Source organism: Duganella dendranthematis, from assembly GCF_012849375.1.
In the GTDB taxonomy this organism is placed as follows: domain Bacteria; phylum Pseudomonadota; class Gammaproteobacteria; order Burkholderiales; family Burkholderiaceae_D; genus Rugamonas; species Rugamonas dendranthematis.
Genome location: NZ_CP051684.1, coordinates 2,444,830 through 2,675,515, shown reverse-complemented (window position 1 = coordinate 2,675,515; position 230,686 = coordinate 2,444,830). Strand labels below are relative to the sequence as shown.

The 230,686-nt window shown below is 62.9% G+C and carries 197 protein-coding genes and 2 tRNA genes (2 of these 199 running past the window's edge); 83 read left to right on the top strand and 116 right to left on the bottom strand.

Going from position 1 to position 230,686, the window contains the following annotated elements; all coding sequences use genetic code 11:
* From HH213_RS12255 to HH213_RS12220, 8 genes are all read right to left on the bottom strand, one after another.
* Nucleotides 1-5 carry the 5' end (the start) of a TadA family conjugal transfer-associated ATPase gene (locus tag HH213_RS12255; protein ID WP_174864409.1) on the bottom strand. 1,342 nt of this gene lie to the left of the window's left edge, so 5 of the gene's 1,347 nt are visible here — the first part of the coding sequence; its start codon is at nt 3-5; its stop codon lies off the left edge, out of view.
* A gap of 1 nt (nt 6) precedes the next feature.
* Nucleotides 7-1,179, bottom strand: a complete 1,173-nt coding sequence (locus tag HH213_RS12250) for a CpaE/TadZ family protein (RefSeq protein WP_169112426.1) — start codon at nt 1,177-1,179, stop codon at nt 7-9.
* Nucleotides 1,176-1,427, bottom strand: a complete 252-nt coding sequence (locus HH213_RS12245; RefSeq protein ID WP_169112425.1) for a hypothetical protein — start codon at nt 1,425-1,427, stop codon at nt 1,176-1,178. The genes HH213_RS12250 and HH213_RS12245 overlap by 4 nt, the downstream gene beginning before the upstream one ends.
* A 13-nt stretch (nt 1,428-1,440) precedes the next feature.
* A complete protein-coding gene (locus tag HH213_RS12240; protein WP_169112424.1) occupies nt 1,441-2,955 on the bottom strand; it encodes a type II and III secretion system protein family protein in 1,515 nt (504 codons plus the stop codon).
* A gap of 7 nt (nt 2,956-2,962) precedes the next feature.
* Nucleotides 2,963-3,793: a Flp pilus assembly protein CpaB gene (gene cpaB / locus HH213_RS12235; protein ID WP_169112423.1), complete on the bottom strand. Its 831-nt coding sequence runs from the start codon at nt 3,791-3,793 to the stop codon at nt 2,963-2,965.
* Entirely contained in the window at nt 3,790-5,160 is a 1,371-nt protein-coding gene (locus HH213_RS12230; RefSeq protein ID WP_229263407.1) for a DUF8689 domain-containing protein, read from the bottom strand. Before HH213_RS12230 ends, cpaB begins: the two co-directional genes overlap by 4 nt.
* Nucleotides 5,161-5,247: 87 nt before the next feature.
* A complete protein-coding gene (locus HH213_RS12225; RefSeq protein ID WP_169112422.1) occupies nt 5,248-5,778 on the bottom strand; it encodes an A24 family peptidase in 531 nt (176 codons plus the stop codon).
* A 57-nt stretch (nt 5,779-5,835) separates the two neighbouring features.
* Nucleotides 5,836-6,015 carry a Flp family type IVb pilin gene (locus tag HH213_RS12220; RefSeq protein WP_110846220.1) on the bottom strand — a complete coding sequence of 60 codons (180 nt, stop codon included), beginning with the start codon at nt 6,013-6,015 and terminating at the stop codon, nt 5,836-5,838.
* 253 nt (nt 6,016-6,268) lie between these two features.
* Here HH213_RS12220 and HH213_RS12215 point away from each other — a divergent pair, with 253 nt between their 5' ends.
* On the top strand, nt 6,269-7,312 hold the full coding sequence (locus tag HH213_RS12215; protein ID WP_110846219.1) for a GGDEF domain-containing protein: 1,044 nt from the start codon (nt 6,269-6,271) through the stop codon (nt 7,310-7,312).
* 64 nt (nt 7,313-7,376) lie between these two features.
* On the opposite strand, the gene HH213_RS12210 is transcribed toward HH213_RS12215, so the two are convergent.
* On the bottom strand, nt 7,377-8,597 hold the full coding sequence (locus HH213_RS12210) for an HD-GYP domain-containing protein (protein WP_110846673.1): 1,221 nt from the start codon (nt 8,595-8,597) through the stop codon (nt 7,377-7,379).
* Nucleotides 8,598-8,730: 133 nt separating this feature from the next.
* Between HH213_RS12210 and HH213_RS12205 the strand changes: the two genes are divergently transcribed.
* The 3 genes from HH213_RS12205 (at nt 8,731) to icmF (ending at nt 16,684) form a co-directional block, all read left to right on the top strand.
* Entirely contained in the window at nt 8,731-9,660 is a 930-nt protein-coding gene (locus HH213_RS12205) for a LysR substrate-binding domain-containing protein (protein WP_169112421.1), read from the top strand.
* A gap of 165 nt (nt 9,661-9,825) precedes the next feature.
* A complete protein-coding gene (locus tag HH213_RS12200) occupies nt 9,826-13,344 on the top strand; it encodes an indolepyruvate ferredoxin oxidoreductase family protein (RefSeq protein WP_169112420.1) in 3,519 nt (1,172 codons plus the stop codon).
* A 49-nt stretch (nt 13,345-13,393) separates the two neighbouring features.
* Nucleotides 13,394-16,684: a fused isobutyryl-CoA mutase/GTPase IcmF gene (gene icmF / locus HH213_RS12195; protein WP_169112419.1), complete on the top strand. Its 3,291-nt coding sequence runs from the start codon at nt 13,394-13,396 to the stop codon at nt 16,682-16,684.
* Between the two features lie 43 nt (nt 16,685-16,727).
* Here icmF and HH213_RS12190 read toward each other — a convergent pair whose 3' ends face one another.
* Nucleotides 16,728-18,173, bottom strand: a complete 1,446-nt coding sequence (locus tag HH213_RS12190; RefSeq protein ID WP_169112418.1) for a pectate lyase family protein — start codon at nt 18,171-18,173, stop codon at nt 16,728-16,730.
* Nucleotides 18,174-18,417: 244 nt separating this feature from the next.
* A complete protein-coding gene (soxR, locus tag HH213_RS12185; protein WP_169112417.1) occupies nt 18,418-18,849 on the bottom strand; it encodes a redox-sensitive transcriptional activator SoxR in 432 nt (143 codons plus the stop codon).
* Nucleotides 18,850-18,918: 69 nt separating this feature from the next.
* Here soxR and HH213_RS12180 point away from each other — a divergent pair, with 69 nt between their 5' ends.
* Nucleotides 18,919-19,323 (top strand): RidA family protein, encoded by a 405-nt coding sequence (locus HH213_RS12180; RefSeq protein ID WP_169112416.1) that lies wholly within the window; start codon nt 18,919-18,921, stop codon nt 19,321-19,323.
* Here the strand turns inward: HH213_RS12180 and HH213_RS12175 are convergent.
* The 6 genes from HH213_RS12175 to HH213_RS12150 all read right to left on the bottom strand — a co-directional run bounded on the left by HH213_RS12175 (nt 19,317) and on the right by HH213_RS12150 (nt 26,132).
* Complete coding sequence (locus HH213_RS12175) at nt 19,317-19,718, bottom strand: hypothetical protein (protein ID WP_169112415.1); 402 nt, start codon at nt 19,716-19,718, stop codon at nt 19,317-19,319. The two genes, HH213_RS12180 and HH213_RS12175, sit on opposite strands and share 7 nt — an antisense overlap.
* Nucleotides 19,719-19,763: 45 nt before the next feature.
* Complete coding sequence (locus HH213_RS12170; protein WP_169112414.1) at nt 19,764-20,780, bottom strand: substrate-binding domain-containing protein; 1,017 nt, start codon at nt 20,778-20,780, stop codon at nt 19,764-19,766.
* Between the two features lie 10 nt (nt 20,781-20,790).
* The gene (locus tag HH213_RS12165) at nt 20,791-22,059 is read right to left on the bottom strand and encodes an MFS transporter (protein ID WP_169112413.1); all 1,269 of its coding nucleotides are present in this window, start codon (nt 22,057-22,059) and stop codon (nt 20,791-20,793) included.
* A gap of 25 nt (nt 22,060-22,084) precedes the next feature.
* Nucleotides 22,085-22,732: a beta-phosphoglucomutase gene (pgmB, locus tag HH213_RS12160; protein ID WP_169112412.1), complete on the bottom strand. Its 648-nt coding sequence runs from the start codon at nt 22,730-22,732 to the stop codon at nt 22,085-22,087.
* On the bottom strand, nt 22,729-25,050 hold the full coding sequence (locus HH213_RS12155; RefSeq protein ID WP_229263406.1) for a glycoside hydrolase family 65 protein: 2,322 nt from the start codon (nt 25,048-25,050) through the stop codon (nt 22,729-22,731). Before HH213_RS12155 ends, pgmB begins: the two co-directional genes overlap by 4 nt.
* Nucleotides 25,051-25,136: 86 nt before the next feature.
* On the bottom strand, nt 25,137-26,132 hold the full coding sequence (locus HH213_RS12150; protein WP_110846207.1) for a LacI family DNA-binding transcriptional regulator: 996 nt from the start codon (nt 26,130-26,132) through the stop codon (nt 25,137-25,139).
* A gap of 186 nt (nt 26,133-26,318) precedes the next feature.
* Here HH213_RS12150 and HH213_RS12145 point away from each other — a divergent pair, with 186 nt between their 5' ends.
* Nucleotides 26,319-28,781 carry a TonB-dependent receptor gene (locus HH213_RS12145; protein WP_169112410.1) on the top strand — a complete coding sequence of 821 codons (2,463 nt, stop codon included), beginning with the start codon at nt 26,319-26,321 and terminating at the stop codon, nt 28,779-28,781.
* A gap of 107 nt (nt 28,782-28,888) precedes the next feature.
* A complete protein-coding gene (locus HH213_RS12140; RefSeq protein WP_110846205.1) occupies nt 28,889-29,227 on the top strand; it encodes a hypothetical protein in 339 nt (112 codons plus the stop codon).
* Here the strand turns inward: HH213_RS12140 and HH213_RS12135 are convergent, their stop codons facing one another.
* Nucleotides 29,228-30,292: an MBL fold metallo-hydrolase gene (locus HH213_RS12135; protein WP_169112409.1), complete on the bottom strand. Its 1,065-nt coding sequence runs from the start codon at nt 30,290-30,292 to the stop codon at nt 29,228-29,230.
* A gap of 86 nt (nt 30,293-30,378) precedes the next feature.
* On the opposite strand from HH213_RS12135, the gene HH213_RS12130 reads away from it, so the two are divergent.
* Nucleotides 30,379-30,984, top strand: coding sequence for a TetR/AcrR family transcriptional regulator (locus HH213_RS12130; protein WP_169112408.1), 606 nt, complete (start codon nt 30,379-30,381; stop codon nt 30,982-30,984).
* Between the two features lie 3 nt (nt 30,985-30,987).
* Here HH213_RS12130 and HH213_RS12125 read toward each other — a convergent pair whose 3' ends face one another.
* Together HH213_RS12125 and HH213_RS12120 are read right to left on the bottom strand one after the other, a co-directional pair.
* The gene (locus tag HH213_RS12125) at nt 30,988-32,079 is read right to left on the bottom strand and encodes a WD40/YVTN/BNR-like repeat-containing protein (RefSeq protein WP_169112407.1); all 1,092 of its coding nucleotides are present in this window, start codon (nt 32,077-32,079) and stop codon (nt 30,988-30,990) included.
* 2 nt (nt 32,080-32,081) lie between these two features.
* Complete coding sequence (locus HH213_RS12120; protein WP_169112406.1) at nt 32,082-32,351, bottom strand: MoaD/ThiS family protein; 270 nt, start codon at nt 32,349-32,351, stop codon at nt 32,082-32,084.
* Between the two features lie 61 nt (nt 32,352-32,412).
* Between HH213_RS12120 and HH213_RS12115 the strand changes: the two genes are divergently transcribed.
* Nucleotides 32,413-32,727 carry a hypothetical protein gene (locus HH213_RS12115; RefSeq protein ID WP_169115131.1) on the top strand — a complete coding sequence of 105 codons (315 nt, stop codon included), beginning with the start codon at nt 32,413-32,415 and terminating at the stop codon, nt 32,725-32,727.
* Here HH213_RS12115 and HH213_RS12110 read toward each other — a convergent pair.
* Nucleotides 32,724-33,260 (bottom strand): carboxymuconolactone decarboxylase family protein, encoded by a 537-nt coding sequence (locus HH213_RS12110; protein WP_110846200.1) that lies wholly within the window; start codon nt 33,258-33,260, stop codon nt 32,724-32,726. The two genes, HH213_RS12115 and HH213_RS12110, sit on opposite strands and share 4 nt — an antisense overlap.
* Nucleotides 33,261-33,372: 112 nt before the next feature.
* Between HH213_RS12110 and HH213_RS12105 the strand changes: the two genes are divergently transcribed.
* A complete protein-coding gene (locus HH213_RS12105) occupies nt 33,373-34,266 on the top strand; it encodes an AraC family transcriptional regulator (protein WP_169112405.1) in 894 nt (297 codons plus the stop codon).
* On the opposite strand, the gene HH213_RS12100 is transcribed toward HH213_RS12105, so the two are convergent.
* The 5 genes from HH213_RS12100 to HH213_RS12080 all read right to left on the bottom strand — a co-directional run bounded on the left by HH213_RS12100 (nt 34,211) and on the right by HH213_RS12080 (nt 39,907).
* The gene (locus HH213_RS12100) at nt 34,211-34,513 is read right to left on the bottom strand and encodes a 2Fe-2S iron-sulfur cluster-binding protein (RefSeq protein WP_169112404.1); all 303 of its coding nucleotides are present in this window, start codon (nt 34,511-34,513) and stop codon (nt 34,211-34,213) included. The two genes, HH213_RS12105 and HH213_RS12100, sit on opposite strands and share 56 nt — an antisense overlap.
* 38 nt (nt 34,514-34,551) lie before the next feature.
* The gene (locus tag HH213_RS12095) at nt 34,552-36,216 is read right to left on the bottom strand and encodes a methyl-accepting chemotaxis protein (protein WP_169112403.1); all 1,665 of its coding nucleotides are present in this window, start codon (nt 36,214-36,216) and stop codon (nt 34,552-34,554) included.
* Between the two features lie 163 nt (nt 36,217-36,379).
* The gene (locus tag HH213_RS12090; RefSeq protein WP_169112402.1) at nt 36,380-37,306 is read right to left on the bottom strand and encodes an ABC transporter permease; all 927 of its coding nucleotides are present in this window, start codon (nt 37,304-37,306) and stop codon (nt 36,380-36,382) included.
* Nucleotides 37,303-38,379: an ABC transporter permease gene (locus HH213_RS12085; protein ID WP_169112401.1), complete on the bottom strand. Its 1,077-nt coding sequence runs from the start codon at nt 38,377-38,379 to the stop codon at nt 37,303-37,305. The genes HH213_RS12090 and HH213_RS12085 overlap by 4 nt, the downstream gene beginning before the upstream one ends.
* On the bottom strand, nt 38,366-39,907 hold the full coding sequence (locus HH213_RS12080) for an ABC transporter ATP-binding protein (protein ID WP_169112400.1): 1,542 nt from the start codon (nt 39,905-39,907) through the stop codon (nt 38,366-38,368). The genes HH213_RS12085 and HH213_RS12080 overlap by 14 nt, the downstream gene beginning before the upstream one ends.
* 219 nt (nt 39,908-40,126) lie before the next feature.
* Between HH213_RS12080 and HH213_RS12075 the strand changes: the two genes are divergently transcribed.
* The 6 genes from HH213_RS12075 (at nt 40,127) to HH213_RS12050 (ending at nt 44,861) form a co-directional block, all read left to right on the top strand.
* Complete coding sequence (locus HH213_RS12075; protein WP_110846193.1) at nt 40,127-40,813, top strand: GntR family transcriptional regulator; 687 nt, start codon at nt 40,127-40,129, stop codon at nt 40,811-40,813.
* A 119-nt stretch (nt 40,814-40,932) separates the two neighbouring features.
* Nucleotides 40,933-41,781, top strand: coding sequence for an outer envelope protein (locus tag HH213_RS12070; protein WP_169112399.1), 849 nt, complete (start codon nt 40,933-40,935; stop codon nt 41,779-41,781).
* Between the two features lie 24 nt (nt 41,782-41,805).
* On the top strand, nt 41,806-42,882 hold the full coding sequence (locus HH213_RS12065) for a BMP family ABC transporter substrate-binding protein (RefSeq protein ID WP_169112398.1): 1,077 nt from the start codon (nt 41,806-41,808) through the stop codon (nt 42,880-42,882).
* A 2-nt stretch (nt 42,883-42,884) separates the two neighbouring features.
* On the top strand, nt 42,885-43,868 hold the full coding sequence (locus HH213_RS12060) for an aromatic ring-hydroxylating dioxygenase subunit alpha (protein WP_174864408.1): 984 nt from the start codon (nt 42,885-42,887) through the stop codon (nt 43,866-43,868).
* Nucleotides 43,865-44,341 (top strand): nucleoside deaminase, encoded by a 477-nt coding sequence (locus HH213_RS12055; RefSeq protein WP_169112397.1) that lies wholly within the window; start codon nt 43,865-43,867, stop codon nt 44,339-44,341. Before HH213_RS12060 ends, HH213_RS12055 begins: the two co-directional genes overlap by 4 nt.
* Before the next feature lie 133 nt (nt 44,342-44,474).
* Entirely contained in the window at nt 44,475-44,861 is a 387-nt protein-coding gene (locus tag HH213_RS12050) for an EF-hand domain-containing protein (protein ID WP_110846188.1), read from the top strand.
* 99 nt (nt 44,862-44,960) lie between these two features.
* On the opposite strand, the gene HH213_RS12045 is transcribed toward HH213_RS12050, so the two are convergent.
* The 5 genes from HH213_RS12045 to HH213_RS12025 all read right to left on the bottom strand — a co-directional run bounded on the left by HH213_RS12045 (nt 44,961) and on the right by HH213_RS12025 (nt 51,963).
* Nucleotides 44,961-46,139 carry a hybrid sensor histidine kinase/response regulator gene (locus HH213_RS12045; RefSeq protein ID WP_169112396.1) on the bottom strand — a complete coding sequence of 393 codons (1,179 nt, stop codon included), beginning with the start codon at nt 46,137-46,139 and terminating at the stop codon, nt 44,961-44,963.
* Nucleotides 46,139-46,741 (bottom strand): chemotaxis protein CheB, encoded by a 603-nt coding sequence (locus HH213_RS12040; RefSeq protein ID WP_169112395.1) that lies wholly within the window; start codon nt 46,739-46,741, stop codon nt 46,139-46,141. Before HH213_RS12040 ends, HH213_RS12045 begins: the two co-directional genes overlap by 1 nt.
* A gap of 2 nt (nt 46,742-46,743) precedes the next feature.
* Nucleotides 46,744-47,562 carry a CheR family methyltransferase gene (locus HH213_RS12035; protein ID WP_169112394.1) on the bottom strand — a complete coding sequence of 273 codons (819 nt, stop codon included), beginning with the start codon at nt 47,560-47,562 and terminating at the stop codon, nt 46,744-46,746.
* A 4-nt stretch (nt 47,563-47,566) separates the two neighbouring features.
* Nucleotides 47,567-51,067 (bottom strand): response regulator, encoded by a 3,501-nt coding sequence (locus HH213_RS12030; RefSeq protein ID WP_169112393.1) that lies wholly within the window; start codon nt 51,065-51,067, stop codon nt 47,567-47,569.
* Between the two features lie 113 nt (nt 51,068-51,180).
* Complete coding sequence (locus HH213_RS12025; RefSeq protein WP_169112392.1) at nt 51,181-51,963, bottom strand: TauD/TfdA dioxygenase family protein; 783 nt, start codon at nt 51,961-51,963, stop codon at nt 51,181-51,183.
* A 102-nt stretch (nt 51,964-52,065) separates the two neighbouring features.
* Here HH213_RS12025 and HH213_RS12020 point away from each other — a divergent pair, with 102 nt between their 5' ends.
* Complete coding sequence (locus tag HH213_RS12020; protein ID WP_169112391.1) at nt 52,066-52,962, top strand: LysR family transcriptional regulator; 897 nt, start codon at nt 52,066-52,068, stop codon at nt 52,960-52,962.
* Here the strand turns inward: HH213_RS12020 and HH213_RS12015 are convergent.
* The gene (locus tag HH213_RS12015; protein WP_169112390.1) at nt 52,931-53,983 is read right to left on the bottom strand and encodes an SDR family oxidoreductase; all 1,053 of its coding nucleotides are present in this window, start codon (nt 53,981-53,983) and stop codon (nt 52,931-52,933) included. The genes HH213_RS12020 and HH213_RS12015 overlap by 32 nt on opposite strands.
* 57 nt (nt 53,984-54,040) lie before the next feature.
* Here HH213_RS12015 and HH213_RS12010 point away from each other — a divergent pair, with 57 nt between their 5' ends.
* Nucleotides 54,041-55,015: an AraC family transcriptional regulator gene (locus HH213_RS12010; RefSeq protein ID WP_169112389.1), complete on the top strand. Its 975-nt coding sequence runs from the start codon at nt 54,041-54,043 to the stop codon at nt 55,013-55,015.
* An 8-nt stretch (nt 55,016-55,023) separates the two neighbouring features.
* Here the strand turns inward: HH213_RS12010 and HH213_RS12005 are convergent, their stop codons facing one another.
* The 9 genes from HH213_RS12005 to HH213_RS11965 all read right to left on the bottom strand — a co-directional run bounded on the left by HH213_RS12005 (nt 55,024) and on the right by HH213_RS11965 (nt 68,051).
* Entirely contained in the window at nt 55,024-56,370 is a 1,347-nt protein-coding gene (locus tag HH213_RS12005; protein WP_169112388.1) for a cytochrome c, read from the bottom strand.
* A gap of 9 nt (nt 56,371-56,379) precedes the next feature.
* The gene (locus HH213_RS12000) at nt 56,380-58,155 is read right to left on the bottom strand and encodes a GMC family oxidoreductase (protein ID WP_110846178.1); all 1,776 of its coding nucleotides are present in this window, start codon (nt 58,153-58,155) and stop codon (nt 56,380-56,382) included.
* A 3-nt stretch (nt 58,156-58,158) separates the two neighbouring features.
* Nucleotides 58,159-58,887 (bottom strand): gluconate 2-dehydrogenase subunit 3 family protein, encoded by a 729-nt coding sequence (locus HH213_RS11995; protein ID WP_161055038.1) that lies wholly within the window; start codon nt 58,885-58,887, stop codon nt 58,159-58,161.
* Nucleotides 58,888-58,910: 23 nt separating this feature from the next.
* A complete protein-coding gene (locus tag HH213_RS11990) occupies nt 58,911-59,591 on the bottom strand; it encodes a response regulator (RefSeq protein WP_110846176.1) in 681 nt (226 codons plus the stop codon).
* Nucleotides 59,588-61,009 carry an ATP-binding protein gene (locus HH213_RS11985; RefSeq protein WP_110846175.1) on the bottom strand — a complete coding sequence of 474 codons (1,422 nt, stop codon included), beginning with the start codon at nt 61,007-61,009 and terminating at the stop codon, nt 59,588-59,590. Before HH213_RS11985 ends, HH213_RS11990 begins: the two co-directional genes overlap by 4 nt.
* Nucleotides 61,010-61,109: 100 nt before the next feature.
* Nucleotides 61,110-63,269: an ATP-binding protein gene (locus tag HH213_RS11980; RefSeq protein WP_169112387.1), complete on the bottom strand. Its 2,160-nt coding sequence runs from the start codon at nt 63,267-63,269 to the stop codon at nt 61,110-61,112.
* 98 nt (nt 63,270-63,367) lie between these two features.
* Entirely contained in the window at nt 63,368-66,079 is a 2,712-nt protein-coding gene (locus tag HH213_RS11975; RefSeq protein ID WP_169112386.1) for a TonB-dependent receptor, read from the bottom strand.
* 22 nt (nt 66,080-66,101) lie between these two features.
* Nucleotides 66,102-67,562, bottom strand: a complete 1,461-nt coding sequence (locus HH213_RS11970) for a glycoside hydrolase family 30 protein (protein ID WP_169112385.1) — start codon at nt 67,560-67,562, stop codon at nt 66,102-66,104.
* A gap of 413 nt (nt 67,563-67,975) precedes the next feature.
* Nucleotides 67,976-68,051, bottom strand: a tRNA-Arg gene (locus HH213_RS11965).
* Nucleotides 68,052-68,252: 201 nt separating this feature from the next.
* On the opposite strand from HH213_RS11965, the gene HH213_RS11960 reads away from it, so the two are divergent.
* Complete coding sequence (locus HH213_RS11960) at nt 68,253-68,840, top strand: c-type cytochrome (protein ID WP_110846171.1); 588 nt, start codon at nt 68,253-68,255, stop codon at nt 68,838-68,840.
* A gap of 49 nt (nt 68,841-68,889) precedes the next feature.
* Here HH213_RS11960 and HH213_RS11955 read toward each other — a convergent pair whose 3' ends face one another.
* On the bottom strand, nt 68,890-69,450 hold the full coding sequence (locus tag HH213_RS11955) for a hypothetical protein (protein ID WP_110846170.1): 561 nt from the start codon (nt 69,448-69,450) through the stop codon (nt 68,890-68,892).
* 79 nt (nt 69,451-69,529) lie between these two features.
* Here HH213_RS11955 and HH213_RS11950 point away from each other — a divergent pair, with 79 nt between their 5' ends.
* The gene (locus HH213_RS11950; RefSeq protein WP_169112384.1) at nt 69,530-69,733 is read left to right on the top strand and encodes a hypothetical protein; all 204 of its coding nucleotides are present in this window, start codon (nt 69,530-69,532) and stop codon (nt 69,731-69,733) included.
* Nucleotides 69,734-70,005: 272 nt separating this feature from the next.
* On the opposite strand, the gene HH213_RS11945 is transcribed toward HH213_RS11950, so the two are convergent.
* The 5 genes from HH213_RS11945 to HH213_RS11925 all read right to left on the bottom strand — a co-directional run bounded on the left by HH213_RS11945 (nt 70,006) and on the right by HH213_RS11925 (nt 79,295).
* Nucleotides 70,006-72,042, bottom strand: a complete 2,037-nt coding sequence (locus HH213_RS11945; protein WP_174864454.1) for a M13 family metallopeptidase — start codon at nt 72,040-72,042, stop codon at nt 70,006-70,008.
* Between the two features lie 112 nt (nt 72,043-72,154).
* Complete coding sequence (locus HH213_RS11940; protein ID WP_110846167.1) at nt 72,155-74,182, bottom strand: M13 family metallopeptidase; 2,028 nt, start codon at nt 74,180-74,182, stop codon at nt 72,155-72,157.
* A gap of 75 nt (nt 74,183-74,257) precedes the next feature.
* On the bottom strand, nt 74,258-76,255 hold the full coding sequence (locus HH213_RS11935; protein WP_169115127.1) for a M13 family metallopeptidase: 1,998 nt from the start codon (nt 76,253-76,255) through the stop codon (nt 74,258-74,260).
* A 57-nt stretch (nt 76,256-76,312) separates the two neighbouring features.
* Nucleotides 76,313-78,562: a TonB-dependent receptor plug domain-containing protein gene (locus tag HH213_RS11930; RefSeq protein WP_169112382.1), complete on the bottom strand. Its 2,250-nt coding sequence runs from the start codon at nt 78,560-78,562 to the stop codon at nt 76,313-76,315.
* Between the two features lie 133 nt (nt 78,563-78,695).
* Nucleotides 78,696-79,295 (bottom strand): hypothetical protein, encoded by a 600-nt coding sequence (locus tag HH213_RS11925; protein ID WP_110846165.1) that lies wholly within the window; start codon nt 79,293-79,295, stop codon nt 78,696-78,698.
* Nucleotides 79,296-79,637: 342 nt separating this feature from the next.
* On the opposite strand from HH213_RS11925, the gene HH213_RS11920 reads away from it, so the two are divergent.
* Nucleotides 79,638-81,071: a S41 family peptidase gene (locus HH213_RS11920; RefSeq protein WP_161055049.1), complete on the top strand. Its 1,434-nt coding sequence runs from the start codon at nt 79,638-79,640 to the stop codon at nt 81,069-81,071.
* A gap of 126 nt (nt 81,072-81,197) precedes the next feature.
* Complete coding sequence (locus HH213_RS11915) at nt 81,198-82,319, top strand: beta-ketoacyl-ACP synthase III (protein ID WP_110846163.1); 1,122 nt, start codon at nt 81,198-81,200, stop codon at nt 82,317-82,319.
* Here HH213_RS11915 and HH213_RS11910 read toward each other — a convergent pair.
* Nucleotides 82,316-82,846, bottom strand: a complete 531-nt coding sequence (locus HH213_RS11910; RefSeq protein ID WP_169112381.1) for an FMN-dependent NADH-azoreductase — start codon at nt 82,844-82,846, stop codon at nt 82,316-82,318. The genes HH213_RS11915 and HH213_RS11910 overlap by 4 nt on opposite strands.
* On the bottom strand, nt 82,843-83,262 hold the full coding sequence (locus tag HH213_RS11905; protein WP_110846161.1) for a GNAT family N-acetyltransferase: 420 nt from the start codon (nt 83,260-83,262) through the stop codon (nt 82,843-82,845). Before HH213_RS11905 ends, HH213_RS11910 begins: the two co-directional genes overlap by 4 nt.
* An 80-nt stretch (nt 83,263-83,342) precedes the next feature.
* Between HH213_RS11905 and pdxR the strand changes: the two genes are divergently transcribed.
* The 4 genes from pdxR (at nt 83,343) to HH213_RS11885 (ending at nt 87,864) form a co-directional block, all read left to right on the top strand.
* Nucleotides 83,343-84,752, top strand: a complete 1,410-nt coding sequence (pdxR, locus tag HH213_RS11900) for a MocR-like pyridoxine biosynthesis transcription factor PdxR (protein ID WP_169112380.1) — start codon at nt 83,343-83,345, stop codon at nt 84,750-84,752.
* An 87-nt stretch (nt 84,753-84,839) separates the two neighbouring features.
* The gene (locus HH213_RS11895; RefSeq protein ID WP_110846159.1) at nt 84,840-85,286 is read left to right on the top strand and encodes a carboxymuconolactone decarboxylase family protein; all 447 of its coding nucleotides are present in this window, start codon (nt 84,840-84,842) and stop codon (nt 85,284-85,286) included.
* Nucleotides 85,287-85,366: 80 nt separating this feature from the next.
* A complete protein-coding gene (locus HH213_RS11890) occupies nt 85,367-87,082 on the top strand; it encodes a cation:proton antiporter domain-containing protein (RefSeq protein WP_169112379.1) in 1,716 nt (571 codons plus the stop codon).
* Nucleotides 87,082-87,864 (top strand): substrate-binding periplasmic protein, encoded by a 783-nt coding sequence (locus tag HH213_RS11885; protein ID WP_169112378.1) that lies wholly within the window; start codon nt 87,082-87,084, stop codon nt 87,862-87,864. Before HH213_RS11890 ends, HH213_RS11885 begins: the two co-directional genes overlap by 1 nt.
* A gap of 10 nt (nt 87,865-87,874) precedes the next feature.
* Here HH213_RS11885 and HH213_RS11880 read toward each other — a convergent pair whose 3' ends face one another.
* The gene (locus HH213_RS11880) at nt 87,875-89,920 is read right to left on the bottom strand and encodes an NADPH-dependent 2,4-dienoyl-CoA reductase (RefSeq protein ID WP_169112377.1); all 2,046 of its coding nucleotides are present in this window, start codon (nt 89,918-89,920) and stop codon (nt 87,875-87,877) included.
* A 98-nt stretch (nt 89,921-90,018) separates the two neighbouring features.
* Between HH213_RS11880 and HH213_RS11875 the strand changes: the two genes are divergently transcribed.
* Nucleotides 90,019-90,615, top strand: coding sequence for an SRPBCC family protein (locus HH213_RS11875; protein ID WP_229263405.1), 597 nt, complete (start codon nt 90,019-90,021; stop codon nt 90,613-90,615).
* An 11-nt stretch (nt 90,616-90,626) separates the two neighbouring features.
* On the opposite strand, the gene HH213_RS11870 is transcribed toward HH213_RS11875, so the two are convergent.
* The 6 genes from HH213_RS11870 to HH213_RS11845 form a co-directional block, all read right to left on the bottom strand.
* Nucleotides 90,627-91,079, bottom strand: coding sequence for a hypothetical protein (locus HH213_RS11870; RefSeq protein ID WP_110846155.1), 453 nt, complete (start codon nt 91,077-91,079; stop codon nt 90,627-90,629).
* 20 nt (nt 91,080-91,099) lie between these two features.
* Complete coding sequence (locus HH213_RS11865) at nt 91,100-91,540, bottom strand: DUF2721 domain-containing protein (protein ID WP_110846669.1); 441 nt, start codon at nt 91,538-91,540, stop codon at nt 91,100-91,102.
* 69 nt (nt 91,541-91,609) lie between these two features.
* Complete coding sequence (pip, locus tag HH213_RS11860) at nt 91,610-92,512, bottom strand: prolyl aminopeptidase (protein ID WP_169112376.1); 903 nt, start codon at nt 92,510-92,512, stop codon at nt 91,610-91,612.
* A 159-nt stretch (nt 92,513-92,671) separates the two neighbouring features.
* Nucleotides 92,672-93,412, bottom strand: a complete 741-nt coding sequence (gene phbB, locus HH213_RS11855; protein ID WP_110846153.1) for an acetoacetyl-CoA reductase — start codon at nt 93,410-93,412, stop codon at nt 92,672-92,674.
* Nucleotides 93,413-93,482: 70 nt separating this feature from the next.
* Nucleotides 93,483-94,661, bottom strand: coding sequence for an acetyl-CoA C-acetyltransferase (locus tag HH213_RS11850; RefSeq protein WP_110846152.1), 1,179 nt, complete (start codon nt 94,659-94,661; stop codon nt 93,483-93,485).
* Nucleotides 94,662-94,885: 224 nt separating this feature from the next.
* Nucleotides 94,886-95,794, bottom strand: a complete 909-nt coding sequence (locus HH213_RS11845) for a LysR family transcriptional regulator (RefSeq protein ID WP_110846151.1) — start codon at nt 95,792-95,794, stop codon at nt 94,886-94,888.
* A gap of 106 nt (nt 95,795-95,900) precedes the next feature.
* Here HH213_RS11845 and metE point away from each other — a divergent pair, with 106 nt between their 5' ends.
* From metE to minE, 4 genes are all read left to right on the top strand, one after another.
* Complete coding sequence (metE, locus tag HH213_RS11840; protein WP_169112375.1) at nt 95,901-98,261, top strand: 5-methyltetrahydropteroyltriglutamate--homocysteine S-methyltransferase; 2,361 nt, start codon at nt 95,901-95,903, stop codon at nt 98,259-98,261.
* Between the two features lie 159 nt (nt 98,262-98,420).
* Nucleotides 98,421-99,206, top strand: a complete 786-nt coding sequence (gene minC, locus HH213_RS11835) for a septum site-determining protein MinC (RefSeq protein WP_169112374.1) — start codon at nt 98,421-98,423, stop codon at nt 99,204-99,206.
* 27 nt (nt 99,207-99,233) lie between these two features.
* On the top strand, nt 99,234-100,049 hold the full coding sequence (gene minD / locus HH213_RS11830; RefSeq protein ID WP_110846148.1) for a septum site-determining protein MinD: 816 nt from the start codon (nt 99,234-99,236) through the stop codon (nt 100,047-100,049).
* A gap of 2 nt (nt 100,050-100,051) precedes the next feature.
* Nucleotides 100,052-100,303 (top strand): cell division topological specificity factor MinE, encoded by a 252-nt coding sequence (minE, locus tag HH213_RS11825; protein ID WP_072782712.1) that lies wholly within the window; start codon nt 100,052-100,054, stop codon nt 100,301-100,303.
* A 9-nt stretch (nt 100,304-100,312) separates the two neighbouring features.
* Here minE and HH213_RS11820 read toward each other — a convergent pair whose 3' ends face one another.
* A complete protein-coding gene (locus HH213_RS11820) occupies nt 100,313-100,825 on the bottom strand; it encodes a hypothetical protein (RefSeq protein ID WP_169112373.1) in 513 nt (170 codons plus the stop codon).
* A gap of 236 nt (nt 100,826-101,061) precedes the next feature.
* Between HH213_RS11820 and HH213_RS11815 the strand changes: the two genes are divergently transcribed.
* From HH213_RS11815 to prmC, 5 genes are all read left to right on the top strand, one after another.
* Nucleotides 101,062-101,751: a response regulator transcription factor gene (locus HH213_RS11815; RefSeq protein WP_110846146.1), complete on the top strand. Its 690-nt coding sequence runs from the start codon at nt 101,062-101,064 to the stop codon at nt 101,749-101,751.
* A gap of 100 nt (nt 101,752-101,851) precedes the next feature.
* Entirely contained in the window at nt 101,852-103,126 is a 1,275-nt protein-coding gene (gene hemA / locus HH213_RS11810) for a glutamyl-tRNA reductase (protein ID WP_169112372.1), read from the top strand.
* Nucleotides 103,127-103,205: 79 nt separating this feature from the next.
* A complete protein-coding gene (gene prfA, locus HH213_RS11805) occupies nt 103,206-104,285 on the top strand; it encodes a peptide chain release factor 1 (protein ID WP_110846144.1) in 1,080 nt (359 codons plus the stop codon).
* A 140-nt stretch (nt 104,286-104,425) separates the two neighbouring features.
* The gene (locus tag HH213_RS11800) at nt 104,426-104,896 is read left to right on the top strand and encodes a disulfide bond formation protein B (RefSeq protein ID WP_110846143.1); all 471 of its coding nucleotides are present in this window, start codon (nt 104,426-104,428) and stop codon (nt 104,894-104,896) included.
* Nucleotides 104,893-105,717 (top strand): peptide chain release factor N(5)-glutamine methyltransferase, encoded by an 825-nt coding sequence (gene prmC / locus HH213_RS11795; RefSeq protein ID WP_169112371.1) that lies wholly within the window; start codon nt 104,893-104,895, stop codon nt 105,715-105,717. Before HH213_RS11800 ends, prmC begins: the two co-directional genes overlap by 4 nt.
* Here the strand turns inward: prmC and HH213_RS11790 are convergent, their stop codons facing one another.
* From HH213_RS11790 to HH213_RS11780, 3 genes are all read right to left on the bottom strand, one after another.
* Nucleotides 105,718-106,638, bottom strand: a complete 921-nt coding sequence (locus tag HH213_RS11790) for a histidine kinase (protein WP_169112370.1) — start codon at nt 106,636-106,638, stop codon at nt 105,718-105,720. It abuts the gene before it with no gap.
* Nucleotides 106,635-107,468 (bottom strand): response regulator transcription factor, encoded by an 834-nt coding sequence (locus HH213_RS11785; RefSeq protein WP_308494536.1) that lies wholly within the window; start codon nt 107,466-107,468, stop codon nt 106,635-106,637. Before HH213_RS11785 ends, HH213_RS11790 begins: the two co-directional genes overlap by 4 nt.
* Nucleotides 107,469-107,585: 117 nt before the next feature.
* A complete protein-coding gene (locus tag HH213_RS11780; protein WP_169112369.1) occupies nt 107,586-120,620 on the bottom strand; it encodes an Ig-like domain-containing protein in 13,035 nt (4,344 codons plus the stop codon).
* Between the two features lie 240 nt (nt 120,621-120,860).
* Here HH213_RS11780 and gshA point away from each other — a divergent pair, with 240 nt between their 5' ends.
* On the top strand, nt 120,861-122,474 hold the full coding sequence (gshA, locus tag HH213_RS11775; RefSeq protein ID WP_169112368.1) for a glutamate--cysteine ligase: 1,614 nt from the start codon (nt 120,861-120,863) through the stop codon (nt 122,472-122,474).
* Nucleotides 122,475-122,481: 7 nt separating this feature from the next.
* Nucleotides 122,482-123,525, top strand: coding sequence for a histone deacetylase family protein (locus HH213_RS11770; RefSeq protein ID WP_110846137.1), 1,044 nt, complete (start codon nt 122,482-122,484; stop codon nt 123,523-123,525).
* Between the two features lie 75 nt (nt 123,526-123,600).
* On the opposite strand, the gene HH213_RS11765 is transcribed toward HH213_RS11770, so the two are convergent.
* Nucleotides 123,601-126,000, bottom strand: a complete 2,400-nt coding sequence (locus tag HH213_RS11765; RefSeq protein WP_169112367.1) for a PepSY domain-containing protein — start codon at nt 125,998-126,000, stop codon at nt 123,601-123,603.
* A gap of 130 nt (nt 126,001-126,130) precedes the next feature.
* Nucleotides 126,131-127,810 (bottom strand): methyl-accepting chemotaxis protein, encoded by a 1,680-nt coding sequence (locus HH213_RS11760; protein ID WP_169115123.1) that lies wholly within the window; start codon nt 127,808-127,810, stop codon nt 126,131-126,133.
* A 143-nt stretch (nt 127,811-127,953) separates the two neighbouring features.
* Here HH213_RS11760 and HH213_RS11755 point away from each other — a divergent pair, with 143 nt between their 5' ends.
* Nucleotides 127,954-129,282 carry an amidohydrolase gene (locus tag HH213_RS11755; RefSeq protein ID WP_169112366.1) on the top strand — a complete coding sequence of 443 codons (1,329 nt, stop codon included), beginning with the start codon at nt 127,954-127,956 and terminating at the stop codon, nt 129,280-129,282.
* A gap of 4 nt (nt 129,283-129,286) precedes the next feature.
* Here the strand turns inward: HH213_RS11755 and HH213_RS11750 are convergent, their stop codons facing one another.
* Nucleotides 129,287-130,153 (bottom strand): SDR family oxidoreductase, encoded by an 867-nt coding sequence (locus HH213_RS11750; protein WP_169112365.1) that lies wholly within the window; start codon nt 130,151-130,153, stop codon nt 129,287-129,289.
* A 105-nt stretch (nt 130,154-130,258) separates the two neighbouring features.
* On the opposite strand from HH213_RS11750, the gene HH213_RS11745 reads away from it, so the two are divergent.
* The 3 genes from HH213_RS11745 to HH213_RS11735 all read left to right on the top strand — a co-directional run bounded on the left by HH213_RS11745 (nt 130,259) and on the right by HH213_RS11735 (nt 132,316).
* The gene (locus tag HH213_RS11745) at nt 130,259-131,155 is read left to right on the top strand and encodes a LysR family transcriptional regulator (RefSeq protein ID WP_169112364.1); all 897 of its coding nucleotides are present in this window, start codon (nt 130,259-130,261) and stop codon (nt 131,153-131,155) included.
* A gap of 187 nt (nt 131,156-131,342) precedes the next feature.
* On the top strand, nt 131,343-131,768 hold the full coding sequence (locus HH213_RS11740) for an organic hydroperoxide resistance protein (RefSeq protein WP_110846126.1): 426 nt from the start codon (nt 131,343-131,345) through the stop codon (nt 131,766-131,768).
* Nucleotides 131,769-131,863: 95 nt separating this feature from the next.
* The gene (locus HH213_RS11735) at nt 131,864-132,316 is read left to right on the top strand and encodes a GNAT family N-acetyltransferase (RefSeq protein ID WP_110846125.1); all 453 of its coding nucleotides are present in this window, start codon (nt 131,864-131,866) and stop codon (nt 132,314-132,316) included.
* Nucleotides 132,317-132,326: 10 nt separating this feature from the next.
* Here HH213_RS11735 and HH213_RS11730 read toward each other — a convergent pair whose 3' ends face one another.
* Together HH213_RS11730 and HH213_RS11725 are read right to left on the bottom strand one after the other, a co-directional pair.
* Complete coding sequence (locus tag HH213_RS11730; protein ID WP_169112363.1) at nt 132,327-133,592, bottom strand: sensor histidine kinase; 1,266 nt, start codon at nt 133,590-133,592, stop codon at nt 132,327-132,329.
* Entirely contained in the window at nt 133,582-134,982 is a 1,401-nt protein-coding gene (locus HH213_RS11725) for a sigma-54-dependent transcriptional regulator (protein ID WP_169112362.1), read from the bottom strand. Before HH213_RS11725 ends, HH213_RS11730 begins: the two co-directional genes overlap by 11 nt.
* Nucleotides 134,983-135,139: 157 nt before the next feature.
* On the opposite strand from HH213_RS11725, the gene HH213_RS11720 reads away from it, so the two are divergent.
* From HH213_RS11720 to HH213_RS11700, 5 genes are read left to right on the top strand one after another with little or no spacing between them, the layout of a single operon-like run.
* The gene (locus HH213_RS11720; protein WP_229263404.1) at nt 135,140-136,444 is read left to right on the top strand and encodes an efflux RND transporter periplasmic adaptor subunit; all 1,305 of its coding nucleotides are present in this window, start codon (nt 135,140-135,142) and stop codon (nt 136,442-136,444) included.
* A 31-nt stretch (nt 136,445-136,475) separates the two neighbouring features.
* Nucleotides 136,476-137,156, top strand: a complete 681-nt coding sequence (locus HH213_RS11715; RefSeq protein WP_110846122.1) for an ABC transporter ATP-binding protein — start codon at nt 136,476-136,478, stop codon at nt 137,154-137,156.
* Entirely contained in the window at nt 137,153-139,546 is a 2,394-nt protein-coding gene (locus HH213_RS11710; protein WP_169112361.1) for an ABC transporter permease, read from the top strand. Before HH213_RS11715 ends, HH213_RS11710 begins: the two co-directional genes overlap by 4 nt.
* 4 nt (nt 139,547-139,550) lie before the next feature.
* Nucleotides 139,551-141,929, top strand: a complete 2,379-nt coding sequence (locus tag HH213_RS11705) for an ABC transporter permease (protein WP_169112360.1) — start codon at nt 139,551-139,553, stop codon at nt 141,927-141,929.
* Nucleotides 141,930-141,932: 3 nt separating this feature from the next.
* The gene (locus HH213_RS11700; RefSeq protein ID WP_169112359.1) at nt 141,933-144,332 is read left to right on the top strand and encodes an ABC transporter permease; all 2,400 of its coding nucleotides are present in this window, start codon (nt 141,933-141,935) and stop codon (nt 144,330-144,332) included.
* A 45-nt stretch (nt 144,333-144,377) separates the two neighbouring features.
* On the opposite strand, the gene HH213_RS11695 is transcribed toward HH213_RS11700, so the two are convergent.
* Nucleotides 144,378-145,238, bottom strand: a complete 861-nt coding sequence (locus tag HH213_RS11695) for an FKBP-type peptidyl-prolyl cis-trans isomerase (protein WP_229263403.1) — start codon at nt 145,236-145,238, stop codon at nt 144,378-144,380.
* Between the two features lie 115 nt (nt 145,239-145,353).
* The gene (locus HH213_RS11690; protein WP_110846117.1) at nt 145,354-147,234 is read right to left on the bottom strand and encodes a potassium transporter Kup; all 1,881 of its coding nucleotides are present in this window, start codon (nt 147,232-147,234) and stop codon (nt 145,354-145,356) included.
* Between the two features lie 208 nt (nt 147,235-147,442).
* Here HH213_RS11690 and rarD point away from each other — a divergent pair, with 208 nt between their 5' ends.
* From rarD to HH213_RS11670, 4 genes are all read left to right on the top strand, one after another.
* Nucleotides 147,443-148,327 (top strand): EamA family transporter RarD, encoded by an 885-nt coding sequence (rarD, locus tag HH213_RS11685; RefSeq protein ID WP_169112358.1) that lies wholly within the window; start codon nt 147,443-147,445, stop codon nt 148,325-148,327.
* A gap of 66 nt (nt 148,328-148,393) precedes the next feature.
* Nucleotides 148,394-150,304, top strand: a complete 1,911-nt coding sequence (locus HH213_RS11680) for a CocE/NonD family hydrolase (RefSeq protein WP_169112357.1) — start codon at nt 148,394-148,396, stop codon at nt 150,302-150,304.
* Between the two features lie 107 nt (nt 150,305-150,411).
* Entirely contained in the window at nt 150,412-152,079 is a 1,668-nt protein-coding gene (ettA, locus tag HH213_RS11675) for an energy-dependent translational throttle protein EttA (RefSeq protein WP_110846114.1), read from the top strand.
* A gap of 58 nt (nt 152,080-152,137) precedes the next feature.
* Entirely contained in the window at nt 152,138-152,662 is a 525-nt protein-coding gene (locus HH213_RS11670) for a DUF2939 domain-containing protein (protein WP_169112356.1), read from the top strand.
* A gap of 51 nt (nt 152,663-152,713) precedes the next feature.
* On the opposite strand, the gene HH213_RS11665 is transcribed toward HH213_RS11670, so the two are convergent.
* From HH213_RS11665 to HH213_RS11655, 3 genes are all read right to left on the bottom strand, one after another.
* Nucleotides 152,714-153,322 carry an outer membrane beta-barrel protein gene (locus tag HH213_RS11665; protein WP_110846112.1) on the bottom strand — a complete coding sequence of 203 codons (609 nt, stop codon included), beginning with the start codon at nt 153,320-153,322 and terminating at the stop codon, nt 152,714-152,716.
* A 186-nt stretch (nt 153,323-153,508) separates the two neighbouring features.
* On the bottom strand, nt 153,509-155,209 hold the full coding sequence (locus tag HH213_RS11660; protein ID WP_169112355.1) for a methyl-accepting chemotaxis protein: 1,701 nt from the start codon (nt 155,207-155,209) through the stop codon (nt 153,509-153,511).
* A gap of 79 nt (nt 155,210-155,288) precedes the next feature.
* The gene (locus HH213_RS11655; RefSeq protein ID WP_110846110.1) at nt 155,289-155,885 is read right to left on the bottom strand and encodes an alpha-ketoglutarate-dependent dioxygenase AlkB family protein; all 597 of its coding nucleotides are present in this window, start codon (nt 155,883-155,885) and stop codon (nt 155,289-155,291) included.
* Nucleotides 155,886-155,927: 42 nt separating this feature from the next.
* Between HH213_RS11655 and HH213_RS11650 the strand changes: the two genes are divergently transcribed.
* Nucleotides 155,928-156,509 carry a putative pterin-binding protein gene (locus HH213_RS11650; RefSeq protein WP_169112354.1) on the top strand — a complete coding sequence of 194 codons (582 nt, stop codon included), beginning with the start codon at nt 155,928-155,930 and terminating at the stop codon, nt 156,507-156,509.
* Here HH213_RS11650 and HH213_RS11645 read toward each other — a convergent pair whose 3' ends face one another.
* The 6 genes from HH213_RS11645 to HH213_RS11620 form a co-directional block, all read right to left on the bottom strand.
* Complete coding sequence (locus HH213_RS11645; protein ID WP_169112353.1) at nt 156,510-156,872, bottom strand: hypothetical protein; 363 nt, start codon at nt 156,870-156,872, stop codon at nt 156,510-156,512.
* Nucleotides 156,873-157,103: 231 nt separating this feature from the next.
* Nucleotides 157,104-157,931, bottom strand: coding sequence for a Rossmann-like and DUF2520 domain-containing protein (locus HH213_RS11640; protein ID WP_169112352.1), 828 nt, complete (start codon nt 157,929-157,931; stop codon nt 157,104-157,106).
* Entirely contained in the window at nt 157,931-158,506 is a 576-nt protein-coding gene (locus HH213_RS11635; RefSeq protein WP_169112351.1) for a DUF924 family protein, read from the bottom strand. Before HH213_RS11635 ends, HH213_RS11640 begins: the two co-directional genes overlap by 1 nt.
* Nucleotide 158,507: 1 nt before the next feature.
* A complete protein-coding gene (locus HH213_RS11630) occupies nt 158,508-159,254 on the bottom strand; it encodes an MgtC/SapB family protein (RefSeq protein WP_110846105.1) in 747 nt (248 codons plus the stop codon).
* 24 nt (nt 159,255-159,278) lie between these two features.
* A complete protein-coding gene (locus HH213_RS11625; protein ID WP_110846104.1) occupies nt 159,279-159,530 on the bottom strand; it encodes a hypothetical protein in 252 nt (83 codons plus the stop codon).
* Nucleotides 159,527-161,341 carry an aminopeptidase P family protein gene (locus HH213_RS11620; RefSeq protein WP_169112350.1) on the bottom strand — a complete coding sequence of 605 codons (1,815 nt, stop codon included), beginning with the start codon at nt 161,339-161,341 and terminating at the stop codon, nt 159,527-159,529. The genes HH213_RS11625 and HH213_RS11620 overlap by 4 nt, the downstream gene beginning before the upstream one ends.
* Before the next feature lie 400 nt (nt 161,342-161,741).
* Here HH213_RS11620 and HH213_RS11610 point away from each other — a divergent pair, with 400 nt between their 5' ends.
* Nucleotides 161,742-162,002, top strand: coding sequence for a HigA family addiction module antitoxin (locus HH213_RS11610; RefSeq protein WP_169112349.1), 261 nt, complete (start codon nt 161,742-161,744; stop codon nt 162,000-162,002).
* Between the two features lie 70 nt (nt 162,003-162,072).
* On the opposite strand, the gene HH213_RS11605 is transcribed toward HH213_RS11610, so the two are convergent.
* On the bottom strand, nt 162,073-162,762 hold the full coding sequence (locus HH213_RS11605; RefSeq protein WP_169112348.1) for a Crp/Fnr family transcriptional regulator: 690 nt from the start codon (nt 162,760-162,762) through the stop codon (nt 162,073-162,075).
* A gap of 110 nt (nt 162,763-162,872) precedes the next feature.
* On the opposite strand from HH213_RS11605, the gene HH213_RS11600 reads away from it, so the two are divergent.
* From HH213_RS11600 to HH213_RS11565, 8 genes are all read left to right on the top strand, one after another.
* Entirely contained in the window at nt 162,873-164,819 is a 1,947-nt protein-coding gene (locus HH213_RS11600; RefSeq protein WP_371875713.1) for an AMP-dependent synthetase/ligase, read from the top strand.
* An 11-nt stretch (nt 164,820-164,830) separates the two neighbouring features.
* Nucleotides 164,831-165,664: an ABC transporter ATP-binding protein gene (locus HH213_RS11595; protein WP_371875699.1), complete on the top strand. Its 834-nt coding sequence runs from the start codon at nt 164,831-164,833 to the stop codon at nt 165,662-165,664.
* Nucleotides 165,661-166,557 (top strand): branched-chain amino acid ABC transporter permease, encoded by an 897-nt coding sequence (locus tag HH213_RS11590; protein WP_169112345.1) that lies wholly within the window; start codon nt 165,661-165,663, stop codon nt 166,555-166,557. Before HH213_RS11595 ends, HH213_RS11590 begins: the two co-directional genes overlap by 4 nt.
* Nucleotides 166,558-166,560: 3 nt before the next feature.
* Nucleotides 166,561-167,619 (top strand): branched-chain amino acid ABC transporter permease, encoded by a 1,059-nt coding sequence (locus HH213_RS11585; RefSeq protein WP_169112344.1) that lies wholly within the window; start codon nt 166,561-166,563, stop codon nt 167,617-167,619.
* Nucleotides 167,620-167,640: 21 nt separating this feature from the next.
* On the top strand, nt 167,641-168,945 hold the full coding sequence (locus HH213_RS11580; protein WP_110846095.1) for an ABC transporter substrate-binding protein: 1,305 nt from the start codon (nt 167,641-167,643) through the stop codon (nt 168,943-168,945).
* An 87-nt stretch (nt 168,946-169,032) separates the two neighbouring features.
* Nucleotides 169,033-169,836, top strand: coding sequence for an ABC transporter ATP-binding protein (locus HH213_RS11575; protein WP_110846094.1), 804 nt, complete (start codon nt 169,033-169,035; stop codon nt 169,834-169,836).
* 8 nt (nt 169,837-169,844) lie between these two features.
* Nucleotides 169,845-171,098: a phenylacetate--CoA ligase family protein gene (locus tag HH213_RS11570; protein ID WP_174864406.1), complete on the top strand. Its 1,254-nt coding sequence runs from the start codon at nt 169,845-169,847 to the stop codon at nt 171,096-171,098.
* 37 nt (nt 171,099-171,135) lie between these two features.
* On the top strand, nt 171,136-171,705 hold the full coding sequence (locus HH213_RS11565) for a hypoxanthine-guanine phosphoribosyltransferase (RefSeq protein ID WP_169112343.1): 570 nt from the start codon (nt 171,136-171,138) through the stop codon (nt 171,703-171,705).
* On the opposite strand, the gene HH213_RS11560 is transcribed toward HH213_RS11565, so the two are convergent.
* Nucleotides 171,702-172,196 (bottom strand): hypothetical protein, encoded by a 495-nt coding sequence (locus HH213_RS11560; RefSeq protein WP_169112342.1) that lies wholly within the window; start codon nt 172,194-172,196, stop codon nt 171,702-171,704. The two genes, HH213_RS11565 and HH213_RS11560, sit on opposite strands and share 4 nt — an antisense overlap.
* The gene (locus HH213_RS11555; RefSeq protein WP_169112341.1) at nt 172,197-172,889 is read right to left on the bottom strand and encodes a tetratricopeptide repeat protein; all 693 of its coding nucleotides are present in this window, start codon (nt 172,887-172,889) and stop codon (nt 172,197-172,199) included.
* Nucleotides 172,890-172,957: 68 nt separating this feature from the next.
* Here HH213_RS11555 and HH213_RS11550 point away from each other — a divergent pair, with 68 nt between their 5' ends.
* Both HH213_RS11550 and HH213_RS11545 read left to right on the top strand, forming a co-directional pair.
* The gene (locus HH213_RS11550) at nt 172,958-174,073 is read left to right on the top strand and encodes a helix-turn-helix domain-containing protein (RefSeq protein ID WP_169112340.1); all 1,116 of its coding nucleotides are present in this window, start codon (nt 172,958-172,960) and stop codon (nt 174,071-174,073) included.
* 77 nt (nt 174,074-174,150) lie between these two features.
* A complete protein-coding gene (locus HH213_RS11545) occupies nt 174,151-175,614 on the top strand; it encodes an amidohydrolase family protein (RefSeq protein ID WP_169112339.1) in 1,464 nt (487 codons plus the stop codon).
* Here HH213_RS11545 and HH213_RS11540 read toward each other — a convergent pair whose 3' ends face one another.
* From HH213_RS11540 to HH213_RS11530, 3 genes are all read right to left on the bottom strand, one after another.
* Nucleotides 175,615-176,568: an NAD(P)H-dependent flavin oxidoreductase gene (locus HH213_RS11540; RefSeq protein WP_161043242.1), complete on the bottom strand. Its 954-nt coding sequence runs from the start codon at nt 176,566-176,568 to the stop codon at nt 175,615-175,617. It abuts the gene before it with no gap.
* A 90-nt stretch (nt 176,569-176,658) separates the two neighbouring features.
* Complete coding sequence (locus tag HH213_RS11535; protein WP_169112338.1) at nt 176,659-177,567, bottom strand: MBL fold metallo-hydrolase; 909 nt, start codon at nt 177,565-177,567, stop codon at nt 176,659-176,661.
* Nucleotides 177,564-177,710: a DUF1289 domain-containing protein gene (locus HH213_RS11530; RefSeq protein WP_229263402.1), complete on the bottom strand. Its 147-nt coding sequence runs from the start codon at nt 177,708-177,710 to the stop codon at nt 177,564-177,566. Before HH213_RS11530 ends, HH213_RS11535 begins: the two co-directional genes overlap by 4 nt.
* 157 nt (nt 177,711-177,867) lie before the next feature.
* Here HH213_RS11530 and HH213_RS11525 point away from each other — a divergent pair, with 157 nt between their 5' ends.
* The 3 genes from HH213_RS11525 to HH213_RS30760 are packed head-to-tail and all read left to right on the top strand — an operon-like array spanning nt 177,868 to nt 179,806.
* Nucleotides 177,868-178,281 (top strand): ribbon-helix-helix domain-containing protein, encoded by a 414-nt coding sequence (locus tag HH213_RS11525; protein ID WP_161043239.1) that lies wholly within the window; start codon nt 177,868-177,870, stop codon nt 178,279-178,281.
* Nucleotides 178,282-178,289: 8 nt separating this feature from the next.
* Complete coding sequence (locus HH213_RS11520; RefSeq protein WP_308494535.1) at nt 178,290-179,591, top strand: extracellular catalytic domain type 1 short-chain-length polyhydroxyalkanoate depolymerase; 1,302 nt, start codon at nt 178,290-178,292, stop codon at nt 179,589-179,591.
* On the top strand, nt 179,591-179,806 hold the full coding sequence (locus HH213_RS30760; protein WP_308494534.1) for a hypothetical protein: 216 nt from the start codon (nt 179,591-179,593) through the stop codon (nt 179,804-179,806). The genes HH213_RS11520 and HH213_RS30760 overlap by 1 nt, the downstream gene beginning before the upstream one ends.
* Before the next feature lie 121 nt (nt 179,807-179,927).
* Here HH213_RS30760 and HH213_RS11510 read toward each other — a convergent pair whose 3' ends face one another.
* Nucleotides 179,928-180,146, bottom strand: coding sequence for a cysteine-rich CWC family protein (locus tag HH213_RS11510; RefSeq protein ID WP_169112337.1), 219 nt, complete (start codon nt 180,144-180,146; stop codon nt 179,928-179,930).
* Between the two features lie 114 nt (nt 180,147-180,260).
* Between HH213_RS11510 and argB the strand changes: the two genes are divergently transcribed.
* Complete coding sequence (argB, locus tag HH213_RS11505) at nt 180,261-181,187, top strand: acetylglutamate kinase (protein ID WP_110846081.1); 927 nt, start codon at nt 180,261-180,263, stop codon at nt 181,185-181,187.
* A gap of 47 nt (nt 181,188-181,234) precedes the next feature.
* Nucleotides 181,235-181,309, top strand: a tRNA-Thr gene (locus tag HH213_RS11500).
* 38 nt (nt 181,310-181,347) lie between these two features.
* Here the strand turns inward: HH213_RS11500 and HH213_RS11495 are convergent.
* Nucleotides 181,348-182,220: a TraB/GumN family protein gene (locus tag HH213_RS11495; protein WP_229263401.1), complete on the bottom strand. Its 873-nt coding sequence runs from the start codon at nt 182,218-182,220 to the stop codon at nt 181,348-181,350.
* Between the two features lie 66 nt (nt 182,221-182,286).
* On the opposite strand from HH213_RS11495, the gene HH213_RS11490 reads away from it, so the two are divergent.
* The 3 genes from HH213_RS11490 to pabB are packed head-to-tail and all read left to right on the top strand — an operon-like array spanning nt 182,287 to nt 185,495.
* A complete protein-coding gene (locus tag HH213_RS11490) occupies nt 182,287-183,012 on the top strand; it encodes an HAD-IA family hydrolase (RefSeq protein ID WP_169112335.1) in 726 nt (241 codons plus the stop codon).
* A gap of 30 nt (nt 183,013-183,042) precedes the next feature.
* A complete protein-coding gene (gene slmA, locus HH213_RS11485; RefSeq protein ID WP_110846078.1) occupies nt 183,043-183,624 on the top strand; it encodes a nucleoid occlusion factor SlmA in 582 nt (193 codons plus the stop codon).
* Nucleotides 183,621-185,495, top strand: coding sequence for an aminodeoxychorismate synthase component I (pabB, locus tag HH213_RS11480; RefSeq protein WP_169112334.1), 1,875 nt, complete (start codon nt 183,621-183,623; stop codon nt 185,493-185,495). Before slmA ends, pabB begins: the two co-directional genes overlap by 4 nt.
* Nucleotides 185,496-185,577: 82 nt before the next feature.
* Here pabB and HH213_RS11475 read toward each other — a convergent pair whose 3' ends face one another.
* Both HH213_RS11475 and ftrA read right to left on the bottom strand, forming a co-directional pair.
* A complete protein-coding gene (locus HH213_RS11475; protein WP_169112333.1) occupies nt 185,578-185,937 on the bottom strand; it encodes a DUF1428 domain-containing protein in 360 nt (119 codons plus the stop codon).
* 25 nt (nt 185,938-185,962) lie between these two features.
* Nucleotides 185,963-186,916, bottom strand: a complete 954-nt coding sequence (gene ftrA / locus HH213_RS11470) for a transcriptional regulator FtrA (RefSeq protein ID WP_169112332.1) — start codon at nt 186,914-186,916, stop codon at nt 185,963-185,965.
* A 91-nt stretch (nt 186,917-187,007) separates the two neighbouring features.
* On the opposite strand from ftrA, the gene HH213_RS11465 reads away from it, so the two are divergent.
* The gene (locus tag HH213_RS11465) at nt 187,008-187,400 is read left to right on the top strand and encodes a rhodanese-like domain-containing protein (protein ID WP_169112331.1); all 393 of its coding nucleotides are present in this window, start codon (nt 187,008-187,010) and stop codon (nt 187,398-187,400) included.
* A gap of 14 nt (nt 187,401-187,414) precedes the next feature.
* Here the strand turns inward: HH213_RS11465 and HH213_RS11460 are convergent, their stop codons facing one another.
* Complete coding sequence (locus HH213_RS11460; RefSeq protein ID WP_161055580.1) at nt 187,415-188,017, bottom strand: glutathione peroxidase; 603 nt, start codon at nt 188,015-188,017, stop codon at nt 187,415-187,417.
* A gap of 121 nt (nt 188,018-188,138) precedes the next feature.
* Here HH213_RS11460 and HH213_RS11455 point away from each other — a divergent pair, with 121 nt between their 5' ends.
* Nucleotides 188,139-189,176, top strand: a complete 1,038-nt coding sequence (locus HH213_RS11455; RefSeq protein ID WP_229263400.1) for an extracellular catalytic domain type 2 short-chain-length polyhydroxyalkanoate depolymerase — start codon at nt 188,139-188,141, stop codon at nt 189,174-189,176.
* Here HH213_RS11455 and HH213_RS11450 read toward each other — a convergent pair.
* From HH213_RS11450 to HH213_RS11435, 4 genes are read right to left on the bottom strand one after another with little or no spacing between them, the layout of a single operon-like run.
* Entirely contained in the window at nt 189,148-190,602 is a 1,455-nt protein-coding gene (locus HH213_RS11450; protein WP_169112330.1) for an NAD-dependent succinate-semialdehyde dehydrogenase, read from the bottom strand. The two genes, HH213_RS11455 and HH213_RS11450, sit on opposite strands and share 29 nt — an antisense overlap.
* Before the next feature lie 11 nt (nt 190,603-190,613).
* On the bottom strand, nt 190,614-191,456 hold the full coding sequence (locus tag HH213_RS11445) for a PPK2 family polyphosphate kinase (protein ID WP_169112329.1): 843 nt from the start codon (nt 191,454-191,456) through the stop codon (nt 190,614-190,616).
* Nucleotides 191,457-191,468: 12 nt separating this feature from the next.
* Complete coding sequence (locus tag HH213_RS11440; protein ID WP_110846071.1) at nt 191,469-193,091, bottom strand: NAD(P)-binding protein; 1,623 nt, start codon at nt 193,089-193,091, stop codon at nt 191,469-191,471.
* Nucleotides 193,091-194,602 carry a polyamine aminopropyltransferase gene (locus HH213_RS11435; RefSeq protein ID WP_169112328.1) on the bottom strand — a complete coding sequence of 504 codons (1,512 nt, stop codon included), beginning with the start codon at nt 194,600-194,602 and terminating at the stop codon, nt 193,091-193,093. The genes HH213_RS11440 and HH213_RS11435 overlap by 1 nt, the downstream gene beginning before the upstream one ends.
* Before the next feature lie 50 nt (nt 194,603-194,652).
* Here HH213_RS11435 and HH213_RS11430 point away from each other — a divergent pair, with 50 nt between their 5' ends.
* Genes HH213_RS11430 through speD form a run of 5 tightly spaced genes read left to right on the top strand, consistent with a single transcriptional unit; the run spans nt 194,653 to nt 198,116 of the window.
* Nucleotides 194,653-195,039, top strand: a complete 387-nt coding sequence (locus HH213_RS11430; RefSeq protein WP_169112327.1) for a DUF350 domain-containing protein — start codon at nt 194,653-194,655, stop codon at nt 195,037-195,039.
* Between the two features lie 19 nt (nt 195,040-195,058).
* Nucleotides 195,059-196,087, top strand: a complete 1,029-nt coding sequence (locus tag HH213_RS11425) for an SPFH domain-containing protein (protein WP_169112326.1) — start codon at nt 195,059-195,061, stop codon at nt 196,085-196,087.
* A 6-nt stretch (nt 196,088-196,093) separates the two neighbouring features.
* Nucleotides 196,094-197,563 (top strand): DUF4178 domain-containing protein, encoded by a 1,470-nt coding sequence (locus tag HH213_RS11420; protein ID WP_169112325.1) that lies wholly within the window; start codon nt 196,094-196,096, stop codon nt 197,561-197,563.
* Nucleotides 197,560-197,736 carry a hypothetical protein gene (locus HH213_RS11415; RefSeq protein ID WP_169112324.1) on the top strand — a complete coding sequence of 59 codons (177 nt, stop codon included), beginning with the start codon at nt 197,560-197,562 and terminating at the stop codon, nt 197,734-197,736. The genes HH213_RS11420 and HH213_RS11415 overlap by 4 nt, the downstream gene beginning before the upstream one ends.
* A complete protein-coding gene (gene speD, locus HH213_RS11410) occupies nt 197,733-198,116 on the top strand; it encodes an adenosylmethionine decarboxylase (RefSeq protein ID WP_110846066.1) in 384 nt (127 codons plus the stop codon). The genes HH213_RS11415 and speD overlap by 4 nt, the downstream gene beginning before the upstream one ends.
* On the opposite strand, the gene HH213_RS11405 is transcribed toward speD, so the two are convergent.
* The gene (locus HH213_RS11405; protein WP_169112323.1) at nt 198,094-198,801 is read right to left on the bottom strand and encodes a CPBP family intramembrane glutamic endopeptidase; all 708 of its coding nucleotides are present in this window, start codon (nt 198,799-198,801) and stop codon (nt 198,094-198,096) included. The genes speD and HH213_RS11405 overlap by 23 nt on opposite strands.
* On the bottom strand, nt 198,798-199,427 hold the full coding sequence (locus HH213_RS11400) for a glutathione S-transferase family protein (RefSeq protein WP_169112322.1): 630 nt from the start codon (nt 199,425-199,427) through the stop codon (nt 198,798-198,800). The genes HH213_RS11405 and HH213_RS11400 overlap by 4 nt, the downstream gene beginning before the upstream one ends.
* A 77-nt stretch (nt 199,428-199,504) precedes the next feature.
* On the opposite strand from HH213_RS11400, the gene HH213_RS11395 reads away from it, so the two are divergent.
* Nucleotides 199,505-200,320, top strand: a complete 816-nt coding sequence (locus tag HH213_RS11395) for an AraC family transcriptional regulator (protein ID WP_169112321.1) — start codon at nt 199,505-199,507, stop codon at nt 200,318-200,320.
* A gap of 149 nt (nt 200,321-200,469) precedes the next feature.
* On the top strand, nt 200,470-200,691 hold the full coding sequence (locus HH213_RS11390) for a DUF433 domain-containing protein (RefSeq protein WP_169112320.1): 222 nt from the start codon (nt 200,470-200,472) through the stop codon (nt 200,689-200,691).
* A 168-nt stretch (nt 200,692-200,859) separates the two neighbouring features.
* On the opposite strand, the gene HH213_RS11385 is transcribed toward HH213_RS11390, so the two are convergent.
* From HH213_RS11385 to HH213_RS11320, 14 genes are all read right to left on the bottom strand, one after another.
* Nucleotides 200,860-201,282 carry a F0F1 ATP synthase subunit epsilon gene (locus HH213_RS11385; protein WP_110846061.1) on the bottom strand — a complete coding sequence of 141 codons (423 nt, stop codon included), beginning with the start codon at nt 201,280-201,282 and terminating at the stop codon, nt 200,860-200,862.
* 58 nt (nt 201,283-201,340) lie between these two features.
* Nucleotides 201,341-202,741: a F0F1 ATP synthase subunit beta gene (atpD, locus tag HH213_RS11380; RefSeq protein WP_110846060.1), complete on the bottom strand. Its 1,401-nt coding sequence runs from the start codon at nt 202,739-202,741 to the stop codon at nt 201,341-201,343.
* A 30-nt stretch (nt 202,742-202,771) separates the two neighbouring features.
* Complete coding sequence (gene atpG / locus HH213_RS11375; RefSeq protein WP_110846059.1) at nt 202,772-203,647, bottom strand: F0F1 ATP synthase subunit gamma; 876 nt, start codon at nt 203,645-203,647, stop codon at nt 202,772-202,774.
* 58 nt (nt 203,648-203,705) lie between these two features.
* Nucleotides 203,706-205,247, bottom strand: a complete 1,542-nt coding sequence (gene atpA / locus HH213_RS11370; protein WP_110846058.1) for a F0F1 ATP synthase subunit alpha — start codon at nt 205,245-205,247, stop codon at nt 203,706-203,708.
* 67 nt (nt 205,248-205,314) lie between these two features.
* Nucleotides 205,315-205,860 (bottom strand): F0F1 ATP synthase subunit delta, encoded by a 546-nt coding sequence (locus HH213_RS11365; RefSeq protein ID WP_110846057.1) that lies wholly within the window; start codon nt 205,858-205,860, stop codon nt 205,315-205,317.
* 2 nt (nt 205,861-205,862) lie between these two features.
* Nucleotides 205,863-206,333 (bottom strand): F0F1 ATP synthase subunit B, encoded by a 471-nt coding sequence (locus HH213_RS11360; protein WP_110846056.1) that lies wholly within the window; start codon nt 206,331-206,333, stop codon nt 205,863-205,865.
* 42 nt (nt 206,334-206,375) lie between these two features.
* Nucleotides 206,376-206,654: a F0F1 ATP synthase subunit C gene (gene atpE, locus HH213_RS11355; protein ID WP_072782978.1), complete on the bottom strand. Its 279-nt coding sequence runs from the start codon at nt 206,652-206,654 to the stop codon at nt 206,376-206,378.
* 59 nt (nt 206,655-206,713) lie between these two features.
* Nucleotides 206,714-207,508, bottom strand: a complete 795-nt coding sequence (gene atpB, locus HH213_RS11350; protein WP_110846055.1) for a F0F1 ATP synthase subunit A — start codon at nt 207,506-207,508, stop codon at nt 206,714-206,716.
* A gap of 21 nt (nt 207,509-207,529) precedes the next feature.
* A complete protein-coding gene (locus tag HH213_RS11345; RefSeq protein WP_229263399.1) occupies nt 207,530-207,895 on the bottom strand; it encodes an ATP synthase subunit I in 366 nt (121 codons plus the stop codon).
* A 192-nt stretch (nt 207,896-208,087) separates the two neighbouring features.
* On the bottom strand, nt 208,088-208,957 hold the full coding sequence (locus tag HH213_RS11340) for a ParB/RepB/Spo0J family partition protein (RefSeq protein ID WP_110846053.1): 870 nt from the start codon (nt 208,955-208,957) through the stop codon (nt 208,088-208,090).
* Nucleotides 208,958-208,976: 19 nt separating this feature from the next.
* Nucleotides 208,977-209,747: a ParA family protein gene (locus HH213_RS11335; RefSeq protein ID WP_110846052.1), complete on the bottom strand. Its 771-nt coding sequence runs from the start codon at nt 209,745-209,747 to the stop codon at nt 208,977-208,979.
* A 102-nt stretch (nt 209,748-209,849) separates the two neighbouring features.
* Nucleotides 209,850-210,512, bottom strand: a complete 663-nt coding sequence (gene rsmG, locus HH213_RS11330; RefSeq protein WP_169112319.1) for a 16S rRNA (guanine(527)-N(7))-methyltransferase RsmG — start codon at nt 210,510-210,512, stop codon at nt 209,850-209,852.
* Complete coding sequence (gene mnmG, locus HH213_RS11325; protein ID WP_169112318.1) at nt 210,509-212,434, bottom strand: tRNA uridine-5-carboxymethylaminomethyl(34) synthesis enzyme MnmG; 1,926 nt, start codon at nt 212,432-212,434, stop codon at nt 210,509-210,511. Before mnmG ends, rsmG begins: the two co-directional genes overlap by 4 nt.
* 180 nt (nt 212,435-212,614) lie before the next feature.
* Nucleotides 212,615-213,379, bottom strand: coding sequence for a sulfite exporter TauE/SafE family protein (locus tag HH213_RS11320; protein WP_169112317.1), 765 nt, complete (start codon nt 213,377-213,379; stop codon nt 212,615-212,617).
* Between the two features lie 122 nt (nt 213,380-213,501).
* Here HH213_RS11320 and HH213_RS11315 point away from each other — a divergent pair, with 122 nt between their 5' ends.
* Nucleotides 213,502-214,668 carry an iron-containing alcohol dehydrogenase gene (locus HH213_RS11315; RefSeq protein WP_169112316.1) on the top strand — a complete coding sequence of 389 codons (1,167 nt, stop codon included), beginning with the start codon at nt 213,502-213,504 and terminating at the stop codon, nt 214,666-214,668.
* A gap of 79 nt (nt 214,669-214,747) precedes the next feature.
* On the opposite strand, the gene HH213_RS11310 is transcribed toward HH213_RS11315, so the two are convergent.
* The 8 genes from HH213_RS11310 to HH213_RS11275 all read right to left on the bottom strand — a co-directional run bounded on the left by HH213_RS11310 (nt 214,748) and on the right by HH213_RS11275 (nt 224,262).
* Complete coding sequence (locus tag HH213_RS11310; RefSeq protein ID WP_169112315.1) at nt 214,748-216,811, bottom strand: 3-hydroxybutyrate oligomer hydrolase family protein; 2,064 nt, start codon at nt 216,809-216,811, stop codon at nt 214,748-214,750.
* A gap of 7 nt (nt 216,812-216,818) precedes the next feature.
* A complete protein-coding gene (locus tag HH213_RS11305; protein WP_169115116.1) occupies nt 216,819-217,793 on the bottom strand; it encodes a branched-chain amino acid ABC transporter permease in 975 nt (324 codons plus the stop codon).
* Nucleotides 217,793-218,677, bottom strand: a complete 885-nt coding sequence (locus HH213_RS11300; RefSeq protein WP_169112314.1) for a branched-chain amino acid ABC transporter permease — start codon at nt 218,675-218,677, stop codon at nt 217,793-217,795. Before HH213_RS11300 ends, HH213_RS11305 begins: the two co-directional genes overlap by 1 nt.
* Before the next feature lie 99 nt (nt 218,678-218,776).
* Nucleotides 218,777-219,985 carry an ABC transporter substrate-binding protein gene (locus tag HH213_RS11295; RefSeq protein ID WP_169112313.1) on the bottom strand — a complete coding sequence of 403 codons (1,209 nt, stop codon included), beginning with the start codon at nt 219,983-219,985 and terminating at the stop codon, nt 218,777-218,779.
* 28 nt (nt 219,986-220,013) lie between these two features.
* Entirely contained in the window at nt 220,014-220,721 is a 708-nt protein-coding gene (locus HH213_RS11290; protein ID WP_110846043.1) for an ABC transporter ATP-binding protein, read from the bottom strand.
* Complete coding sequence (locus tag HH213_RS11285; RefSeq protein WP_110846042.1) at nt 220,721-221,491, bottom strand: ABC transporter ATP-binding protein; 771 nt, start codon at nt 221,489-221,491, stop codon at nt 220,721-220,723. Before HH213_RS11285 ends, HH213_RS11290 begins: the two co-directional genes overlap by 1 nt.
* Before the next feature lie 106 nt (nt 221,492-221,597).
* A complete protein-coding gene (locus HH213_RS11280; protein WP_169112312.1) occupies nt 221,598-223,208 on the bottom strand; it encodes a GMC family oxidoreductase in 1,611 nt (536 codons plus the stop codon).
* Nucleotides 223,209-223,224: 16 nt separating this feature from the next.
* Nucleotides 223,225-224,262, bottom strand: a complete 1,038-nt coding sequence (locus HH213_RS11275; protein WP_169112311.1) for an NAD(P)H-dependent flavin oxidoreductase — start codon at nt 224,260-224,262, stop codon at nt 223,225-223,227.
* Between the two features lie 300 nt (nt 224,263-224,562).
* Between HH213_RS11275 and HH213_RS11270 the strand changes: the two genes are divergently transcribed.
* A complete protein-coding gene (locus HH213_RS11270; RefSeq protein ID WP_229263398.1) occupies nt 224,563-226,515 on the top strand; it encodes a bifunctional diguanylate cyclase/phosphodiesterase in 1,953 nt (650 codons plus the stop codon).
* 376 nt (nt 226,516-226,891) lie between these two features.
* Nucleotides 226,892-227,578, top strand: a complete 687-nt coding sequence (locus HH213_RS11265; RefSeq protein WP_169112310.1) for a 5'-methylthioadenosine/adenosylhomocysteine nucleosidase — start codon at nt 226,892-226,894, stop codon at nt 227,576-227,578.
* A gap of 43 nt (nt 227,579-227,621) precedes the next feature.
* On the opposite strand, the gene putA is transcribed toward HH213_RS11265, so the two are convergent.
* Nucleotides 227,622-230,686, bottom strand: partial view of a trifunctional transcriptional regulator/proline dehydrogenase/L-glutamate gamma-semialdehyde dehydrogenase gene (gene putA / locus HH213_RS11260; protein ID WP_169112309.1) — the 3' portion only. It continues 586 nt past the right edge of the window; only the last 3,065 of its 3,651 coding nucleotides appear in the window; the start codon falls outside the window, past its right edge — the gene reads right to left on this strand; the stop codon is at nt 227,622-227,624.

Here is a 230,686-nt window from a genome sequence, read left to right as displayed (position 1 = left end):
CTCATCTCATCCTCCATCGTTACGGCCAAAGATGCGGTCGAACAGGCCTTTGCTCTCCGCCACGCGGCGCGACGCCACCAGTTCCACCAACTCCGCCAGGCTGCGCGCCACATTGCTGCTACGCGAAAGCTGCAGCACCGGTATGCCCTGGTTGACCGAGTCGGTCGCCGACAGGTAATCGTTGGGTACCGTGTGCACCACGTCCGCGCCGAGCGCCTGCTCCAGGTCCGTCAACCGCAGCTTGCCACCCTTCTCGTAGCGGTTGACGATCAGACGCGTGCGCTCGTTCGGGTAGCCCAGCGAGCGGAAAATGTCCAGCAGGCGGCGGCCGTCGCGGATATCCGGCAGCGCCAGTTGCAGCACCGGGTAGATGGTGTCCGCCTGGTCCAGCGCGCGCAGTGAGATGGCGTCGATCTGGCGGCCGACATCGAGCACCACAAAGTCATAATGCTGGCGGGCGATGCGCAGGATGGTGTCCATGTGCTCCGGCTTCATATCGACCGTACGATTCGGGTCGTCCGCCGCCGCCAGCACGCCAAAGTTGGAGGCCACGTGCACCAGGCAGGAATCGAGGAAGGCGCCGTCCATGCGGCTTATCTGCGCGCAGATATCGGACAGCGTCATCGCCGGCTTCTGGTCGGAGACATACAGCGTAGCGTCGCCAAACTGGCCATGCAGGTCGATCAGCAGCACCTTCTTGTCCGCCAGCGCGGCCAGCGCGTAGCCGAAATTGGTGGACAAAAAAGTCGCACCGCTGCCGCCCTTGCAGGAGATGAAGGCCAGTACCTTGCCTTCGCGGACGGGACTCAGGCCAGCCGCCACTTCGATACGGTCCAAGGCTTCATGGAAGGCGCGGTGCACCAGCGGCAGCGGCAGCACCTCGCGCATGCCGGCGCGCATGGCGCGTATCAGCAGGTCTTGCTGTGGATCGCGCGTCAGCAGCATGAAGCTGGCGGATGGATAGTGCTTGCTCAGGCGTTCAACCAGTTCGCCCTCGTCGTCCGCGATGTCGCTGGCGTCCAGCACCACCAGTTCCGGCACTTCCGGCAGTTGGCGTTCCACCGCATCGCGCAGTCCTTTGCGCGACGCCACCAGCTGCACCGGCGGCATGCGCGCCGAACCTTGCGCGGCGATCTCCGCGTGCAGCAGGCTGTCCTTGCTGATCATCAGCGCCTTCATTTCAGACCGCCGTTCATCACGGACGGCTGCTGTTCGCCGCTGGCTTTCTGATAGCGTTCGTAGGCGGCGCGCGCGCTGCGTCCGTCCATGCCGGCCACCGGATCGGTGTTGCGGCCGGCGGCCGGATTCGCGACCTGTTGCGCCAGCGTCATGCGCGTGTCAAGGCCAAATCGGCTGTCCCACTGTGGGGTGGTCTGGACGCATGAAGAAAGTGTGCCTGCCGCCAGCAGGATCAAAAGATAGCGCATAGTCATTCCCTGGTTATTTGCGTTCCGTGCCCTGCGCCGGCGGCGCACCTTCAAGCTGGCCGCCGAGGAACAACCTGGCGCGGCTTGGCGGGGTGACGCTGTCGGTCGGCAGTGTGTAGTTGGCCGGTAGCGGTTGCACCAAGTGGGGTGTGACGACAAACAGCAGCTCGGTGCGATCCTGCTGGAAGTCGGTACTGCGGAACAGCGCGCCGAGCACCGGCAGCTCGCCCAGGATGGGCAGGCCGTGGATGCTGTTGGTCTGGCTGTTTTTAATCAGGCCGCCGATGGCGAAACTCTGGCCGTCGAACAGTTCGACGGTGGTGGCGGCGCGGCGCGTGGTGAACAGCGGCAGGATGGCGGCGCCGGAAAAGCCGGCGGCGGTAATGCCGATGCCTTCACGCGAAATCTCGGATACCTCCGGCGCCACCCGCAGGTTGATGCGGCCTCCCGCCAGCACTGTCGGCGTAAAACGCAGGCCGACGCCGAATTCCTTTTCCTCCAGCGTGACCTTGTTGTTGTCCTGCGCGACTGGCACGAAGATGCGGCCACCGGCGAGGAAGCTGCCTTCCTGCCCGCTGATCGCCATCACCGTGGGTTCGGCCAGCATGCGCACCAGCGCGTCTTGCTTGTCGGCGGCGATGCCGCCATGGTTGCCACTGGCGCGGCCGATGTTCAGCAAGCTTTTCAGCGTGCCGCTGACAAAACTGGTGTTGAGCGCCCCGGCCCAGCTGCCGCCGCCGAAGTTGAGCGCGACGTTGGCTTCCAGCTTCTCCAGCAAGGACTTGGAGACCTCGGCGATTTTCACTTCCAGCATCACCTGCTGCGGCGCGCCGACGTTGAGGAAGTTGACGATGCGCGTGCTGGCTTGCGCGGCGGAGGCGCTGGCGGTTTGCATGGTGGCGTTGGAATCAACACCTTCACGCCGGGCACCTTCTAATGCCTGCGCTGGACGGCGCACGAAGGCGGCGGCCAGTTCCAGCACGCGCGCGACGGTCGGCGCATCATCGACGGTGCCGCTCAGGACCAGCGTGTCGCCGGCGGCGCTGACCTGGATGTTCTTCTGCTCCGGCAGCAGCGCGGCCAGGGCCTGCTGCAGGGCGGTGGGATCGATGCCGACCACCACTTCGACCACGTTACACATGCCGCTGCGGCCTTGCACAATCATATTGCTGCTGCCGACGTCTACGCCCACCACGTATAGCGTGTCTGGCGCCACCAGCATCGCCTGCAAGACGGCAGGGTTGCCGACACTACGCGCCTGCACCGCTTCCGGCATGCGCATCAAAGTGGACTTCCCCAGTTGCAGCGACAAGCTGCCCGGTTGCGCCGCCTGGCCGGTGCAACGCAGACCAGGGCCGTCGGCCGACGACGCTGAAGCTTTCGAAGCCGATGGAGGCACCACAGCCGTCGACGCCTTCAACGCGGCTGTTGCGGTGGGCGGCGGTGCGGCCGGTACGGCTGCCCACGCCGATCCGTCCAATGTCAGCGCGGCGGCAAACAGCGCCCATGCGTGGTGGTGAAGGTCCATGGCGCGCTCACAGGCATTCCTGCGTGCGATGCACGCCCGCGATCACGCCCACACAAGCGCGCGGCGCAACAGTGACGACCTGCACGCGCGGCCTGGCCGCTACCGTCACCGGGGCCGGAGACTGGGTAGCCGGCCCCGCAGCGGCAGGCTTCTGCATGCCAAGCAGCGTGCCCTTGGTCGCGCCGTCCGTGGTGCCGGGACGCGGATCGACCTGGTTGCGCAGCGCCAGCGACAAAGTGCCCACGCTGCGCGCCAGGTCCAGATTCTCGGCCTGCGCCGGCGTCACCTCCAGCGTGACGGCGTTGACCACGCGCGGCTTGGTCTCATCGCGCCCCACTTCCTGCGCCACGGCCAGCACCAGTATCCGCTCCAGCACAATCTTGGAGATGGCACTGTCATTGGCCTGCGTGTTGACGATGATGTCAACGAAATTGCCCGGCAGCGCAAAGCCGGCCACGCCCACCACATCGTTCACCCGCACAGTGATGGCACGCTTGCCCTCGGCGATCAGCGCCGACAGGCCGCCCAGCGTGCCGGCCGGCGCCAGCTTGGCCTCACTCAACGGCTCGTCGCGCAGCACACTGTTTTTCAGCACGCGGCCAACCAACTTGCTGCCGTCGCGCAGCGCCCCGCGCGGCAGCGTCTCGGATGGCCAGTCGATCTGCTTCAGCATCTCGGGCGTCAGGCGCTGGCCCAGATTAACGTCCTGCGCCGCCACCACGATCTTGTTCGAGCCGCCCGGCGTCTGCCGCAGCAGCCAGCGCGAGGCCAGCGCCACCGCCGCCAGCCCGAACACGACGGCCAACGCCATCATCAACAGTGCGCGCCGATTCTTCATGCTATCCGCATCCCGACGTCATCGTCCGCCGCGCGCGTCCCGGTGGCACCGCTACCGCCGGCGAACATGCTGATCCAGGCCTGGTCGAGCGTGGCGATGGAAATGCGCGCCGGTTCGCCCATGTAGCCGGCGAAATCCGCCACTCGGCCGATGATCTCGCGCGGATAGCAGGCCAGCAGCGGCAGGCCGCAGCCAGCGTGCAGCTCATCCAGCAGATAGCGCAGTCCCGCCTCGTCATACACCACGCCCATGCTGAGGCACTGCTGGCGGAACAGCGTGCGGTAACTGGCGGCGCTTAACGCCTCCACCGGAATCTTGTAGCCGATGCGGCGCAGCGCCGGCTCGTCCAGCAGCGCCGACGGCGGCAGGCTGGTGGCAAACACCAGCCGCAAACGGCACGGCACCTGGAAGTGATAGCCGCCCGCTACCGACAGCACACTGCGCTCGGCCTCCTGCGCCTGTGCGAAACGGTTCAGCAGTTCGGCGGCCGGCAAACGCTGGCGGCCCAGGTCATCGACGATCAGCAAACCGTTGTTGGCCTTCAGCTGCGGTGGCGCGCGATAGCAGCCGCTGGCCGCATCCGCTTGCAGGTCCAGCATCTCGGCATCCAACGCGCCATCCAGCGCCACCACAGGACGCTGGCACAACAACCAGCGCGGATCGCTGCTGCGGCGCTCGGGCGTCTGCCGCATCTGGCGCGCCAGCGGCGCGCGGTGCACCGCCGCGTCATACACCTGCACGATGTCCTGTCCCACCACCAGCGCATGCGGCACCGCCACCAGCCCTTGCTGCAAGGTGCCGAGGCGGCGCGCCAGTGTCGACTTGCCGCTGCCGGAGGGGCCGTACAGCAGCACGCTGCGGCCCGCGTGCATGGCGGTACCGAGCATGCGCTGCACCGCCGGTGTCAGAAAATCGTCGGCAAATTCGGCCGCCAGTTCATCGGGGCACGGCTGCGGCAACTGCCTGGCCTGACGTTCGACCATGGCGCGGTAAGCTTCCAGCGTCACCGGCGCCGGCCCGGCGTATGGACTGCGCTCCAGCCAGGTGGCGGCGCGCTGCTTGCCGGTGCTGGTCAACTGGTACTGCACGTTCAGGTCCGACTCGCCGCGCCACGCGACTTCCGCCACGTGTTCGGCCACCATGAAATCCAGCACTTCCCGCAGCACGTTGATCGACAGGTGCAGTCTGGTGGTCAGCACCGGCAGGTGGCTTTTACCGCCCTGGTACAGCGCCTTGGCGATTAGCTCTACGATCAGCTGCTGCGTCAGGCCCGTATCGCGCACCGATTTCGGCGGCGGCGGCAGCAGCGCGTCCGGCTCGGCGTCGAGCAGCTGGGTGTAGGGGGATGGGGGTTCGAGGGCAAGCATCGTTATCTCCGCAAGGCATTTATTTCGGCATGGAATTAAGTCTATCCAGCCCTTGCCCTTCGGACATTGACGTGCAGCAAGCCCTGTTCAGTGATGGGTCCAGGCCAGCATGCCGGCCGTGCCGAGCGCGATCGCCACGCCGTATGGAATACTGCCGACGCTGGCGGCAGGCGCCAGCGGTACCGGCTGCAGCGGCACGCCGAGCAGGCGCAACAGCAGCGGCTTGCAGATCTGCCATAGATTACGGGCGCTGTCGCGCCAGCGTCCGCTGGCCAGCAACATCAGCAGCGCCATCACGCCGCCGATCAGGTAGGACAGCGCGGCGATGTGCAGCGCCAGCCACGGCCCGGTGAAACCGCCCACCATCGCCATCAACTTGACGTCGCCGGCGGCCATGCCGCGCAGCAGGTACAGCGGCAGGAATAAAAAAAAACCGGCGAGGATGCCGGCCAGCCATTGCGACAGCGGCGCCCACGGCGGCCCGCTCAGCAGGTGCAACAGCAGCGCCAGCAGCAAACCGCTCAGCACCAGTACGTTGGGAATCTTGCGCATGGCCAGATCGGTCAGCGCCGCCTGCGTCACCAGGCAGATCAGAATGACTTCAATCGCGTTCAGCATGAGATTTCTCCACGAAAAGGCTTTCCAGCCTGGCTGCGGCTGGAAAGCCTGCTACTGTTACGGCGACTTGATCTTGTTACCGATGGCCTGGAACGCGTCGCTCAGCGCCGGCGTCAGGAAACCGAATGCGGCCACCACGGCGGCCACCATGGTCGCCGCGATCAGGCCGTATTCAATTGCCGTGATACCGTCCTCGTCGCGCGCAAACGCTTTTGCAACTGCAATCAGCGAGTTCATGTCGTACTCCTTGCTTGGTTGATGAAAACCTCTGGCGCGGTGTTCTGCGCCATTGCGTTCCACTATACGGACCGCAAATTTATAAGAGTTGACGTCACGCAAGTTTTCCATGCGGAATCTTTTTTAGTCTATGATGAAGTCGATTGTCGGAAAAAGATCTCATTCTTCATTTATGTAGGTTTTTTTTAGCACACAAGAATTGCCTTGATTGCAAAAAGCTATTATGCTGACCAGCTGTTTTTTGGAAAGGCAAATGGATTCCCTACTGAAACACATGGTGGACATGACCGGTCACCGCGATCACACGATGCTCGACATCTCAGTGATTTCGGCGGTGCAGGAGCTTGCTCACGCCACCCAGGTCCGTGTGTTGACGCTTGCCACGGTTAGGGGGAAGGTATTTGTCCGTCCACGCGCCATCATCAGCGCAGGCGAAGCTGCGCGCATGGTCGATACCTCGGACCAGCAGCATCCGGGCGATTCCATTGACCTCTTCCCGGCGCTGGCGCAATGCATCGCGCGCCACGAATCCGGCGCCGATATCGCCAACGAAGCCGACGAGCACACGCTGTGGCTGCCGATCTGGCTGGGCGACAAGGCCGATACCTGCCTGGAAATCGTCAATCCGACGCCGTACACCAAGGAAACCATCCACGTCATTGGCGGCATCGTCAGTGTCTACCGCAATTTCCAGAATCTGCTCGACTACAGCGAACGCGATTCGCTGACCGGCCTGCTCAACCGCAAGACCTTCGACGATCAGCTGTCCAAGATGCTGGCGGCCAGCACCGAGCAGGACGCGCTGACGCTGCCGGGCGAGCCGGAGCGTCGCATCCACCGCCAGGAAGAAAAGCAATGGCTGGCCGTGGTGGATGTCGACCATTTCAAGCATGTGAATGACCGTTTCGGCCATTTGTACGGCGATGAAGTGCTGATCCTGATCGCCAATCTGCTGACCTCGTCATTCCGCGCGCAAGACCGCGTGTTCCGTTTCGGCGGCGAGGAATTCGTCGTGCTGCTGCGCTCGGCCACGCTGGACGACGCCAAGAAAATCATCGAACGCTTCCGCATGAACGTGGCCGGGCATGACTTCCCGCAAGTGGGCAAGGTGACGGTCAGTGTGGGCTTTGTCAGCATCAGCGCGCTGGAAGCGCCGGTGATCATTCTCGGTCATGCCGACCAGGCGCTGTACTACGCCAAGAGTCACGGCCGCAACCTGGTCTGCCACTACGACGAGCTGGTCACTGGCGGCCTGTTGCAGGCCATTGAATCCAACGATACGGCGGAATTTTTCTAAACAGGTTGTGTCAAAACGCGCGCAGCGAGGCGCCGCAACGAAGCTGAGCGCTTTTTGAGCCGACCTATGCGACGCTCAGGAAGCGCATCGGGTCCACATTCCACTTGGCCGGCGATTCGTGGCCGACGATTTTATCGCCGCCGCCAAAGCCCAGGCCACGCGACAGATCCACGGTTTCCGGCTTGATGTAGACATTCTTCTTGGTATGGAAGAACACGTTGACCTTGGGCGCCAGCAGATTGGTCTCATGTGGCTCGACCACCACCCCCAGGCGTCCCGACTCCAGCAGCACCATGGTGCCCACCGGATAAATCCCCACGCAACGCATGAATTCCTGCGCATACGTCGGGTTGAAGTGAAACTTGCTCCACTCATAAATCTTGCGCAGCGCGGCCGCTGCCGACATGCCCTTGTGGTAGCAGCGATCGGCCGTAATCGCGTCATACACGTCGACAATCGCCGCCATCTGCGCCAGTTCGCTGATGCCGTCGTCGGCTTGCTTGCTCGGATAACCGCTGCCGTCGCGCCGCTCGTGGTGATGCAACGTGATATCCAGCGGAATCGGACCGATTTCCGGCGTTTGCTTCAGGATCTTGTAGCCATCTTCCGGGTGCTTCTTGATGATGGCGAATTCTTCGTCGGTCAGCGGCCCCGGTTTGTTGAGGATGGCGTCCGGCACCAGTGCCTTGCCGGTGTCATGCAACAGCCCGCCCAGACCGGCCTGATGGGTAACGTCGGCCGGCAGATTGCGCGAGCGGCAGAACGCCACCAGCAGCGTGCACACGCTCACCGAATGCAAAAAGGTGTAATCATCCTTGTTCTTGATCCGCAGTAGCCCCACCAGCGCGCCCGGGTTGCGCAGGATCGACTCGGTAATGTTCTGCACCACCGGCTGCACCTGGTCCAGCTCGATAGCCTTGCCAAGACGGGCGTCCTGCATCACCGTCCGCACCAGCGTCGACGCCTGGTGGCGGATCTGCACCGCCCGCTGCATCTCTTCGCCCAGCGACACCCGGGTTTGCACCGGCGCCTTGGCGACGATTTCGACGATCTCGCGTTCGGTGGCGGCTTGCGCTTCGGCCAGCGACGGCGCATCCTGCACATCCAGCCCTTTGGAACTGTCTATGACAACGTCGTGGATGCCGGCGTTGAGGATTTTGCGGATTTCATCGTGGGTGGTCAGCAGGAAGCGGTTGCGCACGAACGGATGGGTCATCCAGTCGCAGCTCAGGTCATGAATATACATGCCCACTTTCAGCTGAGAAGAATCGACTTTCTTTAACATGCGTATACCCATCAGAATAGGGGCTGGAAGACGACCCGCGATGCAAGCAGTATAACAAACTGTGTTTCCTACGGGGATCAAATTTACAACTACAACTACTTTTAAGCAAGTCTCTACCTCTTACTTATTGGATATGGAATTACGACAGCTCCGCTATTTCGTTGCCATCGTCGACCACGGATCGTTGTCCCGGGCGGCGCTGATCCTGCACGTCGCCCAGCCCGCTCTCACCCAGCAGCTGCGCCAGCTGGAGGAAGAACTGGGCGTGCAACTGCTGCACCGTTCCGCCCAGGGCGTGCTCAGCACGGACGCCGGCAAGGTGTTCTACGAGCACGCCCAGGCCATCCTCAAGCAGGTGGCGGACGCGCGTTCCGCTGTGGCGCAGTCGGCCGAGCGGCCAAGCGGCGCCGTCACGCTGGGGCTGCCGCACAGCATCTCTGGCGCGCTGGCGCTGCCACTGCTGACCGCCACCCGCGACCAGTATCCGGAAATCACGCTGCAACTGACCGAGGAATTGACCGGCAACTTGGGCGATCAGCTCAAATCCGGCCGCATCAACCTGGCCGTGCTGTTTGACGATGGCCAGCTCGGCCAGTTCGCCACGACGCCGTTGGTAGAGGAAGAACTGCGCTTTATCTGCCGCACCGATCGGCCTTACGGCGAGGGTGAGCAGTCACTTACACTACAACAGGCGCTGGCCACCACGCTAATCTTGCCGGGATTGCAGCACGGCGTGCGGCCTCGCATCGAGAGCGTGGCGCGCACCGCCGGCCTGACCGTCGGCAACGTGATCGAGATCAACTCCATCGCCATCCTCAAATCGGCCTTGCTGGCAGACATGGGAGCGACCCTACTGCCATCCGCGCCTGTCCTGGACGAACTGCAGCGCGGCACTTTGCGCGCCCAGCGCATCGACCAACCGTCAATTTCCCGCACGGTCGTACTGTGTTATTCCCGCAACATCCCGCTGACCAATGCGGCCACCGCCATCAGCAGATTGGTGCGTCAGGTCAGCGAAACGCTGTGCGTGGATGGGCTTTGGCCGGGTGCCACACCCATATAAGTTATTCTTATACCCCCATCGGCAAACGGTATTTCCGTATACGTCAACTCGCGCCCATACTGGGACTAAGCCGCTAACAATGCGGCACCATGGCTTGTGTCTGGCTCGCTTACCCGGCGTCCTCCAGTCCAAGCGCGATCTGATACCAAAAACGGAGACACCACCATGCCAGACGGCACCAGCAGCCTCACGTCCGTGAGCCTTGACGACAAGTACACTTCCACCAACGGCAAAATCTTCCTGTCCGGCATCCAGGCGCTGGTGCGCCTGCCGATGATCCAGCACGCGCGCGACAAGACCGCCGGGCTGAACACCGCCGGCTTCATTTCCGGCTACCGCGGCTCGCCGCTGGGCGGCTTGGACGAAAACCTGTGGAAAGCCAAGCCGCATCTGGAAGCGCACAACGTGCAGTTTGTGCCAGGCGTAAACGAGGATCTGGCGGCGACCGCCGTCTGGGGATCGCAGCAGGTGGACCTGATCGGCGAGTCGAAATACGACGGCGTGTTCGCCATGTGGTACGGCAAAGGCCCGGGCGTGGACCGCTGCGGCGACGTCTTCAAGCACATGAACCATGCCGGTACGGCGAAGCACGGCGGCGTGCTGCTGGTGGCCGGCGATGACCATGGCGCATATTCGTCCACGCTGCCGCACCAGTCGGACCACATCTTCTCGGCCTGCATGGTGCCGGTGCTCTACCCTTGCAATGTGCAGGAGTATCTCGACCTCGGCATCCATGGCTGGGCCATGTCGCGCTTCTCCGGCTGTGCGGTGGCCTTCAAGGCGCTGGCCGATACGGTGGAATCGTCCGCCTCGATCGACGCCGATCCGTTCCGCGTCGAGACCAGGATACCGAAGGATTTCGTGATGCCGGCCGGCGGCCTGAATGCCCGTCTGTCGTCGGTGCCATTGGGCCAGCAGGCGCGCAATCAGGAAGCGCTAATGCAGGACTATAAAATCTACGCTGCGCTGGCCTATGCGCGCGAGAACAAACTGAATCACACCACCATCGATTCGCCGGACGCCAAACTGGGCATCATCGCCTCCGGCAAATCCTATCTGGACGTGCTGGAAGCGCTGGAAGAACTGGGCATCGATGAAGCCATGGCCGCCAAGGTCGGCCTGCGCCTGTTCAAGGTCGCCATGCCATGGCCGCTGGAACCGGACAGCGTACGCGAATTCGCGCAGGGTCTCGACGAAATCCTGGTGGTGGAAGAAAAGCGCCAGTTCGTCGAATACCAGTTGAAGGAACAGCTGTACAACTGGCGCGACGACGTGCGTCCGCGCGTGGTCGGTAAATTCGATGACAAGGGCGAGTGGGTGGCGCCGCGCGGCGAATGGCTGCTGCCGCCGAAGGCCGACTTCTCCGTGTCGCAAGTGGCGCGCGTGATCGCCAGCCGCGTGGAGCGTTACATCAGCGACGCCAACATCCACGACCAGATCAAGGCGCGCCTGACCTTCCTCGACGCCAAGGATGCGGTGCTGAAGAAGGCCATCAACACGCCGTTCCGCCCGGCCTTCTACTGCTCCGGATGCCCGCACAACACGTCGACCAAAGTGCCGGATGGTTCGTTCGCGCTGGCAGGTATCGGCTGCCACGTGATGGCCACCTCGATCTACCCTGAATTCAACAAGCTGACCACGCACATGGGCGGTGAAGGCGCGCCGTGGATCGGCCAGGCCGCGTTTTCGAAGATTCCGCACGTGTTCCAGAATCTCGGCGACGGCACCTACTTCCACTCCGGCTACCTGGCGATCCGCGCAGTGGTGGCGGCCAAGGTCAATATGACCTACAAGATTTTGTACAACGACGCCGTGGCCATGACCGGCGGCCAGCCGGTGGACGGCCAGACCTCGGTGCCGATGATCGCGCAGCAGATGGCCGCCGAAGGCGTCAAACGCATCGCGCTGGTGACGGAAGACCTGTCGCGCTACACCGACCGTTCCGCACTGCCTTCCAATGTATCGCTGCACGACCGCAAAGACATGGATGCAGTGCAGCGCGAGCTGCGCGAAGTGGCCGGCGTCTCGGTGCTGATCTACGACCAGACCTGCGCCGCCGAAAAGCGCCGCCGCCGCAAAACCGGCGCGTATCCGGACATCGCCAAGCGCATGGTGATCAACGAAGCCGTATGCGAAGGCTGCGGCGACTGCGGCATTCAATCCAACTGCGTCTCCATCCTGCCGAAGGAAACGGAATTCGGCCGCAAGCGCACCATCGACCAATCGTCGTGCAACAAGGACTACTCGTGCGTGAAGGGCTTCTGCCCAAGCTTCGTCACGGTGGAAGGCGGAGCGCTGAAAAAATCCAAAGCCGGCGCCACATCCAACGACGACGGCTGGGATGAACTGCCATCGCCAGCGCTACCGGACTGCGAGCACCCCTACAACATTCTGATCAACGGCATCGGCGGCACCGGCGTGATCACGGTCGGCGCGCTGATGGGCATGGCCGCGCACATTGAAGGCAAAGGCGCCTCGGTGCTGGACATGACCGGCATGTCGCAGAAAAACGGCTCGGTCACGTCGCACGTGAAAATCGCGCGCACGCCGTCGCACCTGCGCGCGCAACGCATCGCCACCGGCGAAGCCGACGTGGTCCTCGGCTGCGACATGCTGACCGCCGGCGCCGCCGATGCGGTATCGAAGATGCGTCCAGGCCGCACGCTGGCCATCGTCAACCTGCACGAGCAGCCACCCGGCTCCTTTGCCCAGAACGCCGACTGGGAATATCCCGCCGCCGACGTGCGCGCGCTGATCGAGGAATCGGTCGGCGAAGGTGCGGCCGATTTCATCGACGCCACCAAGCTGGCCACCGCGCTGATGGGCGACTCGATTGCCGCCAACCTGTTCATGCTGGGCTACGCCTGGCAGCGCGGCCGCATCCCGCTGAAAGAAGAATCGCTGCTGCGCGCGATTGAGCTGAATGGCGTGGCGGTGGCGTCGAACAAGAAGAGCCTTCTGTGGGGCCGTCGCGCCGCCGTGGACCTGAAGCGCGTCGAACGCACCGCTACGCCAGCGCAGCCTATCGTGCTGCAAATGCCGCAAAGCCTGGACGGCATCATCGCCAAGCGTATGGAGTTTCTCACCTCGTACCAGAACGCCGCCTACGCCAGTACCTACTCGGAACTGGTGGCGCAGGTGCGTGCGAAAGAGACGGCTCTGGGCCTGGGTAACAAGCTGTCCAGCGCTGTCGCCAAATCCTACTTCAAGCTGATGGCCTACAAGGACGAATACGAAGTGGCGCGCCTGTACACGGACGGCCGCTTTGTCGAACAGCTGCAGCAGCAGTTCGAGGGCAACTTCAGCGTCAAGTTCAACCTGGCGCCGCCGCTGTTGGCCAAAAAGGACGCCAAGGGCCATCTGGTGAAGGCGGAATTTGGTTCGTGGATGTGGAGCGCTTTCAAGATGCTGGCCAAATTCAAAGCCCTGCGGGGCGGCGTCTTCGACATCTTCGGCTACACGGAAGAACGCAAGATGGAGCGCGCGCTGATCGGCGAGTATCGCGAGATGGTGACGGCGTTGATGGGCCAGCTGAACGCGGACAACCACGCGACGGCGGTCGAACTGGCTGCGCTGCCGGAAAAAGTGCGCGGCTTCGGCCATGTGAAGGAAAAGGCCGTGGCAACCTTCCGTAGCGAGAAAGCACGCCTTCTGACACAGTTCAGCCATCAACGAGCAGCTTGACGTTAACGTAAACGTCATATAATCGATAAAAATATTATTAGGGACACCAATGAACGATCTCTCGACCCCGAAACTCGCGGCCGTCGCGGACGAGCCGCGCGTGCAGAACAAAGTTCGCTTCGTCACCGCCGCGTCGCTGTTCGACGGCCACGACGCCTCGATCAACATCATGCGCCGCATCCTGCAGTCGAACGGCGTGGAAGTCGTCCACCTCGGCCATAACCGCTCGGTGGACGAAGTGGTCACCGCCGCGCTGGCGGAAGACGTGCAGGGCATCGCCATCTCCAGCTACCAGGGCGGCCACGTCGAATACTTCAAATACATGATCGACCTGCTGCGCCAGCGCGGCGGCGCGCACATCAAAGTATTCGGCGGCGGCGGCGGCGTCATCGTCCCGAGCGAGATCGAAGAACTGCACGACTACGGCGTGACAAAAATCTTCAGCCCCGAAGACGGCCAGCGCATGGGCCTCGTCGGCATGATCCAGTGGATGGTGCAGCAGTGCGACATCGACCTGTCGCAATACTCCCCTACCTCGCTGGCGCCGCTGCGCGACGGCGCCGACGTCGCCGGCCGCCACCGCCCGCTGGCGCAGCTGATCACCGCACTGGAAAACGAAAAAGCCGCGCCAGCGCTGCGCGCCGAACTACTGGCCTCCGCCAAAGACCTGCCGGTGCCGACGCTCGGCATCACCGGCACCGGCGGCGCCGGCAAATCCTCGCTGACCGATGAGCTGATACGCCGCATCCGCCTCGACCAGGGCGACACGCTGAACATCGCCATCATCTCCATCGACCCGTCGCGCCGCAAATCCGGCGGCGCGCTGCTGGGCGACCGCATCCGCATGAACGCCATCAATCCATGGGCCGGACAGTCGCATGTGTTCATGCGCTCCCTGGCCACGCGCGAAGCCGGCTCCGAGATTTCGCAAGCGCTGCCCGACGTTATCGCCGCCTGCAAGGTGGCCGGCTTCGATCTGGTGATCGTCGAAACCTCCGGCATCGGCCAGGGCGATGCCGCCATCGTGCCGCATGTGGACGTGTCGATGTACGTGATGACACCGGAATTCGGCGCCGCATCGCAGCTGGAGAAAATCGACATGCTCGATTTCGCCGACTTCATCGCCATCAACAAGTTTGACCGCAAAGGCGCGCAGGACGCGCTGCGCGACGTCGCCAAGCAGTACCAGCGCAACCGCGAACTGTGGAGCAAGCGCCCGGAAGAAATGCCGGTCTACGGCACGCAGGCGTCGCGCTTCAACGACGACGGCGTCACCGCGCTGTATCAAGGCCTGCTGCCGAAGCTTGCGCAATTCGGCCTGAAGGCGCAGGCCGGCAAGTTGCTGGCGACGGACGTGCACCACTCCAGCGGCAAGCACGTGATCGTGCCGCCGGCCCGCGCGCGCTACCTGGCGGAGATCGCCGACACCGTACGCGGCTACCACCGCTTCACGCGCAAGCAGGTCACGCTGGCGCGCGAACGCCAGCAACTGAGCGAGTCGAAACGCATGCTGGCCATCGCGCACAAAGCGGCAGACTTCGATGACCTGATCGCCGAACGCGATGCGGAGATGGACGGCGGCGCGAAAAAGCTGCTGGCGCAATGGCCCGACATGCAAGCCGCCTACGCCGGCGACGACTACGTGGTGAAGATCCGCGACAAGGAAATCCGCACCCGCCTCGTGCAGCACACGCTGTCCGGCACGCGCATCCGCAAGGTGGCGCTGCCGCGCTACGAAGATCACGGCGAAATCCTGCGCTTCCTGATGCTGGAAAACGTACCGGGCTCCTTCCCCTTCACCGCCGGCGTATTCGCCTTCAAGCGCGAAGGTGAAGATCCAACCCGCATGTTCGCCGGCGAGGGTGACGCCTTCCGCACCAACCGCCGCTTTAAACTGGTCTCCACCGGCATGGATGCCAAGCGCCTGTCCACCGCGTTCGACTCGGTCACTTTGTACGGCGCCGATCCTGCGCTGCGTCCGGACATCTACGGCAAGGTCGGCAACTCGGGCGTCTCCATCGCCACGCTGGACGACATGAAGGTGCTGTACGACGGCTTTAACCTGTGCAGCCCAAGCACCTCGGTGTCGATGACCATCAACGGCCCGGCGCCGACGATCCTGGCGATGTTCATGAACACCGCCATCGACCAGCAGATCGACAAGTTCGTCGAAGAGAACAAACGCCAGCCGAGCGCCGACGAAGCAGCCAAGATCAAGGAATGGGTACTACAAAACGTGCGTGGCACCGTGCAGGCGGACATCCTCAAGGAAGACCAGGGCCAGAACACCTGCATCTTCTCGACCGAATTCTCGCTGAAGGTGATGGGCGATATCCAGGAATACTTCGTCCACCACCAGGTGCGCAACTTCTACTCGGTGTCGATATCTGGCTACCACATCGCCGAAGCGGGCGCGAACCCAATCTCGCAGTTGGCCTTCACACTGTCGAACGGCTTCACGTTTGTGGAAGCCTACCTGGCGCGCGGCATGCACATCGACGACTTCGCACCCAACCTGTCGTTCTTCTTCTCCAACGGCATGGACCCGGAATACACGGTGCTGGGCCGCGTCGCCCGCCGCATTTGGGCGGTGGCGATGCGCGACAAATACGGCGCCAACGACCGCTCGCAAAAACTCAAGTACCACGTGCAGACCTCGGGCCGCTCGCTGCACGCGCAGGAGATCGACTTCAACGACATCCGCACCACGCTGCAAGCGCTGATCGCCATCTACGACAACTGCAACTCGCTGCACACCAACGCCTACGACGAAGCCATCACCACGCCGACCGACGAATCGGTACGCCGCGCGCTGGCGATCCAGTTGATCATCAACCGCGAATGGGGCCTGGCCAAGAACGAGAATCCCAACCAGGGCTCGTTCATCATGGACGAACTGACCGACATGGTGGAAGAAGCGGTGCTACAGGAATTCGAGCGCATCGCCGAACGCGGCGGCGTGCTGGGTGCGATGGAAACCGGCTACCAGCGCGGCAAGATCCAGGAAGAGTCGATGCTGTACGAGCACCAGAAGCACGACGGCACGCTGCCCATCATCGGCGTCAATACCTTCCGCAATCCGAAGAGCGTGGAAGCGCCGGTGCAGATCGAACTGGCCCGCTCCACCGACGACGAAAAGCAATCGCAGCTCAAGCGCCTGGAAGACTTCCACACGCGCTATGCCGCCGAAGCGCCGCAAGCGCTGGCAGCGTTACAGCAAGCCGCCATCGACAACGCTAACGTGTTCGACAAACTGATGGACGCGGTACGCGTCTGCTCCCTCGGCCAGATCACCACCGCGCTGTTCGAAGTCGGCGGCCAGTACCGCCGCAATATGTAATCTGCGGTGAAAACGGCCCGGCGCATTGCCGGGCCGTGACATGCTACGGCAGCTTGCCCGCACCGGCGTTGGCCGGGACGGCCGTCAGCGTTACGGCCGCCGTTTGCAGCGCGTACGCATACGGCGGCGTCCACACACTGGCGGCCGGCGGCAGTGCATAGCCGCATTGGCCATCCACCGCGCTGGTACCCGACTTGTCGCTGGTGAAGATGTGTCCCGATGAGCGGAAGCCGATGAAGTCTTTACCTTTGATGGCCTTGCCGCAGAACTCCGTCACCTTCAGGCCGGTGAAATTATAGTATTGGTTCTCCAGCAGCATATTGGACCGGTAGCGCGCATCGGTGCCGCTTTCGAATTTGACGTCGGTATCCTTGGTCGAGGTGCTGCCGGTGATCAGGTTGTTGAACAGGTGAACCTGGCCATAGCGGTTCAGCGGCAAGCGCGTGGTCGCGCCATTCCACCAGTTGCCGTTGAAGGTGACATGCAGACGGCCCTCGTCACTCCACGCCCGCCCCGAATCGCCATTGCCCACCAGCGTGGTCTTGTGGTGCTTGGCGAAGTAGCTGTTGGCGATGGTGACGTAGTCGCTGCCGCGCACCACATCCAGCGCGCCGTCGTGACGCGTGTCGTAGGTGCCGGTGGCCAGCGAATCCGGCGTATCGCCGTCGCTGATGGTCAGATGGTCAAGGTAGATGTTCTGGCCGCGCGACACCGTCACGCCGTCGGCATAGGCGTTGTCCGAGTCCTCCGGGTTCACGTCCCACGGCGTATCAAGCGCCAGGTTGCGCACGATAACGTTGCGGGTCCAGGTAGGATAGTCCTCGCCATCCTTGCCATCGGCAATCCACTTCTTGAAGTCGGTCTCGGGATCGCCGCCGGCCGTCAACGGCAGTTCGCCACCGATCAGCAGCGCGGTGCCGGTGATGCGCGCCGGCCGTCCCTGCGCGTCGTTGATGCCGACCAGCGTGGTGTTCGACGGCAGCGCGATCGAGCCGCCATACTTCTGGTCCGAATAGCTGGTGTACTCGCGGAACACCGTGTTGTTCTGGCTCCAGCGCAGATCGATATGGCCGATCACGCGGATGATCTTCGGATCGTTGCCGGCTTCATTGATGGCAGCCACCAGTTGCTGGCCGTTGTACACGGTGTAGACGCGGTTGGCGATGGCCGCGCCGCCGCCGGTCACCAGCACCGCGCCTTTGCGCGACTGCGCGTGCCAGCCGCTGGCCGGCGCCGGATCGCGTTCGAAGGTCAGCACGCCGCCGGTGGGATCGGCGGCGGCAAACTGCCATACCGGCAGCTTGGGCGCCGCCGCATAACTGGCCGGATCGTGCAGGCCGTTGACCAGCACCGGCGCCGAGTAGTTGCGGACGCCGTACTGCGCGGTTTGCAAGGGCGTGCTGGCGCCGGTCAACGTCCTGGCGTCAATAGTGGCGGCTTGCGCGGATGAAGCCAGCACGATGCCGGCAACGAGTAGTGGATATTTCATGGTTGTCTCCAATGGTGAAATTCACTGACAGCTCGCGATGATCCGTACCCACGTGAACGTGCCTTGCACGTAGCAATCGAGGAAGTGTTATGCGTGGGACGAATCAACATTCAGGCACCTTGCGTACCTGCCGCCATTGCGAAGAGGGTTGAGGGAACCGAGTTCGCGCTGGTCATCCGTTGGCGGCGCAGACTACTTCCGCCGACGGTGTGTAAATACTAATCCTGTAGAAAAAATAAAGCAACTAGTCGAAATGCGGACCGGCGCCTTGCTGCGCCATCTCGTCATCGGCATTGCGCAGCGGGCAGGCTTTCAGTGACAGGCACCCGCAACCGATGCAGCCATCCAGCTGATCGCGCAACTGCGTCAGCGTCTTGATGCGCTCTTCCAGTTCCTGCTTCCACGCGGCCGACAGACGACGCCAATCGGCGACGGTGGGCGTGCGGCCGGACGGCAGCGCATCCAGTGCGCGCGCAATGTCCGCCAATGGCAGGCCGACCCGTTGCGCGACCTTGATCACGGCCAGCCGCCGCAGCACCGAGCGCGCGTAGCGGCGCTGGTTGCCGCCGGTGCGGACCGAATGAATCAATCCCTTGACTTCATAAAAATGCAGCGCGGAGACAGCGATGCCGGAACGCTCCGCCAGTTCGCCAACACCCAGTTCTTTGGCAACCATCAAATCCCCTTGACCTTAAGTTAAGTTGAGATTTTATAGTGTCCCCACACTGACTGCACAAAGGACATCATGAAATTCATTAACCCAGAAGGTTTGTACGATCCGCGTCCCAATGGTTACAGCCATGTCGTGGTGGCCGATGCGCCGGGGCGCATCATCTACATCGCAGGACAAGGAGGCGAGAACGCGAGTGGCGATTTATCCGAAGACTTTGGCGCGCAAGTCGATCAGGCGCTGCGCAATCTGCACACCGCGCTGGCCGCTGCGGGCGCCGTGCATACCGAGGTAGCCAAGGTGACGGCGTTGATTGTCGATCATAGCGAGGCGCGTCTCGCCATCTTCAGCAAGGCCTTGCGCGCGATGTGGGGCGACCATCCGGCACCGGCTTGCACGCTGATTCCCGTTACGCGACTGGCGCTGGATGGCATGCTGTTCGAAATCGAAGCCGCCGCGATTCAGCAGCAGATTTACTGAGCGTGACAGCGCTCGGCGCGATAAAAATAGAAATTATCGAAGTTGAGGAATTCGGTCGCTGCGACGAAACGGTAGGTAATTTCGCGACGCTGTGCATTGTAGCCGGTCAGGCCGCCGACGTGTTTGGGCAGCTGTTCCTTGTACAGGTCCGCAGGGAACGGCGCCTTGCCGCCGACGGTAATGACCAGCACATCGCCCTCGCGGCGCCAGCTGCTCGGATGATAAAAATCGAAGCCGCCCTTGAACTGCAGGCTGCCGTCCGACTGCAACAGCATGCACATGGTCGGAAACTCGGTACCCGTATTTTCCAGCAGCTGCACTGTGCGCACAGACGGCGTACTCGCACAGCCGCCCAGCAGCAGCAAAATGGAGCCATAAGCCAGAAGAGGTTTCATGCGCAAGCCCGTAGAAGTGGCGATACCGCCACTCTACCCTATCAACTACTGGTGATCGGTGATCCGGCCCACAGTAGCGCCTTCTAACAACACGGGCTGCCACAGTTCGTGCAAGTCGCCGGCGGGGGTACCGTCGACGAGGGACAGCAGCATCTCGACCATGCGCGCGCCAGCCTGACGCGGGTCGGGCTGGTCGATAGTGGTGACGTGGGCGCCGGCTAGCGTGTCGGCCATGCTGCCCCAGACGATGACCGACATCTCCTTGCCGATCTCCACGCCCGCGTCCAGCAATGCGCGCACTGCGCCGACGCCGGATAGATGGTTGTCGACGATGACCGCCGTCGGCCGCGGCGAGCAAGCCAGCAGCTGCTGCATGGCCTGGTAGCCGCTGCGGCGGTCCAGCGTATTGTCGATCAGGTAGCGTGGATCGGCAGACAGGCCGGCCACCGACAGCGCGGTGACAAAACTGTCCTTGCGCTGCCGCGCGAAATTCAATTCCAGCGGCGCGCTGATGAGTGCCACGCGCTGATGGCCCAATCCCAGCAAGCGCTCCATGGCGATGCGCACACCGGCCTCGTTGTCGTAGTCGAACCACGCATACGGCACATTCAACTCCGTGCGGCCATGCGCTACAAATGGGAATTTGGCTTTGCTGAGAAACGCGATACGCTCATCGCGCACCAGCGTGCGGCCCACGACGAGGCCATCGACCCGCCGTCCACGCACAATCTGCTGGTACGACGGCTGCTCGGCCGCCGGCGACACCGGCGCGATGATCAGGTTCTTGTTGACCGCTTCCAGCGCGGCCGACATACCGGCCACCACGTCGAGGAACATCGGATCGCCAAGGTCCGTCGGCAGCAGCGGATAGATGATGCCAAAGACATTGGTGCGCCCCAGCGCCAGCGAACGCGCCATCGGATTCGGCTGGTAGCCGACCTCCTTGGCTGCCTTCAGCACCCGCTCGCGGGTCCGCACATTGACTTCGGGGTAACCGTTTAACGCCCGGCTCACCGTAGTCTTGGACATGCCAAGGTGATTTGCCAGGTGCGCGAGGTTCATAGACTTTTTCTTAATGTTGACCGCTGATTATAGCGGTGGCATCGAACCCACCGCCACCATCATCGACCGCCTTTTTAAAGAAATACAACATCACCAGCACAATCGTGATCGGCACCAGCGTCAGGTAAAACGCAAAGTGACCGCTGAAGTTACCGAACACGTAACCAGTAATCAGCGAACCGGTAGTGCCGCCCAGTGCCGAAAAAATCACCAGCAGGCCAGTCATGGCCGAATGCTGGTTCTTCGGCAAAGAGCTGAGCATGACCGAATTGATGCCGGGGTAGATCGGCGCCATGAACAGCCCAATCAGGGGGAACAGGAAGGTCGCCAGCGGCGCGGTGGCCCAGGTGATGCCTGGATTGGCCACCACATCATGCGTCAACGGCAGCGCCAGCAGCACCGTGGCGCCCATGCCCAGCACACAGCCGTTCATCACCGGATACCAGTTCAATTTGCGCATCAACACCCCGGCCGACAGACGTCCGACAGCCAGGCAGGCGGCAAAGATGCTGGTCACTTCCACGCTCATGGCTGCCGGCAGCTTGAGGATTTCGTTGTTAAACGTCGGCAGCCAGGTACCGATGCTTTGCTCGATCAGCACATACAGGAAGGCGGTGATGATGAACACGCACACCAGTGGTTTGATAAACAGTTTGAGCATCGACGCGAAGTCCTGCGCGATGCCGCGATTTTCAGGCAGCGCCGCCGGCGCTTCGTTAAACGGCGTCGATAGAATCAGCAGGAAGGTCGCCGCACATAGCACCGCCAGCACCCAGTAGGTTTGCAGCCAGCTTTGCGATTGCGGATTGTGCGAGTCGATGAAGTAGCCAAACACCCAGTAGGCGCTCAACACGCCGAGCATGAAGAAACCCTCCAGCAGATTCATGGTGCTGGCGTGCTGCTTGCGGTCGGCGGTGATCAGACCCAAGGTGGAGTACACCGACACCTTCACCAGCGCAAACGACACGCCGACGCAGAAGAACAGCGCCTTGGTGGTGGCAAACGATTGCAGCAGCGGCATGGCCACGCAGGCGAAGGTGACGATGGCGAGACCAATCAGCATGGCCTTCTTGTAGCCCACGCGCGGCAGGAACGACGCTACCAGGAACGACACCACCGCAATCGGCAGATCCTTGAAGCCTTCCAGCACGCTGGCGGCGGACTTGGTTACGCCGTAATTGCTGATCACCTGCAGGATCACCGTGCCCACGCTGTTCAGCAGGATGGCGAAAACAAAGTAGATCAGGAATAGCGCAAATAGTATTTTGTTGTTCTTCATGCTGCTTGTCTCCGGCGTTTTTATTTTAGTAAGCGGCGAGGTTGAATTCTTTGAGACTTGTAATCACCACATCCGCTTCCGTCAGCACGAAGGGATGGCCTATCCCCAGCGCGAACATGCCGGCCGCCTTGATCGCCGTTACGCCGGCCACCGCGTCTTCCACGCCGAGACAATCTGCCGGCGCCACGCCCAGTTCCCGCGCCGCCTTGAGGAAAATCTCCGGGTCCGGCTTGCCGCGTGCGATGGTGGCGGCATCCACCACGTAATCGAATTTATCGGTGATGCCCAGGCGCTCCAGCACCGTAAAGGCGTTCTTGCTGACCGAGGCCAGGCCGATACGCAAACCGGCGCGGCGCACCGTGTCCAGCGCCTCCACCGCGCCAGGCAGCAGATCCTTGGACGACATGGTCGAAATCAGTTCCTGATAGTGCTTGTTCTTGGTGTCCGCCAGCGCCAGCTTTTCTTCCGGCGTGTACTGACGCTGATGCGCGGCCGATGCCAGGATCAGGTCCAGAGATCCCATGCGGTCGATGCCCTTCAAACGCTCATTGAACTCGTGGTCGAAGTGGACGCCCTGCGATTCCGCCAGCTCCTTCCACGCCAGGTAGTGGTAATGGGCGGTATCGGTGATCACGCCATCCAGATCGAATATGACTGCTTTAAAACGGCTCATGCCAAACTCCTCGATTGCTTGGGTTGCGACAGGGTCAGTGCGACCGCCTCGCCGCCATGGGTAAAGTCCAGCACCTCGCCTTGCAGCAGGCGATATTCCACCTGGCCCGGTTGCACATGCACTTCCAGCAGCGCGCCGCGGAAGTGGATCTTGAAGGTGTAGTGCTGCCACTGCTTCGGCAGCTTCGGCGCGAAGTGCAGTGCGCCGCCCACCACCCGCATGCCGGCGAAACCGTAGGCCACGCCCATCCAGGTGCCGGCCATCGCCGCCGTGTGCACGCCGTAGTGCGTGTTGCCGTGCGTGTCGTCCAGATCGAGGCGCGCGGTCTCCATGAAATAGTCGTAGGCCTTGTCTTCATAGCCCACTTCCGCCGCGATGATGCTGAAGATGCAGGTCGACAGCGACGAATCGTGCGTGGTCACCGCTTCGTAGTAATCGAAGTCGCGGCGCTTGTCGTCCAGCGAGAACTGGTCGCTCAGCAGCAGCGCCGCCAGCACCACGTCCGCCTGCTTGCAGACCTGATGGCGGTAGATCACCATCGGGTGGTAATTCAGCAGCAGTGGGTAGTTCTCCTTCGGCGTGTTGGCGAAATCCCACACCTTCTTCGACAGGAAGCTATCATCCTGCGCGTGGATTTGCAGTGCGTCGTCGTACGGAAGATTCATCAGCGACGCGGCGCGGCGCCAGGCGGCCGGCTCGTTCGCATCCAAGGCCATGGCGGCGGCGATGCGCGCGAATTCGGCCGGCGCCTCCACCTGCAACTGCTCGGCGATGGACGCCGCAAAGTTCAGGTGCATCTGCGCCATCGCGTTGGTGTAGTAGTTGTTGTTGACCAGCGCCGTATATTCGTCCGGTCCCGTCACCTGGTTGATGCAGAAGCGGCCCTCGCGATCATACGAACCGATGCCGGTCCAGATGCGCGCCGTCTCCATCACGATCTCGGCGCCGGCCTGGATCAGGTAGTCCTGATCGTTGGTCGCTTCCATATAGGTCTTGATCGAGTAGGCGATATCGGCGTTGATGTGATACTGCGCGGTGCCGGCAGGGAAGTAGGCCGAGCACTCTTCTCCGGCGATGGTGCGCCACGGGTACAGCGCACCTTTGTCATGCGACATCTGACGCGCGCGCTCACGCGCTTTCGGCAGGCCGGCGTAGCGGTACTCCAGCAGCTTGCGCGCAATCTCCGGCTTGGAATACAGGAAGAACGGGAAGATGTAGATTTCCGTGTCCCAGAAATAGTGGCCTTCGTAGCCCTCGCCGGTCACGCCCTTGGCGGAGATATTGGTCTTGCCGTCGCGGCCCACCGATTGCAGCAGGTGGAACTGGTTGAAGTGCATGCCTTGCTGGAGCGCGTCGTCGCCGGCGATCTGCACGTCGGCCTGCTGCCAGAAGTCGGCCAGGTACTGCTCCTGCGCCAGGCGCAGCGCGTCGAAGCCTGCGGCGGCGGCGCTGGACAGCGTGTCCTTGCTGCGCCACATCAGCTCTTTGGCATCGTAGTCGCGCGACGAGTAGTAGCTGCCGTACTTGGTCAGCGTGACCGTCTGACCGGCGCGCGCCGCCAACGTCCAGCTTTGCGTCAGGCGCTGGCCTTCCTGCGCGGTCACTGCCGGCAGGCCGGCGCTCAGCACCGACTCGGTGGCGCTGATCAGCGTGAAGCCGCTGTTATGGGTCTTCTGCACCAGCGCCGCGAAACTGTCCGACTGCTCGCTGTCGATCATGTGCAGCGTCGGACCGGAAATCGCCGAGCCCACGCGCGGATCGTCGCCTGCCTCCAGGTTTTTCACCGCGCCGTCCAGCGCGGACACCAGGCGCAGATTATCGATGTCGGTCAACGGCGTCACTTCCAGTTCAATCGCAAACAGGTGCTTGTTCTCGAAGCTGACCATGCGGCGGCTGCGCACGCGCACGCTGCGGCCTTGCGGCGAAGTCCACTCCACCACGCGGGTCAGCAGGCCGGTACGGAAATCCAGCACGCGATCGTAGCTCTGCACGGAGCCGGTCAGCAGGTCGAAACGCTCGCCGTCCAGCCACAGCTCGATGCCTTTCGCGTTCGGCACGTTCAGCATGAACTGGTTGACCTTGGCCAGGCCATACGCCGCCTCCGGATAAACGATCGGCTCCGATTCGTAGAAGCCGTTGAGGTAAGTGCCATCCAGCGAAGTGCCGGCCGGACCGCTGTAGCCCTCTTCGCCGGTGCCGCGCAGGCCGATGTAGCCATTCCCCAGCGCGAACAGCGTCTCATCGAGGAAGTGGGAGCCGGTATCAAAGCTGGTCTCGCGGATGCACCAGGCTTCAAGAGGATAAGTGTGTTCTTGCACAGCGAATTCCTTAGAAAAGCGATTCAAAGCGGTTTGAATTTCAAAATACGCCGTTTTTTGGAGTGTTTTTGGCGATTTCGGGAAAACTAGGTTTGCCGCACCATCAGCGTGGTCGGCAGCATTTCAGAAGCGACCGGGTGGCCTTCGATCAGGCCCAACATCTTTTTGGCCAACAACACGCCGCCGTCGCGCAGATACTGGTGCACGCTGGTCAGCGGCGGCACGAAACTGGCCGCGCCGGGCGTATCGTCGTAACCGATGACGGAGACATTCTCCGGCACCCGCAAATTCTTCTCGGCCAGCGCGCGGATCGCGCCCATGGCCAGCAAGTCACTGGCGGCAAACACGCCGTCGAACGACGCGCCCTTCTTCTTCAGCAGCGCGGAAATGCTGTCGAAGCCCGCCTCGAAGGTGAACGCCTTCGGGCGGATGATGTGCACCATGGCCGCGCCGCCCATGGCGTCGATAAAGCCGGCACAGCGTTCCTGCACCTCGGCGTGGTCGACATCGCCCAGGAACACCAGCTTCTGCCGGCCCTGCGCGATGAAGCGCTCGGCCGCGCTGATGCCGCCCTTGCGGTTGTCCGAGCCGACCACGACGTAGTCGCTACCCGGCTGCGGCGCGCCCCACACCACCAGCGGCATGCCGGTCTGCTGCACCGTGCGCACTGCCTCGCCGTGCGACCCCTGGCCCAGCAGGATCAGGCCGTCGGCGCCCATCACTGGCGCCGTGTTCATCAGCTGCTTGGATGTTAAAACAACACTGTAGCCGGCCGTGGTCAGCTCCTGCGTAATGCCGCCCAACAGCTCCAGGGGATACGGATCGGACATCGGCCGGCCGCGCACGGGTGTCATTTCTACAACAACTGCCACCGAATAACTGCGGCCCATGCGCAGGTTGCGCGCACTGACGTTCAGGCGATAGCCCTGCTGCTCGGCCAGCGCGCGGATCTTTTCGCGCGTCTCGACCGTCACCAGCGGACTGTCGCGCAACGCCCGCGACACCGTGATCTTGGACACGCCGGCCAGCTTGGCCAGGTCTTCCATCGTCAGCGTGGTGGTGACAGTCTTCTTTGCGGGCATCGTTGTTATAGGTATAAAAAGCAGGAGTGCGGACGCATTATGACAGAAAAATTTCGTTTGTCGCGAAAAATGACATCGATAACATTTCAATTGACATCGATAACATTTCTTGTTTCAATGGCTAAATCGGCGATGGCGGAACGCTGTCTCCGGAGACGACACATCCTATAAGAAAGAAGAGACACGATGAAAAACCCGTTCCTGCCATCGGCCATTGCGGCCGCCGTCCTCATCCTGGTCAACCAGAGCGCCCAGGCCCAGACTGCCGAAGCGACTGCCCCTGAGCCGTCCAAAGAAGTTTCCAAGGAAATCCAGCAAGTGGTCGTCACCGGCGTCGCCTCGGCGCGCGGCGTGCGCAAGGTCGACTCGGCCTTCTCCATCACCACCGCCAACGAAGAGCAGCTGAAACAGGCCGCTCCGAGCAGCACCGCCGACATCATGAAAATCGTGCCGGGCGTGTATGCCGAGTCGACCGGCGGCCAGTCCGGCGCCAACATCGAGGTGCGCGGCTTCCCGTCCGGTTCCGACTCGCCGTTCGTGTCGGTGCAAATGATGGGCAACCCGATCTTCCCGCCACCGACCTTGTCGTTCTTTGAAGGCTCGTCGGCCTTCCGCCTGGACGACACCGTCGAGCGCGTGGAAGTACTGCGCGGCGGCCCGTCGACCATCTGGTCCAATGGCCAGCCGGGCGCCACCATGAACTTCATCCTGAAGGAAGGCACCGACACGCCGGAAGGCACGGTGCGCTTCACCACCGGCACCGGCAGCCTGCGCCGCGTCGACATGTACTACGGCGGCAAGATCAGCGATGGCTGGTACGGCTCGGTTGGCGGCTTCTACCGCAAGACCGACGGCGTGCGCGACGCCGGCTTCCCGGCCGACGACGGCCACCAGATCACCGCCACGCTGACCCGCAACCTCGACCAGGGCAAGCTGACCCTGTATGCGCGCAGCACCGACGACAAGAACGCCTTCTACACCGGCGTGCCGCTGATCTCCAGCAACAACGGCCGTACCATCAGCGCCTTCCCCGGCTTCGATCCGCTGACCGGCACGCTGATGAGCGGCGAAATGCGCAACTTCACCATCGAAGCCGCGCCCGGCAAGACGCTGACCAAGGACCTGGGCGACGGCCGCGGCCTGAAAGCCACCGTGTTCGGCGCCAACTTCGACCAGAAGATCGGCGACTGGAGCGTATCGAACAAGTTCAACCGCTTTGACGGCGACCTCAACACCATCGCCATGTTCACCGGGAACAACCCACTGTCGATGAGCGACTACATCAGCCAGGCGATCGCCTCGGCCAACAGCAACGCCGCAGTAGTGGCGGCGGCCGGCGGCGTGGCAACCTCGGGCACGGCATCGTACGTCCACGGCGGCGCGGTGGCCGGCAACCAGCAGGTGGTGCAAGCCGGTCTGTGGGCGGTGGAGAAGCAGCTGAAATCGTTCACCGACGAACTGCACGTCAGCAAGGAACTCTTCAAGGGCAACACCCTGACCGTGGGCGGCTACTTTGCCGATTACTCGTCGCATGACGTCTGGTACCTGGGTAACAGCCACCTGATGACGGCCCAGTCGCAAGCCAGCCTGATCAACGTCACCCTGAACAACGGCGTGGTCGTGTCGAAAAACGGCACCGACGGCCCGGTCAACTTTGCACCGGTAGCCTCGTACGACGGCCGCAACACGGCTGGTTTCGTCTCGGACGAATGGCAGATCAACGACAAGATCAAGGTCGATGCCGGCGTCCGTCACGAGCAGCAGAAGATCAGCGGCACCATATCCAACCTGAGCTCGGGCGATACCGACGGCAACCTGCTGACCGTGTACAACAACGGCACCTCGATGCCGAACGGTTCCAACACCTACCTGAGCCGCACCGACAGCGCCAACTCCTTCACGCTGGGCGGCAACTACAAGCTGGCGGCCAACAGCTCGGTGTTCGTGCGCGCCAACCGCGGCCACACCTTCGTATCGTTTGACGATATCCGTGGCGCCGGCACGCAAGCGGCCGCCAACGACCGCAGCGTGCTGCCAACGCCGAAAGTCAGCCAGTACGAAATCGGCTTCAAGACGGCAACGCAGCTGTACACCGCGTATATCAACGCCTTCCACACCGATTTTGACGGTATCGCGTTCACCCAGATCCTGACCGACGGCACCGAGCTGCACCGCATCAGCGGCTCCAAAGGCAATGGCGTGGAATTTGAAGTGGCGGTGCGCCCGATTGAAAACCTGCAACTGTCGCTGACGGGCGATTACCAGAAGTCCGAGTACAAGGACAATCCGGACACCGCCGGCAAAGTCGTGCAGCGCCAGCCGAAGCTGCAGTTCCGCTTCACGCCGACCTACCGCATTCCTTTCGGCGACGGCAACTCGGCCAAGCTGTATGCGACTTACACCTCGATCGGCGAGCGCTGGGCGGATCAGCTGAATACGCAATACCTGCCGTCCTACCGCACCATCGACGCTGGCGTGCTGTTCTCGCTGGGTGAAAAAATCGAAGTGCGCCTGGCTGGCACCAACCTCAACAACGAGCTGGGCCTGACTGAAGGCAACTCGCGCCTGACCACCGGCGGCAGCGGCCCGATTAACGCGCGTCCACTGTTCGGCCGCACCTGGGAAGCGTCGCTGCTGTACCGCTTCTAATCAGGTAATGTCCCTCTTCAGGCAAGGCGCTGTTGGCCTTGCCTTTTTTATTTTCATGGTCTAATCTACAAGAAACGTGTCCGTATTCTGCATAAGCGAAAAGAAACGTGGCCTCACTGTCCTCCATCAACGCGCTGCAAGCATCGGTTGTCCAGGCTGAAAGGCAGGTACAGCGTGATCAGGTGCGCGTGAGCGAAGACGCCGACCGGCTGGATGCCAGCCGCGATCAACTCAACAAGGACAAGCAGACGCTGTCCGACAACCAACGCGACAGCAACCAGGCTACGCAAGCAACGCAAAAGCCGCTGCCCACCGTCAATCTCACCAGTGCCATCGAAAACCCGCAGCGTGCCGAACAGCAGCTGCCGGCGGATCTGGTCGCACCCAAGCCTCAGGTCAATACGCTGGGGCAGACTATCGGCAAGTTCATCAACGTTACCGCCTGATCAGGCGCGCGCGGCCTCGAGCGCGGCTTCCTGTTGCGCCAGCGGTTCCCACCATTTGGTTTCCGCGTGCGGCTGGAGGATATCCAGCGGCAAACCGATTTCCGGCGTGGCGATCGGCAGGCGGCGCTCTTCGGCCAGCTGGGTAATGCGGTCGAACGGATCGTGCCACGCATGCAGCGACAGGTCGAAGGTGCCGTTATGAATCGGCAGCAGCACCTTGCCCTGCAAATCGATGTGCGCCTGCAAAGATTCCTCCGGCTGCATGTGCACGTCCGGCCATTGCGGATCGTAGGCGCCGGTTTCCACCATGGTCAGGTCGAACGGGCCGTAGCGGCGGCCGATTTCCTTAAAGCCGTCGAAATAGCCGCTATCGCCGCTGAAAAAGATCCGAACATCGCGGTCTTCGATCACAAACGACGCCCACAAAGTCTTGTTGCGGTCGCCCAGACCACGGCCGGAGAAATGCTGTGCCGGCGTCGCCACCAGCTTCAGGCCGGCGACGTAGGTGCTCTGCCACCAGCTCAGCTGCTGCACCTTCTTGGCAGGAATGCCCCACGAGATCAAACGGTCGCCCACGCCCAGCGTGGTGATGAAATGCTCGGTCTTGCCGGCCAGCTTTTTTACCGCCGCATAGTCCAGATGGTCGTAATGGTCATGCGACAAAATCACGCCCTTGATCGGCGGCAGGTCGTCAATGCTGATCGGCGGCTGGTGGAAGCGCTGCGGCCCGGCCCATTGCACCGGCGACGCGCGCTCGGAAAACACTGGGTCGGTCAGCCAGAAATTGCCATTAAGCTTGAGCAGCACCGTCGAGTGACCGAGACGGAACAGGCTGCGATCCGGAGCAGCCAATAATTGCTGCTGCGTGATCGCGTGAACGGGAATCGGGAGGGTGGGTACCGTGTCTTTCGGCTTGTCGAAAGCAAAGCGCAACATGATGCCCAGCGATTTGAAGAAGCCCATCTTGTGCATCTTGACCGGATTGCGGAAACGGCCGTTGCGCGCGCGCGGCGCACTCGGCACGGACAGGTTGTCCAGGCTATCTGCGGTCGATGGAAAAGTCATGATGGCACTCCTGCGAATTAAAATGTACACTACACAGTGTAGTTCCGATTTTTTGAAAAGTAAACTAGCCGGTGTAAAATAAAGCCATGAACGCGCCCCTCAAACTTACCGACCGCAAACGCCAGGCGATTGTCGATGCCGCTATCGGCGAGTTCCGCTCGACCGGCTTCGAATCCACCAGCATGGACAAGATCGCCGCCTCGGCCGGGGTCTCCAAGCGCACTGTTTACAACCACTTCCCCAGTAAAGACGAACTGTTCGCGCAAATATTGCATGAGTTATGGACCAGTATTGCGTCGATGCCGCCACCGCCCTACGACCCGGCGCAGCCGCTGCGCGCGCAATTGCTGGATTTGCTGAGCAAGAAGATGGCCGGGCTGCAAGATGGCTACTTCCTCGACTTGGCGCGGGTGGCGATAGCCGAAGCCATCCACTCGCCCGAGCGGGCGCAGGAAATGGTGGCGCGGCTGAGCGTGAAGGAAGAAGCCGTCACCGCCTGGCTGCGCGCCGCCCAGGCCGACGGCAAGCTGACCCGCGCCGATCCGGTGCTGGCCTCGCAAATGTTGCAGGGGAATTTGAAAACCTTCGCCTTCTGGCCGCAAGTCACGCTGAACCAGCCGCCATTGGACGAGAAAACGCAACGCCAGGTGGTCGAAACCACGGTCGAGATGTTTTTAGCCTATGCCGGCTGAAGACTAGGCAAACGCCACCGAATAAATCGGCGGCAGATGGGTGGAAATCGTCTGCCACTGCCCGCCGCCGTCTTCCGACACCCAGGCGCCGCCGGTGGTCGAACCCATCAGTAGAATCTGGCCGTCGTCGCTGACCGCCAGCCCATGCCGGTACACCAGATCATAGCAATGCTCATGTGGCAGCCCGCCGCGCCAGGCGGTGAAGTGCCGGCCGCCATCCATGGTGCGGGTGACCGCCAGCGAACCTTGCGGCGGAATCCGCTTGCTGTCCGCTTCGGCCGGCACAAACCACGCCGTCTCCCCGTCGCGCGGATGCACGGCAGTGGCGAAACCGAAATTCGACACCGGCGCCGCCGGCCTCACCTCGGTCCACAGCGCGCCATTGTCGATGCTGCGCCAGATGCCGTTGTGATGCTGGCACCACAGCTTGTCCGGCTCGCCCGCGCAGCGCACGATGCGATGCGGGTCCTGAATCGCCTGCGACTCCTGCAACGCCGGCGGCATGTAACTGGCCACCATGCCCCTGGCGCGCAGCGACCAGCTGGCGCCGCCATCCTCGGTCAGCCAGGCGCCGCCGCAAGACACGCCCACCAGCACCGACTGGCTATCGCGCGGATCGACGCAGATGCTGTGGATGCCCGGCACATCGTAGCCGCCGCCCATCCACTGCACGCGCTCCGGCACGTTCCACAAACCATCCACCAACTGCCAGCTATCGCCGCGATCCTCCGAGCGGAACAGGCCGCCCGGCAAGGTACCGGCCCATAGCACCCCCGGCTGGTCCGGCCCGCCCGCCGCCAGCGACCAGATCATGCGCACCTTCCACTCGACCGGATCGCTGCTGCCGGCCGGCTTTTCCGGAAACGCCGGCGCCGCCACCTCAACCCAGTCCGCGCTGCCGGCATCGCGCCGGTGCAGCTTGGCGCCAAAGTGGCCCAGGTGCAGCGCCGCGTACAGCGTGCCGTCACGCCGGTCCGGCAGCACCATCGACACCGGATCGCCGAGGAAATGCTGCCGGTCCAGCCGCCACGCCTCGTGCGTGCGGTAGGCTTCAAACAGGCCCTTGCGGGTGGCGATGTAGGCACGGTCGGACATGGTCAGCCTCCTGACAAAGCTTGCAGAATATAGACGTGGGATTGTGGCGCCAGCGCATCATCCAGTAGGCGGCAATCGCGGGCGCGCTGGCCGTCGATGAAGATCACCACGTTCTCGCGCAGGTGTCCCTGCTCGTCGAGCACGTAGCCGCGCAGCCGTGGGTAGTCGGCAAAGCAAGCGTCCAGGGCGCTGCGCAGATCGGCCGCCTGGATCTCCACCTGCGGCACGGTCATGAAGCGCGCTAGTTGTTGTGTGAAGATGAGATGCGCCATGCGCACTGATTCTATGCCGATTGGCGCTAAAATGAAATTGCCGCAACCAACGGAGTCCCGCATGTCGATTACGCCGCAAGAACTGGAACTGCTGATGCAGGAAGTGGAGAAGGAAGACCCGATCGACTTCGCCGACCTGCCCTTTGAAGAACACGATTTGCGCGGACTGATCTCCAACCATCTGTGCGAGATGGCCGAGGCGATGGAGAACTTCAGCGACGAAGACAAACACCTGACGCTGCTGGCCGTGGCGGCCAAGCTGGTGCTGGAAAACATGGTGCTGAATATCCAGCTGCTGCGCCGCCACGGCGTGCCGCTCAGTGAGACCACGGAGGCGCTGTTGCAGCGCCTCCGCAAGCGCGGGGAGGAAGATTAAGCCGCGCGCGGGAAGTCGATCTCCGTCACGTTGACCCGGTTGAACAGGTTGGTGAACGTAATCGACGTGATCGCCAGCAGCGTGTCGACAATCTGCGCATCGCTGACACCGGCCGCCTTGACCGCAGCCACCACCTCGGCCGGCACATCGCCGCTGGTGGTCACCAGGCTGTGCACGAACGTGGCCAGCGCGTTCAGGCGCGCGTCGCCGCTGTCCTGGCCGTAACGCACGGCCTTGATGGCGTCGGCGCTCAGGCCAGCCTTGCCGCCGATCATGGTGTGCGCGGCCAGGCAGTAGTCACATTTGGCGTCCTGACTGACGGCCAGCTTGACCACTTCGATTTCTTTCGCGCTCAGGCTGGTTTTACGCAGCGCGCCGTCCAGCGTCAGCGCCGCTTCCAGCGCCACCGGGCTATTGCTGCCGATGCCGACGTAAGCATTCGGCACCATGCCGATGGCGCCTTTGATGGCGGTAAACAGTTGGGCGGCTTGGCCGGTGGCTTCAGAGACAGGTTGGGTGAACAGACGGGACATGATGTGTTTCCTTTCAAAGTCGGTTGGTATGGGAAACAGTGTATGCCTTGCGTCTGCGATGCTGAATACCTCAAATGCTCTATAATTTGCTCTATCGTCTCAGCCCCCACTTATGGATCCTCTCAGCCACCTGCTCTCCCTGTACCCCGTGCGCACCGCGCTCGACGTCCGCTGCCGCTTTGGCGCGCCATGGGTGCTGGACCACGAAGGCACGCCGCACGGCGTTGCTCCCTACCACCTGATCGTGCGCGGCGAAGCGCAGGCCGAAGGCCAGTCGCTGCAAACAGGCGACATCATCGTCTTCCCGCACGGACACGCGCACCGGCTGCACATCGGCGATCCCCAGCACGCCTCGGCGCCGCGCAGCGCACCCGGCCTGCTGCGTTCGCTGGCCAACGATGGCGAAGGTCCGCAGACCGACATCCTATGCGGCGAATTCCGCTTCGACGCCCACGGCAGCGCCGGCCTGCTGGCGGCCTTGCCGGACGTGCTGGTGGTGCATACCGCCGGCCGCCCGGACGCGCAAAGCCTGCGCCACCTGCTGCGCATGCTGCAAGAGGAAGCGGAAACGCCGCGTGGCGGCTCGGAAGCCATCATCCGCCAGCTGGCCTCGGCCCTGTTCGCGCTGTTGATCCGTACCTGGCTGGAACAGGCGCTGGCGGTGCCCGGCCTGTTCGGCGTGCTGGCCGAGCGCCGCCTGCAAGCAGCCCTGAACGGCATGCTGACGGCGCCGGAAAAACCGTGGACGCTGGAAGAACTGGCCGACACCAGCCATATGTCGCGCGCCACCTTTGCGCGCCTGTTCAAGCAGGCCGCTAACGCCACGCCGGCCGACGTGCTGGCGCAACTGCGCATGGCGCGCGCCGCCCGCCTGCTGGATGACGGCCAGCCGGCCGGCGTGGTCGGTGAAGCGGTGGGATATCAGTCGGAGGCGGCGTTCAACCGCGCCTTCAAGCGTCAGTACGGGGTGGGGCCGGGAGCTTACCGGCGGCGGGCGCCAGAATAAGCAGGTCGGTTTCGGCAATCGCCACGCAGGGCAGGATGTAGCCCTCGCGTTTTTCGTCTGGACTCAGGCCCGGCCAGTCGATCTTGTAACGCACCGTGCCGCTGGCGGCCTGGCAGATGCAGGTGCGGCAGGTGCCGTTGCGGCAGGAACTGGGCAGGCGGATGCCGGCGCGCTCGGCCGCCTGCAGCACCGTCTCCGGCGCCGCTGCTTCAAAGGTCCATCCCTGCCCTGCCAACGTCACCTTCATGCCTGCCACCCATGTTGCCCATTAAAGGCAACATGATATCAAGCGGGCAGCCGCAACTGGGACTTGCCGGTGACCTGCGGTCGCGACGGCTGACCGCCCACTGGCCGGACAAGGCGCGCGCCCGGCAACTGCTGCAACTTGAACACCGCCATCGCCTGCGACACGCAGCGCGCCTGCTGCGCCAGGTTGCCGGCGGCAGCGGCGGCCTGCTCCACCAGCGCCGCATTCTGCTGCGTGATGTCGTCGATCTTGATCACCGCTTCGTTGACCTGACCAATGCCGGAACTCTGTTCGCGGGTGGAGTTGGAAATCTCGCCCATCACCTGCGACACCCGGCACACCGATTCGATCACCTGGTCCATGGTGACGCCGGCATTGTTGGTCAGCGTGGTGCCGGCCGCGACTTTCTGAATCGACGTATCGATCAACTCCTTGATTTCCTTGGCCGCCGTCGCCGAGCGCTGCGCCAGCCCGCGCACCTCGCTGGCCACCACCGCAAAACCGCGTCCCTGCTCGCCGGCACGCGCCGCTTCCACCGCCGCATTCAGCGCCAGGATATTAGTCTGGAAAGCGATGCCGTCGATCAGGCCGATGATATCGAGGATCTTGTTGGACGAGGCGCTGATATCGCCCATGGTCGTCACCACCTGGGAGACGATGCTGCCACCATGCGTCGCCACCTCGCGCGCGCGCTCGGCCAGTTCGTTGGCGCTGGCCACGTTGGTGGCGCTCTGCTGCACGGTGGCGGTCAACTGCTCCATGCTGGACGCGGTCTGTTGCAGGCTGGACGCCTGCGACTCGGTGCGGCCCGACAAATCCATATTGCCATCGGCAATCTCATCGGTGGCCAGCGAAATCTGGTCGAAGTTCGCGCGCACGTCGCCGATGATGCTGTGCAGGTTGATATTGGTCTGGCGCAGCGCCGCCAGCAGCTGCCCCACTTCATCGTCGCGCTGGATGTCGATGGTGGCGGTCAGGTCGCCGCCGGCCATCATGCGCGCCGCCTTGGTGGCTTGCCGCAGCGGCAGCGCTACGTTGACGTACAGGCTGCGGCCGAACGCCAGCATGCCCAGCATGGCGACGATGGCCGCGCCGCCCAGCCAGCCGTGCGCCTTGGCGGCGGTGGCGTCGTCCATCACCAGCAGCGTCAGCGCCAGCACGCCCAGCACGCCGACCAGCAGCGCGGTGGCGGCGCCGATCTGCGCCGATAGCGACGTCGTGGCCAAAGCCTTGAGCCGCGCGAACACACCGGTCGATACCGCGCGGCCCTTGACGATGCGCAGCTTGCGTGGATTGCCATTCTTGATTTCGCGGTATACCGCATCCGTCTCGCGCACCTGCTCGCGTGACGGCTTGGTGCGCACCGACAGATAGCCGACCGGCTTGCCGTTTTCGATCACCGGCGTGACGTTGGCCAGCACCCAGTAGTAGTCGCCGTTCTTGCAGCGGTTCTTCACCAGCCCGGTCCACGGCATGCCGTCCTTGATGGTGTGCCACAGGTCGGCGAAGGCTTCGACCGGCATATCCGGATGGCGCACGATGTTTTGCGGCGCCCCCATCAACTCCTCTTCCGTAAAGCCGCTGACTTCAATGAAATACGGATTGGCGTAATTGATGTTGCCCTGCAAATCGGTGCTGGAAACAATGGTCTTGCCATCGTCCATGACGTATTCATTGGACGTGACCGGGCTATTTACTCGCATGACGGCTCCTTTACTTGCTTTTATGGGATCAGTAGAGGCGAACCGGGGTTGGGGGCGCCACAGGCCGCAATGGGCCTGCGTACGCAGAATAGGCGGTTTGTGGTACGACGAAAGTCACCAATTGTCGCAATGCAGCGTTTTGTGCAGCGATACAACAGGCAATCTAGTCAGGTTTGAAATTCTGCCCCAAAGACATTGGCTTATTCAGCAAGATTGTCTGTGGATTGCGGCAGATAATCACTAGCACCACGATAGTGGCGAGGTATGGCAGCATCGACAAAAACTCCGAAGGAATCGCCAGCCCCATACCCTGCCCGTGGAACTGCAGCATGGTGACGCCGCCAAACAGGTACGCGCCAACCAGCACGCCGCGCGGCTTCCACGTGGCGAACACCACCTGCGCCAGCGCGATCCAGCCGCGGCCGGCCGTCATGCCCTCGACCCACATCGGCGTCAGCGCCAGCGACAGGTAGGCGCCGCCCAGTCCCGCCAGCGCGCCGCCAAACAGCACGGTGCCATAACGCAGGCCGATCACCGGAAAGCCGATCGCGTGCGCGCTGTGCGGCGACTCGCCCACCGCGCGGATGATCAAGCCAAGCCGCGTGCGCGCCAGCATCCAGCCGATCGCCACCACCAGCGCGACCGACGCATATACCATCGCATCAAAGCGGAAGAGCAGCGGCCCGATAAACGGAATCTCGGACAGCAGCGGGAAGTGCAAATGCGGCATCGGCGCCACCGTCTGGCCGACGAAGCCCTGGCCGATAAAGGCCGAAGCGCCGATGCCGAACAAGGTCAGCGCCAGGCCGGTGGCCACCTGGTTGGTTTGCAGCGTCAATACCAGAAAGCCGAAGATCAGCGACATCAACATGCCTGCCGCTGCTGCCGCCAGCAAGCCAACGATCATGCTGCCGGTGCCGAGCGTGACGCCGAAGCCGACCACCGCGCCGATCAACATCATGCCCTCCATGCCCAGATTGAGCACGCCGGAACGCTCGGTCACCAGCTCGCCCATCGAGGCAACCACCAGCGGCGTGGCCGCGCCGGCGGTGCTGGCGAGGAAAGCGATCAACAATTCAGTGGTCATCATGCCGGCACTCCCGCCACACGCTTGTGCGGCTTGATACGATAGTGAATGAACAGGTCTGCCGCCAGCAGGTAAAACAGCAGCAGCCCCTGGAAGATGCCGGTGATGGCGGACGGCGTCTGCAACTCGATCTGCGCCGTCTCGCCGCCGATGTACAGCAGCGACATCAGCACCGCCGACAGCACCACGCCCAGCGGATGCAAACGCCCCACATAGGCAACGATGATCGCAGCGAAGCCGTAGCCCGGCGACACCGACGGCTGCAGCTGCCCCAGCGGCCCCGCCACTTCACCCACGCCGGCGATACCGGCCAGCGCGCCGCTGACCATGAACGCCAGCCACACATTGCGCGGCTCGCTGAAGCCGGCGTACAGCGCCGCCGCCGGCGCCATGCCGCTGACCTGCATGCGGTAGCCGGCAAACGTATGCTTGCAGAAGAACCACGCCGCCCCCGCCGCCAGCAGCGACAGGATGAAGGCCGCATTGACGCGCAAGCCTTCCACCAGCAGCGGCAAGGTGGCCGACTCGCTGAACATTTTCGATTGCGGGAAATTAAAGCCGGCCGGATCGCGCATCGGCCCGTGCACCAGATAGCTGAGCAAGTGATACGCCACGTACACCAGCATCAGGCTGACGAGAATCTCGCTGGTGTTAAAGCGCGTGCGCAGCAGCGCCGGAATCGCCGCCCACAGCATGCCGCCCACCGCACCGGCCAGCAGCATCAGCGGCAGCACCCACCACGCCTGCACCTCGTCGAAGTACAGCGCCACCGCGCCGGCGCAGATCGCACCGATGGTCAGCTGGCCGTCGGCGCCGATGTTGTTGACGTTGGCGCGGAAGCCGATCGCCAGGCCCACGCCGCACAGGATCAGCGGCGTCGCCTTCAGCAGCAGTTCGCCCACGCTGTACAACGTGGTCCACGGCTTGACGAAATAAACGTAGAACGCATGCAGCGGCTCCTGGCCGATAAAGAAAAACAGCAGCGATCCGGTAAACAGCATCGCCACCGCCGCAATCAACGGTGACGCCAGCATCATGCGGCGCGAGGGTTCGGGACGTCGTTCAAGCCGGGACATGCTCTGCTCCTTGGTAATCAAAATCGCCGCTCATCCACACGCCGATCTGGTTGATGCTGGTGGCTTTGGCCGGCACTGCGCGCGACAGCCGGCCGTCGGCCAGCACGGCGATGCGGTCGCTCATCATGAACAATTCGTCCAGCTCCTCGGACAACACCAGCACCGCCACGCCCTGGTCGCGCATATCGATGATGGCCTGGCGTATCAGCATGGCGGCGCCGATGTCGACGCCCCACGTGGGCTGCGCAAACACCATCACCTTCGGCGCCAGCATGATCTCGCGGCCGACGATGAATTTTTGCAGATTGCCGCCGGACAGACTGGCCGCCGCCGACTGCGCGCCGCCGCACTTGACCTTGAAGCGCTCGATCACCTGCTGCGCAAACGCGCGCACCGCGCCGCGCTGTATCAGGCCGCGCTTAACCATGCCGGTAGCGGCGGCGGGTACGTAGCCGGTCAGCAGCGCGTTATCGGCCAGCGACAGCTCCGGCGCCGCGCCGCGTCCCAACCGCTCCTCCGGCACGAAGCCGAGGCCCAGCTGGCGGCGCTGCGCCGCATCCAGCGTGCCGACGTCACGCTCGGCGAGACGCACCGTCCCTTCGCGCATGCTGAGCGTGCGTTCGCCGGAAATCGCCTTCAGCAGTTCCTGCTGGCCGTTGCCGGAAATGCCGGCGATGCCGACGATCTCGCCGCTGCGCAGCGACAGGTTGATGTCCTTCAGCCGCGTGCCGAATGGATCGCTACTTTCCACATTCAGATGCTCCAGCGACAGCCTTATCTCGCCCGGCTCGCGCGGCTGGTGCACGCACACCGGCAGTTCGCGGCCGATCATCAGCTCCGCCAGCGACTTCGCGCTTTCCTGCTTCGGCAGCGCGGTGCCGGACACGCGGCCGGCGCGCAGCACCGTGGCCTTGTCGCATAGCGTCTGGATCTCATCGAGCTTGTGACTGATATACAGGATGCTGACGCCTTCCGCCGCCAGCCGCCGCAGCGACTCGAACAGCTTGAGCACCGCATCCGGCGTCAGCACCGACGTCGGCTCGTCCATGATCAGCAGCTTGGGCGATTGCAGCAGGCAGCGCACAATCTCGACCCGCTGCCGCTCGCCGACCGACATGCTGTGCACCCGCCGCTGCGGATCGAGCGGCAGGCCGTATTGTTCCGAGACCTGCTTGATGCGCGGCGCCAGCGCGGCCGGCGACACCTTGTCGTCCAGCGCCAGCGCGATGTTCTCGGCCACCGTCAGCGTCTCGAACAGCGCAAAGTGCTGGAACACCATGCCGATGCCCAGCTTGCGCGCGTCGTGCGGCGAGTTGATATGCACCTGGCGACCTTCCCACATGATCTGGCCGTCGTCCGGCTTGACCACGCCGTAAATGATCTTCATCAGCGTGCTCTTGCCGGCGCCGTTTTCGCCCAGCACGGCGTGGATCTCGCCCGGCATCACAGTCAGGTTCACATCGGCGTTGGCCACCACCGAGGGATAGATCTTGGAGATGCCCAGCATCTGCAAGCGCGGTTCAGTCATCGGCGCCTTCCTTCATCGTATACAAATCGGATACCACCACAGACGCAATTAGCATGCCACACGCAGCCCTAGGCGGATGCGCTGTTTTGGCAGCATCTCGCACCAAAGAGGGATGCAACGCATCCCAAAAGCGTGCACAGGATGTATCCATCTTTGTATACGACTTAGCACGCTTCCTGCTTTATAGAGGACAGTATCAACCAGATATGGAGTCTTTCAATGCCTACCAAGCGCGGTACCACCGCCATCGATATGCGCATATATAAGGCGGTGGTCAACGCCGTCATGAGCCACCGCCTGCCGCCCGGAACCCACCTGGGCGAGGCGGATTTCTGCGAGCTGTATAACGTCAGCCGCACCATCGTACGCAAGGCCCTGCAACGGCTGGCGCACGATCACATTATCGAGCTGCGGCCCAATCGCGGCGCAGTCATTGCCTCGCCCACGCCGCAGGAAGCGCGCGAGATCTTCGCTGCGCGGCGTGCGCTGGAACGCGAGATCGTGCCGCTGGTAATACAGAACGCCACGCCGGAATCGCTGAAGCAAATCCGCGCCGCCATCGCAGCGGAAGACGCGGCGCGGCGCAACGGCGACCGCGCCGGCTGGATACGACTGGGCGGCGAGTTCCATTTGCTGCTGGCGGAGCTGGCCGGCAACCATGTGCTGCAGCGCTTCATGGCGGAGCTGGTGTCGCGCTGCTCGCTGATCATCGCGCTGTACGAAACGCCCGGCAGCGCCATGTGCGAGAACGATGAACACGAGGATCTGGCCACGCTGATCGAGAAGGGCAAGGTGAAGGAAGCCACGCACCTGATCGAGCATCACCTGCTGGAGATTGAGGCGCGCCTGCGTCTCGCTGAACAGGACAAGAAAGTGAATCTGGCGGAAGCGTTGTCGGGATTCTAAAAAGTTGGCCCCGATCTGGCCCATATATTGCTAAAGAGGTAGACGAGATTGGATCCAATTAGTAAAACGAATTGAATACAAAAAAAGTGCTTTCAAACCTCAACTACCGGAGTTCGCCTATGTCACATCTCGTACGCACCACTGTTGCTCTTGCCCTCCTTGCAGCTTGCAGCGCGCAAGCCGCCGACTGGACCGACACCTCGCTCAGCTACCGCTACGGCACCAAGTTCGCCGAGCCGTACAACAGCAACGACATCACCAAGAACATCGTCAATCTGAGCAGCGTCTCCGGCTACAAGTACGGCAAGAACTTCTTCAGCGTCGACCTGCTGATGTCGTCCGAACTCGATCCATCGGCGGCCGGTTCCAACAGCGGCGCGCACGAAGCTTACGTGGTGTATCGCCACACGCTGGACTTCGGAAAAATCTTCAACAAGAGCTACGCCTTTGGTCCGGTACGCGGCGTCGGCGCCACCGCCGGTTTTGACTACAACAGCAAAACCGACGCTGGCTACAATTCCAAGAAGCGCATGGTCGTCGCCGGCCCCACCCTGATGATGGACGTGCCGGGCTTCCTCGATATCAGCCTGCTCGCGCTGTGGGAGTCCAACGCGCCGTACAACACCTTCACCAACCAGGCCACGCCGCGCTACGCTTACAAAACGCACGCCATGCTGACCGGCGCCTGGGGCATTCCGTTCAATGTCGGCATTCCGCTGTCGTTCGAAGGCTACGCCAACTTCATTACCGGCAAGGGCACCAATGAATTCGGCGGCGGCACCGCGCCGGAGACCAACATCGACATGCAGATCATGTACGACATCAGCGAAACGCTCGGCACGCCGAAGAACACCTTCAAGATCGGCATCGAGTACCAGTACTGGAAAAACAAATTCGGCAATCCGGACCGCACCGTGCCCGGCGCCACCGCCAGGACGCCGATGGTGCGCGCCGAATACCACTTCTAATTCTCTCAACGTAAAGGAAACCGTATGATGAATCGTCGCACAGTACTGGCTACCCTGGCTGTAGCCGCAGCCTTCGCCGCCGCCCCGTCGTTTGCAGCGGACCCGTTGAAGATTGGCTTCGTCTACGTCGGCCCGGTCGGCGACGCCGGCTGGACGTACGCGCACGACCAGGCCCGCCTGGCGATGGAAAAGGAACTCGGCGCCAAGGTCAAAACCACCTTCGTGGAAAACGTGCCGGAAGGCGCCGATGCCGAACGCGTGATCCGCAAGCTGGTGGCGGAAGGGAACAAGCTGATTTTCACCACCTCCTTCGGCTACATGAATCCGACCGAGAAAGTCGCCAAGTCCGCGCCGGGCGTGGTGTTCCTGCACGCCACCGGCTTCAAGACCGGCAAGAATATGGGCGTGTACGAATCGCGCCTGTATGAAGGCGCCTACCTGGATGGCATCCTGGCCGGCAAGATGACCAAGTCGAACACGCTGGGTTTCATCGCCTCGTTCCCGGTGCCTGAAGTAATCCGCAACATCAACGCCTTCACGCTCGGCGCGCAAAGCGTCAACCCGAAAATCAAGACCAAGGTAATCTGGGTCAACTCGTGGTACGACCCGGCGAAAGAACGCCAGGCGGCGGAAACCCTGGTGGCACAAGGCGCGGATGTGATGGCGCAGAACACCGACTCGCCGGCCACGCTGCAAGTGGCCCAGGAAAAAGGTGTGTACGCCTTCGGCTGGGATTCGGACATGTCCAAGTTCGCACCGAAAGCGCACCTGACCGCTGCCACCAACGACTGGTCCGGCTACTACATCGACACCGCCAAAGCCGTCATCGCCGGCACCTGGAAAACCGGCTCCTACAACGGCGGCCTGAAAGAAGGCATGGTCAAGATGTCGAAGCTGAACGCCGTGGTGCCGGCCGATGCGGCGAAGGCGTTTGAAGAGAAGAAGGCCGCGCTGACCGCCGGCACCTTCGCACCGTTCACGGGTCCGATCAAGGATCAATCGGGCGCCATCAAGTACGCGGCCGGCGTCAAGGCGCCGGAGAAGGACCTGATGGGCATGAACTTCTACGTGCAGGGCGTGGACGGCGCCATTCCGAAGTAAGCATGGATACGCTGCTGCTCAACGACTGGCATCCGGTCGCGCTGTCTACGCAGATTGCGGCCGGCGCTTTGCTGGCTAGCGACCTGCTGGAAACGCGCGTGGTGCTGTGGCGCGACAGCGGCGACGTACTGCATGCGTGGGAAGACCGCTGTCCGCATCGCGGCACGCGGCTTTCCATGGGGGCCCTGCGCGACGATACGCTGACCTGTCCTTACCACGGCTGGACCTTCGGCAAGGAAGGTCGCTGCACGCGCATCCCTGCGCTGCCGCAGGCGCCGCTCAAGGCGCAGGTCAATATGTTCCACGTGCAGGAGCAGTATGGCCTGGCGTGGGTGTGCCTCGGCACGCCCGCGCATGCGGGGCCGCCGGCGTTTCCGGAGTTTGGCGACGCGCTGCTTCGCAAGGTCTGGTGCGGGCCTTACGATGTGCGCAGCAGCGCGCCGCGCATCATCGAAAACTTCCTCGACATGGCGCACTTCGCGTTTGTGCACGAAGGCATATTGGGCGACCAGCAGCATCCGGTCATTCCCGACTACACCGTCGAGACCTTCGACGATGCGGAATACGGCAGCGGGGTGTGGGCGAAGCAGTGCCACGCCTATCAACCGCAAGCCAGCAAGGCCGCCACCGGCGGCAGCGATATCGACTACACCTACCGCGTGGTGCGGCCATTGACGGCGGTGCTGACCAAGCATCCGCCGGACAGCATCCGCGAAGCGATCGCGCTGCTGCTGCAACCGCTGACCGAAACCACCACGCGCGCGTGGATCATCCTCGCGCTCAACGATTTCAATTCCAGCGACGACACGCTGCGCACCTTCCAGGACACCATCTTCCTGCAAGACCTGCCGATCCTGGAAAGCCAGCACCCGGCGCGCCTGCCGCTGACGCCGGGCGCCGAAGTGTCGGTAGCCTGCGACCGCATGTCGCTGGCTTACCGCAGCTATCTCAAACAACTGAACCTGCAATACGGAGTGATTCGATGACGGCAACCGCGCAAGACCACGACTTCCTGACCCGCGTACTGGCCCTGGCGCAGCGTTCGCGCGACGAAGGCCATCATCCGTTCGCCGCCATGGTGGTGGCGGCCGACGGCACCATCATTTCCCAAGCGATGAACGCCTCCAACAGCGACCGCACCGCGCACGCCGAAATGAACGCGCTGCGCCTCGCATCCCAGCAATACGGCCCGGCCGAACTGGCCACCGCCACGCTGTACGCCAACGCCGAGCCGTGCGCCATGTGCGCCGGCGGTACCTACTGGAGCGGCGTGGGACGGGTGGTGTATGCAATGTCGGAAGCCAGCCTGCTGGCATTGACCGGCAGCGATCCCGAAAATCCGACGCTGTCGCTGCCGTGCCGCACCGTGTTTGCCGCCGGCCAGCGCCCGACCGAAGTGATCGGACCACTGCGCGAAGACGAAGCGCGCCTTGCGCACGCTGACTTCTGGCACAAATAGCAAAGTTCCGCGCCGACTGATGTTTCCGGGCGACACCACACGCGTCCACGCATTAAACTACATTGATTATTTGGCGTAATCACGGCACAGTATCTCCCTAGGCCATGCATCATTGAGATGCGGGGAGACAATCATGAAGCTTTTGCAATTTGCGATATTGGCCGCTGTGGGCGTGGCGGTAATATCGCATGCCCGCGCGCAAGCGCCAAAATCCGACTCACCATCCGCCCTGCGCGGCGCCGAGCCCTATCTGCCGCCAGCGCTGCGCAAGCCCCTGCGCGACGCCGCGACCGGCCCCGCGCTGCTGCGCTACCAGCCGATGCAGAAACTGAAGAAACGGTTTGAAGCCGCCGACCTCGACGGCAATGGCACCCTGAGCCGCGACGAAGCGCGCCAGGCCGGCCTGACCGTGGTCGACAAAAATTTCGACCACATCGACACCGCCCAACGCGGCGCGGTCAGCTTCGACGACCTCAAAGCCTTCCTGATCCAGCGCCGCGAAGAGGCGCACTCCCGCTAACCCCCAAAACGAAAGCTCTGCCCCAAAACGAAAGGGTCTGACCCCGTACGGGGTCAGACCCTAGCGCAGCGGTGCGGGTCTCAACGGTGCCGCAAACCGCTACTGCGGCGGCGCGTCGCGACGCGGCAGCGTCAGGCTGAACGTCGAGCCTTCGCCCGGCTTGCTTTCCAGCGTCAGGCTGCCTTCGTGCACCTCGGCCAGCTGGCGCGAGATGTACAGCCCCAGTCCCAGTCCCGCCGGCGCATCGCTGCCAACGCCGCGCTCATACGGCTCGAAAATCTTGGCCTGGTTTTCCGGCGCAATGCCCGGACCGCAATCGCGCACGTCGATGCGGGCCCAATCCTGCTCCACCGTCAAGCTCACACTGACCGGCTGCTGGCAGCCGTAGCGCATCGCATTGGTCAGCAGGTTGACCACGATCTGCTCGATGCGGAACTCGTCCCACCAGCCGCTTACGGGCGTGCCCGCTTCCAGCGAAATATTGGTGCCGGCGGTATTCGCCTGCGGCGTCAGATCATGCACCACGCGCCGCAGCAGGCCGGACAACTCCACCCAGCCCGGCCGCAACGACAGCTTGCCGCTGCGAATCCGCGAAACGTCCAGCATGTCGTCGATCAGCCGGATGATGCTCTGGATCTGGCGATCGTCGCGCGCCACCATGCGCTGCAACTGCTCGGCGCCGAACGCCGCCATATTGCCGCGCTCCAGCTGCATCTTGCGCAGCTGGGTTTCCAGGTACAAGGTGTTGAGCGGCGTCCGCATCTCGTGCGACACCATCGACATGAATTCATCGCGCATCACCAGCGCCCGCTCCAGCTGGGCCTGGGTCGCAGCCTGCTTCTGCTGCGCCGCCTCCAGCGCCTCGACCTGGCGCCGCATCGCTTCGCGCGCCTCATACAGCGCCACGAACACCTGCACCTTGCCCTTGACCGCGCGCGGATCGAGCGGCTTGTACAGCAAGTCCACCGCACCCGCCTCGTAACCCTTAAAGGAATAATTCAGCTCTTTGCCGGCCGCCGTCACGAACACGATCGGGATATGGCGCGTCTTGTCGGTACCGCGCATCAGCTCGGCCAGTTCGAAACCGTCCATGCCCGGCATCTGCACGTCGAGGATCGCGATGGCGAAGTCGTGCTGCAACAGCAGCGCCAGCGCTTCCTCGCCGGAGCCCGCCTGGAACACTTCGCGGCCTTCGCCGCGGATCAGCGCTTCCAGCGCCTGCAGGTTTTCCGGCAGATCGTCGACGATCAGCAACTTGGTGGGGGATGCGTCTTGCATTAATTATTCTCCAGCATCATCAACAGGGTGTGTATCTCTTGCAACGGCAAAATCAGGTCCGGCGCGCGCAGCCGGATGGCTTGCTGCGGCATGGTCGGCACCTCGGCCTCCTGCGGGTCTTGCACCACGGTCAGGCCGCCTGCCGCGCCGATCGCCGCCAGGCCGGCCGCGCCGTCATGGTTGGCGCCAGTCAGCAGAATGCCCACCAGCGCCGGCCCAAAAGCGTCGGCCGCAGATTCCATCAGGTAATCAATTGCCGGGCGGGCAAAATGTAGTGGCGCTTCGCAACTGAGCGAGAAGCTGCGGTCGCGCTCAACCGACAAATGGTAGCCCGAACCGGCAAAGTACAGCGTCCCGGAGGCCACTTCTTCCTTGTCGCGCGCTTCGCGCACCGGCAGCCGCATACGCTGCTGAAAGACGTCGGCCAGGTGGCTCTGGCGCCCATCGGGAATGTGCAGCACCGCCACCACCGCGCAGCCATAATCGGCCGGCAAGTCCGGCAGCAGGCGCAGCAAGGCGCCGACGCCGCCGGCAGAGGCGCCGATGACCACCGCCTCGACCTTGCGGCCGGCCAGTGCGGTGCGGAGAGCGGAGGCGTCCATAATCAGCGCTTGCGGAACAGGCGTTCACGCTTCTGCACCGGCTCGAAGCTCGACGCATACACCGAGAAATCGATGCTTTCCTTGCTGCCCAAGCCGAGAAAGCCGCGATGGCACAGCGACTCGTGGAACAGGCCGAAGGCGCGCTCCTGCAACTTCTTCTTGAAATAAATCATCACGTTGCGGCAACTGATCAGGTGGGTTTCCGCAAACACGGTATCGGTCGCCAGGCTGTGGTCGGCGAAAGTGACGTTTTCGCAAAGCGACTTATCGAATAGCGCGGCGTTGTAGGCCGCCGTGTAGTAATCGGAAAAACTGCGGGTGCCGCCGGCCGCCTGGTAGTTCTGTGTGTACTCGCGCATCGCGTCCAGCGGGAACACGCCTTGGCGTGCCTTCTCCAGCGATTTTGGATTGATGTCGGTGGCGTAAATCATGCTGCGTTCCAGCAAGCCTTCTTCCTTGAGCAGGATGGCCATCGAATACACTTCCTCGCCGGTGCTGCAACCAGCGATCCAGATCTTCAGCGACGGATAGGTGCGCAGCACCGGCACCACGTGCTCGCGCAGCGCGGCAAAGTAGGTCGGGTCGCGGAACATCGAGGTCACCGGTATCGTCAGGTATTGCAGCAGCTGGCTGAAGACGGCCGGCTCGTGGATCACGCGCGCCTGCAGGGCGGAAATGCTGTCGCAGTCCATTTCCTTGAGTGCGTGCAGCACACGGCGCTTTTGCGAAGCGCCGGTGTAGTCGCGGAAGTCGTAGCTATACTTCAGGTAGATGGCTTCCACCAGCATCTTCAGTTCGATATCGGTGTCGCTTTGTTGCATGGTCTTAGTTCCGTTCAGCGTTCGGCATCCAGACGCGCAGCAGCGAATACAGACGGGACAAATCAATCGGCTTGGCCAGGTAATCGCTGGCGCCGGCCGCCAGGCATTGCTCCTGGTCGTCCTTCATCGCCTTGGCGGTGATGGCGATCACCGGCAGGCGGGCGAAGCGCGGGTCGTCGCGCAGGCGGCGCGTGGCTTCCAGGCCATCCATGCCCGGCATCATCACGTCCATCAGCACCAGGTCGATATCGGGCACGGTGTCGAGTTTTTCAAGGGCCTCGAAGCCGTTGCGGCCCACTTCGACCAGCGCGCCTTTCTGCTCCAGCGCACTGGTCAGCGCGAAGATGTTGCGCACGTCATCGTCCACCAGCAGGATGCGGCGGCCTTCGAACACGCGGTCGCGCGAACGCACCGTTTTCAGCATGCGCTGGCGTTCGCTCGACAGGTCGGCTTCCACCTTGTGCAGGAACAGCGTCACTTCGTCCAGCAGGCGCTCCGGCGAGCGGGCACCCTTGATGATGATCGAGCGCGAATACTTGTGCAGGTCGGCTTCCTCGGCGCGCGACAGGTTGCGGCCGGTGTAGACGATCACCGGTGGAAACGCCGCCAGCGATTCGCCGGCCATGCGTTGCAGCAGTTCGTTGCCCTGCATGTCCGGCAGCTTGAGGTCGATGATCATGCAGTCGTAGATGGTGGTGCGCAGCAGCGCCAGCGCTTCCTCGCCGCTGCCGACCGCGACAATTTCGACGTCATCGTCGGAAATCAGCTGCACCACGCTGTCGCGCTGGCGGTCGTCGTCTTCCACCAGCAGCACGCGCTTGATTTTCTGCGTCAGCTTGGTTTCGATGCGGCGGAATACTTCCATCAGCTGCTCGCGCGTGGTCGGTTTCAGCGCGAAGCCGATCGCGCCCAGGTGCAGCGCGGCTTCGCCGTTTTCAGTGCCGGACACCACGTGCACGGGAATGTGGCGGGTCAGCGCGTCGTCCTTCAGCAGTTGCAGCACCGACAGGCCGGAGCGGTCCGGCAGGCGGATGTCCAGCATGATCGCGTCCGGCTTGTACTGGCGGGCCAGCGCCAGCCCTTCTTCGGCGTCGAACGCCACCAGGCAATGGTATTGTTTTTCGTGCGCCAGGTCGTACAGGATGTGGGCGAACGCCACGTCATCCTCCACCACCAGCACCAGGCGGCCACGCACGGCGTCCGGCGCGTCGAGCAATTCGCGGTCGTCGTCAAACGCGCGCGGCATGACCGGTGCTGGTGCAGGCGCCGGTTCCGGCACCGGTGCGCGCGGCAGCGAGGTCAGGCCGATTTCCACTTCCGCCGATGAGGTCGAACTGCCGGTGCGCGGACCCGGCTCGGGCGCGGTCCAGGCGGTCGGCAGGGTCAGCGTGAAGCAGCTGCCCTTGCCCGGTTCGCTGACCAGGCTGATGTTGCCACCCAGCAGTTGCGCCAGGTCGCGCGAGATCGACAGGCCGAGGCCGGTGCCGCCGTACTTGCGGCTGGTGGTGCCGTCGGCTTGCTGGAAGGCGTTGAAGATGCCCTGCTGGTCTTCGGCGCGGATGCCGATGCCGGTGTCCTGCACGGCAAACGCCACGGCGCCGTTGGCGGCCGGCTGTATCGACAGCGTGATCTGGCCGCTGCTGGTGAACTTGAGCGCGTTCGACAGCAGGTTTTTCAGGATCTGCTCCAGGCGCTGGCGATCGGTGACCATGTGCGACGCCACGCCCTCGGCGACCTGCAACTGGAAGGCCAGCTTTTTCTGCTGCGCCAGCGGCTCGAATACCATCGCCATGCCTTCCACCACGTGGCGGGTGGACAGGTTTTCCGGCACCAGGTCCAGCTTGCCGGCTTCGACCTTGGAGATGTCGAGGATGTCGTTGATCAGGTTCAGCAGGTCGTTGCCGGCCGAGTAAATCGTGTTGGCGAAGCGCACCTGCTCGTCGTTCAGGTTGCCGGCAGCGTTTTCCGACAGCAGCTTGGCCAGGATCAGCGAGCTGTTGAGCGGCGTGCGCAGTTCATGCGACATATTCGCCAGGAATTGCGATTTGTACTGGCTGGCGCGCTCCAGGTCGCGGGCGCGCTCTTCCAGGTCCAGCTGCGCCTTGGTCAGCTCGGCGTTCTTCTGGTCCAGCGCCACGCTCTGTTCATTCAGCTGTTCGTTGGTCTGCTCCAGCTCGGCCTTCTGGTTTTCTAGACTGGCTTGCGATTCTTCCAGCACGCGCGACTGTTCTTCCAGCTCTTCGTTGGCGGTGCGCAGTTCTTCCTGTTGTACTTGCAGTTCTTCGTTGAGCTGCTGGGTTTCAGCCAGCACTTCCTGCAGGCGTTGACGCGAGTGGCTGGCCTCGATGGCACTGCCGATATTGCCCTTCACCAGCGTCAGCAACTCGACATCGCGCTCGGTGATCGGCCGCAGCAGGCCCAGTTCGACCACGCCATTGATATCGCCATCGCTGTCCACCGGCGCCAGCAGCACGCTGGCCGGAGCGCCGCCGCCCAGGCCGGACGAGACGCGGATGTAATCGGCCGGCAGCGGCTCCAGCCGCAGCACGCGGCGTTCCAGCGCCGCCTGCGCCACCAGGCTCTCGGCCGGCTTGAGCTGCTGGTCGCGCTGCTCCCATTCATCGCTGAAGCCGTATGACGCCACGCGTTGGAAGCTGCCATCCGGCCGGCGCAGGTACAGCGCGCCGACCACCACGCCCATATAGCGTGCCAGGAATTGCAGCAGCGCCGCCGACAGTTGCGGCAGCGCCAGCTGGCCGATGCCCTGCTGCGCCAGTTCGCTCTGTCCGGTGCGCAGCCAGGCCTGCTGCTGCAGCATGGTGGCATGCTCGGCATGCTCGTTGAGCGCCTTGGTGTAGACGCGCGACAGGCCGGTCAGCTCGCGGCGGCCGAACCAGGCCAGCGCGCCGCCCACACCCAGCGTCAGAATCAGGTACAGCACCGCCACCCAGGTGGTGACCGTGCGCGCTTCATCGGCGCGGTCCACGCGCATGCGCACTTCGGCGGCAACGAAGGTATCCAGCAGGCGGCGGATTTCATCGAACTGGGTCTTGCCGCGGCCAGTCTTGACCGGACCGGTGACGTCGCCGTTGGCGGCGCGCAGGCGGATCATTTCTTGGGCATATTGATCCCATTGCTGCTGCTGGTATTGAATGGTGCGCAGGCGGTCGACCTGGGTTGGATTGTCTTCGACCAGTTTCATCAGGCCGGTCAGGTTCGACGCCACCTTGGGCTTGGAAACGATGTAGGGCTGCAGGAAGGACTCATCGCCGGCCAGCATATAGCCGCGCAAGCCGGTTTCCATGTCGACCATCTCCTTGCCGACCTGGTTGGCGTTGCCGATCACCCTTTCGCTGTGCTCGACCCAGTTCATGGTGGTGATCAGATAGGCGAGCAGGACGACGAATACGCCAGCACTGACGACACCGGCCGCCAGCGGCAGCGTAACGTTACGAACAAGGATACGACGGAAACCGCGGTCGTCCAGTGTGGTGGAATTCGGCATGGGTTGGGCCAGATTAACTTAGGAAACAAGAAGTTTATCTCAAACACAAGCTTAACCAACCCACATTTCAATTGTGCGTGAAGGAAATAACATATCCCTCACGCAAATTGTCATCAAGCCGCCTGTTTCTGGCCGCCGTCGTACCAGATCACGCCGTCGGCGCGGATGGTGGTGCGGTTGAGGATGCGGCGGGTGGACGGCGTGATCGGCGTCGCTTTATGCGCCACGTGCAGGTTGTCGGCCACCACCACGTCACCCGGCAGCCAGTGGTGGCGGTAGCTGGCGCCATCCCGCGAGTAATGACGGTCCACCGCCTCCATCAAGGCCCGCGAATGGTCGGGACTGTAGCCCAGCACGCCGGCCGTCAGGCCGATATTCAGGTACAGCGCCGGCACGCCGGTCTTCGGATGCTTGAGCACCAGCGGATGCACCACGCCATTGCGGTGCGCCGTGTTCAGGCCGGCGAACTCCTGCTGTATCTCCGGCTGCAACTCGGCATAGGCCTGCTGCAGGTCGGTGAACAGCGTATCGCCGCCCTCCTCCGACTGCACTTCCGAATACCAGAAGCTGATCGGCGTCGGATCTTCGCGGAACGAACCGTCCGAGTGCCAGTAGCGGCCGACCTCGACATGGCCATCCTCCGGCCGGCTGGCGACACGGAAGATCTCCGGCAAGCCATTCAGCTGGCCACGCATGGTCGGGAAGGTCTCCAGACTGCCGAACAGCTGGCTGGCGGCGATCTGCTCGTGCGGCGTGAACGACTGGCCGCGAATGACCAGCATGCCGTATTGCAGCAGCGCTGAGCGCAGCAATTCAGTCGTGCCGGCATTGACCTGGCGCATATCGACGTCTTCGATTTCGGCGCCGAAACCGACGGGAAGCGGGGTGATTTTCATACATCCTCCTTAAGCATTGCAGTATGAAATGACTATAATCCCGCCTCGATCTGCTGATAAGATAGGCAAATTCGCACACACCTTTGCGCAGGACGCAACGTCATGGACCGATTCGCCGAACTGAAAGCTTTCTGCCTGGTGGCCAACAACGGCGGCTTTTCCGCCGCCGCGCGCCAGCTCAACGTGGCCACCTCGTCGGTGACCCGGCTGGTGGACGCGCTGGAACAACGCCTCGGCACGCCGCTGCTGAACCGCTCGACGCGCAGCATCACCCTCACCGACAGCGGTCGCAACTACTTCGACCACGCCAGCCAGATCCTGGCCGCGCTGGACGAAGCTGATGACGCCGCCGCCGGCCGCGACGCCGAACCGGCCGGCGTACTGCGCATTGCCGCCCCGGTCACGCTGGCGATCCGCTACATCGCCCCGCTGCTGCCGGAACTGGCGCGCCGCTATCCGCGGCTGGAACTGGACATGCGCCTCAGCGACGCCCTGAGCAATATGGTCGATGAAGCGATCGACGTCGCCATCCGCATCGGCAATCCCGAGCAGCAGCCCAACCTGATCGCCCGCAAGTTGGCCGGCCACACGCGCCACATCGTCGCCAGCCCGGCCTACCTGGCCACCCACGGCGCGCCGCAGACGCCGGACGAGCTCAGCCAGCGCAACTGCCTGCTATTTGCCTACGGCGCCAGCCGCTCGACCTGGCGCCTGCGCAATGCCGACCTGGCCACCGAAGTGGAAGTCGGCGGCAGCCTGCACGTCAACAATGCAGAAATGCTGCGCCAGGCCGCGCTGGGCGGACTCGGCCTGACACTGCTGCCGACCTGGCTGATCCAGCCCGACCTGGACGCCGGCACGCTGGTGCCGGTGCTGGCCGAGTACCAGGCCAATCCAGGAGAAATGGATGTCGGGATTTATGCGGTGTACCCGTCCAACCGGCGCGGCGCATCCAAGATCCGCGTCTTCACCGACCTGCTGGCGGCGGCGCTGACGTAGCCAGCAACCCCAGCTTTATCAGGCTTTCGGCACAGGCCAGAATCGCCTCGTCCCGCGTGCGCGGCGTCCAGCCTAGCAGCCGCCGCGCCTTCTCGTTGCTGGCGTTCATGTTCACGCCCAGCATCGAGCGGATGCTTTTCATCGCCGGATTACGCAGCGCGCCGAGACGGATGAACCAGTCGGGAATCACCCGCGTCGATACCTTGTCCGCCGCATGCCCCAAGCGCTGGCGCAGCAAACGGGCCACGTCCACCAGCCATGCGCTGTCGCCCGAGGTCGCCAGGAAGCGCTGGCCGCTGGCGGCCGGATGCACCATGGCCAACAGGTGCAGGTCGGCGACGTCACGCACATCAACAAAGCAGCTATTGATCCTTGGACAGCCCGGCTGACCGTCCAGCATATTCTTAATCAGCCGGATCGAATGCGAATAGTCCGCGCCCAACGCCGGCCCCAGCACCGCGGTCGGATTGATGGCAGCCAGTTCCATGCCGCCGCCTTCGGCCTCGATGAACGCCCACGCGGCGCGTTCGGCCAGGGTCTTGGATTTCTGGTACGGCGCGATGTTGCCGTTCAGGTTGCTCCAGTCCGATTCGTTGAACGGCCGCTCCCGCCGCCCATGCCCCATGCCCACTGCGCCGAAAGCTGACGTCAGCACCACGCGCCGGACACCGGCATCGCGCGCGGCCCGCAGCACGCGCAGGTTGCCGTCCACCGCCGGCTGGACCCAGTCCTGTTCCCGTACCTGGTCGCCGGAGGGCGTCGGTGAGGCGCCATGCAGCACAAAGCGGCAGCCGGCCACGGCGGCAGCCCAGCCTTGGTCAGCGCCCAGATCGGCGGCGACGAACGACAGCCGCTTCCCCGCCTCGACGCCGCCATTGCGCAGCTGCTGGCGCACTTCCGCCTCGCGCTCCAGCGAACGCACCGTGGTGCGGAGGCGATAGCCGCTGTTCAACAACGCCAGCATGCAATGCTGCGCAATAAATCCGGTGCCGCCGGTCACCAGTACCAAGGTCTCGTCCATTCCATTCCTTTCAGATTTCAACAGCCGCCACGATACGTGCAGCACGCCGGACTGTGAATGCTTGAAAGTGCGTATTACTTGTGCAATAGTGCGGAAATGAACGCCGATCCCTTCTCCGACATCCTCAAACTGATGCAAGCCGAAACCCTGGTCACAGGTGGCTTCAGCGCCGGCGGCGCCTGGTCGCTGCGCTTTCCTGCGCCGGAGAAAATCAAATTCTTCGCGGTAGTCAAAGGTAATTGCTGGGTCTGTATCGACGGCGAAGTGCCGGTCCAGTTCAACACCGGGGACGTGGGATTATTGACGGCCAAGCGCTCGTTCGTGCTGGCCAGCGCGCCGGAAGTGCCGCCGCAGGACGCCATGCGCCTGTTTTCCGGCGCGGGCCGTTCGACCGCCACCGTCGGCGACGGCCAGGATTTCGTCCACATCGGCGGCCACGTGCTGCTCGATCCCGCCAGCGGCCGCCTGCTGGCGGATGTGCTGCCGCCATGGATTCACGTACCGGCGGCATCGCCGCAGGCCAGCACTTTCCGCTGGCTGCTGGATCAATTGCTGGAAGAGCGCGCCGGCGGACTGCCGGGCGCGCAACTGGCGACGGCGCAACTGGCGCAACTGCTGTTCATTCAGATTTTGCGGGCCCACCTGCAGACCACCAGCCCGATGCCGGCCAGCTGGCTGCGCGCGTTGGGCGATCCGCGCATCGCGCCGGCATTGCGGCTGATGCACGGCAATCCCGCCCGCGCCTGGCACCTGGATGAACTGGCCAAGGCCTGCGCCATGTCGCGCACCACCTTCGCGCTGCATTTCCGCACCATCGCCGGGGTGGCGCCGCTGACCTACCTGACCGGCTGGCGCATGCGGCTGGCTGAACGCGAACTGGGCCAGAACACGCCGATGGCGGTGATCGCGCAATCGCTAGGCTATACATCGGAGAGTGCCTTCAGCCACGCCTTCAAGCGCGTGACCGGGCACTCTCCGCGGGCGTACCGCACTGCCAGGATGGCAGCCGGCACGTCCGCCGCAGCGGCTTAGTGCTGCTGTTAGTGCTGGGCTTCGGCGTCGATCTGCTTGCGGATCTTCGCCACCTGGCCGGCATCCGCCGCCGACGCCTGGTTGCCCCAGCTCTGCCGCACGAAGGTCACCAGCTGCGCCGCTTCCTCGTCCGACAGGCGCCATGCAAAGCCCGGCATGCCGAGCGCTGACGGCGCGCCCTTGGTGGATGGCAGCGAACTGCCCGCCAGCACCAGGCGGATCAGCGAAGTCGGATCATCCGACAGCACCGACGGATTGCCGGCCAGCGCCGGGAACACCTTGGCGTTGGAGGTCGCATCGCTGCGATGGCAGGCCGCGCAGTTGTCCAGATACAGCTGCGCGCCGCGCGTCTCGTCATGGCCCGCCTTCAGGGCCTTGGCGGTGACGTCGCTGACCGCATAGCGCGACTTCTCATCCGGTCCCGGCGTCAGCGATTTCAGGTACACTGCAATCGCTTTCAGGTCTTCCGGCGACATCGCCTGCGTGCTGTGCAGGACCACATCGGCCATCGGCGAACCGACCACCGCCGAATGCGCATTGCGTGCCTTGCTCAGCGTATCGACGATGTCCTGCTCGCTCCAACGGCCAAGGCCGCCGGCCGGATTGCTGCGCAGATTAACCGCCAGCCAGCCATCGATCACCGGACCGCCGGACAGGAACGCCGGATTCGACTCATCCTGCGCCAGCTCCTGCATGGTGGTCGCGCGCGGCGTATGGCAAGCGCCGCAGTGGCCCAGGCCTTGCACCAGATACGCGCCACGCGCCAGTGCATCGCCCTGATACTTGCTCAGCACCAGTGGCGCCACGGCCGGCGCATACGTCTTGCGCCAGATCGCCAGCGGCCAGTTCATCGACAGCGGCCAGCTGATGCCGCTGCCATGGTTGGCCTGCGCCACCGGCTGCACGCCATGCATGAAGTACGCATACAACGCGCGCAGGTCGTCGTCGGTGACCTTGGCGTACGACGGATACGGCATGGCCGGATACAGCGTGTCGCCCGACGGCGCAATACCGTGCCGTACCGCGCGGTCGAAGTCGTTCAGGCTGTAGTTGCCGATGCCGGTCGCCTTGTCCGGCGTGATGTTGGAGCTGTACACCGCGCCAACCGGCGTCGCCATTGCCAGGCCGCCGGCGAACGGCTGCCCTTTCGGCGCCGTGTGGCACGCCACGCAGTCGGCCGCGACGGCCAGGTAGCGGCCTTTCTCGATCAACTGCGCGCTCGGCGCCGTCAGATTCTCCGCACCCGCGCCGATATCCCTGGTGACCGTGGCCTGTTTGGCGTAAGCAAAAGCACCCACCACGCCAACTACCGCCACCGCCGCGACGACCGCGATTCCTTTTTTTACATTGCTCATGTCGTCTCCTTAAGCCTGGACCAGCGGGCCGGGGTTTTTCAAGTATTGCTCGCGGACTGCCTTGGCGCACCAGTAGGTCAGCGCGCCGACCATGCCGGTCGGGTTGTAGCCGTTGTTCTGCGGGAAGGCATTGGCGCCCGGCGCGAACACGTTCGATACATCCCACGATTGCAGGTAGCGGTTCAGCGCCGAGGTCTTCGGATCGGAACCCATGATGGCGCCGCCGCAGGTGTGGGTCGACTGATATTGCGTCACGTTGTAGTGGTCGCCGTCCTTCTTGGCGTCGCCCTTGATGGCTTTCGGGCCCAGCACCTTGCACATGTCCGAGGCCTTTTCCACCAGATACTGCGAGGCCTTGACCTCGTTGTCATGCCAGTCGAAGGTCATGCGCAGCAGCGGACGGCCGAAGGCGTCCTTGTAGGTCGGGTCCAGGCTCAGGTAGGCGTCCTGGTAGGACATGCACGACCCCTGCACCTCGTAGTAGAACGAATGGCGGAAGGCTTCCTTGACGCCCTTCTTCCAGCCGCTGCCCCAGTTCGGCACACCCGGCGCGGTGGCGATGCCGCGCACCGGACCGCCGCCCGGCTGGCGCGCCCAGACCAGGCCGCCGCCGATGAAGCCGGACTTGGTACTGTCGTTCTGGTTGCCGTTCAGGTCGTCGATGGTGGTGCCGCCGCCGCCGATGCCCATGAACTGGTTGGCGTGCACGGTTTCATCGAAGAACAGCGACACGCGGTTCAGGTTCTGGTACGAGTAGTTGCGGCCGATGGTGCCGGTATTGCTGACCGGGTCATACGGCACGCCAATGCCCGACAACAGCATCAAATGCACATTGAACAGCGAGAACGCGCACAGCACTACCAGGTCGGCCGGCTGCTCGGTCTCGCGGCCTTGCGCGTCGAGATAGGTGACGCCGGTGGCCTTCTTCTTGTCGGCGGTCAGATTGACCTTCAACACTTGCGCCAGCGTGCGCAGTTCGAAGCCTTTGCGGCCGCGCAGCACCGGCATGATGCAGGCGTTGGGGCTGGCCTTGGAGTAGTTCAGGCAGCCGTAGTCGGAGCAGAAGCCGCAGAAGTTACATGGGCCCATCTGGCAGCCATACGGATTCACATACGGGCCGGACGCGTTCGACGCCGGAATCGGATACGGGTGGTAGCCCATCTCGCGCGCAGCCTTGTAGAACATCTCGGCGCCGAGATAGTTGGGGTTCGGCGGCAGCGCGAATTCACGCGAGCGCGAACCTTCAAACGGATTGCCGCCTTCGACTTTCTGGCCGTTCAGCACACCGGCCTTGCCGGAGGTGCCGCACACGTACTCGAAGTGGTCGAAATGCGGCTCCAGGTCTTCATACGTGACCGGGAAATCCTGGATCGTCATACCGGCCGGGATGAACTTCTTGCCGTAGCGCTGTTCCACATTCGAGCGCACCTTGAAGTCTTCCGGCAGCGCGCGGAAATGGCAACCGGACCAGTGACTGCCGGCGCCGCCGACGCCGGTGCCCGGCTTGAACGAGCCCATCTGACGATACGGCACCGCCGTGTCGTTCATATTGTGGCGAATGGTCACCGTCTCCTTCGACAGCGATTGCAGGTATTTGCGGTGCACCGAGCCTTCCAGCTCGTCGACCACGCGCGGGTACGCGAAGTCCGGCTGCGTGTCGCGGTCCGGGCCGCGCTCCAGGCACACCACGCTCAAGCCGGCGTCGGTCAGCTCCTTGGCCATGATGGCCCCGGTCCAGCCCATGCCGACGATCACGGCGTCTACTTTGTTTTTTACGATACTCATGTCTTAACCTCTGCGTCCAGCCAGATCGACGGGGCCGATCGGATATGGTTTGTCACGGACTTCCACCCAGTCCAGATAGTCGGCGCGCATGCCGGGATAGCCGATCATCTTCCACGAGCCCATGCCCTTGTTGCCGCCGTGCTTGGGATCGGCGAAATAGCCGTTGCGCACTTCGTTCAGCAGATTGGTGAAGAACAGCTTGGCCGAAATGTCTTCAAACTTCAGCTTGCCGCCTTCGCAGCCCTTGAGGATTTCTTCCTGCTGCTTGCGGTCCAGGTCGGCGAACGCCTTGCCGCCGAATTGCGAGGCGCAATAGCCGTCCACATTCTTGATGCCGACGCGGATGATGTCGCGCAGGCCCAGCTTGCCCTGGTAGCCGAACTCCGGCGCCGCCTTGACGAACGGGCCCTGCATATACCAGATGTCGCCGGTGGCGTACGGGGTCTGCATGTGACGGTCGAGGAATTCCAGCACGCCCAGCTCGATGGCGCCGGGGCCGTGTTCATCGTGCGGGATCAAGCGGTCCACGGCGGCGTTGAGAAACTTCCACTCCACCTGGTTGAAAAACGCCGGCGTGTACGCGTCCGGCTTGCCCTCGGGCGCATTCGCATCGGCCGCGGTGGCCGGTTGCAGTGCGCGCACCGCGCCGGTCGCGGCAACCGCGCCGATCGGTATGAACACCATGCCTTTGATAAGGTTGCGCCGGGACGGCGACTGTGTGTCGTCAGACATTGCTCTCTCCTCGTTGTAAGACGTCAGGGTTGCAGCGCGCTGCGCGCTTCCCATCGATAGCCGACCCCGTAAACGGCCGAAATCGCTTCGGCCAGGCCAGCCTCCTCCAGTTTCCGGCGCAGGTTTTTCACATGCGTGTCGATCGTGCGGTCGTGCACGATGCGCCGGTCCTCATACACCCAGTTGCGCAAGTCGTCGCGTGACATGGCTTTGCCGGGTGCGTCGCGCAATAGTTTCAGCAAACGGAATTCCACCGGCGTCAGCGCGACTTCTTTGCCGTGGACAAAGGCGCGCATGCCGGCGTCGTCGATCTGCAAGCCCGGCTGCGGCGTACCGGACGGCCGGCGGCGCAGCACCGCGCGCACCCGCGCCACTACCTCGCGCGGGCTGAACGGCTTGCAGATGTAATCGTCGGCGCCGCTGTCCAGACCATCGAGACGGTCTTCTTCCTGCGCGCGCGCCGTCATCATGATGATGGGGATGTCGCTGTTGGCGCGCAGCGCGCGGCACAGGCTCAGACCGTCCATGCCGGGCAGCATCCAATCCAGCAGGATCAGGTCGACATCGCCGGCCGCCACCGTCGCCTGCACCGACAGGCCGTCGTGCTGGGCGCTGGCGCGGTAGCCGGCCGCTTGCAGATAGCTGACCAGCAGCCGCGCCAGCCGTTGCTCATCTTCGACCACCAGCACGTGCGGCGCGTTCATGCGATTTCTCCCGACAGCGGCAGCGTGATGCGGATGGTCAGTCCGCGCGCCGCGCTGGCGGATGACTGCGGCTGCGTGTGCATGGCGCTGATGGTGCCGCCGTGCGCTTCCACAATGCTGCGGCAGATCGCCAGCCCGAGGCCGCTGCCGCCGGTGGCGCGGCTGCGCGCGCGGTCGCCGCGCCAGAAGCGCTCGAACAGCATCGGCAGGCCGGCATCGCTGACGCCGGGACCGTTGTCGGCCAGCGTCAAGACCGCCGCGCTGCGCATCACGTGCAGGCTGACGTGCAGCTGCGTCGCGCCGTCGGCATGCCGCAGCGTGTTGTTGAACAGGTTGCGCAGCAGCTGGCGCAGGCGCACCGTGTCGCCTTGCACCGGCATGGCGGCAGGGCTGTCGGTGACGATCGCCATGCCGGCCTGCGCCAGCGGTTCGGTCCAGCGCTGGATCTCGCTGCCCAGCAGCGCCACCAGGTCCAGCGGCTCGCGGCGATAGTCGAAGGCGCCCACTTCCGACAAGGTGATCTGGCGCATATCGTCCACCAGCCGGCTCAGCGTGGCGACCTCGTCCATGAGCGCCTTCAGGCTGCTGGCGTCGATCGGCTCAATGCCGTCCTCCATCGCTTCCAGCTGCGCCTGCAACACCGACAGCGGCGTGCGCAACTCGTGCGAGATATCGGCCATGAAGTGGCGGCGCAGCGCCTCGTTGCTTTCCAGCGTAGCGACCATGATGTTGAAATTGCGCGCCAGCGTGCCCAGCTCGTCGCGCTGCGCATGCGGCACGCGCACGCCGTAGTCGCCGGCCGCGACCTTGGAGGCGGCCGCGATCAGCCGGCGCGTCGGCGCCACAAAGCTGCGCGCCAGCAGCATGGCCGCCAGCGCCGCCAGCACCAGTGTGCCGAGGCCGATGAACAGGCTGTCGCGCTGCTGCTGCGCCTGGAAGGTTTGTTCGGCTTCTTCCTGCAAACCGCGCAGCGGCGCACCGGCCAAGGTGCCGACCACTTTGCCGTCCACCAGCACCGGCTGGTAGCGCAGGTCGGCGCCCGCTTGCAGGTTGCCGGCCAGATGATTGCCGTGCTCGTCATACAGGCCGAGGCGGCGCGGCGCCTTGTCCGGCACCGCGTAATAGATGGAGTCGCCGCCGGGACGCGGCGAGGTGGCGCGTTCGCGGCCGATGGCGCCGGTGTAGCGCTCCCAGGCTTCGCGGTTGTTGCGGATGAAGTCCCAGTTGCCGTGCTCGTGGTAGGCGCGCGAAAACTCGAAGGCCATCGCCTCCATGCGGCGCGCCTCGACTTCGTTCAGATAACCCTGGAAGCCGCGCGTGAAACTCCAGCGCGTGCCGAGGCCGACGCCGACTGCCGTCAGCATGCTGACGATCAGCAGTGAAAGAAACAGCCGGGCAGTGATACCGATCTTGACCATCGGGCCATTTAGCCACGATGCGGGATCGGCTTCAAGCGTGAAGCGCGAATTGACCTTAATTCTTCACAGAAACTCCACATTGTTGTGGAAGTGAATACATTCAGGTGCGCGGCAACGTTACAGTGAAGACAACTTGCGGCGCTTCGTAGCGGTAGATGATCTGGCCGCCATGCTGCTGGACGATCTCATGCGCAATATACAAGCCCAGGCCGAGGCCTCCACGATTGCGGACATTGCCGACTGATGTGTGTTTCAGGGGGCTGTACAGCATCGGCACCATCTCGGCGGGAATTTCCGGCGCCACGTTGCGCACCTCCAGCAACACCTGGTCGCCCTGCTCGGACAACTTCACCTGGATCGGCTCGCCATGGGTACCGTGGTGGCGGGCGTTGCTGACCAGATTGCTGACGACCTGCACCATGCGGTCGCCGTCGACCTGCGCCCGCAGCGCCGGCGGCAGGCTCGATTCAATCCGCAGGTCGGCATGCGACAGGCGCGCCTCATCCAGCAGGTCCTGCAGCAGCGCCACCAGGTCGACGTCGCTGCGCGTCAGGCCCAGCCCGATACCGCCGTTGATGCGGCTCATGTCCAGCACCTGGCTGATCAGCCGCTCCATGCGCGTGCTCGAGGCCTGGATGCGGGTGCTCATGGTGCTGGCGGCACCGCCGTGTTGCAGCACGGTGGCCGCCATATTGATCGAATGCAGCGGGCCGCGCAGATCGTGGCCCAGCATCGCCAGCAGTTGCGTGCGGGCGCGGTCGGTCTCGATGTGCTTGGCTACGCTGGCGCGGTGCATCTCGCCCAGCAGCTGGGTCGCGGCCAGCTTGTCGGTGGCGTTCCACGGCACCGAGCGGCCGCGCACCATCTCGCGCCATTCGTCGAACGAGCCGCGCGGCGTCAGGCGCGGACCGAGCGGACCGGCCACCACCACTTTTTCGGGACGGCCGCCCCAGCGGATGGTGTGGATCTGCTCGCGGCGCAGGCCCAGCAGCCAGCCGGCGGTGGCCGGATCGAAGCGCAGCGCCAGCATGCCGGCCCACTGCCCCAGCGCCGCCCGCATGTCCTGCGGCCAGTCGCTGACGGCGGTGCGCTCGACCAGGTCGCTATCGCCGGCCGGCAGCGACGCCACGATGCGCGCGGCCAGCGCGGCGTCGATGGCGCCATGCACCATGGTCTTGCCGTACTGGCTGACGATCAGCGCTTCGGCTTGCAGCGACTCGCACAAGGCTGGCGCGTGTGCCAGCATCGCCCGCGCCGGCTCCTCGTTGTGCAGCAGGGTTTCCATCACGCGCGTGCGCACCTCGGCCGAATCCTCGACCCGCCTGGCGCGGTCGCGCGCTTCGATCGATTGCACCAGCGAGGCGATCACCTGCGCCATTACATCGGCCGCCATGCGGATCGAATACGGCACCTGCAGCGACGCCATATGGTGGCAGGCCAGCAGCCCCCACAAGCGGCCGTTGACCACGATCGACACGCTCATCGAGGCGCCCACGCCCATGTTCTGCAAATACTCGATGTGGATCGGCGACACGCTGCGCAGCACGCTGTGGCTCAGGTCCAGTGGCGCAGCGCCGGCGCGGCCGCGCAGCGGCGACGGCGTGTAGCCGACGTCGACGATCAGCCGCAAGGTGTTGATGATGTACAGGCGGCGCGCCTGCGCCGGAATATCGCCGGCCGGATAACGGCGCCCCAAATAGGGTTCCAGGTCGTCGCGCCGCGCCTCGGCGATGACGTCGCCGCTATCGTCCTCATGGAAGCGATAGCCCATCACGCGGTCGAAGCCGGTGATGGTGCGCACCTGTTCGGTGGCCAGCTGCAGCAGCGCGTCCACCGATTTCTGGCGTTTCAGGCGGTCGATGGCGGCGTGCGCCTTGAGCGCGAAGGCGGCCACGGCGTCGCTGGGCGTTTCGCGCTGTTCGAACTCGATGATCAGCCGAGACTGGTGGACGTGGACAATGCAGTCGAACTGGCGACCGCCGATGGCCACTTCCAGCGCCGCAGCCGGCGCTTCGCCGTCTTCGATGCCGTCGCGACACTCGGCCACCACCTGCTGCACTTCGGGCGGCAACAGCAAGGCCGCCAGCGGCATGTCCAGCACCGGCGTCAGGCCCAGCAGTTGTGGTGCGGTATCGCTCCAGGCCAGCAACGCGCCGGTCAGGTCGAACGCCAACAGCACCCCGTGCGGCTGGATGCTACCGGGGATATGAATAGGCTCATCCGCACAGTTGTCCAGCGTAACGGAATCGGTGGCTTGCATCAGGTGCAGTCGCTTTGTCGGGAGGGGAGAAGATGGAATTCTATCACTCCCCTCCGCAAGCAGGGCGCTACGCCTGAGGCCTTTGTTCGCTAGCGTACTTACAGCCGGTAGTTCAGCCCGAGCAGGAACTGCCGACCGTAGGTAGTGTAGCGCTCCGGCGCGTACGAGCCGCCGGTGAACGGGTCGCCCTGACGCGTCTGGTACGGCGAATTGTTCAGGTTATTCACCTGGAACAGGAAGGACAGGCCCTTGTAGGTGCCCTCCTCGATCGCATAGCCCAGTTGCAGGTCAATCTGGCGTTCCGCCAGGATCTCGCTAAAGGCGCGCTGCGCGAACAGACCGGTCACCTCGCCGCGATACGCCGACCGGTAACGGCGGCTGGCGCGCGCCGAAAAGCCGCTTTGTTCATAGTAGACGGTGAAGTTGGACACCACGCCCGACAGGCCCGGCAGCTTTTCCTTGGTGCCGGGACCGTTCGGGTGGATCGAGCTCTCGGTGCCGGACATGCTGCCGGTGACACCGAAGCCTTCCAGCGGCTGCCACAGCAGGCCGGCATCCAGGGCACCCGACACTTCCACCCCCTTGACCTGGCCGCCGGTGCCGTTGGCCGGACGGTTCAGCGTGCCGATATCCTGCAGCGGCACCACCGCCGACGGATTGGGGAAGCCGGCGAAGCTGAATGCGGTCTGCTGGTTGTAGATATAGCTTTGCAGTTTTTTGTACCACAGCGCGCCGGCGATGTAGCTGCGCTTGCCGATGTACTTCTCCAGCGACAGGTCATACGAATTGGCGCGCCACGGCTCCAGATTGGGATTGCCGCCGCTGCCGTTCCACATGCGCGTGGTGGCGTCAACGCCGCCCGAGATGCCGGCACGCATGTCCGACATCTGCGGCCGCGCCACGGTCTTGGCGGCGCCGAAGCGCAGATTGGTGGTGCTCAGGTATTTGTCCAGATCGAAGTTCAGATTCACGCTCGGCAGCCAGTCGGTGTAGTTGGCGCCGCCACCGATGGTGCCCAGCGTGCCGGCGTTGACGGTGGCGCCGCGCGATTTCTGGTCGACGTTGACCGCTTGCAGGCCGATATTGCCGCGCAGCGGGATCGCGCCGAGGTCGGTGTCGAGGCCGACCCGGGCATAGGCGGTGGTGATCTTCTCGGTCACGCCCCAGTCCTGCAGGGCCTGGTCGTCCGGACGGGCGGGCTGCTTGTCGTAGTATTTGTTGAGCACGCCGAGCACGTCATAACTGAGCACCGATGGAATGCCGGCGAAGGACAGCGAGGTGGACGGCTGCAGCAGGTCCGACGACACGGTGGCCGGCGCGCGGCCGTTTTTCAGGAACCAGTAATTGTTGGTGTCGGCATGGGTCTTCTCGCGCTTGCTGAAGTTGACGCCGCCTTCGACATTGCGCAGGAAGCCGTCCAGCTCACGCTTGGCGGAAATCTTGGCCGAACTGAGCGTATCCTCGACGATGGGATGGTGCATATCCGCATCCTTGCCCCAGCCGCCGACGTCGGTCAGCTTGATGATATTCGGATCGGCGAAGTTCAGGCTCGGCGTGAAGGTCGGCAGACCGCCGGCGGTCGGGATATGGAACTGGAAATTGTTGTCGGTGTTTTTCGAGCCGGCCGGACCGAGGCCGGCGTAGGTCTCCAGCACTTCCTCGCGCCGCTTGGCGCTCGAATACGACAGGTCGCCGACCAGCGTCCAGCCGTCTTTCTTGAAGGTGTTGTTCCAGCCCAGCGCGCCGAGCTTGTCCTTGCGCTGGTTGTAGTCGTTGCGCACGATCGGTTCCAGGTTGGTCAGCACGCCGCCGACCAGCACGCTGGTGCCGCCGACCTGCTGGACCTGCGGATTGACGTAACGGATCGGATTGTCCTGGTTGGAGTTCCACATCATGCCGCGCATGGTGGTGTTTTGCTTGAACTCGGAGTAGTACATATCCAGCGTGGTGCGGAATTCCTTCGACGGACGGTATTCGACCACCGCCATCAGGCCGTCGCGCTTCTGCTCGCGCGACGAGGCGGTGACTTCGGCGCCGTTCAGCGTGACCACGTTCTGCATGTCGGCCGGCAGGTTTTTATTGGTGCCCCACCACCACGATTTGTATTCCTGCTGCTGGCCCGGCGAATCCAAGTGCGCGTAGCCGACCGCGATGCCCAGCGTGTTGTTGAGGAACTGGTCCACATACGACGCGCTCACGCGGTTGCCGTTGGCCGAGGTATTGGAGTTGAGCTTGCCGTTGGAATTGTGCTCGCCGCGCGCGTTCAGCACGAAAGTGCGCTGGCGGACGTCCAGCGGCCGCACGGTCTGCAAGTCCACCGTGCCGGACAGGCCGCCCGACACCAGTGATGCATCCGGCGTTTTATACACCACCACGCCGTTGATCAGCTCGGATGGATACTGGTCGAATTCGGCGCTGCGGTTATTACTGGTGGACACCTGCTCGCGGCCGTTCAGCAGCGTGGTGGAAAAGTCCGGCGCCAGGCCGCGAATCGAAATCGACTGCGCACGGCCTTCGACGCGCTGCGCGGTCAGGCCGGCCAGGCGCGAAATCGATTCGGCGATCGACACATCCGGCAGCTTGCCGATGTCTTCTGCGGTGACGGCTTCGACGATGGAGTCGGCATCGCGCTTGATCGCCATCGACGTCTCGATGCTGCGGCGGATGCCGGTCACTACCACTTCCTGCACGGCGCCGTCATCGGCCTGGTCGGGCTTGGGTGCGGCGGTTTGCTGTTGCGCCATGGCCGGACTGGCGGCAAAAGCCAGTGCGGCGCAGGCGGCAGCGATGGGTGTCATCTTGGTCTTCATTTTTCGTCTCCCTTTTATCGTTTTATTTCCAGGTGAAGGTGGCCACACTGGCAGCCGGCAAGGTGTAATCGAAACTGCGCTGGCCGATGCGCACCGCGAACTGGCGCGGCGCCTTGGCCGAATTCACCACCAGCAGCGCCAGCGAACCATCGTCGGCGTTGCGGAAGGCGACCGTGTCGAGCTGGTCGTAGCCGCTGGTGGAAGCGATGCGGCGCGCGCCCTGGCGCACGAAGCGGCTGGCGTGGGCCAGGGCGTAATACTCTTCGTTGCGGGTGATCTTGCCGTCGCGGCTGTCGATGGTGACCACGCCGCGGCATTCCTTGCAGCCGCCCAGGTAGGGACCATCGTTCTCATCCAGCGCCAGATTCCACAGCAGCACGCCCTTGGCCCAGCCGCGCGTGGTGCCGATCACCAGCGTGCGGGCGAAGTGCTGCAAATTGTCCGACCACACCGGCGCCCACTTGCCGCCCGAGCATTCGGTGAAATAGGTTTCCTTGTCCGGCCAGCGGTCGTGCAGCGCCGACTGCACGCGCACGTCGCCGCCGTAGCAGTGCCAGGCCACGCCGCTCACGTACTTGTTGGCGACCGGATCTTTCAGCACATCGGCCGGCGACCCCGGCTCATCCCAGTTGTGGTCCCAGTCGAGGATTTTGGTATGCGGGTGCTCCTTGGCCAGCAGCGGGCCGAGATAGCCGCCGATGAAAGCCGCGCGCTTGGCCGGATCGACGCGCATGCCCGGGTAATCCTTGGGCTCGAAGTGCGGCTCGTTCTGCAAGGTCAGCGCGAAGATCGGCACGCCTTCCTTCTCATAGGCGCTGATGTAGCGCGACAGGTAGCCGGCGAACGGCGCGAAGGCCTCCGGCTTCAGCGTGCCCTGGATCAGGCTGTCGGTCGACTTCATCCAGCCCGGCGCGCTCCATGGCGACGCCATCACGCGCAGCTGGGGATTGATCGCCAGCGCCGCCTTGGTGACCGGCAGCACATCGGCGCGGTTGGGGTCGATGGAGAAATGCTGCAAGGTCGGATCGGTCTGGCCGGGCGGCATATCGTCAAAGCTGTAGTGATGGCGCGAGAAATCCGAGGCGCCGATGGTCAGCCGCGTGAAGCTGAATCCTACGCCGGGCGACTGGCCGAACAGCTCCTGGAGCAGGTCGGCGCGCTGTTGCGGATTCAGCTTGTTCTGGATCAGCCAGGCCGACGAATCGGTGATGGCGGCGCCGAAACCGACCATTTCCTGGAAGCGCTGGCGGGGGTCGATTTCGATAACGGTAGCGGCCTTGTCGCCGTTGTGGAAACGGCTGTCGGCGCCGCGCGCCAGCAGTTGCGTCTGGTCGCCGGTGGTGATCCAGGCCTGCACGGTCTGTGCCTGCGCGGCCGTATGCACTGCTGCGCCGAACGCGCCTAACAGCATGATTTTAAAGAGGTTTTTCACAGACGATGGGCGCAGTCGTCCATCGCCCGGCAAAGCGGGGCTTGCAGTCATGAATGTCTCCTCGCGCAGGCAGATCGTTGTCCGCCCGTCTCCGTTTGTTTATTTATGAATTAAATGGAATCGTTTCCACTTGTTGTAGAAACTATAGCACCGTAAAATCTTTGATGTCAACGCGGGGACGTAAAGGGTGTGGGATTTCTGCCAGCAACTGAAATTTGACGATTTTTGATGCACATCAAAAAGCGCTGAAAGATTTTCGTCCTAATATGCCCAGCAACCAGGGCAAAGCGCGTTTTCGGTTGAACCCGTCGGCAATTCATCGCATGGCAAATTGCTGCGGTGGCACATTACAACTGTCTGCGCCTGGCACAATTATGCTGCAGCGAATATGCTCAGCCATGCACTGTCCTGCGTAACAGCGCATCCTAGTGCGTAAACTAAGTGGTTGATTTCTATGGAAAACTTGGTGCGGCTGGCGGGGATCGAACCCACGACCCTTGGCTTCGGAGGCCAATACTCTATCCACTGAGCTACAGCCGCGACAGGGGGATACGCGAATGCGTGCCGTAGGATACCGTTTTTATTGGCAGCCGTCCATGGGCCAATGTTCTTTTGCTTATGTTTGCGTTTCCTTCGCGGCATTCTTGTGTCTATAATCAGCCGTTTGGTGAAGTTTTTTACAAGGTAGCCGCTGATTAACTCTCGCGCCACCCCGGCTGAAATTAGTCTCTTAAGGAAATCATGAGCGACGCACACAACGAACACGAATCCCTCATCCGTACCCCGAAACAGCTGGTTGGCGCTGTCGTCGGCTTCTTCGCGGTCACGATCATCGGCATCATTCTGCTGGTCCAATACGTCACCACCACCAAGCTCACTGGCGCCGGCTCCAATAGCCAGGCGCCGGAAGAAGTGGCCGCGCGCATCGCGCCGGTGGCCAACGAGGGCTATACGCTGAAGGACTCCAACGCGCCGAAAGTGCTGCAATCGGGCGAAGCGGTGTACACCGCCACCTGCGCGGCCTGTCACGGCGCCGGCGTTGCCGGGGCGCCGAAGTTCGGCGACAGCGGCGCCTGGAGCGCGCGCATCGCCCAAGGCTACGACACCGTCCTCAAGCACGCGCTGGAAGGCTTGCGCGCGATGCCCGCCAAGGGCGGCAATCCGGATCTGGACGACGTGGAAGTCGCGCGCGCGGTGGTCTATATGGCCAACCATGGCGGCGCCAAGTTCAAGGAGCCGGAAGTGCCGGCCGCACCGGCTGCTGCGGCAGCAGCATCCGCACCAGCGGCGCCGGCAACTGAGCCAGCGGCCCCGGCACCAGCAAAATAAGCGGTGTCAGCATGCCAACGAACAACCGGCCTCTACGGCCGGTTTTTTATTAGCGGCACAAACCGTAGGCTTTGCGCTCGGGGAAGTAACGGTAGGTAAAGGTGCGCATCGGATATTTATTCAGCGCGATCTCGAACGCCGGCGGCACCACGTCGAAACGTTCCGGCAGCTTCTCCGTCACGCGCAGGCGCACGCGCCAGATGGTTTCCGCACCGGTGGCGCCGGCAATCAGCATGTCTGGGACTTTGGGAATGGCCTCGACGATTTCCGGCGCGGAGTTGGTGGTGCGCTGGTAGAAGGTCACCAGCTTGGCCTTGGCCAGCACCGGCCCCTTGGGCTGGGTGACGTTGAAGTCACGGGTCAGGAACAGCGCGCGCTCGCCGCGCGGCACCAGATAGACGAAGGTGAACTCGGCGCCGCCATCGGGCAGCGTCACCGGCGGCGTGGTCGACACGCTGATCCCGCGCGGCAGCTCGAAACGCGAGCCGTCCTGCCAGTCCTTGCACTCCGGCGTCTGCGCCATGTAGACATCGACCGGCGTGAAGGAATCGCCGCAGGCACTCAGCAGCAGCGGCAGGACGAAAGAAGATGCGATGTAACGCAAACGCATGATGGTTGGCTTCTTGAATTTGGAAGCCGCTAGTTTACTCTGAATACGGCAAGACCTAACCGTTTTGAGGAGAATCACCATGTCTTCAGTGTTAATCGGCGACGATGTTCAACTGGCGCAAGCAGCGCAATTCTTGAATGTGTCGCTAGAACACCTCATGCTATTGCTGGAACAAGGCAAGCTCAACCTGGAGAAACTGGTTGAATACAAGCAGCAGCAGATTTCTCAGCAAGCTCTCCAGCAGCTCGTGGACCAGGCTCAGGAGCTAAACATGGGATATTGATGGCAACGAATCTCAACATCGCGGTGCTGGACGCCTGTGTGCTCTATCCTGCACCGCTAAGGGATTTGTTGCTCAGTTTGGCTGCATAAGGTTTATACCAAGCGCGGTGGACGCAGCTGATTCAAGATGAATGGATAAGCAATCTCCTGGCCAACCGTCACGCGACCTATCAGCAACAAGGATTGTGCAAAACGAGTCAACTGTTGCGCCGCAAACTAGACCAGCTGTAAAAAAAAAAGCCGCATCGCTGCGGCTTTTCTTTTTTTACCTCATTACCACATGATCACGCGGTCTTTCGGGGGCAGGTACATCTTGTCGCCGGCCTTGACGCCGAAGGCGTCGTAGAAGCCCGGCTGGTTGCGCATCGGGCCGTTGGCGCGGAACTGGCCTGGCGAGTGCGGGTCGGTCTTGATCTGCTGGATCTGCGCCGCTTCACGCATCTTCAGGCGCCATACCTGGGCGAAGCCCATGTAGAAGCGCTGGTCACCCGTCAGGCCGTCGATCACTGGCGGCTTCTTGCCATGCAGCGACAGCTTGTAGGCCTTGTAGGCAATCGCCACGCCGCTGTTGTCGGCGATGTTCTCGCCCAGTGTCAGTTCGCCGTTGACGTGGTAGCCAGGCAGCGGGCTGAACTGGTTGTACTGGTCGACCAGCATCTTGGTCTTGGCCGCGAACGCTTTGTGGTCGGCGGCGGTCCACCAGTCGCGCAGGTTGCCGTCGCCGTCGTACTGGGCGCCCTGGTCATCGAAGCCGTGGCTGATTTCGTGGCCGATCACGCCGCCGATGGCGCCGTAGTTGACCGCATCATCCGCGTCGGCGTTGAAGAACGGCGCCTGCAGGATCGCTGCCGGGAACACGATTTCGTTCATCTCCGGGTTGTAGTAGGCGTTGACGGTCTGCGGCGTCATGCCCCACTCGTCGCGGTCGATCGGCTTGCCCAGCTTGTTCAACTCCTTGTTGTAGTCGAACTGACGGGAACGCAGCACGTTGCCGACCAGGTCATCCTTGCTGATCGTCAGCGCGCTGTAGTCGCGCCATTTGTTCGGGTAGCCGATCTTGTAGGTGAACTTGGCCAGCTTGGCTTGCGCCTGCTTCTTGGTGGCCGGGGTCATCCAGTCCAGCTTGTCGATGCTGGTCTTGTAGGTGGCCAACAGGTTTTTCACCAGCTCTTCCATGCGCGCCTTGCGGTCGGCCGGGAAATACTGGTCCACGTACAGTTTGCCGACGGCTTCGCCCAGCGCGCCCTGGGTCACGGACACACCGCGCTTCCAGCGTGGACGCTGCTCGGTCACGCCGCTCAGCACGGTGCCGTAGAAGGCAAAGTTTTCGTCGACGAAGGCCTTGTTCAGGTAAGCCGCATTGGAACGCAGCAGATGCCATTGGAAGTAAGCCTTCAGCGTGTCCAGCGGCGTGCTGTTCAGCAGCGCGGTCATGCCTTTCAGATAGCTTGGCTGGCTGACGATCACGTAGGTGACCTTGCCGGCGACGCCGGCGTCGGTCAGGTAGGCGTTCCAGTCGTAGCCTGGGGCAACCTCGCCCAGCTTGGCGATGTCGACCTTGTTGTAGGCCTTGATCGGGTCGCGCAGCTCGACCTTGGTCCATTGCAGCTTGGCCAGTTCGGTTTCAAACGCAACGATGGCGTGGGCGGTTTCCGCGCCGTGGGCGTCGCCCGCCAGCGTCAGGATCTTGGCGACGTGCAGTTCATACTTGGCAAGCGTGTCGGCCAGTTTCTTGTCGTCGGCCTTCAGGTAGTAGTCGCGGTCCGGCAGGCCCAGGCCGTCTTGCGAGATGTCGGCCACGTACTTGGTCGAATCCTTGTTGTCCTGGTGGATGCCGTAGCCATACGGCGCTGTCACGCCGATCTGGTTGAAGTGGGCGATCAGCGCCGGCAACTGTTTCTTGTCGCTCAGTGCCGCCACCTTGGCCAGTTCCGCACTCAGCGGTTTTAGGCCCAGCTGTTCCAGCTTGGCTTCGTCCATGAAGCTGGCGTAGAAGTCGCCGATGCGTTGCGCTTCCGGACCGCCCGCCTTGTTGCCGCCCGCGCCTTCGATAATCGCACGCAGCTGCGGCTGGATGTCATCGTTCAGTTTGGCAAAGCTGCCCCAGCTCGATTTGTCGGCCGGGATTTCGGTCGTCGCCAGCCACTTGCCGTTCATGTGGGTGAACAGGTCGTCCTGCACGCGCACGGACGGATCGATGTACTCGGTGGCGATGCCGGAGACTGGTTTCTTGCTTTCTTTAGCGCTAACCGGAGCAGTGCTTTTGGCAGTGTCCGCAGCGCCTGCCAAGCCTGCGATCAGGCTCAGCATCAATGCACTTACGAGATGACGTTTCACGAGTTTTCCTTCTGCTATATTAATTAGTGGTAGCCCATTGCTCACATGGGCGTAGTGCTATTTGATACCCTGCTTTTATATCACATCACCACATGATGACGCGATCCTTGGGCGCCAGGTACATCTTGTCGCCCGGCTTGACGCCAAAGGCTTCGTAGAAGCCCGGCTGGTTGCGCACCGTACCATTGGCACGGAACTGATCCGGCGAGTGCGGATCGGTTTTCAGATACACGATTTGCTGGGCGTCGCGGATCTTGCTGCGCCATACCTGGCCAAAGCCCATGTAGAAGCGCTGCTCGCCGGTCAGGCCGTCGATCACCGGCGCCGGCTTGCCGCCCAGCGAAATCAGGTAGGCCTTGTAGGCAATGGCGGCACCGCTGTTGTCGGCGATGTTTTCGCCCAGCGTCAATTCGCCGTTAACGAAGTAGCCCTTTACCGGACTGTAGCCGTTGTACTGCTTGACCAGCATCTTGGTCTTGGCAGCGAAGTTCTTGTGGTCGGCCTTGGTCCACCAGTCGCGCAGGTTGCCGTCGCCGTCGTACTGCGCGCCCTGGTCGTCGAAGCCGTGGCTGATCTCGTGGCCGATCACCGCGCCGATGGCGCCGTAGTTGACCGCGTCGTCGGCGTCCGCATCGAAGAACGGCGGCTGCAAAATCACGGCCGGGAACACGATCTCGTTCAGCTCCGGGTTGTAATATGCGTTGACGGTTTGCGGCGTCATGCCCCACTCGTCGCGGTCGATCGGCTTGCCCAGCTTGTCGACTTCCTTCTCGTACTCAAACACATGCGAGCGCCGCACGTTGCCGGCCAGATCATCCTTGACCACCGTCAGCTTCGAGTAGTCGCGCCACTTGTTCGGATAGCCGATCTTGGTGGTGAACTTGGCCAGCTTGGCTTGCGCCTGCAGCTTGGTTTCCGGGCTCATCCAGTCCAGCGTGTTGATACTTTCCTTGAACGCGGCCAGCAGGTTCTTCACCAGTTGCTCCATGCGCGCCTTGCGTTCGGCCGGGAAGTGCTGCTCGACGTACAGCTTGCCGAGCGCCTCGCCCAGCGCGCCGTCGGTGGCGTTGACGCCGCGTTTCCAGCGCGGCTGCTGCTCATCGATACCGCTCAGCACCTTGCCGTAAAAGGCGAAGTTCTCCAGCGCGAAATCCTTGGCCAGATAAGGCGCATTGGCGTGCAGCACCTGCCACTGGAAGTAGGTTTTCCAGGTGCTCAATGGCGTCTTGTTCAGCAGCTTGTTGAAGCCGGTAATGAAACTGGGCTGGCTGACGATGACGTAATCGACCTTGCCGCCGATGCCCGTGTCGTTCAGCCAGGTGGTCCAGTCGTAGCCCGGCGCCAGCTTGGACAGCTTATCCAGCGGCACCTTGTTGTAGGCCTTGACCGGATCGCGCAGCTCGACCTTGGTCCACTGCAGTTTGGCGATCTCGGTTTCCAGCGCCACGATGGCCTTGGCGTCGGCTGCGCCGTTGGCGTTGCCGGCCAGCGTCAGCATCCTGGCCACGTGCTGTTCATATTTGACCAGCGTGTCGGCCAATTTCTTGTCCGATTTTTTCAGGTAGTAATCACGGTCCGGCAGGCTCAGGCCGTCCTGTACCAGATCGGCCACGTACTTGGTGGAATCCTTGTTGTCCTGATGGATGCCGAAGCCGTATGGCGCGGTGTAGCCGTTGCGGTTGAAGTGAGCGATCAGCGCCGGGATCTGCTTCTTGTCGCTCAGTGCCGCCACGCGGTCGAAGTCGGCCTTCAGCGGCGTCAGGCGCAGCTGTTCCAGCCTGGCTTCGTCCATGTAGCTGGCGAAGAAATCGCCGATGCGCTGGGCTTCGGTGCCGGCCTGCTTGTCCGGCGTGGCGGCGGCCGCTTCGATCAGCGTGCGCAGCTGCGGCTTGGTGTCGTCGTCCAGCTTTTCGAACGAGCCCCAGCTCGACTTGTCGGCCGGGATCTCGGTCTTGGCCAGCCACTTGCCGTTCAGGTTGAGGAAGAAGTTATCCTGCGGCCGCACCGATGCATCGATGTTGGCGAGGTCGACGCCCGAGGTTTTTTGTTGTGCCTGGACACCGGCCGAGGCCAGCAGCGCCAGCATCAACGTGCTAAGCAGATATTTTTTCATTGATACGCTCTCCCTAAGATCCAAAACAATAACAAAAAAGCCACGCAGGGTGGCTTTTTTGCTATGAATAAACGATTACCAGATGATGATGCGCTGTTCCGGCGCAACATACAGCTTGTCGCCCGGTTTGACGCCAAAGGCGTCGTAGAAGCCCGGCTGGTTGACCACCGGTCCGTTGGCGCGGAACTGGCCCGGCGAATGCGGGTCGGTCTTGATTTGCAGGATCTGCTGGTCTTCGCGCATCTTCACGCGCCACACCTGGCCAAAGCCCATGTAGAAACGCTGGTCGCCGGTAAAGCCGTCGATCACCGGCGCTGGTTTGCCTTCCAGCGACATCTTGTAGGCCTTGTAGGCGATCGCCATGCCGCTATTGTCGGCGATGTTCTCGCCCAGCGTCAGCGCGCCGTTGACGTTATAACCCGGCAGCGGGCTGTAGCCGTTGTACTGCTTGATCAGCGCATCGGTCTTGGCCTTGAAGTTGGCGCGGTCTTCCTTGGTCCACCAGTCGCGCAGGTTGCCGTCGCCGTCGGACTGGCTGCCGCCGTCGTCGAAGCCGTGGCTGATCTCGTGGCCGATCACCGCGCCGATGGCGCCGTAGTTGACCGCGTCGTCCGCGCGCGCGTCAAAGAACGGCGGTTGCAGAATAGCGGCCGGGAACACGATCTCGTTCATGGTCGAGTTGTAATAGGCGTTGATGGTTTGCGGCGTCATGCCCCATTCGTCGCGGTCGACCGGCTTGCCCAGCTTGGCGATCATGCGCTGGTGGCGGTAGTTGGAAGTGCGCAGCACGTTGCCCACCAGGTCGCCCTTGATGATCACCAGCGTCGAGTAATCGCGCCATTTGTCCGGATAGCCGATCTTCGGCGTGAACTTGGCCAGCTTGGCTTGCGCTTCCACCTTGGTGGCCGGGCTCATCCAGTCCAGATTGTCGATCGAGGTTTTGTAGGCGGCCAGCAGGTTCTTCACCAGCTGGTCCATGCGCGCCTTGCGCTCGGGCGGGAAGTAGTCGGCCACGTACAGCTTGCCGAGCGCTTCGCCCAGGCTGCCTTCGACCAGGCTGACGCCGGTTTTCCAGCGCGGCGGCTTGACCGCCACGCCGGTCAGCACGGTGCTGTAGAAATCGAAATGGGCATCAGCGAATTCCTTCGACAGGAACGGCGATGCTTCACGCAGCAGTTGCCATTCCAGGTAGGCTTTCCAGGTCGCCAGGTCGGTTTTTTCCAGCAGCGCGCCAAAGCCGGTCAGGAAGCTCGGCTGGTTAACGATCACATAGTCGGTCTTGTTGGCTACGCCGGCCGCGGCCAGCGCGTGATTCCAGTCGTAGCCTGGCGCCAGTTCGGCCAGCTGCTTGATCGGCATCTTGTTGTAGCGCTTGACCGGGTCACGGTTTTCCACCTTGGTCCATTGCGCTTCGGCCAGCGCGGTTTCCAGCGCGATGATTTTCCTGGCATCGGCGGTGGCGTTGTGGTCACCCGACAAGCCCAGTACCTTGGCGATGTAGAGCTCATACTTGGCCAGGGCATTGGCCATCTTGGCGTCGTCTTTTTTCAGGTAGTAGTCGCGGTCCGGCAAGCCCAGGCCGCTCTGGCCGACGTACACCGCGTATTTGGTCGACTCGCGCGCATCCTGGCGCACGCCGACGCCGTACGGCGTGGTGACGCCGATCTGCGCCAGGTGGGCGATGATGATCGGCAGGCCTTTCTTGTCCTTCAGCGCGCGGATGCGGTTCAGTTCGCCGGTCAGCGGGCGGATGCCCAGTTCGTTCAGCTTGGCTTCATCCATGTAGCTGGCGTACAGGTCGGCGATCTTTTGCGGCTCGGTGCCGTTCTTGGCTTTTTCGGCGCCGGCTTTTTCGATCAGGCCGCGCAGTTGCGGCAACGTGTCGTCGCGCAGCTTGGCGAAGGTGCCCCAGCTCGATTTGTCGGACGGGATCTCGGTGGTCTTCAGCCAGCTGCCGTTGAGGTAGGTGAAGAAATCGTCTTGCGGACGCACGCTGGTGTCCATGTTGGGGATGTCGATGCCGGAAATCGGCGCGGCAGTATCGGCAGCGGTGACGGCGCCGAAGGCGGTCATCAGGCTCAGTGTCAGCGTGGTCAGCAGAAAACTTTTTTTCACAGCAGATCCTTACGGTTAGAACTTCATTTCATATTTGACGCTCCAGACGACGTACGTCTGGTTGGTCGTATTGGCCAATTGTGTCAGGCCGTTGGTGCTCACGGTGTTGGCGCCGATGGCGTCTTCCGCCACCAGGTTGTTGGCGGAGATGCGCAACTGGTTGCTGGCGTTGAAGCGCCACAAACCATAGGCGTCAAACGAACGCTTGCGGCTAGTGTAAACCAGCTGCGACAGGCTGCTCTGGATCAGCGTCTCCGGCGTCCAGTTAAGGCTGCCGCCGAGGGTCAGCGGCAAATCTTTCATGCGGTAGTCGAGGCCGAGGTTGGCGGTCTGCTTGGGCTGCGCGTCGAGGCGGTTGTTCGGACCCGGAATATCGTCGACGCTGGACCAGAAGCGGCTGTAGTTGGTGCGAAAATCGATGGCCGGCGCATCCGCCATCAGCTCCTGCAACTGGAACTTGGCTTCCAGCTCGATGCCGGTGCTGCGTGCGCTGCCGATGTTGCGCGGCGTCGACACCCAGCGCGGCCCGGTGCTGGTGTTTTCCAGCGCGATATCGCGCCGGATCAGGTCTTCGATATTGCGGATGAAACCGCTGGCGCTGAGGATACCGGCGCGGCCCAGGTAGTGCTCATAGGCCAGGTCGAGGCCGGTAGCCAGTTCTGGCTTCAGGTTGGGATTGCCGGTGCGGTCCGGCCTGGTCGCGCTGTTCAAGCGCGACAGCGACGGCAGCGCGATCAGGTCCTGGATATTGGCCGCCTTGTAGCTCTTGGTCAGGCTGGCGCGGATCTGGTCCTTGTCGTGGCCTGGAATGCGGTAGACCGCGTGCAGCAGCGGGCTCAGCACGCTGCTGGTGTTGCTGACGTCGCCCGTGCTGGCGCCGCTGCTGGAGGTACGGATGCCTTCCCAGCGCACGCCGGCATAGCCCGACCATTGCGCCGAGATATCCCACTCGTCCTGCACGAACACCGCCAGGCGGCGGGTATCGGCGGTCAGGTTGTCGCCGGAATCGGCAAACTGCGGCACGCCGTCCTTGTCGAGCGAGGTCTTGGTCTCTTCACGGTGGCCCAGCTCGACATCCCAGCCGGCCGCCAGCGAATGTTCGCGGCCCAGCGGCGTGCTGTACTTGCCGCCGGTGCTGGCGCTGCGGTCGCGCACGGTGGCGGTGTCGGTGAAGCGGTCCAGCAGCGCGCCGCTGTTGTCGTACTGGTAGCGCAGCGAATCGTTGTCGCTGTGGCCGGCGCCGAAGCCGAACTTGACGTCCAGCTTGGCCGCGCCGTCCAGCTTGTGCACCCAGTTGCCGAAGCCGCGCAGGAAGGTCGATTCGCTGTGCGCATCGGTCAGCGCCAGGTTGTATTCCGGCGGCAGCAGCAGGCTAGGCGGCACCAGGCCGGGATTCTGCGTCAGATCGCTGCGGGCCTTGCTGTCGCTGCGGTTGACCATCAGGAACGGCTGGAAGTTCAGCGTGTCACCGCCATCGAATTTATAGGACAGGCGCGGCGTCAGGAACAGGCCGCGCGTCTCCCGTTTGGTCTCGTCGAGTACGTTCTCGTCCTTGACCACCACGCTGTCGGCGCGGGTGTCGAGGTTATGGGTTTCGGTCTGGTCGTGCTGGTGGTTTTCAAACAGCGAGCCGGTCAGCAGCCAGGTCAGGCTGCCGACCTTGCCGGGCACCGTCAGCGACACATTCGGCGAATGGCGGCCCTGCTCGATCGAGTCGGTCAGCTTGAGCTGGTTGTCGCGCTGCTGGTAGCCGTCGCGCAGGATGATGTTGATGGTGCCGGCGATGGCCCGCGTGCTGTGTTCGGCCACCGGGCCGCGCATGATTTCGACCCGCTCGACCTGATCCGGCGCCAGCGATTCCATCGAGAAGCCGGCCGGCGGCCGTTCGCCGTTGACCAGGATCTGCGTGTAGCCGCTGCCCATGCCGCGCATGCGGACGTCGCCGCCACGGCCCGGACGGCCGCCGAGGGTGACGCCGGGCAGACGCTTGAGCACGTCGCCAAGATTGCTGTCGCCGTTGCGGTCCAGCTCTTCGCGGCCGAAGATCTGCTTGCCCGCCACCGAGTTGCGGCGCTCGTCCATATCGCTGGCGCGGCCGCCGCTAATGGTGACCTGCTGCACCTGCTTGTCGGCAGCGGACTTGTCGGTGGTGGACTTGACGGCCGGCTGTGCCGCCTGCTGCGGTGCGCTATCGGTCTGGGTTTGCGCGCACGCGTCTGCCGCGCCGAGCATGGCCAGCCAGGCGAGGGGTAGTAATTTGCTCATGTACTCTATCAGGTGGAATTCTTGCGAAGAATTCTACCGTCATGCCAGCCGGCAAAAGGGCTTGCCGCTGGCTTTTTACTTTACGATACAGTAGCAACAACACTTTTTCTAAGGGTATCCCTTACAGCCCTCTTTAGCCGCCGCTGCCCGGCAGGTTGACGTTGAGGCCGCCGGCGCCGACACCGACGCCACCGCCGCCCATGCCGCCACGGCCACCGCCCTTGCCTCCGCGGTGTTCGCCGCCCTCTTCCTTGCGCTCCGGACGCGGCGCGCTGCCGCTGTCCGGCACGCGCTGCAATTGTTCGCTCAGCATCTGCACCACCGCCTGACGCTGGCTTTCCGACAAGGCATCATTGACCGTCAGCCACCATTCGCGCAGCTGTTTCTCTTCGGCGGTGCTCAGATTGGTTTCATCGTCGATGGCTTTCGCCACATCGCGCAGCTCGACATTGGCGCCCTGTGCCGCGGCCAGCGTGGCGGCTTGCAGGCGCTCGCGGCGGGCCTTGCGCTCGCGCAGCAGGTTGCGGGTCTTGGATTCGGTCTGCGACCACAATGTTTGCTGATTGGTATTCAGGCTCAGCGATTTCTTCAGTTCGGCTGCCATCGGCAGGTAATCCTCGGCGCGCATCTCCATCACCGGCAACGCAAACGCCGGCGACAACAGGGCCGACAAGGCCAGCGCGGCACCGAGGCGGCGCACAACGGATGAGGATGGACGTGATAGAAATCGCATGGAGGCTCCGTAGATAAAAAAAAGCCAGCGCTTGGGGCGCTGGCGAAAAACCACTGCAGGGTAGAGAGAAATACGAGCCAAGTTTAGGCCGCGAAATTGGGTGTTTCAGGGGTTCTTACAATTACTTACTGTCGTCAACGCTGGGGATACACTGTACACAAAAGTGTCAACATGACCCTTCGCCAAGCCCCCGTAAATGCGCTTTCAAAGTCAACCAGGAGCGTTGTAAAACGCCGTAAAGGTATAAATCATTTCGTGACGGCTACGACGTTTGCTCGGAATCAGGTTTATACTCAATTCAGCCGCCGCAAATTCGCCGCGGCGATTCAGGACAGGTGAAACATGGGCAAGAAATTAAAGAATTCCGGTCTGGTCGGCCTGGGCGTAGTCGCCGGCGTCGCCATTTCGCTGCAATTTTCCGCCATGGCGCAAAAGCCGGTGGACCCGCCATTGCCGCTGGAAGAGCTGCGCCAGCTGGCCGATGTGTTCGGCCTGATCAAGTCCGACTACGTCGAGCCGGTCGAAGACAAGAAGCTGCTGACCGAAGCCATCTCCGGCATGGTGGCCTCGCTCGACCCGCACTCCGCCTACCTGGACAAGAAAGCCTATGCCGAACTGCGGGAAGGATCGCAGGGCAAGTTCGTCGGTCTCGGCATCGAAATCGGCCAGAGCGAAGATGGCTATATCAAGATCGTCGCGCCGATCGAGGATTCCCCGGCCTGGCGCGCCGGCATCAAGCCGGGCGACCTGATCAGCCGTCTCGACAATATGCAGGTCAAGGGCATGTCGCTGGACGAGTCGGTCAAGAAGATGCGCGGCGAGCCGGGCAGCAAGGTCAGCATGACCATCCTGCGCAAGGATGAGGCCGAGCCGCTGGTGTTCAACATCACGCGCGAGGAAATCCACCAGAAGAGCGTCAAGGGCAAGCTGGTCGAGCCGGGCTATGCCTGGGTGCGCATCTCGCAGTTCCAGGAGCCGACCGTGGACGACATGGCCGCCAAGATCCTCGAACTGTATAAACAGGACCCCAACATCAAGGGCCTGGTGCTGGACCTGCGCAATGATCCGGGCGGCGTGCTGCAAGGCGCGATCGGCGTCGCCGCCGCCTTCCTGCCGAAGGATTCGCCGATTGTGTCGACCAACGGCCAGTTGCCGGATCAGAAACAGATTTTCTACGGCCGTCCCGAATACTACGAACTGCGCGGCGAAAACGACGCGCTGGCCAAGCTGCCGGCCGCGCTGAAAAAAGTGCCAATGGTGGTGCTGGTGAACACCGGCTCGGCCTCGGCCTCGGAAATCGTCGCCGGCGCCTTGCAGGATTACAAACGGGCCGACATCATCGGTTCGCAGACCTTCGGCAAGGGCTCGGTGCAGACCATCCGCCAGCTGACGGCGGACACGGCGGTCAAGCTCACCACGGCGCGCTATTACACGCCAAACGGCCGCTCGATCCAGGCCAAGGGCATCACGCCGGACGTGGCGGTGGATGAAAACGCCGACGGCGACGGCCTCAACGCGCTGCGCACCCGCGAAGCCGACCTCGACAAGCACCTGGTCAACGACAAGGAAGCCGAAGGCGCCAAGGGCAAGCGCGACGAGCTGGAAGAACAGCTGCGCATCGTGGCGCTGGAGAAGAAACGCAAGCCGCTGGAATACGGCAGCGGCGACGACTTCCAGTTGCAGCAGGCGCTGAATCATCTGAAGGGCTTGCCGGTCCAGCTGGCCAAGCAGGGCACCACCGTGGTGTCGGTGGACAGCGCCGCCGCCAAAAAATAAGCCTTACCCCGCACATCGCTGCGGCCAGGGTCAGACCCCGTACGGGGTCTGACCCTTTCGTTTAGGGTTCAGGTAGAATTTGCCTCATTATTGGCATCTGCCATTGCTTAATTTGAAAGTTTAATCATGAAACAAGCCGTCATCAGCGGTACCGGCCTCTTCACGCCAGCGCAGTCGATCAGCAACGAAGAGCTGGTGATCTGCTTCAACACCTACGTCGAACAGTTCAATGCCGACAACGCCGCCGCGATTGCGGACGGCACGGTGACGGCGCTGGAACCGTCCAGCGTGGCCTTCATCGAGAAAGCCTCCGGCATCAAGGCCCGCTATGTAATGGAAAAAGCCGGCATCCTCGATCCAAAGCGCATGGTCTCGCACATCCCCGAGCGCGCCGACGAGGAACTGTCGCTGCAGGCGGAAATCTGCGTCGCCGCCGCCAACCAGGCGCTGGACCGCGCCGGCCGCACTGCCGCCGACATCGACATGGTGCTGGTGGCCTGCTCGAATATGCAGCGCGGCTACCCGGCCATGGCGGTCGAAGTGCAAGGCGCGCTGGGCATCGACGGCTACGGCTTCGATATGAACGTGGCCTGCTCGTCGGCCACTTTCGGCATCCAGCAGGCGGTGGCGGCGGTGCAGAGCGGCCAGGCGCGCGCGGTGCTGGTGCTGAATCCGGAAATCACCTCGGGCCACCTGAACTGGCGCGACCGCGACAGCCACTTCATCTTCGGCGACGCCTGCACGGCGATGGTGATCGAAGCGGCCGACACGGCCAAGGGTACGCACCGCTGGGAAATCCTGGATACCAAGCTGAAGACCAGCTTCTCCAACAACATCCGCAACAACTTCGGCTTCCTCAACCGCTTCGACGAAGCCGGTATCGGCCAGCCGGACAAGCTGTTCCGCCAGCAGGGCCGCAAGGTGTTCAAGGACGTCTGCCCGATGGCGGCCGAGATGATCAAGGACACCGTCGCCCACGCCGGCCTGGAAGTGCCGCAGGTCAAGCGCTTCTGGCTGCATCAGGCCAACCTGAACATGAACCTGCTGATCAGCCGCCTGGTGCTGGGCCGCGACGCCGAGCCGGGCGAAGCACCGGTGATTCTGGACGAATACGCCAACACCTCGTCGGCCGGCTCGATCATCGCCTTCCACAAACACTCCGACGACATGGCGAAAGGCGAGCTGGGCGTCATCTGCTCGTTCGGTGCTGGCTATTCGATCGGCTGCGTGGTAGTCAAGCGCCTCTAAACGAAGTGCAGGTCTTTCAGGCCGATGGTGGTGAGGATGGCGCGCAGATAGGGTTCGAGAAAGTCCGGCTGGCGCGCGCGTTCGCCGCTGCGCGGGCCGCCTGAGCTGACGGCGATGTAGACCGGGCGGTCGGCCAGCGTGCCGATCTTGCCTTCGGGCGTGGCGTTGAAGGTGACGCCGATGCGCACCACGTGATCCAGCCACGCTTTCAGCACCGACGGCACCGTGAAGTTGTGCATCGGCGTGGCGATCACCACCGCGTCCGCCGTCCTCAATTCTTCGATCAGCAGATCCGACCACGCCAGCGACGACAAGCCCTGCGCATGCGGCACGCCACCCGGCAGCCGCGCCAGTGTGCTGGCGTACAGGCTGTCGATATGCGGCAACGGTTCGGCGTACAAATCGCGCGACACCAGTCGTACATCCGGGTGATCGTCCCGCAATTGCGCGATCACCTGCTGCGACAGGCGGTAGCTGGCCGATTCCTCGCGGCGCGCACTGGCGCTGATATGCAATATCGTCCTCATGCAAACACCTTCGCAAAACGTAGCGCACCAGGCAGCAGGCCTTCGCGGAAGTAGAAGCGCTGTGCCAGCACATTGGTCAATCCCGTATCCAGCACCAGCCGGGCGCAGTGCGCCTGCTCGGCAAACGCCGTCAGTTGGCCCAGCAGCAGCGCGCCCCAGCGGCGGCTGCGGTGCCGCTCCGCCGTGATCAGGTCATCCACATACAAAAAGCGGCCGTACACCGTGTTCTCCTGCAGCCGATAGCCGGCCAGCGCCACCACTTCCCCGCCTTCCCAGACCGCCAGGATGCGGTAGCCCTGCTCGCGCTGGCGCAGGATCTGCGCCACAAACGCGTCCTCCGATTGCAGGTGCGGGCGCAACGCCTGCATCACTGGATAGCAGGCGCGCAGCTCTTGTTCCGTCTCGACGATTTTCATGGCATGTCCTTTCAAAGACGCCATCGTAGTCCGGCGATGGCATAATCCACAGAGCCATGAAACGACATACGGAGTAGACCATGGATTTCCTGCAGCTGGACACCAGCGCCGCGGAACCGCTGTACCGCCAAATATACACCCGCTTTCGCAACGCGATCGTGGAAGGCCTGCTGCAGCCCGGCGCCCGCATCCCCGCCGCGCGCGCACTGGCGCTGGAGCTGGGCCTGGCGCGCGGTACGGTGGAATCGGCTTACGGCCTGCTGACGGCGGAAGGCTATGTGGAGGCGCGCGGCCAGGCCGGCACCGTGGTCACGACCGCGCTGGCGCGCCATGCGCCTGCGGCGCCTGTGCCCGCGCCCTCCTCCGCGCCGCCGCACAGCAACCTGGGCGAAGCCGCTTCCTCCACCAGGCCGTTCCAGATGGGAATCCCGGCGCTGGACGCTTTCCCGCGCAAGGTGTGGGCGCGGCTGGCCGCGCGCGCGGTGCGCGCCACACGCCAGGAGGACATGATCTATCCGCCATGGGCCGGCCTGCCCGCACTGCGCACCGCCATCGCCACCTATCTGAAGCTGTCGCGCGGCATCGACTGTACGCCGTCGCAGGTGTTCATCACCAACGGCTACCGCAACAGTATGGAGCTGGTCACGCGCGCGCTGTTGCAGCCCGGCGATGACGTCTGGGTCGAAGACCCCGGCTATCCGCCCACCAGCGACCTGCTGCGCGACGCTGGCCTGACGCCGGTGCCGGTGCCGGTCGACGCGGAAGGCCTGATGGTGGCGCACGGCGTGGCCCGCGCACCGCGCGCCAGGGCCGCCATCGTCACGCCGGCGCATCAAAGTCCGCTATGCGTGTCGCTGTCGCTGCCGCGCCGTCTGGCGCTGCTGGACTGGGCCGCGCGGGCCGGCGCCTGGATCGTCGAGGATGACTATGACGGCGAATACCGCTATGTCGGCCGGCCGCTGCCGGCGCTGAAAAGCCTGGACCGCGACGGCCGCGTGCTGTACTCCGGCACCTTCAGCAAAGTGCTGTTCCCGGCGATCCGGCTGGCCTACCTGGTGGTGCCGCCGGCGCAGGTGGAGCGTTTCGAACACATCACCCGCACCTTCGCCGCCGGCGGTCCGGCGCTGATGCAGGCCATCGTGGCCGACTTCATGCACGAAGGCCACTTCGCCCGCCACATCCAGCGCATGCGGCGCCTGTATGCGGAGCGCCGCCAGCTTACCGCCGACGGCCTGACGGCGGTGCTGGGTAAGCATATGCAGGTTGACCCGCAGCCCGGCGGCATGCACCTGGTGCTGCGCATGAAGGGTCGCCACACCGACCGCGCGCTGGCGGCGCGCATGCTGGAACAGGGCATGTCGGCCCTGGCGCTGTCGCAGCGCGGCGTGCTGCCACACAGCGCCTCGGCGCTGCTGCTGGCCTTTACCAACGTCGATACGCCGGCGCGGGCGAAGGAGCTGGGGCGCCGCATCTTGAAGCTCATGGCCTAATCCAAATGACCATTCATGGCTCTTTTTGAATAGTCCATGGACGCGCACAATGACTCCATCGTCATTCATCATTGAGAGGAAGTCATCATGAGCAAACGTCTGGAAGTATTCAAATTCGCCCCGGAAGCGTACAAAGGCTTCGGCGCCGTCCACGAGTATGTAAAGTCGGCGTTGCCGGCCGAGCTGCTGGAACTGGTCTACCTGCGCATTTCGCTGATCAACGGCTGCGCCTACTGCATCGACATGCACACCCGCGACCTGCTCAAGCAAGGCGTGAAGAGCGACAAGATTGCACTGGTGCCGGTGTGGGACGAAGCGGCCGCCCTGTTCAGCGACAAGGAACAAGCGGCGCTGGCCTGGGCCGAAACCGTCACCCGCGTCGAGCAGACCAAGGTGCCGGACGCCGACTACCAGCAGGCGCTCAAAGTGCTGAGCGAACAGGAGCTGGCCGACATCACCGTCGCCGTGGCGCTGATGAACGCCTACAACCGCTTCGGCGTCAGCCTCCGCATGCAGCCGGCGGCCCTGGCGTAAAAGGCAAGCTTAAGGTTCTGGCAGGGCGAGTATGATAACCTCAGGGTTTCCCTTACCTTTATTGAAGGAACCCCGCACGCATGCCCCACAATATCAGTCTGATTACCACGATCGCCGCCGCTCTGGGAGCTGGTCTCCTGTTCGGTTACATTGCAACGCGCCTCAAGCTGCCGGCGCTGGTGGGTTATCTCGCTGCGGGCATTATCATTGGTCCGGCCACGCCGGGCTACGTGGCGGATGCCGCCCTGGCCGGCCAGCTGGCCGAAATCGGCGTGATGCTGATGATGTTCGGCGTCGGCCTGCACTTCTCGCTCGACGACCTGTGGGACGTGCGCAAGGTGGCGCTGCCCGGCGCCGTGCTGCAGATCGCCGTCGCCACCGCGCTTGGCATGGGGCTGGCCCACTTCTGGGGCTGGACCATCGGCGGCGGCCTGGTATTCGGCCTGGCGCTGTCCGTGGCCAGCACGGTGGTGCTGCTGCGCGCGCTGGAAGAACGCGGCATTCTCGATAGCTTCAACGGCCGCATCGCGGTCGGCTGGCTGGTGGTGGAAGACCTGGTCACCGTATTGGTGCTGGTGTTGCTGCCGGCGCTGGCCGGCTCGCTCGGCGGCGAAGTGCCCGACGCCGGCCATGGCGCCGCCGACGGCAACCTGTGGACCACGCTGGCCATCACCCTCGGCCAGGTCGCCGCCTTCATCGTGCTGATGCTGGTGGTGGGCCGCAAACTGTTCCCGTGGATACTGTGGCAAGTGGCGCGCACCGGCTCGCGCGAGCTGTTCACGCTGTGCGTGATCGCTGCCGCCGTCGGCATCGCCTACGCCTCGACCCACTATTTCGGCGTGTCGTTCGCGCTGGGCTCCTTCTTCGCCGGCATGGTGCTGCGTGAATCGGCGCTGGCGCACCGCGCCGCCGAGGAATCGCTGCCGCTGCGCGACGCGTTCGCGGTGCTGTTCTTCGTTTCGGTCGGCATGCTGTTTGAACCCTCGATCCTGACCGAGCAGCCGCTCAAGCTGCTGGCGGTGGTGGCCATCATCATCGTCGGCAAATCGGTGGCGGCCTTCCTGCTGGTGCTGCTGCTGCGTTATCCGGCCAAGACAGCACTGATGGTGTCGGCCAGCCTGGCGCAGATTGGCGAGTTCTCCTTTATCCTGGCCGCGCTGGGCGTGTCGCTGAAACTGATGCCGGTGGAGGGTCAGAGCCTGATCCTGGCCGGCGCCATCATTTCGATCGCCCTGAACCCGGTGGTGTTCCGCATCACCCAGCCGCTGCAGCGCTGGTTGAGCAGGGACCACGGCCTGGCCGCCAAATTCGACCGCACCGCCGACCCGCTGGCCGAGCTGCCGATGAACGTGCCGCACGAGCACCTGCGCAACCAGGTGGTACTGGTCGGTTACGGCCGCGTAGGCCGCCGCATTGCCGCCTCGCTGAAGGAGCAAGGCATCCCTTACGTGGTGGCGGAGCAGAACCGCGAAGTGGTCGACCAGCTGCGCAAGGAAGGCACGCCGGCGGTGGCCGGCAATGCCGGTGAGCCGGCGGTGCTGATCCAGGCTCACATCGCCCATGCGGCGATGCTGGTAATCGCCACGCCGGATACCTTCCACGTGCGCGCCATGATCGAAACCGCGCGCGCGCTCAACCCCGGCATCAAGACTGTGGTGCGCACCCATAACGACGCCGAGGCCGACCTGCTGCGCAGCGAACGCGCCGGCGAAATCTTCATGGGCGAGCAGGAACTGGCCAAGGGCATGACCACTTACGTGATAGACACGCTCAAGAAAACCGACCACGCGCACTGATGAAAAAAACTGTATTTGCCTTGTTGGTGTGCACCGTCCTGAGTGCGGTGACGCCAGCCCAATCGGCCACCCAGTCCGATGAACGGCCGGAGATCCCGGTCTTCATCCCCGAGCAGCTGGAACCGAACGGCCAGCCGTCCGCAGGCATGCTGACCATGCGCGGTCTGATCGATCTGCTGGCGGCTGAATCGGGACTGAAGCTGGTGGTGCATCCCTATCCGTGGCGCCGCGCGCAGATGAAGGCGAAGAAAGGCGAAGGCCTGCTGTTCGGCGCCGCCGAAACGCCGGAACGCCTCCCCTTCTTCAGCTTCACCAAGCCGCTGTATGAGGTCAACCAGTGGCTGGTGACGACGGCGCAGCGGCCGATCGATTTCCGCAGCTGGGAAGACTTGCGCGGCAAGGTGATCTCGATTACCAGCGGCGCCCAGTTCGGCCCCGAGTTCGAGGCCCAGCGCGGCAAGACTTTTACTGTCGAGGAAAACGCCATCACGCTCGCGAGCCGCTTCAAGATGCTCGACAACGGCCGCGTGGATGCGGTTCTGGTCGATAACAACCGCACCCCGCAGCAGCTGGAAGCGCGCCTGAATTGCCTGTTCCCCGGCACCAGCAAATGGGCAGTGACGGCGCGCCCGGTCAACGCCGAACCGGCGGTGATCGCGGTGCCGAAAGCCTCGTCCTTCAACAGCTATATACTGCAGATGAACGAGGCGATCGATCGCCTGAGCAAGACGCACGCGGTGCTGAAGTACCTGGCCAAGCGCAGCGCCGAGATCACCTGCTAGCTGTGCGCTGCTACAGCGCCGCAGCCAGCTCGGCGCCTTCCTTGATGGCGCGCTTGGCGTCCAGTTCCGCCGCCAGCGCGGCGCCGCCGATTTTGTGGAAGCGCGGCCATGACGCGTTGGCCTTGGCTTCTTCCGCGCTCGGCATCAGCTCCACCAGGCTGTCCTGACCGGCGCAGATCACCACGTTATCCACCGACAGCAGGCGCTGCTCGCCGCCCACCGTGATGTGCAGCCCCTGGTCGTCGATGCGGTCATACTGCACGCCGCCCAGCATCACCACGCCATTGCGCGCCAGCACCGCACGGTGCACCCAGCCCGACGTCTTGCCCAGGCCAGCGCCCAGGCGCGAGGTCTTGCGCTGCAACAGATACAGCTGGCGCACCGGCTCCGGCTGCGCCACCGGCACCAGGCCGCCCGGCGTATCGCCCTTCATGCTGACGCCCCACTCCCTGGCCCAGACATCCAGCGCCAGCGGCAGCGGATATTTAGGATCGTGCAGCAGATATTCGCCCATATCGAAACCGATGCCGCCGGCGCCGATGATCGCCACGCGCTTGCCCACCGGCGCCTTGTCGCGCAACACGTCCAGGTAGGACAGCACCTTCGGATGATCGATGCCGGCTATCGGCGGCATGCGCACCTTGATGCCGGTGGCGACGATCACGTCGTCATAGCCGCCGGCCAGCAGTTGCTCGCGCGTGACGCGCGTGTTCAGTTGCAGCTTGACGCCGGTGACCTCGATCTGGCGCCCGAAGTAGCGGATGGTCTCGGCAAATTCTTCCTTGCCCGGCACCTGCATGGCGATCTTGAACTGGCCGCCGATGCTGTCGGCGCCATCGAACAAGGTCACATCGTGCCCGCATTGCGCCGCCACCGTGGCCGCCGACATGCCGGCCGGCCCGGCGCCCACCACCGCCACGCGGCGCTTCTTCGCGGCCGGCGCGTACACCAGTTCCGTCTCGTGACAGGCGCGCGGATTGACCAGACAGCTGGCGCGCTTGCGTGAGAAGGTGTGATCCAGGCAGGCCTGGTTGCAGCCGATGCAGGTGTTGATTTCGTCGACGCGGCCCTCGGCGGCTTTCACCACGAAATGCGAGTCGGCCAGGAACGGACGCGCCATGGAAATCATGTCCGCCTCGCCGCGCTGCAGAATGCCTTCCGCCTCGGCCGGCATGTTGATGCGGTTGGAGGCCACCACCGGAATCGTCACCTCCAGCCGCAGGCGGCCCGCCAGGCTGGCGAAGGCACCGCGCGGCACCGAGGTGACGATGGTCGGCACGCGCGCTTCGTGCCAGCCGTAGCCGGTGTTCAGGATCGACACGCCGGCCTGCTGCAACGCCTTGGCCACCGCCACCACATCGTCCCAGGTATTTCCGCCTTCGACCAAGTCCAGCAGCGAATGGCGGTACATGATGATGAAGTCATTGCCGACTTCCGCGCGGATGCGCTTGACGATTTCCACCGACAGCCGCATGCGGCTCTCGATGCTGCCGCCCCAGCGGTCGGTGCGCAGGTTGGTGCGCGCGCACAGGAACTGGTTCAGCAGATAGCCTTCGCTGCCCATCACCTCGACGCCGTCGTAGCCGGCCTCGCGCGCCAACTTGGCGCAGCGGGCGTAATCGCGGATGGTGTCCTCGATGCCGGCCTCGGTCAGCGCGCGCGGCTTGAACGGCGAGATCGGCGATTTCTTGTCGGAGGCCGACACCACCAGCGGCTGATAGCCATAGCGGCCGGCATGCAAAATCTGCATCAAGATCTTGCCGCCCTCCTCGTGCACCGCCTTGGTCACGCGCCGGTGGTTGATCACATCGCCCTTGAAGTTGAGCGTGCCGCCAAACGGCAGCAGCCAGCCGGACCGGTTGGGAGAGATGCCGCCGGTGACGATCAGACCGACGCCTCCACGCGCGCGTTCACGATAGAATGCGGCCAGTTTGCCGTAGTTGTAGAAGCGGTCTTCGAGACCGGTATGCATCGATCCCATCACGACGCGGTTGCGCAGCGTCGTGTGACCAAGATCGAGAGGCGCCAGCAGGTGGGGGTATGGTGTCGTTTTCATAATGCCCGCATTAAATCCGAATTCTCTAGACCTGGGCTACTAAAAAGTCCGTGCGTGCTGCGCTTGTATTCTGCCACCCTTTACCGTACGCTGGACGCATGATGCGATTCCTTGTGTTTTTGTTGTTGGGTGTGACCGCCCCGGTGATGGCGCAAGCACCAAAGCTTGAATTGCCAAAACTGGAAGTATCGGTCAACCGCGTCGACCATGACGGCCAACATATGTATGAAGTGGACGCCACCGGCACGGTGGCCGCGCCACTGCCCAAGGTATGGCGCATCCTCACCGGCTACGACCGCATGGCGGAATTCGTGCCGGACATGGAATCGTCCAAGGTGTTGTCGCGCAATGGCGGTGAGGTGATCATCGAGCAATTCGGCGTGGCGCGCTTCCTATTCATGAGCCGCACCATCCACCTGATTGTGCGCGCGGTCGAACAGCCGATGTCGTCGATCGACATTTCGCTGATCTCCGGCGACATGAAGCACTATGAATCGCGCTGGGAGCTGGTGCCGGTGCCGGAAACCGGCGGCACCAAAATCGTCTATCACGGCAAGCTGCTGCCGAACTTCTACGTCCCCAGCCTGCTCGGCTCCAAAATGGTCCGCAACGACATCGAACGCATGATGAACGCCGTGCTGGCGCGCCTGGACCGCCGCGACGCGCCGAAAGTCGAAGCGATCCCGCAGCCTTGAGCGCTCGCTGCTTAAGCGAGGTAGGTGTCCTGCGAACGCAGTTCGGCGAAGTTTTCCAGGCTGCCGATCTTGATCAGCACCGGATTCAGGCTCAGTTGCGCCTGCATCGCGCGCCAGGCGAACTGCCACTCCTGCTCCTGCGCCTCGGCGGCGGTCTTGGTGAAGGCCGCGCCCAGCGCCGCGCGCGTGCCGTATTCGACGGCGCCGTCAATCCCGGCCCAGCTAGGCAAGGCGCGCTGCACCGCGCGGTGCAGGCGTTCGCCGAATTCTTCGGTGTTGTGGACGATCAGGCAGGCGTCCGACGAGAACAGTTCGAACAGTTTGCTGTCCCAGACCTGGGAAAAACTCAGCGTCAGGCAGTTGGAGGCGGGACGGAGGATGAACTGGCCCTGGGTCAATGCCAGTTCCAGGTCTTCGCGCACGCCGTAGCGGTACAGGGTGGGCGGGCGTTGATAGTCGTGCATGATGTTCTCACAAAAAAAGTTTAACGCTTGCGGCGGATGTGGCGCTGGGATCGCATCCACGCCGACGCAATAAAGATTTCGCGCAGCAGCGAAACGAAGCTGCCGACCAGGCACACCACGGCCACCACAAAGGTGCCGGCGATGTACTTGTCGAGGCTGAGGTTGGTGATATCGCCGAGGAACAGCATGGCGACGATGACGCACACAAACAGCCCGCACGCGGTCGACAGGAAGATCGACATGTTGATCAGGTGCGAACGGCCGTACAGCACATCCAGTTCATTCAGATAGGGATCGCTGTAGGCGACGTCGAGCCGGTCTTCCAGCACGCGCGAGCGGTCGATGATGCGCGCCAGCCGGTTGGTGAGCACGATCAGGTTGGTGCACACGCCCGACAGTAGGAATACCGGCGCAATCGCCAGCTGGATGATGTGACCAATGTCCCCGGTCTGGATATTCATGATGGCCATACAATTTATTCTTATTGATTAGTCTACAGTGTAGCAGCCCGCGTCTCCAGCGGGCTGATTTCAGGCGAACGCGCGCTTGCGCTTGAACTGTTCGGTGGCGGTGACCAGCGCCTGGGCAATGCCTTTTTCCATGGCGGCATGGCCGGCGTCCGGGATCATGTGCAGCACCGAGCCGGGCCAGGCCTGATGCAGCCGCCAGGCCGACACCGGCGGGCAGATCACGTCGTAGCGGCCCTGCACGATCGCCACCGGCAGGTGGGCGATGCGGCTGACGTTGCGCACCAGCTGGTCGTCGCTGAAGAAGCCGAGGTTGGCCATGTAGTGCGATTCCAGGCGTCCGATGCCCAGGTCCAGCGCATCGGACGGCGCGTCGTCCGGCTGCGGCAGCAGGAACACGCGACGGCCTTCGAAGCGGCTCCAGGCGCGCACCGCCGGCCAGTGCACGGCCGGGTCGTCACTCATGATGCGCTGCACGTAGGCTTGCAGCAGGTTGCCGCGTTCGGCTTCGGGAATCGGCGCGATGAATTCGGCGTGGATTTCAGGATGGAACCACTGGGCGCCGTCGAGGAACCAGTCGATTTCCTGTTGCGTGCACAGGAAGATGCCGCGCAGCACGAAGCCGAGGCAGCGTTCCGGATGCGCTTCGCCGTAGGCCAGCGCCAGCGTCGAACCCCACGAGCCGCCGAACACTAACCATTGCTCGATGCCGGCCATCACGCGCAGGCGTTCGATGTCCTCGATCAGCAGCTGGGTGGTGTTGTTGCGGCACTCGCCCACCGGCGTCGACTTGCCGGCGCCGCGCTGGTCGAACAGGATCACGCGGTATTGCTCGGGATCGAAGAAGCGGCGGTGCGCCGGCGACAGCCCGGCGCCGGGACCGCCATGCAGGAAGATCACCGGGATGCCGTCCGGATTGCCGACTTCTTCCCAGTAAATGGTGTGCAGCTCGTCGACCGCCAGCATGCCGTGACGGGACGGCGTAATCGGCGGAAACAGGGGGAGGCAGGGTCAAACATGGAGGCGGTCCTTTGGCTGTGATAGCCAGATTGTACCGCCAACCCACAATACAGCGAAAAGGGCCTGACCCCGTACGGGGTCAGACCCTCGTGTCCGCTTTGCGGGTCAGGACATATGCTGGCCGCCGTTGATGGCGATATTGGCGCCGGTCACGAACGCCGCTTCATCGGACGACAGGTAAGCCACCAGGCCCGCCACCTCGTCCGGCTTGCCCAGACGGCCCATCGGAATCTGCGGGATGATTTTGCTGTCCAGCACATCCTGCGGAATCTCCATCACCATCTTGGTGCCGATGTAGCCCGGCGAGATGGTGTTGACGGTCACGCCTTTTTTGGCCACTTCCAGCGCCAGCGCCTTGGTGAAACCGTGCATGCCGGCCTTGGCCGCCGAATAGTTGGTCTGGCCGAACGCGCCCTTCTGGCCGTTGACCGACGAAATATTGATGATGCGGCCCCAGCCGCGCTCGATCATGCCGTCGCACACCGGCTTGGTCATATTGAACACGGAATCCAGGTTGGTCTTCATGACCGCGTCCCAGTTCACCTTGTCCATCTTCTTGAAGGTCATATCGCGCGTGATGCCGGCGTTGTTGATCAGGATATCGACCGGGCCGATGTCTTTCTCGATTGCCGCGATGCAGGCCTGGGCTGAGTCGAAGTCCGACACGTCGCATGGATAGGCGCGGAAGTTATAGCCCTGGTCGCGGGTCGTGGCCAGCCACTGTTCGACCTTCGGATTGCCCGGGGAATACGTGGTGACCACGCAATAGCCCAAGGCCGACAGCTTATAACTGATTGCTTCGCCCAGACCGCCCATGCCACCGGTTACCAATGCTACTCTTGCCATAATTGTCCCCTCGTTTGATGCCAACATTCGAAGTTGGCCCGGCCTGGGGCCGGGCCGCTGTTTTTATAAATTAAGCGCGTTCAATCGCCAGCGCCACGCCCATGCCGCCGCCGATGCACAGCGAGGCCAGGCCTTTTTTGGCGTCACGACGAATCATTTCGTGAATCAGCGTCACCAGGATACGGGCGCCGGACGCGCCGATCGGGTGGCCAATGGCGATCGCGCCACCGTTGACGTTGATCTTGCTGGTATCCCAGCCCATTTCCTTGTTGACCGCCACTGCCTGTGCGGCGAAGGCTTCGTTGATTTCCAGCAGGTCCAGATCATCCGGCGTCCAGCCGGCTTTTTTCAGGCACAGCTTGGTCGCGGTGACCGGGCCCATACCCATGAAGGCCGGGTCCAGGCCGGACGACGCATAGGCCTTGATCTTGGCCAGCACCGGCAGGCCCAGCTCCTTGGCCTTGCTGGCGGTGGTCATGATGACGGCGGCGGCGCCGTCGTTCAGACCGGACGCATTGCCGGCGGTGACGGTGCCATCCTTGGCGAAGGCCGGACGCAGGCCGGCCAAGCCTTCCAACGTTGAACCTGGCTTGATGTACTCATCGCTGTCGAAGACGAAGCTGCCTTTCTTCTGGACGATTTCCAGCGGCAGGATTTCATCTTTGAACTTGCCTTCTTTTTGCGCGGCTTCCGCCTTCAGCTGCGATTGCAACGCGAATTCGTCCTGCTCGGCGCGCGAAATCTCGTATTTCTTGGCGACGTTTTCGGCAGTCGTGCCCATGTGGTACTGGTTGAACGCATCCCACAGGCCGTCGACGATCATGCTGTCGATCATCTTGATGTCGCCCATGCGGAAGCCGTCGCGCGAGCCCGGCAGCACGTGCGGTGCGGCGCTCATGTTTTCCTGGCCGCCGGCGATGATGATTTGCGAGTCGCCCGCCTTCAGCGCTTGCGCCGCCAGGTGGGTGGCCTTCAGGCCGGAGCCGCAGACGTGGTTGATGGTAAAGCCGGGAATCGTGTTCGGCAGGCCGGCCTTGATCACGGCCTGGCGCGCCGGATTCTGGCCGACGCCGGCGGTCAGCACCTGGCCGAGGATGGCTTCGCTGATCAGGTTAGGATCGATACCGCTTTTGGCCAGCAGGCCCTTGATCACATGCGCGCCCAGGTCGGCGGCCGGGGTCTTGGCCAGGCTGCCGCCAAATTTACCCACGCCGGTGCGGCCAGCGGCAACGATAACTACATCATCCATTTGATTCTCCAATGCGCCAGCCGGGGCCGGCTAAGTTGAGCAACAACGCGAACTTTTATCATACGCTGTCCACTTGCTAGCCGTGGCAGGTTTCAATGCTGCGCTGCCGCGAGAACAATCGCCAGAGTTGCTAGTCGGGCACTAATCGTATGCGCGGGTTTCAGCGCATACTTTGATGCGCATCAAACCCACGGTATATATTTTGCAGAAACAATAACTATTTGTCACGATAATAATTTGATACCGTCGAGCGAGGCAGCGCATTGCTCACGTATCACGTTGACGAAATCGAGCACGTAGGCTTTGTGCTGTTGCGTCTCGGGCACGGAGACGAACAAGTCGCTCCACAGGCCCTGCTCACCGACCGGGCGGGCGATGACATAGTCGTAATCGACATAGTTTTTGATGGCCCAATTGGGCAGCGCAGCAATGCCACGGCGGCTAGCCACCAATTGCAGCACGGCCACCGTCAACTCGGCCGTGCGGCGCTGGAAGTGGACGTTTGCCGGGTTCAGTACCTCGCGGATCAGGTCGATACGCTCTTCCGGCACCGGATAGGTGATCAGGGTTTCACCTTCAAAATCGGCGGCGCTCAGGCGGCGCTGCTGCGCCAGCCGGTGCTTCTGCGCCATCACCACTAGGATTTCAAAGCGGAACAGCGGGAAGGTGCTGAATTCCGGGCCATAGGCCGAACCGATCACCAGATCGGCTTCGCCGCTGCGCAGCAAATCGGCCGGTTCGCTATGAAAACCGGAGACCAGATCGATTTCGACCTCGGGCCACCGTTTGCGGAACTCGTCCATGACCGGCATCAGCCAGTCGAAACACGTGTGGCACTCCAGCGCTACCCGCAACTGGCCGGTATCTCCCTGCATCAGGCGCGCAACTTCGCGCTCTGCAGTCTCAATTTCCGGCAATAGCAAGTCGGCCAGCTTGAGCAGGCGCGCGCCAGTGGCGGTGAAGCCGATCGGCACCGATTTGCGCTCAAATAGCGGCCCACCGTAGCGATCTTCCAGCAATTTGATCTGATGTGACAAAGCTGACTGGGTCAGGTTGAGCAACTGGGCAGCGCGCACCAGGCTGCCGGCCGAGCGCAAGGCGCTCAAGGTGCGTAAATGGCGTATCTCTAGCATGGTCTATTAATTATTTTCATGTGAACGCGCAAAATCTTTCGTTTTGATTATAGACCGGTTTGCCGCACACTTTATATCACCAATATTAAATGCGGATGACAGCACCATGACCAACACTCATAAAACGATATCTACCCACATTCCAGGCTTCCCGCGCATCGGCGCGGCCCGCGAATTGAAATTTGCGCTGGAGCGTAACTGGCGCGGCGAGTTGTCCGACGCCGAACTGGAAGACGTGGGCCGCGACCTGCGCGCGCGCCATTGGGCCTTGCAGCGCGATGCCGGTCTCGACTTCGTGACGGTCGGCGATTTCGCGTTTTACGACCAGGTAGCCAACCATATCCAGCTGCTGGGCTGCGAACCGGCGCGCTACGGCTTCCAGCCGGACCAGCCGCAACTGAGCCGCTACTTCACCATGGCGCGCGGCCGCGGCGCCGCCAACACCCACGCTGCCCACGCTGATCACGACGCCGGCTGCGGCTGCGGCGCGCGCGACGCCGATGCCCTTCCCGCCGCCGCCGCGCTGGAAATGACCAAGTGGTTCGACACCAACTACCACTACCTTGTCCCTGAATTCACGCCGGAAACCGCCTTCACGCTGGCCTGCGAACGCCTGTTCGACGAAGTCGCCGAAGCTAAGGCACTGGGCCACGCCGTCAAAGCCGCGCTGATCGGCCCGCTGACCTTCCTGTGGCTGGGCAAAGCCAAGACCGACGGCTTCGACCGCCTCTCGTTGCTGGACAAACTGCTGCCCATCTACGGCCAGATCCTGGACCGCCTGAAAGCCCAGGGCGTGCAATGGGTCCAGATCGACGAGCCCATCCTCGGCATCGACCTGCCCGCGCCATGGCGCAGCGCCTTTGAAAACAGCTACTGGCAACTGAACCAGGTCGGCGTTCCGCTGCTGCTGGCCACCTACTTCTCACCGCTGGAAGAAAACCTCAGCCTGGCGTGCCGCCTGCCGGTGGCCGGCCTGCACGTGGATGGCGTGCGCGCACCACAGGAACTGGCCAGCATCGCCGACTGGCTGCCGGTGCACAAAGTGCTGTCGGTCGGCATCGTCGACGGTCGCAACATCTGGCGCACCGACCTCGACGCCGCGCTGGCCGTGCTCCAGCCCATCGTCGACAAACGTGCGGGCAAACTGTGGCTATCGTCGTCCTGCTCGCTGCTGCACGTGCCGTTCACGCTGGCCGCTGAAACCGCGCTGGACGCGGAAACCCGCTCCTGGCTGGCCTTCGCCACCGAAAAACTGGCGGAGCTGAACACGCTCAAACAAGCGCTGCATGCCGACGCCGGTGCCGACACCGCGCTGGCCACTTCCCGCGCCGCCATCGCCAGCCGGCGCGCCAGCCCGCGCGTGCACCAGCAAGCCGTGCGCGACCGCCTGGAACACCTGCCGGCCGGCGCCGACCAGCGCCGCGCTCACTTTGCCGAGCGCCAGGCCGCACAGCGCGCCCGCTTCCGACTGCCCAACTTCCCGACCACCACCATCGGCTCGTTCCCGCAAACGCCGGCCATCCGCGCCGCCCGCGCCAGCTTCAAGCGCGGCGACCTGAGCCTGACCGACTACGAAGCCGCGATGCGCGCCGAAATCGCCGACGCCGTGCAGCGCCAGGAAGCGCTGGGGCTGGACGTGCTGGTCCATGGCGAAGCCGAACGCAACGACATGGTCGAATACTTCGGCGAACAGCTGGACGGTTTCGCCTTCACGCAGCACGGCTGGGTGCAATCCTACGGCTCGCGCTGCGTCAAGCCGCCCATCATCTACGGCGACGTCAGCCGCCCGCAAGCGATGACCGTCAGCTGGACCGTACATGCGCAAAGCCTGACCGGCAAACCGATGAAAGGCATGCTGACCGGTCCCATCACCATCCTGCAATGGTCGTTCGTACGCGACGACCAGCCGCGCGCCCGCACTGCGCTGCAAATCGCACTGGCCATCCGCGATGAAGTGGCCGACCTGGAACATGCCGGCATCGGCATCATCCAGATCGACGAGCCCGCGGTGCGCGAAGGCTTGCCGCTGCGCCGCAGCCGCTGGACCGCCTATCTGGACTGGGCCACGCATGCGTTCCGCGTGTCGGCCAGCGCGGTCGGCGACGCGACGCAGATCCACACCCATATGTGCTACGCCGAGTTCAACGACATCCTGCCGCAGATCGCCGCCATGGATGCCGACGTCATCACCATCGAGACCAGCCGCTCGGACATGGAACTGCTGAACGGCTTCGGCCAGTTCCGCTACCCGAACGAAATCGGCCCCGGCGTGTACGACATCCACTCGCCGCGCGTGCCGGACCAGCAGGAGATGGTGCGCCTGCTGCACAAAGCCAGCGCGGTGATCCCGCCGGCCAACCTGTGGGTCAACCCCGATTGCGGCCTGAAGACGCGCGGCTGGGCGGAAACCGAAAGCGCGCTGCGCAATATGGTGGCGGCCGCCCACCAACTGCGCGCCGTCTATTAAAACCCGGTACAGCGGGGTCTGACCCGTACGGGGTCAGACCCCAGCGCAGGCCGCTGTGCGGGGCGAAATCCCGCACCAGAACTCCACTTTCCGCACTTTCCACAGTAGAATGCTGGTGCCTGCGCATGCGCGCGGGGATAACCCCTGATACTGTCGCCCATGTCCAAGAGCCTGTTTCAAAAGCCCATCGAAATCAAGATTTCCACCGTCGTCGCCGTCTCCGCCATCCTGGCCACCGCTGACCGCATCGCGCTCGACGCCGCGCTGGCCGAAATGACCGGCGGCACCGCCGACTTTTTCGAAGACGACCTGACCGTGATCGACATCGCTGCCCTGCCGGCCGGCTGTGAGCCGATCGACTGGGCCGGCCTGATCACCCTGCTGAAAAAATACCGCCTGAACCCGGTCGCCGTGCGCAACGCGCCGCCGGAAATGGCCGCCGAGATCGCCGCCCATGGCCTCAGCCTGGAAACCGCCGGCGCCAAACCGCGTGAAGACACCGCGTCCACCGCGCCGGCGCCTGCACCAGCGCCAGCGCCAGCCCCGGTGGCGGTGGCCGCCGCCCAGGCCCAGCCGCCTGCCGCCGCCAGCAACGGCACCGACGTCATGATCATCGACACCCCGGTGCGCGCCGGCCAGCGCATTTACGCGCGCGGCTGCGACCTGGTGGTTACCGCCGTGGTCAACAACGGCGCCGAAATCATCGCCGACGGCAGCATCCACGTGTACAACACGCTCAACGGCCGCGCGCTGGCCGGCGCCTCGGGCAATGCCCAGGCCCGCATTTTTGCATTGAACATGTCGCCGGAGCTGGTCTCCATCGCCGGCGTCTACAGCACGTTTGAAGACGGTTTCCCCCAGGAATATGCACGCTCGCCGACGCAAATTCGCCTGGTAGGTGACAGAATCGATATATCATCTGTCAATACGGCTAACCGCGCTTGACGCACCCCTCTCTGAAAAGGATTATTCGTGGCAAGAATTATTGTTGTAACGTCCGGCAAGGGCGGTGTCGGTAAAACCACCTCCAGCGCCAGCTTCTCCACCGGCCTGGCCATGCGCGGCCACAAGACGGCCGTCATCGACTTCGACGTCGGCCTGCGCAATCTCGACCTGATCATGGGCTGCGAACGCCGCGTGGTGTACGACCTGATCAACGTGATCAATAAAGAGGCAACGCTGACCCAGGCGCTGATCAAGGACAAGCACTGCGACAACCTGTTCATCCTGCCGGCGTCGCAAACGCGCGACAAGGATGCGCTGTCGGAAGACGGCGTGGAAGTTGTGCTGCACGAACTGATCAACATGGGCTTCGAATTCATCATCTGCGATTCGCCGGCCGGCATCGAGCACGGCGCGCTGATGGCGCTGACCTTCGCCGACGAAGCCATCATCGTCACCAATCCGGAAGTATCGTCGGTGCGTGACTCGGACCGCATCCTCGGCATCATCCAAGCCAAGTCGCGCCGCGCCCAGACCGGCGGCGAGCCGGTCAAGGAACACCTGCTGATCACCCGCTACTCGCCGAAACGCGTGGAAGCGGACGAGATGCTGTCGTACCAGGACGTGCAGGAAATTTTGCGGATTCCACTGATCGGCATCATTCCGGAATCGGAACAGGTGCTGCATGCTTCGAACCAGGGCAACCCGGCGATTCACTTCAAGGGCACCGACGTTGCGGAAGCCTACGAAGACGTGGTGGCGCGCTTCCTCGGCCAGGAACTGCCGTTGCGCTTTACCACCTATGAAAAGCCAGGCCTGCTGCAGCGTATCTTCGGGAGCAAGTAACCATGGCACTGCTTTCCTTCCTGTTTCCGCCTAAACCCAAAACCGCGACTGCGGCCAAGGAACGGTTGCAGATCATCATCGCGCGCGAGCGCAGCGGCCGCGCCGGTCCGGACTTCCTGCCGGCGCTGCACAAGGAACTGATCGAGGTGATCTCCAAGTACACCAAGGTCAACGCCGACGACATCAAGATCTCGCTGGACCGCCAGGGCAACCTGGAAGTCCTGGACGTCAACGTGGTATTACCTGACGCCTAAATACGTAGCTTAGGCAGGCCGGTGCACGCCGGCCGATAGCAACTCCTGCGCCACCTTGGCGCAGGCTTCCACGTGCTGGTAACCGATCTGGCGGAAAGCGAAAAAACCGATGCCGGCCGACGCCAGCTGTCCGGCCAGCGGCACCAGCTTGCTGGCCTGGCGCGCCACCGCCTTGAAACCGGTGCGGCGCAACACCTGCAAGACCACTTCCCGCGTCACCAGTTTCCCCACCAACATGCCGCCGACGCCGATCGCCGCTTCATAGGCAATCAGCCGGAATTTCGGCTGCATGCGCTCGATCTGCTGTTCGGACAGGCCGAACTCCTGGTTGATGTCGTCAATCAGCAGCGCAAACAGGCGCAGGTCCGACACCACGTCGAGACCAGGCACCGGCACCGCCGAGACGCCAGCCGACAGCATCGCCCGCCGCCGCACCAGCTGGCGGCAACGTTCGCGCACCGCCGCGATGTCGCGTTCCGAGACCGGCACCAGCGCCCAATTTGTGTCTTTTTTGCTGCTCATCACACCTCCTGGGCTGCACTGTAAGTTCTTGCTATTTTTCAACTTCTGCATTGAATTCGGGGTTTTTCCAGTGTACCGTGTAATCAAGATGCGGGTCGGCGCAGTGAAAACAAGCGTTGCAAAGAAATTATGGATAGTGTCGAAAGAAAATATTTTTAGCCTTTTTGCTAATCTATTTGTGAATCTCTGTTATATTTGACGTGACTTCTCCTTAACATTTAACAGCAGGCAACAGCATGAGAATTGCCGTACTCGACAACGATCGCAGTCAAGCCGAACTCATTTGTCAGGTGCTCACCGCAGCCGGCCACATCTGTCACAGTTTCCAGACCGCCAAAGACGTGCTGGCGCAGTTGCGCAAGGACAGCTATGACATGATGATTCTCGACTGGCAAGTGGTCGACCTGGGCGGCGCCGAAGTCCTGCGCCGCGCCAAGGAAAAGCTGCCGGACAACGCACCAGTGCTGTTCCTGACCACCAGCTCGGGCGAGGACGACATCGTGGCCGGCCTGGCGGCCGGCGCCGACGATTACATGATCAAACCGCTGCGCCGCAGTGAAATGGTGGCGCGCGTGCAAGCCCTGCTGCGCCGCGCCTACCCGGCGCAAAACGGCGCCGAACAGCTGCAATTCGGTCAGTACGTGTTTGAAACCCGCCCTGGACGCCTGCTGATGGACGGCATTGTGTTGGATGTGACCCACAAAGAGTTCTATCTGGCACTGTTATTTTTCCGCAACATCGGCCGCCCGCTGTCGCGCGCCTATATCCACGAAGCGGTGTGGATACGCGAAACCGCCGTGCCGTCGCGAACCATGGATACCCACGTTTCGCGCGTCCGCAACAAATTGCAATTAAAGCCAGAAAACGGCTTCCGCCTGGTTCCGGTCTACAGCTACGGTTACCGTCTGGAAAAACTCGGCGCCTGACCGATAGCAAGGGGACTGCTATCGCATTATAGGCAGTCCCACGGGCAACATGATGGCAGTAGGGGTATAATCACCGCATAACCATCAGTCTGGACCCGAAATGCAGCTGCTTGCCGTCGGCCTCAACCACAACACCGCACCGGTCTCGCTCCGCGAGCAGCTGGCGTTCGCCCCTGAGCAATTGGGGCAGGCGGTGGTGGCGGCGCGGTCGTGGTTCGAGCGCATCGACCAGCGTGGCGGCGACGAGGCGGCCATCCTGTCGACCTGCAACCGCACCGAGTTGTACGCCGCCAGCACCGTGCCCGACCCGCTTGACGCCGGCGCCCATTTCCTCGCCGATTTCCACAAGCTGAACTACGCCGAACTGCGCCCGCACCTGTACATGCTGCCGCAGCACGACGCCGTCCGCCACACCTTCCGCGTCGCCTCCGGGCTCGATTCGATGGTGCTGGGCGAGACCCAGATTCTCGGCCAGATCAAGGACGCCATCCGCACCGCCGATGAAGCGGGCGGCCTCGGCACCTATCTGCACCAGCTGTTCCAGCGCTCGTTCTCGGTGGCCAAGGAAGTGCGCAGCACGACGGAGATTGGCGCGCACAGCGTGTCGATGGCGGCCGCAGCGGTGCGGCTGTCGCAGCGCATCTTCGACAAGATCGCCGAGCAGAATGTGCTGTTCATCGGCGCCGGCGAAATGATCGAACTGTGCGCCACCCACTTCGCCGCGCAGAATCCGAAAAGCATCACCATCGCCAACCGCACGCTGGACCGCGGCGAGCTGCTGGCGCACCGCTTCGGCGGCCGCGCCATCCGCCTGGCCGATCTGCAGGACAAGCTGCACCAGTACGACATCGTGATTTCCTGTACCGCCTCGTCGCTGCCGCTGATCGGCCTCGGCATGGTAGAGCGCGCCATCAAGGCACGCCGCCACAAGCCGATGTTCATGGTCGACCTGGCCGTGCCGCGCGATATCGAACCGGAAGTGGCGCGTCTCAACGACGCCTTCCTGTACACCGTCGACGATCTCGGCAAAGTAGTACAGACCGGCCTGGAAAGCCGCCAGGCCGCCGTCGCCCAGGCCGAGGCCATCATCGAAACCCGCGTGCAGTCGTTCATGCACTGGGTCGACGACCGCGCCGTGGTGCCGGTGATCCAGAGCCTGCAGGAAAACAGCGAAGCGCTGCGCCTGCTGGAACTGGAACGCGCCCGCAAGATGCTGGCCAAGGGCGAAGATATCGACACCGTGCTGGAAGCCCTGTCGCGCGGCCTGACCGCCAAATTCATGCACGGCCCGCAGCAAGCGCTGCGCCATGCCCAGGGCGATGAACGCGCCCAGCTGGCGGAGCTGCTGCCACAGATGTTCCGCGGCCGCCGTTAGCTGCACCCGCTCGCGGGTCCGCCTCCCGTTGTTCCCCGCCGCGCCACGCGGCGCCTGCTTCACTCTCACAGAATACGCTATGAAACCATCCATGCTGGCCAAGCTTGACCAACTGGCGAACCGCCTGGTCGAACTCGATGAATTGCTGATGTCCGAAGGTGCTACCGATAACATGGATAGCTACCGCAAGATGACCCGCGAGCACGCCGAAATCGGCCCGCTGGTGGCGGTCTACAAGTCCTACCAGGAAGCGCTGGGCGACATCGCCGCCGCCGAAGAAATGCTGGCCGATCCGGACATGAAGGACTTCGCGCAGGAAGAAATCGAGTCCGCCAAAACCCGCACCGCCGAACTCGACGTCGAGCTGCAAAAAATGCTGCTGCCGAAGGACGCCAACGACGAGCGCAACATCTTCCTGGAAATCCGCGCCGGCACCGGCGGCGATGAATCGGCGCTGTTCGCCGGCGATCTGCTGCGCATGTACACCCGCTTCGCCGAGCGCCAGCGCTGGCAGGTCGAGATGGTGTCGGAATCGGCCTCGGACCTGGGCGGCTACCGCGAGGTGATCGTGCGCCTGGTCGGCAACGGCGTCTACTCGAAGCTGAAATTCGAATCCGGCGGCCACCGCGTGCAGCGCGTGCCGGCCACCGAAACCCAGGGCCGCATCCACACCTCGGCCTGTACCGTGGCGGTGATGCCGGAAGCCGACGAGGTGGAAGACGTCAACATCAATCCGTCCGAGCTGCGGATCGACACCTACCGCGCCTCGGGCGCCGGCGGCCAGCACATCAACAAGACCGATTCCGCCGTGCGCATCACCCACTTGCCGACCGGGATTGTGGTCGAGTGCCAGGACGACCGTTCGCAGCACAAGAACAAGGCGCAGGCGATGAAGGTGCTAGCCACCCGCATCAAGGACGTGCAGCTGCGCGAGGCGCAGGCCAAGGAAGCCGCCACCCGCAAGAGCCTGATCGGCTCCGGCGACCGCAGCGAACGCATCCGCACCTACAACTACCCGCAGGGCCGCATGACCGATCACCGCATCAACCTGACCTTGTACAAGCTGGACTTCATCATGGACGGCGACCTGACAGAGATGACCAATGCGCTGATCGCCGAGCACCAGGCCGAACTGCTGGCGGCGCTGGGCGATAATTAACCCCCTGGCAAAATGGGGTCTGACCCCGACCGGGGTCAGACCCCGGCATGCGGGCCGCGGGGTGGAATTAAGAGCCGTCTAAGGCCAGACAAGCAACATTGTGCGAAAATTGCGCGCATTACCCCTGACCGGATCACCCCATGATACATACCCGCTCCCTGCTGCTGTCCATCGCCGTCGCCGCCTTCGGCCTGATCGGCGTCGCCCTGTACCTGCAGCACGGGCTGGACATGCTGCCTTGCCCGCTGTGCGTGATCCAGCGCTACCTGTTCCTCGCCATCGGCGTGTTCGCGCTGATCGGCGCTTACACCAGCAAGCCGAAAGCGCTGGCCAGCGTCAGCCTGCTGGCCGCGCTGGGCGGCCTCTACACCGCCGGCAAACACCTGTGGGTGCTGGCCCATCCTGGCCTGTCCTGCGGCATCGATCCAGTCGAGACCTTCCTCAACAAAATCCCTACCGCCACTTACCTGCCGTTCCTGTTCAGGGCCGACGGCCTGTGCGAAGATGCGCTGGCGCCATGGTTCGGCCTGTCGATTCCACAGTGGTCGTTCCTGTGGTTCGCGCTGTTCACGCTGGCGCTGGCCTGGGTACTGATCCGCCGCGCAAAATGACCAGCACCATCGGCTCCCTGCAACGCCAGTCCGCGCTCGATCCACTGGATAACCGCGTGCTGTTGTGCCACGCGCTGGGGGTCAACCGCATCGCGCTGATCACCCAGTCGGAACGCGAACTCACCGAAGAAGAAGCGCAGCGCTTTGCCGCCCTGGTGCAGCGCCGCCTGGACGGCGAACCGATCGCCTACATCGTCGGCCAGCGTGAATTTTTCGGCCTGCCGTTCGACGTCAGCAGCGCGGTGCTGATTCCCCGTCCCGACACCGAACTGCTGGTCGAGCTGACGCTCGAACGCACGCCGCGCAACGGCCGCGTGCTGGACATGGGCACCGGCAGCGGCGCCATCGCCGTCTCGGTGGCCCACACGCGGCAGGATGCCGACGTCACCGCGCTGGATGTCAGCGCCGACGCGCTGGCCGTGGCGCAGCGTAACGCCGCCAACAACAACGCCCGCGTCAGCTTCCTGCAAAGCGACTGGTATGGCGCGCTGCAAGGCGCGGCGGAAGCCGACGCGTTCGACGTGATCGCCTCCAACCCGCCTTACATCGCCAGCGGCGACCATCACCTGTCCGAAGGCGATCTGCGCTTCGAACCGGTCGGCGCGCTGACCGACCATGCCGACGGCCTGTCGGCGCTGCGCACCATCATTGCCGGCGCGCAGCCGCACCTCAAGCCGCAAGGCTGGCTGTTAATGGAACACGGCTACGATCAGGCGCAAGCGGTGCGCGAACTGCTCAAGGCGGCCGGCTACAGCGAGGTGCAAAGCTGGCAGGATCTGGCCGGCATCGAACGCGTCAGCGGCGGCAAGCTGCCAGGCTAATCAAAGCCTGATCTGCAAGCGCCGGCGCAAGGCCGACAGCAGCATGGCCGGCGGCGCCGGCTTGTACAGCACCTCGACAAAGTCCATCGGCCGCTGCGGCGGCAGCAGGCCGTGCAGCAGCACCGGCGGCGCATCCTCGCGCGGCCAGATTTCCCACACACTCTCGTCAGCGCACAGGATCAGTGCCGGTTCGCGGTCTTGCGGCTCGTACTGCACGTCGAACTCGGCGCTCTCCAGAATCTCGCTGAGGTAATCCTGCATCGGCTGGTGCGACTCCAGCAGCAGGATGGCGTGGCCGGCGCCGAACGGTTCCGGCCAGTCGAAATGCGGGGTCGGCGGCATCGCATCCTGTTCCTGCGCCAGCGGCGCGCTGATCTCAAACCGCAAGCCATCGCCGCTGTGCTGTAAAACGCCGCCCATGGCGCGCACCAGGTGCGCCGCCACCATCACCCCGGGCAGGATGCGTTCGTCCGCCAGCGTGCCGTTAAAATCGTGCCAGAGGCCGTCCGGTTGGCCGGACTGGAACTGCATGCGCACCGCGTTGCGCGTGCACTGTGCGCGCAACGCCAGCTGGCCGCCCGAGTGGTCGCGCAGCCGCGCCAGCACCTGCCCCAGGCGGCGCGCATCCAGCAGCGCCAAGGCTGGCAGGCCGGCGCCGTCGTGCGATACGTGGCGCATCAAGGCGTGCAGATAGGCCGGCGCCGGCGTCAGTTCGGGCGACTGCAATTCAAAGCGCGCGCATTCCTGCAAGTCGGACAGCCATTCCAGCTGGCGCCGCGCTTCGTCCTCCAGCGCCGCCAAGTCGGCAAAGCCGGTACTGGCGCGGGTGGCGATGCGCGCCAGCGGCGCCCGCAAATCGTGGTGCAAGGCCGCCAGCAGGCGGGCGCGGATACGGGCGGCGTCGCGCTCGGCGTCGCTCACGACGGCAAATCCTGCTCGAAGTCGAACGGCAATGCCTGCTGATTTTCAACCACCGGCCCATGCTGGCGTATCCCCTGCCGGTACGCGCTGGGCGTGGCGCCGGCCTGTTCGCGAAAGGCGGTGGCGAAATTGGCGGCGCTGCTAAAACCGGTCTGTTCGGCGATCTGCTGCACGCTCAAATCGGTATCGGCCAGCAGCTGGCGGCCGCGCCGGATGCGCGCCTCGCCGAGGTAGGTGAACACCGTCATGCCGGCATGGCGACGAAACGCCTGCGACAGCCGCTTCTCGTGGGTGCCCAGCGCGCGGGCGATGCCGGCCAGCGTCAGCGGCGCACCCAAGTTGTCGTTGATCAGGCGCATGGCGGCCATCGCCACCACTTCGTCCGGATCGTGCGGCGCGTCCGCCGCAGCAGGCGGTGGCGGCGGTCCGGCCTTGCGCAGCCCGGCCAGCTCCAGGTGAATGCGCACGCGCGCGAACACCTCGGCCGGATGATAGGGCTTGGCGACGAAATCGACCCCGCCCATCGCCAGCCCAGCCACGCGTTCATCCGGCTCGTCCAGAGCGCTGAGAAAGATCACCGGGATCGCCCGCGTCACCGGGTTCGCCTTCAGCAGCCGGCAGGCGGCAAAACCGTCCATGCCGGGCATGCGCACGTCGAGCAGGATCAGGTCCGGCGGCGACGCCAGCGCCGCCTGATACCCCGCCATGCCATCGCTGGCGGTGCGCACGTGATACAGCTGGCGGCGCAGCAAATCGGTCAGGAAGCGTAACTCCTCCCGTTCGTCATCGACGATCAGGATGCCCGGCCGTGCTTGTTCGGTTGTGGTCAAGGCAAGAATGGTGCGCCCCCTATTCAGGAACTAGCGCCCCATTATGCGGCCGTTTTTTTTCAAATTGTCGAGTTCGTCTTCCGGCAAAACCGCTGCCACGCCTTTCAGAATGGCAATTTACAAGCTACCCACCAGGCTCATGCCGTTGGCGCCGAACTGGCTGCCCACCAGCGTGACGTCGTGCGCCATGGCGATGGTCAGGTCATAGCGGCTGTGGTTGTCCAGATAGCCGTCCCACTTGGCCAGTGCCGCGCTGTCGGCCTGCAGCCCGATATTGTGGTACAGCTGGGTGATGAGGGCGTTATCGTCCAGCACGCCGAAGCGGTTCTGGAACTCAGCCGAATCGATGAAGCCGGCGCCCAGCGCACTGCCCTGCGGGCCCGCCTCCAACCAGTTCATGAAACCAGCCAGGTCGCCGGCACGCCCCAGCGTCAGGTGGTACAGCATGCCCAGTTCCTGCAGCCTGCCAGCGCCAGCCTGGGTAAAGCTGAGGTCGCGCGTGACGCCGTTGAATTCGCCCAGTTCAATCTGGCGGATGGTGTCAATGCCGCCGTCCTGCTCGGCGACCATGACATCGCCGCCCTTGCTCAGCGACAGGCTGTACTGGCTGGCAGCACCGCTGTAGACGATGGTGTCGGTGCCGTCGCCGCCCACCAGCAGGTCGTTGCCGGCGCCGCCTTCCAGCCGGTCGTCGCCGGAATTGGCGATCCAGCCCTGCTCCTGCGTCAACAACTGGCCGCCCAGCGCCAAGCCGTTACCGGTGTCGTAGGCGGTGCGGTGCGCGCTGCTGAGGGCAATATCGACAAACACGCCGACGCGGGTGGCCAGGTCGCCGTTGGCGGCCGCATCCAGCCGCGTCAGGTACGGCGCCAGCGCGCTGGCGTCCGGCGTGGTGCCCAAGGCGTTATGCAACAAGGTCGCCACGTAGTCGTGGTTGCTGAGCTTCATGATGCCGTTGGTCGATTCGGGTGCCATTAAGATCCCCTCGGCCTGCTGCTGCACACTGAGTTCGTGCCGGACCCAGTTGTTCAGCCCTTCCAGGTCGGGCGCGCGGTCGAAGGCCGCGTGGTACATCAGCGACAGCATGTCGAGCTTGGCGGCGCTGCCGCTGACAAAATTCAGGATCGCTTCGCTCTGGTTCATTTCCGCCGCCGTCAGCGTTTCGGTGCCGGTGGCGTTGGCCAGCGCGGTCTGGTGGATGCCGACCACCTTGCCGTCCTTCAGGTAGAACTGCCATTGGCCGGTATCGCTGCGGCCACCTTGCAGGACGTCGTCGCCGGTGCCGCCATGCAGTGCATCGTTGCCGCCGCCGCCTGCCAGCTTGTCGGCGCCATCGCCGCCGTTCAGGTAGTCGTTGCCGGCGGCCGTGATCAGGATGTCGTCGCCGCCGTTGCCGTACAGCGTGTCGTTGTCACTGCCGGTGGTCAGCACGAAGCGCTGCGCCTCGCCGTCGCCGATGAAGAAGTTGTCGCCGGCGCCGCCGGTCACCGTGGCCGCGCCGATGATGGCGGCAAAGTGCACATCATCCAGTTGCAGCCCGATGCCTTGCGGCAGTGCGCGGGCGTCGATCACCAGCGCGGTGGCGGTGTTGTCCGGTACCGTCGCGTGCTGGACATGCCCGCCGCTGGCCACCACCAGGTCGCTGCCGTCGACCATCACCACGCCGGCGGCCGCGTTGCTGGCCGCACTCATGGTCAGGGTGGCGTGTTGCAACAGCACGTTCGGCGCCAGGCCGGCCAGGAATTCCTGCGCCTGCGCCTCCATCGCCACCCGGGTGGCCTGGCCGGCCGCCGTATGGTCGTCGATGCGGCCGATCAGATCGGTCAAGGCCATGCTGCCGCTCAGCAGCGACGCTGGCCCAGCCGCCTCGAAGCCGACGCCCACCGGCAGGCTGACCACCAGGCTGGTGCCCGGATTGCCGCCGCTGGCGGCAATCCCGATCGGGATATCGGCCAGGTTGGCATGCTCGGTGCTGGTGTCTTCCGGCCGGCTGTTGGTGATAGTCGGCACATTGATGGTGCGGGTCGCCAGGCCGGTGCGAGCGTCGATGCCGGTCACGGTGGTCAGCTGCACGCCATCCACGGTCGACGGCGTGCCCGGATTGGTGGGCGGCGGGTTGGTGTTGACGCTGACCACCAGCGGCGCCGAGGCGATATTGCTGTTGCCGGCCGCATCGGTGAACAGGTTGCCGCCGACGTTGACCGTAATCGGCGTGGTGCTGTTGGCCGGCGGTGTGACGATCACCGTGTAGGTGCTGCCGCTGCCGCTGAAGCCGGTAATGGTGCCGCCGGTGACCACGACGTTACCCTGCGTCAGTACGGCCGGATCGCTGAGCGTCAGCGTGATGGTGGCGGAGCCGCCCTGGCCCACCGCGCCGCTGCTGGTGGCGGTGACGGTCGGCGCGCTGGTATCCACCGTGTACTGCACCGAATGGGCGGCGCTGATGTTGCCGGCCGCGTCCGACACGCGCACCACCATCATGCGCGTGCCCAGCGCCAGCGTGTGCGACAGCGACCAGGTAGTGCCGCTGACCGTCGCCACCTGCCAGTTCAAACCGCCGTCGAGCGAGACCTGCACCACTTCGCCAGCCGCCAGCGGCGCGCTGAGGTTGCCACTCAGCAGTTGGGACGGATTGTTGGTGATCAGGTCGCCACCAGTGCCGCTATCGTTGGAGAACGTTACGCCGCCGCTGGCTGCAGCAGTCGGCGCCACGGTATCGATCTGCAGCGCTGGGATGCTGCCGCTGTTGCCGCTGTTGCCGGCCGTGTCGGTGTAGCCGTTGACCGTGATGGTGGCGGTGCCCGACGCGACGCCCGGTGTTGGCGTAAAAGTCGCAGTGAAGACCTTGGGATCGCTGGTCGGCGTCAGCGTGCCGAGGCTGCCGCCGGCGACGATGATGTTGCTGCTGCTAAAGCCTGATGGAGGTTCGGAGAAAGTAAAGGTGATCTCCGCCGGCGTCACGCCGTTGGCCACCGCCATATTGCTGCTGATGGTGACTGTCGGCGCCGTTTGGTCGAAGACGTAGGGCGTCACGGTGGCGGGGCTGAAGTTGCCGGCCGCATCGGCCACGCGCACCTGCATCACGCCGCTGCCGGTCAGCGTGTGCGCCAGGCTCCAGCCGCTGCCGCTAACGGTGGCGTTCTGCCAGCTGACGCCGCCGTTAAACGACACCTGCACCACTTCGCCGGCCGCCAGCGGCGCCGACAGGTTGCCGCTGACGGTTTGCGTTGGATTGGAGGTGATCAGGTCGCCGACAACGCCGGTGTCGTTGGAGAACGTCGGCACGCCGGTGGCGGCCGACAGCGGCGCCAGCGTATCGAGCGCCAGCGTCGGCGCGATGGAGCCCAAACCGCCGTTGCCGGCGGCGTCGCTGTACACACTTGGCGCCACGCTGATGACCGCGCTGGCGGTGTTGACGCCCGGCGTCGGCGTGAACACCGCGGTGTACACCAGCGGATTGGCGGTAACGCCGAAGCCGCTCAGCGTGCCGCCGGCAACAGTGACGTCGCCGGCCGCAAAGCCAACCGGCAGTTCGCTGAAGGTGAAGGTGATCAGCGCCGTGTCGCCGATCTTCAGCGAGGACAGGCTGCTGCTGATGGTCAGCGTCGGCGGCGCCGCGTCAACGCTGATGGCGCCGCTGGTGGCGCCGGCGCCGGCGTTGCCGGCGGTGTCGGTATAACTGCCGGCCAGCAGCGACACGCCAGCCGGCAGGCTGTAGCCGGCCGTCGGCGTGAACACAGCCGTGTAAACCAGCGGATTGGCGGTGACGGTGAAGCCGGTGATGTTGCCGCTGCCGGGCGGCACCACGATGTCGGCGGCGCTGAAGTTTTGCGGCAGTTCGTTGAAGGTGAAGGTGATGGTGGCGCTCTCGCCGGCCTTCAGCGTGGCGACGTTGGAACTGATCGCCACCGTCGGCGGCGTGACGTCGATCGCATAAGCGGCCGAGTAGGCGGCGCCGTGGTTACCGGCCGCATCGGTCACGCGCACTTGCAGCGTGCCGTTACCGCTCAGGAACAGCGGCGCCGCCAGCGTCCAGCTGGCGGCGCCCACCGGCGCTACCGCATTGACCCAGTTCAGGCCGTTGTCGGACGACACCTGGACCACCTCGCCGGTCTGCACATTGGCGTCCAGCGTGCCGTGCACCGTTTGCAGCGGCGTGGTGGTGATCAGGTCGTTCGGCAAGCCGGTATCGCTGCTGAATTCCACCGTGGCAATGCCGGTATTCGGCGCCTGGGTACTATAGTTGATCGGCGTGATGGCCGACGCGGCGGCGGGGTTGCCGGCGGCGTCGAGGAAGCCGCCGGCCGCCACCACGATGGTGCCGGTGCCTGCCGACACGCCCGGCGTCGGCGTAAACAGCGCGGTGTACACCAGCGGATTGGCGGTCAGGCCGAAGCCGCTCAGCGTGCCGCCGCCGACGGTGATGTCGTTCAGCGCAAAGCCGACCGGCAATTCGCTGAAGGTGAAGGTGATGGTGGCCGATTCGCCGATCTTCAGGCTGGCGGCGCTGCTGGCGATGCTCAGCACGGGCGGCTGCGTATCGACCGTGATCAGCGGCGAGACGGCGGCGCCGCCCAGGTTGCCGGCCAGGTCGGAATACAGGCCGGGCGCCAGGGTCACGCCGGCGCCCCCGCCGGCCAGTCCTGCCGTCGGCGTGAGCAGCACCGTGTAGACCAGCGGCGAGACGGCGGTAAAGTTGGTCAGCGCGCCGTTGACAGCCACCAGGTCGCCCACCGCAAACCCGACCGGCGCTTCGCTGAAGGTGAAGGTCAGCGTGGCCGCTTCGCCGCCCTTGAGCGTGGTGGCGTTGCTGGTGACGGTCATGGTCGGCGCCACCAGGTCCAGCACATAGCCGGCCGAGAAAGCGCTGCCGTGGTTGCCGGCGGGGTCGCTGACGCGTACCTGCAGGGTGCCGCTGCCGTTCAGCAGTTGCGGCGTCAGCGCCCACTGGCCGGGACCAGTGGACAGTGCGGTCAGCCAGGTGGTGCCGTTGTCCAGCGAAACCTGCACGTATTCGCCGGCGCCTACCGGCGCGCTCAGCGTGCCAGTGATGACTTGCGAGACGGCGTTGGTCACCAGGTCGCCAGGGACGCCGTTGTCGGCCGAGAAGGCGACCGTCAGGCCGCTGGCGGTCGGCGCCAGCGTGTCGAGCGCGATCGGCGCGCTGCTGACCGTGGCGCCGTTGTTGCCGGCGGCGTCCGCGTAGACGCTACCGGCCACGCTGATGACGGCATTGCCGCTGGCGATGCCGGCGCCGGGTGTGAAGGTGGCGGTGTACACCAGCGGGTTGCTGGTGGCGGTGAGGCCGCTCAGCGCGCCGTTGCTGGCGCTGATGCTGCCCAGCGCGAAATTGCTCGGCGCATCGCTGAAGGTGAAGGTGACGGTGGCCGTTTCGCCCACCTTGAGCGCAGTGGCGCTGCTGGTGATGGCCAAGGTCGGCGCCAGCGTGTCGACGCTGATCGATGGCGAGCTGCCGCCGCTGCCATCGTTGCCGGCGGTGTCGGTGTACAAGTTGTTGCCGAGCGTGACGCTGGCGCTGCCGTTAAAGCCCGGCGTTGGCGTCAACACCACCGTGTACACCAGCGGATTGGCAGTGGCGGCGAAGCCGCTCAGCGTGCCGCCGCTGGCGATCAGGTCACCCAGCGTAAAGCCGGACGGCGCCTCGCTGAAGGTGAAGCTGATGGTTGCGCTCTGGCCGGCCTTGAGGGCGCTGGCGTCGCTGCTGACGGCCACCGTCGGCGCGGTGGTGTCGAGCAGGTAGTTGTGGATGCCGACCGCGCCATGGTTGCCGTTGGCGTCGCTGACGCGCACCTGCAGCGCGCCGTTGCCGTTCAGCGTCTGGCCGAACAGCGACCACGAGGTGCCGCCCACCGTGGCGTTGGCGGTGATCCAGCTGGCGCCGTTGTCGAGCGAAACTTCCACCACATCGCCGGCGGCCAGCACGCCGCCATTCAGCGTGCCGGCGATGTTTTGCGCGGCGGTACGGGTGATCAGGTCGGTGCTGCTGCTGCCGGTGTCGGCCGAGAACAGCACGCTGCCGCTGCCCAGCAACGGCGCCAGTGTATCGATGCTGATACCGGGCGAGACGCCGGCGTTGCCGCCATTGCCGGCCGCATCGGCATAGGCGCCGGCCGCCACGCTGATCACTGCGCTGCCGCTGGCCACATTGGCGGCCGGCGTGAACACGGCGGTGTACACCAGCGGATTGGCGGTCTGCACCAGGTTGCTGACGGCGCCGTTGGTGGCGCTGATGTCGCCCAGCGTGAACGCGGCCGGCGTCTCGCTAAAGGTGAAGGTGATGATGGCCGTGCCGCTGGCATTGAGCGTCAGGGCGCTGCTGTTGATGAGCAGCGACGGCGCCAGCGTGTCGATGGCGATCGCCGCCATGCCGCCGCCCACGCCCAGGTTGCCCAGGCTGTCGGTATAGCTGCCGCTAATCACGCTGATGGTGCCGCTGCCGTTGGCAATCCCGGCGCCGACGTTGAACACGGCCGTGTACACCAGCGGATCGGCGGTAGCCGTCAGCGGGCTGAGCGTGCCGCCGCCGACCACGATGTCGTTGAAGCCGAAGCCGGTCGGCGCGCTGCTGAACTTGAAGGTGATGTTGGCGCTATCGCCTGCCTTCAGGGCGCTCACGTCGCTGGAGATGGCCACGCCCGGCGCCACGGTGGCGTAGGTGATGGTCGGCGTCGCTCCGGCCTGGCCGTTATTGCCGGCCAGGTCGGTGTAAGCGCCGGACGCCACCGTCACCGAGCCGACGCCGGCCGCCTGCCCGGCCGTCGGCGTAAATACGGCGGTGTACACCAGCGGATTGGCGGTGGCGGTAAAGCCGGTCAGCGTGCCGCCGCTGACCGAGACGCTGCTGGCGCTGAAGCCGACCGGCGCTTCGCTGAAGGTAAAGGTGATCAGCGGCGCGTCGGCGCTGTTGAGCACCGATTTGCTGGTGCTGATCGCCAGCGTCGGCGCAGTCTGGTCCAGCGTGTAGGCGGCGCTGTAGGCGGCGCCGTGGTTGCCGGCGGCATCGCTGACGCGCACTTGAATATTATGGCCGGCGCCGGTGCTCAGCGTTTGTCCACCCAGGTTCCAGCCGTTGCTGCCAGCGCTGGCGCTGGCCGAGATCCAGCTGACGCCGTTGTTGAGCGAGACTTCCACCGTCTCACCAGAGACCAGATTGGCGCTGAGCGTGCCGCTGAGGTTTTGCGCCGCCACATTGGTGACCAGGTCGGCCGCGCCGCTGTCGCTGGAGAACACCACGCTGGCACCGGAGGTCAGCGGCGCCTGGGTGTCGACGCCGATGCCGGGCGAGGTGGCGCCGCCGCCGGCGTTGCCGGCCTTGTCGGTATAGCTGCCGGCGGTCAGCGTGATGCTGTCGGTGACGCCGTTGACGCCCACCGCCGGCGTGTAGGTGGCGGTGTAGACCAGCGGATTGGCGGTCGCGGTCAGGTTGCTCAGCACGCCGTTGGCAGCGCTGATGTCGCTCAGGTCGAAGCCGCTCGGCGCCTCGCTGAAGGTGAAGGTGATGGTGGCCGTCTCCCCAACCTTGACGGCGGCGACATTGCTGCTGATGATGGCGGTCGGCGGCGTGTTGTCCAGCACGTAGCTGACCGAATAGCTGACGCCGTGGTTGCCGGCGGCGTCGGTCACGCGCACTTTCAGCGTGTCGCTGGCGGTCAGGGTCTGGCTGCTCAGCGACCAGGCGCTGCCGGCGCCGGTGGCGGTCGTCCAGCTGGCGCCATTGTCCAGCGAGACTTCCACATACTCGCCGCCGCCCAGCGGCGCGGCCAGCGTGCCGCTGATGGTCTGGGCGCTGGCGTTGGTGACCAGGTCGATGTTGCTGCTGCCGCTGTCGGCCGAGAACACTACGGTGCTGGCGACTGCGGTTGGCGACTGCGTATCGATGGCGATCGGCGGCGTCAGCGCACCGCCGGTCGCATTGCCGGCCGTATCGGTGAAGGCGCCGGCCGCGATGGTGATGCTGGCCGCCGTGTTCTGGATGCCGGCGGTCGGCGTGAAGGTGGCGGTATAGACCAGCGGATTGGCGGTCACCGTGAGTCCGCCCAGCGTGCCGCCGGCGGTGACCACATCGCCGGCGGTAAAGCCGACCGGCAGTTCGCTGAAGGTGAAGGTGACGGTGGCGGTCTCCCCGGCCTTGAGCGCCGTCACATTGCTGGTGATGGCGACGGTCGGCGCCAGCGTATCGATATTGATCACCGGACCGGTGGCGCCGCTGCCGCTGTTGCCGAACGCATCGGTATAGGCGCCGGCGCCGACGCTGATGTCGGCCGTGCCGCTGCCAACGCCGGCGGCAGGCGTGAACACCGCCGTGTACACCAGCGGATTGGCGGTGGCGGTAAAGCCGCTCAACGTGCCGTTGTTGTGGACGATATCGCTGGCGGTAAAGCCGGTCGGCGGCGTGCTGAAAGTGAAGGTCAGTGTGGCCGCCTCGCCCGACTTGAGCGCCACATCGTCGGCGCTGATCAGCAGCGACGGCAGCGTGGTGTTGATGGCGATCGGCACGGTCAGGCTGGCCTGGCCGTTGTTACCGGCCGCGTCGATATAGCCGCCGGCGTTGACCTGCACGGTGGCGACCACGCCCAGCTGGCCGGCGGCCGGCGTGAAGGTGGCGGTGTACACCAGCGGATTGCCGGTGGCGGCCAGGCCGCTGATGCTGCCGCCGGTGACGGTCAGCGACGAAGCGCTGAAATTGGACGGCGCTTCGCTGAAGGTGAAGGTCAGCGTGGCGCTCTGGCCGGCGCGCAATACGCCGAGGTCGCTGGAGGCCAGCACGGTGGGCGCGGTGGTGTCCAGCACATAGGCCGTGCCGGCGGTGGCGCCATGGTTGCCGGCAGCGTCGTTGACGCGCACCTGCACCGTATTGCTACCGGTCAGCGTGACGCCGGCCAGACTCCAGTTGGCGCTGCCGACGCTGCTGCCGGCGTTGCTCCAGGTGGCGCCGTTGTCGAGCGACACCTGCACCGTTTCACCCGACACCAGCGCCGCGTTCAGCGTGCCGCTGACGGTCTGCGCCGCGGTGCGCGTGATCAGGTCAGTGTTGCTGACGCCGGTATCGCTGGAGAAGCTGAAGGTGGCGCCGGTGGTGGTCGGCGCCACCGTGTCGATGCTGACCGACGGCGACGGCCCGGCCGTGCCGCTGTTGCCGATCAGATCGGTATAGCTGCCGCCGGCCACGGTAATGCTGGCCGCGCCGCTGGCGATGCCGGCCGACGGCGTGAACACCGCCGTGTACACCAGCGGATTGGGGGTGGCCGTGAAACCGCTCAGTACGCCGCCGTTGACCGTCACGTCGCCAGCGACGAAGCCCAGCGGCGCTTCGCTGAAGGTGAAGGTGATGTTGGCCACGCTGCCGGCATTCAGCGAGGCCAGGTCGCTGGTGATGACCAGCGTCGGCGCCTTGGTGTCGACCAGGATCAGCGGCGTCACGCCGCTGCCGCCCAGGTTGCCCAGGCCGTCGGTGTAGCTGCCGCTGGCGACCGTGATGGTGGCCGGCGCGCTGACGTTGGCGCCCGGTGTGAACAGCGCGGTGTAGACGCTGCCGCCCTGGTAGGTCAGGCCGCTGAGGGTGCCGCCGCTGACGCTGATATCGTTGGCGGCAAAGCCGGTCGGCGGGCTGGTGAAGGTAAACGTGATGTTGGCGGTTTCGCCGCTTTTCAGCGTGGCCGCGTCGCTGGTGATCAGCACGCTCGGACCCAGCGTGGTGATCGAGATCGCCGCCGAGGTGGCGCCGCTGCCGTTGTTGCCGGCCAGGTCGGTATAGCTGTTGTTGGTCAGCGTGACATTGCCCAGCAAGCCGCTGAGGCCGGAATTCGGCGTGAATTCCACCGTGTACACGCGCGGATTGGCGGTGGCCACCAGGTTGGCCAGCGTGCCGCCGTTGGCGGTCAGGTCGCCGAGCGCCAGGCCGTCCGGGGTTTCGCTGAAGGTCAGCGTGATCACCGCACTCTCGCCGCTCTTCAGCACGCTGACGTTGCTGCTCAGCGACACGGTCGGCGCGGTAGTGTCCAGCTGGTAGGCGCTGCTGGCGGCAGCGCCGGCGTTGCCGGCCGCATCCACTACGCGCACTTGCAGCGTATTGCTGCCGGTCAGGGTCTGGCCGGCCAGCGACCAGGCCGCGCTGCCGCTGCTGCCGCTGGCGGTGACCCAGGTGCTGCCGTTGTTGAGCGAGACTTCCACATGCTCGTCGGTCCCCAGGTTGGCGCTCAGCGTGCCGCTGATGGTTTGCGCCGCTGTTTTGGTGATCAGGTCGGTCGGGCTGGCGCCGGTGTCGGCCGAGAACGCCACGCTGGCCGAGGTGGTGGTCGGCGCCGTGTTGTCGATCGAATAGCTGGCACTCAGCGGCGTGCTGCTGCCGCCCGGATTGGTCACGCGCACCTGCAAGGTGCCGGCGCCGCTCAGCGTCTGGCCGTTCAGCGCCCAGCTGGTGGAACCGGTGGCGGCAGTGGCGGTAGTCCAGGAGGTGCCGTTGTCGAGCGACACTTCAACCTTTTCGTTGCTCAGCAGCGCACTGCTGAGCGTGCCGGTAATATTCTGCGCGGCGGTCTGCGTGATCAGGTCGGTATTGCTGATGCCGGTATCGGCCGAGAACGTCACGCCCAGCGCGGTGGTGCCGCTCGGCACCGCCGACACCACGGTGGTGCCGCTGTTGCTGACGATGACGCTGCCGTCGTTGATCGAGACGGTAAACGTGGTGGTGGCGCTGACGCCGGCCGCGCTCTTGAAGATCAGCGCCTGCAAGGCTGCCTGCGCAGCGCCGGGCGCCGCTGAAGACAAGGTGTAGGTCACACCGCCATCGGTGGTGACAAAGCCGGACGCGCTCAGCGACGCCGGCGTGAATGCGCCTTTGGTGGCGCTGTCCGGCGTAATCGTGACGATCACCGACGCGCCGACATCCGGATCGCTCAGCGTGATGGAGGAGAACGGATGCAGCGTGCCGCCGGCGGTGACGTTCTGCGCCGCCGCCGTGCCGGCCAGCACCGGTGCATCGTTGACCGAGGTGGCAGTGATGACGGTGGAAGTATTGGTGACGGCGGCGCCGTTGGCGTCGGTGGCCACCATGGTAAACGTGGTGTTGATGTTGACACCCACCGCCGCCTGGTTAGCGGTCGGCGTGAAGGTCAGCGCCTTCAGCGCGGTGGTCAGCGCGGCCGGCGTGGTGGCGCTCAGCGTGTAGCTGCCGTTGCTGCCGGACAGGCCGGCGCCGCTCAGCGTGCCGTTGGCGGCGTTGAAGCTGATCGTCATGCTGACGTTGTCGCCGTTGACATCGGCCACGGTGACGCCGGCAAACGGCTTGATGGTGGCGTTGTCGCCGACGCCGGCGGTGGCCGTACCGGTGATGGTCGGCGGGCTGTTGCTGGTGTTGTTGACCACCACGATGGCGGCGCTGACAGCGGTGTTGGCATTGCCGATCACGCTGTTCCAGTCATCCCCCGCCGACAGTGTGTAGGCGGTGCCGCCGGCCGAGATGCTGCCGTTCTTGTTCAGCAGCGCTTCGACCGCCGCGATGTCGGACCCCGACAGCGTGACCGAGAACGAGGTCGAACTGTTGACCTCGACATTGCTGCTGGTGTTCAGGAAGCGCGTGGCGCCGCCCTCGCCAGTCAGGCCCAGCTTGGCGACGGTGATGTCGTTGTTGGCGCCGACCACGCCCACCAGATTGGCGCCGGTGACCGTCAGCACATGGGTGGCAGCGTTGTAGCTGGCCGAGCTGATGGTCGGCAGCTGCACATTGGTGACCGCGATCGGATTACCGGTCAGGTCGACGCCGTTGCTGAGGTTGCCGTCCCAGTTGGCGGCCGCCGCAACGTTAAAGGTGGTGCCGTCTACACTGGCGGCGCCGTTGTTGTTCAGCAGACCGTTGACGGCCAGCTTGTCGGCCGCGTTCAGCGTGATCGAGGCCGCCGTGGTGCTGCTGGCGCTGACCACCGACGACGTCAGCGTGTAGCTGGCGCCATTGGCGCCGGTGATGGTCAGCTTGGTGGGATCGATGGCGTCGCCGGCGCGGATGCCGACCGCCGTCAGACTCAGCACACCGCTGCCGGCGTTGTAGGCGGCCGAGGTGATGCTGTTGGCGGCGCGCGCATTGGCGATTTGCAAATCGTCGATGGCGATCTCAAAGCCCAGCGGGTTGACGATGCGGATGCCGTAGATGCCCTTGAAGTTGGCCATCGAATCGAAATTCAGCAGGCCATATTCATTGATGAGCAAGCTGGTCAGCGAGACGCCGACGCCGGTCGGCTGGTAATTGGCGTCCAGCGCGTAGACCGTGTAGATCACCGTGCCCAGCAGGTTACCCAGCAGGCTGCCGCTACCCAGGTTGAGGCTGACGGCATCGAACACGCCGCTGTTGGCGCGCAGGTCGACGTAGCTGACCGGCGACAGCAGCGAGCCGTTGACAGTCAGGCGGTCGTCGCTGAGCGGAATGCCGATCAGATTGCTGCCATTGACGTTGACCACCTGCACCCCGCCGCCATTGGTGCTCTGCGCGTACAAGTCCAGCCCGAGGCCGAGGATGTTATCGGCATGCACGACGGTACCGGCCGCCAGCCCGGTGGCGTTGAGCAGTGTGACGTTGGCGTTGGTGCTGAAGGTGATGGTGCCGTTGCTGCCGTTGTTAACCAGCGCCAGGTCGGCGGCATAGGCTTGCTCGGCTTCCACGGTCAGCGCGGCAGCGGCCTCGATGGCGCCGCTGTGGTATTCCAGGTTCCAGTTGCCATGCACGCCGGTGGTGTCGGTCGAGGCCGCCACGTCAGCGCCGCTGACGTAGGCCAGCGCATCGACAAAGCTCTGGCCGGTCACGCCGGCGGCGACGTCGCAACCGAACAGCAGCAGGTCGCCATCGGCGGACAGGGCGGCGCCCCATTCACGCACGGCGGCCTGATAATCCTCGAGGTGGGCGCTGTCGAGTATGGTGTTACCGAGTTGCAATTGGCCGGCCGCGCCGTGCGACACAATCTGGATGCTGTCCAGGCTTTCATGGTTGCGCAGCACGGTGGCGATTTGCTCGACGCCGTCGCGCCATGAAGCCAGTTTCACGACCAATACATCATCGGCAACGCCGGCTGCTAGCGCGTCGGCATTGACCACGCTGGCGTCGATGAATAGCACTGAGCTATAGGTTCGGTTAGGGCTGCTCATATTGCTTCTCCGCATCATTCTTGCCGATAACTGATTATGAGTAGCTTCAAATGGATTACAAAATTTTCCTGTTTGCCAAACGTTCTGTCCGGTGTGGCAAATGCGGAGGTCGGTTGGCGCACCGAGAAAAAGCAGCGCTTTTTGTTAAAATGCTCTTCTTGCCGCCTTTCGGCGAGTTCAGCCAATATCGGTTACTCTCTGCACCAATAATTTATTCGCTGCACCAGAAAGGATTTCAAATTGCCAACTCTTTTGACACGACGCCTGGCCTTGCTGGCCGAAGAAAAACACCGCGCCGTGCTGGCAGGCGGGCTGCGGGGCATCGAGCGGGAGACCTTGCGCGTGGACCGCGCCGGGCATCTGGCGCACACCCCGCATCCGGGCGCTCTGGGGTCGGCATTGACGCATCCGCAAATCACCACCGATTACGCCGAGACGCTGCTGGAATTCATCACCCCCGCTGAAAAAGATATTGGCGTCACGCTCGCCAAGCTGGACGGCATCCACCGCTACGCCTACAGCAAGCTGGGCAATGAGCTGCTGTGGAGCCAGTCGATGCCGTGCACGCTGCCGGCTGAAGAAGACATCGAGATCGCCTGGTACGGCACCTCCAACCTGGGCACGCTCAAGCATGTCTACCGGCGCGGCCTGGCGCTGCGCTATGGCAAGGCGATGCAGTGCATCGCCGGCATTCACTACAACTACTCGCTGGACGAACGCCTGTGGCGCGTGCTGGCCGAGCAGGAAGCCAAAGAACAGCCCGACGGCAAGCGCCTGACGCCGCGCGCCTTCCAGTCGGAAGCCTACCTGGCCACCATCCGCAACTTCCGCCGCTACAGCTGGCTGCTGATGTATCTGTTCGGCGCCTCGCCGGTGTTGTCGTCCGGCTTCCTGCGCGGTCGTCCGCACAAGCTGCAAACACTGTCGGCCGACACGCTGTACCTGCCGTACGCCACCAGCCTGCGCATGAGCGACCTGGGCTACCAGAACGATGCGCAATCGGGCCTGAGCCCGCACGAGAACTGTCTCGACAGCTACGTGGCGGCGCTGACCAAGGCCGTCAACCAGCCGTACGAACCGTACGCCAAGCTGGGCACCAAGCGCGATGGCGAATGGATACAGCTGAGCACCAACGTGCTGCAGATCGAAAACGAGTACTACTCCACCATTCGTCCCAAGCGCGTGATCCAGACCGGCGAACGGCCGATCCAGGCGCTGTGCGCGCGCGGCGTGCAGTACATCGAAGTGCGCTGCATGGACGTCGACCCATTTGAACCGGTGGGCATCAGCGAAACGGCCGGCCGCTTCCTCGACGCCTTCCTGTTGTTCTGCGCACTGGAAGAAAGCCCGCAGATCACGCCCGAACAAAGCGCGCGCTACACCGAGAACTTTGCCCGCACCGTCAAGGAAGGCCGCCGTCCGGGCCTGACGCTGCACAACGGCGACGCCGAAGTGCCGCTGCCGGTATGGGGCGCCGACCTGCTGGAACGCATTCGTCCCGCCGCCGCGCTGCTCGATACGCTGCGCGGCGACAGCATCCACGGCGACGCGCTGGCGGCGCAGTCGCTCAAGCTGAACGACCCGACGCTGACGCCATCGGCCAAGGTACTGGAAGCGCTGAAATCGCACGGCGACTCGTTCAACGCCTTCGCGCTGGCGCAAAGCGAACAGCATGCGGCCTACTTCCGCAGCCATGCGCCAAACGCCGAGGAAGCCGCCTACTTCGACGGTCTGGCCGCCGTCTCGCTGGCCGAACAGGCCGAGATGGAAGCCGCGCCGCAATCGAATTTCGACGACTACGTCGCGGCCTACCGCAACAGCAACTTGTGCCAGTCGAAGCAAGGCGCTGACTGACCTTCCGATGCTCACCTTCTACAACGAACTGCACGCGCAGCACAAAGGGCGCCACGAGATGTATCGCGGCGAACTAGTGCCCTGCTTTGAAAAGCCGGAGCGTGCGGATGCGGTGCTGGCGGAACTGGGCCGGCGTGGCCTGGGCCGCATCGTCACGCCGCATGGCGTGCCGCTGATGTCACTGGAGCGGATTCATACCCCGCGCTATTTGCAGTTTTTGCGCGGCGCCTGGAACGAATGGGTGGCGCTCGATCCGGCCAATGCCAAAAAGGACGCGTTTCCGTCGGTGTGGCCGGTGCGCACGCTGCGCAGCGATATCGAACCGGAGAATTTTGCCGCGCGTATGGGCTTGTACTCGATGGACAGCGGCACGCCGCTGACCGCCGGCACCTGGACCGCCGCCAAGACCGGCGCCGATTGCGCGGTGAATGCGGCGCATGCGCTGCGGCTGGGCGAGCGCGGCACGTTTGTGTTGAGCCGTCCGCCCGGCCATCATGCCGGCGCGGATTTTTTCGGTGGTTCCTGCTTTCTGAATAACGCCGCGCTGGCGGCGCAGCATCTGCTGGATGACGGCGCGCGCAAAGTCGCCATCATCGACATCGACTACCACCACGGCAACGGCACGCAAAGCATTTTCTACGGCCGCGACGACGTGCTGTTCATCTCGATCCACGCCGACCCGCGCGGCGAATACCCGTTCTACCTTGGTCACGCGGATGAACGGGGCCAGGGCGCGGGCATGGGCTACAACCTGAACCTGCCGCTGGCGGCGGGCAGCAGCGCGCAGGCGTGGTTCTCGGCGCTGGAGACAGCCTGCATCCGCATCGGCAGCTTTGCGCCGGATGCGCTGGTGGTATCGCTGGGCGTGGACACGTTTGCCGGCGACCCGTTCTCCCGCTTCAACCTGCAAAGCGCCGACTACCTGAAAATCGGCGAACGCCTGGCCTGGCTGAACGCCCCCACCGCCTTCATCTTCGAAGGCGGCAACGTCGTCAAGGAACTCGGGGTGAACGTGGTGAACGTGCTGGAAGGCTTCGAGACAGCGTTGTAGCGGCCCCTGAACCCGCACGGCGACGGCGATCCGGGGTCTGACCCCGTACGGGGTCAGACCCCTTCGCTTGAGGGGTCAATATACATCGCGGCGGTAGCGGCCATCTTCCGCCAGCTGCTCCAGTTGCGCGCGGCCGATGATGTCTGCCAGTGCGTCATCCACGCCGCCCGCCATGCCCTGCAAGCTGCCGCAGACGAAGATCACCGCGCCATCCGCTATCCACTGGCGCAGCGTGTCGGCGCGCTGTTGCAGGCAATCCTGCACATAGCCGCCGCCAGTAACGTCGCGTGAATACATCAGATCCAGCTCCGGCAGGAAGCCCTGCGCGCGCCAGCCTTTGATCTCGTCCGCGCAAATGGCGTCATGCGCCTGTTGACGTTCGCCGAAAATCAGCCAGTTGCGCTGCGCCCCTTCCAGCACCCGCGCGCGCAGATGCGAACGCAGGCCGGCGATGCCCGAGCCATTGCCGATGTAGATCGCCGGCGCCGGCTGCGGATACGCGTCAAACGACGGATTGGCGATCAGGCGCACGCGCACTTCGTCACCGATCGCCGCTTGGTCGGTCAGCCAGCCGGAGGCCAGGCCGAGTCCGCGCTCACACTGCACCTGGCGCACCACCAGCTGCAAGCTGCCGTCCTGCGGCACCGATGCCAGCGAGTAGCGGCGCGGCGTCGCATCCACGCCATAATGTCCCGGCCAGATATCCACCAGCGCACCCGGACGCCAGCCATCGCCGATGTCGCCGCCCAGCGTAATCTCGTACAACGGGAAGCCGATGCTGCCCGGATTGAGCAGCACGCGCTGGTCCAGCCGCCAGCTGACGTAATCGCTGTCATCGGCGGCAGCGCTCAGTGTCACCTCCCCTGCATCAGCCGCGCCTTCGCCCATCAAGCCGCGCAGCGCATTGCCCCAGCGCGCCAACGCGCCGGCGTCGCCGTTATCCATTTCAATCATTGGATGCAGCGGCTGCGCACCCATGAAACTCAGGCGCTGATCCAGCGTGCGGCCAAAGCCGCAGAACTGCGCGTAATTACGGTCGCCCAGCGCCAACACGGCGTACTGCACATGCTGGAGTTCTTCCTTGGCCGCATGCAGCAGACGGCTGAAGCGGCGCGCACTGTCCGGCGCTTCGCCTTCGCCAAAGCTGCTGGCGACGAACAGCGCGCGGCGGTATTTGCCCAGCTGCGGCAGCGTCAGTTTTTCCAGCGAATGCACATGCACCGCCACGCCGGCTTTTTGCAGCGCGGCCGCACTTTGCAGCGCCAGGCGTTCGGCCTGGCCGGTCTGGCTGGCATACGCCATCAACACCGGATCATCCTGCACTAAGCCAGCCAGCGCTGAAGCGGCAAACTGCGCGCGCTCGGCGCGGGCGATGCGTTTCTGCTTGCGGCGATTCAGATACAGCATCCAGCCGGTGATGCCAAAGCCGGGCAGCGCCAGCGCGGCGATGAACACGATCAGTTGGCCCACCACGCCGAAGTAGGTGCCAAGGTGCAGCGGATAGATGGTCGATTGCAGACGCGCGCCGACCGGCTTGTCCGCATACAGCTCACTCTTCAACAGCGCACCGGTTTGCATATTGATCGCCATGCTGCTGCGCGCACGCACGTGCGGCGCATCCTTGGCCACCCACAGGATTTGCAGCGGCGCGTTGGCGCGCTCCGGCGGTCGCAGGAAGGCCATCTGCCAGTTCGGCGCGGTCTGTTGGAAGGTGGTCCAGCTTGGCGTCAGGTCGGCCGGTTCGGCCTTGGGCGGCTTGGCCGCTTTTGGTTTCGGCGCAGCCGCTTCGCGCGGCGGACGCAGGGTGCCCATCCAGCCATCCGCCATGTCGCGGATCGGATCAAAGGCCCAGTACACGCCGGACACGGTAAACACCATGAACACCACCAGCACCCACGTACCCGCCACCGAGTGCAAGCCCCACAGGAAGGAACGGCCCTTCATGCGCGTATCGAAGGTCAGCCAGGTGCGCCAGTCCCATACACGGCGCGGCCAGCGCAGATACAGGCCGCTCAGCGCAAGCCCCATCAGGCAGAACGCCAGCACGCCGCTGACCATCTTGCCCGGATCGCGCGGCAGCAGCAGGAAGCGGTGCAGCTGTTCGGTCCACTCGAAGAAGCCTTCGTACTTCAGCTCCGGCAGCAGCGCGGCGGTGTAGGGATTGAGATAAATCGTTTCGCCTTTGCGCTCGCCCGGCGCTGGCGCCAGGCCGATGCGGGCACTGGAGCCCGGCGTATCGTAGAGGATGATGCTGGTGACGCGTTCGTGCGGCTTCAATGCGCGCGCGGCCAGCGCAAACTGCTGCGGCGCCAGTACCGGCGCGCTTTGCACGGCCACAGTGCGCACGCCGGGATTGAGCGCATCCAGGATCTGCTCGCGGAAAGCCAGCGTGGCGCCGCTCAGGCCGATCACCATCAGGACCGTGCCGGCGGTAATGCCGACAAACCAATGCAGCTGGAACCAGAGCTTTTTCACAGGTCCACCCGCGCGTTCAGTTTAACGGCAGGCGGAGCAAGGAAAGGAGGCAGATGGCGCATGGCATTGATCGGTAAGAAGAATGCCAGCGATTTTACATGTAATGAGAATGATTATCAATTAATGAAAATCAGAATTCTTCCCAGTCGTCGCTGGCCTGCGTGGTCTTTTTGACAGCTTTGGCGGCGACCGGACGCGCCGTGCTCAACTGACGCGGCGCCGGCGCCTTGCGGGCGAACACCGGCGCGGCCTTGGCCGGGGCGTTGATCTTGAACACGCCGACCGCTTCGGCCAGGCGGGTAGCCTGTTCCTGCAGCGAACCGGCGGCAGCGGCGGCCTCTTCCACCAGCGCGGCATTCTGCTGGGTAGCCTGGTCCATCTGGCCGATGGCGCCGTTGACCTGCTCGATGCCGCCGGTCTGCTCCTGGCTGGCACTGGTGATCTCGGCCATGATGTCGGTGACGCGGCGGATGCTGCTGACCACTTGTTCCATGGTCACGCCGGCAGTGTCCACCAGCTTGGCGCCGGCATCCACATTGCTCACCGAGGCGGTGATTAGTTCCTTGATTTCCTTGGCGGCGGCGGCCGAGCGCTGGGCCAGCGTACGCACCTCGCTGGCGACCACGGCGAAGCCACGGCCCTGCTCGCCGGCACGGGCGGCTTCCACGGCGGCATTCAGCGCCAGGATGTTGGTCTGGAAGGCGATGCCATCGATGACCGAAATGATGTCGACGATCTTCTTCGACGACTCGTTAATCGCGCTCATGGTGGTGACCACTTCGCTGACCACGGCGCCGCCCTGGGTTGCCACTTCCGATGCGGCGATGGCCAGCTGGTTGGCCTGGCGCGCGTTGTCGGCATTCTGGCGCACGGTGGTGGTCAGTTCTTCCATCGAGGCGGCGGTTTCTTCCAGCGCACTGGCCTGCTGCTCGGTGCGCGACGACAGGTCCAGGTTGCCGGCGCTGATTTCATGCGATGCGGTGGCAATGGTGTCGGTACCAACGCGTACTTCGCTGACGATGCCCACCAGGCTGTCGTTCATATTGCGCAGTGCGCGCAGCAGCTTGCCGGTCTCGTCGTTGGTGCGGGCGTCGATCACGTGTGTCAGGTCGCCGGCGGCCACCGTTTCCGCCACCGTGACGGCGTCCTGGATCGGCCGCACGATGCCATGCGTCAGCAGCCAGGACAGCACGGCGCCGATCGCCACTGCGATCACGCTCAGCACCACGATCAGCATGCGGCTGTGGCTGGTGTTGTCGTCAATGGCGCGGGCGGTGGCGTCGATGCTGTCGCGCTGCATCGTCACCAGCTGTTGCAGCAGATCTTGATACAGCTGCGCGGCCGGGGTGAATTTCTGGTCCAGGATGCGCGCTGCTTCCTCGGCATTGCCCTCGCCCTTGGCCTTGACGGCGCCGTCGCGCGACGCGCTGTAGGCCTTGCGCTGTTCCAGGATCCGGGCGAACAGCTCGTGTTCCGGACCGGTTTCCGCGATCAGCGGCTCGATGCCCTTGAGCAGCTCAGCCGCTTTCTTGACCGATTCGGCCGAATCGGCCTTGAAATAGGCGCCCAGCGACGGGTCTTCGCTCTTGACGATGGCCGCGGTGCGGCGGATCGAGGCGAAATTGAGGCTATACCAGTCGGTAATCATACGCTCCTTGGTGAGCGGCGCAGCCATCATGGTGCGGGTCGAATCGCCGACCTCCGCCAGGCGCCACACACCGACCACGGCGATCAATACCGTCATCGCCAGAATGAGGAAAAAGCCTAATCCCAGGCGTTTTCCAATATTGAAATTCGAGAGAAATCCCATCATTGCCGTCCTTTTGCATATGCTTAACTGAATATATATGATTTTACGCTAACCAATTCTCCAAAGAAACAATAAATTCATTTATGTAACATTTGCTTGTAAAATTTATCGCGTCCTTCCTCAACCCTGAAGCGAGTTCCTCCATGAAATCTCCCCGTTTATTCCGCCGCACGCTGCTGGCTGCCTGCCTGATTACCGCCGCCACCAGCCAGGCCGCATCGTTGCCCGCCCCGTTGGCGGCCCAGCTGACCGCCGATTACCCCAAACTGGCCAGCTTCTACCAGGACCTGCACGCGCATCCCGAGCTGGGCTTCAACGAACGCGAAACCGCCGCCAAGCTGGCCGAGCGCGCCAAGGCACTGGGCTTTGACGTGACCACCGGCGTGGGCGGCACCGGCGTCGTCGCGATCCTGCGCAACGGACCCGGCCCGACCGTCATGCTGCGGACCGAAATGGATGCGCTGCCAGTGCTGGAGAAAACCGGCCTGTCGTTTGCCAGCTCGGTCACCACCAAAAACGCCGCCGGCGACACCGTGCCGGTGGCCCACGCCTGCGGCCACGACCTGCATATGTCGGCCTGGTATGGCACGGCGAAACTGTTGTCGGAAAATCGCAAGGCCTGGAGCGGCACGCTGATGCTGGTCGGCCAGCCGTCGGAAGAGCCGCTGAACGGCGCCGCCGCCATGCTGAAGGACGGACTGTTCACGCGCTTCCCGAAACCGGACTACGCGTTGTCCATGCATGACGACGCCAGCATGGCTTCCGGCACCATCATGTGGCATGCCGGCGCCTTCCGCGCATCGGCCGACACCGTCACGATCACCATGTTTGGCCAGGGCGGCCACGGCGCCGTGCCGCATGAAACGCGCGATCCGGTGGTAATGGCGGCGCGCCTGGTGCTGGCGTTGCAGACCTTGGTGTCGCGCGAGAACAATCCGCTGGACCCGGTGGTGATCACGGTCGGCAGCATCCAGGGCGGCACCCAGGCCAATATCGTGCCGGACCAGGTCAAGCTGGCGCTGACCGTGCGCACCTTCCGTCCAGAAGTGCGCCAGCGTGTACTGGCCAGCATCGCCCGCGAAGCGCGCGGCGAAGCCATCGCAGCCGGCGCGCCGAAAGAACCGCTGGTGGACATTAAGCCAGGCACGGATTCGGTCTACAACGATCCTGAACTGATGGCGCGCGCCATCAAGGCGGTGGAAAAAGCCGTCGGCCCGGAGTTTGTGAAAGAGATGCCGCCGAAGATGACGTCGGAAGACTTCGCCATGTACGGCCAGCAGCCGGGTGTGAAAGCGCTGCTGATCCACGTCGGCGCGGTGGACGCCGACCGTCTGGCAGCAGCGAAGAAAGCCGGGCAGCCACTGCCCGGCACCCACTCGCCGCAATGGGCGCCAGACCTGCAGCCGACCTTGATGAACACCATCAAGGCCGAAACCGCGATCCTGCTCGACCTGATGCCGCCGAAGCGCTAAGCGCTTACTGCGCTGCGATCGCAGAGGCGAATTCGCGATAGGTGTGCAAGGGGCGGCCGAGCAGCGTGGTCAGGCGCTCCTGGTCGCCCGCTTCCGGCAGCAGGCCATCGCTGACAAAGCGCTCGGCCATCAGGCGCATTTCATAGGCCATCCACTTCGGCATGAAGGTGGCCAGGTTCTGCTCGAAGCCGCTCGGGTCATCGCCGCCATAGACGACCGGGCGTCCCAGTACCTCGGTCCAGATTGCCGCTAACGCCGAACCGGTCAGCGTGTCCGGGCCGACCAGGTTGATGATCTGGTTCGGCAACTTGCCGGGCGCCTGGTCTCGGCGGATCAGCTCGATCGCTGCCACCTCGGCGATGTCACGCACATCGATCATGGCAATCCCCGTGCCACCAATCGGCATCGGATACACGCCGTGGTTGACGATGACGTCCTTAACCATGTGGTCGTTGTCGATGAAGTACGCCGGCCGCAGTATCGTAGCGCTGAAACCCATCTGTTCGATCATGCGCTCGGCGCCCAGCTTCACCGCGAAGTGCGGCACGTTGGCGAAGCGGTCGCTGTGCAGTACCGACAGATAGACCACGCGCTCGACGCCGCAAGTGCGCGCCATGTTCAGCGTGATCAGCGCCTGGGTGAACTCGTCGCCCGCAACGGCGTTGAGCAGAAACAGCGTGTTGACGCCTTCAAACGCAGCACGCAGGGCGTCGAGATCGAGCAAGTCGCCTTGCACCACCTCCACGCTGGCGGGAAACGCGGTTTTCGATGGATCGCGCACCAACACGCGCACTGCCGCGCCGCGTTGAACGAGTTGCTGAACGACTTGGCTGCCGACGCGGCCGGTGGCGCCTGTAACGAGGATGGTCATGGTATTTCTCCTTGAGGTACGGTTGAAAGATGAGTCCATGTTAGCCGTCTCGCAATCGGTCCGAAAGCTGCTATATTGAGACACTTCGTCTCACTGGTGGAACATATGGATTTACTTGCTCTCACGGACTTCAACCTGGTCGCCAGGCATGGCGGCTTCGGCAAGGCAGCGCGTGCCACCGGCCGGCCCAAGGCCACCTTGTCGCGCCGGGTGGCGGAACTGGAGACCAGCCTGGGCCTGCGCCTGCTGGAACGCGGCGCACGCACCCTGAAACTGACCGAGGAAGGCCGCGCGCTGCACGAGCGCACCGGCGCATTGCTCAGCGAAATAGAAGAAGCGGCCACCGACATTGCCGCCGGTGCCACTACGCCACGCGGGCGACTGCGCATCAGCGCACCGCTGTTGTTTTCGCAGACGGCGATGGGCAAGCTGGCCGCCGAGTTCGCGCTGAAGTATCCGCAGATACGCCTGGAAGTGACGACCGAGGATCGCCCGGTGGACATGGTGGAGGAAGGCTACGATCTGGTGATCCGCGTGAATCCGGATCCGGATGCAACTCTGGTGGGGCGCATCTTCGTGCGCGACCGTCTGGTGGTGGTAGCCGCGCCGCAGATGCCCCGGCCAGCAAGTGATGATGAGCCGGTCCCGGCCGTGGTGCGCGGCGCCAATGGCGATGAGACGTTGTGGCAGGTTAGCGTGGCCGGTGACAGTGCACGAATCGCGGTCCAGCCCGTCCTTCAACTCTCATCGCTGCTGATGGTGCGCGACGCCGCACGCGCAGGCGCCGGCATCGCCACGCTGCCGGTCTCACTGGTGAACCATGATCTTGCCGCCGGCACACTAGCCCATTGGGGCGACATCGAAGGCTCCGAGATCGCCTTGTGGACTCTATATCCATCACGCCGCCTGCTAAGCAACCGCGTCTCCGCCTTCCTCGACTTCATCAAACAAGCCTTCCCCCACGGCACACCGGACGAACTGGCGGCTTACAGCACGCGATGAAAATCGCTGTTACAAACCGATACAAATATAGCTTGCTATTAAATCGTGTGCTATGTATAGTGTGTACATGGGCGCTGCAAATAGCGCGAGTTGTAGTAGATTAGCAAGCTATACTCCCGAATGGTAGGTAGTAAGCGATTGAATAGCCAACTAAACTTAACGGTATCACTCACTGAAAGGAAATATCATGTCGCTCGAAAAAGTCCTCTACACTGCACACGCTAAAACCACTGGCGGCCGCGAAGGCCAATCGGCCTCGTCGGATGGTCACCTGTCCGTCAAACTGAGCACCCCGAAAGAACTCGGCGGCGGCGGCGGTGAAGGTACCAACCCAGAACAACTGTTCGCTTCCGGCTACGCAGCCTGCTTCATCGGCGCCATGAAATTCGTCGGCGGCCGTGACAAGATCGCCATTCCAGCCGACCTGTCGGTGGAAACCGCCGTCGGCATCGGCCCACTGCCTACCGGCTTCGGTATCCAGGTTGAGCACAAAATTTCGCTGCCAGGCATGGACCGCGAAACCGCGCAGAAACTGGTCGACGCAGCGCACATCGTCTGCCCTTACTCGAACGCCACCCGTGGCAACATCGACGTGACCCTGACCATCGTTTAAGCGATTCAGCGCCACACCCGGCAAAGGCCGGCCCTCTTCGGAGGCGCCGGCCTTTTTCACATACAATCAATGCTTTGATCTTAACGAGACGCGCAATGATTGAGTGGCACTGGCTGGCTTTTGACGACATTCCCCGCAACGACTGGTATGAAGTGCTGCGCCAGCGGCAGGCCGTCTTCATCCTCGAACAAACCTGTTTGTATCCGGATATCGACGGCTGCGATCCGGTCTGCCATCACCTGATGGGCTGGCGCGAGATCGACGGCCAGCGCACGCTGGTGGCCTATTTGCGCTGCGTGCCGCCGGGCGTGAAGTTTGACGAGATGTCGCTGGGCCGCGTGCTGACCACGCAGGCTGGTCGTGGCACAGGCGTAGGCCGCGAGCTGCTGGCCAAGGCGATTCCATTGTCCGAGAAGCTGCATCCAGGCTACCGTTTCCGCATCGGCGCACAGGCGCACCTGGAAAAATTCTACGGCAGCTTCGGCTTCGAGACGGTGACCGCGCCGTACGATGAAGACGGCATCATGCACGTGGATATGGTGCGCTGATTCTGGTGCGTTAAAACGTCAGGATGAAGCGCGCGCCGGCGCCGACCGAGCGCGCGTGACGCACCGTGCCGCCGTTGGCGTGCACCAGGTGGCGCACCATCGCCAGGCCGATGCCCCTGCCCTGTTTTTTGGTCGAGAAGAACGGCGTGAAGATGTGCGCGGCCAGCGCTTCCGGCACGCCGGGACCGTTGTCCGCGACTTCGATGCGCAGCCTTCCCCCACGACTGAGGCGCGCGCGCACCTGCGCTTGCGTGCCGGCTTCCGAAGCGTTCTTCAGCAAATTGATCAGGGCTTGCTCCAGCTGCCCCGGATCGATCATCACTTCCAGCGACGCCGGTTCGACCGAGAAGGTCAGCTTGCCCTGCCACTGCGGTTCCAGCAGCGCCTTCAGGCGATCAAACAATTCTTCCAGCAGAACGCGCTGCGCCTCTGCTTGCGGCACGGTGCACAAGCTGCGGTAGCTGCCGACAAAGTCGACCAGGCTGGCGGCGCGGCGGGCGATGGCGTCGAGCGCGGTGCCCAGGTCGGCGTGGATGTCGGACGGCAGGTTGGCCTGCGCTTCGTCCAGCAAGCCACAGGCGGTGCGCGACAGCGAGGCTACCGGTGTCAGGGAGTTCATGATTTCGTGCGTGAGCACTTGTACCAGTTCGCGCCAGGCGTTGAGGGCTTCGGCTTCCAGTTCGCTTTCTACCGGCATCAGGGCGGCCAGGCGTTGCGATGCGCCTTGCACTGCCAGCGCTGAAACGGCGACCAGTGCGCGCTCGGCGCCGCGTTCGGTGTCGAAACTGACCAGTTGACGGTGACCGACCGGCTGCGCGGCCAGCAGTTGATGCAGGTCTTGCGGGGCGCTGGCGCGGCCTGGCGCCAGCAGACGGCGGGCGGCGGCGTTCAGCGGCGATACCGCACCAGCGCCCGCTGCATGGTCGATGCGGAATAGCGCGATAGGCGCGTGTTCAAGGCGGGCTTCCAGGGCGAGCATGGTGTCGGTCGATGGCGGATGCGCGACACTGGCGCGGGCGTCGGCGCTGTAGGCCGTCGGCCGCGCGGTGTCGTCGTCGGTAAAGCGGCTATGCACTGTCTCCATGCGCGGTGCGCGCGGGGCGAGGCGGCGCAGGCATTGCCACATCAGGGCGGCCGGTGCAACGGCCAGCAGGCCGCACAAGACGATGCGGCGTGGTTCGGGTGTTGACGACAGCAGGTCGGCGGCGACCGACAGCGCCATCAGGCCCGCCGCGCCGGCCGCCACGCCCAGCTTGAGCATGCGTTCAGATGCCATGCTTGCCCAGCTTGCGGTACAGCGCCGCGCGGCTGATGCCCAACGTTTTCGCCGCGTGGCTGATGTTGCCGTTGAATTGCGCTAGCGTCGCCGCAATCGCCGCGCGCTCAATTGCGTCCAGCGTGGTGTCGCCGGAAGGAGCACTTGCTGGCGCCTCGGCCAGCGCCGGCACGACAACGCTGTCTGCGACGGCATGCAATGCGCTGGCAGCAGCGGCCGGTGTTGTGGCTTGGGCCAGGCTTGGGAGGCCAAAATCGGCAACGCTGTATTCCGCGCCCTGGCCAAGAATCACGGCGCGCTCACAGGCATGACGCAACGCCCGCACATTACCGAGCCAGTCGTGCCGCACCAGCGTATCCAGCGCTCCGGCAGCCACATTGCGTGCCGGCCGCTGGTACTGGGTCTCATATATCTTCAGATAATGCGCCAGCAGCAGCGGCACATCCTCGCGCCGCTCGCGCAACGGCGGCACGCGGATCACGATCGTATTCAGCCTGAATAACAAGTCCGCCCGAAACACCGACGGATCGAACAAGCGCGCTTCATCCAGATTGGTGGCGCTGATGATGCGCACATCAATTGCCTCCGGCTTGTCGGCGCCGATCGGCGTCACCTCGCGCCGCTCCAGCGCCGTCAGCAGCTTGGCCTGCGCCGCCAGCGGCATATTGCCGATTTCGTCCAAAAACAGCGAACCGCCGCGCGCCGCCTGGAAGCGCCCCGCCCTGTCAGCCTTGGCATCGGTGAACGAGCCTTTGCGGTGGCCGAACAGCTCACTCTCAAACGTCGATTCCGGCAACGCCCCCATGTCCACCGCCAGCAGCGTGCCGTTCGCGCGGCGCGACGCCGCATGAATCGCCCGCGCCACCAGCTCCTTGCCGACGCCATTCTCGCCCAGCACCATCACATTGGCCTCGGTCGGCGCCACGCTGGCGATCAAGGCCTTCAACTCGCGCATGGCGCGCGACTCGCCCATCAACTCCGGCGAACCGGCCGATGCACCACGCCCTGCTTCGCGCCGCGCCAGCGCCTGATCCACTGCCGCGATCAATCGCGCGTTATCCCACGGCTTGGTGATGAAATCTCCCGCGCCGCGCTTGAGCGCCTCCACCGCCAGCGGCACATCGGCATACGCCGTCATCGCAATCACCGCTGGAGGATTCGCCTGCGCGCGCAGCACGTCGAGCAGTGCCAGGCCTTCCGCACCGTTGATGCGGCCCGGCGTGAAGTTCAGGTCCAGCAGCACCACGTCCGGCACGCCGCGCGCCAGCAAGGCCGGCAAGCTGGCTGGATCGCACAGCGTGGCCACTTGGCCGTAGCGCCGCCGCAGCAGCATTTGCGCGGCGGTGGCGACATCGGCGTCGTCATCAAGGATCAGGATATAGGCAGACATGCAAGCATTCTAGCAGCCACTCGCAGGCTGTAAACGTCCACTTTCGGCGGCTGTTCAGTTGCGAACAGCGTGTACTGTCCGAAAATGAACACTTGCGCATCGCATCCGGCCAAAAGCGGCATTTCTGGCATGGCATAGCGTTTGCTGTAAGGGCTGTATGCACATCAAAAAAAAATTTGAAGCCGCCACCCCACATCTTCCCGCCAGCGGCGTGGCCATGGACGCCGTGGTGCCGCGCCGGCGCGGCAAACGCATCGCCATCATCATCACCAGCGTGATCGCGACAGCAGCCGCCGCGTACGCGTTGTGGTCGTGGATGCCGCGCGGCCTGCAAATCGACGGCTCCGACCTGCGCATCGGCCAGGCCACGCGCGGCGTTTTCGTCGACGACATCATCGTGCGCGCCAATGCCGAGCCGCTCAACTCCGTGATCCTGGACGCGGTGGAATCGGGCCGCGTGGAAGAAGTGTTTGCCGTCGATGGCGCGCTGGTAAAAAAAGGCCAGCTGCTGTTCCGCATCTCCAACCCGCAACGCAACCTGGAACTGCTGGCGCGCCAGTACGAACATTCGGTCAGCGTTTTCAACCTATCCAACCTGCGCGTGGCGCAGGAGGCCAGCGCCAGCGATCACCAGCGGCGGCTGGACGACCTGCAATTCGCGCTCGACCAGGCCCGCAAGCAGCACGCGCGCAATGTGCGGCTGGCGGGCCAAGGTTTCATCTCCAGCGTGGCGCTGGAAGAGTCGGAAGACAAACTCGCGCAGCAGGCCCGCGCGCTGAAACAGGAGCAGCAAGCCAACGTGGCCGAGTCGCGCGTGCGGCAAAGCGCCGAACAGCAGATGGAAAGCTCGATCCAAGGCTTGAATTCGGGCCTGAAGCTGGTCTCCGCCACAGTGGATGCGCTGGCGGTGCGCGCGCCGGTCGAGGGCCGGTTGACCAACTTCCGCCTGCAAGTGGGCGAGTCCATCTCCACCGGCAAGAACATCGGCCGCATTGACGATCCAACGCGCTTCAAGCTGTCGGCCAGCGTGGACGAGTATTACCTGAACCGCATGGCGGTCGGCCGCCACGGCAACGTGCAGCAGGATGGCCGCAGCTACGCCGCCGATATCAGCACCATCTACCCGCAGATCAAGGATGGCCGTTTCACGGTGGAGATGGTGTTCACCAACGGCCAGCCGCCGGTGCTCAATCCCGGCCAGAGCCTGGACGCGCGCATCACGCTCGGCGAGCCGGCGCCGGCGCTGCTGCTGCCCAACGGCGCCTTCATCAACGACAGCGGCGGCGCTTGGGTGTACTTGCTGGACGCCACCGGCCACAGCGCCCAACGGCGCGCGGTGCGCACCGGCCGCCGCAACAACAGCCAGATCGAAGTGCTGGAAGGCCTGAGCGCCGGCGACAAGGTGATCCTGTCTAGCTACGCTGCTTATGGAAATTCACCACGGCTGCAAATTCCGCAGTAATCTCTCTTTACCTCACCATAAGGCAAACGCAATGCTCAAACTCGTCGGCGTCAGCAAAGTTCATCAAGCGGGAGAAATCCAGACCACGGCCCTGGATCGCATCGACCTGGAAATCGAAGCCGGCGAATACGTCGCCATCACCGGGCCTTCCGGCTGCGGTAAATCGACCATGCTTGGCATCCTCGGCCTGCTGGACGTGCCGACCCGCGGCGAATATTGGTTTGAAGGCCAGAACATCGCCGGCTGGAGCGAAGCGCAACTGAACAAGCTGCGGCGCGGCCGCATCGGCTTCATCTTCCAGAGCTTTAACCTGATCGAAGAACTGACGGTGTTCGAGAACGTGGAACTGGCGCTGGAATACAACGGCACGCCGGCACGCGAACGGCGCGAGCGCGTCACCGCGATGCTGAACAAGCTGGGGGTCGGCCACCGTGCCGGCCATCGGCCGTCGCAACTGTCCGGCGGCCAGCAGCAGCGCGTGGCGATTGCACGCGCGCTGGTGTCCGGTCCCGCCGTCCTGCTGGCCGATGAACCGACCGGTAACCTGGACAGCGCCCACGGCGATGAAGTCATGCGTCTGCTGCGCGACATCAATGCCGAAGGCACGACGGTGGTGATGGTGACCCACTCGCCCGACCACGCGGCGCAAGCCTCGCGCACCCTGAACCTCCTGGACGGCCGCGTTATGGTCGATGCGCTGCAAGCAGCATGATGCTGCGCGATTTCCGCATCGGCTGGCGGCTGCTGTTGCAGCAGCCGGCTTACTCGCTGGTGGTGATCGGCGGCCTGGCAATCGGCTTTGCCGCCTGCTTCCTGCTGTTCGGCTACGTGGCCTTCTGCCTCAATTTCAACAGCAGCATCCCGGATAACGAACGGGTGCTGGCAATCAAACAGCGCGTCAACGTGTTCCCGCGTCCCGATTGGCAGTTGCGCGCGCCGATGCAGTTGCGCGACGTCGCCATCAACAGTGGCGCCGTCAGCGAAGCCGCTTTCGTCAAGAGCCTCGACACGCCGCTGCGCGCCGGCACCGAGTTGCGCGCCTTGCAGTTGTATGCGGTGGACCCGGCGTTCCGCAGCATCTTCGACCTGCAGGCGCAGACGGGCGACGTGCAGGCGGCCCTGACCCAGCCGGATGGTCTGGCGCTGACGCAAAGCGCCGCCGCCAAGTTATTCGGCGCCGAAGCGGCGCTGGGCCGCACCGTGCGTCTTGAGAACACCACCTTGCAGGTGCGCGCCGTAATGCCCGATCCGCCGGCCAACAGCACCCAGCAATACGAAGCGTTGATCGGCACCGGCAGCACTGCCTGGGCAGAGCGCAACAGCGCACGTGACGCCTGGGTCACCGGGATGGTCTACCTGAAGCTCAAGCCCGGCACCACCACGGACGGCCTGACGGCGCAACTGCAATCGACGATTGAAGCGTCTCCGCTTAGCCAGCGTGTCCGCAAGGGCGCCATGGGCAAGGGGCTGAATGGACGCAACGTGTCAGATATCCGCCTGCAATCGCTCAGCGATGCCTATTTCGACCCCGACCTGGCCGCCAGCCGTGGCGGCGACGCCTACGGCAGCATCAGCGGCGTATTCGGCCTGGCCGCCGGTGGCTTGCTGATCCTGCTGCTGGCGGCGATCAACTACGTCAACCTGGCCACCGTGCGCACGCTGCGCCGCCAGCGCGAGATCGGTTTGCGCAAGCTGCTGGGCGCCAGCACAGGGCAGTTGCTGCGACAATTCCTCAGCGAGTCGGTACTGACTGCCATGCTGGCCGCCATCGCCGGCATCATGCTCGCGTGGCTGCTTCTGCCAACCTTCTCGAGCCTAGTCAACCGCCATCTGGAAGGCATGGTCACGCCGCTGGCCTGCCTGATCGCATTGGGCTTCAGCGTGATCATCGGCCTGGTGGCCGGCGCCTATCCGGCGTGGCTGGCGCAGCATGCGCGTCCCGCCAGTGCGCTGGCAGGACGCGGCAACAGCGAAACCGTCTCCGGCCTGTGGCTGCGCCGCGTGCTCACCGTGCTGCAATTCAGCAGCGCCATGGCACTCAGCGCGGGCACGCTGGCGGTAGCCTGGCAGACCTGGTACGCCAGCCACGCGTCGCCCGGTTTCGATCCGGCGCACCTGCTGATACTGGACCTGCCCCGTGATAGTGAAGGCAAGCCGTCCGCCGATGCCATACTCGAACAACTGCGCCGGCTGCCCGGCGTGCAGGGAGTCGCCACCATTTCGGAGGCGGTGGGGCGCGATGGCATGAAGTTGACCAATCTGGTCGCCACGCGCGACGGCGGCGAAATTCCGCTGGAGGCAAAATTCGTCAGCCCTAACTGGTTTGAAGTGAACCGCCTGATGCCCGTCTTCGGCCAAAGCTTCAATCCCGCGCTCGACCCGCACGATCAGAGTGACAAAGGGGGCGTGATGTTGAACGCTGCCGCGGCGGCGGCGCTGGGGTTCGCCACGCCGCAGGAAGCGGTGGGCGTGACCATGCCACAGGGTTTCCGCATCATCGGCATTGCGCCGGACTTACGCTTCCAGGGCCTGCATGCGCCATCCAAGGCGCTGATCTACCGCGTGCGGCCAAGCAGCGTAGCGATGATACGCACCAGCGCTACGGCGGAGCAGGCGTACGAGATGATCGACCCACTGTGGCGCCGCAACTTCCCCAACGCGATCATGGCGCTGACTACGCAAGAAACGGTGCTGGCCGACCGCTACGCCGCCGATGCGCGGTTGATGCGCATCCTCGCCATCAGCAGCATCACGGCGATTGCGCTGGCGGCGTTCGGCATCTACGTGCTGTCGGCCTACAGCGTACAGCGCAGCCGGCGCGAGATCGTGCTGCGCAAGCTGCATGGCGCGGCCGGCAAGCACATTGCGCTGATGCTGGCGCGCGAGTTCTCGGTGCTGGTCGGCGCAGGCGCCATCATCGGCCTGCCGCTGGCGGCGGTGGCAACGCAACGCTACCTCGCCAACTACACCGAGCACGCACCGGTCGGCGTCTGGACACTGGCGGCGGCCTTGCTGCTGTCAGTCCTGGTCGCGCTGCTGGCCACCACCCGTCACACGCTGACAGCAATGCGCATGTCGCCGCTGCTGGCATTGAAGGATTAAAACCATGATGAACTTCCGCATCGGCTGGCGCCTGCTGTTGCAGCAACCGGCTTATTCCATGGTAGTGATCGGCGGCCTGGCGGTGGGCTTTGCCGCCTGCTTCCTGATTTTCAGTTATGTGCTGTTCTGCCTCAACTTCAACAGCGCTGTACCGGACAACGACCGTGTCGTCATGGTCAAGCAGCGCATGAATATTTTTCCCGTGCCGATATGGATGACAGGCGCCTACCTGCCGTTGCGCGATGTGGCCTTGGCCAGCGGGATGGTCAGTGAGGCATCGATCGCCGTGCCGATCTCCAAGACCATGCGCGTGGGCGATAAAGTACAGCAGCTGTACTCCGTCGCGGTCGACCCGTCTTTTCCCGCGATGTTCGGGGTCGAGGCGCAGCAAGGCAACTTGCAGGCCGCGTTGAAGCATCCGGACGGCATGGCGCTGACCCAGAGCAGCGCCGCAAAACTGTTCGGCAACGCGCCGGCGCTCGGCCAAGGCGTGTACATCGATGGCACCCTGCTGCAAGTGCGCGCGGTGCTACCCGATCCGCCGCCCAACGGCACCCAGCGCTACGATGCGCTGGTCGGCCCGCACAGCAGCGCGTGGACGGAACGCGATACCGCCTTCAGCGAGTGGAAATCCAACCAGTTTTTCCTCAAGCTACGGCCCGGCGCTTCCATCGCGGCGCTGACGCCAGCATTGCAAGCCGCCGCCGATCATTCGCCGTTTGATGAAAGCCTGAAGAAGAATGGGATGGGCAAGATGCTCAACGGCCGCAATGTCACCGACATCCGCCTGACATCCCTGCGTGACCTCTACTTCGACGAAGACCTGGCAGCCAGTGGAGATTCCGGCAATCGCAACAGCGTGCTTGGTCTGGCGGCCGGCGGCCTGCTGATTCTGCTGCTGGCGACGATCAACTACGTCAACCTGGCGACCGTGCGCACGCTGCGCCGCCAGCGCGAAATCGGCCTGCGCAAGCTGCTCGGCGCCTCGGCGGGTCAACTGGTACGCCAGTTCCTCAGCGAAGCGGTGCTGACCACTGTGCTGGCCGCCGCGCTGGGCGTGGTGCTGGCGTGGCTGCTGCTACCGATCTTCTCCGACCTGGTCAACCGCCACCTGAACGGCATCATCATGCCGCAGCATCTGTTGATGGCGTTCGGCTTTGCCGTCTTTATCGGCGTTTGCGCAGGCATCTATCCTGCGCGCCTGGCCTGCTATGCGCTGCCGGCCACCGCCCTGACGGGACGCGGCAACACCGAGACCGTGGCCGGATTGTGGCTGCGGCGCGTGCTCACGGTGCTGCAATTCGCCAGCGCCATGGCGCTCAGTGCAGGCATGCTGGCGGTGGGCTGGCAGACCTGGTACGCCAGCCATGCCTCGCCCGGCTTCGATCCCGCCAACCTGCTGCTGCTGCGCCTTCCCTACCAGATGGAAGGCAAGCCGGCAGCGGATGCCTTCATCGCGCAAGTGGGCCGCCTGCCTGGCGTGAACGGTGTCGCCACGATTTCGGAAGCAGTGGGGCGCGAAGACAACAAGGTGTTTAACAGCCTGCCCGCCAAAGGCGGTAACGACATCATGATGGATACCGTGTACGTCAGCCCCAATTGGTTCGACATGATGCAGCTGCATGCGGCAGCCGGTCAGGCTTTCAGCACGCGCATCGATCCGCACGACGACAAGGATAGCGGCGGCATCATGTTGAATGCGGCCGGCGCCCGCGCGCTGGGATTCGAGACGCCGGAAGCAGCTGTCGGCCAGACCCTGTCGAATACCCTGCGCATCACCGGCATCGCACCTGAGCTGCGCTTCCACGGCTTGAGCGACCAATCCCCGGCAATCGTGTACCGGGTACGCCCCGGCCGCGTGGTGACGGTGCGTACCAGCGCTACGCTGGACGAGGCCTACCGCCTGATCGCGCCTGTGTGGCAGCGCAACTTCCCCAACTCAATCCTGGAAATCACCACCCAGCAGGCCGCACTGGAAGAACGTTATGCCGACGATGGACGGCTGATGCGCATCCTCGCCATCAGCAGCATTACGGCGATTGCCTTGGCGGCCTTCGGCATCTACGTGCTGTCGGCCTACAGCGTGCAGCGCAACCGGCGCCAGATCGTGCTGCGCAAGCTGCACGGCGCCGGCAGCAAGGACATCGCGCTGATGCTGGCGCGCGAGTTCTCGGTGCTGGTAGGTGTCGGCGCCATCATCGGCCTGCCGCTGGCGGCGGTGGCCACGCAGCGCTACCTGGCCGGCTACACCGAGCATGCGCCGGTCAGCATCTGGACGCCGGCGGCAGCGCTGCTGCTGGCGATTGTGGTCGCGCTGCTGGCCACCACCCGCCATACGCTGACGGCCATGCGCATGCCGCCGCTAATGGCCCTCAAGGACTAAGCGATGAAAAATTTTCGCCTCGGCTGGCGCCTGCTGCTACGCCAGCCTTTCAACACTGCCGTCGAACTGTTCGGCCTCGCCGCCGGTTTCGCGGTGTGCTTTCTGCTGACGGCGTTTGTGTACTACTCCTTCAGCTACGACCGCGATGTGCCACAGCGCGAGCGCGTGTTCGTCATCAAGCACCGGCTTAACTTCATCCCGCAGCCGCAGTGGATGGAGTACACGCCATTCGCGCTGCGCGAGGTGGCGCTGCGCAGCGGCCTGCCGCTGCAGGCCAGCGTCTGGTGGCCCAGCAAGGCGCAGCTGAACCAGAATGGCGCGCTGCGCGAGATCGACATCACCGCCGTCGATCCGGCATTCGAGCAGATCGCCGCACTGCGCGCACTGCAAGGCGATCTGCGGCAGGCGCTGACCGCGCCCGACGGCCTGGCGCTGACGCAGCAGGCGGCGTTGCAATTGCTAGGCACCAGCAAGGCACTCGGCCGCACCGTCGTTGTCAACCAGAAAGTGCTTCAGGTGCGAGCCATCCTGCCGGACCGGCCGTCCGCTAGCACCATGCAGTTCGGCGCGCTGGTCGGCATCGGCAGCACGCTCTGGTCTGAAAAGGAACGCCAGCAGGTATTGTCCAACTGGATGGGCATCGCCGGCCGCATTTACGTGAAAACCGACGCCACCCCGCAGGCGCTACAAAAAGCGCTGCAGGACGTCGTCGACAAGGCGCCGTGGGACAACCTGGCGACGCCCGAAATGAAGGCCGCGCTAGCCGCGCGCAAGATGGTGGATATCGGGCTTGGACCGTTGAGCGAGGCTTACTTCGACCGCACGGTCGCCAACACCATGGGCGCCGGCCCGCGCGGCGACATGCGCATGGTACTGGCGCTCGGCCTGGCCGGTTTGCTGATTCTGCTGCTGGCGGTGGTCAACCACATCAATCTGGCGACGGTGCGCACCTTTGGCCGCCAGCGCGAGATCGCCATGCGCCGCGTGCTGGGGGCCAGCACGCGCCAGCTGCTGGTGCAATTCATGGCCGAGGCCATGCTGCTGTCGACCACGGCCGCCGCACTGGGCCTGCTGCTGGCGTGGCTGCTGCTGCCGCTGGCGTCGGAACTGCTGCAACGTCCTCTGGATGGCGTGTTCACGCCGTCGGCCACCGGCGCCGGGCTGCTGTTCGGCGCGGTGGTGGGTGCGTTGTCGGGCTGGTATCCCGGCTGGCTGGCGCGCGGCGTCGACATGCGCGCCACGCTGGCACAGCGCAGCGGCGAAACGGCCGGCGGCGCCTGGCTGCGGCGCGCGCTGACCGCGCTGCAGTTTGCCGCCGCTATCGGCATGGGCAGCATTGCGCTGGCGATCTTGTGGCAGACCCAGTTTGCCGCCTCCGCCTCTCCCGGCTTCGATACGGCGCCGCTACTGACGGCGGAACTGCCGGTCAACATTAACGATCCCACCGGTCGTGCTTTCCGCGATGCGCTGGCGCAGCTGCCCGGCGTCACCGGCGTGGCCGACAGCAGCGACCTGCCGGGCCGCGACGACCATACCGGAACGCGCGGCAGCATGACCGTCAAGCGCAACGACGGCACCGATATCGGCGTCTCGGTACACTGGATAGGCGCTTCGTTCTTCCAGGTGTACGGCCTGCAGCCGTTGGCTGGACGCTTGTTCGACCCGCGCATCGACCAGGTGGAAAGCAAGGGCGAGGAAAGCGTGATGCTCAACCAGGCGGCGGTGCGCGCATTGGGCTGGGCCTCGGCGCGCGATGCGGTGGGTCAGCGTATCTACGGCACCCAGACCCGGATCGTCGGCGTGGCGCCGGACCTGCGCTGGGAGACCTTGCGCGATCCGGTGCAGCCGATCATGTATTCGCTGTCGACCAACAGCCGACTGCTGACGGCCCGCGTGCAAGGCCCAACCGACGCGGTGGAGCAGGCCATGCTGAACACGTGGCAGCGCTACTTCCCTACCCATCCAGCGGTGATACGGCATGCGGCCAGCTACTACGCACAAGCCTATGCAGACGATGTGCGGCTGGCGCACCTGCTGGCCTGCGCCACGGCGGTAGTGCTGGTGCTGGCTGCGTTTGGCATCTATGTGCTGGCGGCGCACAGCGTGCAGCGGCGCGCGCGCGAGATCGTGCTGCGCAAGCTACATGGCGCCGGCCGCGCGGCGATTGCGGCGCTGGTGGGCCGCGAGTTTGCGCTGCTGACGGCGGTGGCGGCGCTGATCGCAATGCCACCGGCCTGGCTGGCGATTGCGCGCTATCTGGCGCCGTTTGCCGAGCGCTCGCCGCTGGGTGGATGGGCGCCCCTGGTGGCGCTGGTCCTGGTGCTGATCGTGGTGGCTGCGGCCACCGCCCGCCATACATGGTCGGCGATGCGCATCGCGCCCGCGCAGGCGCTGCGCCAATAAAAAAAGGGCAGCCAGTGGCTGCCCTTTTTTACACGTTTACTACGCTTATGGCGACGAAACCAGCGTGACGTCGAACACCAGCGCCGAATTGGCCGGGATCACCACACCGTAGCGCGCCGTTGCGGCTTGCGCAGTAGCGCCGTAAGCCAGGTTGGCCGGGATGATGATGGTGCGCGTGCCATTCAGCTGCATGCCGATCACACCGGTGCTGAAGCCGGGAATGACGCCAGTGCCACCAGCCACGAACTTCAGCAGCGTATCGCCAGTTGCCGTGTTGTCGTCGAACTTGGCGCCTTTGAAGGTGCTGCGGGTGCCGTCATACAGCCAGCCGGTGTAACGCACGCTGACGGTCTGACCGTTGACAACCGCCGTGCCGGTGCCGGTGGTGACGTCGATGGTTTTCAGCTCGGTCGCCGGCACGTTAGGGATGACCACCTGCGGGCTGACGTTCACCATCACGAAGTCATACACCAGCGGTGCATTGGCCGTGATGGCGGCGTACTTGATGTTGTTGACGGTTTGCGCATCGCGGGTATTGGCGCCATAGGCCAGGTTGGCCGGCAGGATGGCGGTGCGTTTGCCGCCCGCCTGCATGCCGATCAGCGTCTGATCCCAGCCGGTCAGCATCAAGCCCACGCCAACGGTGGCGGTGAAGGTGGTGCCGATATCGACCGAGCTTTCGATTTTTTCGCCCTTGAAGTCGGACTTGGTCGAGTCGTACAGGTAGCCGACATAGGTGAAGGTGACCAGATCGCCCGACACGGCCGCGCGCCCGGTGCCGACTGCGGTTTCAGTCATCTTGTAGGCCGGCTGGACAACCACTACCGGCTTCGGCGTCTTGTCCCCACCGCCACCGCAGGCGGCCAGCACCGCTGCGCAGACCGCAACGGCGAATAATTTCAACATCGCTTTCATATTTACCTTTGATCGAATTCGTATTTGACGGTAGTCCCGGCGCAGAAGTTTATCAGACGACGGCACTTACACTCCCGGCACTACATTCAGTTACATTATTTTGTATTCAAATTTCCACTTGCGTGCCAAGTTCAATCACGCGGTTGGGAGGAATCTGGTAGTAGTCGGCGGCGCCGCGCGCATTGCGCGACATCGCCACGAACAGGTGCTCGCGCCAGGTCGCCATGCCGGAGCCGGGCGCCGAAATCACCGTCTGACGGGCAATGAAGAAGGAAGTCTCCATCATCTCGAACGGCAGGCCAAGGCATTCGCACAGCGCCAGCACCTTTGGAATATCCGGTTCGTCCTTGAAGCCGTAGTAGACGTTCAGCTGGTAGCACTGGTGTCCCAGGTCGGTCACCTTGACCTGTTCATCCTCGGGCACCCACGGCTCTTCCACCACGTGCACGGTGAAGAACACCACCCGTTCATGCAGCACCTTGTTGTGCGACAGGTTGTGCAGCAGCGCGTGCGGCACGCCGTCGCTTTCGCCGCGCAGGAAGATGGCGGTGCCGTAGACACGGGTCGGCGGCGCCACAAACAGCGAGGACAGGAAGTCTTCCAGCGGAATCGCGTGCTTCTGCAGATTCTCGAACACCAGCTCGCGGCCGCGCTTCCAGGTCAGCATCACGGTGAACAGGATCACGCCCAGCAGCAGCGGGAACCAGCCGCCATGGAACAGCTTCAGCGTACTGGCCGAGAACAGCGCGATGTCGATCGCGATGAAGAAGCCGGTGGCGGCGAAGCACAGCGCCAGCGGCAGGTGCCAACGGTAGCGGATCACGAAGAAGGTCAGGAAGGTGGTGGCCAGCATGGTGGCGGTGACCGCGATGCCATAGGCGCCGGCCAGTTTGTCCGACGAGCCGAAGCCCACCACCGCCAGCAGCACCACCGCCAGTTGCAGCCAGTTGACGGCCGGGATGTAGATCTGGCCGATCTCGCTGGCCGAGGTGTGCAGGATGCGCATGCGCGGCAGCAGGCCCAGTGCGATGGCCTGCTTGGTCATCGAGAAGGTGCCGGAAATGGTGGCCTGCGAGGCGATCACCGCCGCCAGTGTCGACAGCACCACCAGTGGGTACACGCTCCACTCGCCCAACTGGTGGAAGAAGGGATTCGATACGGCGTCCGGACGGGTCAGCAGCAGCGCGCCCTGGCCCAGGTAATTCAGCGCCAGCGCCGGGAACACGATCAGAAACCAGGCGGCGCGGATCGGCTTTTTGCCGAAGTGGCCCATGTCCGCATACAGCGCCTCGGCGCCGGTCAGCGACAGCACCACCGCGCCCAGCGCGACGAAGGCGATCATGCGGTTTTCGTACATGAAGCGCAGCGCGTGATAGGGATTGAGCGCATACAGGATCTGCGGCGCTTCGACGATGTTGACCAGCCCCATGATGGCCAGCGCGGCAAACCACACCACCATGACCGGGCCGAAGAAGCGGCCGATGCCGGCGGTGCCGTGGCGCTGCATGGCGTACAGCGTGATCAGTACGATGATGGTCAGCGGCACGATGTACTGTTCCAGTCCGGTCGCCGCCACTTCCAGGCCCTCGATCGCGCCCAGCACCGAAATCGCCGGGGTGATTACCGAGTCGCCGTAGAACATGGTGGCGCCGAAGACGCCCAGCAGCATCAGCGGATAGTGCCAGCGCGGCGCCGCCTTGGTCACCGAATTCAGCGCCAGCGCCATCAGCGCCATGATGCCGCCTTCGCCGCGGTTATCGGCGCGCAGCACCAGCGTCACGTATTTCAGCGACACGATCAGCGTCAGCCCCCAGAAAATCAGCGAAATGATGCCCAGCAGATTGCCTTCGCTCAGCGCCAGGCCGTGCTCGGGATCGAAGATGGTTTTGAGGGTGTAGAGGGGGCTGGTACCGATGTCGCCATAAACGATGCCGACAGCCGCCAGCGTGAGTGCCGCAAGACTGCTTTTCTTGTGTTGCTCGGTCAAGATTGCACCTGTTGTTGTTTTGGTGCATTGCACAATAGGTCAAGACTTTGCAAAAGGCAAGGAGATTTTGGCATACGAAAGCATTTCAAAACGGTCAATACCGCCAGTGTACGCCGCCCCGGTCGGCAGCGCGAGTCCGGTGGCCAGCGGAGCGCGCCTGAATCGAAGATAATGCCAGACTGTCCACATCATTTAGCCGATCCGCCCCATGAATTCAGGTATTGTGTACGCCTCGCTGGCGTTCTTCTTCTGGGGCTTGTTCCCGCTGTATTTCCACGCGCTCGACGAGGTGCCGCCGCAGGAAATCCTCGCCCATCGCATGCTGTGGTCGCTGTTGTTCCTGGTGATCGTGCTGACCGTGCGCCAGCAATGGAGATGGCTGCCCAGGGTGTTGCGCCAGCCGCGCATTCTGGCCAGCTTTGTCGCCAGCGCGCTGCTGCTGACCGCCAACTGGTTCATCTATATCTGGTCGGTCAACAATGGCCATGTCATCGACGCCAGCCTCGGCTATTTCATCAATCCGCTGATCAACGTGCTGCTGGGGCTGCTGGTGCTGAAGGAAAAACTGCGCCGCGGCCAGTGGATCGCCATGGCGGTGGCCGCCAGCGGCGTAGCTTGGCTGACCTGGCAGGCCGGCGAGTTGCCGTGGATTGCCTTGATTTTAGGCATCACCTTCGGCGGCTACGGCCTGTTGCGCAAGACCGCCGCGCTGGCGGCGCTGGAGGGCTTGTCGCTGGAAACCATGATGCTGTTCCCGCTGGCGCTGGTGTATGTGCTGTGGCTCAGCTGGCACGGCCACAACGCCTTCCTGAATACCCCTCACGACAGCACCCGTTGGCTGCTGGCCGCCGCCGGCCCGATCACGGCGATTCCGCTGCTGCTATTTGCCGCCGGCGCGCGCAAAATTCCGATGGCGGTGCTGGGGCTGATCCAGTACCTGTCGCCGACCATGCAGGCGCTGCTGGGCGTATGGGTGTTCCACGAAGCCTTTCCGCCCGCCCGGCTGGCCGGCTTCCTGGTCATCTGGACCGCCCTGATCCTGTACGTGCTGGAGGGGATGTGGGTGAGCCGGCGAAATAGCGCGCCCGCCTGACGCCAACGCTGGCTGCCTGGTCTACAATTGAACGACTTTCCACACAGTACTTAAAGGGCCTGCGGCATGCGTAAACATCTTCTCCCCCTCCTCCTCACCACGGCACTGGCCGCCAACGCGGCGCTGGCGCAGACGCCGGACGCGTCCATGATCCAGCTCGGCAGCGATATTCCGGCCAAATGGAAAGCCCCGGAGGAAGCCTACAACTACGTGCGGCGCGAGGTGATGATACCGATGCGCGACGGCGTCAAGCTGCATACCGTGATCATGGTGCCGAACGGCGCGCGCGCGCTGCCGATGCTGCTGGAACGCACGCCCTACGATGCCGATGGCTTTGCGCAGAAAGGCCCGTTGGGCTTGCGCGACGCGGTGCGCTCGGCCAACCGCGAATGGGTCGACGACGGCTATATCCTGGTGTACCAGGACATCCGCGGCAAGTACGGCTCGGAAGGCAAGTATGTGATGACGCGCCCGCCGATCGGCCCGCTCAACACCACCAAGACCGATGACACCACCGACGCCTGGGACACCATCGAGTGGCTGACCAAGAACGTCAAGGAAAGCAACCAGCGGGTCGGCATGATCGGCTCGTCCTACGACGGCTGGACCGTCACCATGGCGCTGCGCGACCCGCACCCGGCGCTGAAGGTGGCGGCGCCGGAAAGCCCGATGGTCGACGGCTGGATGGGCGACGACTGGTTCCACTACGGCGCCTTCCGTCAGGTCAACCTCGATTATTTCTCCGGCCAGACCAGCAAGACCGGCAAAGGCAGCAATGTGCCGCGTCCCGGCGCTGACGATTACCAGACCTTCCTCGACGCCGGCACCGCCGGCAACTGGGCTAAACAGCACGGCTTCGACCAGCTGGGCTTCTGGAACCGCCTGGCGGCCCATCCGTCCTACGACGCCTTCTGGCAATTGCAGGCGGTGGACAAGATGATGACCGCCAAGCCGTCCAACGTGCCGACCATGTGGCTGCAAGGCTTGTGGGACCAGGAAGACATGTACGGCGCCATCACCGCGTGGGAAGCGCTGAAGGCCAAGGGCAAGGCCGGCAATAACCACCTGGTGATGGGGCCGTGGTATCACAGCCAGATCAACCGCGCCGCCGAGCGCCTGGGCCCGCTCAAGTGGAATGGCGACACCGCCGCCGACTTCCGCCGCGACGTGCTGATCCCGTTCTTCAACACCTACCTGAAAGACCGCAAACCGGCCGAACCGCTGGCGCCGGTGATGATCTTCAACGCCTCCAACAAGCAGTGGGACAAATTCGCCGACTGGCCGGGCACCACCCAGCTGACGCCGCTGTACCTGCAAGCCGATAGCGGCCTGGCGTTCCAGCCGGCGCCGGCCGGCGAGGACAGCTATGTCTCCGATCCGGCCAAGCCGGTGCCGTTCCTGGCGCCGCCGCTCAGCTTTGCCGATCATGACCGCTGGACCACCTGGCTGCTGCAGGACCAGCGCGCACTGTCCACCCGCACCGACGTGCTGTCGTACAAGACGCCGGTGCTGACCGCGCCGGTCACGCTGCAAGGCGCGCCGATGGCCGATATCTTCGCCAAGACCACCGGCACCGACGGCGATTTCGTCGTCAAGCTGATCGACGTGTTCCCGGCGTTTGTGGCCGAGCAGCCGGAAATGGGCGGCTACCAGCTGGCGATCAGCCAGGATATCTTCCGCGGCCGCTACCGCCAGAGCTTCGAGCATCCGACGGCGATTCCGGCCGGCGTGGTGCAGGAATACAAATTCCGCCTGCCGACTGTGAATTATGTGTTCAAGCCGGGCCACCGCATCATGGTGCAGATCCAGTCGTCGCAGTTCCCGCTGTATGACCGCAATCCGCAGACCTTTGTGCCGAATATCTTCTTCGCCAAACCGGAAGATTTCCAAAAAGCGACGATCTCGGTGCAGCGCGGCGCAGCCGGCGCCAGCTCGGTCCTGCTGCCGGTGGTGCCGGCCAGCACGGCGCTGAAATAAAGCGCTGCGGCGATGGCGCGCGCGTGCCGCCTGGCCGGCGGCGCGCCTATAATGCACGCCATCGCCTGTACAATCAGCATTGTTTATTTTTTTAGAAAGCCTCAGTAATGGCCAATTACGTCTACACCATGAATCGCGTGGGCAAAATCGTCCCGCCTAAACGCCAGATCCTGAAAGATATCTCGCTGTCCTTCTTCCCGGGCGCCAAGATCGGCGTACTGGGCCTGAACGGCTCCGGCAAGTCCACCCTGCTGAAAATCATGGCCGGCATCGACACCGACATCCAGGGCGAAGCGCGTCCGATGCCGGGCCTGAACATCGGCTACCTGCCGCAGGAACCGCAGCTGGATCCGGAAAAAACCGTGCGCCAGGAAGTGGAATCGGGCCTGGGCGAAGCGTTTGAAGCGCAAGCCAAGCTGGACGCCGTATACGCCGCCTACGCCGACGAAGACGCCGACTTCGACGCGCTGGCCGCCGAGCAGGCGCGCCTGGAAGCGATCATCTCGTCGTCGGACGGCGGCAACCTGAACCTGCAACTGGAAATGGCCGCCGACGCGCTGCGCCTGCCGCCATGGGACGCCAAGGTCGGCATCCTGTCCGGCGGTGAAAAACGCCGCGTGGCGCTGTGCAAACTGCTGCTGTCCAAGCCGGACATGCTGCTGCTCGACGAACCAACCAATCACCTGGATGCGGAATCGGTCGAATGGCTGGAGCAGTTCCTGCTGCGCTTCCCGGGCACCGTGGTCGGCATCACCCACGATCGCTACTTCCTCGACAACGCCGCCGAGTGGATCCTGGAACTGGACCGTGGCCATGGCATTCCATGGAAGGGCAACTACTCGTCGTGGCTGGATCAGAAGCAAGACCGCCTGAAGCAGGAAGAAGCCACCGAATCGGCGCGCCAGCGCGCGCTGCAAAAAGAACTGGAATGGTCGCGTCAGAATCCGAAGGCGCGCCAGGCCAAGTCGAAAGCCCGTCTGGCCCGCTTCAACGAGCTGAGCGAGTACGAATACCAGAAGCGCAACGAGACCCAGGAGATTTTCATCCCGGTGGCCGAGCGTCTGGGCAATGAAGTGATCGAATTCAAGAACGTGTCGAAAGGCTTCGGCGACCGCCTGCTGCTGGACAACGTGTCCTTCACGATTCCGCCGGGCGCCATCGTCGGCATCATTGGCCCCAACGGCGCCGGTAAGTCGACGCTGTTCAAGATGATCGCCGGCCTGGATCAACCGGACAGCGGTGAAGTGGTGATCGGCCAGACCGCGCGCGTGTCGCTTGTCGACCAGAACCGCGACAAGCTGCAGGATGCCAAGACCGTGTTTGAAGACGTCTCCGGCGGCGCCGACATCCTCAGCGTGGGCCGCTTCGAAATGCCGTCGCGCGCCTATCTCGGCCGCTTCAACTTCAAGGGCGGCGACCAGCAGAAGATCGTTGGCAACCTGTCCGGTGGTGAGCGTGGCCGCCTGCATCTGGCCAAGACGCTGCTCAAGGGCGGCAATGTACTGCTGCTGGATGAACCGTCAAACGATCTGGACATCGAAACCCTGCGCGCGCTGGAAGATGCGCTGCTGGAATTCGCCGGTTCCGTGATGGTGATTTCCCACGATCGCTGGTTCCTGGACCGTATCGCCACCCACATCCTGGCGTTCGAAGGCAACTCGCAAGTCACCTTCTTCGACGGCAACTACCAGGAGTACGAAGCCGACAAGAAGAAACGCCTGGGTGAAGAAGGCGCCAAGCCGAAACGCATCCGCTACAAGCCGCTGACCAACTAATCAGCCCAGCCCGAAAGCCTCCGGTTTTCGGGCTTTTTTTCATCTTTTGTGGAACAGCATGGCTCTCGACAAGAATCGCATTTACGTCGCCGTGGTGGTGGCGGCGCTGGCAGGTTACTGGTTTTTCTCGCCCTACGTCACGGTCTACCAGCTGCAAACCGCAGCCAAGGCGGGCGATGCCGACGCCTTCAACCGCCACGTCGACTACCCGCAGCTGCGCGACAACCTGAAGGGACAGTTGACGGCCATGACGGCCGATCCCGCCTCGCCCGCCGGCGACATCCTCGCCAGCAAGCTGGGCCAACTGGTGGTCGACAAGGTAACGGAAGCGTTCGTGCGGCCGGAAACCGTGATGCTGGCGATGCGCAGCGGCGTCTTCAAGCCGAAGCAAAAACACGCGGGCCTTCCCGACGACAGCGCCACGCAACAGCCGCAATGGACCTCATCGCGCACCGGCCTCAACACCCTGATCGTCCGCCTCGCCGACGACGACAAGCAACTGGCACTGGTGCTGCACCGCCAGGGACTGCTCGACTGGAAACTGGTCAACATCCGCCTCCCCGCCGAAGTGCGCCAACCATAAAAAAAGCCGGACCTGCGTTGACAGGCCCGGCTTTTTTATAGTGCGGTGCGCTTAGAAGTTGTAGCGCAGGCCGGCGGTGACGGCGCCGGCTTTACGGCCGGTATCGATGTCGCTCTTGCCGTAGTTTTCATATTCCAGCGAAACCTTGACGTTCTTGTTGATGGCATATTCGCCGCCCACCGATGCGTACAGTGCGGTCTTGTTGTCGCTACCATTGACCGAAGCGATGCCTGAGGTGGTCACTTCGTTGTGGTTGCGGGCCACACCCAGCTTACCGAACACGGCGAAGTCGCGCGCCACTGGCCAGGTGCCTTTGCCGGCGACATAGTACGAGTGCGCGTCGGTGTTGATGCCGCCGGCAGCGCCGTTCTGCGTGTAGTTGTAGCTGCGTTTGCCGAAGTCGGTATAACCGGCTTCCACTGCCCAGGTGCTGTCGATGTTGTAGCCACCATAGACCTTGCCAGCTGCCTTGGTACCGCTGTGGTTATCGCCACTGACGGCGCCGGCGCCGACGGAGTCGCCGAAGTCATAACGGCTGCCAACCACACCTGCACCGATGTAACCGGTACCGGCTGCATCCTGGGTATTGGATTGGGCGAAAGCTGCGGAACCACTCAGAGCGGCGGCGGAAGCGACTAAAGCAAAGATAATTTTTTTCATGATCTTGATCTTTCAGCAAAATGATTGGAACGGACTTGCTTGGGATCGCAGTTGCTATTGAATTGCGATGTATCCAAGATAGCACTCCAGCCAACCAACGTCACGGCCGAATTAGTAAGAAGTGTGACGAGATGTAAGCCAAATGATCATTGGGAAATTTCAAGATGCGCCAAACTTAAGGATAGCTTAAAATTCCTCCCAATCCGTTGTCGATTCCTTAACGACGGCCTTGCGCACAGCCGGTTTGGGTAATTTGAGGGCGGGTTTCGGCGCCGGTTTTGCTGCTGGATAGGCCGCCGGTGTGGCCACGATGCGCGGCGCGGCGCCCTGCGCCAGCCGGAAAATACTCACCAGTTCCGACAATTTGCGCGCCTGCTCCTGCAACGCTTCCGACGCCGCCGCCGATTCTTCCACCAGCGCGGCATTCTGCTGGGTCACCTGGTCCATCTGCACAATGGCCTGGTTGATCTGCTCGATGCCGGTGGTTTGCTCGTGGCTGGCAGCCTGAATGTCGGCCATGATGTCGGTCACGCGCTGGATGCTGGCGACGATTTCGCGCATTGTTACGCCAGCCTCGTCCACCTGGCGCGCGCCGGCGCCGACCTTGCTGACCGACTCATCGATCAGCTGTTTGATTTCCTTGGCCGCCGTGGCGGAGCGCTGCGCCAGCGTGCGCACCTCCGACGCCACCACCGCAAATCCACGGCCCTGCTCGCCGGCGCGGGCTGCTTCCACCGCCGCGTTCAGGGCCAGGATATTGGTCTGGAAGGCGATACCGTCAATGACGCCGATGATGTCGGCCATCTTGCTGGATGATTCGTTGATCGCGCCCATGGTGCCGATCACGTCATCCACCATCGAGCCGCCTTTCTGCGCCACGCTCGATGCCGACCGCGCCAGTTCATTGGCCTGACGCGCGTGCTCGGCGTTGGCTTTCACCGTCGAGGTCAACTCCTCCATCGACGAGGCGGTTTCTTCCAGCGCGCCGGCCTGCTGTTCGGTGCGGGCCGACAAATCCTGCGTGCCGCTGGCGATCTGCGCCGAGGCGGTGGCGATGGTGTCGGTGCCGCTGCGCACCTGGCCGACAATGCCGCCCAGGCTGTCACGCATCGATTTCATCGCATACAGCACGCTGCGTTGATCGTTGTGCCGCAGATCAACATCGACAGTCAGGTCGCCGTCGGCGATTCTGGTGGCCACCCCAGCCACAGCGGCCGGTTCGCCGCCCAGCTGGCGCGTCAGCGCGCGCGTGATCAGCCACCCCAGCGACAGGCCGATCAGCAGGCTGCCCAGCACCAGTACGATCATCAAGGTCAGACTGAAGTGGTACAGCCTGGCTGTGTCCTGCGCCTTGGCGCCGGCGCGCGCTTCCTTCAGGTCGGTCAGGCCGTCCAGCAGCTTGTCCAGGTTATCGGCCTGCGTGCGCGCCAGCAAATGCGCGCGGTTGGTTTCCTCGCTGCGCTGCGCCAGCGGCTCGCGCTCGGCCTGGTCCAGTGCGGCAACAATCACGCGCCGGTATTCCTTGGACGGCGCCACGTATTCGTTCAGCAGGCGCTGCCCTTCGGCCGAGACAAACAGCGGCTTGGCCTTGGCCAGGTAGTCGTCCATGGCGTCGAGATATTTGCCGACATCGGCGCGGATGCGGTTGCGTTCTTCGGCCGAGGTGGCGGCCAGAAAGGTGGTGCGCGAACGGCCCACGTAGATCAGGTTGATGTTGGCTTCCTTGATGTAGGAAAGCCCCAGCATGTCTTCGCGGTACATGGCGTCGGCCGCGCTGTTGAAGCGGCTCATGCTGAAGATGCCGATACAGGCGACGATGGCGCCGATTACCGCCACGATGGTGAAACCACTGATGAGTTTGGTACCGACTTTCATCTTGCTAAGCATAGGTCCTCCCCGGGTGAGAAGACTACGATAGCAGTCCGGGCGGCGTCTTGCCGCCGCGTGTGAACTGTGCGCCACACCGTCACATAATCATGCGGAAGGTCAGGTTGATGCGCGGCCCGCGCGGCGTGCGTTCCTTGTTGATGCCGTGCAGCCAGTGTTGTTGCAGGGTGCCCGCCATCAGCAGCAGGCAGCCGTCACCCAGCGCCAGCTTGATCGTCTTCGGCAGCGTGCGGTGCTTGAGAATGAAGGTGCGCGGCGCGCCAAAGCTGACCGAGGCGACCGCCGGATCGGGACCCAGTTCACGCTCATCGTCGGCGTGGAAGCCCATGCTGTCGCGCTCGTCGCGGTAGTAGTTGAGCAGCACACTGTTGAAGCGGCGGCCGGTGACCTGTTCGACCTGCTGCTTGATGTGCAGTTGCAGCGGCGTGAACGGCAACGGATGGAAGGTCTTGCCCGAATAGCGGTAGCTGGCCTCGCCATGCCAGGCCGACAGACGCGGCTGCATGTGCAGCTTGCCCCATACCTGGATCTGCTCCGCGCGCCAGTCGGTTTCGGCCAGCAGGCGGCGCATCACCTCGTCCGGCGCCAGATCCAGCGCCAGGCGCTGCTGGAACCACAGTTCGCCATCCTCGATGGGGATGGCCGTGAGGGCGGTGTCGTCGGCAAATAAGTCCATGCGCGGTATGATACCGGCATCACGCAATCAAGGAGTTTTCGCATGAACAAACGCCAGTTCCTGGGCACCGCCGCGCTGGCCGGCGTGTCCGCCAGCGTCAGCTTGCCGGCGCGCGCCGCCATCGACAACGGCCCTACCCTGCTGACCGTGACTGGCGCCATCAGCAAGCCCAACCGGGGCAAGCTCGATCCGGTACGCGATCAGATGATGTACAAGCAAAAGCTCAGTTTTGAGCGCGCGCATGGCTTCGACTACGCGGCGCTGAGCGCGCTGCCGTCCATCACCATCAAGCCGACGCTGGAATACGACGCCAAGCCGCATGGCCTAAGCGGTCCGCTGCTGGTGGACGTGATGAAAGCGGCCGGCGCCACGATGCATGGCAATACCAAACTGGTGCTGCGCGCGGTGGATGGTTTTGCGGTGACGGTAACGGTGGCCCAGGCCACGGCGCAGCGCTACATCGTCGCCACCCATCTGGATGGCGCGCCAATGGCGCTGGGCGGGCTGGGACCGCTGTGGGCGGTGTACGATGCGGACAAGGTGGCCGAGATGGCCGCCAAACCGCTAACGGAGCGGTTTGGCTTGTGCCCTTGGGGCTTGTATCACATCGATGTGCAGGCGTGATTAAGCGTAAGCTTCAGCCAAACTCATGACGCGTGGCGCGATGGTGATGCCGATGCCGCTGAACAGCGCGGTGATGGCCGCCATATTGGCTTCCAGTTCATCGGCCTTCCAGCCTTCGAACAGATCGGTGCCGGCTTTCTGGAAGTGCAGGTCCAGTACCTTGCCGCGGTCCTTGTGGGTGTAGCCGCCGCTATACGTTTGCTTGAAGCCGAGCGCGGCCAGTTGGGCCAGCACATCGGCGGGAGCATTGTCCGGGTCGGTGGCCAGGAACACGCCGAAGGTCTTGCCAGGCGGTTTTGCGGCAATGTCTACGTCGTAAATGCCAGGCGCTTTCGTGACGGTCGTACTTTTCAGAAATAACATGTTCTTACCCCTACTATCCAAATTGGCGCCGGTTAGCTTGCAGATTGATTCTTGTAGAAAACATTCTAAGAAACAAGCTTATTGCTAATCGTGCCGTTTGTCGACTGATCCCGGTACTTATTTGTGAATTCGTGTCATTACAACTGCAACTAGCTTGTCCCGGACAAGAGGGCTAACTAGTTGAAATATAGTTGTTAAGTAGTAATTTGCAAGAAGATACGCGAGGAAGCCCTATTTCTGCTGCTTTCTGGCCGCCAATGCTGTGGTCGGACCGACAAGAGACTGATACAACGCTCCCGTGTTCGCATCCCACTGACTGACAGCCTGCTGCTGGCGGGCCACGGTGGCCAGGTCGCCGCGCGCGATCGGCCCGCTCAAGGCCGCTGCCGCCCCCAGCCGGAACACATTTGCCATCGATTCGCTGGCAAGCGGCTGCGCCAACTGGCGCGCCACCGGTTCCGGAATGCCGGCCGCCTGATACGCGCGCAATGCCGCGTCCAGCACCGTCACCAGGTAATTACTCGCAAATACGGCCGCCGCGTGATACACGGTTTTAGCCGACGCGTTGATCGTCACCGGCTGCGCGCCGATCGCCTGCAAGGCCGGCGTCAGCACCGCCAGCGCGCCGTCGTCGCCTTCAATGCCGCAGAAAGTGCCTGAAAATTGGGCAGCCACCGCCGCCGGATCGGCAAAGCTGCGGATCGGATGTACGCTGGCCACCAACGCGCCGGCTTCGCGCGCGGCGCGCAACTGGTCAGACGCCAGCGCACCGCTGCAATGGAACACGATGCTGTCCTTGAGCGGCACGGCGCGCACCAAGGCCTCGCTGGCGGCGGCGATCTGGTCGTCGCCGACTGCCAGCACATGCACCGCCGCCGGCTGCAAGTGCGCGTAAGCCGTCGCCACGCTACCAGCGCCGATGAAGTCGACCGCCTGCTGCGCGGACGCTGCGGAGCGCGTCAGCACCTGCTGTATGCGAAAACTCCCTTGCTCCGCCCACAAACGTCCAAACACGCGGCCCACATGGCCGGCGCCGATCAGATTCAATGCAGGCGCCATCAGAAGCCCGATCCCGGCTGCTTGAGAAACTCCAGTTCAGACAGCGTCGATTCGCGCTGCAAAATTTCGTTACGGTGCGGGAAGCGGCCAAAACGGCGGATCACCCGCTCATGCCGCACCGCGTAATCCAGCATGCCGGCGATGCCCTGATTGCCCGGCTGCGCCTCGGCCAGGCGCGTGAACAGCCTGACCGCCTGCTCCTGCATGGCGATATCCTCGGCATGCTCCAGTGGCATATACACGAACGCGCGCTCGAACGGCGCCAGCGCCTGGTCCTCGCCGGCGTCGATCATGTCCAGCGCGGCCTGCAAGGCCTGATGGTCGCCAGCGAAAGCCAGCGGCGTGCCGCGATATACATTGCGGCAGAACTGGTCCAGCACCAGGATGCGCGCCAGCGCCGCCTGCGGTCCCTCGGCGTCCCAGTGATGCAGGCCGCCCTCCAGCGCCTGCTCGATCTCGGCGCCGAAGCGCCGGGCTATCTCGCGGTCGAAGGCGTCGTCCTTTTGAAACCACGCTTTGCGCGGCAAGTCGCCGGTGAACCAGAAATCGTATACCGCCTGTGCTTGTGCGTTCATATCAGTTACGTGCGTGAGTCAGTTGATAGCTATGGATACCTTCGAATTCCGCCAGTTCCGCCGACAGCACCGCCATCGGCGCGCCACTGCGCTTGCTGAAGGCGATGGCGACAAAGCGCCACTCCTGCATGCCACCATCGCTGCCGATCATCAGCGAGCCGCCGGCGATTTCGTAGCCGCGCTGCCCCGCCATGGCTCTTAGCGCCGGCTCCTGCGGCTTGTAGCCGGCCTTAAAGCGCATGGTGATGGCGATGGCGTGGCGCGAAGGCAGCCAGGCCTCCAGCCGCGTCAGGAAGATCATCGAACCGGCGCACAGCAAGGCCAGGCCCATGGCGCCGGCATAAAAGCCCACACCCACCATCACGCCGATCACCGACGAGGCCCAGATCGACGCCGCCGTGGTCAAGCCGCTGATGTTGAAGCCTTCGCGCATGATCACGCCGGCGCCGAGGAAGCCAATGCCGGTGACGATGCCCTGCACGATGCGGGTCGGATCGGAGCTGATCAGGTACTGCGACACATGCCCACCGAACCAGTGCGCCGGATAGCCGCCGATCACCGTCAGCCCGGCCGACGCCATGCACACCAGGCCATAGGTGCGCATGCCCGCAGCGCGGCCGTGGTACGAGCGCTCGTAGCCCACCATCAGCCCCAGTGCCAACGCGCCCAGCAAATTCAGCAAAATCACCGCATTGGTGGCCAGTTCGGAATGCGACCAGTAAGCGGACAGAAAGTCGAATGCGGGCATGTGAAGCCTTATTTTATTTTGACGTTATTTTTTAACCAGCTGCTTTTCGAAGGCGATATCCAGTTTGCTCATGCGCTTGGGCGCTTCCGGGGAGATGGTCTTGACGAAGGCCACGAAGTCGTCGAGTTCCATCGGTGGGCACAGCGGCGGATTGCCGGCGCCGTCGGACAGGAAGAAGTGGCCGCTGCCGGTCACCGACATCGAATATTTTTCATTGCCGCTGCGGCGTTTCAGCCGATCGACTGCCGTGGTGGCGCGAGTTGCGCGTGCGCTCATAAAATCTCCGTTCGTTGTTCAAGCCATGCCAGCGCATCGCCGGACAGCAGTGGCGACAGGCGCTTGCGCACCGTCGCGTGGTAATCGTTCAGCCAGCGCTTTTCGTCGTCGCGCAGCAGCGTAGGTTCGATGCAGCGCGTATCGATCGGGCACAGGGTCAGCGTCTCAAAATTGAGGAACTCGCCGAACTCGGTCTGGCCGGCGCTGCGGTTCAGCACCAGGTTCTCGATGCGGATGCCCCAGCGGCCCGGCCGGTACAAGCCCGGTTCAATCGACGTGATCATACCCGGCTCCATCGCGGTCTGTGGTTCCGGCATGGTCGATGGCGAAATTGACTGCGGCCCTTCGTGCACATTCAGGAAGTAGCCGACGCCGTGACCGGTGCCATGACCGAAGTCCAGGCCTTCGGCCCACAGCGGCGCGCGGGCGATGGCGTCCAGCATCGGCGACTTGGTCCCACGCGGGAAGCGGGCTGCGGACAGCGCGATCATCGCCTTCAGCACCAGCGTGAAATCGCGCCGGTGCTCATCGCCGATGCGGCCGACCGCCACCACGCGGGTGATGTCGGTGGTACCGCCCAAATACTGGCCGCCGGAGTCGATCAGCAGCAGGCCGTTGCCTTCAATCGTGGCGTGGCGGGCGGCGGTGGCGCGGTAATGCATGATCGCGCCGTTAGGGCCGAAACCGGCGATGGTGGCAAAACTGGGACTGACGAAGCCGGGGCGGCGCGCGCGGGCGGCGGTGATCTGCTGGTCGATAGCGACTTCGGTCAGCGGCGCGCGGTCCGGGTTAGCCAAGGTCTGATCCAGCCAGGTGAAGAATTCGCACAGCGCGGCGCCGTCCTGCTCCATGGTGGCGCGCACGTGAATGGCGTCCTGTTCGCTCTTGCGCGACTTGGCCAGCGTGGTCGGGTTGATTGCTTCGATCACTTTGACCTTGGCCGGAATCCATTGGCGGGTGCCGTGGGTGACGCGGCGCGGGTCGAGCAGCAGCGTGCTGTCGGCCGGCAGCGCGGCCAGGGCCGTGGCGGCAGATTCGTACGGGGCGACGTCGATGCCTTCATCGGCCAGCGCGGTGCGCAGCTCGGGCGACACCTTGCCGTCGGCGACGTACAGCGTGGCGCGGGTGGGCGTCACCAGGGCGTGCGACAGGAAAATCGGGTTGAAGTTGACGTCGGCGCCGCGTAAATTGAACAAATAGGCAATATCGTCCAGCGTCGAAATCAGGTGGCGGTTGGCGCCGGCCTGCTGCATGGCGCCGCGCAAATCGGCCAATTTGCCGCTGCGGCTTTTCGACGCGTACGGCGGCAGGTGCTCGAAAACCGGCGCAGCGGGCAGCGGTGGGCGGTCTTGCCACACTTGTTGCAGCAAATCGACGTCGGTGCGCAGGGTGACGTCTTTGGCGTCCAGCGCAGTTTGCAGCAGACGGGCGATGGCCAGGCCGAGCACGGCGCCGTCAACCGCCAGCGTCTGGCCGGATTTCAGGTGACTTGCCAGCCAGTCAACATATTGCACGCTGGCGCCGGAAGTCAGCTTCATCAGCTGGATGCCGGTTTCGGCCAGTTGTTGTTCGGCCTGGGTCCAGTAGCGGGCGTCGGTCCACAGGCCGGCGAACTCCGGCGTAATGATCAAGGTGCCGACCGAGCCGGTAAATCCGGACGCCCATTCGCGCCCCTGCCAGCGCTCGGGCAGGTATTCGGACAGGTGCGGATCGGCTGACGGGATCATCAGCGCATCGATATGCGCCTGACGCATCGCCGCCCGCAACAGCGCCAGGCGCTCGGCGACTTGGGAGGGGTCTGGAGTATTCATGGGAAGGCCTAAATAGTTGGTCCCATGATACCGCGATTACATGATCTGTCGCTGAACGACTGTGGTGGCGGAATGTTTAAATGGCCCAGCTTGTTGTGTTAACCACGCGGGTCTATATTGATCATGATCGCCTCATTCCGGCCCAAGGGGTGACGCCAGTTTTATGAGACCGGTTCGCTCGCGGGAATACAGCCGCATCACGCAGCGCGGCTGCAATATTTACTAACAGCACTGGATTCTGCCAAGCAAAGTGAAGAGATGAATGAATCTGGTTTCCACTTGCATCTTTTATCAAAACTAAAATTCCACGCCGGTCTGTTAAAGTCAATGCAAACTGGCGGCTAACATTTGAATTCGACCAAGGAAATGCTGTTGTTATCGACTACGAGGATTATCACTAATGGAAATGTACAACCCCATGCCACCTGGAGAATTTATTAAATTACGGTATTTGGAACCTAATAAAGTAAGTGGACGCCAGTTTGCAGAACAATTAGGCGTATCCGCCTCCACGGTCAATCGACTTTTAAATGCCCAGACCCGCATCACGTCCGCAATGGCTGAGCGTCTTTCTAAAGTCGTCGGCAGATCGGTGGGCAGTTGGATTCGGCTTCAGGAGGTGCAGGACCGTTGGCAGGAGCGGCTGCGCAATGCGGCTTGAGTGGGCTGTCGTGCTCGGATTTGGCGCGTACGCGCTAATAATTGGCATAAGCTGAACGAAAAAAAAGCCGCTAAGCCTCATAACGCCGTAATCCCTCCAAATCCAGAATGCGGATGCCGCCATAATCCAGACTAAGCAATCCCTGTTTCTCCAACAGCTGCAAAGCCTGATTCGCGCGCTGGCGCGAGGCGCCGGATAATAACCCCAACTCCTCCTGCGATATATGTACGATCTTCTCCAAGCTCGGATATAAATGCGCATGGTATAAAGATGCCAGACACCGCGCCACTCGCGTATCTGGATTCAATAACCGGTCATTCTCCACCGTACCGATAAACTGGCCTAGCCGTTCATTCAATTGCATTAGCAAGAACCGGCTAAACGGCAAACTATTATCCAGCAACCACATAAACGTCGCCGCTGGCATGCGCGCGATACGGCTATCGCGCAACGCCATCGCATCATATTTAAGTACCTCGTTTTTTAAAACCGTGCCCTCGCCAAACCAGCCACCCGGTGGCACACCGGTAAACGTCACGCTTTTACCAGTAGAAGAGAAATTATTCATCTTGACCAGACCGTCGATAATACCCAGCCAATTCTCGACCATTTCCCCTTTGCGACAGACATAACCACCTTTCGGTACAAAGGTTTCAAACGTATCGGCCTCAACGCGCGCCATTTGTTCCGGCGTCAGGTCTTTAGCCCAGATCGCTGAACGCAATGCCGCCTGCAAACTTATTGGATCTCGTTCAGACATTTTTGCGATGCACCATAGAAAAGTCTGTGAATTGTCGTCGAAAAGACAACTTGCCACCCCGTGGCAAGTTAATATCATCACACAAAAAAACAAAACAGCAACAGGAGACACTGGTGCAAAAAGAACACGAGACCTTCCCTCGGCGCCTGCTCGCGCACGGCCAGGAGCGGCCGGGGAAACCCGCGTTTCGCGAAAAGCATCTGGGCATCTGGCAGAGCTGGAACTGGGCCCAAGTCAACGGCGAAGTGCGCGCCCTCGCCTGCGGTTTAGCCGCGCTCGGCTTCCAGCGCGGCATGAACTTGGCCATCGTCGGCGACAACCGGCCGCGCTTATATTGGGCGATGCTGGCTGCCCAATGCCTGGGTGGCGTACCGGTGCCGCTCTACCAGGACGCTCCCGCCGCCGACATGGCCTACGTGCTGGACAACGCCGACATCCATTACGCCATCGTCGAAGACCAGGAGCAAGTCGATAAATTACTGGAATTACAATCCCTCTACCCGCACATCCGCCACATCGCCTACGACGACGAACGCGGCATGCGCCACTATCACCAAACAGGCCTGCTGTCCTTCGCCCGCCTGCAAGAGACGGGCCGCGCGTGGGATCTGGCCCACCCCGGCTTTTTTGACGCCCAGGTGGCGGAAGGCCGCGGCAGCGACAACGCCATCATCCTGTACACCTCCGGCACCACCGGCAAACCGAAAGGCGTGTGCCAGACCCACGCCGCGCTGACTGCAGCTGGTACCGGCGGCGTCGGTTTCGAAAAACTGACCGACGCCGAAGACATCCTGTCCTACCTGCCTATGGCGTGGGTGGGCGACTGCCTGTTTTCCTTCGCGCAGGCGATGAGCGCCGGTTTCACCGTCAACTGCCCGGAATCCGGCGAGACCGTGATGACCGACATGCGCGAAATCGGCCCCACCTATTACTTCGCCCCGCCGCGCGTATTCGAGAACATGCTGACCACCGTGGTGATACGGATGGAGGACGCCGGCGCCATCAAACGCCGCATGTTCCATTACTTTATGGCGGTGGCGCGGCGCTGCGGTGCTCAAATATTAGACAACAAACCGGTGCCGCTAGCCGACCGTCTGCGCTACGCCGCCGGCAAGCTACTGGTCTACGGGCCGCTGAAAAATGTGCTCGGCATGTCGCGCATCCGCGTTGCCTACACCGCCGGCGCGGCGATCGGGCCGGATTTGTTCCGCTTCTACCGCTCCATCGGCGTCAATCTGAAGCAGTTCTACGGCTCCACCGAAACCTGTGCCTACATTTGCTTGCAGCCGGATGGCCAGATTAAATTCGACAGCGTCGGCCTGCCGGCGCCGGGCGTCGAGGTCAAGCTGGCCGATAATGGCGAAGTGCTGGTCAAGTCGCCAACCTTGATGGACTGTTATTACAAGCGGCCCGATGCCACCAGCGAAGCAATCGACGCCCAAGGCTACTTCCACACCGGCGACGCCGGCCTGTTCGACGTCGACGGCCACCTGAAAATCATTGACCGCGCCGCCGACGTGGGACGCATGAACAGCGGCGCCATCTTCGCGCCCAACTACGTTGAGAACAAACTCAAGTTTTTCCCGTTTATCAAAGAGGCGGTGGTGTTTGGCCACCAGCGCGACGAGGTCTGCGCCTTCATCAACATCGACATCGAGGCTGTGGGTAACTGGGCGGAACGCCGCAGCATCGCCTATTCCGGCTACACCGACCTGGCCGCGCATCCCGCCATATATGGGCTGGTACGCGACTGCATCGAACAGGTCAACGCCGACCTGGCCGCCGAGCCGGCGATGGGCGACACGCAAATTCACCGTTACCTGGTGCTGCACAAGGAGCTCGATCCCGACGACGATGAGCTGACGCGCACGCGCAAGGTGCGCCGCAAGTTCATCGCTGAGAAGTACGCGGTGCTGATCGAGGCGCTCTACAGCGAACAGACCTCGCAGTACATCGAGACGCAAGTGAAGTTTGAAGATGGCCGCACCGGCGTGGTGGCGGCGGACCTGAAGATCCAAGCGTGCAAGACCTACCCTGCCATACAGGCAGCGGCATGACGGAGGCCCAGATGCAAATGAACGAGCCAGAGGCGCACTTCGGCGAAGGCGAAAGCGCAGCACGAAGGGAAACCGGGCCGGTGATCCTCGACCTGAAAAACATCTCGCTGTCCTTCGGCGGCGTGCGCGCGCTGACCGACATTTCCTTCGACGTGCGCCAGCACGAAATCCGCGCCATCATCGGCCCGAACGGCGCCGGCAAAAGCTCGATGCTCAACGTGATCAACGGCGTGTACCGCCCGCAGCAAGGACAGATCACTTATCGCGGCGAAGTGCGCAAGAATATGGACTGCCACGCCGCCGCCAAATCCGGCATCGCCCGCACCTTCCAGAATATCGCGCTGTTCAAGGGCATGACGGTGTTGGACAACATCATGACCGGCCGTAACCTCAAGATGAAATCCAATTTCCTGATGCAGGCGCTGTACTGGGGACCGGCGCGGCGCGAAGAAATCGCCCACCGCATCAAGGCCGAAGAGATCATCGATTTCCTGGAGATTCAAGCCATCCGCAAGACGCCGGTCGGCCGCCTGCCTTACGGCCTGCAAAAGCGCGTGGAACTGGGCCGCGCGCTGGCCGCCGAGCCGGAAATCCTGCTGCTGGATGAACCGATGGCCGGCATGAATGTCGAAGAAAAACAGGATATGTGCCGCTTCATCCTCGACGTCAACGACCAATTCGGCACCACCATCGTGCTGATCGAGCATGACATGGGCGTGGTGATGGATATCTCCGACCGCGTGGTGGTGCTCGACTACGGCAAGAAAATCGGCGACGGCACGCCAGACGAAGTACGTTGCAATCAGGACGTGATCAATGCTTACCTTGGAGTGGCCTGTTCATGAACTTCTTCTTCGAGGTGCTGATCGGCGGCCTGCTCTCCGGCGTGATGTACGCGCTGGTGGCGATCGGTTTTGTACTGATCTACAAAGCCTCCGGCGTATTCAATTTTGCGCAGGGGGCGATGGTGTATTTCGCCGCGCTGACCTGCGTGGGAGTAATGGACAAGCTGGGTGTGTCGCTGTGGATCGCTTTGCCGATCACCGTAGCGGCAATGATCGTGCTTGGGTTGGCGATAGAACGCGTGGTGCTGCGGCCCCTGGTCAACCAGCCGGAAATCACGCTGTTCATGGCGACCATCGGCCTGGCCTTCTTCATCGAAGGGCTGGCGCAGCTGATGTTCGGCGCGCAGGTGCGCAAGCTGGAGCTGCCGATCGAAGACGTGCCATCGCAGTATCTGATGGAGCACTACAACATCCTTGTCTCGCAATTCGACATCATGGCCGCCGCCGTATGCGGCCTGCTGGTGACGTCGCTGGCCCTGCTGTTCTCGAAAACCAAAGTGGGCCGCGCACTGCGCGCGGTGGCGGATGATCACCAGGCCGCGCTGGCGGTCGGCATTCCGCTGCAGCGCATCTGGGCCGTGCTGTGGGCGGTGGCCGGCATCGTGGCGCTGGTGGCGGGCCTGCTGTGGGGTGCGCGCAATGGCGTGCAGTTCGCGCTGACGTTTGTGGCGCTGAAGGCGCTGCCGGTGCTGATCCTGGGCGGCTTTACCTCCATGCCCGGCGCGATCGCCGGTGGCCTGATTATCGGCGCTTCCGAAAAACTGGCCGAGGTGTACATCGGGCCGATGGTCGGCGGCGGCATCGAGGGCTGGTTCCCTTACGTACTGGCCTTGTTGTTCCTGCTGGTGCGGCCGGAAGGGCTGTTCGGCGAAAAAATCATCCGGAGGATCTGAGCGATGCTGTACCGCGAAGCAGGACAGTTCAAGACCAGCTATCAGGCCGATGGCCAGATCTTCCCCATCATGCAGGACCGCATTGCGCTGCTGGCATTACTGGCTGTCGCCATCGTGTTTGTGCCGCTGCTGGCGTCACCGTACGTGCTGTCGGCGATATTGATCCCATTTTTGATTTTCTCGCTGGCCGCGATTGGCCTCAACATCCTGACCGGCTATGCGGGCCAGCTGTCGCTTGGCACGGCGGCCTTCATGGCGGTCGGTGCGTTCGCGTCGTATAACTTCATCCTGCGCATTCCCGGCTTGCCGGTGCTGGTGGCATTTATATTGGGCGGCTTGAGCGCGGCGCTGGTGGGTATCGCCTTCGGCCTGCCGTCGCTGCGCATACGCGGTTTTTACCTGGCCGCCGCCACGCTGGCTACGCAGTTCTTCGTGGTCTGGTGCCTGACCAAGATTCCCTACCTGACCAACTACAGTACCTCCGGCGTGATCACCGCGCAGCCCATCGTCATCCTCGGCTACAACTTCGACACGCCGGACCGCAAATACCTGCTGGTGCTGGCCGTGGTGGCGGTGATGGCGCTGCTGGCCAAGAATATGATCCGCTCCAACGTCGGCCGCTCGTGGATGGCGGTGCGCGACATGGACGTGGCGGCCGAAGTGATTGGCTTTCGCCTGATGCGCACCAAGCTGCTGGCCTTCGCCGTCAGCTCGTTCTACTGCGGCGTGGCCGGCGCGCTGTATGCGTATGCCTACCTCGGCACAGTGGAACCGGAAGCCTACAACCTCGATCTGTCGTTCCGCATCCTGTTCATGATCATCATCGGCGGTGTCGGTTCGGTGCTCGGTTCCTTCCTCGGCGCGGCGTTCATCGTGCTGCTGCCGGTGCTGCTGAACGTGGTGGCGCACAGCCTTGCGCTGCCGACCAGCGTCGCCTCCAATCTGGAGCTGATGGTGTTTGGTGCGTTGATTATTTTCTTCTTGATCGTCGAGCCGCACGGCTTGGCGCGTTTGTGGCAGATAGGTAAAGAGAAATTGCGTCTGTGGCCGTTCCCTCACTAAAAAAATACAGGAGACAAGTCTATGAAACGCTTTGCATCCATCATCGCCGTGGTTCTACTAGCCGCCAGCGGCGCGGCCATCGCGCAGCCTGCGGAACAGTACATCGCCCTGCCCTCCTACCGCGTCGGCCCTTATGCGGCGGGCGGTTCGGGCTTTTATGGCGGCATTATCGACTACTTCAATCTGGTCAATCTGTCCGGCGGTGTGAATGGCGTAAAGATCTCGTGGGAAGAGTGCGAGACGGAATACAACCCGTCGCGCGGCGTGGAATGCTACGAGCGTTTGAAGACCAAGAACGGCGGCGCAACGCTGGTTGAGCCACTGTCCACCGGCGTCGCCTACGGCATTCTGGACCGCCTGGCGGTGGATAAAATTCCCATGACGATGATCGGCTACGGCCGTTCGGATGCCGCCAACGGCAAGGTCTTCCCCTACGTCTTCCCGCTAATTACCAGCTACTGGAACCAGGCCGCCGCCATGATCAAGTACCTCGGCGACAAGGAAGGCGGCATGGCCAAGCTGAAAGGCAAGAAGATCGTCCACCTGTACCACGACTCCGCATTTGGCAAGGAACCCTTGCCGGTGCTGGAGGCGTTGTCAAAGCAGTATGGCTTTGAACTGATCAAGATTCCCGTCACGCCGCCGGGCAGCGAGCAGCAATCGCAATGGCTGCAAATCCGCCAGGCCAAGCCGGATCACGTGATTCTGTGGGGCTGGGGCTCGATGAATGCGGTCGCCATCAAGACCGCTCAGCGCAATGGCTTCCCGCGCGAGAAAATTCTCGGCGTATGGTGGGCCGGTTCTGAAGAAGATACCGTACCTACAGGCGATGCGGCCAAAGGCTACAGCGCGATGACCTTCAACACGCCGGGCAATTACCCGGTCATGGACGAGATCCGCAAAAAACTCTACGACGCCGGCAAGGGCAATATGGCCGATTCCACACGCATCGGCAGCGTGTACCACATGCGCGGCGTCAGTGCGGCGATACTGTGGGTGGAGGCGATGCGCACCGCACAGGAAAAATTCGGCAAGGGCAAGCGCATCACCGGCGAGCAAATGCGCTGGGGCCTGGAGAACCTGAATGTGGACGAGGCGCGGCAAAAATCTATCGGCGCTTTCGGCATGCTGCCGGTGGTGAAGACCAGCTGCGACGACCATGAAGGCTCCGGCGCGGTGAAAGTCCAGCAATGGGACGGCAAGAAGTGGAACGCCATCACGCCAAACTGGATCGTCGGCGACAAGGCGCTGACCCGCAAGCTGCTGGAAGAAAGCTCCGCAGCCTACGCGGCCGAGAAGAAAATCACACCGGCGTGTATCAAGTAACCGTCGTTCCCGCGCAGGCGGGAACCCATGCTGACTACGCAAATAACCGTTCTATGGATTCCCGCGTGCGCGGGAATGACGACTACTATGACTCCTTATCTGTCTGTGAATAACGTCGAAGTTATCTACGACCACGTCATCCTGGTGCTGAAAGGCGTGTCGCTGCAAGTCCCGCAGGGGAAGATCGTCGCCCTGCTGGGCGCCAATGGCGCCGGCAAGTCCACCACGCTGAAGACCATCTCCACCCTGCTGCGCGGCGAACGTGGCGACGTCACCAAAGGCGAAGTCCAGTTCAAGGGCGAACGCATCGACCAGCTGACACCCAATGAACTGGTCAGGCGCGGCCTGTCGCAAGTGATGGAAGGCCGCCACTGCTTCGGTCATCTGACCATCGAAGAAAACCTGCTGACCGGCGCCTACACACGCAGCACCTCCCGTTCAGAACTAAAGGCATCTCTGGAAAAGGTCTATCACTACTTCCCGCGCCTGCGCGAGCGACGCAGCAGCCAGGCCGGCTACACCTCCGGCGGCGAACAGCAGATGTGCGCCATCGGCCGCGCGCTGATGGCCAAGCCTTCCATGATTTTGCTGGACGAGCCATCGATGGGCATCGCGCCACAAATTGTCGAAGAGATCTTCGGCATCGTCAAGGATTTGAACAGCAAGGAAAACGTCTCCTTCCTGCTGGCCGAACAAAACACCAGCATCGCCTTGCGCTACGCCGACTTTGGCTACATCCTGGAAAACGGCCGCGTGGTGATGGAAGGCGCGGCCGCCGACCTGTCCTGCAACGAGGACGTGAAAGAGTTCTACCTCGGCGTCTCCGGCGCCGGTCGCAAGAGCTTCCGCGACATGAAATTTTACCGGCGCCGCAAGCGCTGGCTGGCATAAGGATGGTTATGACCGATACCCTCGACAGCCTGGAAGCACGCCCGCCCGAACAGCGCGAACGCGATCTGATGGCGCGCCTGCCGCAATTGGTGGCGCGCGCCAAAGCGGCGGCGGGATGGTCGCGCATCCTGAAGGACGTCAATGCCGTGGACATCAACAGCCGCGCGGCGCTGGCCACGCTGCCGGTCACGCGAAAATCGGAGCTGCACGACCTGCAAACGCAGCATGCGCCGTTTGGCGGCTTGAATACCACGCCAGTCGGCCAGCTGGCGCGCGTGTACATTTCTCCCGGCCCCATCTTCGATCCTGAAGGACGCGGCCAGGACTGGTGGCGTTTCGCGCGGCCGATGTACGCGGCGGGCGTGCGCGCCGGCGGCCTGCTGCAGAACTGCTTCGCCTATCACTTCACGCCTGCGGCCTTCATGGTCGAAGGCGGCGCCGCGCGACTTGGTTGCGCGGTGATCCCGGCCGGCAGCGGCCAGACCGAGATGCAGGTGCAAGCCATCCACGCGCTGCGGCCGGACACCTATGTCGGCACGCCATCCTTCCTGAAGATCATCATCGAGAAGGCGCACGAGATGGGCGTGGACATCAGCAGCATCAGACATGCGCTGGTCAGCGCAGAGGCGCTGCCTGAATCGCTGCGCGCCTGGTTCGGCCAACATGGCTTGCCTGGCGTACTGCAGGTGTATGCGTCCGCCGATATTGGCAACATCGCCTACGAAACGTGCAGCGGAGGCGTGCGCGATCCGGGCATGGTGTTGGATGAAGACGTGATCCTGGAAATCGTCCGCCCCGGCAGCGGCGACCCGGTACCTGCGGGCGAAGTGGGCGAGGTGGTGGTCACCGTATTCAATCCGGACTACCCGCTGATCCGCTTTGCTACCGGCGACCTGTCCGCCATTTTGACCGATGCGCCGCCCTCGCCGTGCGGCCGCACCAACACCCGCATCAAAGGCTGGCTGGGCCGCGCCGACCAGACCACCAAGATCCGCGGCATGTTCGTGCATCCGTCGCAGGTACATGACATCACGCGCCGCCATCCGGAGATTGTGAAGGCGCGGCTGGTGGTCTCCGGCCGGGTCGCGCAGGAGGCGATGACGCTGCACTGCGAAGTCGCGGATCCCGCCAGCGCCAGCGGCGCGGAGATCATCGAATCGATCCGAAAACTGACCAAACTACGCGGCGAAGTGGCGTTTGTCGCCGTCGGCAGCCTGCCCAACGACGGCAAGGTAATCGCCGACGTGCGCGATTACCAGTAAAATATCGTCCTTCACACGTTTGTTTAATAAAAAGACCATGCAAGACTTCCACCACAACCGCGCCCGCGCCCTGATGGAGAGCGCCGAAGAACTGTACACCAAGCACGACGTCGATACCGCCGTCACCGCGATGGCCAACACGCTCAACGCCCGCTACGACCAACCGGACAGCGAAGAATTCCCGCTGGTGCTGGGCGTGATGGGCGGCGCCGTGGTCTTCACCGGCAACCTGCTGCCGCAGCTGACCTTCCCGCTCGAATTCGACTACATCCACGTCAGCCGCTACGGCGACGAAGACAAAGGCGGCGAAGTAGTCTGGAAAGTGGTGCCGCGCTCAAACGTCAGCGGCCGCACCGTGATCGTGCTGGACGATATTCTGGACGAAGGCGAAACGCTGGCCCACGTTAAACAGCGCCTGCTGGACATGGGCGCCAAGGAAGTGATCCTGGCGGTGTTTGCCGACAAAGCCATCGGCAAGGCCAAGCCGGTGCAGGCCGATATCGTCGGCATCACCATCCCTAACCGCTTCGTGGTCGGCTTCGGCATGGACGCTTACGGCTACTGGCGCAACCTGCCGGGCCTGTGGGCGATCAATAACCCAGGCTAAGGACGCAGCGCGTAGGTATTGACGAATTTGCGGATGCCGTTCGGGTTGGCTTTTTTCCACGCTTCGAATTCAGCGCGCCACGATTCCCGGTACTGCAACAGCATCAGCCCCGTCTCCAGCTGGTTGGCCTTGGCCAGCATGCGGATGTTCAGCAGCGCGGGGTCCTGGATATCCTGGCCGCCGTTGGCCACCACTTCGTCAATTACCTGCAGCGCCGAACGCCACGACGCCACTTCAATCGCAAACGGCTGGTCGGCGACTTTGTCCTGCAGGTTCCTCTGGCGCGCATTCACTTCAAACGTGGCATAAGCCAGCCACATCGCGCCATCGGCCACCATTTTGCCGTTGTTGCCACTGAATTCGGAGTCCAGATTGATGACGAACTTGCCGTTGGCATCCAGCTTCACGCTGGCCTTGCGCTGGAGGTGCAGCGCGGTCATCGGGTAACCCACCTTGCTGCGCAACGCCGCCAGCTTGTCCCAGGTCGGCAACTAGTTCGGCTGCGCCGCGATGCCGCTGAACAGCGCCGCCTCCGCTGCATTCAACTTTTGCTGCCACTGCAACGCATCCGACAGGAAGCGCCAGGCCTGGCCGTTGAGCGGTTCAATCTCGGTCGCTTTGCGGAAATGCTCCTCGGCCTCCGGCCATTTTTTCTGCACAAAGAAACTATCGCCGGCGTTCACCTCCGCGGTGGAATACAAGGGATCCAGCCGCGCCGATTCCTCATATTTGACCAGCGCTTCAGCCGGCTTACCCGCCTGGAACAATACCTCGCCTTCCTGCATGGCCTTCCAGGCGGCCGGGGTCGGCACGTGCAGCGGCGCTGGTCTATCCTCCAACAAGACGCGCAGCACTTCCTGCGCCAGCGGATCATCCGGGCCCAGCGTCAGCGCCTGGCGCGCCACCGATTCGGACTGCTGGCGCAGCCGCATCCTGGCGTCACCCTGTGCCTGCGACGCCGCCGCCATCAGCACATTGGCAATCCCGGACAAGGGCTCCGACGCGGTGGGGTCGGCCTTGGCCGCCTCCTGGTACTTGGCGATGGCGTCCTTGTATTTGCCTTGCGCAAACAACGACGTCCCTTCCTGCTGCAACGGCGCCGCAGCCGCGTTCGGCTTTACGGACGCCTGGCTGGCTGCGCACACCAGCGCCAACAACAGAGATGCTGAACGTACAGTTTTCATCGTTATCCTCCGCAATGTTGAGTGAATTGTAATTGCTTTGGATTGCTAAAAATGTCAGGATTTGTATCATGGTGAATACAATTGCTTCCTGGCTGTTCCTCGCCGCCATTGCCCAGGCGGTTTTTCTGAGCATCGCGCTGCTCAACCCGCGCCAACCCGAAATGCGCACGGCAAACCGGCTGCTGTCGGCGCTGCTGCTGATTTTTTCAGCAATCATTGGCCATGCGTGGCTGGGGCTGAATCATCTGTACCGCGTCTATCCGCACAGCGCGCTGGCCATCGTCACGCTGGGGCTGGCGGTGGGGCCGCTGCTGTACCTTTACTTGCACGCGATGCTGTCCGACCAGCCGCTTGGCCGCCGCGCCTGGCTGCATTTCATTCCGTTTGCGGTCGCCACGCTCGGCATGATGCCTTTCTACTTGCGCTCGGCTGACGAAAAACTGGCCTGGATGCGCCAGTGGCACGGTTGGCCCTGGTATCTCGGACTGGCGGCGGTGGCCAAGCTGGTGATCCTGCTCCTTTACCTGCGCGCCAGTGTCCGCCTGGTCCGACGAGTGCCGGCCGATTCGGAACTGGTGGGCGACCTGCGCCGGCTCATGCGCCTGTGGCTCGCGAGCGGAGCGCTGAGCGTGATTGCGGTAGCGATGGCCGCGTTCGACATCGACTGGCCGCTGTCTGTGGAAATGGTAGACGGCGGCGCCCTGATCGTGTTCGTCTTCGCCACCGCCTATACGGCGATGCGCCTGCCGCTTGGCTACCGTCCACGCACGCTGCCGCCGGCGCCGGTTCCTGCGCCTAAACCGCGCTACGCCGACAAACAGTTATCCGCAGCCGATCGGGATGCCTTCCTGGCCCGCCTGCAAACCTGCATGGAGCAGGATCAGCCCTACCGCAACGGCGAACTGAAGCTGGAAGACCTGGCCGCGCAGGTGGCCATGACGCCACACGAGCTTTCCCAGCTGATCAATGAACATTGCGGCGCCAATTTCGCCGACTACCTCAACCGCTACCGCGTCGAGGCCCTGAAAACCGCGCTGCACGACCCGCAACTGGCAGGCACCAGCATTCTCGACTTATCGCTGATCGCAGGATTTAACAGTAAAAGCGCGATGAACCGCACATTTAAAAAATTCACCGGCGTCACGCCGGGCGAATTCCGCGACCAGGCCAACACCGCCGCCTAGCGCGTGCCAAATCATCATTTGCGACGAAAACCACGGCGTGGCACGGCAGACTGGGGCATCACAACAAGGAGCCCAGCATGAAATTGCCTCACCTGATCGCCAACCTGATGATTTGCGCACCGGCCATGGCCGGCCAGACGTGGATCACCAACGTCAAACTGATCTCGCCGGAAAAACTGGATCGCATCGAAAGCGGCAGCGTGCTGATCGATAACGATCGCATTGTCCGCGTCGAGCGCGGTTCCGGCGGCAAAACACCGGCCGGCGCCACCCGCGTCGACGGCAAGGGCTACTATTTAACGCCCGGCCTGATCGACTCTCACGTCCACCTGTTTGCCGTGCCCGGCATGAGCTTCGAGCAGGCCGACCACATGCAAACCATGGCCAAGGAATATTTCGCGCAAATGCCGCGCTCCTATCTCTACTACGGCTACACCACCGTGATCGACCTGGCCGCCGGCAGCCGCGAATTCATCGACCGCGTCAAAGCCATGCCGCGTCATCCGGACATCTACGACTGCGGCCCACCGCTGGTATTCGCCAACGGCTACCCATCGTCGTACACGCCGCCAGCCTACCGCTTTGAAGTATTTTCCAATTTCATTTACGACCCCGCCCAGGCCGACAAGATTCCCGCCCGCTACAAGCCGGAGGACTACACCCCAGCCAAAGGCGTGGCCCGCGCTAAAAAGGACGGCGCCATCTGCGTCAAAACCCACTACGAACACGGTTTCGGCGCTCAGCGCAACCTGCCGGTGATGAGTCCGGCCGTCTACGGCGAGGTCCGCGCGGCGGCAACCAAGGATGGCCTGACGCTGGTGACGCACGGGAATTCCTTTGAGGCGCAGACCTTCGCCGTCAACGGTGGCGTCGACGTGCTGGCCCACGGCATGTGGCACTGGGGTACGCTGAACAATTCGCCGGAGTTACCAGACGAAATCAAGCAGTTGCTGGATAAAGTCGTCGAACGCAATATCGGCTACCAGCCGACCATGCAGGTGCTGTACGGCCTGCGCGCCTATGTCGATCCGGAATATCTGAACACACCGGTACTGTCCAAGCTGCTGCCGCCAACCATGCTGGCCTGGCTGAAGACGCCGGAAGGCAACTGGTTCAAGGAAGAAGTGGCGGAAGAAGGGGAAACCGACGAGACAGTCCGCAAGAATATGGAATCGCCGCTGCGCCGCCAGCGCCAGGTGGTTGCCTATTTAGCGAGCAAGAATGCGAATTTCCTGTTTGCCACCGATACGCCGTCCTCGCCCACCTACGGCAATATTCCGGGTCTGAACGGCTATCTGGAGATGCAGGACTTGCGCAGCGCCGGCCTGTCATTGGCGCAGCTATTCAAGGCGGCGACCATCAACAATGCCCGCGCCTTCCATCTTGAAAACGACCTGGGCAGCATCGAGCCGGGAAAGGTGGCCAATCTGGTGCTGATGAAGGAGTCGCCGCTGCAAGACGTCCGTGCCTACGATACGGTAGACACGGTCTGGGTACGCGGCAAGCCGATGGCGCGCGAAAGCCTCGCCGTCGGCCAGTAATTACAGCGCGAGGCGGGCGCGGGCGGCGTCGTACTCGCGCTTCAGGCGTTCGACCATCTCGGCGGTCGATGGAATGTCGTCCATCAGGCCCACGCCCTGGCCGGCGCCCCAGATGTCGCGCCAGGCTTTGGCGCTGCTGGAACCGAAGTTCATCGCGGTCTTGTCGGCAGTCGGCAGCGCGTCCGGATCGAGGCCGGCGGCGACGATGGATTTTTTCAGGTAATTACCGTGAACGCCGGTGAACAGATTCGAATAGATGATATCCGCCGCCGTGGATTCGACAATCGCCTCGCGGTAGCCGTCGCTGACATTGGATTCCTTGGTCGCCAGCCAGCGCGAACCGATGTAGGCAAAGTCGGCGCCCATGGCCTGGGCCGCCAGGATGGCGTCGCCGGTGGCGATCGAGCCGGACAGTGCAATCGGACCTTTGAAGAACTTGCGCACTTCACCCACCAGCGCAAACGGCGACAGCGTGCCGGCGTGGCCGCCGGCGCCGCTGGCCACCAGGATCAGGCCGTCAACGCCCGCTTCCAGCGCTTTTTCAGCGTGGCGGATCGAGACGATGTCGTGCAACACGATGCCGCCATAGCTGTGGATCGCATCCAGCATCTCTTTCGGCGGCGCGCGCAGCGACGAGATGATGATAGGAATCTGGTGCTTCACGCACACTTCGACGTCATGCGCCAGGCGGTCGTTGGACTGGTGGACGATCTGGTTGACGGCGATCGGGCCAACGCGCTTGTCCGGGTTGGCGGCCTGGAACTCGGCCAGCTCCTTTTGCAGATCGGTCAGCCACACATCCAGCATCTCGGCCGGACGCGCGTTCAGCGCCGGGAACGAGCCGACGATGCCGGCCTTGCACTGGGCCGCCACCAGCGCCGGTCCACTGGCGATGAACATCGGGGATGCGATGACGGGAAGGGTGAGGTTTTGCAGGACTGCAGGCAAGGTCATGGCGTACTCGCTGACGTGAATTAATCGGTGCCAACGATTATAGATCGGAAATAGTACGATCGTGCCGAAACTAGATCCACCCCTCTACATTTATTCATTAAGTAAGTACTCACCATCGACACGAGCCGCAGTACTGCGTACTAGCTGGCTGGCGGCCCATCGGCCGAGCTCTTCCGGCGTCTGCTTGAGGAAGTTGTTATTGGCGGCAGCAAACACCGGCATTGACGTCAGCAGCACCGGCACGTCGGTCAGCGCAATCCGCTGGCGCTCCAGCAACAAAAACTTGAGCAGCACCTTCAGCGCATTCTGCGCGTTGCGTACCGGATCGGCGGCCAGGTATTCCAGCCGTGACCGCGCGCGCGCCAGTGCGCCGGCCACATCGGTGAATGGCGCGCCGTGGCCGGGAATCGCCACCCGCACGTCCAGCCCGGCGATCAGGTCCAGCGTGGCGCGCTCTTCGGCAAAGCCGGACTCGCCTTCCAGCTCGGGGAAGATGACGCCGAAGCCGTTTTCCCACAGCGCATCGGCGGATACCAGCACCTTTTCTTGCGGACAGTAAAAAATCAGCGAATGCGGGTCGTGGCCGGGGGCGCCCAGCGCCTGCCATTCCATGTCGGCCAGCGTCAGCACGTCGCCGGGGGCGATGGTGGCGTCGAAGGTGAAGCGGTCGCAGCGCTGGCCGGTGGCCTTGAAACTCAGCGCCTCCACGTCCCAGTGCCGCACCTTGTCGGCTTCCGCCACCGGAATCGAGGTCTGGCAGCCGAAGTGGGCCTGCAGGATGGCGTTGCCGCCGCAGTGGTCGGAATGCAGGTGGGTGTTGAGAATCTGGTCCAGATGGCGGCCGCGCAGCACGTGGCGCACCAGTTCCAGCGTCTGCGGCGCATGGCTGACGTAGCCGGTATCGATAATCGCCGTATCGTGGCGGCCCAACAACATGATGTTGTTGGACGACAGCCAGCCCCGTTCCAGCACCTGTATCGCATCCGGCAGCACGCTCATAGCTCCTCGTCGTCGAAACGGAGGGTTTGCCGCCGCACCGGCAATTCCGCCCACACGGCGCGTTTGTAGTCGTCGTCGGCCTTCCCCCAGGCGATGATTTCGTCGATGGTCCGCAGGCAGCCCATGCAATATTGCCGTTCCATGTCCATCTTGCACAGGCTGACACACGGGGACGGCACCGGCGCGGCGATTAAGTTAGTTGCATCACTCATGGCCCCATTATGCCGTGAAGCCGCTTGACTTGGGGGCGCATCGGCGTAGACTTACCATCCATATAGATGGTAATCAGATGGAGACACTGTGGCCAAGCAAGAAATCAAGCTGAAGACTGCCGAATCAGAAAAAATCACCATCAATCTGGGCCCGATCGACTTAGGACAGATTGACCTGCTGGTACAGGAAGGGTTTTACTCGAACCGTACCGATCTGATACGCACGGCAATCCGCAATCAGCTGAACCAGCACGCCGAGGTGGTCAAGCAGACCGTGGCGCGCAAGAGCCTGGTACTGGGCATGCAGCACTACTCACGCGCCGACCTGGAAGCAATCCAGGCGGCCGGACAGCGGCTGCAAATCCAGGTACTGGGCCTGGCCAGCATCGCCAGCGACGTTTCGGTCGAACTGGCGCTGGCGACAATCGAATCCATTTTTGTACTCGGCTCGCTGCACGCCAGCACGGTTCTCAAGACTGCACTGGCGACGCGCATCCACTAAGGAGTGCCATGAAACTCAATTTTTTAACGCAAATGCGCGAAGCTGCGCAACAGATACTGCACAAAGGCGTTCACCTGCATCGCCCGGCCGCCAAGCCGACCATGCGCGATATTAACCCGCCGCCGCCAAACGCAGCGCCGTCCACGCCGGAGCCGGAAGCGGCGCCGGCGCGCGGCCAGGCGCCGAATCCGGCCACGCATCCGGCCGAGTACGCGCAGGACATGCTCAACCGCATGGGCATCAAGCTCGATTTGCAGGCCAATCTGGACCGCGCCATTGATCTGGGTTCGCTGCATTCGCCCGCCTCGGCGCCAATGCCGGAAGGCGCGCAATTTATCCGCAGCAGCTACAGCAACCACGCCGGCATGCGCAACTACAAGCTGTACATTCCGTCCAGCTATCACGGCCAGACGATGCCGCTGCTGGTGATGCTGCACGGCTGCACGCAGAATCCGGACGACTTCGCCGCCGGCACGCAGATGAATCAGGTGGCGGAGGAAATGGGCTTTTTCGTGGCCTATCCAGAACAGCCGGCCAACGCCAATCACTCCAAGTGCTGGAACTGGTTCAACGCCATCGACCAGCAGCGCGGACAGGGCGAGCCGTCCATCATTGCCGGCATTGCGAAGCAGATCATCGACGAGTACCCGGTCAATGACCGCCAGGTATATGTGGCGGGCTTGTCGGCCGGCGGCGCCATGGCGGTGATTGTCGGCACGCTGTATCCGGAATTGTTTGCGGCGGTGGGCGTGCACTCGGGATTGCCGTTTGCGTCGGCACAGGATTTGCCGTCGGCATTGTCGGCCATGAAGCGCGGCGCCAAGAGCGCGGGCAAGGCCGGCGACGGGTCGCAGCCGATTATCGTGTTTCATGGCGACAGCGACACCACCGTCAATCCGCGCAATGGCGAGCAGGTAATTGAACAGCGATTGCATCACCATCGGGGAGCGCGGCCGTCGGTGCAGTCGGGCGCGGTGCCGAATGGCTACCGCTATACGCAAACCACGCACACCAAGCCGGACGGCACGCCGCTGGGCGAACACTGGGTAGTCCACGGCGCCGGCCACGCCTGGTCGGGCGGCAGCGCCTCGGGCAGCTACACCGACGCCAAAGGCCCGACGCCAGCCGCGAAATGCTGCGCTTTTTCAGCACGGTGGCCTGATCAGATAGCGCCGGCAACCCGTAAGATCAGGCCCACGACCGTGACCACGTTAGTAATCATCAGCCCAGCCATCCAGAACACCAGCCTGTCGATTCGGTTGCTCAGGTGGTCGATCCGATTGCTCAGTTGGTCGAATCGATTATTCTGATGCTCGATTCGCTGATCCTGGCGATCTATCGAGTGTTCGAGTTGTTCCGCCGTAGTTGCCAGCAAACGCTCAAACCTTCCCGCTGTCGTTGCTGCGGATTGATCGATGCGGGCCATTGTTTCTTTTCGGACGTCATCGATCCTGTCACGCAGGGAGGCAAACTCAGCCATCATGGCCTGATGCTGTGCTTCCTGTGCGCGTTGCAAGGACAGTAGCGCGCTGGTGACGTTGTCCATTTGGGTCTCCAGCCGCACGATGCGGGCGATGTGGCCATCGTCTGCCGCGCCACCTGGGTTGTCAAGCGAGGTCTGGTTCATGTCAGCGCTCCCGATGGGGTTATGCGCTATTGTCTGGGGCTGCTGCCGGGGGCGTTTGAGGGTGATCAATGATGTGCTGGCGCAGGCAGTCCGGGCACCAGCAACTGGCGCCGGCGGCCGACGGCACCGGCAGCGCGGCCGGCAGATAAGTGCACCAGCACGGTGGCGCGGGCACGGCGGGATCGGCGTCCTGCATGGCGCAGGAGAACTGCGCGCCGCAGCGGGAACAGGTACTCATGGCTTCAGCGTATCGGAGCTTCCGGGAAATTACAACCGGATGGCCCTATAATGCGTGCTTGAGTGCAGCCAGAGGCTGTAAAATTGCGCCCAAATTCTTCTTACCGGAATCGCCATGACCCAACTGACCAATCTGAACCTAGGCAATGACGCCGACGACCTGACCGCTGTTGAACCACGGATCAAGGCGCAAATTCTGGCTGAAGCGCTTCCTTACATCCGTAATTACCACGGTAAAACCATCGTCATCAAATACGGCGGCAACGCCATGACCGACGAACGCCTGAAGCACGGCTTCGCCCGCGATGTCATTTTGCTCAAACTGGTCGGCATGAATCCGGTCGTGGTGCACGGCGGCGGTCCGCAGATCGACAACGCGCTGAAGAAAATCGGCAAGCAAGGCACTTTCGTGCAGGGCATGCGCATCACCGACGAAGAAACCATGGAAGTGGTGGAGTGGGTGCTGGGCGGCGAAGTCCAGCAGGACATCGTGATGTTGATTAATCACTACGGCGGCCAGGCAGTCGGGCTGACCGGCAAGGATGGCGGCCTGATCCGCGCTCGCAAGATGGCCATGCCGGATAAAGAAAATCCGGGCCAGACGCTGGACATCGGCTTCGTCGGCGAAATCGAAGCGATCAACCCGGCAGTCGTGAAAGCGCTGCAGGACGACGCCTTCATCCCGATCATCTCGCCGATCGGTTTCGGCCAGGACGGCCAGGCCTACAACATCAACGCCGACGTCGTCGCCGGCAAGATCGCGGAAATCCTGAAAGCCGAAAAGCTGATCATGATGACCAACATCGCCGGCGTGCAGGACAAGCAGGGCAATCTGGTGACCGACCTGTCGGCGCGCGAAATCGACGAGATGTTCGCCGATGGCACGATTTCGGGCGGCATGCTGCCTAAAATTTCATCAGCCCTGGATGCGGCCAAGTCCGGCGTCAATACCGTGCACATCATTGATGGACGAATTGAGCATTCTTTGTTGCTCGAAGTCTTGACCGAACAAGCATTTGGCACTATGATCCGGTCTCACTGAAAAAAAGGCGGTCTCGCCGGCAGTCGGTGAAACCGCCACATTTGTATGCCCTTTTAGCTCAGTGGTAGAGCACTCCCTTGGTAAGGGAGAGGCCACGTGTTCAATCCACGTAAAGGGCACCACTTCTCGCAGCACCCTCCCCCCTGCAGTTAGCTCCCTCCTAGTACATCCGTTCCACACTCAATCCGCGTTTGCGCAGCAACTCCGGTACGCTTCCTTTGCCGACCAGGTGCAACACGCCAATCGCCGCCACACTGTTGTTTTCACGCGCCATCAATTTGACCATGCCGTCGGCCAGCGCTGGATTGCGACCATCCAGCAACTCCTTCTGCACAAAGCGGCCCGAGAAGGTGTCGTCCTGCTCCGCCTTCAGCGCCAGCGCATCGAGCGCCTTCACGTCGGCATGACGCCACGCCTCGGCGATTTCGCGCGCCTGATCGGCCTGCTCTTTATCCTCGATACCGGCGATGGCTTCCTGCAGGAACACCAGTTGCTCGGCCGCCGTCATCTTGTCGAACAATGACATCTGGCTGTCCGCCGATTCCAGCTCGACTACTTTCTGGCCGGCCTCGTGCGCCTGCTGCGACAGATGCGCATCCACCGCCAGCGCGGCGTCGTAGCCCTGCGCCGCAAACTCGCTGACCGTCAGCACGCTGGCCAGCAGCCACGGCTTCATCGACGCCACCGTTTCCGGCGCGATGTTGTACTGCTTGAGCAGCCTGGCCAGGCGCGTACGCCATTCCGGCGTCAGGCCCGAGCTGCCCTTGGCGCTCATGCCGTACTGCTGCACCGCACGCGCGAGTTTTTGCTGATCGGCCAACGGATCGATTTCCAGCGCCAGCACCGGCGCTTTTTTCAGCAGCCCGGCCAGGCGCGGCTCCAGCGGATAAAAATCCTTGGCGCCGACATGGATGGTGCCGAACAAATACAGCGTGTGGCCATTCTGCTGTACCTTGAACAGCGCGCCGCGGTTGGGCGTGACGTTTGGCGCCGCGCCCTGCTCGGCCGCAACCGCCGGACCGAGGGCAAACAAGAACAAACTACAGAACAACACTATAATCTGGCGGCGCATTCGTGACCTTTTACTGATAGAGATGACGTGAATATTACTCGCTCCACACCCGTCTGGCTGTTTGATCTTGATAACACCCTGCACAACGCCTCGCACGCCATCTTCCCGGCCATCATGTCGGGCATGAACGCGTATCTGGCGCGGTTGCTGGGCGACGGCGTCACGCCCGCCAGCGACGAGCTGGTGAACGCCACCCGCACCCGCTACTGGCAGCGCTACGGCGCCACCACGCTGGGCGTGGTCAAGCACCACGGCGTCAAGGCCGCGCACTTCCTGGAAGAGACCCACCGCTTCGACGACCTCAACGCCATGATCCGCGCCGAGCGCGGACTGCGCCAGCTGCTGCGCCGCCTGCCAGGCCGCAAAATCTTGCTGACCAATGCGCCGCACCGCTACTCGTCGCAAGTGCTGCGCCATCTGGGCTTGCAGCGCCACTTCCAGCACCACATCGCGGTGGAAGCGATGACGGTACACCGCCACATGCGGCCCAAGCCGTCGAAGCTGATGCTGCAGCGGCTGATGCGCCGCCATCAGCTCACGCCGGGCCGCTGCATCCTGGTGGAAGACACGCTGGCCAACCTGCGCAGCGCGCACCAGCTGGGCATGCGTACCGCGTGGATCACGCAATACCTGACCATCGGCGACACAGCCGGCCTGGCCCATCCACAAAAACGACTGATTCGCCCCGCTTATGTCGATGTCAAAGTAAAATCTGTCAGGAACCTGCCGTCACGCCTGCACCAGTTGCGCTGACCCTCCCTTTTATTTAACCCGCGAGATCATATGGCAAGCACACCGCCGGGCCAGCGCCGTTTGCAAATTCTCCAGGCGCTGGCGGAGATGCTGGAACAACCCAAGGGCGACAAGATCACCACCGCTGCGCTGGCGCGCAAGCTGGCGTTTTCCGAAGCGGCCCTGTACCGGCATTTCGCCAGCAAGGCGCAGATGTTCGAGGGCCTGATCGAGTTCATCGAATCGAGCGTGTTCGGCCTGATCAACCAGATCGCCGAGCGCCAGGAAGACGGCATGGCGCAGGCGCGCGACATCGTCGCCATGCTGCTCAACTTCGCCAGCCAGAATCCCGGCATGACGCGGGTGCTGATCGGCGAAGCACTGGTCAATGAAGACGAGCGCCTGCAGCTGCGCATGAACCAATTCTATGACCGCGTGGAGCTGGCGCTGAAGCAGGCCTTGCGCCTCGCCGCCAGCGAGGGCCAGGCGCACGAAGCCGACGCCACCGCGCGCGCGGCGATGCTGACCAGCTTCGTCATCGGCCGCTGGCACCGTTACGCCAAGAGCGGCTTCAAAAACAATCCGTCGCAGGATGCGGCGCTGCACATCACACTGTTGTTATCGTCAGTATGAACACCGAAGTATTCGCCCTGCTGGATGACGCCAGCCCGGAAGCCATCCAGGCTGGCGGCCGTTCGCGCCTATACACCGGCCATCGCGCCACGCTGCGTTGCGACGACATCGCCCAGTGGCCGCAACTGCTGGCGCAAATGCAGGAAGCGCTGGCGCGCGGCGAATACGCGGTCACCGTATGCAGCTACGAATTGGGCGAAGCACTGCTGGCGTTGCGCACCGACGACGCGCCGCCACGTGCCGCGCACAGCGTACCGCTGGCGCAGATCCTGCTGTTCAGTGACTGCGCACTGCTGTCGGCCGCGCAGGTCGGCGACTGGCTGGCGGCGCGCTCGTTCCCGATCGACCGGCCGGCCGGCATCGCCAACATCCGGCCGAACATCGATCAGCAAGCCTTTAGCGCGGCGCTGGCGCGCATCCACGACTATATTGCGGCCGGCGACACCTACCAGGTCAATTACACGTACAGGCTGCGTTTTGATGCGTTTGGCGGCATCCATGCGCTGTACGCGCGCCTGCGCGGCCGCCAGCCCGTCCCTTACGGCGCATTGATCGCGCTGGACGACGGCAGCGCCGTGCTGTCGCTGTCGCCCGAACTGTTCGTGCTACACAGCGGCGGCATGCTGACCGCGCGGCCGATGAAAGGCACGGCGCCCGCCGCACCAGCGGCGCAGCAAGCGGAAAACATCCTGCGCGCCACCAACCTCGCTGCCGATCCCAAGAACCGCGCCGAGAACCTGATGATCGTCGACCTGCTGCGCAACGACATCGCGCGCGTGGCCGTCACCGGCAGCGTGGAAGTGCCGGCGCTGTTTGACGTGCAGCGCTACACCAGCGTGCTGCAGATGACCTCCACCATCACCGCGCAGCTGCGCGACGACGCCACGCTGCACGACATTTTTGATGCGCTGTATCCCTGCGGCTCGATCACCGGCGCGCCCAAGCGCCGCACCATGGAAATCATCCGCGAACTGGAACCGGACGCGCGCGGCATCTACACCGGCGCCATCGGCTGGTTCGATCCTCGCAAGGATAGCGACGGCGGCAAGGTCGGCGACTTCTGCATGTCGGTACCGATCCGCACGCTGACCTTGCAGCCGCAAGGCGCGGACGGCGTGCGCCACGGCGAAATGGGCGTCGGCGCCGGCATCGTCTTCGACAGCGACGCCAGCGACGAATACGCCGAGTGCAAACTCAAGGCACGCTTCCTCACCGGCCTGCAAAACGATTTCGAGATTTTCGAAACCATGCGCGCCACGCCAGCCGGCGGCGTACGCCATCGCGAGCGCCACCTGCAACGGCTGGCCGCATCTGCCGCCTACTTCGGCTTCCCTTGGGATGTAAAGGCGGCGGATGCCTATCTGGATACCGCCTGCGCCATGCTGGAGCCGCAGCACGCGGCCTATCGCCTGCGCCTGGCCCTCAGTCCGTCCGGCGCCTTCTCGGTGCAGCACGCGCCGCTGTCGCCGCTGGCCGAACCGGTGCGCGTGCTGCTGGCAGAAGACAACACCAGCAGCGGCGACCTGTTCCTGCGCCACAAAACCAGCATCCGCCAGCGCTACGACGCCGCCTGGCGCGACGCCGAAGCCCAAGGCGCATTCGATACCCTGTTCTTCAACGAACGCGGCGAACTGACCGAGGGCGGCCGCAGCAACGTCTTCGTCCGCATCGATGGCCGCTGGCTGACGCCGCCACTGAGCGCCGGCGTGCTGCCAGGCGTAATGCGCGGTGTGTTGCTGGACGATCCAGACTGGCAGGCGGGCGAATCCGTCATCACGCGCGCAATGCTGGACACTGCCGACGACATCATCCTCTGCAACGCCCTGCGCGGCGTGCTACGCGTCGTCAGAACTCCGAACGAAAGGGTCTGACCCGCGGGGTCAGACCCCGGCGCAGCGGTGTGCGGGTTGAACAGGTGCGGCACGTTGACAGCGGCCAGCAGCGTCAAACCCTCTACAGGTCGATCATCATCTCGAAGCCGCCATAGATCATGCGCTTGGCGTCGAACGGCATGTTGGCCGGGTCCATGAACGCGCGCACGCGCGGATCTTTCATGACCTTGTCGTTGATCTCGTCGCGTTTGGCGCGCGATTCGTAGACAATCCAGGAAAACACCACCACTTCGCCTTCCTCCAGCATCACACTTTGCGGGAAAGAGGTCAGCTTGCCGGGTGGCGCATCGTCGGCCATTGTCTCGCGGAATTCCAGCGCGCCAAGTTCCCTCCACACGGCGCCGCATTCGCGCGACATTTTCTTGTACGCCTCAAGCTTGTCCTTGGGCACCGGGACCACAAAACCGTCTACATAGGCCATGACTGTCTCCCAGAAAGTGAGACGGTTAGCGTAGCACGAAGCGTTTGCGGTAAGCGCCCGGTGTCGTCGCGGCAAGACGGCGGAAGTGGTGGCGCAGCGATTCTTCCGAGCCGAAACCGGCGCGCTCGGCGATCTGCGTCAGCGGCACATCGGGGTCTTCCAGCATCTCCTTGACGATGGCAACGCGTTCGCGGATCAACCATTCCACCGGGCCGAAGCCGGTAGCCTGCTGGAACTGGCGCTGCAAGGTGCGCGGACTCATGGCCGCGCGCTCGGCCATGCTGGCCACCGTGTGCGGCTGTGCCGGATGGCTGCGCAGCCAGTCCAGCAACTTGGACAAGCGTCCCTGCTCGCCCTGCGCCATGGGACGCGGCAGGAATTGCGCCTGCCCGCCTTCGCGATGCGGCGCCACCACCAGCCGCTGAGCCACCAGGTTGCCGACCTTGGCGCCATGGTCGCGCCGCACCAGGTGCAGCAGCATGTCCAGCCCGGCGGCCGAGCCGGCGGCGGTGATCACCTGGCCGTTATCCACATACAGATGGTCGGGCTGCACGTCGATCAGTGGATAACGTTGCGCCAGCCGCTCGGCGTAGCGCCAGTGGGTGGTGGCGCGCTGGCCGTCCAGCAGACCGGCGGCGGCCAGCACGAATACGCCCGAGCAGATCGAACACAAACGCGCGCCGCGCGCGTGGGCGGCGCGCAGCCAGTCCAGCAGTTGCGGCGGCGGCAATTCGTCGGCATCGCGCCAGCCGGGGATGATGATGGTGTCCGCCAGCGCCAGCAATTCCGGCGCATACGGCGCCTGCACCGTGATGCCGCCGGCCGCGCGGATCGGCCCCTGCTCGACGGCGCAGACCGCGAAGTCGTACCAGTCAACGTCCAGTTCCGGACGCTCCAGCGCAAACAGTTCGACCGTGCAGCCAAACTCAAATGTGCACAGGCGATCGTACGCCAGCGCCACCACCAGATGTTTTTTCATGGCGTAATCTTACCGGATAATGGCCTGTGCGCCACTTCTGGCGGTAGCGGTGCGTCGGCACAATGAAGGCTCATCTACATAGGAGAGTCCGATGTCCCACGTTACCGCCGTTCCCGCCGCCGACAGCGCCGCCGCGCTGTCCCACTTTGAAGCCAGCTTCCGCTACGAAACCGATTGCTGGGACGTGCACGATGCCATGTCCGGCGGCCAACCGGATTTCGTGCTGCTGGATGTACGGGGAACGGAAAAGTACGCAGCCGGCCACGTGCCCGGCGCGCTGGATCTGGCGCGTCGCAAGATCATCGGCTCAAAGCTCGCCGAATTTCCGGCCGACACGCTGTTCGTGGTCTATTGCGCCGGCCCGCACTGCAACGGCGCGGCCCGCGCCGCCGTGCGGCTGGCGCAACTGGGCCGGCCGGTCAAGCTGATGACCGGCGGCATTACCGGCTGGCTGGATGAAGGTTTCGTCCTGGCCAGCGTTTAGTCAAGACCCAAGCGTCAGGTGCCGAGCGCTTTTTCGACGGCGCTGACCAGTTGCTTGTCGGTCGGCGTAACCTTGCTGCCGAAGTTGTTGACCACATTGCCGTTGCGGTCGATCAGGTACTTGTGGAAGTTCCAGGCCGGCGCCTTGCCGGTCGCTTTGATCAGGTTGGCGAACAACGGATTCGGCTCCTTGCCGGACACCACCGACTTGGCAAACATCGGGAATTTCACGCCGTAGGTGTTGTAGCAGAAATCGGCGATTTCCTTGCTGCTGCCGGGTTCCTGCTGGCCGAAATCGTTCGACGGGAAGCCCAGCACCACCAGGCCTTTGCTGCCGTACTTGGCGTACAGCCCTTCCAGACCTTCATACTGGTTGGTGAAGCCGCAGTAGCTGGCGGTGTTGACCACCAGGATCACCTTGCCGGAATACTGGCACAGGTCCTGCGGCGAATCGTCCTGCAGGCGCTTGAAGGATTGCTTGAGGATGGCCGGGCAGCTGGCGGGAGCAGTCGCCGCCGGCGCTGCCGCTGCGGCGGCAGGTGCTTGCGCAAACGCGGAAGCGCTGGCCAGCATGGTCAGCGAGGAAACGAGGCACAGTTGGGCGAAAGTCTTGGACATGGTGTCGGCCGGAAAGAATAGTAAAAAAATCATTCTAGTCCAATTTAGTGCCCGTCGCACGATTGATCCAGATTAAGTAAAACGCCGCCCACCGCGCTAACGTCATGCGACGGAGGCGGATATGCGGATCTTGTTGTGGTGCTTGCTATGGCTGGTCAGTATCGCCCAGGCGCAGGTGATGTCGCTGCCGGCGTTGAATGCCGGCCAGGTCAGCGTCTCCGGCCTGTCGTCGGGCGCGTTTATGGCGGTGCAGTTCGAAGTAGCCTTTTCGCGCACCGTGATCGGCGCCGGGGTGATTGCCGGCGGCCCCTATTTCTGCGCGCAGGGCAGCGTCTACGCCGCCACCACCACCTGTACCTGCACCAACGAATTCTTCTCCTGCCGCGTGCGTCCCGGCGGCACCCGCGTGCAAGACCTGATCACCCTCACCGACTGGTTCGCCGCCTCGCAAAGCATCGATCCCACCAGCGCGCTGGCCAGCCACCGCGTCTGGATGCTATCCGGCACCCTCGATTCGGTGGTGCCCCAGGCGGTGATGAACGACCTGCTGACCTACTACCGCCACTACATCGACGCCAACCGCATCACCTACCAGCGCAACCTGGTGGCCGAACACGCGATGCCCACTGACAGCTACGGCAACACCTGCGCCACGCTCGGTTCGCCCTACATCAACAACTGCAACGATGACGCCGCCGGTGCCCTGCTGAGCTGGATCTACGGCCCGCTGGCCGCGCGCAATACGGGCACGCTGAGCGGCCGCTTCATCGCCTTCGACCAGTCGGAATTCATCGCTCTGCCCACCTGGCACGGCATGGCCGACACCGGCTACCTGTACGTGCCGGCATCGTGCGAAAGCGGCGGCTGCCGGTTGCATGTGGCGTTCCACGGCTGCCAGCAAAACCAGGACAGCATCGGCACGCTGTTCATCCGTCACGCCGGCTACAACGCCTGGGCCGACACCAACCGCATGCTGGTCCTGTATCCGCAAACCGTCGCCACCTTCGCCAATCCGAACAGCTGCTGGGACTGGTGGGCGTATGACGACACGCGCTACGCGCAAAAAAATGGCCGCCAGATGGCGGCCGTCAAACGCATGGTGGACCGGCTGGCCGGCAGCACCATCGCGCTTATATGCCGCCGAGGCAGATGTACTTGACCACCAGGTAGTCCTCGATGCCGAGGTGCGAACCTTCGCGCCCCAGGCCAGATTGCTTGACGCCACCAAACGGCGCCGCCTCGGTGGAAATCAGGCCGGTGTTGATGCCCACCATGCCGCTCTCCAGTCCCTCCGCCACGCGCCAGATGCGGCCGACGTCGCGCGAATAGAAATAGCTGGCCAGGCCAAACTTGGTATCGTTGGCCAAGGCGATGGCTTCGTCATCGGTGTGGAAGCGGAACAGCGGCGCCATCGGACCGAAGGTCTCTTCCTTGGCCACCAGCATGTCGGCAGTCACGTCAGCAATCACGGTCGGCTGGAAGAAGCTGTGTCCCAGCTCGTGACGCTTGCCGCCCAACAGCAGGCGGCCACCTTTGGCCAGCGCATCGGCCACATGCTGTTCGACCTTTTGCACCGCCTTCTCATCGATCAGCGGACCTTGCGTCACGCCCTCGTCGACGCCGTTGCCGACCTTGAGCTTTTCCACCGCCGCCACCAGCTTTTGCGCAAACGCTTCGTACACGCCGTCCTGCACGTAGATGCGGTTGGCGCACACGCAGGTCTGGCCGGCATTGCGGTACTTGGAGGCGATGGCGCCTTCCACCGCCGCGTCCAGGTCGGCGTCGTCGAACACGATGAACGGCGCGTTGCCGCCCAACTCCAGCGACAGTTTCTTGATGGTCGGCGCGCTCTGCTCCATCAGCAGTCGGCCCACCTGCGTGGAACCGGTAAAGGTCAGCTTGCGCACCAGCGGATTGGCGGTCATCTCGCCGCCGATGTCCTTGGATTTACCGGTCAACACGCTGAACACGCCGGCCGGCACGCCCGCCCGTTCCGCCAATACCGCCAGCGCCAGCGCGCTGTACGGCGTCGACTCGGCCGGCTTGAGCACCATCGGGCAGCCGGCGGCCAACGCTGGCCCGGCCTTGCGGGTGATCATCGCAATCGGAAAATTCCACGGCGTGATGGCGGCGCACACGCCGATCGGCTCCTTGGTGACCAGGATGCGGCGGTCCTGCCACGGCGACGGCAGCGTCTCACCGGCCACGCGCTTGGCCTGCTCGCCAAACCACTCGATGAACGACGCCCCATACGCCACCTCGCCGCGCGACTCGGACAGCGGCTTGCCCTGCTCGGCCGTCATCAGCAGCGCCAGGTCGTCGGTGTTTTCCAGGATCAGGTCATTCCACTTGCGCAGGATGCGCGCGCGTTCGACGGCGGGCTTTTTGCGCCACGCCGGCCAGGCGGCGTTGGCAGCGTCGATGGCGCGTTTGGTTTCGGCCGCGCCCATCACCGGCACGGTGCCGATTTGTTCGCCGGTGGCGGGGTTGGTGACGGCCAGCGTGGCGCCGCCGTCAGCATCAGTCCATTCGCCGTTAATGTAGCCCTGCTGGCGCAGCAGACTGGGATCTTTCAATTGCAGCATATGTCATCTCCTTACTCCACGGTGAAAGACGACAGATCCGGATGCGGCGGCGGATAGCTCAGGTCCATGCCTTCCAGCGTCTCCAGCAGCAGGCTGGCGATCACCAGGTTGCGATGGGTCTTGGAGTTGGCCGGCACCACATACCATGGCGCGTGCGGTGCATCCGTCTCGCGGATCGCCTTTTCGTACGCGCGCTGATAGTCGTCCCATTTTTCGCGTTGCTTGATGTCTTCCGGATTGAATTTCCACTGCTTGTCCGGGTCGTCCAGGCGCTCCTGCAAGCGCTCGCGCTGTTCTTCCTTCGAGATGTGCAGGAATACCTTGATGATCACCGTGCCCGTTTCCGCCAGCATGCGTTCGAAGTCGCGAATCTGCGCGTAGCGGCGCTTGCACTCGTCGTCATCGATCCAGCCCTGCACCTTGGTGATCAACACATCTTCGTAATGACTGCGGTTGAAGATGGCGATCTCGCCGTTGGCCGGCACGTACTGGTGCACGCGCCACAGGTAATCGTGCGCCAGTTCGGCGTCGGTCGGCCCTTTAAAAGCCACGGCGCGCAAGCCCATCGGGCTGATGCCCTTGAACAGCGCGCGCACCGTGCCGTCCTTGCCGCCGGTGTCCGTGCCTTGCAGGACCAGCAGCACTTTCTGCTTGTGCTGCGCGTACAGCTTGTCCTGCAAAGCGGCGATGCGGTCGATCAGCGCGGCGGTGCGTTCCAGGTCGAGCGCCTTGGCCTTGGACTTGCGCAGCTTCGGATTGGCGGCACGGCTGGAGAAGACGTCATCGTCGGCGTCTTCATCGCGAAGCTTGAGTTTAGGCGGGGCGCGAAAGCGCTGGCGGGCATTGTGTGTCATGAATTGAGCTTATCATTTAGCGGCGAGCTGTGCCGCGCGATATCCCCACCAGGCGGCTTCCTCGAAAACGGAAAAGCCTGACAGGTCGGCATGGGCAAACAAAATCGGACCATCTACTTCACGCAATGCTCGCATGCCAGCGTTGTTGCGGAAACCGGGCCAAGGAACAGCCATCGCATGCCCCCTCAGGGTGATGTCGACCCGCTCCACACAGGAGGCGAATTGCGCGCCGTAGGCGGTTTTGAGATCGGCGCTGGCCAGCGCCAGCAGCTCTTCCGGCGTGGCCGACGCCATCCAGTGGCGCGCCGTGCTGGCCTTGCGGTCGGACAGCGCGACATAGGAACTGAACACGGTTTTTTCCGGCGGCTGCACGCGGATATCCTGGTGGGTGGACACCACGAAGCCCAGTCCCGGCTCGCTGTACACCACGTTATCCCAGGACAGCGGCTGCGGGTTTGGCCCGCCTTGGAGTTCCTCGGGAAAGCGCTTGAGCAGGAAGTTCGCCACCATCCACGGCGCGTATTCCGGTACATGCTTAGTTGCGTCGAAACCGTATTCTCCGATGTTATCCACAACCCGCGCCGCCACATAGGTCGGCATCGCGCAGATGGCTTTGCGCGCGCGCACCAGGTAACTGGTGGCCTGGCCGTTTTCCAGCTTGAAGCACAGGGCCTCGACGCCATCGGCGGTTTTCTTCAGCGATATCGCCGTCCCCGCCATGCGCTTGACCTCCGCTGCGCGCTCGATGCCGGATACCAGCGGCTGCAAGCCGCCCGGCCATGTCAGCCAGGCGCCGTTGCCGGCATTGGCGGCCTGGCCCCAGCGGCTGCAGTAGTAATGCAGGCCGGCCCACGCCGACACCTTGTCGTAGCGCGTGCCATAGTCATCGCGGCAGCAGTAGTTCAGATACCAGTGCAGCGTAGGCGACTTGTAGCCGTTCTGCTCCATCCACTGCTTGAGCGAGATGCGATCCAGCGCCTGCCACTCGGGATCTTCCGACGACATCACGGTCGGGAACACGAACACGCGGCGGCCATCGGCGCCATGCAGTTGGCGCAGCCGGTGTACTTCGTCGAAGAAGCGCTTGTGCTCATCCAGCTCCCACTTCGGCACGCCGTCGGTGGGAATGAAGCCGTCCTGCCAGTGGCCGTTGAACAGCAGGCGCTCTTCCGGCGCATGCAGGATGAAGCGCTCGTCGTAGTAAGGCTTCTCGGCAAAGGCGTCCTTCTGGATGATGCCGAGATCCGCCAGGATTTCGCGCACGTGCGTGGACTCCGGCGACGGCAGCGGCAGATAGTGCGCGCCGGTCGGATATTCGTATTCGCCGAACGCGCCGCCGGCCGCGTTACCGTAGGGCTGTGGCCCGTCGATCATCAACACATCGGTCTTGCCGAGCTTTTTCAGCTTCCACGCGGCGGTCAGGCCGGACACGCCCGAGCCGAGTATCACCACATCGGTGTGGATAACTTGCGACGGCGGCGGAATGGCGCGGCGGTCGCGCAGGAAGTGGCCCTCATCGCGGCCAACGTAATGCACGGTCGGCGTGATCTCCTGCCAGCGCTGGAACGCCAGCCCGCTGCCGGTGACGGCCAGGCCGGAAGCGCCAGCCCACACCAGAAAAGAACGGCGCTGCATCAGCGGATCACCCGGCGCCAGTCCTGCTCGAATTCATGCACGAGCGACTGGGTGTTGAGACGGTTCGGCTCCATCGGCAGCGGCTTCATATCGGGCGGGAAGATGAACATCTCGCGCGTGGTGTCGGCGTTCAGGTAGCGCATCGGCAGGCGGTAGCTGGTGGGCGGCGCGTAGTTGGCCTGTGACATCGCCAGGATGAAGCCCCATTCGCCGAACGATGGCACGTAGGCGTGATACGGATAGGTTTTCAGGCCCACTTCGCGCAGCGTCGAATCGATGGTCCAGTAAGCGTGCGGCGCGAAGAACGGCGACGTCGATTGCACCACCATCAGGCCATTGGCCGCCAGATGCTTGCGCACCATGCCGTAGAACGGCACCGAATACAGTTTGCCCAGCGCGAAGCTGGAGGGATCGGGGAAGTCGACGATGACGGCGTCGAACATATCGTCGTTGTGCTGCAGCCAGATGGCCGCATCGGCGTTCACCACGCGTACGCGCTTGTCGCTGAACGAGCCGTGATTGAGCTTGACCAGTTCCTCGCGGTGGGTGAAGGCGCCGGTCATGGCGGGGTCGAGGTCGACCAGCGTTACATGCTCGATGTTCTGGTAGCGCAGGATCTCGCGCAGCGCAAGGCCGTCGCCACCACCCAGCACCAGCACCCGCTTCGCCCAGGGCAGCGGCTGCAGCACCGGATGCACCAACGCCTCGTGATAACGGTATTCGTCGCGCGACGAGAATTGCAGATTGCCGTTGATGTACAGGCGCGTATCGTCCTTCCAGCGCGTGATGACCAGGCGCTGATATGGCGTGGTGGTGGCAAACACGATTTCGTCGCCGAACAGGCCATGCTCGCCCCAGTAGGTCATCTTGTCGGCGAAGGCAAAGCCGAACACCAAGGCGCACAACACCGCGCTGGCGCGCAGCAAACGGCCGGTGACGTTTTTCAGCTCTGTGGAAAACGCCTTGATTGTCCACAGGGCCACGCCGACATTCAGCATGCCGAACAGGAAGCCGGTGCGCACCAGGCCCAGATACGGCGCCAGTACCAGCGGGAACAGCAGCGACACCGCCAGCGCGCCCAGATAATCGAAAGTCAGCACGCGGCTGACCAGTTCATTGAATTCGGTTTGCCGCGCATTCAGCGCGCGCATCACCAGTGGCACCTCCATACCGACAAACGCGCCGACCAGAAACACCATGGTGTACAACAGCGTGCGGAACGGCGCCGCCATCCACGCGAAGGTCAGGAACAGCACCGCCGCCGACACGCCGCCGATCAGGCCCACCGCCAGCTCGATATCGACAAAGCGCGCCAGCACATCCTCGTCCTTGACGTACTTGGAGAAATGCGCGCCGACGCCCATCGCAAACAGGTAGCATCCGATAATCGTCGAGAACTGCAGCACCGAATCGCCCAGCAGATAACTGGACAGCGCACCGGCAATCAGCTCATACGCCAGTCCACACGACGCCACGACGAAGACGGACAAAATCAGAATCTTTTTGGTCATTTCTGCTCATTTGCATTATTATCAAGTAATACTTTACCTGAAGGTGTGCCGTGCCCGCCATCCTAAACTACCTGATTCACCTGTTGCTGGCCGCTTTGCTGCTGGCCGTGTTCTTCAAGGCCTACACCTGGTCGACGCCGTTCGACGAGGTCAAGCTGATCCGCGCGGGCAATCAGGCGGCGGCGCTATCGCTGGGCGGGGCGGTGATCGGTTTTTCAATCACCATCGGTTCGGCGCTGATGCATACTCTCGACTACCAGCAGTTTTTCGCCTGGGCCTTCGGCGCCATGCTGATCCAGATGCTGGCCTACGCCATCACCACGCGGGTGCTGAACATGTCCAAAGACCAGATTGAGGCGAACAACACGGCGTTCGGCGGCCTGCTCGGCGCGATTTCCATTTCCATCGGCGTGATCAACGGCGCCGGCATTTCCTAATTTCGAAGCGAGGACCATCATGGGTATCGGCAGCTTTATCAAGAAGCAGTTTATCGATGTACTGCAATGGAACGAGGACACCGACGGCGTGCTGGCATGGCGTTATCCGATGGCCGACCAGGAGATCCAGAACGGCGGCCAGCTGGTGGTGCGCGAATCACAGGTGGCGGTGTTCGTCAACGAAGGCCAGGTGGCCGACGTCTTCGGTCCCGGTACCCACACGCTGACCACCCGCACGCTGCCGGTGCTGACCAACCTGAAAAACTGGGACAAGCTGTTTGATTCGCCGTTCAAGTCGGACGTGTACTTCTTCAGCACCCGCGTGCAGACCGGCCGCAAATGGGGCACGCCGCAGCCGATCACCATCCGCGACAAGGACTTCGACATGGTGCGCGTGCGCGCCTTCGGCATGTACTCGTACCGCGTGACCAACGCGCGTACCTTCTTCACCGAAATCAGCGGCACGCGCGAGGTCTACACCCGCGACGAGGTAGAAGACCAGCTGCGCGGCATTCTGATGGCCAGCATGGCCAGTTCGCTCGGCGCGTCGCAGGTGCCGTTCCTCGACATGGCGGCCAACCAGGCGCTGATGGCGCAGCAGGTCAAGGGCGACCTGACCACGGCGTTTGCCCGCTATGGCATCGCACTGGATGAATTCAACGTGGCCAGCGTCAGCCTGCCGGAAGAACTGCAGGCGGCGCTGGACGAGCGCATCTCGGCCGGCATGAAGGGCGGCATGAGCGCCGACAAGCTGGCCGGCTTTACCAAATACCAGGTGGCTAGTTCGATTCCACTAGCGGCCAGCAACGAGGGCGGCCTGGCCGGCATCGGCGCGGGCCTCGGTGCCGGACTGTCGGTGGGCCAGGTGATCGGCCAGACCATGGGCGGCACGCTAGCGCCGCAAGCCGCCGCACCTGCCGCACCTGCCACCGAGGACTCGATCGAAGACCGTCTGGGAAAACTCAAGGGCCTGCTCGACAAAGGCCTGATCTCGGCCGCCGACTACGACAGCACCAAGGCCGAGCTGCTGAAAAAACTGATCGGCTAATACTGCATGCAAATCGTTTCCTGTCCCAGCTGCGGCGCGGAAGTTAAATTCCGCTCGCACGCCTCGGTCATGGCGGTCTGCGAGTATTGCAGCACACGAGTGCTCAAGGATGCCAACGCCGTCAAAGACCTGGGCAAGATGTCGTCCGTGCTGGAGGACTACTCGCCGATCCAGATCGGCACCGCCGGCGTGCTCGGCGGCCGGCCGTTCACCGTGGTCGGCCGCATCCAGCTGCGCTACTCGGCCGGTATGTGGAACGAATGGTATCTGCTGTTCGACGACGGTAAAACCTCGTGGCTGGGCGATTCGTCCGGCATGTACACCATCACCGCCGAATACGACGGCGCCAAGCCGCCGCAGGCTTTCGAGGACCTGGTGCCCGGCCGAACCTACGGCATCGGCGGCGGCTTGTACACGGCGGCCGAAGTGCGCGTGGCCGATTGCATCGGCGGCCAGGGCGAGCTGCCGTTCAAGGTAGGCGACGGCTACCAGGCCAAAGTGGCCGACTTCCGCCGCGGCCAGGAATTCATCACGCTCGATTATTCCGACGGTCCGCAACCGGTGGTCTACACCGGTATCGCCGTCACGCTCGACAGCCTGCAATGCCAGCTGCTGCGCGACGACGACACCATCCAGCGCGCGGCCGGCCGCTATCGCGGCAAGCTCACGGCGCTGGACTGCCCGTCGTGCGGCACGCCGATCAAATATCTGCCCGGCATTACCGCCAACCTGGTATGCCCGGCCTGCGCCACGCAGATCGACGCCTCCAGTCCGAAAGCGCAGGTGGTGGCCGCCGGCGAACGGGTGGAAGCCGTGCCGCTGATGCTGGAACTGGGCGCCACCGCCAAGATCAACAACCAGGACTTCACCATCATCGGCATGATGCGGCGCGCCGACGATGAGGCCAACGAGTGGGACGAATATCTGATGTACGGCCCGCGCGCCGGCTTCTCCTGGCTGGTGCTGACGGAAGACGGCTGGTCCGGTGCCAACGTGCTGTCGTCGTGGCCGATGTCGTACATGCCCGGCGCCGGTAATGTGGCTGTGGATAAGGTGCAGTTTTCCGCCTTGTACAGCTACGAGGCGGAAGTCACCTATGCGGTGGGCGCCTTCAACTGGCGCGTGTCCGTCGGCGACAAGGCGCAGGTGGCGGAATTCCAGGCCGGCCAGTTGCGGCTGGCCGCCGAGACCACCGACAGCGAGATGACATGGTCGCGCTCCTCGCCGGTGTCGGCCGACCAGCTGGCGATGTGGTTCGGCAAAGGCTTCAAGGGCAAGGTGAAAGCGCCGTCGAAGTCCAAGCCGTTCGGCAACAACCGTTATCGCACTACGGCCAAGTACATCATCTGGTTCATGCTGGTGGTGAATGCGGTGCCGCTGCTGTTCAACTTCTCCGGCACCTGGTTCATGACGGCGATCGCCGCGATCGCCATTTACCTGCCTGCTGTCTTCCTGGACGATAACGAAAAAACATGAGCAAATTTTTTATCTACGCGATCGTCGTCGTGCTGTTCAGCGCCGGTAGCAGCTGGACCCGCATGGTGAGCGGCGGCTCGGGCCGCAGCGCCGGCGGCAGCTCGTGGAGTTCGCACACCGGCGGTGGCGGCGGCAGCTGGGGTGGCGGTTCCGGCGGCGGAGGCCACAAGTGAAGCGCGAAGCGCTACCAGTGGCGACGACGACGCATGTGGCGTCCGGCACCCATGTGCTGGCCGACCTGAACGGCATCGCCGCCGGCAAACTGAGCGACTGCGCCGGGCTGGAAACGCTGCTGCGCCAGGCAGCCGAAGCGGCCGGCGCACACATCCTGTTCAGCCACTTCCATGCCTTCGGCGACGGCCAGGGCGTGACCGGCGTGGTGCTGCTGGCCGAGTCCCACATCACCATTCACACCTGGCCCGAATGCGGCTTCGCCGCCGCCGACATTTTCATGTGCGGCAGCGCGCAGCCGGAGTTAGCGCTTGCTCTCATCGAAAATGCGCTACAGCCGCTATCGCGCAAAGTCCAGGCTATCCAGCGTTCAATGACGTAGGCTGTACCAGCTGGCGCGCTGCCAGTTTTTTCAGCAATGCCGGCAGAAAGATAATCAGCGAATCGATCAGCGCGTGGGCGATGATGCAGGCGACCAGGTCGCGCTGCCACAGATAGAGGCCGGTCAACAACCCGCCGCCGAACAGCACGCCAACCAGGTGGCTCCACGACCAGCCGCCCAGGTGCGCCAGCGTGAACACCGTCAGCGGTATCAGCGCCGCCAGCCACAGGCTGCCGGTGATTTCGTGCAGGCTCTCGATCGGGTAGCCGCGAAACATGATTTCTTCGGTGACGCCGGCAGTGATCACCACCGCCCAGCGGAACCAGGCCGGCGTCGACAGCAGCCGCGTCAATCCCGCTTCCGAGCCTTCCGGCACCGCCGCCTTGCCGGCCTTGCTGGCCTGGATCACCGACAGCACCGATGTGGACAACACCGTCAATCCCAGCGCGGCGCCGATCAGCCAGGCCAGGTAATTGCCCCAGACGAGGCCGATGCTGGATAGCGGACGCTGTTCCCACAGCAGCAGCCACGCCAGCACGGTCAGGCAACAACCCCACGTCGTCAGCAGATGGCGCCGGATGTTCATCGGCTGGCCCTGGCTGTCGCGGTACAGGAAAGAGAACAGCGTCGGCAGGCCGAGCGCCAGCACCACGCCGATAATGGCGGTGACAGGGGAATCGCTCATGCCACCGCTTGCTCGGCGACCAGCGCCGCATCTTTTTCACGCGCGGCCAATGCCGCCGGTCGTTGGCTGACGCGCGCGATGTACTGTTCGATGACGGGGAGCTTGGGCACCAGGCCAAACATCACCATCCAGCCGAAGGCCGTACCCCACAGCACATCCAGCGCGCTGAATCGTTCGCCCAGCAGATACGGGCCTTTGCCCAGCTGCTCGATCAGCGTGTTGAACATGGTGTCGAAATCACCGTAGTGGCAGGCTTGCTTGTCAGCCGGCTTGTTCTTCAGCCACTGGTCGACAATCGCCGGCTCGAAGCAACTGCCGTAGAACGCCATCCAGCGCAGATAGGGACCGCGCAGCGGGTCGCCGAGCGGCGGCGCCAGTTTGGCGTCCGGGAACAAGTCGGCCAGATAGAGGTAGATCGCCACTTGTTCGGTAACGATGGCGTCACCATGGCGGATCGCCGGCACCTTGCCCATGGGGTTGACGGCGAGGTAGGCGGCTTCGCGGTTCTCGCCCTTTTTCATGTTCATCACATGCAGCTCGTACGGTGCGTGCAGTTCTTCCAGCAAGGTCAACACGCCGGTCGAGCGTGATTGCGGGCAGTGGTACAGGGTCAGTTGCGGTGCCATGATTTTCTCCTTCGGTTGGGTGAAAACGCACGATAACTCTTGCTAAGATGGGGGTCTTGTAAAAACGCGAACGCAATATGACAACGCTGCAAAGTGTACCGCGTCCGACCCGCGGTGTGGTGAATCCGGCGGCCGGCGAAAAAGTTTTCCGGCTGGAGCGCTACCTGCCGGACGCCGACCTGGCGCCGTTTGTCGAACACTTCTGGCTGGTGGCGTGGACGCTGCCGGACGGCGTGGTGCACGTGCAGCGCACCCTGCCTCGCCACGCCATCCATCTGGTGTTTGACGAGGGCCGCACGGCCATCTTCGGCGTGATGACGGGATCGTTTGAATATACGCTGCAAGGCAGCGGGCGGGTGCTGGGCATCAGCTTCCGGCCCGGCGCGTTTCGCGCCTTCCTGCAAGCCGAAGTGCAGTCGATCACCGATCGCCAGTTGCCGTTGTCCGCAGTCTTTGCCTGCGACGACGCGCAGACCGAGCGCAGCGTGATGGACGCGGCCGACGATGCCGGCATGGTCGCCGCCGCCAGCGCCTTCCTGCGCCGCGCGCTGCCAACGCCGGACCCGGCGGTGGAGCGCATTGCCACCATCCTGCAGGTAATCGACGACCATGCCGACATCACACAAGTGCAGCAGCTGGCCGATCATACCGGGATCAGCGTGCGCAAGCTGCAGCTGCTGTTCAAGGACTACATCGGCGCCAGCCCCAAGTGGATCATCCGACGCAAGCGCCTGCTGGACGCCGCCGACCTGCTGGCCCAAGGCAGCGCTATCAGCCTGGCCGAGCTGGCCCAGCAACTGGGTTATTACGATCAGGCGCATTTCACCACAGACTTCGAAAAACTCGTCGGCAAGCCCCCATCCGACTACCGCGTCAGCTGCAACGCGCGTTGAGGTCGGGGTGCATGCCGCTTTTGACCAAAACCTAGGTCAGACACAAGTTCCACGCTACGGTCTTTTTCCGACAGACCTAGCAGCGCAAGCAGTTTGGAAAGCGTATGGACTATACTTAAACGGCATAGAACCACTTAAGCGAGGAAATTATGACTGCCTCAATTATCCATTGTCATCCGGAGATTTATAGTGGCGCACCAGTTTTTGTGGGCACAAGCGTCCCACTGGCCGCGCTATTCGACTATCTCAAAGCTGGCGAATCTATCGAGAGCTTTCTAGATGATTTTCCTTCAGTAACGAAAAACTCTGCGATTGGCGCACTCGAAATCGCTGAGCGGTTGACCGCTGAACAAGCGTATTCTGCTAGATGAGTCGCTACCGCGACGATTGGCCAATGAGCTGATAGGGCATCAGGTCAGCACGGTCTTCAAATCAGAACTTTCTGCTGTTCGGCCGTGTACGCTGATCGAACTTCGATCATAAGCAATAAAAAAAGGCAGCCGAGGCTGCCTTTTTGCTGTGCTACCGGGTTGCGTTGCTTAGTGCTTCGCGCGCAGTTTGGCGATGGCTGCCAGCTGGCCGATGGCCGCTGCCAGTTCGGCTTGCGCTTTCGCGTAGTCGATGCCGGAGCTGTTGTTGGCCAGCGTTTCTTCAGCGCGTTTCTTGGCGGCCGATGCTTTGGCTTCGTCCAGATCCTTGCCGCGAATCGCGGTATCCGCCAGCACCGTCACCGCGCCAGGCTGCACTTCCAGCAGGCCGCCGGCGACGAAGACGAATTCTTCTTCAGCCTGGCCTGGAACCTGGATGCGCACCGCGCCCGGACGGATGCGGGTAATCAGCGGCGTGTGCTTCGGGTAGATACCCAGCTCGCCCTGCTCACCCGGCAACGCGACGAATTCGGCTTCGCCAGAGTAGATCAACTCCTCTGCCGAAACCACGTCAACGTGAATAGTGTTTGCCATGTGTGTCCTATCGGGTAGAACGCCCCCGCTTTACAGCGGAGGCGAACAACTCAAACAATTAGTTGAGTTTCTTGGCTTTTTCGATGGCTTCTTCGATCGTGCCGACCATGTAGAACGCTTGCTCTGGCAGGTGATCGAGTTCGCCCGACGCGATCATTTTGAAGCCCTTGATCGTGTCTTTCAGCGAAACGTATTTACCCGGCGCGCCGGTAAACACTTCAGCAACGTGGAACGGCTGCGACAGGAAACGCTGCATCTTACGTGCACGCGAGACCAGCAGTTTGTCTTCCGGCGCCAGTTCGTCCATACCCAGAATCGCGATGATGTCACGCAGTTCTTTGTAGCGCTGCAGGGTACCTTGCACGGCGCGGGCGGTGTCGTAGTGGTCCTGGCCCACAACCAGCGGGTCCAGCTGACGCGAGGTCGAATCCAGTGGGTCCACCGCAGGGTAGATACCCAGCGAGGCGATGTCACGCGACAGAACGACGGTCGAATCCAGGTGACCGAAGGTGGTCGCTGGCGACGGGTCGGTCAAGTCATCCGCTGGCACGTACACGGCCTGGATCGAGGTGATCGAACCGGTTTTGGTCGAGGTGATGCGCTCTTGCAGACGGCCCATCTCTTCGGCCAGGGTAGGCTGGTAACCCACTGCGGAAGGCATACGGCCCAGCAGTGCGGATACTTCGGTACCGGCCAGGGTGAAGCGGTAGATGTTGTCGACGAAGAACAGCACGTCTTTGCCTTCATCACGGAACGCTTCCGCCATGGTCAGACCGGTCAGCGCGACGCGCAGACGGTTGCCTGGTGGTTCATTCATCTGACCGTAGACCATCGCGACTTTGGAGTTTTCCGGGGTTTCCAGATCGACCACTTTCGCATCAGCCATCTCGTGGTAGAAGTCGTTACCTTCGCGGGTACGCTCGCCCACGCCAGCAAACACGGACAGACCCGAGTGTGCTTTAGCGATGTTGTTGATCAGTTCCATCATGTTCACGGTCTTGCCGACGCCGGCGCCACCGAACAGACCCACCTTACCGCCTTTGGCGAACGGGCAGACCAGGTCAATCACCTTGATGCCGGTTTCCAGCAGGTCTTGCGATGGCGACAGCTCATCGTATGCTGGTGGAGCGCGGTGGATCGAAGCGATCTGGTCGTGCGCGACCGGGCCGCATTCGTCAATCGGGTTGCCCAGCACGTCCATGATGCGACCCAGGGTTGCTTTACCCACTGGCACCATGATTGGCTTGCCGGTGTTCTGGATCATCATGCCGCGACGCAGACCATCCGACGTACCCAGTGCAATGGTACGCACGATGCCGTCACCCAGTTGTTGTTGTACTTCCAGCGTCAGCTCGGAGCCTTCCATCTTCAAGGCATCAAATACCTTGGGCATTGCGTTGCGTGGAAACTCAACGTCAACCACCGCGCCGATACACTGAACGATTTTGCCATCAGCCATGTTCGTTCCTTCAAATATAGTTAAATTCGTTTAAACCGCTGCCGCACCGGCGACGATTTCGGAGAGTTCTTTGGTAATTGCAGCCTGGCGGGTCTTGTTGTAGATCAGCTTCAATTCGCCGATCACGCTACCCGCGTTGTCGCTGGCCGCCTTCATCGCCACCATCCGCGCCGATTGCTCGGACGCCAGGTTTTCCGCCACCGACTGGTACACCAGCGCTTCTACATAGCGCTCCAGCAGTTCGTCGATGACAGTCGCTGCATCCGGCTCGTAGATGTAATCCCAGTTGTGATTACCTGCGTCAGCCTGCTTGGTTGCAGCCGGCAGGGGCAGCAATTGCTGGACCACCGGTTCCTGTTTCATCGTGTTGATGAACTTGGTGTAGCACAGGTAAACCGCATCGACCTCGCCATTCTGGAACTTTTCCAGCATGACTTTTACCGGGCCGATCAGTTTTTCCAGGTGCGGGGTGTCGCCGATCTGGGTGACTTGCGCCACCACCGGCACGCCGACGCGATTCAGGAAACCCAAACCTTTATTACCAATCGCCACTGCAGCAATCTTGTTGCCAGCGGCTTCCAGCTCACGCGATTTGTTCGTCACCAGACGCAGGATATTGGTGTTCATGCCGCCGCACAGACCTTTGTCGGTCGTGACCACGATGAAACCAATCGCCTTCGCCGTTTCCTTGGCTTCATCGGCCAGGAACGGGTGCGTGTACTCTGGGTTTGCGTTGGCCAGATTTGCAGCGATGTTACGAACTTTCTCACTGTAGGGACGGGCGGCGCGCATACGATCCTGCGCTTTGCGCATTTTCGATGCGGCAACCATTTCCATCGCCTTGGTGATCTTCTTCGTATTTTCTACGCTTTTGATCTTGCCACGTATCTCTTTGCCTACTGCCATGAGTCCTTACTCCTTCTGCGCTGACGGCGCTCCCGGGTGTCCCGGAGCGCCAAGCACCTTAAAATGCGCCGGATTTCTTGAAGTCGGCAATGGCGGCCGACAGCGTTGCTTCGCCGTCTTTGTCCAGTTGCTTCGACGATTCAATCTTCGACAGCAGGTCAGCTTGTTTGGTCTTCAGGTACGCATGCAGGCCGGCTTCGAACGACAGCACTTTCTTGACTTCGACATCATCCAGGTAGCCCTTGTTCACTGCGAACAGCGAAGCGGCCATCAGGGAGATCGACAGTGGCGAGTACTGTTTCTGTTTCAGCAGTTCGGTCACGCGGGCGCCGCGGTCCAGCTGCTTGCGGGTCGACTCGTCCAGGTCCGAAGCGAACTGCGCGAACGCAGCCAGTTCACGGTACTGGGCCAGGTCGGTACGGATACCGCCCGACAGGTTTTTGATGACCTTGGTCTGAGCAGCACCACCAACGCGCGACACCGAGATACCGGCGTTAATCGCAGGACGGATACCGGCGTTGAACAGCGAGGTTTCCAGGAAGATCTGGCCGTCGGTAATCGAAATCACGTTGGTCGGCACGAAGGCCGAGACGTCACCCGCCTGGGTTTCGATGATCGGCAGTGCGGTCAGCGAACCGGTCTTGCCTTTGACTTCACCCTTGGTGAAGGCTTCGACGTAGTCGGCGTTGACGCGGGCTGCGCGTTCCAGCAGACGGCTGTGCAGGTAGAACACGTCGCCTGGGTACGCTTCGCGGCCTGGTGGACGGCGCAGCAGCAGCGAGATCTGACGGTAAGCAACAGCTTGCTTCGACAGGTCATCGTAGACGATCAGCGCATCTTCACCGCGGTCGCGGAAGTATTCGCCCATGGTGCAACCCGAGTAGGCCGAAATGTACTGCATGGCAGCCGATTCCGACGCCGAAGCGGCGACCACGATGGTGTACTCCAGCGCGCCGTGCTCTTCCAGCGAGCGCACGATGTTCTTGATGGTCGAGGCTTTTTGACCGATGGCGACGTAGATACACGTCATGCCCTGGCCTTTTTGGTTGATGATCGCATCCACCGCCACAGCCGATTTACCGGTCTGGCGGTCGCCAATGATCAGCTCGCGCTGGCCACGGCCGATTGGTACCATCGCATCGATCGATTTCAGGCCGGTCTGCATTGGCTGCGAGACGGACTCACGGGCGATCACGCCTGGGGCAATCTTTTCGATTGGCGAGGTCAGCTTGGTAGCGATGGCGCCTTTGCCGTCGATCGGCTGGCCCAGGGCGTTGACCACGCGGCCACGCAGTTCCGGACCGACTGGCACTTCCAGAATACGGCCGGTGGTTTTGACGGTGTCGCCTTCCGAGATGTGCTCGTAAGCACCCAGGATCACGGAACCGACCGAATCACGTTCCAGATTCATGGCCAGGCCGAAGGTGTTGCCTGGGAATTCCAGCATCTCGCCTTGCATCACGTCCGACAGGCCGTGGATACGGACGATACCGTCGGCGACGGAAATAACCGTGCCTTGGTTACGTACTTCAGCGCCACCATCAAGGCCTTCGATACGGCTCTTGATCAGCTCGCTGATTTCAGATGGGTTGAGTTGCATACTAACTCCTAAAAGTGTTTCTCTCAGCTTGCGCGAGATGAAGAATCTGTTCTAAGCCGGCCGCAGATTAAGCGACCAGTGCAACACGCATTTGCTGCAGCTTGGCGCGCACCGAAGTGTCCAGCACTTCGTCACCGACCACCACGCGTACACCGCCGATCAGGGCTGGGTCCACGGTTACAACCGGGTTCAGCTTGCGGCTGAATTTCTTTTCCAGCGTAGCGATCAGCGTGCTCACTTGCGCGGCGTCCAGTTCGAAGGCGCTGGTGATCTCGGCGTCTGCGGCGCCTTCCGCGGCGTTTTTCAACGCCAGGAATTGCGTGCCGATTTCCGGCAGCAGACTGATACGGCCATTTTCCACCAGCATCGACAGGAAGTTAGTGGCTTCCGTGTTGACCGGGGTTTTCACCAGGGCCTTGAAGGCGGCGACGATATCGCTGTCCGACGCTTTCGGGTTGCGGGCGAATGCTTGCACCTCGGGGTGGGATGCGATCTGGGCCAGTTCGGCCACCAGTTCGGCCCACGCCGCGAGGTTGAACGATTCCTTACCTGCTTGGGCTACGCGGAACAAAGCTTCCGCGTAGGGACGGGCGACGGTTGCGTTTTCTGCCATGATTACAGCTCGACAGCCAGGCGCGACAACAGATCGGCGTGAGCCGAGGCGTTGACTTCGCGCTTGAGGATTTGCTCGGCGCCCTTCACAGCCAGGTCAGCCACCTGAGCGCGCAGCGCTTCGCGCGCCTTGGCCAGTTGCTGCTCGGCTTCAGCCTTGGCTTGCGCAATGATGCGGTCCGCTTCAGCTTGTGCATTCGCTTTGATTTCTTCGGCTACCAGTTGCGCGCGCTTTTCAGCGTCGGCAACGCGTTGCGAAGCTTCTTCGCGTGCACCGGACAGCGCTTCGGCGGCGCGTTTTTCCGCGACCACCATTGCTTGCTGACCTTGGTCGGCAGCGGCCAGACCATCAGCGATACGCTTGGCACGCTCATCCAACGCTGCATTCAGCGATGGAAATACGAACTTCATCGACACCCAGACCAGCACCGCGAAGGTGATCATCTGACCGATGAGAGACATATTGATGTCCATACCTTTGCTCCTAACTAAAAGTTTCTCCTAGGGTGGAGCAGATTACTGAGCGACGGTTTGCAGAGCGGCCAGGAATGGGTTGCTGAAGGTGTACAGCAGAGCAACACCAACGCCGATCATCGAGATCGCATCCAGCAGACCAGCGATAACGAACAGCTTGGTTTGCAGTTGTGGCATCAGTTCTGGTTGACGGGCCGACGCTTCCAGGAATTTACCGCCCAGAATGGCGAAACCCAGAGCGGTACCGATAGCGGCCAGGCCGATGATGATAGCGGCTGCCAGAACGGTCATGCTTTGTACTTGTGCGATCAGAGCTTGCATTGAAATTTCTCCTAAGATTTAAAAAAGACTACAGATACTAAAAAGTTAAAAACGAAAATTTAGTGCTTCTCAACCGCAATGGCCAGATACACAACCGTCAGCGCCATGAACACAAACGCTTGCAGGGTCACCACCAGAATGTGGAAGATCACCCACGGACCACCGAGCAGCCACTGTGCCCACCATGGCAGCAGAGCGATCAGAATGAACAGCAGTTCGCCGGCATACATATTGCCGAACAAACGCAGCGACAGCGACAGTGGCTTGGCCAGCAACTCGATCAGCTGGAAGGCCAGGTTGACCGGCGCCAGCACGATGGCCATGAAGCCATGCGCGTGGAACGGCGCGGTCAGCAGCTCTTTACCCCAGCCGCCCAGACCCTTGGCTTTGATCGAGAAACCAATAATGCACAGCATGACGCCGAACGACATGCCAAAAGTGTGGTTGACGTCGGCGGTCGGCACAACGCGCAGCTTGTGAACGCCGACGAACGACAGCAGCTTAGGCAGCAGGTCGACCGGCAGGAAGTCCATGGCGTTCATCAGCCAAACCCAGCAGAAAATGGTGATCGCCAGCGGGGCGATGACCTTGCTCTTGGCGTGGAAGGCCGAGTTGACCACTTCGTTGACCAGTTCCATCACGGCTTCGACGAAGTTTTGCAGCTTGCCCGGCACGCCGGCGGTGGCGCGGCGGCTGGCCATATAGAACACACCGAGGAAAACCAGGCCCAAAATCGCCGAAACCCAGAACGTGTCCAGGTTAAAGGCGCCGTCGGCCGATTTCAGGTGGCTCAAGTGGTGCTGAATGTACTCAATATTGGTGGGCGCGTCGTGCCCTACATGTTCAGTGGTCATAAAAATATAAGATTTTGGTGATTAAATTGCGAGCAGTGAAAACCAGTATGCCAAGGTTGCCACCGCGAAACCCAAGATCAGCCATAACCATGAGGCCGACTGAAACAACGCTAGCGCGACAATAAACAGCACTACCGTGATAAATATTTTTGTCACTTCGGCGCGCACATGCGCGCGAAAAGCTTTTTTGGCATCATTTGTTCCGCCCGCAACAATCATCGCGTACATCAGACTCCCGATGACTGCGATTGCTCCGCCATAGGCGGCCGACCAAGCTTTGTTTACTCCGCCAATATTCCAGGCGAGCAAGGCGAAACCAGTCACGATAGCGAACTGGAGGGCGACGACTCGGAACATCGGTCTGGAATTGCTCGACAAAACAGTCACTGCGAGCCTCCTTAAAAACCGATTAAACCCCAAAGACGCGTGATTATATGTGTCTTTCATGTATCACGTCAAACATGCTGCACCGCAGCAGAGCATTTAGTGCACGAATGAGACGCTTTTAGAAACATTTCCGCTGTCATTGCACCAAGTTGGAATCAGTTAGACGTTTTCCAACTTGGCGTGTTTAGTGCGCTAGGCGCGCAGGCGGGCGAGGACGCCGTCGAGGATGTCGAGGTCGGCAAAATCGATGATCATCTGGCCGCGGCCTTTGGCGCCCATCTTGAAGACCACCGGCGTGGCCAGCTTGTCGGACAGCTCTTCTTCCAGGCGCGAGATGTCGCCGGACTTTTCCTTGACGCGGGCTTCTTTTGGCGAAGCTTGCAGTTCTTCCAAGGTTTTGGAAACCAGTTTCTCGGTTTCGCGCACCGATAACCTTTTGGCAACCACCATGTTGGCGAGGTTGATCTGGGTGGCGGCGTCGACCGACAGCAGCGCGCGCGCGTGGCCCATGTCGATATCGCCGGCCATCAGCATGGTTTGCACCGGCGACGCCAGGTTCATCAGGCGCAGCAGGTTGGACACCGCGCTGCGCGAGCGGCCGACCGCCGTGGCCGCCTGCTCGTGGGTGAAGCTGAAGTCGGTGATCAGGCGGTGGATGCCCTGCGCCTCTTCCAGCGGATTCAGATCCTCGCGCTGCATGTTCTCGATCAGCGCCATGGCGGCGGCGGCCTGATCGTCGACATCGCGCACCAGGACCGGCAGCATGTCCAGTCCAGCCAGCTGGGCGGCGCGGAAGCGGCGTTCGCCGGCGATGATCTCGTATTTGTCCTTGCCGACCGGACGCACCAGGATAGGCTGCATGATGCCCTGGGTTTTGATCGAGGCGGCCAGCTCTTGCAGGCCACCTTCGTCCATGCGGGTACGCGGCTGATATTTACCAGCCTGCATTTTGCTCACTGGCAGTTCGGACGGCGTGTTGGCGTCCGCCGTGGTCAGATCGCTATCGCCGCCAAGCAGCGCGTCCAGGCCGCGACCCAGGCCTTTGAATTTTTTAGTTGCCATGTATGTGCCTACCTATGCCTTACATTTTCTTGATGCGCTTGACCATCTCGGCGCCGAAGGCGATATACGCCTGCGCACCCTTGGAGGTCGGATCGAAGGTGACGCCCGGTACGCCGTACGACGGCGCTTCCGCCAGGCGCACATTGCGCGGGATGATGGTCTTGAAGACTTTGTCGCCGAAGTGCTGCTCCAGCTGCGCCGACACCTGCTGCGACAGCGTCATGCGCGGATCGAACATCACGCGCAACAGGCCGATAATCTTCAGGTCCGGGTTCAGGTTGGCGTGCACCTTCTTGATGGTGTTGACCAGATCGGACAACCCTTCCAGCGCGTAGTACTCGCACTGCATCGGGATGATCACGCCGTGCGCGGCGCACAGGCCGTTCAGCGTCAGCATCGACAGCGCCGGCGGGCAGTCGATCAGAATGAAATCGTACTGCTTATCCACAGCCGCCAGCGCGTCCTTGAGGCGGCGTTCGCGGTTGTCCAGTTCCACCATCTCGACTTCGGCGCCGGCCAGCTCACGATTGGACGGCAGCACGTCGAAGTGCCCCGGCTCCGAACGCTGGCGCGCGGTGGCCACGTCGGCGGTGCCGAGCAACACTTCATAGGTCGAGGAAGGCAGGCCCGCCTTGTTAATGCCGGCACCCATGGTGGCATTGCCCTGCGGGTCTAGATCGACCAGCAATACGCGCTGATCCAGTTTTGCCAAACCGGCGGCCAGGTTGACTGTGGTGGTGGTCTTGCCTACGCCGCCCTTTTGATTTGCTACGCAAAAAATTTTTGCCATGTAATTCTTATGTGTGTTGATGCTTTTGATTTATACGGTATAAACGATATAAACGATTTATACTATTTATTTGATATAAACCATTTATACCGTATAAACCGTTTATACTGTTTCTGCGTTTTCATCAGCCTGGATGAATACCAGGTGGCGTTCTGCGTCCAGCCCCGGCACTGCCAAAGGCTCCAGTTTCTGCACTTTCCATGGTGCTGGCAGTCGCTCTCGCTCCTCCGCCGGCGCCGTGCCTTTCAAGGCGATGAACTGGCCGCCCTCCGCCAGCAGGTGCCCGGACCAGTTGACGAAGTCCGACAGGTCGGCGAACGCCCGGGAGGTGATGACGTCGAACTTGGTCTTCACTTCCAGCTCCTGCACCTTTTTGGTGTACACCGTCACATTGCCCAGTTCCAGCTCCGCCTTCACCTGATTGAGGAAGGCGGTCTTCTTGTGCACCGTGTCGATCATCGACAATTTCATATCCGGCCGGCTAATCGCCAGCACCACGCCCGGCAATCCGCCCCCTGCCCCGACATCCAGTACATTTGACGCCCCCGCGAACGCCGGAACGGCCGCCAGCGAGTCCAGCAGGTGCAGCTTGACCATTTCCATGGGGTCGCGCACCGAGGTCAGGTTGTAGACCGAATTCCACTTGTTCAGCAGGGCCAGGTAGTCCAGCAGCTTTTCTACCTGTTCCTCGCTCAGCTGCAAGGGCAGCTGCTTGATGCCTTGTTTCAGAACATCCGCTACTACTTCGCGGTTAAACACCTTCATGCTGCCTCTTCTTTATTCAAAAAACCGCCGAATCCGGCCTTCTTCAGGTGTACCAGCAGCAGCGAAATCGCCGCCGGCGTCACACCAGAAATACGCGATGCCTGGCCCAGCGTTTCCGGACGCTGCGCGTGCAACTTCTGGCGCACTTCCACCGACAGCGCGGTGATGTCCAGATAGCTGAAACCTTCCGGCAATTTCAGGTTTTCGTAGTGCTCGTGGCGCTCGACTTCCTTGGTCTGGCGATCAATATAGCCCGAGTATTTGAGCTGAATTTCGATCTGTTCCTTGACCGCTTCATCAGTCTCACCCGGACCTGCGAGCTCGCGGCCGTCAGTACCTTTGAGCGTCATCAGCGTGTCGTAGGCAACGCCGGGACGGCGCAGCAAATCGGCCAACGAATACTCCCGCTCGATGGCCTGACCAATCACGCGTTCGGACTCAGCCGCTTCCAGGATGCGCGGGTTCACCCACGTGGAGCGCAGCCGTTCCAGTTCGCGGCCAACCGACTCGCGCTTGCGGTCGAAGGCTTCCCACTGCGCATCGCCAACCACGCCCAGCTTGCGGCCGATTTCGGTCAGGCGCATGTCGGCGTTGTCTTCGCGCAGGCTCAGGCGGTACTCGGCGCGGCTGGTGAACATGCGGTACGGCTCCATCACGCCTTGCGTGACGAGGTCGTCTACCATCACGCCCAGATAGGCTTCCGAACGGGCTGGCGTCCAGGCTCCACGGCCCTGAGTTTGCAGCGCGGCGTTGACGCCGGCCAGCAGACCTTGTGCCGCAGCCTCTTCGTAACCGGTGGTGCCATTGATCTGGCCGGCGAAAAACAGGCCATTGATAGCCTTGGTTTCCAGCGATGCTTTCAGGCCACGCGGGTCGAAGTAATCGTATTCAATCGCATAGCCAGGACGCAGAATGTGGGCGTTTTCCAGGCCTTTCATCGAGCGCACCAGCGCGATCTGCACGTCGAACGGCAGGCTGGTGGAGATGCCGTTTGGATAGAATTCGTGCGTGGTCAGGCCTTCCGGCTCCAGGAAAATCTGGTGCGATTCCTTCGACGCGAAGCGGTGAATCTTGTCTTCGATCGACGGGCAATAACGCGGGCCGACGCCTTCGATCACGCCGGTGTACATCGGACTGCGGTCCAGGCCGCCACGGATGATGTCGTGGGTTTGCTGGTTGGTATGCGTGATCCAGCAAGGCATTTGCTCAGGGTGCATGGCGGCATTGCCCATCACCGAGAACACCGGCACCGGATCGAGGTCGCCCGGCTGTTCGGTCATCTGCGTAAAGTCGATGCTGCGGCCGTCGATGCGCGGCGGCGTGCCGGTCTTCAGACGGCCTTGCGGCAGCTTCAATTCTTTCAGGCGCGCGGACAGCGATACGGCTGGCGGATCGCCGGCGCGGCCACCCGAGTAGCTGTTCAGGCCGACGTGGATCTTACCGTCGAGGAAAGTGCCGGCGGTCAGCACCACCGCTGGCGCAAGGAACTTCAGGCCGATCTGGGTAACGGCGCCGACCACGCGGTCGCCCTCCACGATCAGGTCGTCCACTGCCTGCTGGAACAGCCACAGGTTAGGTTGGTTTTCCAGGCGCTCGCGGATGGCGGCCTTGTACAGGATACGATCGGCTTGCGCGCGCGTGGCGCGTACGGCCGGGCCTTTGGAGGAATTCAGGATGCGGAACTGGATGCCCGATTCATCGGTAGCGATCGCCATGGCGCCGCCCAGCGCATCGACTTCTTTGACCAGATGGCCTTTGCCGATACCGCCGATGGAGGGATTGCACGACATCTGACCCAGCGTCTCAATGTTGTGGGTGAGCAGCAGCGTCTTCTGGCCCATGCGGGCAGAAGCGAGTGCAGCTTCGGTACCGGCATGACCACCGCCGACAACGATGACGTCGAATTTCGTAGGAAATAGCATGGTGGAGAATTTAAAGCGAAGGGGATCAAGGTCAGATTATAGAGTTTTTTTGGTGTTGCGACTTTTTTAGGCAAAAATATTGTTGGCTGTGTTCCACGTGAAACAATGAAAAAAGGGCACTTGGTGAGTTGCCAAGTGCCCTTTTTCTATTGTTTCACGTGGAACAGTGTCACCCAGGTATCACCACCGCAGCCAGGCGTCATAGCCAGTCTTGACGATCAGCACCGACACCACCACCAGGAACAGCTTGCGGACGAAGCCGCTGCCGTGCTTCATCGCCATGCGCGAACCGATCAGTGAACCGGCGATCTGGCACACGGCCATGGTCATGCCCAACTGCCAGATCAGGTGGCCGGCGTAGCCAAACCACACCAGGCCGGCAAAGTTGCAGGCCACGTTGACAACCTTGGCTACCGCCGATGCACCCAGGAAGTCGAAGCCGAACACGCGCACGAACAGGAATACCAGAAAGCTGCCGGTGCCCGGACCGAAGAAGCCATCATAGAAACCGATGGCGGCACCGACTACCAGCGCCAGCGACTGTTCCCTCGCGCCCGAGTGGATCGGCGCGTGCACGCTGCCAAAGTCCTTCTTGGCGAAGGTATAGATCGCCACCAGCACCAACACCACGGGCAGCGCAGTGCGCATGAAGTCGGCCGAGACGTGGGTAACGGTATAGGCGCCGAAGAACGCAAACACCAGCGCCGCCATCGCGGCCGGCGTCGCCACCGACCATGCAATCGCCACCCGGCGCGCATAGCTGACCGCCGCCACACTGGTGCCGAAAATGCTGGCCAGCTTGTTGGTGCCGATCAGCGTGGCCGGCGCCATGTTGGGGAACACCGTGAACATGGTCGGCAGCTGGATCAGCCCGCCTCCCCCAACCACCGCGTCAACCAGCCCTGCACCAAACGCAGCAATACCTAACACCCAGAAGTCCACCATGATCCCGCCATCCGTAACGTGCAAAGGCTCTATTGTACGGAAGAAATCTGCGCCAGCTTATGCGCATGCGGCATGGCTTGGGGTAAGCTAGACGACGAATTCACTACTGAACGGACGCCGTCATGACTGATTTCCCTGCCTTTTCTTTCAGCACCGTGGCCCATATCGTTTCCGAGCTGGGCGCCGCTGCGCGCCTCGGCGAGCACATCGCCCAGCGCTTCCCCCACGCCCGGCGCGCGCTGCTGGTCACCGATCCTGGCTTCCTGAAGACCGGGCTGGTAGATGCACCCGTAGCCAGCCTGCGGGCTGCAGGGCTGACGGTCGAGGTGTATTCCAAGGTGGTGGCGGACCCGCCGGAGGTGGTAGTGCTGGAGGCGGTTGGCGCGGCGCGCGCGTTTCGGGCTGACATCGTCATCGGCTTGGGCGGTGGCAGTTCCATGGATGTGGCCAAGCTGATTGCGGTGCTGACTGACAGCGAGCAGCCCATCGAGGCCATCTACGGCATTGGCAATGTAAAGGGATCGCGGCTGCCCCTGGTGCAGATTCCCACCACCGCAGGTACCGGTTCAGAGGTAACCAATATCGCGATTGTGACGACTGGCGCTACCACAAAGATGGGCGTGGTCGCGCCGCAGCTCTATGCCGATTTGGCATTGCTGGATGCGGAGCTGACGCTCGGGCTGCCGCCGCAGGTGACTGCAGCCACAGGGATTGATGCGATGGTCCATGCCATTGAGGCTTACACTACGCGGCATAAAAAGAATCCGCTATCCGATGTGCTGGCGCGTAAGGCGCTGGGACTGCTGTCAGCCAACCTGATTACGGCATGTGAGAACGGCAACAACCTGGCGGCGCGACAGGCCATGCTTCTAGGAGCGATGCTGGCAGGGCAGGCATTTTCCAACGCGCCGGTAGCAGCGGTGCATGCGCTGGCCTATCCGATCGGCGGAATATTCCACGTGCCACATGGGCTGTCGAATTCGCTGGTGCTGCCGCATGTGCTGCGCTTTAATGCGCCGGAAGCTGCTGGGCTATATGCCGAGCTGGCGGAGATCGTGGTGCCGGCAGCCAGCGGCTCGACCGAGGCGAGGGCGGAGGCGCTGGCTGTTGCGATGCAACAAATCGCCACCGTGACGGGAATTGAGCGGACGTTGCAACAGGTCGGGATCAAGGAAACGGATCTGGATCGGCTGGCGGATGACGCCATGCTTCAGACCCGGTTACTCGGAAATAACCCCCGCCTCGTGACGCGGGAGGATGCGCGCGCTATCTATGCATCGGCGCTGTAACATTTACCCCGCACGGCGAACCGCAGGGGTCAGACCCCATACGGGTCTGACCCCGACCTACCGGGGTCGGCTGCGCCGCTCAATCAGGCACTGTAATTGTCGTGCCACTGATAGCGATCGAGTTCGCCGTCGTTGGGGTTGCGGCGAACGGCGGCACATTCGCGACGGTAATCGCGGTGGTGTTATCTGCTCGCGTCACCGTCCGCACCACCTGCGATGGCGGCAAGGCCGTTGCGCTGCTGCGCAAGTTGGCTAGCATCGCATCCAGCGCCCGGAACAGGTATACATGCAGCGGCACGATATTCGCCGGCAGCGCATTGGCAAACGAATCGAAGTGATTGGCATTGGTCACCTCGATATAACGCAGCTTGCTCGCACTGCCCTCCACCGACGCATTTAGCCCCACATACGCACGTGAAGCAAAGTTCACCGGTATCAGCGTATCGCTGCGTCCCTGCACGATGATGGCTGGCTTGCCCTTCAGATTGCCGCTGGCCGCCACCTCTGCCACACCAGCCCGCACGCGTGTGCTCTGCGCCGCCAAGGCGCCAGTCAGCGGCGCACCACTCACCGCATCCATCCCGGTCGCCAGCGAACGCAGACACAGGAAGCCATCCAGCGACTGATCCGCAATCCCGCTCATCGGCGACACGCCGAAGTTATACGCCTTCGCCCCCCCTACTGAATCCTCATACACCACGTTGCCGATAATGCCGTTCTGCGTAGCAAAGCTGCTGGCCTTCTGCGCGGCAGTAAAAGCCACCGGCACGCCGCTCGCGTCGGTCGGCGCAAATGTGAAACCGCAGACTTTATCGGTCACAGAAAATTTGCCATAGGCATAGGCGTAGGTCACCGCCACCAGGATGTTGGTGCCCGCATGCGCCGCTTGCAGCACATCGGAATCCGGCAGCCAACCATACGCTTTCAGCCGCGCCTTGGCGTCGGTCTGCTGCGCCGTTAGGTCAGCCCCACTCAGCAGGCCGCGCGCCACCAGCGCCGTGCAGCGTCCCGGCGCCGCCGCTGTGGAGGCGATGCACGGCTGGTACAGCGCGGCATAGGTCGAGTAATCGAATAGCGCCTTGCCCTGCCCCGTCACCGCTGCCGCGCCCTGCCGCACCGTGTAGCCGCTGCCGGACTTGGGCTGGATCTGTGGCTCGCTGGCGGCCACGCCGGAGATCAGACCCTTGGTGTCCTGTTCCGCCGCCAGCAGCGCCGCACCGGCACCGTTGGAAATGCTGGAGGCGATCGTGATCGTATTCTTTGGCGTCAGCATCACGACGTGGCTGGTGTTATCCCGCGCCAGCGCGCCGTACTTTTCGTTGAGCACGTAGAAGGCGAACTCCACCGCCTGCAAGGTGAACTTGCCCCAGTCCTTTTCCGGATTCTGCTGGGAGTGCGCGTGTTTGAATGCCACGCGTCCCGGATAAGCCGCCGCAAACGCCGCCCGTTCGGCATCGGTCAGCACCGGCGCGAAGCTGGCGTTCTTGCCGGCCGCCGCACGTGTGGCGCGCATGCCATTCTGCAAGTTCACGCCATCGTCGTCGAAGGTGTACAGGCCAGTGCCGCTGCCCTTGTCGGCGTAGGCCACGGCGCAATTGTTCTTCAGTCCCCACTCGCCCGAGCTGCCGATGGCGCCGTAGATGCCGCGCGAACCGCTCGACGTGCCGGTAACGATGCAGGGATTTTTCACGTCGAATCCGACCGGAACCTGCACCATCAAGGTCACGTTCTGATTGCCGCTGCCGTCGTCGGCGTAAGCGATGTATTCGGCGCCAGCGACCTTGCCCTCGCCGCTGCCCGCCACGCCCTTGGCGTCGACGTTGGGGCCGTACAGCGTACCGTAGCCGCTATTGGCGGCGATATCCAGCACCGCCCGGTAATTGGCGTAGATGGCGTTACGGCGCAGTTCTGCTGGGGTGGGATTATTAGGGTCGGCATAGGCCGGCGCGGCGCCGGCCAGTCCTGTCTTGCCGAGGCCGGCGGTCAGCAGATCGTCGCTGACGCCGTCGTAGTTGATGCTGCTGATGGCGCCGAGATAACTCGGCTTGGTGTTCAGGTCTTCGCGCTCATCGTGATGATGGTGCGAACCGCAGGCGGCGACTGCGATGCTGGCCAGCGCCAGCACAATGGTTTTGTTTTGCATGATTTCCTCACACTGGTTTCTTCTTCCCGGCCAGCGCAATGAACTCACCAATAATCCCGCGCCGGAACAACAGCACACAAATAATGAAGATCAGGCCAACCACCATGTTGACCGCTTCGCCGATGGTATTAAACCACTCGATGCCGGTGACGTTGGCCAGCAGCGTGCCCCAGTCCCCCAGTTTGTTTTCCAGCATGACGATGATGATGGCGCCGAGCATCGGACCGGCCAGCGTCCCCATGCCGCCGACCAGCGTCATCAGGATAACCAGACCAGACATCGTCCAATGGACATCGGTCAAGGTTTCGAAACCCAGCACCACCGTCTTGGTGGCGCCCGCCAGCCCCGCAAGCGCGGCCGACAGCACGAAGGCCAGCAGCTTGTACTTGTCGACGTCGTAGCCGAGCGAGATGGCGCGCGGTTCGTTTTCCTTGATCGCCTTCAGCACCTGGCCGAACGGCGAATGCACGGTGCGCAGGATCAGCGCAAACGCCAGCACGCAGATGCCCAGCACGACGAAGTACAAGTTGGTATCGTTGCCGAGGTCGATCACGCCGAGGAGCCGTCCACGTGGAACACCTTGCAGGCCATCCTCGCCGCCGGTGAACTCCCCTGCCCGCAGCGCGCCGAAATACACCATCTGCGCCAGCGCCAGCGTAATCATCGAGAAGTAGATGCCCTGCCGGCGGATCGCCAGCGCGCCCATCACCAGCCCGATCAGCGCGCCGGCCACGACGCCGGCCAGCAGGCCCAGCTCAAACGGCAGGCCCCAGTTCTTCAGCGCATTGCCGGCGACGTAGCCGGCGGCGCCGAAGAAAGCCGCGTGGCCGAAGGACAGCAAGCCGGTAAAACCGATCAGCAGGTTGAAGGCGCAGGCAAACAGCGCAAAGCACAGCAGCTTGGACAGGAACACCGGGTAGCCGATAAACGGCGCCGCCACGGCGATCGCAAAGGCGATCAGGTAGCCGATTTTCTTGTTCATCATTTTTCCTTCCCGAACAAACCGGCTGGACGCAGCAGCAACACCACCACCATCACCAGAAACACGACGGTGGATGAAAACTCCGGATAGAACACTTTGGTCAGGCCCTCGATAACCCCCAGTCCCAGCCCGGTCAGGATCGAGCCCATGATCGACCCCATGCCGCCGATCACGACAACGGCGAATACGACGATAATCAGGTTCTGACCCATCAGGGGCTGCACCTGGATGATTGGGGCCGCCAGAACGCCTGCAAAGCCCGCCAAAGCGACCCCGAAGCCGTAGGTCAGCGTCACCATCAGCGGCACGTTGATGCCGAACGCTTCCACCAGCTTGGGATTCTCGGTACCGGCGCGCAGATAAGCGCCCAGTTTGGTCTTCTCGATCACGAACCAGGTCGACAGGCATACCCCCAGCGACGCCACTACCACCCATGCGCGGTAATTCGGCATCAGCATGAAGCCGAGGTCGGTGGAGCCGGACAACGACTCGGGCGTCTGGAACGGCTGGCCGGAGACGCCGTAGAACGAGCGGAACACGCCTTCCACCAGCAGCGTGATGCCGAAGGTCAGCAGCAGCCCGTACAGGTGGTCCAGCTTGTACAGATGGCGCAGCATGGTCCTCTCGATGACGATGCCGAATACCCCGACCAGCAGCGGCGCCAGCACCAGCACCGCCCAATAGTTCAGTCCGCAGTATTCGATGCCCATCCACGCCAGGAACGCCCCCATCATGTAGAGCGCGCCGTGGGAAAAGTTAATCACATTGAGCAGGCCGAAGATGACGGCCAGGCCGAGCGACAGCATCGCGTAGAACGAGCCGTTGACCAGCCCCAGCGACAGTTGGCTCATAATCACGGGCAAGGGATAGCCGAAAATTTCCATGGGAATCCGTAAATCAGGGTGGTCGAGGAGCCGTCATTCCCGCGTCTGCAGGAATCCATGCTGACTATGGGCTCCCGCAGACGCGGGAGCGACTGCGGTTTACTTCCACAGGCTGCACTTGGTCTCCGCCTTGGTGGCGTAGGCCTGGTCGCCCGGAATGGTGGCCACGACCTTGTAGTAATCCCATGGGTACTTCGATTCCGCCGGCTTCTTCACTTCCATCAGGTACATATCGTGCACCATGCGGCCGTCCGGACGGACCACGCCGTTCTTGGCGAACATGTCGTTGATCTTGTTCGCCTTCAGGTAAGCCATCACCTTGTCGGAGTCGTCGGTACCGACCGCCTTGACCGCTTTCAGGTAATTGCCGGCGGCCGAGTAATCGGCGGCCTGCAGCATCGACGGCTCCTTCTTCATTTTCGCGAAGTAACGCTTCGACCAGGCGCGCGTGTCGTCGTTGGCGTCCCAGTACCAGCCGTCGGTCAGATACATGCCCTGCGTCAGGTTCAACCCCAGCGAGTGCACGTCATTGATGAAGATCAGCAGACCAGCGAGCTTCATCTTCTTGGTGATGCCGAACTCGTTGGCCGCCTTGATCGAATTGATCGCGTCACCGCCGGCATTGGCCAGGCCGAGGATCTGCGCACCCGACGATTGCGCCTGCAACAGGAAGGACGAGAAGTCCGACGCCGACAGCGGATGCTTGACCGAGCCCATCACCTTGCCGCCGGCCGCCTTCACCACCTCGGACGTATCCTTTTCCAGCGACTGGCCGAAGGCATAGTCGGCGGTCATGAAATACCAGTTCTTGCCGCCCTGCTTGACGATGGCGCCGCCGGTGCCGCGCGCCAGCGCGATGGTGTCGTAGGCGTAATGCACCGTGTACGGCGAGCACTCTTCGTTGGTCAAGCGGGCCGAGCCGGCACCGATCGAGATGAAGACTTTTTTCTTCTCTGCCGCCACCTTGGCCATGGCCAGGTTGGCGCCGGAGTTGGTGCCACCGATCAGCATATCGACGCCCTGCTGGTCGAACCATTCGCGCGCCTTGGAAGCGGCGATGTCGGCCTTGTTCTGGTGGTCGGCAGAAATGAATTCGATCTTCTTGCCGTTGATGTTGCCGCCCGCATCGGCAATCGCCATCTTGATGGCTTCCGCGCCGCCGGCGCCATCGATGTCTGTGTACAGGCCGGACATGTCGGTGATGAGGCCGATCTTGATGGTGTCATTGGAAATCTGCGCCTGGGCGGAGAAGCTTGCGATGGACGATACGCATGCGGCGGCTGCAAGGGTGATGGCTTTGATTTTCATTGTTCGTCTCCTACCGTGGTTGTTATTTTTAAACACCGAGAAGCTCGTTCAACACCGGCATCTTGGCGTTCAACTCCGATGCAACAAAGGTCTCCACAATCTGCCCATGTTCCATCACATAAAACCGGTCCGCCAACGGTGCGGCAAACCGGAAATTCTGTTCCACCATTACAATCGTGTAACCCTTGGATTTGAGCGTGGTAATCATGCGCGCCAGCCCCTGCACGATCACCGGCGCCAGGCCTTCCGAGATTTCATCCAGCAGCAGCAGGCGCGCGCCGGTGCGCAGGATGCGCGCGACGGCCAGCATCTGCTGCTCGCCGCCGGACAGCCGCGTGCCTTGACTATGTTTGCGCTCCTCCAGATTGGGAAACATGGCGTAGATTTCCGCCACCGACATGCCCTTGTCCGCGCCGTTCAACTGCGGCGGCAGCATCAGGTTTTCCTCGGTCGATAGCGACGAAAAAATACCGCGCTCCTCCGGGCAATAGCCGATGCCGAGGTGGGCGATCTTATGCGTCTGCAAGCCAATCGCTTCCGCGCCGTTGACCTTGATCGAGCCTTTGCGCGCGCCGGTCAAGCCCATGATGGCGCGCAGCGTAGTGGTGCGGCCGGCGCCGTTGCGGCCGAGCAGCGTCACCACTTCGCCCGGCTGCACCGACATATTGACGTTGTGCAGGATGTGCGATTCGCCGTACCAGGCTTGCAGGTTGGAGATTTCCAGCGCGGCCGTCATCAGTGCGCTCCTTCCAGCACGGCGGCTTCCGTGCCCATGTAGGCTTCCATCACCTGCGCGTTGCTGGCCACCTCGGCGTACGAGCCTTCCGCCAGCATGGCGCCGCGCTGCAATACCGAGATCTTGTCGCAGATGCCGGACACCACTTTCATATTGTGTTCGACCATCAAAATGGTGCGGCCGGCCGAGACTTTTTTGATCAGCTCGGTGACGCGGTGAACGTCTTCATGGCCCATGCCCTGCGTCGGCTCGTCCAGCAGCATCAGCTCCGGCTCCATCGCCAGCGTGGTGGCGATTTCCAGCGCACGCTTGCGGCCGTAAGGCATGTCGACGGTAATGGTGTCGGCGAACTCGGTCAGGTCGACCTCCGCCAGCAGCTGCATGGCGCGCTCGTTGAGCCGGTCCAGCGCCCGTTCGCTTTGCCAGAAAAAGAAACTGGTGCCGAGCTGGCGCTGCAAGCCTATGCGGACATTCTGCAACACCGTCAGGTGCGGAAATACGGCGGAAATCTGAAATGAACGGATCACGCCCATGCGGGCGATCTGCGCCGGCCGGGCGGCGGTGATGTCATGGCCGTTGAACAGGATCTGGCCCGAGGTCGGCACCAGGAACTTGGTCAGCAAATTGAAGCATGTGGTTTTGCCTGCCCCGTTAGGGCCAATCAGCGCGTGGATGTGGCCGCGCTGGACCTTCAGATTGACGTCATTGACCGCAGTAAAACCCTTGAATTCTTTGGTCAAATGCTTTGTTTCCAAGATAACGTCGGACATCCTGTCTCCCTGTTATTCTTTTCAAAGTACCAATTTTTTCTAGATCATACACAGTAACAAATTAGCTAACAATACAGTATAAATACGATGAATTTTTGATCTAGATTCAAGCGGTGCGGATTAGCTGGGCGGCTTTTTCCGCAATCATGATCGTCGGCGAATTGGTGTTTCCAGAGGTGATGAAAGGCATGACGGACGCATCCACCACCCGCAATCCGCTGACGCCTTTTACGCGCAATTGACTGTCGACCACCGCCGCCGGATCGTCGGCGCGGCCCATCTTGCAGGTGCCGACCGGATGGAAAATTGTGGTGCCGATGATACTCGCTGCCTCGGCCAGTTCCTCCTCGGTGCGATAGTGGAGGCCGGGCTTGTACTCTTCCGGCGCGTACGCTTTCAGCGCCGGTGCGGCGACTATTTTGCGGGTCAGCGTGAGCGCTTCCGCCGCCACCTTGCGGTCTTCCGGCGTGCTCAAATACATCGGCGAAATCTTCGGCGGCGCATACGGATCGGCGCTGGCGATGCGCACATGGCCGCGCGACGTCGGCCGCAGATTGCACACGCTGGCCGTGAAGGCCGGGAAAGTGTGCAAAGGATCGCCAAACTTTTCCAGCGACAGTGGCTGCACGTGGTACTCCAAATTTGGCGTCGCTTCGCTGGCGCTGGAGCGCGCAAACGCCCCCAGCTGCGACGGCGCCATCGACATCGGCCCGCTCTGGAACATCGCATACTCAAGGCCGATGCGCATCTTGCCGAACCAGTTGGAAGCCATGGTATTCAAGGTGCGCGCGCTACCGCCCAGCTTGTAAATCATGCGCAGTTGCAGATGGTCTTGCAGGTTTTCACCGACGCCTGGCAGGTCGACCAGCGGCGTGATGCCGAGTTCATGCAAGCGCGCCGCCGGACCGATGCCGGAGCATTGCAAAATTTGCGGACTGCCAATGGCGCCTGCCGCCAGCAGGGTTTCCTTGCGCGCGCCGGCAGTAAATTGTGTGCCGCCGCCGGTGAAAATCACGCCGGTACACGCGCCGTTTTCGATCTGCAAACGTTCCACGTGACACCCGGTCATGATGGTCAGATTGGGCCGCCGCGCCGCCGGCCTCAGAAAGGCCTTGGCGGTATTCCAGCGGATGCCGCGTTTTTGATTGACGTCGAAATAGCCGCAGCCGGCGTTGTCGCCGCGGTTGAAATCGTCCACTTTCTGGATGCCGGTCTGCTCGGCGGCGTCGCGGAACGCGTCCAGTATCTGCCAGGACAAACGCTGTTTTTCCACGCGCCACAAACCGCCTGTGCCATGGAATTCTGACGCGCCGCCGTGGTAGTCCTCACTCTTCTTGAACAGCGGCAGCACAGACTCCCAGCGCCAGCTGTCATCGCCGGTGATTTCGGCCCAGCGGTCGTAGTCGCCAGCTTGGCCACGCATGTAGATCATGCCGTTGATCGAAGAGCTGCCGCCGAGCACTTTGCCGCGCGGGTACAACAGGCTGCGGCCGCCCAGGCCGGGATCGGCCTCGGTGCGGAATTTCCAGTCGGTGCGGGGATTGTCGATGCAATGCAAATAGCCGACCGGAATGTGAATCCACACATAATCGTCACGGCCGCCCGCCTCGATCAGCAGGACTTCGGTGTCTTTGTCGGCGCTGAGCCGGTTGGCCAGAACGCAGCCAGCCGAGCCAGCGCCGATGATGATGTAATCGTAGCTGCCTGCTGATTCCAAAAACGGTCTCCTCGTGTTATTGCGCGCTGATCTCCGCCAGCAAAGTCTCCACCAATTTCGCCGCCGGCAAAGCCCGCGCACGGGATACGCCGGTGCCGCACCAGAGCGACATCAGTTCGGTCTCGCCACGTTTGGCCGCTTCGGCTCTTATTGGTGACGTTAATGCGTTTTGAACAGGATATAACGGCAGTAAACGTTCGTTAGCAGCCATTTGCTGAATGAAACGGTTTTCCAGTCCGCGTGCATAGCGGCCAGAAAACGTACGCGTCAATTTAGTAGGGTGGTCACCGGCCGTCAGCAAGCGCTGCTTATAGGCGGCGCCGATACTGGACTCGTCACAGACCAGGAACGCCGTTCCCATCTGCACCGCTTGCGCACCGGCCGCCAGCGCGCGGCGGATATCGGCCCCGTCCATGATGCCACCGGCGGCAATCACCGGAATATTCACCGCCGCCACTACGGCAGGCAGCAATTCAAATGTTCCCAGCGTGGCATTTTCCTGTGCGCCGATGAAGGTGCCGCGATGTCCGCCCGACTCCACGCCGGATGCAATTACCGCATCGGCGCCCCGGCTTTCCCAGGCCAGCGCCTCATCAACGTGCGTCACGGTGCCGATCACGAAAATGCCGGCCTCATGCAAGCGCTGGATTTGCTCCACAGTCAGAATGCCGAAGGTAAAACTGGCCACGGCCGGCCGCAAGGCGATCAGCGTTTCAAATTGCGGCGCGAAATCCTCGCACCATTTGGCCGGCGTCGGCAACCCCGTCCAGCCCAGCGAAGACCAGGCCGGTTTCAACCATTCTTTGGCCCGTTCCACCTCATCCGCAGACGGATTTGGCGTCTCCTGAACGAAAAAATTGAGGCAAAAAGGCCGGTCGGTGAGCGCGCGGATCTGCGCAGTTTGGTCGCGAATCGCGTCTGGCGACAACAAGGAACAGGCCAGCGAACCCAGCCCGCCAGCGTTGGAGACAGCAGCAATTTGCGCGGGCGTGTTGAAACCGCCAGCGGTCGGTCCCTGGACGATGGGATGCGGAAAAACAGATGTTAATGACATCAATTCCCCTGTTTACGGCTGTGGATAAGCATATGGATATCCACAGGTGCCAAATGTGAGTAAACAAACGAATGTTCTGGACGACTTTTTTTATCCCAAAACAGTTCTTCGCTCATACAAGGTTTACGCGACTGTTTATAAAGCTCGTAAACGGCTGATTTTAATCCAAAATGAGCAGTTATCCACAGAAAAGTGTCGGTGTTAACAACTATCACTATTTTTATATTACATCTTTAGAGTAAACCATAAAACCTCCGATATACTGGTCTTGTCAAACAAACAGCTTCAATCGGAGATGTTTTGTTCTCACCACACACAAACTCCAGGTCGCCTGCTTATCTGCGATTTCGACGACGCCTGATCGCTGGCCTGTTGTCGATGGCAGCACTTGCCATTGCTGTGGTCATCAGCCAATTCCGCACTGCCTACCTGGAACGCGAACTCGCCGTCCAAACCCAAACCGAGCATTACGTCAAAGCGATGGAAGCGCACGTGCTGTACTCGATTCAATCGGTGGATTTGTCGCTGATCAGCTTTGCCAACGCCATCAAAGTGCTGTCTGCAAAGCAAAGTCGTTCGCCAACAACCATGACGGACCTGCTTTCTTCACGCGGAGCCAATGTCAACAGCGATTACTGGATCACTTTTATCGATCCGAAAGGCAACGCGATCGCTACGTCGATCGGCAACAGCGTCATCGGCGCCTCGTATGCAGACCGCGACTATTTCAAAATCCATTTGAGCAATAGCTACAAGGACAAGCTGTTCATTGGCGAACCTGCGGTCGGCAAAATCAGCAAAAAACGGCTGTTTTTCCTCAGTCGTCGCGTAGAAACGGCCACCGGCGAATTCCTGGGCGTGGTTGCAGCGCCAGTCAACGTCGACCGTTACGTCACAGTATTTGAAAACTCGCGCTTCAATACGGATATCTCGATCACGCTGGTTCACGCTGGCGGCAAAGTCATTGCTCGCGTGCCCAATTTTGAACAGGCCTTCGCACGAGATCTGAGCAACACAGCCTTGTTCGACGGCGTGCGTCAAGCCAAGGCCGGTACTTACAAAACCTTCAGCGTGATCGACAACCTGAGCCGGATTTTTAGTTATCGCGTAATTGATGGCCTGCCGTTGATCATCGTTGTGGGAAGCAATGACTCGGAAACCAACCGTCTGCTGCAACAAAACTACCTGACTGCCGGTGCTGGACTGGCGATTTTGTTGTTGCTGATGATCAGTGCCGGCCATTTTTCACTGCGCACCTACAGGCGCCAGGAAGAACGCGAATTACGTTACCGCACGCTGTACAGCGCGAGCCGTGAAATGGAACGCCAGCTGCTGGTCAACGAAGAATCGATGAAACTGGCGTCGCTACTGTTCCAAAACAGCGGCGAAGGCATGATGGTGGTGGACGCCAATGGCCAGATCCTGACCATCAATCCGGCATTTTCGCTGCTGAGCGGGTACACGGAGAAAGAATTAATCGGTCATCGTGCCTACGAATTGGCCTCGCACCGCCATGATCAGGAATTTTTCGATGAAATTTTTGCGTGTGTGAGGGATACGGGCCATTGGAACGGCGAATTGTGGCAACAAAGCAAGGACGGCGAGGAGTTCCTGGCCTCGATGGTGGTCAACGCCGTCTACGATGAGCAAGGCAATCCCTTCCGCTACGTCGCTTTGCTGAGCGACATCACGCAGAAAAAAGCTTCCGAGGAGCTGATCTGGCGCCAGGCCAACTTCGACACCCTCACCGGCTTGCCGAATCGGAACATGCTGTACGAGCATCTACGCCAGGAAATGAAAAAAACCGACCGTTCGCAGCTGCCGATGGCGCTGGTGTTTGTCGATCTGGACTACTTCAAGGAAATTAACGACACGCTTGGCCATGACAAGGGCGACGTGCTGCTCAAACAAGTGGCAAATCGCCTGCTCAGCTGCGTGCGCACCAGCGATATCGTGGCCAGGTTAGGTGGGGATGAGTTCACCGTGATTCTCAGCGAATTGCGCAAACCGGCCGACGTCGAGCGCACTGCGCAGGAAATTCTCAAGAAAATGAGCGCGCCGTTCCAGCTGGGCGAAGACATTGCCCAAATTTCGAGCAGCATCGGCATCGCTTTATACCCGCATGACGGTGCGGATGCCGATAGTTTGATGAAAAGCGCCGACAAAGCGATGTATGGCGCCAAGCAAAAGGGTCGAAATCGCTGCAATTATGCCAATTCAGGCGAAAAAAACACCGAGACTGTGTATAAGTGATTGGATATCCACAGGATGAGATGTGGCTAAGCACCTCTTTTAACCACAGGCCACTATTTTATCCAAAAACTGTTCCTGAGCTGATACAGCGCTTATGCAGCACGTTGTTTACGCTGTAAACAGATGATTTGTAAACGTATACATGACTTATCCACAGTTATATGCACGTTTACTACTACCACTATGTTTATATAAACCTTTTGTAAACAACTAAAAGCATAACGTCGGAAAAGCCGCAGGCGGAATAGGACGGCTGTTTGATGTTTGAAAGCCCTACAGACCACAAGAAACGCCTTAAAATTCACTTTTTTTCGCTACGCGTTGTGGAAAAAGCCTTGGATCTCCACAGCGATAACTCAAAATTTGAAGGAAAAGCATGCGTTTAGGCATCATCAGTGCGTTGGCTGAAGAACAGCAGGGGCTGATAGAGGCCCTTCAGAGCCCCGCCAGGCACGTTCATGGCATGAGGGAGTACACGGCCGGGAAACTGTGGGAAATCGACGCTGTGTGCGTTTTATCGCGTATAGGCAAGGTTGCTGCAGCAATGACAGCTGCAATCCTTGTGGAAAAGTTCGGAGTTACACACATCGTCTTCACCGGCGTCGCTGGAAGCGGAGATAAAAACGTGAAAGTCGGCGATATCGTGGTAGCCGATAGTTTGATCCAGCATGATTTCGATGCCAGCCCGCTGTTTCCAAGATTTGAAATTCCGCTGACCGGCTTGTCCAGCTTTGCCACAGACGTCGCTTTGACGGACAGATTGGTTGGCGCTGCATCGACAATCACGCGTGTACATCGCGGATTGATCGGCAGCGGTGATCAATTTATAGGCAAATTGGGCCAGATCCAGACGCTGAAAGCAGCGTTGCCTGATTTATTGGCAGTGGAAATGGAAGGCGCAGCGGTCGCCCAAGTGTGTTTTGAGCTGGGAATACCGATTGCCGTGATCAGAACAATCTCAGACAACGCCAACGATGACGCTGCGGTAGATTTCATGCATTTCATCAAAACCGTCGCCTCGCGCTACGCATTTGATGTGATCCAGAATTTCTGCAAGGCGTAAAAAAAGCCGGGCGAACCCGGCTTTGAGCTGTTTCTGATCGAAATTACGCAGTTTCGAGCGTCATCAGGCTGGCATTGCCGCCGGCTGCCGTCGTATTCACGCACAGAGCGCGCTCAGCGAGCAAACGCCACAGAGGGATGCTGCTCTCCTCGTTCGTGCTGATCAGGCCCACCAGCGCCCCGCTACGGGCCGCCAAAGCGTTGTGCTGGCTCTTGGCCATCATCGATTCCACCAGCGCGATCTGGAAATCGCAGTTTTCCAGGTCGGTAACGGTCTGGATGCGGTCTTTGACGGCTAACGGCAAGTCCGCCGGCACCAGATGCGCGGTAGCGGCCGACACCACCGCAGTGTTGCCGGTTGCCAGCACTGCCGCCAGTTGGTTCAGCAAGCCTTCCAGCGTGCCGGCCATGCAGGCCACAGAGCCACGGGACACCAGTGCCAGCGTGTTGCGCTCGCCTGTCGGGCCTGGCAGCATGGTCTCACTGCCGAGCATAGTCGAACGGCTGTATTGCTCCGCCAGGCTGGAAGCGCGCTCGTAGCCGTGTTGCTTGGCCCAGCCTGCCAACGCATCCAGTGCCGGCGTGCCGACGCGGGCATGCACCGGCGCCGTGCTGGCGCCGCGTTGCAGGCGTTTCAGGTACAGCGGACCACCGGCTTTCGGACCGGTGCCGGATTTGCCTTCGCCGCCGAACGGTTGCACGCCCACCACTGCGCCAACGATGTTGCGGTTGACGTAGATATTGCCGACATGTGCGCGGCTGGTGATGTAGTCGATGGTTTCATCGATGCGCGAATGCACGCCCAACGTCAGGCCGAAGCCGCTGGCGTTGATTTGCTCGACCACTTTCGGCAAGTCCGACCGCTTGTAGCGGATCACGTGCATCACCGGACCGAACACTTCCTGCGTTAGCTCGGCCAGCGAGCGAATTTCCAGCACGGTTGGCGGCACAAAAGTGCCCGCCGTTGTCACTTCCGATGGCAGATCCAGCGAGTAGTAATCGACCGCCGTCGCTTTCAGCTTGTTGATGTGGGCCAGCAGGTTGTGCTGCGCTTCGGCATCGATCACCGGGCCGATATCGGTCACCAGGCGGTCCGGCGAGCCGACTTTCAGCTCCTGCATCGCGCCTTTGAGCATTTTGATGGTCTTGTCGGCAATATCTTCCTGCAGGAACAGCACGCGCAGCGCCGAGCAACGCTGGCCAGCGCTGTCGAAGGCGGACGAGATCGCATCCTGCACCACCTGCTCCGGCAGCGCCGACGAGTCGACGATCATGGCGTTCTGGCCACCGGTTTCGGCGATCAGCGGAATGTCGGCGTTTTCCGCCGTCGCGCGCTTGGCCAGCGTGCGGTTGATCAGCTGCGCCACTTCGGTCGAGCCGGTGAAGATGACGCCTTTGACGCGGCTGTCGGCAGTCAGCGCGGCGCCGACCACTTCGCCGCGGCCCGGCAGGAATTGCAGCGCGGCGCGTGGAATACCGGCTTCGTGCAGCAGCTCGACCGCGCGGTGCGCGATCAGCGGCGTTTGCTCGGCCGGCTTGGCCAGCACCACGTTGCCGGCCGCCAGCGAGGCGGCCACCTGGCCGGTGAAGATGGCCAGCGGGAAGTTCCACGGGCTGATGCAGGTCACCGGACCCAGCGCCAGGGTGTTGGTCGCGCCGCTGACTTCGCCGGCGTAGTAGCGCAGGAAGTCGACCGCTTCGCGGATTTCCGCAATCGCGTTCGGCAGCGATTTGCCGGCTTCGCGGATGGCCAAGGTCATCAGTTCGACGGCATTGGCTTCGAACAGGTCGGCGGCGTTCAGCAGCGCGGCGGCGCGCACGGCCGGTTCGGTGGTTTGCCAGTCCATGGCGAAGTTGCTGGCGCTGGTCAGCGCGACTTCCACGTCGGTGGCGCTGGCCTCTACCAGTTGGCCGACGATATCGCTACGTTGCGCGGGATTGGTGATGTTTTGCACCGGCTGACCGGCGCTGACGCCACCCGCCAGCAACGGCGCGGCGTGCCAGCTGCGTGGTTCGGCCAGTGCGGCCGAGATATCGCGCAGCACGTTTTCATTGGCCAGGTCGAAACCGGCCGAGTTCTTGCGGTCGCCAAACATATCCAGCGGCAGGGCGATGCCAGGATGCGGCAGGCCGCCCTGTTCGCGCGCGGCCGCGACCGGATCGCGCAGCAGCGACTCGATCGGAATCGCTTCGTCAACGATCTGGTTGACGAACGACGAGTTGGCGCCGTTTTCCAGCAGGCGGCGCACCAGGTAGGCCAGCAGCGTTTCGTGGGTGCCGACCGGCGCGTAGATGCGGCAGGCCTTGTCCAGGTTGTCCTTGCCCACCACCTGGTCGTACAGCGATTCGCCCATGCCGTGCAGGCACTGGAATTCGTAGTCGTTCACACCATCGCGCTTGGCCCAGGTGTAGATGGTCGACAAGGTTTGCGCGTTGTGGGTGGCAAACTGTGGATAGATCAGGCCTTGTGCACCGAGCAGTTTTTGCGCGCACACCAAGTAGGAGACGTCGGTGTAGACCTTGCGGGTGTAGACCGGATAGCCGCTCATGCCGTCCACCTGGGCGCGTTTGATTTCCGCATCCCAGTAAGCGCCCTTGACCAGGCGCACCATGAATTTACGGCCGCTGCGCTTGGCCAGGTCGATCAGGTAGTCGATGACGAACGGGCAGCGCTTCTGGTATGCCTGCACCACGAAGCCGATGCCTTCGAAACCGGCCAGGTCGGGATCGTGCGCCAGCGCTTCCATCAGGTCCAGCGACAATTCCAGGCGATCGGCCTCTTCCGCATCGATATTCAGGCCGATGTTGTATTGCTTGGCCAGCAGTACCAGCGCGCGCACGCGCGGCAGCAGTTCTTCCATCACGCGTTGATGCTGGGCGCGGCTGTAGCGCGGGTGCAGCGCCGACAGTTTTACCGAAATGCCGGGACCGTTGCGGATGCCACGGCCGTTCGAGGCCTTGCCGATCGCGTGGATCGCGGTTTCGTAGGAAGCGTAGTAATTCCTGGCGTCGGCTTCGGTCAGCGCGGCCTCGCCCAGCATGTCGTAGGAATAGCGGTAGCCGCGCGCTTCGTTGGCCTGGCCGTTCTTGATCGCCTCGTCAATGGTCT

Bases quoted from the DNA above. Each gene is read 5' to 3' on its own strand.
- HH213_RS11455 (WP_229263400.1), top strand. From the start codon at position 188,139: ATGCGGATCTTGTTGTGGTGCTTGCTATGGCTGGTCAGTATCGCCCAG.
- phbB (WP_110846153.1), bottom strand. From the start codon at position 93,412: ATGGCAAGAGTAGCATTGGTAACCGGTGGCATGGGCGGTCTGGGCGAA.
- HH213_RS12145 (WP_169112410.1), top strand. From the start codon at position 26,319: ATGAAAAACCCGTTCCTGCCATCGGCCATTGCGGCCGCCGTCCTCATC.
- HH213_RS11760 (WP_169115123.1), bottom strand. From the start codon at position 127,810: ATGGGATTTCTCTCGAATTTCAATATTGGAAAACGCCTGGGATTAGGC.
- HH213_RS11620 (WP_169112350.1), bottom strand. From the start codon at position 161,341: ATGAATACTCCAGACCCCTCCCAAGTCGCCGAGCGCCTGGCGCTGTTG.
- HH213_RS12030 (WP_169112393.1), bottom strand. From the start codon at position 51,067: ATGCCGAATTCCACCACACTGGACGACCGCGGTTTCCGTCGTATCCTT.
- HH213_RS12180 (WP_169112416.1), top strand. From the start codon at position 18,919: ATGAAATTCATTAACCCAGAAGGTTTGTACGATCCGCGTCCCAATGGT.
- HH213_RS11520 (WP_308494535.1), top strand. From the start codon at position 178,290: ATGAAACTCAATTTTTTAACGCAAATGCGCGAAGCTGCGCAACAGATA.
- HH213_RS12065 (WP_169112398.1), top strand. From the start codon at position 41,806: ATGATGAATCGTCGCACAGTACTGGCTACCCTGGCTGTAGCCGCAGCC.
- HH213_RS11925 (WP_110846165.1), bottom strand. From the start codon at position 79,295: ATGCGATTTCTATCACGTCCATCCTCATCCGTTGTGCGCCGCCTCGGT.
- HH213_RS11955 (WP_110846170.1), bottom strand. From the start codon at position 69,450: ATGCGTTTGCGTTACATCGCATCTTCTTTCGTCCTGCCGCTGCTGCTG.
- HH213_RS11575 (WP_110846094.1), top strand. From the start codon at position 169,033: ATGACTCCTTATCTGTCTGTGAATAACGTCGAAGTTATCTACGACCAC.
- HH213_RS11565 (WP_169112343.1), top strand. From the start codon at position 171,136: ATGCAAGACTTCCACCACAACCGCGCCCGCGCCCTGATGGAGAGCGCC.
- HH213_RS11980 (WP_169112387.1), bottom strand. From the start codon at position 63,269: ATGCAAGCCACCGATTCCGTTACGCTGGACAACTGTGCGGATGAGCCT.
- HH213_RS11780 (WP_169112369.1), bottom strand. From the start codon at position 120,620: ATGAGCAGCCCTAACCGAACCTATAGCTCAGTGCTATTCATCGACGCC.
- HH213_RS11975 (WP_169112386.1), bottom strand. From the start codon at position 66,079: ATGAAGACCAAGATGACACCCATCGCTGCCGCCTGCGCCGCACTGGCT.
- soxR (WP_169112417.1), bottom strand. From the start codon at position 18,849: ATGGTTGCCAAAGAACTGGGTGTTGGCGAACTGGCGGAGCGTTCCGGC.
- HH213_RS11930 (WP_169112382.1), bottom strand. From the start codon at position 78,562: ATGAGCAAATTACTACCCCTCGCCTGGCTGGCCATGCTCGGCGCGGCA.
- HH213_RS11555 (WP_169112341.1), bottom strand. From the start codon at position 172,889: ATGAAAACTGTACGTTCAGCATCTCTGTTGTTGGCGCTGGTGTGCGCA.
- HH213_RS11540 (WP_161043242.1), bottom strand. From the start codon at position 176,568: ATGACCTTGCCTGCAGTCCTGCAAAACCTCACCCTTCCCGTCATCGCA.
- HH213_RS11275 (WP_169112311.1), bottom strand. From the start codon at position 224,262: ATGTCATTAACATCTGTTTTTCCGCATCCCATCGTCCAGGGACCGACC.
- HH213_RS12210 (WP_110846673.1), bottom strand. From the start codon at position 8,597: ATGTTAAAGAAAGTCGATTCTTCTCAGCTGAAAGTGGGCATGTATATT.
- HH213_RS12070 (WP_169112399.1), top strand. From the start codon at position 40,933: ATGTCACATCTCGTACGCACCACTGTTGCTCTTGCCCTCCTTGCAGCT.
- HH213_RS11580 (WP_110846095.1), top strand. From the start codon at position 167,641: ATGAAACGCTTTGCATCCATCATCGCCGTGGTTCTACTAGCCGCCAGC.
- HH213_RS11875 (WP_229263405.1), top strand. From the start codon at position 90,019: ATGATGCGATTCCTTGTGTTTTTGTTGTTGGGTGTGACCGCCCCGGTG.
- slmA (WP_110846078.1), top strand. From the start codon at position 183,043: ATGGCAAGCACACCGCCGGGCCAGCGCCGTTTGCAAATTCTCCAGGCG.
- HH213_RS11970 (WP_169112385.1), bottom strand. From the start codon at position 67,562: ATGACTGCAAGCCCCGCTTTGCCGGGCGATGGACGACTGCGCCCATCG.
- prmC (WP_169112371.1), top strand. From the start codon at position 104,893: ATGACCAGCACCATCGGCTCCCTGCAACGCCAGTCCGCGCTCGATCCA.
- HH213_RS11695 (WP_229263403.1), bottom strand. From the start codon at position 145,238: ATGTTGAAATTATTCGCCGTTGCGGTCTGCGCAGCGGTGCTGGCCGCC.
- HH213_RS11920 (WP_161055049.1), top strand. From the start codon at position 79,638: ATGGGCAAGAAATTAAAGAATTCCGGTCTGGTCGGCCTGGGCGTAGTC.
- HH213_RS11735 (WP_110846125.1), top strand. From the start codon at position 131,864: ATGATTGAGTGGCACTGGCTGGCTTTTGACGACATTCCCCGCAACGAC.
- pdxR (WP_169112380.1), top strand. From the start codon at position 83,343: ATGGATTTCCTGCAGCTGGACACCAGCGCCGCGGAACCGCTGTACCGC.
- HH213_RS11915 (WP_110846163.1), top strand. From the start codon at position 81,198: ATGAAACAAGCCGTCATCAGCGGTACCGGCCTCTTCACGCCAGCGCAG.
- HH213_RS11630 (WP_110846105.1), bottom strand. From the start codon at position 159,254: ATGCCCGCATTCGACTTTCTGTCCGCTTACTGGTCGCATTCCGAACTG.
- HH213_RS11770 (WP_110846137.1), top strand. From the start codon at position 122,482: ATGCTCACCTTCTACAACGAACTGCACGCGCAGCACAAAGGGCGCCAC.
- HH213_RS11570 (WP_174864406.1), top strand. From the start codon at position 169,845: ATGACCGATACCCTCGACAGCCTGGAAGCACGCCCGCCCGAACAGCGC.
- HH213_RS11885 (WP_169112378.1), top strand. From the start codon at position 87,082: ATGAAAAAAACTGTATTTGCCTTGTTGGTGTGCACCGTCCTGAGTGCG.
- minE (WP_072782712.1), top strand. From the start codon at position 100,052: ATGGCACTGCTTTCCTTCCTGTTTCCGCCTAAACCCAAAACCGCGACT.
- HH213_RS12050 (WP_110846188.1), top strand. From the start codon at position 44,475: ATGAAGCTTTTGCAATTTGCGATATTGGCCGCTGTGGGCGTGGCGGTA.
- HH213_RS11865 (WP_110846669.1), bottom strand. From the start codon at position 91,540: ATGAATATCCAGACCGGGGACATTGGTCACATCATCCAGCTGGCGATT.
- HH213_RS11535 (WP_169112338.1), bottom strand. From the start codon at position 177,567: ATGAGCGTGCTGCCGGATGCGATACAGGTGCTGGAACGGGGCTGGCTG.
- atpB (WP_110846055.1), bottom strand. From the start codon at position 207,508: ATGACCACTGAACATGTAGGGCACGACGCGCCCACCAATATTGAGTAC.
- HH213_RS12250 (WP_169112426.1), bottom strand. From the start codon at position 1,179: ATGAAGGCGCTGATGATCAGCAAGGACAGCCTGCTGCACGCGGAGATC.
- HH213_RS11295 (WP_169112313.1), bottom strand. From the start codon at position 219,985: ATGAAAATCAAAGCCATCACCCTTGCAGCCGCCGCATGCGTATCGTCC.
- HH213_RS11435 (WP_169112328.1), bottom strand. From the start codon at position 194,602: ATGACCAAAAAGATTCTGATTTTGTCCGTCTTCGTCGTGGCGTCGTGT.
- HH213_RS11725 (WP_169112362.1), bottom strand. From the start codon at position 134,982: ATGTCTGCCTATATCCTGATCCTTGATGACGACGCCGATGTCGCCACC.
- HH213_RS11285 (WP_110846042.1), bottom strand. From the start codon at position 221,491: ATGTCCGACGTTATCTTGGAAACAAAGCATTTGACCAAAGAATTCAAG.
- rsmG (WP_169112319.1), bottom strand. From the start codon at position 210,512: ATGAAGGTGTTTAACCGCGAAGTAGTAGCGGATGTTCTGAAACAAGGC.
- HH213_RS12135 (WP_169112409.1), bottom strand. From the start codon at position 30,292: ATGACTTTTCCATCGACCGCAGATAGCCTGGACAACCTGTCCGTGCCG.
- HH213_RS11910 (WP_169112381.1), bottom strand. From the start codon at position 82,846: ATGAGGACGATATTGCATATCAGCGCCAGTGCGCGCCGCGAGGAATCG.
- HH213_RS12000 (WP_110846178.1), bottom strand. From the start codon at position 58,155: ATGAGTATCGTAAAAAACAAAGTAGACGCCGTGATCGTCGGCATGGGC.
- HH213_RS11710 (WP_169112361.1), top strand. From the start codon at position 137,153: ATGATGCTGCGCGATTTCCGCATCGGCTGGCGGCTGCTGTTGCAGCAG.
- HH213_RS11400 (WP_169112322.1), bottom strand. From the start codon at position 199,427: ATGGCACCGCAACTGACCCTGTACCACTGCCCGCAATCACGCTCGACC.
- HH213_RS12220 (WP_110846220.1), bottom strand. From the start codon at position 6,015: ATGAACTCGCTGATTGCAGTTGCAAAAGCGTTTGCGCGCGACGAGGAC.
- HH213_RS11715 (WP_110846122.1), top strand. From the start codon at position 136,476: ATGCTCAAACTCGTCGGCGTCAGCAAAGTTCATCAAGCGGGAGAAATC.
- pip (WP_169112376.1), bottom strand. From the start codon at position 92,512: ATGCTGGCGGTCGACGAGCTGCACACCATTTACTGGGAAGAAGTCGGC.
- HH213_RS11935 (WP_169115127.1), bottom strand. From the start codon at position 76,255: ATGACCGCCTTCGGCGCCGTCACCGCTGCCGATACTGCCGCGCCGATT.
- HH213_RS11990 (WP_110846176.1), bottom strand. From the start codon at position 59,591: ATGAACGCGCCGCACGTGCTGGTGGTCGAAGATGAGCAACGGCTGGCG.
- HH213_RS12230 (WP_229263407.1), bottom strand. From the start codon at position 5,160: ATGCTTGCCCTCGAACCCCCATCCCCCTACACCCAGCTGCTCGACGCC.
- HH213_RS11425 (WP_169112326.1), top strand. From the start codon at position 195,059: ATGGGTATCGGCAGCTTTATCAAGAAGCAGTTTATCGATGTACTGCAA.
- HH213_RS11610 (WP_169112349.1), top strand. From the start codon at position 161,742: ATGGAAATGTACAACCCCATGCCACCTGGAGAATTTATTAAATTACGG.
- HH213_RS11705 (WP_169112360.1), top strand. From the start codon at position 139,551: ATGATGAACTTCCGCATCGGCTGGCGCCTGCTGTTGCAGCAACCGGCT.
- HH213_RS11645 (WP_169112353.1), bottom strand. From the start codon at position 156,872: ATGTTATTTCTGAAAAGTACGACCGTCACGAAAGCGCCTGGCATTTAC.
- minC (WP_169112374.1), top strand. From the start codon at position 98,421: ATGTCCAAGAGCCTGTTTCAAAAGCCCATCGAAATCAAGATTTCCACC.
- HH213_RS12085 (WP_169112401.1), bottom strand. From the start codon at position 38,379: ATGTCCCGGCTTGAACGACGTCCCGAACCCTCGCGCCGCATGATGCTG.
- HH213_RS11420 (WP_169112325.1), top strand. From the start codon at position 196,094: ATGCAAATCGTTTCCTGTCCCAGCTGCGGCGCGGAAGTTAAATTCCGC.
- atpD (WP_110846060.1), bottom strand. From the start codon at position 202,741: ATGGCTGATGGCAAAATCGTTCAGTGTATCGGCGCGGTGGTTGACGTT.
- HH213_RS11590 (WP_169112345.1), top strand. From the start codon at position 165,661: ATGAACTTCTTCTTCGAGGTGCTGATCGGCGGCCTGCTCTCCGGCGTG.
- HH213_RS12125 (WP_169112407.1), bottom strand. From the start codon at position 32,079: ATGTCCGACCGTGCCTACATCGCCACCCGCAAGGGCCTGTTTGAAGCC.
- HH213_RS11815 (WP_110846146.1), top strand. From the start codon at position 101,062: ATGAGAATTGCCGTACTCGACAACGATCGCAGTCAAGCCGAACTCATT.
- HH213_RS12055 (WP_169112397.1), top strand. From the start codon at position 43,865: ATGACGGCAACCGCGCAAGACCACGACTTCCTGACCCGCGTACTGGCC.
- HH213_RS11670 (WP_169112356.1), top strand. From the start codon at position 152,138: ATGGCTCTCGACAAGAATCGCATTTACGTCGCCGTGGTGGTGGCGGCG.
- HH213_RS12165 (WP_169112413.1), bottom strand. From the start codon at position 22,059: ATGAAGAACAACAAAATACTATTTGCGCTATTCCTGATCTACTTTGTT.
- HH213_RS11585 (WP_169112344.1), top strand. From the start codon at position 166,561: ATGCTGTACCGCGAAGCAGGACAGTTCAAGACCAGCTATCAGGCCGAT.
- HH213_RS12175 (WP_169112415.1), bottom strand. From the start codon at position 19,718: ATGAAACCTCTTCTGGCTTATGGCTCCATTTTGCTGCTGCTGGGCGGC.
- HH213_RS11845 (WP_110846151.1), bottom strand. From the start codon at position 95,794: ATGCTAGAGATACGCCATTTACGCACCTTGAGCGCCTTGCGCTCGGCC.
- HH213_RS12105 (WP_169112405.1), top strand. From the start codon at position 33,373: ATGGATCCTCTCAGCCACCTGCTCTCCCTGTACCCCGTGCGCACCGCG.
- HH213_RS12115 (WP_169115131.1), top strand. From the start codon at position 32,413: ATGTCGATTACGCCGCAAGAACTGGAACTGCTGATGCAGGAAGTGGAG.
- HH213_RS11680 (WP_169112357.1), top strand. From the start codon at position 148,394: ATGCGTAAACATCTTCTCCCCCTCCTCCTCACCACGGCACTGGCCGCC.
- HH213_RS11305 (WP_169115116.1), bottom strand. From the start codon at position 217,793: ATGAACAAGAAAATCGGCTACCTGATCGCCTTTGCGATCGCCGTGGCG.
- HH213_RS11405 (WP_169112323.1), bottom strand. From the start codon at position 198,801: ATGAGCGATTCCCCTGTCACCGCCATTATCGGCGTGGTGCTGGCGCTC.
- HH213_RS12100 (WP_169112404.1), bottom strand. From the start codon at position 34,513: ATGAAGGTGACGTTGGCAGGGCAGGGATGGACCTTTGAAGCAGCGGCG.
- HH213_RS11890 (WP_169112379.1), top strand. From the start codon at position 85,367: ATGCCCCACAATATCAGTCTGATTACCACGATCGCCGCCGCTCTGGGA.
- atpG (WP_110846059.1), bottom strand. From the start codon at position 203,647: ATGGCAGTAGGCAAAGAGATACGTGGCAAGATCAAAAGCGTAGAAAAT.
- HH213_RS11800 (WP_110846143.1), top strand. From the start codon at position 104,426: ATGATACATACCCGCTCCCTGCTGCTGTCCATCGCCGTCGCCGCCTTC.
- HH213_RS11445 (WP_169112329.1), bottom strand. From the start codon at position 191,456: ATGACACACAATGCCCGCCAGCGCTTTCGCGCCCCGCCTAAACTCAAG.
- atpA (WP_110846058.1), bottom strand. From the start codon at position 205,247: ATGCAACTCAACCCATCTGAAATCAGCGAGCTGATCAAGAGCCGTATC.
- HH213_RS11700 (WP_169112359.1), top strand. From the start codon at position 141,933: ATGAAAAATTTTCGCCTCGGCTGGCGCCTGCTGCTACGCCAGCCTTTC.
- pabB (WP_169112334.1), top strand. From the start codon at position 183,621: ATGAACACCGAAGTATTCGCCCTGCTGGATGACGCCAGCCCGGAAGCC.
- HH213_RS11625 (WP_110846104.1), bottom strand. From the start codon at position 159,530: ATGAGCGCACGCGCAACTCGCGCCACCACGGCAGTCGATCGGCTGAAA.
- HH213_RS11905 (WP_110846161.1), bottom strand. From the start codon at position 83,262: ATGAAAATCGTCGAGACGGAACAAGAGCTGCGCGCCTGCTATCCAGTG.
- HH213_RS11895 (WP_110846159.1), top strand. From the start codon at position 84,840: ATGAGCAAACGTCTGGAAGTATTCAAATTCGCCCCGGAAGCGTACAAA.
- HH213_RS11365 (WP_110846057.1), bottom strand. From the start codon at position 205,860: ATGGCAGAAAACGCAACCGTCGCCCGTCCCTACGCGGAAGCTTTGTTC.
- HH213_RS11320 (WP_169112317.1), bottom strand. From the start codon at position 213,379: ATGGTGGACTTCTGGGTGTTAGGTATTGCTGCGTTTGGTGCAGGGCTG.
- pgmB (WP_169112412.1), bottom strand. From the start codon at position 22,732: ATGAGCCGTTTTAAAGCAGTCATATTCGATCTGGATGGCGTGATCACC.
- HH213_RS11995 (WP_161055038.1), bottom strand. From the start codon at position 58,887: ATGTCTGACGACACACAGTCGCCGTCCCGGCGCAACCTTATCAAAGGC.
- atpE (WP_072782978.1), bottom strand. From the start codon at position 206,654: ATGCAAGCTCTGATCGCACAAGTACAAAGCATGACCGTTCTGGCAGCC.
- HH213_RS11755 (WP_169112366.1), top strand. From the start codon at position 127,954: ATGAAATCTCCCCGTTTATTCCGCCGCACGCTGCTGGCTGCCTGCCTG.
- HH213_RS12090 (WP_169112402.1), bottom strand. From the start codon at position 37,306: ATGATGACCACTGAATTGTTGATCGCTTTCCTCGCCAGCACCGCCGGC.
- HH213_RS11820 (WP_169112373.1), bottom strand. From the start codon at position 100,825: ATGAGCAGCAAAAAAGACACAAATTGGGCGCTGGTGCCGGTCTCGGAA.
- HH213_RS11450 (WP_169112330.1), bottom strand. From the start codon at position 190,602: ATGCTGCAATTGAAAGATCCCAGTCTGCTGCGCCAGCAGGGCTACATT.
- ftrA (WP_169112332.1), bottom strand. From the start codon at position 186,916: ATGAAAAAACATCTGGTGGTGGCGCTGGCGTACGATCGCCTGTGCACA.
- HH213_RS11290 (WP_110846043.1), bottom strand. From the start codon at position 220,721: ATGACGGCCGCGCTGGAAATCTCCAACCTGCAAGCCTGGTACGGCGAA.
- HH213_RS11665 (WP_110846112.1), bottom strand. From the start codon at position 153,322: ATGAAAAAAATTATCTTTGCTTTAGTCGCTTCCGCCGCCGCTCTGAGT.
- HH213_RS30760 (WP_308494534.1), top strand. From the start codon at position 179,591: ATGCTCGATTCGCTGATCCTGGCGATCTATCGAGTGTTCGAGTTGTTC.
- HH213_RS12010 (WP_169112389.1), top strand. From the start codon at position 54,041: ATGCTTGAAAGTGCGTATTACTTGTGCAATAGTGCGGAAATGAACGCC.
- HH213_RS11850 (WP_110846152.1), bottom strand. From the start codon at position 94,661: ATGGATGATGTAGTTATCGTTGCCGCTGGCCGCACCGGCGTGGGTAAA.
- HH213_RS12240 (WP_169112424.1), bottom strand. From the start codon at position 2,955: ATGGACCTTCACCACCACGCATGGGCGCTGTTTGCCGCCGCGCTGACA.
- HH213_RS12150 (WP_110846207.1), bottom strand. From the start codon at position 26,132: ATGCCCGCAAAGAAGACTGTCACCACCACGCTGACGATGGAAGACCTG.
- HH213_RS11310 (WP_169112315.1), bottom strand. From the start codon at position 216,811: ATGCAAAACAAAACCATTGTGCTGGCGCTGGCCAGCATCGCAGTCGCC.
- HH213_RS11655 (WP_110846110.1), bottom strand. From the start codon at position 155,885: ATGGACTTATTTGCCGACGACACCGCCCTCACGGCCATCCCCATCGAG.
- HH213_RS12060 (WP_174864408.1), top strand. From the start codon at position 42,885: ATGGATACGCTGCTGCTCAACGACTGGCATCCGGTCGCGCTGTCTACG.
- HH213_RS11660 (WP_169112355.1), bottom strand. From the start codon at position 155,209: ATGCTTAGCAAGATGAAAGTCGGTACCAAACTCATCAGTGGTTTCACC.
- HH213_RS11465 (WP_169112331.1), top strand. From the start codon at position 187,008: ATGTCCCACGTTACCGCCGTTCCCGCCGCCGACAGCGCCGCCGCGCTG.
- icmF (WP_169112419.1), top strand. From the start codon at position 13,394: ATGAACGATCTCTCGACCCCGAAACTCGCGGCCGTCGCGGACGAGCCG.
- HH213_RS11265 (WP_169112310.1), top strand. From the start codon at position 226,892: ATGCGTTTAGGCATCATCAGTGCGTTGGCTGAAGAACAGCAGGGGCTG.
- HH213_RS11415 (WP_169112324.1), top strand. From the start codon at position 197,560: ATGAGCAAATTTTTTATCTACGCGATCGTCGTCGTGCTGTTCAGCGCC.
- HH213_RS11960 (WP_110846171.1), top strand. From the start codon at position 68,253: ATGAGCGACGCACACAACGAACACGAATCCCTCATCCGTACCCCGAAA.
- HH213_RS11880 (WP_169112377.1), bottom strand. From the start codon at position 89,920: ATGAAAACGACACCATACCCCCACCTGCTGGCGCCTCTCGATCTTGGT.
- HH213_RS11335 (WP_110846052.1), bottom strand. From the start codon at position 209,747: ATGGCAAAAATTTTTTGCGTAGCAAATCAAAAGGGCGGCGTAGGCAAG.
- HH213_RS11740 (WP_110846126.1), top strand. From the start codon at position 131,343: ATGTCGCTCGAAAAAGTCCTCTACACTGCACACGCTAAAACCACTGGC.
- HH213_RS12035 (WP_169112394.1), bottom strand. From the start codon at position 47,562: ATGCAACAAAGCGACACCGATATCGAACTGAAGATGCTGGTGGAAGCC.
- HH213_RS11650 (WP_169112354.1), top strand. From the start codon at position 155,928: ATGAACAAACGCCAGTTCCTGGGCACCGCCGCGCTGGCCGGCGTGTCC.
- HH213_RS11550 (WP_169112340.1), top strand. From the start codon at position 172,958: ATGGTGAATACAATTGCTTCCTGGCTGTTCCTCGCCGCCATTGCCCAG.
- HH213_RS12025 (WP_169112392.1), bottom strand. From the start codon at position 51,963: ATGAAAATCACCCCGCTTCCCGTCGGTTTCGGCGCCGAAATCGAAGAC.
- mnmG (WP_169112318.1), bottom strand. From the start codon at position 212,434: ATGCTATTTCCTACGAAATTCGACGTCATCGTTGTCGGCGGTGGTCAT.
- HH213_RS11595 (WP_371875699.1), top strand. From the start codon at position 164,831: ATGCAAATGAACGAGCCAGAGGCGCACTTCGGCGAAGGCGAAAGCGCA.
- HH213_RS12020 (WP_169112391.1), top strand. From the start codon at position 52,066: ATGGACCGATTCGCCGAACTGAAAGCTTTCTGCCTGGTGGCCAACAAC.
- HH213_RS12190 (WP_169112418.1), bottom strand. From the start codon at position 18,173: ATGAAATATCCACTACTCGTTGCCGGCATCGTGCTGGCTTCATCCGCG.
- HH213_RS11440 (WP_110846071.1), bottom strand. From the start codon at position 193,091: ATGCAGCGCCGTTCTTTTCTGGTGTGGGCTGGCGCTTCCGGCCTGGCC.
- HH213_RS12130 (WP_169112408.1), top strand. From the start codon at position 30,379: ATGAACGCGCCCCTCAAACTTACCGACCGCAAACGCCAGGCGATTGTC.
- HH213_RS12015 (WP_169112390.1), bottom strand. From the start codon at position 53,983: ATGGACGAGACCTTGGTACTGGTGACCGGCGGCACCGGATTTATTGCG.
- HH213_RS11360 (WP_110846056.1), bottom strand. From the start codon at position 206,333: ATGGACATCAATATGTCTCTCATCGGTCAGATGATCACCTTCGCGGTG.
- HH213_RS12045 (WP_169112396.1), bottom strand. From the start codon at position 46,139: ATGCAAGACGCATCCCCCACCAAGTTGCTGATCGTCGACGATCTGCCG.
- HH213_RS11985 (WP_110846175.1), bottom strand. From the start codon at position 61,009: ATGGTCAAGATCGGTATCACTGCCCGGCTGTTTCTTTCACTGCTGATC.
- HH213_RS12005 (WP_169112388.1), bottom strand. From the start codon at position 56,370: ATGAGCAATGTAAAAAAAGGAATCGCGGTCGTCGCGGCGGTGGCGGTA.
- HH213_RS12040 (WP_169112395.1), bottom strand. From the start codon at position 46,741: ATGGACGCCTCCGCTCTCCGCACCGCACTGGCCGGCCGCAAGGTCGAG.
- cpaB (WP_169112423.1), bottom strand. From the start codon at position 3,793: ATGAAGAATCGGCGCGCACTGTTGATGATGGCGTTGGCCGTCGTGTTC.
- HH213_RS11870 (WP_110846155.1), bottom strand. From the start codon at position 91,079: ATGCACGACTATCAACGCCCGCCCACCCTGTACCGCTACGGCGTGCGC.
- HH213_RS11390 (WP_169112320.1), top strand. From the start codon at position 200,470: ATGACTGCCTCAATTATCCATTGTCATCCGGAGATTTATAGTGGCGCA.
- HH213_RS12075 (WP_110846193.1), top strand. From the start codon at position 40,127: ATGCCTACCAAGCGCGGTACCACCGCCATCGATATGCGCATATATAAG.
- HH213_RS11315 (WP_169112316.1), top strand. From the start codon at position 213,502: ATGACTGATTTCCCTGCCTTTTCTTTCAGCACCGTGGCCCATATCGTT.
- HH213_RS11340 (WP_110846053.1), bottom strand. From the start codon at position 208,957: ATGGCAACTAAAAAATTCAAAGGCCTGGGTCGCGGCCTGGACGCGCTG.
- HH213_RS11545 (WP_169112339.1), top strand. From the start codon at position 174,151: ATGAAATTGCCTCACCTGATCGCCAACCTGATGATTTGCGCACCGGCC.
- HH213_RS12205 (WP_169112421.1), top strand. From the start codon at position 8,731: ATGGAATTACGACAGCTCCGCTATTTCGTTGCCATCGTCGACCACGGA.
- HH213_RS11300 (WP_169112314.1), bottom strand. From the start codon at position 218,677: ATGGAAATTTTCGGCTATCCCTTGCCCGTGATTATGAGCCAACTGTCG.
- HH213_RS11510 (WP_169112337.1), bottom strand. From the start codon at position 180,146: ATGAGTACCTGTTCCCGCTGCGGCGCGCAGTTCTCCTGCGCCATGCAG.
- HH213_RS12120 (WP_169112406.1), bottom strand. From the start codon at position 32,351: ATGGCGCATCTCATCTTCACACAACAACTAGCGCGCTTCATGACCGTG.
- HH213_RS11945 (WP_174864454.1), bottom strand. From the start codon at position 72,042: ATGCTGAGCCTGATCGCAGGCTTGGCAGGCGCTGCGGACACTGCCAAA.
- HH213_RS11605 (WP_169112348.1), bottom strand. From the start codon at position 162,762: ATGTCTGAACGAGATCCAATAAGTTTGCAGGCGGCATTGCGTTCAGCG.
- HH213_RS11640 (WP_169112352.1), bottom strand. From the start codon at position 157,931: ATGGCGCCTGCATTGAATCTGATCGGCGCCGGCCATGTGGGCCGCGTG.
- HH213_RS11395 (WP_169112321.1), top strand. From the start codon at position 199,505: ATGACAACGCTGCAAAGTGTACCGCGTCCGACCCGCGGTGTGGTGAAT.
- HH213_RS11475 (WP_169112333.1), bottom strand. From the start codon at position 185,937: ATGGCCTATGTAGACGGTTTTGTGGTCCCGGTGCCCAAGGACAAGCTT.
- HH213_RS12095 (WP_169112403.1), bottom strand. From the start codon at position 36,216: ATGCGAGTAAATAGCCCGGTCACGTCCAATGAATACGTCATGGACGAT.
- hemA (WP_169112372.1), top strand. From the start codon at position 101,852: ATGCAGCTGCTTGCCGTCGGCCTCAACCACAACACCGCACCGGTCTCG.
- argB (WP_110846081.1), top strand. From the start codon at position 180,261: ATGACCCAACTGACCAATCTGAACCTAGGCAATGACGCCGACGACCTG.
- HH213_RS11530 (WP_229263402.1), bottom strand. From the start codon at position 177,710: ATGGAACGGCAATATTGCATGGGCTGCCTGCGGACCATCGACGAAATC.
- HH213_RS11460 (WP_161055580.1), bottom strand. From the start codon at position 188,017: ATGTCCAAGACTTTCGCCCAACTGTGCCTCGTTTCCTCGCTGACCATG.
- HH213_RS12215 (WP_110846219.1), top strand. From the start codon at position 6,269: ATGGATTCCCTACTGAAACACATGGTGGACATGACCGGTCACCGCGAT.
- ettA (WP_110846114.1), top strand. From the start codon at position 150,412: ATGGCCAATTACGTCTACACCATGAATCGCGTGGGCAAAATCGTCCCG.
- HH213_RS11730 (WP_169112363.1), bottom strand. From the start codon at position 133,592: ATGGCATCTGAACGCATGCTCAAGCTGGGCGTGGCGGCCGGCGCGGCG.
- HH213_RS12200 (WP_169112420.1), top strand. From the start codon at position 9,826: ATGCCAGACGGCACCAGCAGCCTCACGTCCGTGAGCCTTGACGACAAG.
- HH213_RS11750 (WP_169112365.1), bottom strand. From the start codon at position 130,153: ATGACCATCCTCGTTACAGGCGCCACCGGCCGCGTCGGCAGCCAAGTC.
- HH213_RS12170 (WP_169112414.1), bottom strand. From the start codon at position 20,780: ATGAACCTCGCGCACCTGGCAAATCACCTTGGCATGTCCAAGACTACG.
- HH213_RS12225 (WP_169112422.1), bottom strand. From the start codon at position 5,778: ATGCTGAACGCGATTGAAGTCATTCTGATCTGCCTGGTGACGCAGGCG.
- HH213_RS12080 (WP_169112400.1), bottom strand. From the start codon at position 39,907: ATGACTGAACCGCGCTTGCAGATGCTGGGCATCTCCAAGATCTATCCC.
- HH213_RS11635 (WP_169112351.1), bottom strand. From the start codon at position 158,506: ATGAACGCACAAGCACAGGCGGTATACGATTTCTGGTTCACCGGCGAC.
- HH213_RS12110 (WP_110846200.1), bottom strand. From the start codon at position 33,260: ATGTCCCGTCTGTTCACCCAACCTGTCTCTGAAGCCACCGGCCAAGCC.
- prfA (WP_110846144.1), top strand. From the start codon at position 103,206: ATGAAACCATCCATGCTGGCCAAGCTTGACCAACTGGCGAACCGCCTG.
- metE (WP_169112375.1), top strand. From the start codon at position 95,901: ATGACCAACACTCATAAAACGATATCTACCCACATTCCAGGCTTCCCG.
- HH213_RS11745 (WP_169112364.1), top strand. From the start codon at position 130,259: ATGGATTTACTTGCTCTCACGGACTTCAACCTGGTCGCCAGGCATGGC.
- HH213_RS11720 (WP_229263404.1), top strand. From the start codon at position 135,140: ATGCACATCAAAAAAAAATTTGAAGCCGCCACCCCACATCTTCCCGCC.
- HH213_RS11940 (WP_110846167.1), bottom strand. From the start codon at position 74,182: ATGAAAAAATATCTGCTTAGCACGTTGATGCTGGCGCTGCTGGCCTCG.
- HH213_RS11950 (WP_169112384.1), top strand. From the start codon at position 69,530: ATGTCTTCAGTGTTAATCGGCGACGATGTTCAACTGGCGCAAGCAGCG.
- rarD (WP_169112358.1), top strand. From the start codon at position 147,443: ATGAATTCAGGTATTGTGTACGCCTCGCTGGCGTTCTTCTTCTGGGGC.
- HH213_RS11385 (WP_110846061.1), bottom strand. From the start codon at position 201,282: ATGGCAAACACTATTCACGTTGACGTGGTTTCGGCAGAGGAGTTGATC.
- HH213_RS12245 (WP_169112425.1), bottom strand. From the start codon at position 1,427: ATGCGCTATCTTTTGATCCTGCTGGCGGCAGGCACACTTTCTTCATGC.